The organism is Sphingobium xenophagum (assembly GCF_031457465.1).
Taxonomy (GTDB): Bacteria; Pseudomonadota; Alphaproteobacteria; order Sphingomonadales; family Sphingomonadaceae; genus Sphingobium; species Sphingobium xenophagum_A.
This window is the reverse complement of record NZ_JAVDWV010000001.1, coordinates 1-227,926: the sequence shown is the minus strand read 5'-3', so window position 1 is coordinate 227,926 and position 227,926 is coordinate 1. Positions and strand designations below refer to the sequence as shown.

General features: G+C 62.7%; 213 protein-coding genes, 2 tRNA genes, 1 pseudogene and 1 other annotated feature (1 of these 217 cut by a window edge). Of the genes and pseudogenes, 104 read left to right on the top strand and 112 right to left on the bottom strand.

Annotation, left to right across the window (positions count from 1 at the left end; all coding sequences use genetic code 11):
• Positions 1-850 carry the 5' portion of an aldose epimerase family protein gene (locus J2W40_RS01080; RefSeq protein WP_310221265.1) on the bottom strand. Its footprint begins 296 nt before the window's first position, so the window shows 850 of its 1,146 coding nt (coding positions 1-850); the start codon lies at positions 848-850; its stop codon lies off the left edge, out of view.
• A gap of 123 nt (positions 851-973) precedes the next feature.
• Between J2W40_RS01080 and J2W40_RS01075 the strand changes: the two genes are divergently transcribed.
• Positions 974-2,284, top strand: coding sequence for a sugar MFS transporter (locus J2W40_RS01075; protein ID WP_310221263.1), 1,311 nt, complete (start codon positions 974-976; stop codon positions 2,282-2,284).
• A 201-nt stretch (positions 2,285-2,485) separates the two neighbouring features.
• Here the strand turns inward: J2W40_RS01075 and J2W40_RS01070 are convergent, their stop codons facing one another.
• Complete coding sequence (locus tag J2W40_RS01070; protein ID WP_310221261.1) at positions 2,486-3,250, bottom strand: FadR/GntR family transcriptional regulator; 765 nt, start codon at positions 3,248-3,250, stop codon at positions 2,486-2,488.
• Between the two features lie 192 nt (positions 3,251-3,442).
• Here J2W40_RS01070 and araD1 point away from each other — a divergent pair, with 192 nt between their 5' ends.
• The 9 genes and pseudogenes from araD1 (at position 3,443) to rpoN (ending at position 17,378) form a co-directional block, all read left to right on the top strand.
• Complete coding sequence (araD1, locus tag J2W40_RS01065; protein ID WP_310221259.1) at positions 3,443-4,435, top strand: AraD1 family protein; 993 nt, start codon at positions 3,443-3,445, stop codon at positions 4,433-4,435.
• Between the two features lie 4 nt (positions 4,436-4,439).
• Positions 4,440-5,366 (top strand): Gfo/Idh/MocA family protein, encoded by a 927-nt coding sequence (locus tag J2W40_RS01060; RefSeq protein ID WP_310221257.1) that lies wholly within the window; start codon positions 4,440-4,442, stop codon positions 5,364-5,366.
• A gap of 22 nt (positions 5,367-5,388) precedes the next feature.
• Positions 5,389-6,954 carry an alpha-N-arabinofuranosidase gene (locus J2W40_RS01055; protein WP_310221255.1) on the top strand — a complete coding sequence of 522 codons (1,566 nt, stop codon included), beginning with the start codon at positions 5,389-5,391 and terminating at the stop codon, positions 6,952-6,954.
• Positions 6,955-7,144: 190 nt separating this feature from the next.
• Positions 7,145-8,146: pseudogene (locus J2W40_RS01050) on the top strand (arabinan endo-1,5-alpha-L-arabinosidase).
• A 12-nt stretch (positions 8,147-8,158) separates the two neighbouring features.
• Positions 8,159-9,586: a family 43 glycosylhydrolase gene (locus J2W40_RS01045; protein WP_310221253.1), complete on the top strand. Its 1,428-nt coding sequence runs from the start codon at positions 8,159-8,161 to the stop codon at positions 9,584-9,586.
• A gap of 257 nt (positions 9,587-9,843) precedes the next feature.
• Entirely contained in the window at positions 9,844-12,669 is a 2,826-nt protein-coding gene (locus J2W40_RS01040) for a TonB-dependent receptor (protein ID WP_310221251.1), read from the top strand.
• 113 nt (positions 12,670-12,782) lie between these two features.
• Positions 12,783-14,831 carry an MGH1-like glycoside hydrolase domain-containing protein gene (locus J2W40_RS01035; protein WP_310221249.1) on the top strand — a complete coding sequence of 683 codons (2,049 nt, stop codon included), beginning with the start codon at positions 12,783-12,785 and terminating at the stop codon, positions 14,829-14,831.
• Between the two features lie 106 nt (positions 14,832-14,937).
• Positions 14,938-15,723, top strand: a complete 786-nt coding sequence (lptB, locus tag J2W40_RS01030; protein WP_043154571.1) for an LPS export ABC transporter ATP-binding protein — start codon at positions 14,938-14,940, stop codon at positions 15,721-15,723.
• Positions 15,724-15,857: 134 nt separating this feature from the next.
• Positions 15,858-17,378: an RNA polymerase factor sigma-54 gene (rpoN, locus tag J2W40_RS01025; RefSeq protein WP_310221245.1), complete on the top strand. Its 1,521-nt coding sequence runs from the start codon at positions 15,858-15,860 to the stop codon at positions 17,376-17,378.
• Positions 17,379-17,411: 33 nt separating this feature from the next.
• Here rpoN and J2W40_RS01020 read toward each other — a convergent pair whose 3' ends face one another.
• The 7 genes from J2W40_RS01020 to J2W40_RS00990 all read right to left on the bottom strand — a co-directional run bounded on the left by J2W40_RS01020 (position 17,412) and on the right by J2W40_RS00990 (position 23,097).
• On the bottom strand, positions 17,412-18,263 hold the full coding sequence (locus J2W40_RS01020) for a universal stress protein (RefSeq protein WP_310221243.1): 852 nt from the start codon (positions 18,261-18,263) through the stop codon (positions 17,412-17,414).
• Positions 18,264-18,274: 11 nt separating this feature from the next.
• The gene (locus J2W40_RS01015) at positions 18,275-19,759 is read right to left on the bottom strand and encodes a SulP family inorganic anion transporter (protein ID WP_310221241.1); all 1,485 of its coding nucleotides are present in this window, start codon (positions 19,757-19,759) and stop codon (positions 18,275-18,277) included.
• Positions 19,760-19,848: 89 nt separating this feature from the next.
• Positions 19,849-19,902, bottom strand: a sequence feature (sul1 is cis-regulatory element that is thought to sense ions involved in sulfur or methionine metabolism; They are found in Alphaproteobacteria).
• A gap of 61 nt (positions 19,903-19,963) precedes the next feature.
• Positions 19,964-20,725 carry an arsenical resistance protein ArsH gene (arsH, locus tag J2W40_RS01010; protein WP_409050326.1) on the bottom strand — a complete coding sequence of 254 codons (762 nt, stop codon included), beginning with the start codon at positions 20,723-20,725 and terminating at the stop codon, positions 19,964-19,966.
• Positions 20,722-21,780 carry an ACR3 family arsenite efflux transporter gene (gene arsB, locus J2W40_RS01005; RefSeq protein WP_310221239.1) on the bottom strand — a complete coding sequence of 353 codons (1,059 nt, stop codon included), beginning with the start codon at positions 21,778-21,780 and terminating at the stop codon, positions 20,722-20,724. Before arsB ends, arsH begins: the two co-directional genes overlap by 4 nt.
• Before the next feature lie 2 nt (positions 21,781-21,782).
• Entirely contained in the window at positions 21,783-22,229 is a 447-nt protein-coding gene (gene arsC, locus J2W40_RS01000) for an arsenate reductase (glutaredoxin) (RefSeq protein ID WP_310221237.1), read from the bottom strand.
• Complete coding sequence (locus J2W40_RS00995; protein ID WP_310221235.1) at positions 22,226-22,747, bottom strand: arsenate reductase ArsC; 522 nt, start codon at positions 22,745-22,747, stop codon at positions 22,226-22,228. The genes arsC and J2W40_RS00995 overlap by 4 nt, the downstream gene beginning before the upstream one ends.
• On the bottom strand, positions 22,744-23,097 hold the full coding sequence (locus J2W40_RS00990) for an ArsR/SmtB family transcription factor (protein ID WP_310221233.1): 354 nt from the start codon (positions 23,095-23,097) through the stop codon (positions 22,744-22,746). The genes J2W40_RS00995 and J2W40_RS00990 overlap by 4 nt, the downstream gene beginning before the upstream one ends.
• A 143-nt stretch (positions 23,098-23,240) precedes the next feature.
• Between J2W40_RS00990 and J2W40_RS00985 the strand changes: the two genes are divergently transcribed.
• The gene (locus J2W40_RS00985) at positions 23,241-24,737 is read left to right on the top strand and encodes an alkaline phosphatase (RefSeq protein ID WP_310221231.1); all 1,497 of its coding nucleotides are present in this window, start codon (positions 23,241-23,243) and stop codon (positions 24,735-24,737) included.
• A 62-nt stretch (positions 24,738-24,799) separates the two neighbouring features.
• On the top strand, positions 24,800-25,894 hold the full coding sequence (locus tag J2W40_RS00980) for an AI-2E family transporter (RefSeq protein WP_310221229.1): 1,095 nt from the start codon (positions 24,800-24,802) through the stop codon (positions 25,892-25,894).
• 133 nt (positions 25,895-26,027) lie between these two features.
• Here the strand turns inward: J2W40_RS00980 and rpmB are convergent, their stop codons facing one another.
• A complete protein-coding gene (gene rpmB / locus J2W40_RS00975; RefSeq protein WP_096061165.1) occupies positions 26,028-26,321 on the bottom strand; it encodes a 50S ribosomal protein L28 in 294 nt (97 codons plus the stop codon).
• Positions 26,322-26,463: 142 nt separating this feature from the next.
• Here rpmB and J2W40_RS00970 point away from each other — a divergent pair, with 142 nt between their 5' ends.
• Both J2W40_RS00970 and J2W40_RS00965 read left to right on the top strand, forming a co-directional pair.
• Positions 26,464-26,685: a hypothetical protein gene (locus tag J2W40_RS00970; protein WP_310221226.1), complete on the top strand. Its 222-nt coding sequence runs from the start codon at positions 26,464-26,466 to the stop codon at positions 26,683-26,685.
• 40 nt (positions 26,686-26,725) lie between these two features.
• Positions 26,726-27,184, top strand: coding sequence for a nucleoside deaminase (locus tag J2W40_RS00965; RefSeq protein WP_310221224.1), 459 nt, complete (start codon positions 26,726-26,728; stop codon positions 27,182-27,184).
• Here J2W40_RS00965 and J2W40_RS00960 read toward each other — a convergent pair.
• Entirely contained in the window at positions 27,146-29,044 is a 1,899-nt protein-coding gene (locus J2W40_RS00960) for a hypothetical protein (RefSeq protein WP_310221222.1), read from the bottom strand. The two genes, J2W40_RS00965 and J2W40_RS00960, sit on opposite strands and share 39 nt — an antisense overlap.
• A gap of 46 nt (positions 29,045-29,090) precedes the next feature.
• Here J2W40_RS00960 and J2W40_RS00955 point away from each other — a divergent pair, with 46 nt between their 5' ends.
• Entirely contained in the window at positions 29,091-29,507 is a 417-nt protein-coding gene (locus J2W40_RS00955; RefSeq protein ID WP_310221220.1) for a GtrA family protein, read from the top strand.
• Between the two features lie 110 nt (positions 29,508-29,617).
• Here the strand turns inward: J2W40_RS00955 and fdhD are convergent, their stop codons facing one another.
• From fdhD to J2W40_RS00925, 6 genes are all read right to left on the bottom strand, one after another.
• Positions 29,618-30,421 (bottom strand): formate dehydrogenase accessory sulfurtransferase FdhD, encoded by an 804-nt coding sequence (fdhD, locus tag J2W40_RS00950; protein WP_310221474.1) that lies wholly within the window; start codon positions 30,419-30,421, stop codon positions 29,618-29,620.
• A 19-nt stretch (positions 30,422-30,440) separates the two neighbouring features.
• Complete coding sequence (locus tag J2W40_RS00945) at positions 30,441-30,746, bottom strand: formate dehydrogenase subunit delta (protein WP_310221218.1); 306 nt, start codon at positions 30,744-30,746, stop codon at positions 30,441-30,443.
• A gap of 10 nt (positions 30,747-30,756) precedes the next feature.
• On the bottom strand, positions 30,757-33,603 hold the full coding sequence (gene fdhF, locus J2W40_RS00940; protein ID WP_310221216.1) for a formate dehydrogenase subunit alpha: 2,847 nt from the start codon (positions 33,601-33,603) through the stop codon (positions 30,757-30,759).
• The gene (locus J2W40_RS00935) at positions 33,600-35,234 is read right to left on the bottom strand and encodes a formate dehydrogenase beta subunit (RefSeq protein ID WP_310221214.1); all 1,635 of its coding nucleotides are present in this window, start codon (positions 35,232-35,234) and stop codon (positions 33,600-33,602) included. The genes fdhF and J2W40_RS00935 overlap by 4 nt, the downstream gene beginning before the upstream one ends.
• Positions 35,231-35,683: an NAD(P)H-dependent oxidoreductase subunit E gene (locus tag J2W40_RS00930; RefSeq protein ID WP_310221212.1), complete on the bottom strand. Its 453-nt coding sequence runs from the start codon at positions 35,681-35,683 to the stop codon at positions 35,231-35,233. The genes J2W40_RS00935 and J2W40_RS00930 overlap by 4 nt, the downstream gene beginning before the upstream one ends.
• A gap of 348 nt (positions 35,684-36,031) precedes the next feature.
• A complete protein-coding gene (locus tag J2W40_RS00925; protein ID WP_310221210.1) occupies positions 36,032-36,934 on the bottom strand; it encodes a LysR family transcriptional regulator in 903 nt (300 codons plus the stop codon).
• 45 nt (positions 36,935-36,979) lie between these two features.
• Here J2W40_RS00925 and mobA point away from each other — a divergent pair, with 45 nt between their 5' ends.
• A complete protein-coding gene (gene mobA / locus J2W40_RS00920; protein WP_310221209.1) occupies positions 36,980-37,507 on the top strand; it encodes a molybdenum cofactor guanylyltransferase in 528 nt (175 codons plus the stop codon).
• A 92-nt stretch (positions 37,508-37,599) separates the two neighbouring features.
• Here mobA and cobA read toward each other — a convergent pair whose 3' ends face one another.
• The 9 genes from cobA to J2W40_RS00875 all read right to left on the bottom strand — a co-directional run bounded on the left by cobA (position 37,600) and on the right by J2W40_RS00875 (position 49,956).
• Positions 37,600-38,382: a uroporphyrinogen-III C-methyltransferase gene (gene cobA, locus J2W40_RS00915; protein ID WP_310221207.1), complete on the bottom strand. Its 783-nt coding sequence runs from the start codon at positions 38,380-38,382 to the stop codon at positions 37,600-37,602.
• Positions 38,369-40,978 carry a molybdopterin-dependent oxidoreductase gene (locus J2W40_RS00910; protein WP_310221205.1) on the bottom strand — a complete coding sequence of 870 codons (2,610 nt, stop codon included), beginning with the start codon at positions 40,976-40,978 and terminating at the stop codon, positions 38,369-38,371. Before J2W40_RS00910 ends, cobA begins: the two co-directional genes overlap by 14 nt.
• A gap of 175 nt (positions 40,979-41,153) precedes the next feature.
• On the bottom strand, positions 41,154-41,495 hold the full coding sequence (gene nirD / locus J2W40_RS00905; protein ID WP_310221472.1) for a nitrite reductase small subunit NirD: 342 nt from the start codon (positions 41,493-41,495) through the stop codon (positions 41,154-41,156).
• On the bottom strand, positions 41,495-44,005 hold the full coding sequence (nirB, locus tag J2W40_RS00900; protein WP_310221203.1) for a nitrite reductase large subunit NirB: 2,511 nt from the start codon (positions 44,003-44,005) through the stop codon (positions 41,495-41,497). Before nirB ends, nirD begins: the two co-directional genes overlap by 1 nt.
• Positions 44,006-44,210: 205 nt before the next feature.
• Positions 44,211-45,419, bottom strand: coding sequence for a hypothetical protein (locus J2W40_RS00895; protein ID WP_310221201.1), 1,209 nt, complete (start codon positions 45,417-45,419; stop codon positions 44,211-44,213).
• Positions 45,420-45,520: 101 nt separating this feature from the next.
• Complete coding sequence (locus tag J2W40_RS00890; protein WP_310221199.1) at positions 45,521-46,765, bottom strand: nitrate/nitrite transporter; 1,245 nt, start codon at positions 46,763-46,765, stop codon at positions 45,521-45,523.
• Positions 46,766-46,984: 219 nt separating this feature from the next.
• Positions 46,985-48,199, bottom strand: a complete 1,215-nt coding sequence (locus J2W40_RS00885) for a CmpA/NrtA family ABC transporter substrate-binding protein (protein ID WP_310221197.1) — start codon at positions 48,197-48,199, stop codon at positions 46,985-46,987.
• Positions 48,196-48,777 (bottom strand): ANTAR domain-containing response regulator, encoded by a 582-nt coding sequence (locus J2W40_RS00880; protein WP_310221194.1) that lies wholly within the window; start codon positions 48,775-48,777, stop codon positions 48,196-48,198. The genes J2W40_RS00885 and J2W40_RS00880 overlap by 4 nt, the downstream gene beginning before the upstream one ends.
• Before the next feature lie 132 nt (positions 48,778-48,909).
• Positions 48,910-49,956, bottom strand: coding sequence for a sensor histidine kinase (locus J2W40_RS00875; RefSeq protein WP_310221190.1), 1,047 nt, complete (start codon positions 49,954-49,956; stop codon positions 48,910-48,912).
• A gap of 321 nt (positions 49,957-50,277) precedes the next feature.
• Between J2W40_RS00875 and J2W40_RS00870 the strand changes: the two genes are divergently transcribed.
• From J2W40_RS00870 to nadB, 4 genes are all read left to right on the top strand, one after another.
• Positions 50,278-50,568, top strand: a complete 291-nt coding sequence (locus J2W40_RS00870; RefSeq protein ID WP_310221189.1) for a terminase small subunit — start codon at positions 50,278-50,280, stop codon at positions 50,566-50,568.
• Positions 50,569-50,773: 205 nt separating this feature from the next.
• A complete protein-coding gene (locus tag J2W40_RS00865; protein WP_310221187.1) occupies positions 50,774-51,700 on the top strand; it encodes an ABC transporter ATP-binding protein in 927 nt (308 codons plus the stop codon).
• Positions 51,700-52,146 (top strand): endonuclease domain-containing protein, encoded by a 447-nt coding sequence (locus J2W40_RS00860; RefSeq protein WP_310221470.1) that lies wholly within the window; start codon positions 51,700-51,702, stop codon positions 52,144-52,146. Before J2W40_RS00865 ends, J2W40_RS00860 begins: the two co-directional genes overlap by 1 nt.
• A gap of 2 nt (positions 52,147-52,148) precedes the next feature.
• Positions 52,149-53,753, top strand: coding sequence for an L-aspartate oxidase (gene nadB, locus J2W40_RS00855; protein ID WP_310221185.1), 1,605 nt, complete (start codon positions 52,149-52,151; stop codon positions 53,751-53,753).
• Positions 53,754-53,868: 115 nt separating this feature from the next.
• On the opposite strand, the gene J2W40_RS00850 is transcribed toward nadB, so the two are convergent.
• Positions 53,869-54,717: an alpha/beta fold hydrolase gene (locus J2W40_RS00850; protein ID WP_310221183.1), complete on the bottom strand. Its 849-nt coding sequence runs from the start codon at positions 54,715-54,717 to the stop codon at positions 53,869-53,871.
• Positions 54,718-54,888: 171 nt separating this feature from the next.
• Here J2W40_RS00850 and J2W40_RS00845 point away from each other — a divergent pair, with 171 nt between their 5' ends.
• Both J2W40_RS00845 and polA read left to right on the top strand, forming a co-directional pair.
• The gene (locus tag J2W40_RS00845) at positions 54,889-56,019 is read left to right on the top strand and encodes a serine hydrolase (protein ID WP_310221181.1); all 1,131 of its coding nucleotides are present in this window, start codon (positions 54,889-54,891) and stop codon (positions 56,017-56,019) included.
• A gap of 970 nt (positions 56,020-56,989) precedes the next feature.
• A complete protein-coding gene (gene polA / locus J2W40_RS00840; RefSeq protein WP_310221179.1) occupies positions 56,990-59,770 on the top strand; it encodes a DNA polymerase I in 2,781 nt (926 codons plus the stop codon).
• A gap of 52 nt (positions 59,771-59,822) precedes the next feature.
• Here the strand turns inward: polA and J2W40_RS00835 are convergent, their stop codons facing one another.
• Positions 59,823-60,869: a DUF1176 domain-containing protein gene (locus tag J2W40_RS00835; RefSeq protein ID WP_310221177.1), complete on the bottom strand. Its 1,047-nt coding sequence runs from the start codon at positions 60,867-60,869 to the stop codon at positions 59,823-59,825.
• 68 nt (positions 60,870-60,937) lie between these two features.
• Positions 60,938-62,263, bottom strand: a complete 1,326-nt coding sequence (locus tag J2W40_RS00830) for a NupC/NupG family nucleoside CNT transporter (RefSeq protein ID WP_310221175.1) — start codon at positions 62,261-62,263, stop codon at positions 60,938-60,940.
• A gap of 174 nt (positions 62,264-62,437) precedes the next feature.
• Between J2W40_RS00830 and J2W40_RS00825 the strand changes: the two genes are divergently transcribed.
• A complete protein-coding gene (locus J2W40_RS00825) occupies positions 62,438-63,682 on the top strand; it encodes an MFS transporter (protein ID WP_310221174.1) in 1,245 nt (414 codons plus the stop codon).
• 114 nt (positions 63,683-63,796) lie between these two features.
• Positions 63,797-64,645, top strand: coding sequence for an intradiol ring-cleavage dioxygenase (locus tag J2W40_RS00820; RefSeq protein ID WP_409050328.1), 849 nt, complete (start codon positions 63,797-63,799; stop codon positions 64,643-64,645).
• Between the two features lie 13 nt (positions 64,646-64,658).
• Here J2W40_RS00820 and J2W40_RS00815 read toward each other — a convergent pair whose 3' ends face one another.
• Positions 64,659-64,823 carry a hypothetical protein gene (locus tag J2W40_RS00815; RefSeq protein WP_310221170.1) on the bottom strand — a complete coding sequence of 55 codons (165 nt, stop codon included), beginning with the start codon at positions 64,821-64,823 and terminating at the stop codon, positions 64,659-64,661.
• A gap of 103 nt (positions 64,824-64,926) precedes the next feature.
• Entirely contained in the window at positions 64,927-66,747 is a 1,821-nt protein-coding gene (typA, locus tag J2W40_RS00810; protein WP_310221168.1) for a translational GTPase TypA, read from the bottom strand.
• A 228-nt stretch (positions 66,748-66,975) separates the two neighbouring features.
• Here typA and J2W40_RS00805 point away from each other — a divergent pair, with 228 nt between their 5' ends.
• From J2W40_RS00805 to J2W40_RS00795, 3 genes are all read left to right on the top strand, one after another.
• Positions 66,976-68,199 carry a toxic anion resistance protein gene (locus J2W40_RS00805; protein ID WP_310221165.1) on the top strand — a complete coding sequence of 408 codons (1,224 nt, stop codon included), beginning with the start codon at positions 66,976-66,978 and terminating at the stop codon, positions 68,197-68,199.
• A gap of 103 nt (positions 68,200-68,302) precedes the next feature.
• Positions 68,303-69,013, top strand: coding sequence for a hypothetical protein (locus J2W40_RS00800; RefSeq protein ID WP_310221163.1), 711 nt, complete (start codon positions 68,303-68,305; stop codon positions 69,011-69,013).
• Positions 69,014-69,031: 18 nt separating this feature from the next.
• Positions 69,032-69,187, top strand: coding sequence for a hypothetical protein (locus J2W40_RS00795; RefSeq protein ID WP_193378812.1), 156 nt, complete (start codon positions 69,032-69,034; stop codon positions 69,185-69,187).
• On the opposite strand, the gene J2W40_RS00790 is transcribed toward J2W40_RS00795, so the two are convergent.
• The 11 genes from J2W40_RS00790 to J2W40_RS00740 all read right to left on the bottom strand — a co-directional run bounded on the left by J2W40_RS00790 (position 69,184) and on the right by J2W40_RS00740 (position 80,004).
• The gene (locus J2W40_RS00790) at positions 69,184-69,480 is read right to left on the bottom strand and encodes a PilZ domain-containing protein (RefSeq protein WP_310221161.1); all 297 of its coding nucleotides are present in this window, start codon (positions 69,478-69,480) and stop codon (positions 69,184-69,186) included. The two genes, J2W40_RS00795 and J2W40_RS00790, sit on opposite strands and share 4 nt — an antisense overlap.
• A gap of 83 nt (positions 69,481-69,563) precedes the next feature.
• Positions 69,564-70,286, bottom strand: coding sequence for a class I SAM-dependent methyltransferase (locus J2W40_RS00785; RefSeq protein WP_310221159.1), 723 nt, complete (start codon positions 70,284-70,286; stop codon positions 69,564-69,566).
• Positions 70,286-71,413: a peptide chain release factor 2 gene (gene prfB, locus J2W40_RS00780; RefSeq protein WP_310221157.1), complete on the bottom strand. Its 1,128-nt coding sequence runs from the start codon at positions 71,411-71,413 to the stop codon at positions 70,286-70,288. Before prfB ends, J2W40_RS00785 begins: the two co-directional genes overlap by 1 nt.
• A 113-nt stretch (positions 71,414-71,526) precedes the next feature.
• On the bottom strand, positions 71,527-72,174 hold the full coding sequence (gene yihA / locus J2W40_RS00775; protein ID WP_310221156.1) for a ribosome biogenesis GTP-binding protein YihA/YsxC: 648 nt from the start codon (positions 72,172-72,174) through the stop codon (positions 71,527-71,529).
• 139 nt (positions 72,175-72,313) lie between these two features.
• Positions 72,314-74,017 carry a membrane protein insertase YidC gene (gene yidC, locus J2W40_RS00770; RefSeq protein ID WP_310221154.1) on the bottom strand — a complete coding sequence of 568 codons (1,704 nt, stop codon included), beginning with the start codon at positions 74,015-74,017 and terminating at the stop codon, positions 72,314-72,316.
• 32 nt (positions 74,018-74,049) lie between these two features.
• Positions 74,050-74,262: a membrane protein insertion efficiency factor YidD gene (yidD, locus tag J2W40_RS00765; protein WP_043150905.1), complete on the bottom strand. Its 213-nt coding sequence runs from the start codon at positions 74,260-74,262 to the stop codon at positions 74,050-74,052.
• Positions 74,259-74,663: a ribonuclease P protein component gene (gene rnpA, locus J2W40_RS00760; RefSeq protein ID WP_310221149.1), complete on the bottom strand. Its 405-nt coding sequence runs from the start codon at positions 74,661-74,663 to the stop codon at positions 74,259-74,261. Before rnpA ends, yidD begins: the two co-directional genes overlap by 4 nt.
• A 32-nt stretch (positions 74,664-74,695) precedes the next feature.
• The gene (gene rpmH, locus J2W40_RS00755) at positions 74,696-74,830 is read right to left on the bottom strand and encodes a 50S ribosomal protein L34 (RefSeq protein ID WP_006959075.1); all 135 of its coding nucleotides are present in this window, start codon (positions 74,828-74,830) and stop codon (positions 74,696-74,698) included.
• A 205-nt stretch (positions 74,831-75,035) separates the two neighbouring features.
• Positions 75,036-75,803: a DsbA family protein gene (locus J2W40_RS00750; protein ID WP_310221143.1), complete on the bottom strand. Its 768-nt coding sequence runs from the start codon at positions 75,801-75,803 to the stop codon at positions 75,036-75,038.
• Positions 75,804-75,805: 2 nt separating this feature from the next.
• Entirely contained in the window at positions 75,806-77,155 is a 1,350-nt protein-coding gene (locus J2W40_RS00745; RefSeq protein WP_310221468.1) for a M48 family metalloprotease, read from the bottom strand.
• A gap of 164 nt (positions 77,156-77,319) precedes the next feature.
• Complete coding sequence (locus J2W40_RS00740; RefSeq protein ID WP_310221141.1) at positions 77,320-80,004, bottom strand: Rne/Rng family ribonuclease; 2,685 nt, start codon at positions 80,002-80,004, stop codon at positions 77,320-77,322.
• 525 nt (positions 80,005-80,529) lie between these two features.
• Between J2W40_RS00740 and J2W40_RS00735 the strand changes: the two genes are divergently transcribed.
• Together J2W40_RS00735 and J2W40_RS00730 are read left to right on the top strand one after the other, a co-directional pair.
• Positions 80,530-81,810, top strand: a complete 1,281-nt coding sequence (locus J2W40_RS00735; protein ID WP_310221139.1) for an N-acetylmuramoyl-L-alanine amidase — start codon at positions 80,530-80,532, stop codon at positions 81,808-81,810.
• A gap of 76 nt (positions 81,811-81,886) precedes the next feature.
• A complete protein-coding gene (locus tag J2W40_RS00730; RefSeq protein WP_310221137.1) occupies positions 81,887-84,424 on the top strand; it encodes a penicillin-binding protein 1A in 2,538 nt (845 codons plus the stop codon).
• Positions 84,425-84,454: 30 nt separating this feature from the next.
• Here J2W40_RS00730 and J2W40_RS00725 read toward each other — a convergent pair whose 3' ends face one another.
• Positions 84,455-85,420, bottom strand: a complete 966-nt coding sequence (locus J2W40_RS00725; protein ID WP_310221136.1) for a class I SAM-dependent methyltransferase — start codon at positions 85,418-85,420, stop codon at positions 84,455-84,457.
• A gap of 117 nt (positions 85,421-85,537) precedes the next feature.
• On the opposite strand from J2W40_RS00725, the gene J2W40_RS00720 reads away from it, so the two are divergent.
• From J2W40_RS00720 to J2W40_RS00710, 3 genes are all read left to right on the top strand, one after another.
• Positions 85,538-85,951, top strand: coding sequence for a DoxX family protein (locus J2W40_RS00720; RefSeq protein WP_310221133.1), 414 nt, complete (start codon positions 85,538-85,540; stop codon positions 85,949-85,951).
• 78 nt (positions 85,952-86,029) lie between these two features.
• Positions 86,030-88,078: a carbon starvation CstA family protein gene (locus tag J2W40_RS00715; RefSeq protein ID WP_310221131.1), complete on the top strand. Its 2,049-nt coding sequence runs from the start codon at positions 86,030-86,032 to the stop codon at positions 88,076-88,078.
• Entirely contained in the window at positions 88,075-88,260 is a 186-nt protein-coding gene (locus J2W40_RS00710; protein WP_310221130.1) for a YbdD/YjiX family protein, read from the top strand. Before J2W40_RS00715 ends, J2W40_RS00710 begins: the two co-directional genes overlap by 4 nt.
• Before the next feature lie 248 nt (positions 88,261-88,508).
• Here J2W40_RS00710 and J2W40_RS00705 read toward each other — a convergent pair whose 3' ends face one another.
• The 3 genes from J2W40_RS00705 to J2W40_RS00695 all read right to left on the bottom strand — a co-directional run bounded on the left by J2W40_RS00705 (position 88,509) and on the right by J2W40_RS00695 (position 90,762).
• Positions 88,509-88,700 carry a hypothetical protein gene (locus tag J2W40_RS00705; RefSeq protein ID WP_310221128.1) on the bottom strand — a complete coding sequence of 64 codons (192 nt, stop codon included), beginning with the start codon at positions 88,698-88,700 and terminating at the stop codon, positions 88,509-88,511.
• A gap of 428 nt (positions 88,701-89,128) precedes the next feature.
• Complete coding sequence (locus J2W40_RS00700) at positions 89,129-90,046, bottom strand: XdhC family protein (protein WP_310221127.1); 918 nt, start codon at positions 90,044-90,046, stop codon at positions 89,129-89,131.
• A 41-nt stretch (positions 90,047-90,087) separates the two neighbouring features.
• The gene (locus J2W40_RS00695) at positions 90,088-90,762 is read right to left on the bottom strand and encodes a S24 family peptidase (RefSeq protein WP_310221125.1); all 675 of its coding nucleotides are present in this window, start codon (positions 90,760-90,762) and stop codon (positions 90,088-90,090) included.
• Positions 90,763-90,878: 116 nt separating this feature from the next.
• Here J2W40_RS00695 and J2W40_RS00690 point away from each other — a divergent pair, with 116 nt between their 5' ends.
• Both J2W40_RS00690 and J2W40_RS00685 read left to right on the top strand, forming a co-directional pair.
• The gene (locus J2W40_RS00690; RefSeq protein WP_310221123.1) at positions 90,879-91,064 is read left to right on the top strand and encodes a hypothetical protein; all 186 of its coding nucleotides are present in this window, start codon (positions 90,879-90,881) and stop codon (positions 91,062-91,064) included.
• Positions 91,061-91,432 carry a hypothetical protein gene (locus J2W40_RS00685; RefSeq protein ID WP_310221122.1) on the top strand — a complete coding sequence of 124 codons (372 nt, stop codon included), beginning with the start codon at positions 91,061-91,063 and terminating at the stop codon, positions 91,430-91,432. The genes J2W40_RS00690 and J2W40_RS00685 overlap by 4 nt, the downstream gene beginning before the upstream one ends.
• A gap of 3 nt (positions 91,433-91,435) precedes the next feature.
• On the opposite strand, the gene J2W40_RS00680 is transcribed toward J2W40_RS00685, so the two are convergent.
• Together J2W40_RS00680 and J2W40_RS00675 are read right to left on the bottom strand one after the other, a co-directional pair.
• Entirely contained in the window at positions 91,436-92,338 is a 903-nt protein-coding gene (locus J2W40_RS00680) for a hypothetical protein (protein ID WP_310221120.1), read from the bottom strand.
• Positions 92,339-92,377: 39 nt separating this feature from the next.
• Positions 92,378-93,622 (bottom strand): TIGR04063 family PEP-CTERM/XrtA system glycosyltransferase, encoded by a 1,245-nt coding sequence (locus J2W40_RS00675; RefSeq protein ID WP_310221118.1) that lies wholly within the window; start codon positions 93,620-93,622, stop codon positions 92,378-92,380.
• A gap of 90 nt (positions 93,623-93,712) precedes the next feature.
• Here J2W40_RS00675 and J2W40_RS00670 point away from each other — a divergent pair, with 90 nt between their 5' ends.
• From J2W40_RS00670 to J2W40_RS00660, 3 genes are read left to right on the top strand one after another with little or no spacing between them, the layout of a single operon-like run.
• On the top strand, positions 93,713-93,835 hold the full coding sequence (locus J2W40_RS00670) for a hypothetical protein (RefSeq protein WP_310221116.1): 123 nt from the start codon (positions 93,713-93,715) through the stop codon (positions 93,833-93,835).
• Positions 93,828-95,192 (top strand): putative O-glycosylation ligase, exosortase A system-associated, encoded by a 1,365-nt coding sequence (locus tag J2W40_RS00665; RefSeq protein WP_310221114.1) that lies wholly within the window; start codon positions 93,828-93,830, stop codon positions 95,190-95,192. Before J2W40_RS00670 ends, J2W40_RS00665 begins: the two co-directional genes overlap by 8 nt.
• Positions 95,189-95,896 (top strand): hypothetical protein, encoded by a 708-nt coding sequence (locus J2W40_RS00660; RefSeq protein WP_310221113.1) that lies wholly within the window; start codon positions 95,189-95,191, stop codon positions 95,894-95,896. The genes J2W40_RS00665 and J2W40_RS00660 overlap by 4 nt, the downstream gene beginning before the upstream one ends.
• Here the strand turns inward: J2W40_RS00660 and J2W40_RS00655 are convergent.
• Complete coding sequence (locus tag J2W40_RS00655) at positions 95,856-96,410, bottom strand: type 1 glutamine amidotransferase domain-containing protein (RefSeq protein WP_310221110.1); 555 nt, start codon at positions 96,408-96,410, stop codon at positions 95,856-95,858. The two genes, J2W40_RS00660 and J2W40_RS00655, sit on opposite strands and share 41 nt — an antisense overlap.
• 104 nt (positions 96,411-96,514) lie before the next feature.
• Between J2W40_RS00655 and J2W40_RS00650 the strand changes: the two genes are divergently transcribed.
• The 3 genes from J2W40_RS00650 to J2W40_RS00640 all read left to right on the top strand — a co-directional run bounded on the left by J2W40_RS00650 (position 96,515) and on the right by J2W40_RS00640 (position 99,188).
• Positions 96,515-97,522 (top strand): DNA topoisomerase IB, encoded by a 1,008-nt coding sequence (locus tag J2W40_RS00650; RefSeq protein ID WP_310221108.1) that lies wholly within the window; start codon positions 96,515-96,517, stop codon positions 97,520-97,522.
• Positions 97,523-97,548: 26 nt separating this feature from the next.
• Positions 97,549-98,709 carry a mechanosensitive ion channel family protein gene (locus tag J2W40_RS00645; RefSeq protein ID WP_310221106.1) on the top strand — a complete coding sequence of 387 codons (1,161 nt, stop codon included), beginning with the start codon at positions 97,549-97,551 and terminating at the stop codon, positions 98,707-98,709.
• 86 nt (positions 98,710-98,795) lie between these two features.
• On the top strand, positions 98,796-99,188 hold the full coding sequence (locus J2W40_RS00640; protein ID WP_310221104.1) for a hypothetical protein: 393 nt from the start codon (positions 98,796-98,798) through the stop codon (positions 99,186-99,188).
• Between the two features lie 8 nt (positions 99,189-99,196).
• Here J2W40_RS00640 and dgcA read toward each other — a convergent pair whose 3' ends face one another.
• Complete coding sequence (gene dgcA, locus J2W40_RS00635; protein ID WP_310221102.1) at positions 99,197-100,174, bottom strand: N-acetyl-D-Glu racemase DgcA; 978 nt, start codon at positions 100,172-100,174, stop codon at positions 99,197-99,199.
• A 103-nt stretch (positions 100,175-100,277) separates the two neighbouring features.
• On the opposite strand from dgcA, the gene J2W40_RS00630 reads away from it, so the two are divergent.
• A complete protein-coding gene (locus J2W40_RS00630) occupies positions 100,278-101,594 on the top strand; it encodes a class I SAM-dependent methyltransferase (RefSeq protein WP_310221101.1) in 1,317 nt (438 codons plus the stop codon).
• A gap of 23 nt (positions 101,595-101,617) precedes the next feature.
• Positions 101,618-103,405: an ABC transporter transmembrane domain-containing protein gene (locus tag J2W40_RS00625; RefSeq protein WP_310221098.1), complete on the top strand. Its 1,788-nt coding sequence runs from the start codon at positions 101,618-101,620 to the stop codon at positions 103,403-103,405.
• Positions 103,406-103,427: 22 nt separating this feature from the next.
• Here J2W40_RS00625 and J2W40_RS00620 read toward each other — a convergent pair whose 3' ends face one another.
• The 5 genes from J2W40_RS00620 to J2W40_RS00600 form a co-directional block, all read right to left on the bottom strand.
• Positions 103,428-103,757, bottom strand: coding sequence for a PilZ domain-containing protein (locus J2W40_RS00620; RefSeq protein WP_310221096.1), 330 nt, complete (start codon positions 103,755-103,757; stop codon positions 103,428-103,430).
• Positions 103,758-103,981: 224 nt separating this feature from the next.
• The gene (locus J2W40_RS00615) at positions 103,982-104,404 is read right to left on the bottom strand and encodes an ExbD/TolR family protein (protein WP_310221094.1); all 423 of its coding nucleotides are present in this window, start codon (positions 104,402-104,404) and stop codon (positions 103,982-103,984) included.
• 50 nt (positions 104,405-104,454) lie between these two features.
• Complete coding sequence (locus tag J2W40_RS00610; RefSeq protein ID WP_310221092.1) at positions 104,455-104,940, bottom strand: ExbD/TolR family protein; 486 nt, start codon at positions 104,938-104,940, stop codon at positions 104,455-104,457.
• 103 nt (positions 104,941-105,043) lie between these two features.
• Positions 105,044-105,814 carry a MotA/TolQ/ExbB proton channel family protein gene (locus tag J2W40_RS00605; RefSeq protein ID WP_310221091.1) on the bottom strand — a complete coding sequence of 257 codons (771 nt, stop codon included), beginning with the start codon at positions 105,812-105,814 and terminating at the stop codon, positions 105,044-105,046.
• Positions 105,815-105,886: 72 nt separating this feature from the next.
• A complete protein-coding gene (locus J2W40_RS00600; protein WP_310221089.1) occupies positions 105,887-106,549 on the bottom strand; it encodes an energy transducer TonB in 663 nt (220 codons plus the stop codon).
• Positions 106,550-106,814: 265 nt separating this feature from the next.
• Between J2W40_RS00600 and J2W40_RS00595 the strand changes: the two genes are divergently transcribed.
• Positions 106,815-107,663: a hypothetical protein gene (locus J2W40_RS00595; protein WP_310221466.1), complete on the top strand. Its 849-nt coding sequence runs from the start codon at positions 106,815-106,817 to the stop codon at positions 107,661-107,663.
• 87 nt (positions 107,664-107,750) lie between these two features.
• Positions 107,751-109,055: a homoserine dehydrogenase gene (locus J2W40_RS00590; RefSeq protein ID WP_310221087.1), complete on the top strand. Its 1,305-nt coding sequence runs from the start codon at positions 107,751-107,753 to the stop codon at positions 109,053-109,055.
• Positions 109,056-109,064: 9 nt separating this feature from the next.
• On the opposite strand, the gene J2W40_RS00585 is transcribed toward J2W40_RS00590, so the two are convergent.
• Positions 109,065-109,508, bottom strand: coding sequence for a hypothetical protein (locus J2W40_RS00585; protein WP_310221084.1), 444 nt, complete (start codon positions 109,506-109,508; stop codon positions 109,065-109,067).
• A 107-nt stretch (positions 109,509-109,615) separates the two neighbouring features.
• Here J2W40_RS00585 and glpX point away from each other — a divergent pair, with 107 nt between their 5' ends.
• Complete coding sequence (glpX, locus tag J2W40_RS00580) at positions 109,616-110,599, top strand: class II fructose-bisphosphatase (RefSeq protein WP_310221082.1); 984 nt, start codon at positions 109,616-109,618, stop codon at positions 110,597-110,599.
• Positions 110,600-110,627: 28 nt separating this feature from the next.
• Here the strand turns inward: glpX and J2W40_RS00575 are convergent, their stop codons facing one another.
• The 6 genes from J2W40_RS00575 to J2W40_RS00550 form a co-directional block, all read right to left on the bottom strand.
• Positions 110,628-111,005, bottom strand: coding sequence for a MerC domain-containing protein (locus J2W40_RS00575; RefSeq protein ID WP_310221080.1), 378 nt, complete (start codon positions 111,003-111,005; stop codon positions 110,628-110,630).
• Positions 111,006-111,080: 75 nt separating this feature from the next.
• The gene (locus J2W40_RS00570; RefSeq protein ID WP_310221078.1) at positions 111,081-112,862 is read right to left on the bottom strand and encodes a sensor domain-containing diguanylate cyclase; all 1,782 of its coding nucleotides are present in this window, start codon (positions 112,860-112,862) and stop codon (positions 111,081-111,083) included.
• 129 nt (positions 112,863-112,991) lie between these two features.
• Positions 112,992-114,491 carry a catalase gene (locus tag J2W40_RS00565; RefSeq protein ID WP_310221076.1) on the bottom strand — a complete coding sequence of 500 codons (1,500 nt, stop codon included), beginning with the start codon at positions 114,489-114,491 and terminating at the stop codon, positions 112,992-112,994.
• A gap of 135 nt (positions 114,492-114,626) precedes the next feature.
• Positions 114,627-115,037, bottom strand: coding sequence for an ATP-dependent Clp protease adapter ClpS (clpS, locus tag J2W40_RS00560; RefSeq protein ID WP_310221074.1), 411 nt, complete (start codon positions 115,035-115,037; stop codon positions 114,627-114,629).
• Between the two features lie 118 nt (positions 115,038-115,155).
• Positions 115,156-116,064: a phasin family protein gene (locus tag J2W40_RS00555; protein ID WP_310221073.1), complete on the bottom strand. Its 909-nt coding sequence runs from the start codon at positions 116,062-116,064 to the stop codon at positions 115,156-115,158.
• Positions 116,065-116,202: 138 nt separating this feature from the next.
• Positions 116,203-117,942, bottom strand: coding sequence for a PHA/PHB synthase family protein (locus tag J2W40_RS00550; RefSeq protein ID WP_310221072.1), 1,740 nt, complete (start codon positions 117,940-117,942; stop codon positions 116,203-116,205).
• 143 nt (positions 117,943-118,085) lie between these two features.
• Between J2W40_RS00550 and J2W40_RS00545 the strand changes: the two genes are divergently transcribed.
• From J2W40_RS00545 to J2W40_RS00535, 3 genes are read left to right on the top strand one after another with little or no spacing between them, the layout of a single operon-like run.
• Positions 118,086-119,294: an LL-diaminopimelate aminotransferase gene (locus J2W40_RS00545; protein WP_310221070.1), complete on the top strand. Its 1,209-nt coding sequence runs from the start codon at positions 118,086-118,088 to the stop codon at positions 119,292-119,294.
• 22 nt (positions 119,295-119,316) lie between these two features.
• Entirely contained in the window at positions 119,317-119,802 is a 486-nt protein-coding gene (locus tag J2W40_RS00540) for a DUF2721 domain-containing protein (protein WP_310221068.1), read from the top strand.
• Positions 119,799-120,335, top strand: a complete 537-nt coding sequence (locus J2W40_RS00535; protein ID WP_310221066.1) for a (2Fe-2S)-binding protein — start codon at positions 119,799-119,801, stop codon at positions 120,333-120,335. The genes J2W40_RS00540 and J2W40_RS00535 overlap by 4 nt, the downstream gene beginning before the upstream one ends.
• Positions 120,336-120,362: 27 nt before the next feature.
• On the opposite strand, the gene J2W40_RS00530 is transcribed toward J2W40_RS00535, so the two are convergent.
• Together J2W40_RS00530 and J2W40_RS00525 are read right to left on the bottom strand one after the other, a co-directional pair.
• Entirely contained in the window at positions 120,363-122,924 is a 2,562-nt protein-coding gene (locus J2W40_RS00530; protein ID WP_310221064.1) for an HWE histidine kinase domain-containing protein, read from the bottom strand.
• Positions 122,917-123,456 carry a biliverdin-producing heme oxygenase gene (locus J2W40_RS00525; RefSeq protein WP_310221063.1) on the bottom strand — a complete coding sequence of 180 codons (540 nt, stop codon included), beginning with the start codon at positions 123,454-123,456 and terminating at the stop codon, positions 122,917-122,919. The genes J2W40_RS00530 and J2W40_RS00525 overlap by 8 nt, the downstream gene beginning before the upstream one ends.
• A gap of 246 nt (positions 123,457-123,702) precedes the next feature.
• On the opposite strand from J2W40_RS00525, the gene J2W40_RS00520 reads away from it, so the two are divergent.
• From J2W40_RS00520 to J2W40_RS00510, 3 genes are all read left to right on the top strand, one after another.
• A complete protein-coding gene (locus tag J2W40_RS00520; RefSeq protein WP_310221061.1) occupies positions 123,703-124,590 on the top strand; it encodes an RcnB family protein in 888 nt (295 codons plus the stop codon).
• Between the two features lie 102 nt (positions 124,591-124,692).
• Positions 124,693-125,370, top strand: a complete 678-nt coding sequence (locus J2W40_RS00515; RefSeq protein WP_310221060.1) for a prolyl hydroxylase family protein — start codon at positions 124,693-124,695, stop codon at positions 125,368-125,370.
• 150 nt (positions 125,371-125,520) lie between these two features.
• A complete protein-coding gene (locus J2W40_RS00510) occupies positions 125,521-125,991 on the top strand; it encodes an RcnB family protein (RefSeq protein ID WP_310221058.1) in 471 nt (156 codons plus the stop codon).
• 192 nt (positions 125,992-126,183) lie between these two features.
• Here the strand turns inward: J2W40_RS00510 and J2W40_RS00505 are convergent, their stop codons facing one another.
• On the bottom strand, positions 126,184-127,779 hold the full coding sequence (locus tag J2W40_RS00505) for a lysine--tRNA ligase (protein WP_310221056.1): 1,596 nt from the start codon (positions 127,777-127,779) through the stop codon (positions 126,184-126,186).
• Between the two features lie 128 nt (positions 127,780-127,907).
• Here J2W40_RS00505 and J2W40_RS00500 point away from each other — a divergent pair, with 128 nt between their 5' ends.
• Genes J2W40_RS00500 through J2W40_RS00485 form a run of 4 tightly spaced genes read left to right on the top strand, consistent with a single transcriptional unit; the run spans position 127,908 to position 132,133 of the window.
• Positions 127,908-128,270: a PilZ domain-containing protein gene (locus J2W40_RS00500; RefSeq protein ID WP_310221055.1), complete on the top strand. Its 363-nt coding sequence runs from the start codon at positions 127,908-127,910 to the stop codon at positions 128,268-128,270.
• 52 nt (positions 128,271-128,322) lie between these two features.
• Positions 128,323-131,076, top strand: a complete 2,754-nt coding sequence (locus J2W40_RS00495) for an ATP-dependent DNA helicase (RefSeq protein WP_310221054.1) — start codon at positions 128,323-128,325, stop codon at positions 131,074-131,076.
• Positions 131,073-131,615, top strand: coding sequence for a SixA phosphatase family protein (locus J2W40_RS00490; protein ID WP_310221052.1), 543 nt, complete (start codon positions 131,073-131,075; stop codon positions 131,613-131,615). The genes J2W40_RS00495 and J2W40_RS00490 overlap by 4 nt, the downstream gene beginning before the upstream one ends.
• Positions 131,612-132,133 (top strand): GNAT family N-acetyltransferase, encoded by a 522-nt coding sequence (locus J2W40_RS00485; RefSeq protein WP_310221050.1) that lies wholly within the window; start codon positions 131,612-131,614, stop codon positions 132,131-132,133. The genes J2W40_RS00490 and J2W40_RS00485 overlap by 4 nt, the downstream gene beginning before the upstream one ends.
• On the opposite strand, the gene J2W40_RS00480 is transcribed toward J2W40_RS00485, so the two are convergent.
• From J2W40_RS00480 to rpmF, 5 genes are all read right to left on the bottom strand, one after another.
• Positions 132,128-132,466: a MerR family transcriptional regulator gene (locus J2W40_RS00480; protein WP_310221047.1), complete on the bottom strand. Its 339-nt coding sequence runs from the start codon at positions 132,464-132,466 to the stop codon at positions 132,128-132,130. The genes J2W40_RS00485 and J2W40_RS00480 overlap by 6 nt on opposite strands.
• Positions 132,467-132,554: 88 nt before the next feature.
• The gene (ihfA, locus tag J2W40_RS00475; RefSeq protein ID WP_037472241.1) at positions 132,555-132,845 is read right to left on the bottom strand and encodes an integration host factor subunit alpha; all 291 of its coding nucleotides are present in this window, start codon (positions 132,843-132,845) and stop codon (positions 132,555-132,557) included.
• A gap of 76 nt (positions 132,846-132,921) precedes the next feature.
• Positions 132,922-133,890 (bottom strand): beta-ketoacyl-ACP synthase III, encoded by a 969-nt coding sequence (locus J2W40_RS00470; RefSeq protein WP_310221044.1) that lies wholly within the window; start codon positions 133,888-133,890, stop codon positions 132,922-132,924.
• Positions 133,887-134,912, bottom strand: coding sequence for a phosphate acyltransferase PlsX (gene plsX, locus J2W40_RS00465; protein WP_310221464.1), 1,026 nt, complete (start codon positions 134,910-134,912; stop codon positions 133,887-133,889). The genes J2W40_RS00470 and plsX overlap by 4 nt, the downstream gene beginning before the upstream one ends.
• Before the next feature lie 66 nt (positions 134,913-134,978).
• Positions 134,979-135,158: a 50S ribosomal protein L32 gene (rpmF, locus tag J2W40_RS00460; protein WP_006957677.1), complete on the bottom strand. Its 180-nt coding sequence runs from the start codon at positions 135,156-135,158 to the stop codon at positions 134,979-134,981.
• Between the two features lie 208 nt (positions 135,159-135,366).
• Here rpmF and J2W40_RS00455 point away from each other — a divergent pair, with 208 nt between their 5' ends.
• Positions 135,367-135,798 carry an MAPEG family protein gene (locus J2W40_RS00455; protein WP_310221040.1) on the top strand — a complete coding sequence of 144 codons (432 nt, stop codon included), beginning with the start codon at positions 135,367-135,369 and terminating at the stop codon, positions 135,796-135,798.
• 62 nt (positions 135,799-135,860) lie between these two features.
• Here J2W40_RS00455 and J2W40_RS00450 read toward each other — a convergent pair whose 3' ends face one another.
• The 5 genes from J2W40_RS00450 to J2W40_RS00430 are packed head-to-tail and all read right to left on the bottom strand — an operon-like array spanning position 135,861 to position 138,807.
• The gene (locus tag J2W40_RS00450; RefSeq protein ID WP_310221037.1) at positions 135,861-136,520 is read right to left on the bottom strand and encodes an MBL fold metallo-hydrolase; all 660 of its coding nucleotides are present in this window, start codon (positions 136,518-136,520) and stop codon (positions 135,861-135,863) included.
• 37 nt (positions 136,521-136,557) lie between these two features.
• Positions 136,558-136,986 (bottom strand): RrF2 family transcriptional regulator, encoded by a 429-nt coding sequence (locus J2W40_RS00445; RefSeq protein ID WP_037473224.1) that lies wholly within the window; start codon positions 136,984-136,986, stop codon positions 136,558-136,560.
• Between the two features lie 40 nt (positions 136,987-137,026).
• On the bottom strand, positions 137,027-138,025 hold the full coding sequence (locus J2W40_RS00440) for a glycerophosphodiester phosphodiesterase (RefSeq protein ID WP_409050327.1): 999 nt from the start codon (positions 138,023-138,025) through the stop codon (positions 137,027-137,029).
• 38 nt (positions 138,026-138,063) lie between these two features.
• Positions 138,064-138,420: an ArsC family reductase gene (locus tag J2W40_RS00435; protein ID WP_310221034.1), complete on the bottom strand. Its 357-nt coding sequence runs from the start codon at positions 138,418-138,420 to the stop codon at positions 138,064-138,066.
• 6 nt (positions 138,421-138,426) lie between these two features.
• The gene (locus J2W40_RS00430) at positions 138,427-138,807 is read right to left on the bottom strand and encodes a RidA family protein (protein WP_310221033.1); all 381 of its coding nucleotides are present in this window, start codon (positions 138,805-138,807) and stop codon (positions 138,427-138,429) included.
• A gap of 135 nt (positions 138,808-138,942) precedes the next feature.
• Between J2W40_RS00430 and J2W40_RS00425 the strand changes: the two genes are divergently transcribed.
• Positions 138,943-139,233, top strand: coding sequence for a hypothetical protein (locus J2W40_RS00425; protein WP_310221031.1), 291 nt, complete (start codon positions 138,943-138,945; stop codon positions 139,231-139,233).
• A 4-nt stretch (positions 139,234-139,237) separates the two neighbouring features.
• Here J2W40_RS00425 and J2W40_RS00420 read toward each other — a convergent pair whose 3' ends face one another.
• Positions 139,238-139,648 (bottom strand): group II truncated hemoglobin, encoded by a 411-nt coding sequence (locus J2W40_RS00420; protein ID WP_310221029.1) that lies wholly within the window; start codon positions 139,646-139,648, stop codon positions 139,238-139,240.
• 144 nt (positions 139,649-139,792) lie between these two features.
• Here J2W40_RS00420 and J2W40_RS00415 point away from each other — a divergent pair, with 144 nt between their 5' ends.
• Positions 139,793-140,314, top strand: coding sequence for a thermonuclease family protein (locus J2W40_RS00415; protein ID WP_310221027.1), 522 nt, complete (start codon positions 139,793-139,795; stop codon positions 140,312-140,314).
• Positions 140,315-140,336: 22 nt separating this feature from the next.
• On the opposite strand, the gene J2W40_RS00410 is transcribed toward J2W40_RS00415, so the two are convergent.
• The 6 genes from J2W40_RS00410 to J2W40_RS00385 all read right to left on the bottom strand — a co-directional run bounded on the left by J2W40_RS00410 (position 140,337) and on the right by J2W40_RS00385 (position 147,594).
• A complete protein-coding gene (locus J2W40_RS00410; protein WP_037473215.1) occupies positions 140,337-140,960 on the bottom strand; it encodes a glycine zipper 2TM domain-containing protein in 624 nt (207 codons plus the stop codon).
• Positions 140,961-141,294: 334 nt separating this feature from the next.
• A complete protein-coding gene (locus J2W40_RS00405; protein ID WP_310221024.1) occupies positions 141,295-142,128 on the bottom strand; it encodes a putative phage abortive infection protein in 834 nt (277 codons plus the stop codon).
• 10 nt (positions 142,129-142,138) lie between these two features.
• A complete protein-coding gene (locus tag J2W40_RS00400) occupies positions 142,139-143,185 on the bottom strand; it encodes a ribonucleotide-diphosphate reductase subunit beta (protein ID WP_310221022.1) in 1,047 nt (348 codons plus the stop codon).
• 62 nt (positions 143,186-143,247) lie between these two features.
• The gene (locus J2W40_RS00395; RefSeq protein ID WP_310221021.1) at positions 143,248-145,191 is read right to left on the bottom strand and encodes a ribonucleoside-diphosphate reductase subunit alpha; all 1,944 of its coding nucleotides are present in this window, start codon (positions 145,189-145,191) and stop codon (positions 143,248-143,250) included.
• 460 nt (positions 145,192-145,651) lie between these two features.
• Positions 145,652-146,734, bottom strand: coding sequence for a GSCFA domain-containing protein (locus J2W40_RS00390; protein ID WP_310221020.1), 1,083 nt, complete (start codon positions 146,732-146,734; stop codon positions 145,652-145,654).
• Entirely contained in the window at positions 146,731-147,594 is an 864-nt protein-coding gene (locus tag J2W40_RS00385; RefSeq protein ID WP_310221019.1) for a WcbI family polysaccharide biosynthesis putative acetyltransferase, read from the bottom strand. The genes J2W40_RS00390 and J2W40_RS00385 overlap by 4 nt, the downstream gene beginning before the upstream one ends.
• Before the next feature lie 175 nt (positions 147,595-147,769).
• Between J2W40_RS00385 and J2W40_RS00380 the strand changes: the two genes are divergently transcribed.
• Entirely contained in the window at positions 147,770-149,290 is a 1,521-nt protein-coding gene (locus tag J2W40_RS00380; RefSeq protein ID WP_310221017.1) for a fumarate hydratase, read from the top strand.
• A gap of 88 nt (positions 149,291-149,378) precedes the next feature.
• Positions 149,379-150,740: a methyl-accepting chemotaxis protein gene (locus J2W40_RS00375; protein WP_310221462.1), complete on the top strand. Its 1,362-nt coding sequence runs from the start codon at positions 149,379-149,381 to the stop codon at positions 150,738-150,740.
• Between the two features lie 353 nt (positions 150,741-151,093).
• On the opposite strand, the gene J2W40_RS00370 is transcribed toward J2W40_RS00375, so the two are convergent.
• From J2W40_RS00370 to J2W40_RS00360, 3 genes are read right to left on the bottom strand one after another with little or no spacing between them, the layout of a single operon-like run.
• On the bottom strand, positions 151,094-151,582 hold the full coding sequence (locus J2W40_RS00370) for a hypothetical protein (protein ID WP_310221016.1): 489 nt from the start codon (positions 151,580-151,582) through the stop codon (positions 151,094-151,096).
• A complete protein-coding gene (locus tag J2W40_RS00365) occupies positions 151,551-152,165 on the bottom strand; it encodes a hypothetical protein (RefSeq protein WP_310221014.1) in 615 nt (204 codons plus the stop codon). Before J2W40_RS00365 ends, J2W40_RS00370 begins: the two co-directional genes overlap by 32 nt.
• Positions 152,149-152,910 carry a TIGR04255 family protein gene (locus J2W40_RS00360; RefSeq protein ID WP_310221012.1) on the bottom strand — a complete coding sequence of 254 codons (762 nt, stop codon included), beginning with the start codon at positions 152,908-152,910 and terminating at the stop codon, positions 152,149-152,151. Before J2W40_RS00360 ends, J2W40_RS00365 begins: the two co-directional genes overlap by 17 nt.
• Before the next feature lie 188 nt (positions 152,911-153,098).
• Here J2W40_RS00360 and J2W40_RS00355 point away from each other — a divergent pair, with 188 nt between their 5' ends.
• The 12 genes from J2W40_RS00355 to J2W40_RS00300 all read left to right on the top strand — a co-directional run bounded on the left by J2W40_RS00355 (position 153,099) and on the right by J2W40_RS00300 (position 163,889).
• Positions 153,099-153,416: a UvrB/UvrC motif-containing protein gene (locus J2W40_RS00355; RefSeq protein WP_409050325.1), complete on the top strand. Its 318-nt coding sequence runs from the start codon at positions 153,099-153,101 to the stop codon at positions 153,414-153,416.
• Between the two features lie 422 nt (positions 153,417-153,838).
• A complete protein-coding gene (locus J2W40_RS00350; protein WP_310221010.1) occupies positions 153,839-155,056 on the top strand; it encodes an MBL fold metallo-hydrolase in 1,218 nt (405 codons plus the stop codon).
• A 51-nt stretch (positions 155,057-155,107) separates the two neighbouring features.
• On the top strand, positions 155,108-157,126 hold the full coding sequence (locus tag J2W40_RS00345) for a TonB-dependent receptor (RefSeq protein WP_310221008.1): 2,019 nt from the start codon (positions 155,108-155,110) through the stop codon (positions 157,124-157,126).
• A gap of 28 nt (positions 157,127-157,154) precedes the next feature.
• Entirely contained in the window at positions 157,155-158,006 is an 852-nt protein-coding gene (locus J2W40_RS00340) for a D-amino-acid transaminase (RefSeq protein WP_310221006.1), read from the top strand.
• A gap of 202 nt (positions 158,007-158,208) precedes the next feature.
• A complete protein-coding gene (locus tag J2W40_RS00335) occupies positions 158,209-159,201 on the top strand; it encodes a MarR family transcriptional regulator (RefSeq protein WP_310221005.1) in 993 nt (330 codons plus the stop codon).
• 69 nt (positions 159,202-159,270) lie between these two features.
• Positions 159,271-159,346: transfer RNA gene (locus J2W40_RS00330), tRNA-Val, on the top strand.
• A 118-nt stretch (positions 159,347-159,464) separates the two neighbouring features.
• Complete coding sequence (locus tag J2W40_RS00325) at positions 159,465-159,650, top strand: hypothetical protein (protein WP_310221003.1); 186 nt, start codon at positions 159,465-159,467, stop codon at positions 159,648-159,650.
• 44 nt (positions 159,651-159,694) lie between these two features.
• The gene (locus J2W40_RS00320) at positions 159,695-159,922 is read left to right on the top strand and encodes a zinc-finger domain-containing protein (protein ID WP_310221002.1); all 228 of its coding nucleotides are present in this window, start codon (positions 159,695-159,697) and stop codon (positions 159,920-159,922) included.
• A gap of 44 nt (positions 159,923-159,966) precedes the next feature.
• Complete coding sequence (gene tldD / locus J2W40_RS00315) at positions 159,967-161,409, top strand: metalloprotease TldD (RefSeq protein ID WP_310221000.1); 1,443 nt, start codon at positions 159,967-159,969, stop codon at positions 161,407-161,409.
• A gap of 56 nt (positions 161,410-161,465) precedes the next feature.
• The gene (locus J2W40_RS00310; RefSeq protein WP_310220998.1) at positions 161,466-162,041 is read left to right on the top strand and encodes a DUF924 family protein; all 576 of its coding nucleotides are present in this window, start codon (positions 161,466-161,468) and stop codon (positions 162,039-162,041) included.
• A gap of 158 nt (positions 162,042-162,199) precedes the next feature.
• Positions 162,200-162,538, top strand: a complete 339-nt coding sequence (locus J2W40_RS00305; protein WP_037476545.1) for a P-II family nitrogen regulator — start codon at positions 162,200-162,202, stop codon at positions 162,536-162,538.
• A 13-nt stretch (positions 162,539-162,551) separates the two neighbouring features.
• The gene (locus tag J2W40_RS00300) at positions 162,552-163,889 is read left to right on the top strand and encodes an ammonium transporter (protein WP_310221457.1); all 1,338 of its coding nucleotides are present in this window, start codon (positions 162,552-162,554) and stop codon (positions 163,887-163,889) included.
• 227 nt (positions 163,890-164,116) lie between these two features.
• Here the strand turns inward: J2W40_RS00300 and J2W40_RS00295 are convergent, their stop codons facing one another.
• From J2W40_RS00295 to crtY, 4 genes are all read right to left on the bottom strand, one after another.
• Positions 164,117-165,073, bottom strand: a complete 957-nt coding sequence (locus tag J2W40_RS00295; RefSeq protein ID WP_310220995.1) for a phytoene/squalene synthase family protein — start codon at positions 165,071-165,073, stop codon at positions 164,117-164,119.
• 63 nt (positions 165,074-165,136) lie between these two features.
• On the bottom strand, positions 165,137-165,718 hold the full coding sequence (locus J2W40_RS00290; RefSeq protein WP_310220994.1) for an LOG family protein: 582 nt from the start codon (positions 165,716-165,718) through the stop codon (positions 165,137-165,139).
• A 5-nt stretch (positions 165,719-165,723) separates the two neighbouring features.
• A complete protein-coding gene (locus tag J2W40_RS00285) occupies positions 165,724-167,205 on the bottom strand; it encodes a phytoene desaturase (protein ID WP_310220992.1) in 1,482 nt (493 codons plus the stop codon).
• Positions 167,205-168,353 carry a lycopene beta-cyclase CrtY gene (gene crtY / locus J2W40_RS00280; protein ID WP_310220991.1) on the bottom strand — a complete coding sequence of 383 codons (1,149 nt, stop codon included), beginning with the start codon at positions 168,351-168,353 and terminating at the stop codon, positions 167,205-167,207. The genes J2W40_RS00285 and crtY overlap by 1 nt, the downstream gene beginning before the upstream one ends.
• Before the next feature lie 119 nt (positions 168,354-168,472).
• On the opposite strand from crtY, the gene J2W40_RS00275 reads away from it, so the two are divergent.
• Complete coding sequence (locus J2W40_RS00275) at positions 168,473-168,745, top strand: metal/formaldehyde-sensitive transcriptional repressor (protein WP_310220989.1); 273 nt, start codon at positions 168,473-168,475, stop codon at positions 168,743-168,745.
• Positions 168,742-169,722: a CDF family Co(II)/Ni(II) efflux transporter DmeF gene (gene dmeF / locus J2W40_RS00270; protein ID WP_310220987.1), complete on the top strand. Its 981-nt coding sequence runs from the start codon at positions 168,742-168,744 to the stop codon at positions 169,720-169,722. Before J2W40_RS00275 ends, dmeF begins: the two co-directional genes overlap by 4 nt.
• A 48-nt stretch (positions 169,723-169,770) precedes the next feature.
• Here the strand turns inward: dmeF and J2W40_RS00265 are convergent, their stop codons facing one another.
• From J2W40_RS00265 to J2W40_RS00250, 4 genes are all read right to left on the bottom strand, one after another.
• Positions 169,771-170,841, bottom strand: coding sequence for a hypothetical protein (locus J2W40_RS00265; protein WP_310220985.1), 1,071 nt, complete (start codon positions 170,839-170,841; stop codon positions 169,771-169,773).
• Positions 170,842-170,930: 89 nt separating this feature from the next.
• Positions 170,931-171,362, bottom strand: a complete 432-nt coding sequence (locus J2W40_RS00260) for a protein tyrosine phosphatase family protein (RefSeq protein WP_310220983.1) — start codon at positions 171,360-171,362, stop codon at positions 170,931-170,933.
• A 327-nt stretch (positions 171,363-171,689) separates the two neighbouring features.
• Positions 171,690-173,462 (bottom strand): DNA helicase RecQ, encoded by a 1,773-nt coding sequence (gene recQ / locus J2W40_RS00255; protein WP_310220980.1) that lies wholly within the window; start codon positions 173,460-173,462, stop codon positions 171,690-171,692.
• A gap of 48 nt (positions 173,463-173,510) precedes the next feature.
• Entirely contained in the window at positions 173,511-173,831 is a 321-nt protein-coding gene (locus J2W40_RS00250) for a hypothetical protein (RefSeq protein WP_310220978.1), read from the bottom strand.
• A 38-nt stretch (positions 173,832-173,869) separates the two neighbouring features.
• Between J2W40_RS00250 and J2W40_RS00245 the strand changes: the two genes are divergently transcribed.
• On the top strand, positions 173,870-174,994 hold the full coding sequence (locus tag J2W40_RS00245; protein ID WP_310220976.1) for a serine hydrolase domain-containing protein: 1,125 nt from the start codon (positions 173,870-173,872) through the stop codon (positions 174,992-174,994).
• Here the strand turns inward: J2W40_RS00245 and J2W40_RS00240 are convergent.
• From J2W40_RS00240 to J2W40_RS00215, 6 genes are all read right to left on the bottom strand, one after another.
• Positions 174,991-175,779 (bottom strand): PhzF family phenazine biosynthesis protein, encoded by a 789-nt coding sequence (locus J2W40_RS00240; protein WP_310220974.1) that lies wholly within the window; start codon positions 175,777-175,779, stop codon positions 174,991-174,993. The two genes, J2W40_RS00245 and J2W40_RS00240, sit on opposite strands and share 4 nt — an antisense overlap.
• 78 nt (positions 175,780-175,857) lie before the next feature.
• The gene (locus J2W40_RS00235) at positions 175,858-177,639 is read right to left on the bottom strand and encodes an SLC13 family permease (protein WP_310220973.1); all 1,782 of its coding nucleotides are present in this window, start codon (positions 177,637-177,639) and stop codon (positions 175,858-175,860) included.
• A gap of 249 nt (positions 177,640-177,888) precedes the next feature.
• Positions 177,889-178,959 carry a chorismate synthase gene (gene aroC, locus J2W40_RS00230; RefSeq protein ID WP_310220972.1) on the bottom strand — a complete coding sequence of 357 codons (1,071 nt, stop codon included), beginning with the start codon at positions 178,957-178,959 and terminating at the stop codon, positions 177,889-177,891.
• Positions 178,956-179,762: an enoyl-ACP reductase FabI gene (gene fabI / locus J2W40_RS00225; RefSeq protein WP_310220970.1), complete on the bottom strand. Its 807-nt coding sequence runs from the start codon at positions 179,760-179,762 to the stop codon at positions 178,956-178,958. Before fabI (J2W40_RS00225) ends, aroC begins: the two co-directional genes overlap by 4 nt.
• Positions 179,759-180,724, bottom strand: coding sequence for a YihY/virulence factor BrkB family protein (locus J2W40_RS00220; protein ID WP_310220969.1), 966 nt, complete (start codon positions 180,722-180,724; stop codon positions 179,759-179,761). The genes fabI (J2W40_RS00225) and J2W40_RS00220 overlap by 4 nt, the downstream gene beginning before the upstream one ends.
• A gap of 15 nt (positions 180,725-180,739) precedes the next feature.
• Positions 180,740-181,654: a DnaJ C-terminal domain-containing protein gene (locus J2W40_RS00215; protein ID WP_310220967.1), complete on the bottom strand. Its 915-nt coding sequence runs from the start codon at positions 181,652-181,654 to the stop codon at positions 180,740-180,742.
• A gap of 127 nt (positions 181,655-181,781) precedes the next feature.
• On the opposite strand from J2W40_RS00215, the gene pdxH reads away from it, so the two are divergent.
• A complete protein-coding gene (gene pdxH, locus J2W40_RS00210) occupies positions 181,782-182,357 on the top strand; it encodes a pyridoxamine 5'-phosphate oxidase (protein ID WP_310220966.1) in 576 nt (191 codons plus the stop codon).
• A gap of 174 nt (positions 182,358-182,531) precedes the next feature.
• A complete protein-coding gene (locus J2W40_RS00205; protein ID WP_310220964.1) occupies positions 182,532-183,863 on the top strand; it encodes a dicarboxylate/amino acid:cation symporter in 1,332 nt (443 codons plus the stop codon).
• A gap of 70 nt (positions 183,864-183,933) precedes the next feature.
• Here the strand turns inward: J2W40_RS00205 and J2W40_RS00200 are convergent, their stop codons facing one another.
• Positions 183,934-184,428: a MarR family winged helix-turn-helix transcriptional regulator gene (locus J2W40_RS00200; RefSeq protein ID WP_310220962.1), complete on the bottom strand. Its 495-nt coding sequence runs from the start codon at positions 184,426-184,428 to the stop codon at positions 183,934-183,936.
• Positions 184,429-184,709: 281 nt separating this feature from the next.
• Here J2W40_RS00200 and ectA point away from each other — a divergent pair, with 281 nt between their 5' ends.
• The 8 genes from ectA (at position 184,710) to J2W40_RS00160 (ending at position 194,805) form a co-directional block, all read left to right on the top strand.
• A complete protein-coding gene (ectA, locus tag J2W40_RS00195; RefSeq protein WP_310220960.1) occupies positions 184,710-185,207 on the top strand; it encodes a diaminobutyrate acetyltransferase in 498 nt (165 codons plus the stop codon).
• A 20-nt stretch (positions 185,208-185,227) separates the two neighbouring features.
• Complete coding sequence (gene ectB, locus J2W40_RS00190; RefSeq protein ID WP_310220958.1) at positions 185,228-186,532, top strand: diaminobutyrate--2-oxoglutarate transaminase; 1,305 nt, start codon at positions 185,228-185,230, stop codon at positions 186,530-186,532.
• A gap of 11 nt (positions 186,533-186,543) precedes the next feature.
• On the top strand, positions 186,544-186,957 hold the full coding sequence (locus J2W40_RS00185) for an ectoine synthase (protein ID WP_310220956.1): 414 nt from the start codon (positions 186,544-186,546) through the stop codon (positions 186,955-186,957).
• Positions 186,958-186,981: 24 nt separating this feature from the next.
• The gene (gene thpD / locus J2W40_RS00180) at positions 186,982-187,899 is read left to right on the top strand and encodes an ectoine hydroxylase (protein WP_310220954.1); all 918 of its coding nucleotides are present in this window, start codon (positions 186,982-186,984) and stop codon (positions 187,897-187,899) included.
• Positions 187,896-189,338 carry an aspartate kinase gene (locus J2W40_RS00175; RefSeq protein WP_310220952.1) on the top strand — a complete coding sequence of 481 codons (1,443 nt, stop codon included), beginning with the start codon at positions 187,896-187,898 and terminating at the stop codon, positions 189,336-189,338. Before thpD ends, J2W40_RS00175 begins: the two co-directional genes overlap by 4 nt.
• A gap of 15 nt (positions 189,339-189,353) precedes the next feature.
• Positions 189,354-190,631 carry an MFS transporter gene (locus J2W40_RS00170; protein WP_310220950.1) on the top strand — a complete coding sequence of 426 codons (1,278 nt, stop codon included), beginning with the start codon at positions 189,354-189,356 and terminating at the stop codon, positions 190,629-190,631.
• A gap of 4 nt (positions 190,632-190,635) precedes the next feature.
• Positions 190,636-191,973: an MFS transporter gene (locus J2W40_RS00165; RefSeq protein WP_310220948.1), complete on the top strand. Its 1,338-nt coding sequence runs from the start codon at positions 190,636-190,638 to the stop codon at positions 191,971-191,973.
• A 180-nt stretch (positions 191,974-192,153) separates the two neighbouring features.
• A complete protein-coding gene (locus J2W40_RS00160; protein ID WP_310221454.1) occupies positions 192,154-194,805 on the top strand; it encodes an HAD-IC family P-type ATPase in 2,652 nt (883 codons plus the stop codon).
• A 782-nt stretch (positions 194,806-195,587) separates the two neighbouring features.
• Here J2W40_RS00160 and J2W40_RS00155 read toward each other — a convergent pair.
• The 6 genes from J2W40_RS00155 to J2W40_RS00130 form a co-directional block, all read right to left on the bottom strand.
• The gene (locus tag J2W40_RS00155) at positions 195,588-195,914 is read right to left on the bottom strand and encodes a hypothetical protein (protein ID WP_310220946.1); all 327 of its coding nucleotides are present in this window, start codon (positions 195,912-195,914) and stop codon (positions 195,588-195,590) included.
• Between the two features lie 7 nt (positions 195,915-195,921).
• Entirely contained in the window at positions 195,922-197,877 is a 1,956-nt protein-coding gene (locus J2W40_RS00150; RefSeq protein WP_310220944.1) for a LysM peptidoglycan-binding domain-containing protein, read from the bottom strand.
• Between the two features lie 232 nt (positions 197,878-198,109).
• Entirely contained in the window at positions 198,110-198,883 is a 774-nt protein-coding gene (gene fabI, locus J2W40_RS00145; protein ID WP_310220942.1) for an enoyl-ACP reductase FabI, read from the bottom strand.
• Positions 198,880-200,070: an acetate/propionate family kinase gene (locus J2W40_RS00140; RefSeq protein WP_310220941.1), complete on the bottom strand. Its 1,191-nt coding sequence runs from the start codon at positions 200,068-200,070 to the stop codon at positions 198,880-198,882. Before J2W40_RS00140 ends, fabI (J2W40_RS00145) begins: the two co-directional genes overlap by 4 nt.
• Complete coding sequence (locus J2W40_RS00135) at positions 200,067-201,488, bottom strand: bifunctional enoyl-CoA hydratase/phosphate acetyltransferase (protein ID WP_310220939.1); 1,422 nt, start codon at positions 201,486-201,488, stop codon at positions 200,067-200,069. Before J2W40_RS00135 ends, J2W40_RS00140 begins: the two co-directional genes overlap by 4 nt.
• 3 nt (positions 201,489-201,491) lie before the next feature.
• The gene (locus J2W40_RS00130) at positions 201,492-203,249 is read right to left on the bottom strand and encodes a PHA/PHB synthase family protein (RefSeq protein ID WP_310220938.1); all 1,758 of its coding nucleotides are present in this window, start codon (positions 203,247-203,249) and stop codon (positions 201,492-201,494) included.
• Between the two features lie 412 nt (positions 203,250-203,661).
• Between J2W40_RS00130 and J2W40_RS00125 the strand changes: the two genes are divergently transcribed.
• The 8 genes from J2W40_RS00125 (at position 203,662) to J2W40_RS00090 (ending at position 212,298) form a co-directional block, all read left to right on the top strand.
• Complete coding sequence (locus tag J2W40_RS00125; RefSeq protein ID WP_310220936.1) at positions 203,662-204,882, top strand: glycosyltransferase; 1,221 nt, start codon at positions 203,662-203,664, stop codon at positions 204,880-204,882.
• Entirely contained in the window at positions 204,879-205,838 is a 960-nt protein-coding gene (locus tag J2W40_RS00120; RefSeq protein ID WP_310220934.1) for a hypothetical protein, read from the top strand. Before J2W40_RS00125 ends, J2W40_RS00120 begins: the two co-directional genes overlap by 4 nt.
• Positions 205,835-206,362 (top strand): DUF2141 domain-containing protein, encoded by a 528-nt coding sequence (locus J2W40_RS00115; RefSeq protein ID WP_310220932.1) that lies wholly within the window; start codon positions 205,835-205,837, stop codon positions 206,360-206,362. Before J2W40_RS00120 ends, J2W40_RS00115 begins: the two co-directional genes overlap by 4 nt.
• Positions 206,363-206,365: 3 nt before the next feature.
• Complete coding sequence (locus J2W40_RS00110) at positions 206,366-207,535, top strand: glycosyltransferase (RefSeq protein WP_310220930.1); 1,170 nt, start codon at positions 206,366-206,368, stop codon at positions 207,533-207,535.
• 118 nt (positions 207,536-207,653) lie between these two features.
• Complete coding sequence (locus J2W40_RS00105; protein WP_310220929.1) at positions 207,654-208,745, top strand: endonuclease/exonuclease/phosphatase family protein; 1,092 nt, start codon at positions 207,654-207,656, stop codon at positions 208,743-208,745.
• A complete protein-coding gene (locus J2W40_RS00100; RefSeq protein ID WP_310220928.1) occupies positions 208,742-209,896 on the top strand; it encodes a TonB-dependent receptor domain-containing protein in 1,155 nt (384 codons plus the stop codon). Before J2W40_RS00105 ends, J2W40_RS00100 begins: the two co-directional genes overlap by 4 nt.
• Positions 209,886-211,409, top strand: coding sequence for a glycosyltransferase family 39 protein (locus tag J2W40_RS00095; RefSeq protein WP_310220926.1), 1,524 nt, complete (start codon positions 209,886-209,888; stop codon positions 211,407-211,409). The genes J2W40_RS00100 and J2W40_RS00095 overlap by 11 nt, the downstream gene beginning before the upstream one ends.
• 67 nt (positions 211,410-211,476) lie before the next feature.
• Positions 211,477-212,298, top strand: coding sequence for a YncE family protein (locus J2W40_RS00090; protein WP_409050324.1), 822 nt, complete (start codon positions 211,477-211,479; stop codon positions 212,296-212,298).
• A gap of 26 nt (positions 212,299-212,324) precedes the next feature.
• On the opposite strand, the gene J2W40_RS00085 is transcribed toward J2W40_RS00090, so the two are convergent.
• From J2W40_RS00085 to J2W40_RS00070, 4 genes are all read right to left on the bottom strand, one after another.
• A complete protein-coding gene (locus J2W40_RS00085; RefSeq protein ID WP_310220924.1) occupies positions 212,325-213,935 on the bottom strand; it encodes an FMN-binding glutamate synthase family protein in 1,611 nt (536 codons plus the stop codon).
• Positions 213,936-214,004: 69 nt separating this feature from the next.
• Positions 214,005-216,188, bottom strand: a complete 2,184-nt coding sequence (uvrB, locus tag J2W40_RS00080) for an excinuclease ABC subunit UvrB (RefSeq protein ID WP_310220922.1) — start codon at positions 216,186-216,188, stop codon at positions 214,005-214,007.
• A 41-nt stretch (positions 216,189-216,229) separates the two neighbouring features.
• Positions 216,230-216,658, bottom strand: coding sequence for a hypothetical protein (locus tag J2W40_RS00075; protein ID WP_310220920.1), 429 nt, complete (start codon positions 216,656-216,658; stop codon positions 216,230-216,232).
• Entirely contained in the window at positions 216,645-217,157 is a 513-nt protein-coding gene (locus J2W40_RS00070; protein ID WP_310220918.1) for a DNA/RNA non-specific endonuclease, read from the bottom strand. Before J2W40_RS00070 ends, J2W40_RS00075 begins: the two co-directional genes overlap by 14 nt.
• A gap of 297 nt (positions 217,158-217,454) precedes the next feature.
• Here J2W40_RS00070 and J2W40_RS00065 point away from each other — a divergent pair, with 297 nt between their 5' ends.
• The 4 genes from J2W40_RS00065 to J2W40_RS00050 all read left to right on the top strand — a co-directional run bounded on the left by J2W40_RS00065 (position 217,455) and on the right by J2W40_RS00050 (position 220,143).
• Entirely contained in the window at positions 217,455-218,015 is a 561-nt protein-coding gene (locus tag J2W40_RS00065) for a DUF3617 domain-containing protein (RefSeq protein ID WP_310220917.1), read from the top strand.
• 83 nt (positions 218,016-218,098) lie between these two features.
• A complete protein-coding gene (locus tag J2W40_RS00060; RefSeq protein WP_310220916.1) occupies positions 218,099-218,605 on the top strand; it encodes a DUF3617 domain-containing protein in 507 nt (168 codons plus the stop codon).
• 301 nt (positions 218,606-218,906) lie between these two features.
• The gene (locus J2W40_RS00055) at positions 218,907-219,098 is read left to right on the top strand and encodes a hypothetical protein (protein WP_310220915.1); all 192 of its coding nucleotides are present in this window, start codon (positions 218,907-218,909) and stop codon (positions 219,096-219,098) included.
• 37 nt (positions 219,099-219,135) lie between these two features.
• Positions 219,136-220,143: a zinc-dependent alcohol dehydrogenase family protein gene (locus J2W40_RS00050; RefSeq protein ID WP_310220914.1), complete on the top strand. Its 1,008-nt coding sequence runs from the start codon at positions 219,136-219,138 to the stop codon at positions 220,141-220,143.
• 169 nt (positions 220,144-220,312) lie between these two features.
• Here J2W40_RS00050 and J2W40_RS00045 read toward each other — a convergent pair.
• Positions 220,313-220,402: transfer RNA gene (locus tag J2W40_RS00045), tRNA-Ser, on the bottom strand.
• A gap of 134 nt (positions 220,403-220,536) precedes the next feature.
• Between J2W40_RS00045 and hspQ the strand changes: the two genes are divergently transcribed.
• From hspQ to J2W40_RS00010, 7 genes are all read left to right on the top strand, one after another.
• A complete protein-coding gene (hspQ, locus tag J2W40_RS00040) occupies positions 220,537-220,908 on the top strand; it encodes a heat shock protein HspQ (RefSeq protein ID WP_037475101.1) in 372 nt (123 codons plus the stop codon).
• Positions 220,865-221,644, top strand: coding sequence for a GDSL-type esterase/lipase family protein (locus tag J2W40_RS00035; protein ID WP_310220909.1), 780 nt, complete (start codon positions 220,865-220,867; stop codon positions 221,642-221,644). Before hspQ ends, J2W40_RS00035 begins: the two co-directional genes overlap by 44 nt.
• 119 nt (positions 221,645-221,763) lie before the next feature.
• On the top strand, positions 221,764-223,701 hold the full coding sequence (locus tag J2W40_RS00030) for an OPT family oligopeptide transporter (RefSeq protein WP_310221450.1): 1,938 nt from the start codon (positions 221,764-221,766) through the stop codon (positions 223,699-223,701).
• A gap of 72 nt (positions 223,702-223,773) precedes the next feature.
• The gene (locus J2W40_RS00025) at positions 223,774-224,364 is read left to right on the top strand and encodes a hypothetical protein (protein WP_310221448.1); all 591 of its coding nucleotides are present in this window, start codon (positions 223,774-223,776) and stop codon (positions 224,362-224,364) included.
• Positions 224,365-224,440: 76 nt separating this feature from the next.
• Positions 224,441-225,040: an OB-fold-containig protein gene (locus J2W40_RS00020; protein ID WP_310220907.1), complete on the top strand. Its 600-nt coding sequence runs from the start codon at positions 224,441-224,443 to the stop codon at positions 225,038-225,040.
• Positions 225,041-225,049: 9 nt separating this feature from the next.
• Positions 225,050-226,747, top strand: a complete 1,698-nt coding sequence (locus tag J2W40_RS00015; RefSeq protein ID WP_310220905.1) for a flotillin family protein — start codon at positions 225,050-225,052, stop codon at positions 226,745-226,747.
• Positions 226,748-226,770: 23 nt separating this feature from the next.
• On the top strand, positions 226,771-227,412 hold the full coding sequence (locus J2W40_RS00010; protein WP_310220903.1) for a DUF1275 family protein: 642 nt from the start codon (positions 226,771-226,773) through the stop codon (positions 227,410-227,412).
• A gap of 62 nt (positions 227,413-227,474) precedes the next feature.
• On the opposite strand, the gene rhuM is transcribed toward J2W40_RS00010, so the two are convergent.
• On the bottom strand, positions 227,475-227,852 hold the full coding sequence (gene rhuM, locus J2W40_RS00005; RefSeq protein WP_310220901.1) for a RhuM family protein: 378 nt from the start codon (positions 227,850-227,852) through the stop codon (positions 227,475-227,477).
• Positions 227,853-227,926 lie beyond the last annotated feature (74 nt).

Sequence of the window (227,926 nt, the reverse complement as noted above, 5' to 3'; positions counted from 1 at the left end):
GCGCCCAATTATGGTCATAGCCGCGGCCATAGACGATCTGCTGGTCGCGCCCGTCGCGAATGCCATCGGCGACGCGGCGGGGCGCGCGGAAATCGAACACGCCTCCGTCCACCGGCTTCAATTCGCCGGTCGGAATCAGCTTTTCATCCACCGGCGTATAGGCCTTGGCCGGAATCGTCAGCATGTGACCCAGCGCGCCATCGGGCGATCCTTCACCCGCAAGGTTGAAGATCGCGTGGTTGGTCATATTGACGATGGTCGGCTTGTCGGTCTTGGCGGCGAAGACGATGCCCAGATTACCCGCTTCGTCGAGCGTGTAGGTGACGGTCGTGTCGAGCTTGCCGGGATAGCCCGAATCGCCATCGGCGCTGACGAGCGAGAGAACCACGGTGGCGGTCGGGCCGCTCTTTACCGACACGACCTTCCAGGGCAGCTTGTCGAAGCCCTTGTCGCCGCCATGCAGCGAATTGGTCTTGTCGTTGAGCGGAAGCTGATAGCTGGTGTCGCCCAGCTTGAAGGTGCCGCCCGCGATGCGATTGGCATAGCGGCCCACGGTCACGCCGAAATAATTGGGATGATCGACATAGCCTTTGAGGTCATCATAGCCGAGCAGCACGTCGGCGATCTTGCCATCCTTGTCCGGCCCCGACAGCGACTGAAGCGTCGCGCCATAGGTCAGGATCTTGGCCGATACGCCCGCGCCGTTGGTCAGCGTGATCGTTTCCACCGCCGTACCGTCCGCCAGCGTGCCTGCGGGCGCGCGGCTGGCGTCGGCGGCGAGTGCCGCCGTGCTTGTCAGCGCCATGGCCAATGCGTATGACAGCGTTGTTTTGATGATGACCTTTTGCATGGACTTCCTCCCGATACCGACCGCCCATTGACGCGCGGTTTCGGGGAATATACTCCGACAAAATAAGCGGGCGCAACCCCTATCCGGGTGGCCCGTCCCCGGAAATGCAGTGGAGAAGGATGGATGGCAGGACCCGTAACATCAGGCGCGGGCGTCACCGCGACGCATAATCCCGCAACGCGCTATGGCCCGGCGCTGGGCCTGCTCGCCAGCCTCTTCTTCATGTGGGGCTTTATCACCGTCATCAACAACACGCTGCTGCCGCATCTGCGCAGCGTGTTTGACCTAAGCTACACACAGACGACGCTGATCGAATCGGTGTGGTTCATCGCCTATTTCGTCGCGTCGATCCCGTCGGCCAAGCTGATCGAGCGGGTCGGTTATCAGAAATCGCTGGTGGTGGGGCTGCTCATCATGGCGGCGGGCGCGCTCGGCATGACGCTGGCGGCGTCGATCCCCTCCTATGGCGTCACGTTGCTGATGCTGTTCGTGATCGCGAGCGGCATCACGCTGCTGCAGGTCGCGGCCAACCCCTATGTCGCGGTCGTCGGCAAGCCCGAAACCGCATCCTCGCGCCTCAATCTGGTGCAGGCGATGAACTCGGCGGGCACGATGCTCGCGCCGCTGTTCGGGGCCTATCTGATCCTGGGCCGGTCCAAGGGTGGCACGTCCGAGACGGGCACGGTGCTGACGCAGGCCGAACGGCTGGCCGATGCGCAGTCGGTGATCCTGCCCTATATCATCGTCGCCGTCATATTGGTGGTGCTGGCGGTGATCATCGCCCGCTTCCCCCTGCCCGCCATGGGCAATGCGACGTCGCGTCACAGCAAGGAAGAGCGCAAGAAACATTCGCTCTGGAACCACCGCAATCTGGTGTGGGGCATTCCCGCGATCTTCATCTATCTGATCGCGGAAATCGGCGTCGCCAACCTGTTCATCAATTTCGTCAGCCAGCCCGACATCGCCAACCTGACCCATGAACAGGCCGGGCGCTATCTGACCTTCCTGTGGGCGGGTATGATGGTCGGCCGCTTCGCTGGCGCGGCGATCATGCAGAAGTTCGATGCGGGCCATGTGCTGGCGGCCTTCTCGATCGGCGCGTTCATCGTCATGTTGGTCACCGTGTTCACTACGGGGCCTATCGCAATGTGGGCGCTGATTCTCGTTGGCCTGTTCCACTCGATCATGTTCCCGACCATCTTCACGCTGGGCATCAAGGGCCTGGGGCCGTTGACCGAAGAGGGTTCGGGCCTGCTGATCATGGCGATCGCCGGTGGCGCGCTGGTGGTGGTGCAGGGCTGGCTTGCGGACGAATATGGCCTGCAATGGTCGTTCCTGCTGACCGCCGCATGCGAGCTATATATCCTGTTCTACGCGCTGTGGGGGTCGAAGGTGACGAACGCCCTGCCCGATCAACAGGTCGCGGCGGAATAAAGCCCAAGGGTCGCACATGGGACGGTGAAAAGGCCGGAGCGGTATGTCCGCTCCGGCCTTTTTTATTTGTATGAAATCCTCCCCTGGCAGGGGAGGTGGCAGCACGAAGTGCTGACGGAGGGGTGTTACGCTCTCGATAGGGTGACACCCCTCCACCATTCGCTTCGCGAACGGTCCCCCTCCCCCGCCGGGGGAGGATTTTTAGCGTTCCATCGCGCTGGCTGTGTCTTCTAGTGCCAGGTCGACCAGCGCACCCATTGCTTCCGACGCAGCCGCCGGGTCGCCGGCGGCGATCGCGTCATAGACGCGGACATGGTCGGGGATGGGGTTACGCGGCAGGGCGCGGGCGCGTTGCTTATATTGGGTGGTCCAGTTGACCGCCGCGCCGATGCTGGCGGACAGCACTTGCAGCGCGTCGTTGCGGGTCGCGTTCAGGATGGCATTGTGGAAATCGCGGTCGGCCGCGCGGCCCAGTTCGGTGGCCAGCGTGTGGCGGCGCATCGCGGCGAGCGCTTCCTTCATCAGCCGCAGATCTTCCTTGTCGCGCCGCTGTGCCGCGAGCCGGGCCGCCGCCGGTTCGACGATGGCGCGCAGTTCGAACAGGTCGCGCACGAACTGAATATCCGGTTCCCCGGCAAAGGCCCAGGCGAGGACTTCGGGATCAAGCAGGTTCCAGCGGGTGCGCGGCAAGACCCGCGTGCCGGCCTTGGGGCGGCTTTCCACCAGCCCCTTGGCGGTCAGCACCTGGATCGCTTCGCGATAGGCGCTGCGCGAGACTTCCAGTTCTTCGGCAAAGGCGACTTCGCCGGACAGAACATCGCCGGGGGCATATTGGCCGGACAAGATGGCCGTGCCGAGCTTATGCGCGATCGCGCCGTGCAGCCGCCTGCCGGGGCCACGCGCGATCTTCGCCGATGCGCCCGTCTCCGCCTCATCCCCGCGCAAAGACGGATCTTCCTTCGCCATTCCTGCTCCTCTCGCCCGCCAACTATCAGGCACAACTCCGTCTAGAATACAAGCATTGCCATTACCATCTTCCTGTAATATGTCGGAGTAATTCGGAGATTCACTGCCCCCCCGGCTTTGGTCGAGGTGGGCAATGGCGTGTCTTCGGCAAGCGTTCAGCGCCGTCAGTGGCGCGCGGGAGGAGAGATTTTCATGACATTGCGCCTGTTGCAGCACCGTGCCCAAAGCGGCGAACGGGGCGTTATCGCCGCGCAAGGCGACAGCGCGGCCTTCGTGGTCGGCTTCACCTCGATCCGCGCCCTGGCGCTCCATGCCATCGCGCAGGGCATCAGCCTGACCGCCGCCGTGGCCGCCGCGCCCAAGGGCAACGCGGTGGACATTGCCGCCGAGTTCGAAGCGGGTCGCCTGCTCGCGCCGATCGACCATGACGATGACGCGCATATCCTGCTGACCGGCACCGGCCTGACCCATCTTGGTTCCGCCGAGGGTCGCGACAAGATGCACCGCGAGGCGGCTGCGGTCGAAAAGCAGACCGATTCGATGCGCATGTTCCTGGAAGGCCTGGAAGGCGGCAAGCCTGCCCCCGGCGAGACGGGCCAGCAGCCTGAATGGTTCTACAAGGGCGACGGGTCGCAGTTGGTCGGCCCGACCGATCCGCTGACCATGCCTGCCTTTGCCAAGGATGGCGGCGAGGAGCCGGAACTGGCAGGCATCTACATCATTGGCGAGGATGGCACGCCGTATCGGCTGGGTCTCGCGCTCGCCAACGAGTTTTCCGACCATGTGACCGAGCGACACAATTATCTGTGGCTGGCCCACTCCAAGCTGCGCCAGGCCGCGCTTGGCCCCGAACTGCTGGTCGGCGAGCCGCCGGAACATATCGAGGGTTCGAGCCGTATCCTGCGCGATGGCGCGACAATCTGGGAAAAGCCGTTCCTGTCGGGCGAAGGCAATATGTCGCACAGCTTCGCGAACCTGGAACATCATCATTTCAAATACGACCTGTTCCGTCGCGCGGGCGACGTCCATGTCCATTTCTTTGGCACCGCGACCCTATCGTTCAGCGACGGCATCGCAGCCCAAGAAGGCGATGTGTTCGAAATTCTCGCCGCACCCTTCACCCTGCCGGTGCGCAATGTGCTGACGCGCGCCGCGCCGCAGGAAGTGGCCGTCAAGGCGCTCTGAAGCGATGGACCCGATCCGTATCGCGATCATCGGCATCGGCAAGATCGCGCGCGACCAGCATGTCCCGGCAATCCGCGGCAATAGCGCGTTCAGCCTGGCCGCGACCGTCAGTCCGCATGATGCCGGGCTGACGGGGGTGCCGCATCTGGCCAGCCTCGACGCGCTGCTGGCCGAGGGTCCGGCGGTCGACGCGGTGGCGCTCTGCACGCCGCCGCAGGTCCGTTATGATCTGGCGGCGCAAGCCTTGGCCAAAGGCATCCACGTCTTTCTGGAAAAGCCGCCCGGCGCGACGCTGGCCGAGGTCGAGGCGCTGAAAGCCCAGGCCGACAAGGTCGATGCGACCCTGTTCGCCGCCTGGCACAGCCGCTTTGCCGCCGGGGTCGCCCCTGCCCGCGCCTGGCTGGCCGAACGCCGGATCGAGAAAGTGTCGATCGTCTGGCGCGAGGATGTGCGCGTGTGGCATCCGGGTCAGGCGTGGATCTGGCAGCCGGGCGGGCTTGGCGTGTTCGATCCGGGGATCAATGCGCTTTCGATCGTCACCCATATCCTGCCGCGCCCCTTCTTCCTGAAAGAGGCGACATTGGTGCTGCCGGAAAATCGCGCTGCGCCGATCGCGGCAGACCTGCATTTCCGCGATACCGGTGGGGCGCCGATCCACATGGATCTCGACTGGCGGCAGACCGGGCCGCAAAGCTGGGACATCATCATCGACACCGATGCGGGTACGCTGAAACTGGCGCATGGCGGCGCGGTGCTGACGCTGCCCAGCGGCACCGAACATGGCGAGGATGTCGAATATCCAGGGCTCTACAGCCGGTTCGCCACACTGATCCGGGGTGGGCGCAGCGATGTCGATACCAGCCCGTTGCGCCTGGTCGCCGACGCCTTCCTGCGCGGCCGCCGCGAACCGACCGACGCTTTTCACGACTGATTTCCACATGGGAGAGGACGACATGATAAAAACCCTGCGCCGTACCACCGCCGCACTGCTGCTTTGCGCCAGTGCCCTGACGACCAGTGCGCTGGCCGACATCAACGACAAGCCGACCACCGCGACGATCAATGCGGCGCAGCCCGGCCCGGTCTATGACAAGCGCATCTTCACCCAGTTCGCCGAACATCTGGGCAATGGCATTTATGGCGGGCTGTGGGTCGGCAACGACAAGTCGATCCCCAACACCAACGGCTTCCGCAACGATGTGATCTCGGCGCTCAAGAACCTGTCGGTGCCCGTCGTGCGCTGGCCGGGCGGTTGCTTTGCCGATGAATATCATTGGCGGGAAGGCATTGGCGGGAAGGCCAAGCGCCCGGTCAAGATCAACACCCATTGGGGCGGCGTGACCGAACCCAATACGGTCGGCACCCATGAATTTTTCGAACTGATCCGCCAGATCGGCGCGGAGGCCTATGTCGCGGGCAATGTCGGCAATGGCAGCCCGCAGGAAATGGGCGAATGGGTCGAATATATGACCTCGCCCGCCGGCACCTTGGCCGACGAGCGCGCCAAGAACGGGCATAAGGAACCCTGGGCGGTTCCCTATTTCGGCATCGGCAACGAGCTGTGGGGCTGTGGCGGCAATATGCGCGCCGAATATGCCGCCGACGTGACGCGCCGCTATGCCACCTTCATCAAGGCGCCTGCCGGCACCAAGATCCTCAAGATCGCGGCGGGTGCCAATGTCGATGATTATAACTGGACCGAGGTGATGATGCGGGAGGCGGGCGATCAGCTCGACGCCGTTTCGCTCCATTATTACACCCTGCCCCAGGGTGGCTGGCCGCCCAAGGCGGACCCGGTGAATTTCGACGAGACTTTGTGGGCCGACACGCTGGCCAAGGCCGTCCATATGGACGAGCTGATCACCAAGCACACCGCCATCATGGACAAATATGATCCCAAGAAGCGCGTCTTCCTGGCGGTGGACGAATGGGGCACCTGGTATGCGCAAGATCCGGGCACCCATCCCGGCTTCCTGCGTCAGCAGAATACGCTGCGCGATGCGCTGGTCGCGTCCATCCATCTCGACATCTTCGCCAAACATGCCGACCGGGTGAAGATGAGCGCCATCGCCCAAATGGTGAACGTCCTGCAGGCGATGATCCTGACCGACGGCAAGAAGATGGTGCTGACCCCCACCTATCATGTGTTCGAAATGTACAAGCCATGGCAGGATGCCACGGTCCTGCCGATCAGCATCGACGCGCCCTGGTATAATAAGGACCAGTTCGTGATGCCCGCGGTCAGCGGTTCGGCCGTGCGGGGCAAGGATGGCAAGGTCCATGTCGGCCTGTCCAACCTCGACCCGACCCAGCCCAACACGGTGACCGTCAAGCTCGATGGCCTGACCGCCGGAACGGTATCGGGCCGCGTCCTGACCGCTGGCGCGATGAACGCGCACAACACGTTCGACGCACCCGAAACCGTCAAGCCCGCCGCCTTCACCGGCGCGCAGGTGAATGGCGGCACGCTGACCGTCACCTTGCCGCCGATGTCGGTGGTGGTGCTCGACCTGCAATAAAGCGGAAGCCACACACCTGACTTTCTGAGCCGTTCAGGCTGAGCCTGTCGAAGCCCTGCACTTTCTTCATAGAAGTAAGGCCCTTCGACAGGCTCAGGGCGAACGGACCAAGGGGTTGGGATTTCGCGCCAGACCCTATCTTGGAAAAGGACAGATATTGTTGAAGTTGATCCCGCTGACCTGCCTTGCCCTGCTTGGCGTTTCCACGGTGGCCACCGCGCAGCCCACCGCTACCCAACCAAGCGTGCCGACACTCAACAGCCGCCTGACCGGCGACCTCGCGCCTACCCATGATCCGGTGATCATCCGGCAGGGGGACGTCTATCATGTGTTTGGCACCGGCCATGGTCAGCGGCTGATCGAAACGCGCACCTCGCCCGACCTTGTGCGCTGGACGGCAGGGCCGCCGGTGTTCACCGCGCTGCCCGATTGGGCGAAGCAGGCGATCCCCGGCAGCGATGGCATGTGGGCGCCCGACATCAGTTTCGTGGATGGCCGCTATCGGCTCTATTACTCCGTCTCGACCTTCGGATCGAACCGCTCGGCGATCGGCCTGGCCACCAGTCCGACGCTCGACCCCAAGTCGCCGGACTTCAAATGGCGCGACGAAGGCATGGTCGTGATGTCCACCAAGGACGATGACTATAATGCCATCGACCCCAATTTCATCATCGACCGCGAAGGCCGCCACTGGCTTTCGCTCGGCAGCTTCTGGACCGGCCTCAAATTGTTCGAGCTGGACCCCAAGAGCGGCAAGCCCAAGGATGCGAAGGCCAAGCCCATCTCCATCGCGCGCCGCGCGGCCCCGGCTGGCGGCCCTGCCCCGGTCGAAGCGCCCTTTATCGTCGATCATGGCGGCTATTATTGGCTGATGGCGTCCTATGACTATTGCTGCAAGGGCGTGAACAGCACCTATTATACCGTGATCGGCCGGTCCTAGGACATTACCGGCCCTTATCTCGGCAAGGATGGCAGTGCGATGATGGAGGGTGGCGGCACCATCTTCCTGCGCGCGGATTTGCAGGAGCAGCAGCGTTTCCGTGGCCCCGGCCATGCCGGGTGGCTACATGACAAGGACGGCAAAGATTATATCGTCTACCACGCCTATGACAAGCAAGCCGACGGTGCCCCCACCCTGCGCATCGCGCCGGTGCGCTGGGGCGCGGACGGCTGGCCCGTCGCAGATTATTGAGGAAACGACCCTATGAACGACATCAATCGCCGTCTCTTCCTGGCCGGTGCCGCGATATTGCCGGCTGCCTGCGGCAAGCTGGGCGCGATACCCGTCGCGCCGACCGCGGCCGGCCCCGTGCCGGTCAACCCGCTGATCAAGCAGCGCGCCGACGCGCAGATCTTCCGCCATGATGATGGCTATTATTATATGACCGGGTCGGTCCCCGAATATGACCGGCTGGTGCTGCGCCGGTCGAAGACGATCGCGGGCCTCGCCACCGCGACCGAAGTGGTGCTGTGGCGGCATGAAAAAAGTGGCCCGATGTCGGGGTTCCTGTGGGCACCCGAACTGCATATGGTCGATGGCAAGTGGGTCGTCTATTTCGCCGCTGGTCCGAGCGGCGGCGGCGAGGATGTGTTCCGCATCCGCTCCTATGCGGTGGTGTGCGACGGCCCCGATCCGATGACGGGCAAGTGGAGCGTGCTGGGCGAATTGCAGACGCCCTGGGACAGTTTCAACCTCGATTCGACCATCTTCACGCATAAGGGCACGCGCTATATGGTGTGGGCGCAGCGCGAGCCGGGCATCGAAACGAACAGCAACCTGTACATCGCCAAGCTGGAATCGGCGCTCAAGCTGGGCAAGGCGACGCGGATCGCTGTGCCGACGCTGGATTGGGAAATACGCGGCTACAAGGTCGCCGAAGCGCCCGCTATCCTGCAGCGCAACGGTCGCCTGTTCATGACCTATTCGGCGAGCGCGACCGATGCGCGCTATTGCCTGGGGCTGTTGACGGCGGACGAGAATGCCGACCTGCTGGACGCCAAGAGCTGGGTCAAATCGCCGCAGCCGGTGTTCGTCACCAATACCGCCACCAGCGTCTATGGGACGGGCCATAACAGCTTCACCGTGGACGAGAAGGGCCGGGACATCCTCGTCTATCACGGGCGCGACTATGAGACGATCCAGGGCGACCCGCTGCTGAATCCCGACCGCCATACCCGTGTGCAGCGGCTCTATTATACCGCCGATGGCACGCCCGATTTCGGGGTGCCGGTGGGCAATGGCCCGCTGCCCGAACGGTTCATCGCGGCGGCCGACCCCAAGCGGCTGATGGCGCATGACGGCACCCGCCTGGTCGCGGGCAACCCGGCCCTGCCCCAGACGCAGTTCCGCCAGTCGCCCGGCCGTGCCGGGGCCAAGAGCATCATGCTGTCCCCCATATTGATGCCCGATCATTATCTGGTCGCGGCCAAGGATGGGTCGATCAGCCTGGAAAAGGACAGCAAGAGCGCGGACTTCGCGCTGCGCAGCCAGTTCGTCCGCTTCGAGGAGAAGGGGCGCGACGCGCTACGCTTCGTTGCCATCTCCGCGCCGGGCAAGGCGATCGGCACCGTGGGCGATCAGCTGCGGCTGGTGCCGAGCCGGGACGCTACGGCATACTGGCGTGCCGACTGACATTCCATAATATGTCTGACAAATAGACGGCGACAGGGGCCGGTTTCCAGCAGGAAACTGGCCCCTAGGCTTGTCTGGCCCCCTTCCGATATGCGGCCGTTCCCCTTTCACTGTAGGCCTGTGGCAATAATGTAACTAGCGCCGACCATTCGTGTCGTGACGCCCGCATTTTCCGCTTGCGATTCATTTGTCGGAGCAATAATTAGTCCGAGTAATTCACGCATGGCCAAGGGCCAGCTCCAGGGAGGATATCTGACATGGCCCTCAAGCCGATCGTAATGGGTTCCGCATCGCTCTTCGCGCTGATGCTGGCGGGCGCTGCCCAGGCTCAAACCCCTCCCGCAACGCCGCAGGCAGCGCCCGAAGACGATGTCGCGGACATCGTCGTCACCGGCGTCCGCGCCTCGATCGTCGGCGCGCTCAACGTCCGCCGGGAATCGACTCAGATCGTCGATTCGATCGTGTCGGAAGATGTCGGCAAATTGCCCGACAATAATGTCGTCGAAGCATTGCAGCGCGTCACCGGTATCCAGGTCACCGACCGCGCTGGCGGCGAAGCGGCGACCATCACCATTCGCGGCCTGACCGATCCGCTGACCACGCTCAATGGCCGCAACATCTTCACCGCGGCCGGCACGTCCTTTGCGTTGCAGGATATTTCAGCGAACCTCGTCAAGCAGGTCGATGTCTACAAGACCCGTTCGGCCGACCAGCTGGAAACCGGCCTGGCGGGCCAGATCGACGTGCAGACCCGTCGCCCGCTCGACTTTGACGGCTTTACGATTTCGGGCCTGGCGCGTGGCGTCTATTCGGAACTCGCCGATAAGGTGAACCCCAATGTCGCGCTGCTGGTCAGCGACCGCTGGGAAACCGGCATCGGCGACATCGGCTTCCTGGTGAACGGCAGCTACACCCGCGCCGAATTCCGCAACCAGAATTTGCAGGCCGGTGCCATGGTGCCGTTCGCCACGGAAACGCCGCCCGCGGGTTCAGGCCTGACGCCGCTGCAGCGTATCTTCCCTGGTGCCACCAATGAAAACTGGACGCCTGGTCTCGATGCGGGCCTGCCTACTGCGCCCGGATCGACGCTCAACATCAATGGCGTCGAAACCCCCTATTATCTCGCCCGTGACGCCGTCATCGCATCCGATCTCTACGGCAAGCGCGATCGGACGGCGATCAACGCCGCGCTGCAATGGGCGCCGAACGACAGCTCGGTCTACACCGCCGAAGTGTTCTATACGGGGTTCAAGGGCGAGACGTTCAACAGCCTGAACTTCAGCTTCGTCGATTGGTGGGGCAACCTGCCTACTGACGTGGCCAACAGCTTCGAACTGTTCGAAGGCACCAACATCATCAAGTCGCGTCGGGCCGGCGCGGTCGCGGGCTTCAACAGCGGCGACCGGGCGACCAGCCGCACCGACAGCTATGTCTACGCCTTCAACGCCAAGTGGGATGTGGGTGAGCGCGGCAAGATTTCGGCCGACATCGCCTATCAAGATAGCAAGAACGAGACGAGCTTCTTTGCCATCCGTACCGATCGCGGCCCGCTCGACATCGATGTCGATTTCAACGCCGGGGGCGGCCTGCCCGCCTATAGCTTTGGCAATCAGGACGTCCTGACCGATGCGAGCAAGTGGACCGTCGGCAACCTTTTCGACAGCGGGACCAAGAATACCGGTAGCGCGCTGACGATGATGTTGGACGGCGAATATGGTTGGAACGAAGGCTTCCTGCGCCGCATCAAGGCGGGCTGGCGCTATGACCGCCGCAAGGCCAGCAGCTTTGTCCGCGATCAGGGTGCAGGCGGGCTTGGCGTCACGCTCGATGCTTTTGGCGAAGGCACCCCCTTCACCAACGAAGGCTTCTTCGACGGTCGCGCGAACATTCCGACCAGCTGGGTGCTGGCCGATCCGCGCAGCATGGACAGGGATGCCGTCCGCAACCTGTATCGTGCCGTCGCACCCGGTCTGTTGCTGTCGGACCAGCTGAGCTTTGGCCGCGTGTTCGGCATCGAGGAAAGCAACCTCGCCGCCTATATCGTGGCCGATGCCGAGGTCGAGATTTTCGGGCGTCCGCTGCAATTGCAGGGCGGCGTACGTTATGTCGCGATCGATACCGACTATGAATATTTCGACCGGGGCGCGAATTTCGCCCGGACCGGCGTGTCGACCGGTTCCGACGATTTCCTGCCGTCCTTTACCGCGCGCTATGCCATCACCGACAATCTGCGTATCCGGTTCAACTATGGCCAAACGCTGCGTCGTCCGGCCTTCGGCGACCTGAACCCCAATCTGGCGCTGGGCGGCGATCTGTCGCGCATCGGTTTCGGCACCGGGTCTTCGGGTAACCCCAATTTGCGGGCGACCAAGTCGGAGAATATGGATCTGGCGATCGAATGGTATTTCGACCGCAACAGCGCCATCTATGCGACCGCCTTCCGCCGCAAGATCGAAGGTCTGGTCGTGCCGTTGACCGTGCGGGAGTTCATTCCGAACAACTATCTGCCGCGCAACGAAACCTATACCGAATTTTTCAACATCACCCGTCCGGCGAACGCCTCCAATGGTACGCTCAAGGGTCTGGAATTGGGGCTGACCTACTTCCCCTCCTACCTGCCCTCCGTGCTTGACGGCCTGGGCTTCACCGGCAGCGCGACGATCCTGGATTCCGAACAGACGATCCCGGTCGTCAACAATGAAGGTGAAATCACCGGCACGGCCAAGTCCGCCTTCTTCGGCGTGTCGAAGCTGTCCTACAACGCCACGCTGGCCTATGACAAAGGCCCGATCGGCGCGCGTTTGTCCTACATCTGGCGCAAGGGCTTCCTGAACAACAATGAAGCGCGGGCCTTTGCCAACCCGATCGGCATGTGGCGTGCGCCAGAAAAGAGCCTGGACTTCCAGCTGACGCTGAACCTGAACGAAGATATCGGCATCACCTTCGACGCGGTGAACATCACCAAGGCGAAGCAGCAGAATTATTACAAGTTCGGCGATGTCGGCAATCCGCAGCAGTTTAATTCGAGCACGCTGCTGATCGACCGGACCTTCGCGCTGGGTGTCCGCTTCAAATTTGACTGAGTGCCCGTGGAGCGCAGCATCTCCTCGCTGCGCTCCATGATATGGCGGTCGTTCCGGGTTTCTCTCCACCCCGGAACGGCCGCCATTTTTGTTCCGACTTCAGGGAGGATGCGATGCGTGCGATGAGGATGCTGCTGCTGGCTGGGGCCGCAATGCTGGGCATGGGTGCGGCGTCGCCGTCACCCGTAATGGACAGGGCCGCCATTGCTACCCAGCGCTTTGGCAATGATGCGGCTTGGTATCGCGACCGCATCCCCTATTTCGAATCCGCCGACCCCAGGCTCGACGCCGTCTATTATTATCGCTGGCAAATCTATCGCGGGCATCAGCGCGATCTGGGCAAGGATGGCTATATCACCACCGAATTTTTCGACGATGTTGATTGGCAGCGCCACCCCTATGCCAGCCTGAACGACGCGAGCGGCTTTCACATCGGCGAAGGGCGTTGGCTGAACGACCGGCGCTTTACCGACGATTATATCAATTTCATGTATGAAAGCGGCGGCAATGACCGCCACTTTACCGACCATATGGCGGACTCGGTCTGGGGCCGCTATCTGGTCGATGGCAATCGCGACGGGGCGGTCAGGCATTTGCCCGTCATGAACCATATCTATCGCCTGTGGGACGTACAGTTCGATTTCGACAAGGGGCTTTACTTCGTTGAGCCGCTGTTAGACGCCACTGAATATACCGTGTCGTCGATCGACGCATCGGGTGGCAAAGACGGTTTTCGTGGCGGCGACGCCTTTCGCCCCTCGGTCAACGCCTATATGGTTGCCAACGCCCGCGCGCTGGCCAAGATGGCCACGCTGACCGGCGACAAAGCAATGGCCGCCGATTATAGCGCCCGTGCCGACGCCCTGCAAAAACGCATTCTGGCTGATCTTTGGAGCGACAAGCTCACCCATTTCATCGACCGTCACCAATCGCGCAAAAATGAGCATGTCAGCTATTGGGAGCCGATCCGTAATCGCGAACTGGTCGGCTATTTGCCCTGGATGTTCGATGTCGTCCCCGATGATGCCAAATATGCCGCTGCCTGGGCGCATCTGCTCGACCCTGCGTCGCTCGCGGGCAAGGCAGGCATGCGCACGGTCGAGGCCAGCTACGAATATTATATGCGGCAATATCGCTATCTGGGCACAGACCCCGAATGCCAGTGGAACGGCCCGATCTGGCCCTATCAGACGACTCAGGTGCTGCACGCCATGGCCAACCTCCTCGACCATCGCACCCATAGCGGCCCGATCACCCGCAGCGACTATATGCGCCTGCTGCGCCAATATGCCGCGCTCCATTATCAGGGTAGCGGGAAAGATGAGCGCCTGGATCTGGAGGAGAATTATCATCCCGAAACCGGCAAGCCGATCGTCGGCCTGGACCGCAGTCATCATTATTTCCATTCGGGCTTCAACGACCTGATCCTGACCGGGCTGGTCGGCATCCGCCCTCGCGCTGACGATGTGCTGGAGGTCAATCCGCTGCTGCCCGACGCAGCCGATCCGCAATCGCTCGCCTGGTTCCGCGTGCAGGACGTGCCTTATCATGGTCATAAGATCGCGGTGACATGGGACGCCGACGGCAGCCATTATAAGCGCGGCAAGGGTCTGTCGATCGAAGTGGATGGCCGCGAGGTTGCGCGCCGCGCGACGCTGGGTCGCCTGGAAGTGCCGGTGGCGCGCGTGCCGACCGCACCGATCGCGCGGCCGATCAACCGGGCCGTGCAGCTCGTCCGCAGCCAGTTTCCCAAGGGATCGGCGTCCAGCAACACCGACCCCGAAAATGTGCATGACGCGATCGACGGGCGGACATGGTTCTTCCCCGAACTGCCCAATGGATGGTCGTCGGTGCCATCGCCAGCCTCGGCCGCGACGGAACAATGGTATGCAATCGACTTTGGCCAGCCCACCGACCTGAGCCGTGCCGAGCTGGCCTTCTTCGCTGACGGCGCGCGCTTTGCCGTGCCGCAGAGCTATCGCCTGCAAGCCTGGGTCGCCGAGCGCTGGCAGGATATCGCGACGCCAAAGGACAGCCCCGTCGCCAATGGCGTCACCGATGTCCGATGGCCTGCGCTGCGCACCAGCAGGGTCCGCGTCCTGCTGACGCAGCCGCGCGGCAAGGCGACCCGTCTTGCCGAATTCAAGCTGTTCGAGGACTGACGCCGCACCCCATTGCGCCATTTTCCCCTTGCCCCGGCGGCGATCCCATGCACAAAGGATGCCAACTGGCGCGGGCGGTTCGCCGTCCGGCCGCAAGGATGGACTTATGCACGACGTCACCACCCAGGAACGGCCCGCCGCCCCTCGCCCCCCCGTCCCGCACGAGCTGGGCGATGGGCTGTCGGTCATCTCGATCGCCAAAAGCTACGACAATCGCGTCGTGTTGTCGGACGTGTCGCTGACCGTCGGCAAGGGCGAGGTCGTCGGCCTGCTCGGCCCCAATGGCGCGGGCAAGACGACCTGCTTCTATTCGGTCATGGGCCTTGTCCGCCCCGATCGCGGCCGCGTGCTGCTGGACGGGCAGGATATTACCAGCCTGCCCATGTATCGCCGCGCGATCCTGGGCCTTGGCTATCTGCCGCAGGAAACCTCGATCTTTCGCGGTCTGACCGTGGCTCAGAATATCAGCGCGGTGCTGGAAATGGCGGAGCCGGACAAGGCGTCGCGCGCCGCGCGGCTGGAACAGTTGCTCGACGAGTTCGGACTGACCCGGTTGCGTGATTCGGCCGCGATGGCGCTGTCGGGGGGCGAGCGCCGCCGGTGCGAGATTGCCCGCGCGCTGGCTGCCAATCCCTCGATCGTGCTGCTGGACGAACCCTTTGCGGGCATTGATCCGCTATCGATTGCCGACATTCGCGACCTGGTGAAGCAGTTGAAGACGCGCGGCATCGGCGTGCTGATCACCGACCATAATGTCCGCGAGACGCTGGAAATCGTCGATCGCGCCTGCATCATTTATGACGGGCAAGTGCTGTTTACCGGCAGCCCGACCGAGTTGGTCGCCAATGCCGACGTCCGCCGCCTCTATCTGGGCGAGAATTTCTCGTTGTGATGTAAGATGAAGCGGGGGCGCACTTTCTCTTTACGGCACCGGCCCGCACCCCCACCCGGCCTCCCACAGTCTATGCTGGCTGGGCGTCCGGGTGGGCGCGCGAGCCGGTGCGCCAGCACAAGGCGCGCTGCCTGATGGCGCTGGGTCCACGCCTCGACATTCGGCAGAGCCAGTCGCTCGTCATGACGCCGCAGTTGCAGCAGGCGATCAAGCTGCTGGCGCTGTCCAATCTGGAGATCGAGGCGTTTGTCGCGGGCGAGCTGGAGAAAAATCCGCTGCTCGAATCGGGGGGCGGCGATGACGGTCCGCCGCCCGCTGACGGCATCGACCGCGAGCTTGAGCGGCCGACGCTGGCCGCCGAAACCGGGGCGAGTGACGATCTGATCGCGCAGGGGCTAGGCGGCGCGGACAGCCCGCTCGACGTCGATCATAGCGCGGATACGTTCATCGACGATGGCCCCGGCGACCGGATGGCGAGCGCGCTCGGCGCTGGTGGCGGCGGCATGGACGCGATGACGGGCGGCTATGGCGACGAAGCGCCGGATTTCGACAGTTTCGCCGCGCCGGGCGCCAGCCTGCAGGAACATCTGATGGATCAGGCCCGCGCCGCGCTGTCGGGTGTGGACCTAATCGTCGCCGCACAACTGATCGGCCAGATCAGCGAGGCCGGCTATCTGGAGGCGGACCTGTTGCAGACGGCCCATACGATGGGCCTGCCGCTGGTCGAGGTCGAACGGGTGCTCGGCGTCATCCACACATTCGACCCCACCGGCATCGGCGCGCGGTCGCTGGCCGAATGCCTGGCGCTGCAGGCCAAGGAAGCCGACCGCTACGACCCCTGCATCGCCCGCCTGCTCGCCAATCTCGACCTGCTGGCCAAGGGCGCGCTGCCGCAGTTGCGCCGCATCTGCGGGGTGGATGAGGAGGATATGGCGGACATGATCCGCGAATTGCGCGGCTATGATCCCAAGCCTGGCCTTAAATTTTCCAGCGACCGCGCCGCGCCGGTCACGCCCGACCTGTTCGTGCGCCCGACCGCCGAGGGATGGAGCATCGAGGTCAACAGCGCCACCCTGCCCCGTGTGCTGGTGAACCGCAGCTATTATGTCGAACTGGCGACCGGCAAGCAGGACAAGAATGCCAAGGCCTGGCTCGCCGATTGCCTGGCCAGCGCCAATTGGCTCGTCAAGGCGCTCGACCAGCGGCAGAAGACGATCATCAAGGTCGCGAGCGAGATCGTCCGCTGTCAGGAGGATTTCTTCCGCAAGGGCGTCGCGCATTTGAAGCCGCTGACGCTGCGCACCGTCGCCGACACGATCAAAATGCATGAATCGACGGTCAGCCGGGTAACGTCGAACAAATATCTGTCCTGCCCGCGCGGCCAATATGAACTCAAATATTTCTTCACCAGCGGCGTGTCGAACGCGGAAGGTGATGGCTCCGTCTCGGCCGAAGCGGTCAAGAGCCATATCAAGACGCTGATCATGGCCGAAGAGCCGCAGGCGATCCTGTCCGACGACACGCTGGTCGAGATGCTACGCGCGCGCGGCATGGACATAGCCCGCCGCACCGTCGCCAAATATCGCGAGGCGATGGGGATCGGATCGTCGGTGCAGCGGCGGCGGCAGAAGGCGCTGAAGGGGAAGGCGGCCTGATCCCTTGAGGGTGAGATCAGGCCGAAGGGCAGTTTATCGCACCAGCAGTACTGGTGCGTGGACGGTGCGGATCAGCGTGGTGGTGGTGCTGCCGACGATCAGGGTGCGGAGCGGCGAGTGGCCGTAGGCGCCCATGACCAGCAGTGCTTGCGGCGTTTCATTCATCAACTCGGCGATGGCATCCTCCGGTTTGCCGGGCAGGATCGTCGCGGTGACGGATGGGCTGGCCGATAAAGCGATGCGCGCTTTGTCGAGCATGGCGTGATGCTTGTCGTCATCAGGGCCGACCGTCACGACCTGAACCGGCAGCCCTGCGAACAAAGGCGAGTTGGCGACCCGCTCCAGCGCCCGGTCGGCGGGCTTGCTGCCGTCATAGGCGAGGACGACGGATTGGGGCGCCTCGACCGCGCGCGAGGCGATCAGCACCGGCTTGGCGCTGGCGCGCACGACGCGCTCGATCTTCGAACCGATATGGTCGGTGGCGAATTCATGGCTCGCGCCGCGCTTGCCGATGACGACGACGCGGGCATCCTCTTCCCGCTCGATGATCGTTTCGACAATGCCGCCATGGCGGTGCAACGGGGCGATGGCGGTGACCCCGTTGGCGCGCAGCCGGTCCACCATGGAGGCGAGCAATATCCGGCCGCGTTCGATCTGGAGCCGGGAATCGGCCTCCTCCAGCCGGGTCAATTCCTCCAGCAATTCGCTCTTGGCCCCCAGGCCGATCGTGCCGCTCAGGTCATGGCGCTGGGCCACGGCATCGCGGCGCTGGACGACATGGAGCAGTTCGACCGGCAGGTCGAGGCGTTTGGAGGCCCAGGCGGCGAGGTCGCAGACGCTGGCCGCATAGGCCGAGGCGTCGATACAGGCGAGTATCTTGGTCATGGCGTCTTTCCTCAATGCGCGCCGAGTTGCGCGTCCGCACCCGGCTTGTCGTGTAGGGCATAGCGTTCGACCATCGCGGCGCTGGCGTCATTGAGGCCGATTACCTCGACCACAGTGCCTTCGCGACGGAATTTCAGGATCGCCTTGTCGAGCGTGCCGATCGCGGAGATATCCCAGAAATGCGCGTCGCTGACGTCGATCACGACATGGTCGATCACTTCCTTATAGTCGAAGGCGGCGGTGAAGCTGTCCGACGAGGCGAAGAACACCTGGCCCGCAACGCGATAGGTGCGCGCCTTGCCATCGGCCGACAGCGCCGACGTGACCGTGAAGAGGCGCTTGACCTTGCTGGCGAAGAACAGCCCCGACAGGATGACACCCGCCAGCACGCCCTGCGCCAAGTCATGCGTCCACACGACGATGACGACGGTGGCGACCATCACGACTGAGGATTGCCATGGATTGGTCCGCATATCCTTGATCGAGCGCCAACTGAATGTGCCGATCGACACCATGATCATCACCGCGACCAATGCGGGCATCGGGATCTGGGCCACCAGCGGGCCAAGCACGACGATCAGGAACAGCAGGAAGGTGCCCGCGACCAAGGTGGACAGGCGGGTCGAGCCGCCCGACTTCACGTTGATGACCGATTGGCCGATCATCGCGCAACCGCCCATGCCGCCGAGGAAGCCGGTGGCGAAATTGGCGATGCCCTGCCCCTTCATTTCCCGGCGCTTGTCCGACCCGGTGTCGGTCAGATCATCGACGATCTGCGCCGTCATCATCGATTCCAGCAGGCCGACGGCCGCCATGGTCAGCGAATAGGGCAGGATGATCTGGAGCGTTTCCAGCGTCAGCGGGACGTTGGGGATGAGGAAGGCCGGGAGGGTCGAGGGCAGTTCGCCCATATCGCCCACCGTGTTGACGTTGAGCGCGCCATAGATGGACAGGATCGTCAGGATGACGATCGCGACCAACGGAGAAGGCACGGCCCTGGTGATGCGGGGGAAAAGATAGATGATGGCGAGACCACACGCGACCATCGCATAGGTGACCCAGGTCACGCCCATAAGCTGTGGCAATTGGGCGATAAAGATGAGGATCGCGAGCGCATTGACGAAGCCGGTGATCACCGACCGCGACACATATTGCATCAGCATGTCGAGCCGCAGGAAGCCTGCGACGACCTGAATGATGCCCATCAGGATCGTGGCGGCAAATAGGAAGTCGATGCCATGGTCGCGAACCAACGGCACCACCAGCACCGCGACGGCGGCGGTGGCGGCGGAGATCATGCCGGGGCGGCCGCCGACGAAGGCGATGATGAAGGCGATGGAGAAAGAGGCATAGAGGCCGACGCGCGGATCGACCCCGGCGATGATCGAAAAGCCGATGGCTTCGGGAATCAGCGCCAGGGCGACGACGATCCCGGCCAGGATGTCGGCGCGCGGATTGGCGAGCCATTCGCGTTGCAGCGAGGCGATGGATAGCATTCAAAAAAACCTAGATTGGCTAGCGGGGCATCGCGTGCGTGCGCGGGAAAAGCACGAAACTCGCAAAAGCGAAGCCCAAATTCGCTAATGGTTATCCCAGGGATAGGCGCCGGGCCGAGCCACCCGGCAAGGCCGGGTCCAATGGATGCGGTTCCCTTATCCAAGATGCAGGGCCGGCGCAAGAGTGAGACGCCGGTCCCCATATCAGACCGATGTTGCCAGCCCGGCCTTTTCGACATGGGTGGCGACAGGCTCGTTGCGGTCCTTGCGCTCCGAATAGCGGTCCACCAACTGGTCGGCATGGGGCCGCAGCAGGGCGGTGAAGCGGACCAGTTCCTCCACCACATCGACGATGCGGTCATAATAGGGGGATGGCTTCATCCGCCCGGCCTCGTCAAACTCCTCATAGGCTTTGGCGACCGAGGACTGGTTGGGGATGGTGAACATCCGCATCCATCGGCCAAGGACGCGCAGCGTGTTGATGCTGTTGAAGGATTGCGATCCGGCCGACACCTGCATCACCGCCAGGGTGCGCCCCTGTGTCGGGCGCAGTCCCTTATAGGCCAGCGGCAGATGATCGACCTGCGCCTTCATGATGCCGGTGATCTGGCCATGGCGTTCGGGGCTGCACCAGATCTGCCCTTCCGACCAGAGCGAATGGGCGCGCAGTTCATGGACGGCGGGATGATCGTCGCCCGCGACCTGATCGGGCAGCGGCAGGTCGCGCGGGTCGAAAATGCGCGTTTCGCAGCCGAAAAACTGGAGCAGGCGCGCGGATTCCTCGACCACCAGCCGCGAATAGGAGCGCTCGCGCAGCGATCCGTATAGCAAGAGAATGCGCGGCGGCGGATCGAGATCGCCTAAGCCCTGCGCGGGCCGACGATGGGCATAGTCCGGGTGCAGCGCGGGCAGATGGTCGGGATCGGCCAGCGGGCGGAGATAGGCGAACGGCATAGTGTCGCTCATGCAGCCTCCTCCGCAAAGCGCGACCGGGTGCGGTTGGCAAAGGCGACCAGCGAGAGCATCACCGGCACTTCGACCAGCACGCCGACGACGGTCGCCAGCGCCGCGCCGCTCGACAGGCCGAACAGCCCAATCGCGACCGCGACCGCCAGTTCGAAGAAGTTGGACGTGCCGATCAGCGCGCAGGGGGCCGCGATCCGGTGCGGCACCTTCCAGGCGAAGGCCCAGGCATAGGCGAGCGCGAAAATGCCATAGGATTGGAGGATGATCGGCACCGCGATCAGCGCGATTAGCAGTGGCTGGCCGACGATGGTTTCGGCCTGAAAGGCGAACAGCAGCACCACCGTCGCCAACAGGCCGATGATCGACCAGGGCTTGAGCCGGGCGGTGAAAGCATCGACCGCCGCCACGTTGCCGCCATGCGCGGCGATCACCCGATGCCGGGTGAAGGCCCCCGCCGCGAGCGGGATCACGACATAGAGGCCGACCGAGAGCAGCAGCGTTTCCCACGGCACCACAATGTCGGTGACGCCGAGCAGCAGCGCGACGATCGGCGCGAAGGCGACGATCATCACCAGGTCGTTCACCGACACCTGCACCAGCGTATAGGCCGGGTCACCGCGCGTCATCTGCGACCAGACGAACACCATCGCGGTGCAGGGCGCTGCGCCCAGCAGGATCAGCCCGGCAATATATTGGTCGGCATCCCCCTGCGGGATCAGGCCGCTATAGAGATAGTTGAAGAACAGGACGGCAAGCGCCGCCATGGTGAAGGGTTTGATCAGCCAGTTGACGACGATGGTGATGATCAAGCCGCGCGGCTTGCGGCCGATGTCGCGGATGCTGCCGAAATCGACGCCGACCATCATCGGATAGATCATCGCCCAGATCAGCACCGCGACGATCAGGTTGACCGAGGCGATTTCCAGCCCGGCCAACATCGCAAAGGCACCAGGCGCGACATTGCCCGCTACGATCCCAACCGCGATCGCCAGCGCGACCCAGAGCGAGAGCCAGCGTTCGAACAGGCCGAGCGGCGAGGCGGATGCGGTGGCCATGTTTATTCGCTCCCGACCGGCTTGGGGCTGCGCTGGCCCGTGGCGTCGACCACCTGCTCGCCATCTTCCTTGGCGAAAGCGCCCTGCTGCGCCGCCGGGAGAATATCCAGCACCGCTTCGGACGGGCGGCAGAGTTTGACGCCCAGTGGCGACACCACAAGTGGGCGGTTGATGAGGATAGGATGCGCCATCATCGCGTCGATCAGTGCAGCGTCGGACAGGCTGTCATCGTCCAGCCCCAAGTCGGCAAAGGGCGTGCCCTTTTCGCGCAGCAGGGCGCGCGGCGTCATCCCGGCGCGGGCGATCAGGCTTTCGAGCAGCGCGCGCGACGGCGGCGTCTTCAGATATTCGATCACATGCGGTTCGATGCCCGCATTGCGGATCAGCGCCAGCGTGTTGCGCGACGTCCCGCATTCGGGGTTGTGATAGATGATGATGTCGGGCGTCATGCGTTCGCTCCAGCTTGGGCGCTGGCGCCCTCGCTCTGGCCGATTTCCTTGAGCTTGCGCTGCGTCGCCATGGCATCCAGGGCATAGAGCGGCAGTTCGAGGAACAGCGTGATGCGGTTGCGCAGATAGCGAAGCGCGGTGAGGAAGGCGTCACGTTGCCCCTCCCCTTCGACGGCGGCCGGGTCTTCGATCCCCCAATGGGCGGTCATGGGGTGGCCGATCCACACCGGGCAGGCCTCGCCCGCCGCATTGTCGCAGACGGTGAAAATGAAATCGAACTGCGGCGCACCGGGCGCGGCGAACTCGTCCCAGCTTTTCGAGCGCATGCCTGCCGTCTCGAAGCCCAGCCCCGACAGCACGGACAGCGCCATGGGATGAACGTCGCCCTTGGGCTGGCTACCCGCGCTCCAAGCGCGAAAGCGGCCCGCGCCGAGTTTGTTCATGAGCGCTTCGCCCAGGATCGAGCGGGCCGAATTGCCGGTACACAGGAACAGGACATTATAGACTTTGTCGGTCATGCTGAGGCTCCCTGAGAAACAATGTTGCATTGGATGGAGGAGAGAAGGCCGGCGCACAGCGTCGGGTCGCCCTGGCAGCAATCGGCCATCAGAAAGCCGAGCAAGCCCTGCATTCCGGCATAGTCAGCGGCATAATGGATCAGGCGGCTGGTGCGCCAAGAGGTGGCGAGGCCTGCCTGTTCCAGCTTTGCCAGATGATGCGACATGGTCGAGGGCGGCACGTCCATCGCTTCCGCCAGCGCGCCTGCGATCATGCCGTCGGGTCCGGCCTTCACCAGCAGGCGGAAGACCGAAAGGCGCGTATCCTGTGCCAGCGCGGCCAGCGCCGCGACGGCCTTGTTCTGATCCATGGCGAGTCCTTGCTTCGATAGTTGTCGAAATATGGCGCTGCCAAAGGCTCGTCAACGACATTTCGAGACATATCGAAATATAGGAATAATGTAGCACCTCTGTCATGATTGGATGGAAGGGGGTGCGGCAAAGGAGTCTCTTCATGGTCGCTGCCCGCCGTCTTGCCCGTTCGTCCGTTCTTGCCTTGCTGATCGCGGCCAGCCCGGCGCTGGCGCAACATGCCACCACCACCGACGCCTATCGGGCGCAGGCGATGGCCGAACTGGAACGGATCAAGGCGGACGCGCCGGTCGTCGGCAAGGCGCGCAATATCATCCTGTTCATCGGCGATGGCATGGGCGTCAGTACGCTGACGGCGGCGCGCATCCATCAGGGGCAGCGCCAGGGCGTAGACGGCGAATCCTTCGTGCCGACCATGGATCGGCTGTCCAGCACGGCGCTGGTCAAAACCTATTCGCATGACGGGCAGGTGTCCGATTCCGCGCCGACCGCCACGGCGATCCTGACCGGGGTCAAGACCCGCAACGGCGTGATCGGCGTCGGCCCGGAAGTGCCGGAAAATGATTGCGCGGCCAGCAAGGCGCATCGCCTGCCCTCGCTGTTCGGCTTTGCGCAAGGTCAGGGCATGGCGACCGGGGTGATCTCGACCGCGCGCATCACCCATGCGACGCCCGCCGCCACCTATGCCCACACCGCCCAGCGCGACTGGGAAGCCGATGGCGACCTGACGGCCGACGCCCGCGCGCAGGGTTGCATCGACATCGCGCGCCAGATGGTCGAGGGCGATGTCGGCAGTCGGCTCGACCTGATCCTGGGCGGAGGCCGCGCCAATTTCCTGCCGAACACCGCGCGCGACCCTGAATATGCCACCCTCATGGGCAAGCGCACTGACCGCAAGGATCTGACCAAAGCCTGGCAGCGGCGCAATCCGCGCGGGGCCTATGTGTGGAACAGTGCAGATTTCGCCAAGGTCGACCTGACCCGCACGCCCCGCCTGCTCGGCCTGTTCGAGCCGGACCATATGCAATATGAGGCCGACCGCGCCAAGGATGCGGGCGGCGAACCGTCGCTGGCGGACATGACCCGTTCGGCGATCACCATGCTGGGAAGTCGGGACAAGGGCTATGTGCTGCTGGTGGAAGCGGGCCGGATCGACCATGCCCATCATGCCGGGAACGCCCGCCGCGCGCTGGAAGACACGATCGCACTGGACGAAGCGGTGAAGGTCGCAATGGACATGACCGACCGCACCGATACGCTCGTGCTGGTCACGGCCGACCATAGCCACACCTTCGCGATCAGCGGCTATCCCGGCCGGGGCAACCCGATCCTGGGCGCGGTGACCAATGGCGGCCAGGCGCTCAAGGCCAAGGATGGCAAGGGCTATACGACATTGGGCTATGCTAACGGTCCGGGCGCGACGATCGACACGCCGCGCGCCGACCCGCTCCAGACCGACACCACTGCGCTCGACTATCGCCAGCAGGCGCTGGTGCCGCTGGGGTCGGAAACCCATGGCGGCGACGATGTCCTCGCCCGTGCGTCAGGGCCGATGGCGCATCTGGTCAAGGGCACGATCGAGCAGCATAGCCTCTATTATATCATGCGCGACGCGCTGGCCGGGCCGACCGTCGAATAGCCCGTGGCGCATTCGCGCCAGCAACAGGTTGCACGATGGATCATGCACGATAGAAGGCGTGCATGACCCTTGATCATGACGACGCCGCCACGGCGCAATCACAGCCGATACCGGCTGCCGCTTCATCGTCCTACAGCCCCGGCCGTATCGCCACCGCGACGTTGATCGTGGTGGGAATCGTCGGCCTCGCATGGATCATGGTCGAACTCACCCGCTTCCTGATGCTGGTCTTCGCCGCAATCGTGATCGGCGCGGTGTTCGACACGATTGCCAGTTGGCTGTGCCGGATCACCGGCATGAACCGCTCTTTCGCGCTCACCCTGTCCGTTGTCGGCATCATCGCCCTGTTCATCGGCGCCTTCACGCTGTTCGGATCGCAACTGGCCCGCGAATTCGACACGATCCGCGAAACCGTCCCCCGCGCCTTGCAAGGCGTGGAAAATCTGCTGGACAGCTATGGTCTTGGCGACCGGGCGCGGCAGTTGATCGAGGGCAGCGGCGAGGACATGTCCCAGCTCGTGTCCCAGGCAGGCGGCTATGCCCTTGCGGCGGGCAGCAGCCTGGCGGACTTCGTCCTCGTTCTGGTGGGGGCCATTTTTCTGGCGGGCGATCCCGCCACCTATCGCCGGGGGCTGCTGTTGCTCATCCCCAAGCGGGCGGAAGACATGGTGGCGATGGCGCTGGACGATGCGTCCGGTGGTCTGCGCGGATGGATGCTCGGCCAGGCGGTATCGTCGCTGGTCATTGCCGTACTGACCTGGATGGGGCTTGCCCTGCTTGGTGTGCCCGCGGCCGGTGGCCTTGGCGTCATCGCTGGCCTGCTCGATATCATTCCGATGATCGGGCCGGTCATCGCTGGCGTACCCGCCGTGCTGCTGGCCTTCACCGTATCGCCGATGACGGCGCTATGGACCATCATATTATTCCTGGTGATCCAGCAGTTACAGGGCAATTTCCTGCAACCGATGATCCAGAAACATGCGGTCAATGTGCAGCCCGCCGTGCTGCTGTTCGCGGTCTTTGCCGCCGGATTGCTCTTCGGCTTTCTCGGCGTCCTGCTCGCCGCACCGCTGACGGTCGTCATCTTCGTGTTCGTCCAGCGCCTATATGTCCAGGCCATGCTCGGCAAGCCGATCAAGGTCGCAGGCAAGGACTGAGACGAACGCCCTGTAGCCATGCGACGGATGCCTGCCGAGGCTACACGACAAAGATCGCGCCATCATGCACCGGGCACGCAAAAAAGCGGCCCGTTGCGGGGCCGCTTCTTATGCCGAAACGAATCGCGAGAAATCAGGCGGCGGAGGCGGCCTGCTTCTTGACGATGTCGCGCTTTAGGCGACGGGCCTTGAGCGACAGCTTGTCGTCGCTGGTCTTGACCAGCCAGTTGTCGAGGCCGCCATTATGTTCGACCGAACGCAGACCATGGGTCGACACGCGCAGCTTGAAGCTGGATTCCAGCGTTTCGGAGATCAGCGAAACATTCTGCAGATTGGGCAGGAACACCCGCTTGGTCTTGTTATTGGCGTGGGAAACATTGTGACCCACCTGGCGACCCTTGCCGGTCAGCTCGCAAATGCGCGACATAGTCAATCAACCTTGTAATTCGGGTTCGTTCGGAAAGTCGCGCCGATAATGGGATTCGTGGCTCCCGTCAACCCGCGCGCGTTCAATGCAACCCTTTGGGTGAGGCCTGCGTTGAGCCGTTGTTATCCTAAGGGAGGTCGAAATGCGATTCATTGGTGGTCTACTTGTCATTATCCTGCTGGTCCTGGCTGGCGGTATCGCCACGGGCTTCATCGACCTGCAAAAGACGCGCGACGGGCAATTGCCGCAGATCGCGGTCAAGGAAGGCACGCTGCCCAAATATGAGGCCAATGTCGCCAAGGTGGAAGTCGGCAGCCGCAAGGAAACGGTCGATGTGCCCACGGTGGATGTCAAGAAGCCCTGATTCTTCCCCTCCCCTGCCTGATCCTGTAACGGGCGGAGCCATGGCTCCGCCCTTTCCCTTGCCCGCCCCCATGCGCCGCGCGCTTGATCTTGCCCGCTTGGCCGAGGCGGCGGGCGAAGTGCCGATCGGCGCGGTCGTGACCAGGGATGGGACGATCATCGGCGAGGGCGAGAATCGCAATCGCCGCGATCGCGATCCGACCGCCCATGCCGAAATCGTCGCGATGCGGGCGGCGGCGGCCCATCTGAGCGATTTTCGCCTGACCGGCTGCGACCTGTGGGTCACGCTCGAACCCTGCCCGATGTGCGCGGGGGCAATCTCTCACGCGCGAATCGCCCGGCTCTATTATGCGGTGGGTGATCCCAAGGGCGGCGCGATCGAACAAGGACCGCGGCTGTTTGCCCAGCCGCAATGCCTGCACCGCCCCGATGTCTATGGCGGCTTGGCCGAGGCCGAAGCCTCAGCGCTGTTGCGGGATTTTTTCGCTGCCCGACGCTGAATAGTCGATGCGGTAGAGTTGATAGGGCAAGGTCATGCCGGTGTTAAGCGTGACCGGCACCAGCCAGTCGGGCAGTTTGTCGCGCATCAGGTCGGCATAGAAGCCAGCGGGACTGCGCGACTGATAGATGGTGCCTTCGGGAAACCAGGGGCAAACCAGCAGATAGGTCGCATGATGTTTCGCCGCGATAGCGCGGAAATCGCGCGCCGGGCCGTCGAAGGCATGGTGGATGTCGAGGATCGTCGCGCCATTGCGGTGATAGGGTCCGGCGAGCGCGCTATGATGGGTCGTCGCGATCAGGCGCGGACCGAGATCGACCATGGTGAAGATGGTCGCGGGCGGCAACTGGTCCAGCACCGCGAGCGCGGGCTGAGTCCGGCAGCGGCCATTCGCTTTCTTGATCGCATCCGTGCGCGCGACGGCGGACGGGCGCCAAGGGCGCGGCGTCTTGCCGGTCGCCTGTTGATAGAGTTTCACGGCCTGCGGATAGAGCGGATAGGCGCAGGCGATCGCTACGAGCAGCGCCGCCCCTGCCCCGCCCGCAATCTTCGCCCGGCGCGATCCGGTCAGGATGGCAGCGACCAGACGATGCGCGGCCCAGGCGGCAGGCGGGATCGCCAGCAATTGCGCGGCTGGCCCTGCGCGGAGTTGCCAGAAGAGCAAGGCGATCGCAAAGACCATCATCAGTCCGACGGTCGCCCAGGCCCAGAGCCGCTCAGCGTCGCGCCGCGCATCCCACAAGGCCCAGAGCAGCCCGACCAGCCCGGCGAGCGGGATCGCCAGCAGCGGCACCACCATTGACTGGGCCTGCGCGGTGATTGGCTTGGCCTCGCGGATATTGGCGAGCCACAGCCGCTCCAGTTCGGGCGAAATCTGATAGGGGCTGAGGCATTGCGGCCAGTTGAGCCAGAAGAATAACGCGACCGCGCCGCCCACGATCACGCCTGCGCCCAGCCGCGCCATCCAGCCGCGCAAGGGGGCAAGCGCCAGCAGCACCATGCCCGCCGACGCCACGCCGAACACCGCGACCCAGATCGGCGAGAGCGCATCGCATACCTGCTCCCGATTGGCGGTGCTGGCGAAGATCAGATAGCAGAGCGAGGTCGCGCCGCCGAGGCTGAGCGCATAGGGCAGCATCCGTCGCTCGGCACCTTCGCGAAATACCCAGCGCAGCGCGATCAGCCCGCCGCCTGCCGCCAGATAGACGATCATCTCCATGCCGATCGTGATCGACAGCGCACTGCTGACCCCGGCCATGATGCCGCCGCGCAGCCGGTTGGTGTCGATCACCCCGGCCAGCATCGTCAGCGCCAGCGCCAATTGCCAGCCATGATGGTCGATCCGCATCGGCGCATACATGCCAAAGCCCATCTGCGCCGCCAGGGGCGCCAGCACGGCGAGCAACCAGCCATTCGGCCCCGCCAGCCGCCGACCGATGAAGCCCAGGCTCAGCATCAGCAATAACAGCGGCAGCAAGGGCGCGATCCCGCAGGCCAGCCGGTCCGCCATGCCCTGATCGACGAAGGCGCGGAAGAACAGCATCAGTCCGGCGAGCGGCAAATCCACCAGCCGCGACCAGTGGATATTCGCTCCGCCCGGCGGGTCGAGCCGATATTGGCGCAGGTCGTACCAGCCCTGCCCCGCCAGCCAGTCCTTGACCTGCACATAGCGGATATTGTCGTCGGTATCGCCCAGCACCAGCCAGTGGATGGCGGACCAGCGCGTCGCCACCATCGTCACGGCAATGGCGATCCAGATCAGGAAGGTCAGCCATTTCCAATGGCGTGCGCCATAGGCGGACAGGAAGGCCGCGATGTGGCAGGCGCGGGCGCGCAGGGTTTCGCCGCTATGCAAGGTCATGCCCGTGGATTAGAGGCTGCGCATCAAAGCGCAACGGGGACCAGCCATGAAATTCGCGCAACGCCTGTCGCCGCAGCACCGGGCGCTGTTCTGGCAGGTCGTCCGCTATGGCCTGACCGGCCTGTTCGTCACTGCCTGCCAGGCCGCGATCTACTGGTCGCTTGCCACCTATGCGGACCTGCATGTCCAGATCGCCAATCTGATCGGCTATGGCGCGGCGGTCGTCATCGGCTATGTCGCGCACAGCGCCTTCACCTTTCGCGGCCAGGGGGCGAATGACGGCCATGCGACGCGCGGGGCGAAATTCGTCGCCGTGTCCTTGGTCAGCTATGCGCTTAATGCGCTGTGGGTGTGGCTGTGCGTCACCCATATGGGCTGGCCCGCCTGGTCGCCGATCCCGGCGATGGTGTTCGTGACGCCGGCTTTGGTGTTTGTCCTCAACCGGCAGTGGGTGTTTCGGTAATCGGCAATCCTCCCCTGTAAGGGGAGGGGGACCGCCGAAGGCGGTGGAGGGGTATCGCCCTATCGGTGGGGCGACACCCCTCCGTCTGGCCTACGGCCAGCCACCTCCCCTTACAGGGGAGGATTTTTGGGGTGTCGCGCCAGCACCGCATCACCCCGCGCCAAAACAACCAGTGGCAACCCCGCCTCCGCCGCGCGTTCGGCGGCCAGTTGCGTCGGGGCGGAAATGGTGACGAGCAGGGGGCAGTTGGCCAGCACCGCTTTTTCCACCAGTTCATAGGAACAGCGCGAGGACAGCAGCGCGAAGCCGCCATCCCAGTCCGCCCCCATGCGCGCCATCGCGCCGATCAGCTTGTCGAACGCATTGTGCCGCCCGACATCCTCGCGCACCAGCCGGATCGCGCCATCCGCGCCGACCCAGGCGGCGGCATGGACCGCGCCGGTCACGGCATTTAATGGCTGATGATCGCCCAGCGCCGCCAGCGCGCGGAAGATCGCCGCGCGGTCGGCCCTTCCCTGCGCCGTGACGCGCGGCAGCGGCCGGATCGCCTGTTCCAGATTTTCGATGCCGCACAGGCCGCAGGAGGAATCCGAAGCGCGATGCCGCACCCGGTCCAGCAAGCGCTCGACCCGTTGGGGCGGCAAGGTGGCGCGCGCCACAAGCCCCTGCGCCGTTGCATGAACATCGACAGCGAACGCCCCGTCGCCCGGTTCGATCAACCGTTCGGCCAACGCAAAGCCCAACAGGAGGTCATCAATGTCGGCGGGCGTCGCCATCAGCACCGCATAGCCGATGCCGCTAAACTCAATTGCGACCGGGACTTCCTGTGCCAGCGCGCGGTCGATCGGCTGCGTTGCGCCATCGGGCGTCAGCCGCTCGAACCGCATCGTCGCGCTGTCTGCTGACCTATCCATCATTGCGGGGTAGCGATGGTCAACCCGCGTCGCAATGCCCCGCCTCATCCACCGCGTTGAACGGTGTCGCCTGATCCTGCGGCACTGGCCTGCCGCCTGCGAGCCGCGCAACCGCCGCTGCGACGACGGGCGAGAAGCGGTCGGGCTGCTCGCCTGCCATGGCGATGATCCGTTCCTTCATCCGGGGGTCCCAGAAGCTCGCCAAATGCTCGGCCAGGGTTTCGGTCGCCTTGGCCTCGCCCATCGTCGCCAGATTGCGGGCGATCTGATGCGCCATATAGACCAGCCGATCGGCGGTGGACATGATCTGGGGTTCGTCGCTCATCGGCCCGGTCCTATTCCGCCGCTTCCAGCGGCGCGATGCGACGGCTCCTCTGCGCCTGGCTGGCATAATCCTGCTGCCAGTCGCTGGGTCCGTTGGACGGCATCACCTGCACCGCCGTCACCTTATATTCCGGGCAGTTGGTGGCCCAGTCGCTATAGTCGGTGGTGATGACGTTCGCCTGCGTCTCTGGATGGTGGAAGGTCGTGTAGACCACGCCCGGCGCAACCCGCTCGGTCACTTGCGCGCGCAATGTCGTTTCGCCCGCCCGGCTGCGCAATGTCACCCAATCGCCATCCTTGAGCCCGCGATTGTCCGCGTCGGACGGATGGATTTCCAGCCGGTCCTCCGGGTGCCAGGCGGTATTGGCCGTCCGCCGCGTCTGCGCGCCGACATTATAATGCGACAATATGCGCCCGGTGGTGAGCAGCAGCGGGAAGCGCGGGCCGGTCTTCTCGTCGGTCGGCACATAATCGGTGACGACGAACTTGCCCTTGCCGCGCACGAAGCCGTCGGCATGCATGGTCGGCGTGCCGTCGGGCGCTGCGTCATTGGCGGGCCATTGCAGCGACCCCTCCGCTTCCAGCCGGTCATAATGGACGCCGGCAAAGGTCGGGGTGAGCGCCGCAATCTCGTCCATGATCTGCGAAGGGTGATCATAGGTCCAATTGAGGCCCATGGCGTTGGCGACCAGTTGCACGATCTCCCAATCGGCATGGCCGTTCAAGGGGGCCATCACCTTGCGCACCCGCTGGATGCGCCGTTCGGCGTTGGTGAAGGTGCCATCCTTCTCCAGAAAGGTCGATCCGGGCAGGAAGATATGCGCGTAATTGGCGGTTTCGTTGAGGAACAGATCCTGCACCACCACGCATTCCATCGCCGCGAGGCCCGCCGCGACATGATGGGTGTTGGGGTCGGACTGGAGGATATCCTCGCCCTGCACGAACAGGCCCTTGAATGTCCCATCGGTCGCGGCGTCGAGCATGTTGGGGATGCGCAGGCCGGGTTCGGCGTCGAGCGACACGCCCCATTCGCGCTCGAACAGCGCGCGGGTGGCGTTGTCCGACACATGGCGATAGCCGGAAAATTCATGCGGGAAGCTGCCCATGTCGCATGCACCCTGCACATTATTCTGCCCCCGCAGCGGGTTCACGCCCACGCCTTCGCGCCCGACATTGCCGGTCGCCATGGCGAGGTTGGCGATCGCCATGACGGTCGAGCTGCCCTGGCTATGTTCGGTAACGCCAAGGCCGTAGTAAATGGCACCGTTGCCGCCAGTGGCATAGAGCCGGGCGGCGGCGCGCACTTCATCGGCTTTTACGCCGGTCAGCCGCTCGATGGCTTCGGGGGAGCGGGCGGGTTGCGAGACGAACTCGGCCCAGTCGGCAAATTCGTCCCAATCGCACCGTTCGCGGATGAACGCTTCGTCGTACAGTTTCTCCGTGACGATCACATGCGCCATCGCGGTCAGCATCGCGACATTGGTGCCGGGACGCAGCGGCAGATGATGATCCGCCTCGACATGGGGGGATTTGACCAGATCGGTGCGGCGCGGGTCCATGACGATCAGCTTTGCGCCTTGGCGTAGGCGCCGTTTCATGCGGCTGGCGAATACGGGGTGCCCGTCGGTCGGATTGGCCCCGATCACCAGAATCACATCGGCTTGCATCACGCTGTCGAAATCCTGCGTGCCGGCTGACGTTCCGAAGGTCTTGCTGAGGCCATAGCCGGTCGGCGAGTGGCAGACGCGGGCGCAGGTATCGACATTATTATTGCCGAACCCTTGGCGGATCAGTTTTTGAACCAGAAAGGTTTCTTCATTGGTGCAGCGGCTCGACGTGATGCCGCCGATCGAGCGGGTGCCATATTTCGCCTGGATGCGGCGAAACTCGCTGGCGGTATGAGCGATCGCCTCGTCCCAGGATACTTCGCGCCATGGCTGATCGACGCTGGCGCGGATCATGGGATTGAGGATGCGGTCCTGATGCTGGGCATAGCCCCAGGCGAAACGCCCCTTGACGCAGCTATGGCCGCGATTGGCCTTGCCGTCCTTCCACGGCACCATCCGCACCAGTTCTTCGCCCCGCATTTCCGCGCGGAAGGTACAGCCGACGCCGCAATAGGCGCAGGTAGTGACGATGGCGCGATCGGGCGTGCCGACTTCCACCACCTTCTTCTCGATCAGCGAGGCGGTCGGGCAGGCCTGAACGCAGGCGCCGCAGGAGACGCATTCGGAGCCGAGGAAATCCTCGCCCTGAGACGCGGCGACCTTGGAGTCGAACCCCATCCCCTCGATCGTCAGCGCGAACGTCCCCTGCACTTCGTCGCAGGCACGGACGCACCGGGAGCAGACGATGCATTTGCTGGGATCGAAGTCGAAATAGGGGTTCGACTGGTCCTTCGCCTGCCCCATATTGGTTGCGCCGTCATAGCCGTAGCGCACCTCGCGCAGGCCGACCGCCCCCGCCTGATCCTGCAATTCGCAATCGCCGTTCGCGCCGCAGGTCAGGCAATCAAGCGGATGGTCGGAGATATAGAGTTCCATCACCCCGCGCCGCAGCTTTTTCAGGCGCTCGGTCTGGGTGCGGACCACCATGCCCTCAGCGACCGGCGTCGTGCAGGAGGCGGGATAGCCGTTGCGGCCCTCCACCTCGACCAGGCAGAGGCGGCAGGAGCCGAAACTTTCGACATTGTCAGTCGCGCACAGCTTGGGGATCGACCCGCCCAGCAGCGACGCGGCGCGCATGATGCTGGTACCTTCGGGCAGGGTCACGGCCTGCCCGTCGATGGTCAGCGAGACGCTTTTGCCCGTGGCGACTGCCGCCGGGGTGCCATGGTCAGTTTCGCGGGTGTAGGTCATTCCGCAGCCTCCTGAACGGACTTGGCCAGGCCGAAATCCTCTGGAAAATAATCGAGCGCGCTCAGCACCGGATAGGGGGTGAAGCCCCCCAGCGCGCAGAGCGAGCCATATTTCATCGTGTCGCACAGATCGCGCAACAGGTCGGATTGCGCGTCGACAGACACATCGATCCGGCTGGGCGCGCGCGAGTAAAGGGCTTTATCCAAATACCCCTCCCCCGTTCGGGCTGAGCCTGTCGAAGCCTTCCCCTGATCCTTCAAGAAGGAAAGCCCTTCGACAAGCTCAGGGCGAACGGTGTGAGACGTATCGCGCATCCCGATAATCCGATCGACAAGCTCCACCCCGCGCGTCGATCCGATCCGGCAAGGCGTGCATTTGCCGCAGCTTTCCACCGCGCAAAATTCCATCGCAAAGCGCGCCATATGCGCCATGTCGACGCTATCGTCGAACACCGTGATCCCGGCATGGCCGATGAGGCCACCTGCGGCCGCGAAGGCCTCATAATCGAACGGCAGATGAAACATGCTGGGCGGGAAATAAGCACCCAACGGCCCGCCCACCTGCACCGCGCGGACCGGGCGGCCGCTGGCGGTGCCGCCGCCGATATCGTTCACCAATTCGCCCAGCGTGATGCCGAAACCGATCTCGTAGAGCCCGCCGTGGCGGACGTTGCCCGCCAGTTGCACCGGCATTGTCCCGCGCGACCGCCCGAAGCCGACCGCCGCATAGGCCTCCGCCCCTTCCGCCAAAATGAACGGCACGGCAGCGAGCGACAGCACATTGTTGATGACGGTCGGCTGGCCGAACAGCCCTTTGAGCGCAGGCAAAGGCGGCTTGGCGCGCACCTGTCCGCGCCTGCCCTCGATCGAATCGAGCAAGGCGGTTTCCTCGCCGCAGACATAGGCCCCTGCCCCTTCGCGTACTTCCAGCGTGAAGGGCGCGATCCGCTGCGCCGACCGCTCGATCGCCAGCCGCATCGTGCAGATGGCGAAGGGATATTCGGAGCGGATATAGATATAGCCATGGTGCGCGCCGACGGCATGGGCGGCGATCGCCATGCCTTCGATCAGGCAATAGGGATCGCCCTCCATCAGCATCCGGTCAGCGAAGGTGCCGCTGTCGCCTTCGTCCGCGTTACAGACGATGAACTTGTCGCCAGTAGGCGCATCCAGCACCGTCTGCCACTTGATCCCGGTCGGGAAACCCGCGCCGCCGCGCCCGCGCAGGCCCGACGCCTTGACCGCATCGACCACCGCCTGAGAGGACTGCGCGCGCGCCGCGTCCAGGCCTTTCCATCCACCCTGCGCGGCATAATCGTCCAGGCAGACGGGGTCGATCACGCCGCAGCGGGCGAAGGTGAAGCGCTGCTGCCCGGCAAAGAAAGATAGCTGCTCGATTGGTCCCAACCGATTGGCATGGCTGCCATCCAGCACCGCCGCCACATCGCCCGGTCCGACCGGACCATAGGCGATGCGGCCGTCCGCCGTCTCGACCTCGACCAGCGGCTCGATGCTGAACAGCCCGCGCGATCCAGTGCGGATCACCTCGCAACCGGCCTCCGCAAAGGCGTGGGCGACGTCATCCGCGCCCAGCGCGACCGAGGCCATGTCCCGGCTTACATAGACTTTCATGCCGCCACCTCCGCCGCGATCCGCTCCAGCGCCGCACCGTCGATCCGCGCCACCGGGCGGCCGTCGACCAAAGCATTCGGCCCGATCGCGCACAGGCCCAGGCAATAGACCGGCTCCAGGCTGACCGCGCCATCGCCGCGCGTCTGCCCCATCGCCACGCCCAGCCGCTGCGCCGCCGCCACCTCGATCGCCGCGCCGCCGCGCGCCTGGCAGCTTTCCGCCCGGCACAGTTTCACGACATGGCGACCCTGCGGCGTGCGGCGGAAATCATGATAGAAAGTCACGACGCCATGCACATCGGCGCGCGACAGGTTCAGCGCCTTGGCGATGACCGGCACGATCGCATCAGCAATATGCCCGGCCTCTTCCTGCACGGCATGGAGCAGCGGCAAAAGCTGGTCGCGCGTTGCGCCATGCTGCGCCGTCCAGCCTTCAATAAACTCGTCCATCCCGACACCCTGAATTTTTGGCCGCAATTTTGCATCATAGTGCGGCGGCCCGGCGCGTCGGTCAAATCGAAGCAGGCGATGCTTGATAGAGATCGCCTATCAAGCATCGGACGTGCCCACATCATCTTCCACCGGCAGGCAGGGCTATCGCCTATGAAACGCACCCCATGTTCTTCGTCATGCTGAACTTGTTTCAGCATCCATCGTGCCCCAAAAACGGCGGCTCGTGATGATAGATGGACCCTGAGCCGCAGGCCAGCGCAGCTAAACAAGTTCAGGGTGACGGCTTTGGATAGGTTGGGCACCATATGCGATAGCCCTGCCTTACAGGGGAGGATTATTTCTGCCCTAAATCGTCGTAAAGCCCGGCGGCAATCGCAACTCCCGCGCGACGGCCAGCACCGCCTGCGCCAATGGCCCCATCGGCGCGCTGTCCGACACGATCACGCCGACCCGGCTACCCTCCCCCATATCCGGCAGCGGCGCGGTGCGCGCCCAGCGCAGGCCATCGAGCAGCGCGGCATGGCTGTCGGGAATGATCGAACAGAGCCGCCCCTGCTGCACCAGCCCCAGCAGCGCGACATAGCTGTCCGCCGTCACCAGCGGCCGTAGCGCCAGTCCGCGCTCGGCCAGTCGCGCGTCCAATATCCGCCGGTTCTGCATCCCCTGATGCAGCAGGCAGAGCGGCAGGCTGGCGAGGTCCGCCCAGTCGATAACGGTCGGGATCGGCACGCCATCCACCGCGCTCACCAGCATTGCGCGCTCGGCATAGAGCGGCACCGACAACGCATGGGCGGGTGGCTCGAAATCGAGATAGGTCAGCCCCGCGTCCAGCTCGAACGCCGCCAGTTCGCGCTCGATCTGGCGCGAGGTCAGCGCCCGCACCGAGATATTCAGCCCCGGATAGCGCGCCAGCATCGCTGTCGCGAGGCAACCGATGGCGGGCATGGCGGCGGGTATCGCCCCCAGCCGCAGTTCGCCCTTCAACGGCCCGCGCGCCGTCTCCGCCGCCTGCCCCAGCGCTTCGGCGGCCGCCACCAATTGGCGCGCCCAGGGCAGGATCGCTTCGCCTTCCGGCGTCAATCCGCCATATTTGCGGTCGCGCCGGATCAACCGCTTGCCCAGTTGCGCCTCCAGCGTGGCAATCCCCGCCGACAGCGTGGGTTGCGACACATGGCATAGCGCCGCCGCCCGCGCGAAATGGCCTTCGCGCTCCAGCGCCAGAAAATATTCGACAAGGCGGGTCTGCATCGCTTTGCTATAGGCGTTATAGAGCGAAGCTATCAAGGAAGCGCTATGGCGACGGGACGGATATTGGGCGCGGTGCTGGCCGGGGGGCGTTCCAGCCGCTTCGGCAGCGACAAGGCGCTGGCCCTGATGCCCGATGGCCGCACCCTGATCGACCATGCGATGGCGGGCCTTGCCCCCCATGTCGCACAGGTGGTGATCTGCGGACGCGCGGGCGGCCTGCCCGATCGGCCCGCGCCGGACATGGGGCCGTTGGGCGGGCTTAACGCGGCGCTCCATCATGCGCTTGCCCATGGTTTTGATGGCGTGCTGACAACCGGCTGCGACATGCCGCTTTATCCCGCGGACCTGCCTGTCGCCTTGATCGGCGAGGGTGCGGCGATCCTCAAGGACCAGCAACTGCTCGGCTGGTGGCCCGCCACCCTCGCGCCCGACCTCGACGCGCATCTGGCGGAGGCGAATAACCGCTCCATCCATGGCTGGCTCGACCGCATCGGCGCGCGCGTGGTGGAGATGCCGGGGCTGGTGCTGCCCAACATCAACCGGTCGGCGGATCTGGCCAACCTTTCCTCCTAACACCGTTCGCCCTGAGCTTGTCGAAGGGCTCTACTGTCTTAACAGAGAGAAGGGCTTCGACAGGCTCAGCCCGAACGGTTGAAAAGTAATCGTCAAACCTTCAGCGCCTCACCCACCGCCATATCCACAACCAAAGGCGTCCCCGCTACCACCTCACCAATCAGCAGCAAGGTCGGGTCTTCATCACTAATCGTCGCCACCAGAAAGGCCAGCGCCGACAGCTTCCCCCGGATCAGCCTTTCGCTCGGCAGCGAGACATTCACCGCGACCATCACCGGCGTTTCCGGATCACGCCCCGCCGCGATCAACGACCGCGCAATCTCGCCCGCTGCCGCGCGGCCCATATAGATGCCGATCGTCCCGCCCGGTTGCGCCAGCGCGGCCCAGTCGAGTTTCAACGGCTCGCCAGCCTTCAAATGCGCCGTCACCAGCGTCAGCGCGCGCGCCTTGCCGCGCAGGGTGAGCGAGGCATGGCCGCTCGCCGCCGCCGCGCTGGCCGTCGTGATGCCGGGGCAGATCCGCACCCGCACGCCGCCTTCGCCCAAATGCGCCATCTCCTCCGCCGACCGGCCGAAAATCGACGGATCGCCGCCCTTCAGCCGCACGACACGCTTGCCCGCCCGCGCCGCCGCCAGCAGCAGGTCATTGATGCTCTCTTGTTGCTTGCTATGCCGCCCGGATCGCTTGCCGACGCTCACCCGTTCGACACCAGCGGGGATCAAATCCAGTACCTCCGGCCCCACCAGCGCATCGTAAAAGACGACATCCGCCGCGCCGATCAACTTTTCCGCCTTGCGCGTCAGCAAATCCGGGTCGCCTGGCCCCGCCCCCACCAGCCAGACGTCGCCCGGCGCGATCAGGTCATTCGGCTGCATGCAACGTCTCCTGCGAAGTCTGGACGAGAATATTGGCGAGCGCGGGACGGCACGATCCACAGTTGGTCCCCGCGCCGATCGCCGCGCCGATCGCAGGCACGTCGACCAGCCGCTGGTCGCGAATCGCCGCAACGATCTGGTTAAGGCCAATGTCGAAACAGACGCACACCACCGCGCCCTTGTCGGGCTGGCTGCCAGGCCCGCGCGCGGCCAGCACGGACGCGCCCACGCCCTCGACCGCGAGTTGCCCGATCAGCCAGTCGCGCGTCGGCAACTGGCCGCTGCGTGTCACGATCAGGACGCCCGCGAGTTTACCCTCGCGGATGATCGCGACGCGCCGCGTGCCGCGCGTCGTGTCGATCGCCTCGACCCTTTCACCTTTGGGCAGGCAGGCTTCCAGCCGCGCCGGATCGCCATTGCCCGCCACTTCATAGAGCGCGCCACCCGGCACCGTAACCCGCGTCGCCCACAGGCATGGCACCCGCACCGGCTCGGCCCCGCGCAGAATGAGAAAGCCTTTCCATTCGGTCGCGATCCTCTCGACCCGGACGGGAGTGGACTTGAACCCCGGCTGCCCCGAATGGGGATCGACCAGCGGGCGGGGCAACAAGCCGGTACGCCCGCCGCTCGATTGCTGGTCGGTCCAGTGGATCGGCGTAAACACCTCGCCGGGGCGTTGCCCGTCGCTGATCCGCGCGCGGAACAGGCTCTCCCCCTGCGCCGTCGACACCCGCGCCAGATCGCCATCCGCAATGCCCAGCGCAACGGCGTCTTGCGGGTGGATCTCGACCAAAGGCTCCTCGCGATGACGCGCCAATTTGGGCGACAGGCCGGTGCGCGTCATCGTATGCCACTGGTCGCGATAACGGCCGGTGTTGAGCGTCATCGGCCAGTCGCGCAGCGGTCCTTGCAACGCCATCTGCGTCACCGGCACCAACCGCGCCTTGCCATCATTCGTTGGAAATCGCCCGTAGGCAAAGGGCGCGCCGCCCCAGCGGAACGGTTCCATCGCCGCATAGACCTCATTACCGATCGTCGCCTGCGCGCGCAGGTTGAGCAACCGCACGCCGTCATTCTGATATGCGGTCAGCCGCGCATGTTCGCGCCAGATGTCGGCGGGCCGATCATAGGCAAAAGCATTGCGCCACCCCATCCGCCGCGCGACCTGCGTGACGATCCACCAGTCGGGTTTCGCTTCTCCCGGCAGCGGCAACAGCGCGCGCTGGCGGCTGATCGTACGGTCGGAGTTGGTGACGGTCCCGTCCTTCTCGCCCCAGGCGGCGGCAGGCAGGCGGACATGGGCGTGGACGGCGGTATCGGTGGTCGCCATCACGTCCGACACGACCACGAACGGGCAGGCCTCCAGCGCTTCGCGCACGCGCCCCGCATCGGGCATCGAGACGGCGGGATTGGTGGCCATCACCCACAGCGCCTTGATCCGCCCTTCGTCGATCGCGCGGAACAGGTCGACGGCCTTCAGCCCCGGCTTGGTCGCCACGTTCGGCGCGGCCCAGAAACGCCCGACCCGCGCGACGTTGTCGGGCGCGAAATCCATATGCGCCGCCAGCGTCGTCGCCAGCCCGCCGACCTCACGCCCGCCCATGGCATTGGGCTGTCCGGTGATCGAAAAAGGCGCAGCGCCCGGCTTGCCGATCCGCCCGGTCGCGAGGTGGACGTTGATGATCGCATTGACCTGATCCGTGCCACGGATCGACTGGTTGATCCCCTGGCTGAACAGCGTGACCGTGCGCGGGTTGGCGGCGAACATCTCGTAAAATTGCTGCAATTCGGTGGGCGGCAGGTCGCACGCCTTCGCCGTGGTCCACAAATCATGGCCCGCGCGGATCGCTTCCCAGAAGCCATCGGGGGCAGCAACGCTATCGCGCAGAAAGTCCCCATCCAGCAACCCGGCCTGATCCATCCAGGCCAGCAACCCGTTCATCAGCGCCACGTCGCTGCCGGGCTTCAATGCAAGATGCAGATCCGCCCCTTCGCAGCTTTCGGTCCGACGCGGATCGACCACCACCAGCTTGGTGCCGCGCGCGGCCCGCGCCGCCTGTATCCGCTGATAGACGATCGGATGGCACCAGGCCGTATTGGACCCGACCAGAACGATCAAATCCGCTTCGTCCAGATCGTCATAGCTGGCCGGAACGACATCCTCGCCGAACGCGCGGTTGTGCCCCGCCACCGCGCTCGACATGCACAGGCGGCTGTTGGTGTCGATATTGGCCGACCCGATAAAGCCCTTCATCAGCTTGTTGGCGACATAATAATCTTCGGTCAGCAACTGACCTGAGACGTAGAAGGCGACGCTGTCCGGCCCGTGCTTGGCGATCGTCTCGCGAAAGCGCTTCGCCACAAGGTCCAGCGCCTTGTCCCAGCTTGCCCGCTTGTCGCCGATCATCGGATGGAGCAGCCGCCCTTCCAACCCGACCGTCTCGCCCAGATGCGTGCCCTTGGAGCAAAGCTTTCCGCTATTGGCCGGATGCGCCGCATCCCCCGCGATCGTTACGGCCCGGCCACCCATCGGCGTCGCGGAGATACCGCAACCGACGCCGCAATAGGCGCAGGTCGTGCGGATAGGGATGGTCATAAATCCTCCCCGGTACGGGGAGGGGGACCAGCCGCAGGCTGGTGGAGGGGGCGAGCGTCAGGCGCAGCGGAAGGAGAGGTCGCACCTAGCGGCCGCCCCCCTCCACCACTCGCTTTGCGAGCGTCGAATGGTGGCACGTGTCTCCATTCGACCCTCCCCGTGCCGGGGAGGATACTCACGCCGCGCGCTTCCCAATGACCGCCTCACGCAGCAGGAAGATGCGCCCGGCATCGACCTTGAGCGGGATCACCGGCACGCATCCCTTATCCTCGCCCAGCGCCTCGCCGGTCTTGAGCGAGATGTTCCAATTGTGCAGCGGGCAGGTCACGACCCCGCCATGGACGATCCCTTGGCTCAGCGGCCCCTGCTTGTGCGGGCAGCGATTGACGAGCGCATGGAAATCGCCGCTGGTGGTGCGGAAGATCGCGATCTCCTCGCCACCCAGCACTGGCAGGGTGCGAGCGTTGCCCGGCGTGATCTGATCCACCGAACCGATATCGAGCCAGTCTCCGGTCATCATACGGTCTCCAACGGGCGCACTTGCGCGATATGCTGATGCAGTTCGGCATGCTGGCCCGCGGCGCGCTCCGCCCAGGGGTCGTCCTGCATGAACTGCTGCGAAAACAGGAAGCGCGCGCGCAGCGCTTCGCGGCCTGCATCATCCTCGACGATCCGCGCCTTCACATAATCGACCCCGACCCGCTCGATCCACGGCGCGGTCCGCTCCAGATAGCGGGCCTCTTCGCGGTAAAGCTGGGTAAAGGCGGCGCAATAATCGAGCGCCTCCTGCTCGGTCGATACCTTGCACAGCAGGTCGGTGACGCGAACATGGATACCGCCATTGCCGCCGACATGCAGCTCATAGCCGCTGTCGACGCAGACGATGCCGAAATCCTTGATCGTGGCTTCGGCGCAATTGCGCGGGCACCCCGACACCGCGATCTTGAACTTGTGCGGCATCCACGATCCCCAGGTCATCCGCTCCGTCTTGACGCCAAGGCCGGTCGAATCCTGCGTGCCGAAGCGGCACCATTCGGACCCGACACAGGTCTTCACCGTGCGCAGCGACTTGCCATAGGCATGGCCCGACACCATCCCCGCTGCATTCAGGTCTGCCCAGACCGCGGGCAGATCCTCCTTCTTGATCCCGAAAATATCGAGCCGCTGGCCGCCGGTGACCTTGACCATCGGCGCGTTGAACTTTTCAACCACGTCGGCGATCGCGCGCAATTCGCGTGGGTTGGTCAGGCCGCCCCACATGCGCGGCACCACCGAATAGGTGCCATCCTTCTGGATATTGGCGTGCATCCGTTCATTGACGAAGCGGCTCTGCTGGTCATCGACATAGGCACCGGGCAGCGCGCAGAGCAGATAATAGTTGAGCGCCGGGCGGCAGGAGGAGCAGCCGTCGGGCGTCGACCAATGCAGCTTCTGCATCACTTCGGGGATCGACGTCATGCCCTGCGCCACGATTTCGCGCCGGACATCGTCATGGCCGAAGCTGGTGCATTTGCACATCGTCTTGGGGCCGGACTGGACCTCATCGCCCAGCACCACCGCCAGGATATTTTCGACCAGCCCGGTGCAGGAACCGCAACTGGCCGATGCCTTGCACCCGGCCCGCACCGCGTCCAGGCTGCATGCGCCTGCGTTGATGCAGGCGACGACCTGCCCCTTGCTGACGCCGTTGCAGCCGCAAATCTCGGCATCGTCCGAGAGCGCTGCAACGGCCGCCTTAGGGTCCAGCGCGCCCCCTCCAGAGGCGAAGGCTTGGCCGAAGATCAGCAAGTCGCGAATGTCGGCGACATTTTCGCCGCGCTTGAGCAAATCGAAATACCAGCCGCCATCGGCGGTATCGCCATAAAGCACCGCGCCGATGACGCGATCCTCCTTCACCACGACCCGCTTATACACGCCCCGCGACGCATCGCGCAGGACGATGTCCTCGCATCCCTCGCCGCCCGAAAAGTCCCCGGCGGAGAAGACGTCCAACCCAGCGACCTTCAGCTTGGTCGATGTCACCGAACCCTTATAGCCTGTATGCCGATCCGTCAGGCCATCGGCCAAACTGCGGCACATGTCCCACAGTGGCGCGACCAGGCCATAGACATTGCCGTCATGCTCGACGCATTCGCCAACCGCCAGCACATCGGGATCGCTGGTGACCATATGATCGTCCACCTTGATCCCGCGCCCGATCTCCAGCCCCGCCGCCCGCGCCAGCGCAACGCAGGGGCGGATGCCCACCGCCATCACCACCAGGCTGGCGGGGATCAGCGTGCCGTCCTTCAACCGCACGCCCTCGACCTTGCCGTCGCCGCAGATTTCCGCCGTGTCGGCCCCGGTCAATATCGTCTGGCCGCGCCCTTCAAGCGCGCTCTTGAGCAGCCAGCCCGCCGCTTCATCCAGTTGCCGTTCCATCAGCGTCGGCATGATGTGCAGCACCGTCACCTTCATGCCGCGCAGCGTCAGGCCATGCGCCGCCTCCAGCCCTAGCAGCCCGCCGCCGATCACCACGGCGTCCCCACCCCGATTGGCCGCATCCAGCATCGCATCGACATCCTTCATGTCGCGAAAGCTGATGACGCCCGGCAGATCCTTGCCCGGCACCGGGATGATGAACGGGTCGGAGCCGGTCGCGATCAACAGCTTGTCATAGGCGACGGTGCGGCCCGACTGGCTGGTGACGGTCTTGGCTGTCCGGTCGATCGCCACAACCGGATCGGCGACGATCAGGTCGATGCGGTTATCGTCATACCAGGCGCGGTCATTGATGATGATCTCTTCGAACGTCTTTTCCCCCGCCAGCACCGGCGACAGCATGATGCGGTTATAGTTCACATGCGGTTCCGCGCCAAAGATGGTGACGCGATAGCGCCCCGCATCGCGCGCCAGCAGTTCCTCGACCGCGCGGCACCCGGCCATGCCATTGCCGATCACGACCAGATGCTCGCGCCCCTCGTCGGCAGGGACGAAGATCGCCGCCTCGCTGCCCGCCATCGGCTCCGTTCCGATCTGAAATTCCATATTCGTGACTCCAGAAAACAAAAAAGCCGCCATCCTGACCCCCGGTGAGAACCGGAAGTCAGGATGGCGGCTTTGCCATCATATGCGCCTTGTCGATCCGTCCCTGGATCGCCTTGGCTATGGTTGGAAGGACAGCTTTGTCCTCTTGCACTGCACCATAAACAGAATCGCCCGATGCCTCAAGCGATTCCTGTTCATGACCCTATCAATAGGTCCAATCGGCCTGAACCCATAATTTCTGCGTGTCGGTTGCCATCGTCTTGGCATCGTACCGGGCATAGCGGACCGACAGCGCCGTCTTCCTGACCTTCGCCGATGCGATCAGGTTGATCTCATCGCCATAATGCTGGTTCAGCCGGTCACTGTCGAACCGATGCCACACCGCCTGCACCGACACGCCGGTCAGTGGTCCCAACGGCTTCCAGCCATAGCCGCCGCCGACATAGAGATCGCGAATGCCATTGGCCGGCGTGGTCAGAAATTTGTCGGCCCAGCCCTGAAACTTGAAATTGGTGCCAAGCGGCGTCTGGAAACTCGTAAACGGCGTACCGCTGCTCGCGCCCAGCACCTCATAACCTGCATTGAGCTTCCAGCCCTTCACGTCCAGCGTCAGGTCCGCCAGCCAATAATCCGCGCTATAAGCATTGGGATTACGATGATAATCCGACTGGCGCGCATAGCTGAGCTGGTAACTGAGCTTCGCCGCCTTGGACAAAGGCCGCGCCCCCGCCAGCCGCACGCCATAGGTCTGGCTCGACAGCCGATAGCCCTGCATCGCCGCCTCATCCTGATCGACCAGATAGGCAAAGCCCGTCAGCGCCCCGACCGGCGTGGCATAGGACAGGTTGGCGAGGATCGTGTCGCCGCCCACCGCCTGCTGCCGCGCACCGCGCCCCTGAAAGCCCCAGATCGTCCGCACGCTCCACACATAGGACAGATCGAGCTTCAACCCCTTGGCCGGGGTCAGTTCGGCGCGCACCGCATCGAATGTCTGGCCATTATCGCGAAAGGCGACATTGCCGACGAACCGCTCATCATCCAGCACGATTCTTTGCCGCCCGCCGGTCAGCGTCACCGCCTTGGTCTTATATTGAAGCTGGGCGATATAGAGCGCGATATTTTCGGGATCAGCGATGATCGGCCGGGTCGCGGCCCCGTTCAGCCCGTCATGATAATCGTCGATGGCGGCCAGCGTCCCCTGCCCTACCAGCGTCGCGGAAAAGGCACCGCTGCTAGCCGACAGCCCGGCCCGCGCCCGGATGGTCAGCGCATCGGATGCCTCGGTTGCCAGCCCCGCCTGATCGGCCTGCTCATAGCGCAACCGCGCTTCGGCGATGGGTTTAAGCGTCAATTCCTGGGCACAAGCGGTCCCTGCGACGGCCAGAGAGGCCGCCGTTGCGAATATATATTTCATGGAAATCTGTCCCCCTCGGACTTCGCTAAAATCCTCCCCCTGTAGGGGAGGAATTATTAGGGGCGGCCTTGCTGTGAAGGTCCGCCCCCGCCCCTCCAAAGTCAGATGCGGGCGCCGCTGGTCCAGGTCGCCCGCCACCGCGCCTTGACTAGTGCCACGCCGATGAAGGCGACGATGGCAAGGCCAGCGAAGATCAGGAACCCGGCCGAAAAGCTGCCGGTCAACTGCTTGGCAAAGCCGAGCGAACTGGCGAGGTAGAAGCCGCCAATGCCGCCCGCCATGCCGACAAGGCCGGTCATCACCCCGATTTCCGCCTGGAACCGCTGCGGCACCAGCTGGAACACTGACCCATTGCCCGTGCCCAGCGCCAGCATGGCGAGGACGAAGAGGCCAAGCGCCGTCACCAGCGTCGTGGCAAAGGCGACCCCTGCCAGCGCAATGGCAGCAACGATGTAGACGATCATCAACGCCTTCACGCCGCCGATCTTGTCCGCCAGCGCCCCGCCGATCGGCCGAACCAGCGACCCGGCGAACACGCAGCCTGCGGTGCAATAGCCCGCCATCACCGGCGTCAGGCCGAACTGGTCGGTGAAGTAGATCGGCAGGCTGGCGGCGAGGCCAACGAAACCGCCGAAGGTCACGGCATAGAAGGCCATCAGCAGCCAGGCATCGGCCTGTTTCAGTGGCTGGAAATAGTCGATCATCTTCTTGGGCGGCGGCGCGTTGGGCGCATCCTTGGCCATGACCATATAGACGATGAACACGATGGTCAGCGGGATGCAGGCGAGGCCCAGTACCGCGTTCCAGCCGAATAATTTGGCCAGCCCCGGCGCGAACAACGCCGCCAGCACGGTGCCCGAATTGCCCATGCCAGCCAGGCCCATCGCCTTGCCCTGATGTTCAGGCGGATACCAGCGGCTTGCCAGCGGCAGCGCGATCGCGAAGCTCGCCCCCGCAAAGCCCAGCACGACGCCCAGCGCCAGCGTGCCTTCAAAGCTGCTGATCCCCATCATCCAGGCCACGAACAGCCCGACGATCACGATCACCTGGCTGATCGCGCCCGACATTTTCGGCCCGATCCGGTCGACCAGCAGGCCGTTCACGACGCGCAGCAGCGCGCCCATCAATGTCGGCGTGGCGACCATCAGCCCTTTTTCAGCCGGGGTCAGCGCCAATGTCTGCGCGATCATCGGTGCCAGCGGCCCCAACAACACCCACACCATGAAGGCGAGGTCGAAATAGAGAAAGGCGGCAATGAGCGTCGGCGTGTGGCCGGCCTTCCAGAAGCTGATCGCGGCGGCGGGCTGTTCACCCTCCTTGTCGCGATCCCAATAAGCAGTAGCCATGATACGTCCCCCAATAAACGGAAATGGACACGAAAAAAGCCGCAGGCCGGACGCACGCACGAAGGGCGTAGTCCAGTCAGCGGCTTTGCTGCGATGTGGAAGGGGATGGCGGTCCCGTCCTTGGGAGAGCGCATCCAGATATAGGCGCGCTTCATCGCGCGACGCCTATACTATCTCCCGATTCGCTTCATGTTGCAAGGCACAATTTTGCGCCTGCTTTCAACGTAGCAGCGTAAAGCCCGCCAGAAATTCGTCGATCCGTTCGGGGTCGAACACCCGACCGTCGAAGAATCGATCCGGCCCCAGCGTCAGCTCGCCCCGGCGCGATCCGACCGCCAACGGCATGCCCACCGCGCCTTCCAGCTTCATGCTCGCGCCCGGCATCGGCACGTCGCTGTCGGCCAGCGCGCGGCGGAAGATGTCGGGCCGAAACACCGCCCCCGCCTTCGCCGCCGTCGCGGGATCATGCTCGACCATCCCCCAGCGCACCAGTTGCGAATAGATCCACAACGCCTGGCTGCGCCACGGAAAGGGCGTCGCCTCGCGCGCGAACAGCATGAAATCGGGGCTGGCGATCGGCGCTTCGCCGGCTCGCGCGACCATCTGCCCCGACAGCGCGCGCGCGATCAGATCGGCGGGCTGATCGACATAGGCGGGGGCCGCCAGCAACTCGGCCAGATCGGCATGATTGGCCGGATCATCGCACCACGCCGCCGCCCGCACCAGCGCGCGCAGCAGGCGATCGACCGTGTCGGGATTTTCCTCCGCCCAGGCCTCGCGAAACGCCAGCACCTTCTCGACACCCCGCCGCCATATCCGCTCGCCGATCGCCACGGATTCGGCCAGGCCTGCCTCGACCGCCGCACTGCCCCACGGTTCGCCCGCGATGAAGCCATCAATCTCGCCCGCCCGCATCGCCTCGACCGTCAGCGACGGCGGCAGCACGCGCAGCACCACGTCGCGATCCGGGTCCACCCCCGCGCTCGCCAGCCAGTAACGCAGCATGATCGCATGGCTGGAAAAACGATGCACGACGCCAATCACCGGCTTGCGCCGCCACAGTCCGATCGCGGCGGCAAAATCATGCGCCGTCCCCAGCGGATCGGCCAGCCGCGCCGCCACATCGGGCTCCAGCGCAGCGGCGAAATCGCACGCCATCACCAGCATATTGCCGTTGACGTTGAGCTTATAGGGCGCAGCCAATGCGGCAGGCTGCTGGCTCAGCCCCAGCGTCACCGCAACCGCCAGCGGAGCGAGCATATGCGCCGCCTGCACCTGGCCATAGACCAACCGGTCGCGCAGCGTCGCCCAGCTTGTCGTCCGCACCAGGTCGAGTGCAATGCCCTCGGCCTCTGCAAAGCCCCGCTCGCGCGCCGCGACCAGCACGGCCGCATCGGTCAGCGGCAGGAAGGCGATCCGCAGGCTCGTCGTCATACTCCCCCTCCCAACAATTCGCTGGCGGTGATCAACGCCTGCGCCACCTCCACGATCTTCTTGCCCTGGTTCATCGCCGCCGACCGCAACAGCGCATAGGCATCCTGCTCGCTGAGCGACCGCTGGTTCATCAGGATCGACTTGGCACGGTCGATGATCTTACGATCCGACAGCGCCGTGCGCGCCTCGTCCAATTCGCTCTGCATCTTGGCAAAGGCGTTAAAACGCCGCACCGCCAGTTCCAGCACCGGCTTGACCCGCTCCTTACGCAATCCGTCGACGACATAGGCCGACACGCCGGCATCGATCGCCGCGCCGATCATCGCATCGTCGGACTGGTCCACGAACATCGCGATCGGCTTGGCCAGCGCCCGGCTGACGATGAGCATTTCTTCGAGCGTATCGCGGCTGGGGCTGCCCAGGTCCATCAGCACGACATCAGGCGCCATGCGTTCGAGCCGCGCGACGAAAGCGCCGCGCGGTGGCACGATATGAATATCGTCATAGCCCGCCTCGCGCAGCCCCTCCTCCAGAACCGTCGCGCGCAGGCCACTGTCGTCAATGATGACGATTCGCATCAATCCAAAGCCTCTTCGCCCCCTGAGTGCCGCCGATGCTGCGCCGCGTCAATTGCGCGGGGTGATGTGGGTGGAAAGCGGCTGTCCGGTTGTGGGCGGCGTCAATTATTAAGCTGCCGTTGGAGACAGGCTTCAGGCCGCTTTTACAGGTGGCGATCCTTCAGTGCTTTTCTTATTGTGAATGACGGAAATGATGAGTCCGGGGTCCTTGTCCTGGATGTCGATTTTGGCTCCCAACTGATCGGCGAGAGCTTCGACAATACTTGTTCCAAGTCCCGATTTCGCGTTTTCCATTGTGGCGGTTGTGCCGATGCCGTCATCGCTGACCGACAGATTCCAGTCCGAATCGTCGGAATGATAATCGACTTCGATTTTCCCTTGCCGGTCTCCGGGGAAAGCGTGCTTCAGGGCATTGATGACAAGTTCAGTGACGATCAGGCCAAGACTCACAGAAATATCCGCACCCACCCGGCTTTCATCGACGGTGACATCGAGCGACAGCCTTTTATGATCGTGGATCATCGAGGCACCAAGACTTTGGCAAAGTTGGGTAAAGTAGCTACGCAATTCTACATCCCCGATCCGCGAGGCCGTAAGCTGTTGCTGAACGGTCGCAATCGACATGACACGGTTGTGGGCGTCGGTCAGATGGCCGCGTGTTTCCTCCGATTGCACCTGCCGCGCACTTTGCATCAGGACACTCGCGATGATCTGGAGGCTGTTGGCGACGCGATGCTGAATTTCCTGAAGCAATATGGCTTTTTCGCGCAGCAGGTCGTCTTTGAGCTTCTCACTGATCCGTGCTTCCGTGACATCGGTGATGGTCAGCAGAAGGAGGGGCTGATCGGCATTGCCGTAATCGAGCTTCTGGGCATTCAACACGAGGCGGCGCGGCGTGCCCGGTCCGAAATCCATCTCATAGGCCTCGATCCTTGCGTAACCGCCGAGTGTGGCACTCATAAGCGATCGAAGCTGTGGCACGTCCCATTCGCCGGCCCCCAACTCAAAAAGACAGCGTCCGGCAACATCCTGAGGCTTCAAAGGAAAGGCGAGATAGAATGACTCGCTAGCGCCGATGACGCCCATTTCGCCATCCAGCAAAAGGGCAGGCGCGTGGGAACAGGCAAGAAGTGCGAGGCCCAGATTCTGCGCCACATCGGTATGGTGGTCCGTCGTCATGTCATTCCCATTCAGCCTGACCGGCAAGCTTGCGGGTATGAAAGCTGATCCGGGGAGCGGCGCTCCTTCGGGAAACGCTTGTCGACTTGCGCCACCCCTATCATGAATTAATAATAAGCGGCGGATATTTTTGAAATCGCCTCGCCCCTTAGCCCATTGTGAAAAAGGGCGGATGGTCCGCAGGGAGGGTGTTAAACTTGGCTGCAGGATACCCGAAATCGGGCGCGAGCAAATACGTAGAAGCCCGCCCCGTTGCGACCCAGCACGTCGCGAACCACACCCCCCTTTCAATGTAGGATTTCCTCTGCTTTATCCTGTCCGATGAAGCACCCTATCCCCACCCCCTCGCCCGCGACCGTCCAGCCCGATCGCGCCCATTGGACCCCGACCCGGCAGCGCCTCTTTCTCGCGGCGCTGCTTGAAACCGGCAATGTCTCCCGCGCCGCGCGGGCGGCGGGCATGTCGCGGTCAAGCGCGCATCGGCTCCGCGCACGGTTGGCCGGGACCGTTTTCGATCGCACATGGGACAAGGCCCTGGCCCTGCACGCCGACCGCATGGCCGATCCCTTCGCCGCCTGCGCCGTTCACCACACCCCGCACAAGGCGCGCTGATGCCTGTCGCGTTCCTGTCGCGCCGGTGTCGCGTCGTCAGTACGTCCCTATTACTTTCCTGCCGCTTCCCCGTCCCAATTTCTGCGAATCGACCCGACGACCCTCGACGACGGTGTGAACTTCGCCCTGTCGCGTCCTCCTATGCTTGCGGCAGCATGATCAGCCCTCTTTCCTTCCCCGCCGCCGATCCCCATAGAGATTAGCCATGACCGACAGCCTGCCCCCCGCCATCGCCATACGCAACCTCACCAAAGTCTATAAGGGCGGCAAGCGCGCGCTCGACGGGATCAACCTGTCGATCCCGCGCGGCCAGATTTACGGGCTGCTCGGCCCCAATGGCGCGGGCAAGTCGACCACCATCAATATATTGGCGGGCATGGTGAACAAGACCGAAGGGTCGGTCAGCATCTGGGGCTTCGACATCGACGTCAATCCGCGCAATGCGAAGAACAGCATCGGCATCGTACCGCAGGAAATCGTGTTCGACCCCTTCTTCACCCCGTTCGAGACGCTGGAAAATCAGGCGGGCTTCTATGGCGTGCCCAAGGACAAACGCCGGTCGATGGAATTGCTGCGCGCCGTCCATCTGGAGGACAAGGCCAACGCCTATGCCCGCACCCTGTCGGGCGGCATGAAACGCCGCCTGCTGGTGGCCAAGGCGATGGTGCATAGCCCGCCGATCCTGGTGCTGGACGAGCCGACCGCAGGCGTGGACGTGCAACTGCGCCAGCAGCTTTGGGAATATGTCCGCGAACTGAACGCCCTGGGCGTGACGATCGTGCTGACGACCCATTATCTCGAAGAAGCCGAGCAGCTATGCGACCGCATCGGCATCATCAACCATGGCAAGGTCATCACCGACAAGCCCACCCGCGAGCTGCTGGCGATGGCCCAGGAAAAGGTGGTTCAGGTCACGGTCGACCGCGACGTGACCCTGGTGCCGGATGCCCCCTGCTTCGAAAAGATCGAACTGACAGGCGAGCGCACGCTGACCATCACCTACCTCAAGGACCGCGCCAATGCGGGGCAAGTGCTGAGCGCCGTGCAGGCGAGCGGGCTGGCGATCGTCGATGTGGTGACCCGCGACCCGGACCTGGAAGATGTGTTCCTGAATTTGACGGCGGCGGCGTGATGGATGAGACCCCTCTTGTTCCCCCTCCCGCAAGCGGGAGGGGGCTAGGGGGTGGGCCAGCGCAACCTTTCAAACGACGTGAAACAAACCGCGCAAAAAGCCTCCGCAACGCCGCCCCGACACCCGAACGCTTATTGTGGCAACAGCTACGCAATCGAAAACTTGGCTATAAATTCAGCCGCCAGATGCCGGTCGGCCCTTATTTTGCCGACTTCCTATGCCGTGAAGTCAAGCTCATTATCGAACTCGACGGCGAAAGTCATAATCACACGGTTGAGTATGACACGCGGCGGGACGATTATTGCCATTCCCAAGGCTATCAAATCTTGCGCTTTTCCAATGCCGATGTGATGGGAAATCTCGAAGGCGTCGTAACGCACATCCAAACCACCCTTGCGCAGGCCCACCCCCGGCCCCTCCCGCAAGCGGGAGGGGAGCAGAAGTAAAAATGCCCATCACCAGCTACGACGTCGTCATCATCGGTTCGGGCGCTGCGGGCCTTACGGCCGCCATTAACCTGGCGCAGGACCGCAAGGTGCTGGTGCTGGCCAAGGGCGCGCTGGATGGCGGGTCGACCAACTGGGCCCAGGGCGGTATTGCAGCGGTACTCGATGCGGGTGACAGTTTCGAGGCGCATGTCCATGACACGATGGTTGCGGGCGCGGGCCTCAACGATCGCGCCACGGTCGAGTTCGTGGTGTCCGAAGCGCCCGCCGCCATCGACCGGCTGGCGGCATTGGGCGTGCCGTTCAACGGCGGCGAGGAATTTGGCGAACGCTGGCACTTGACGCGCGAGGGCGGGCATAGCCACCGTCGCATCATCCATGTCGATGACGCGACCGGCCATGCGGTCCAGGTTGCCCTGCTCAAGGCCGCACGGGCCAACCCCAACATCACGTTGATGGAGGATATGGTCGCGATCGACCTCATCACCTCCCGCCATGGCGAACGCTATTCGGGGGCTGGCCATGTCTGGGGCGTCTATGCGTTCAACAGGCGGACGGGGCGGGTCGATGCGCTGCTCGGTCGTGCGACGATCCTATGCACCGGCGGCGCGGGGCGCACTTATCTCTTCTCCACTGCGCCGCGCGGCGCGACCGGAGATGGCATCGCCATGGCCTGGCGCGCGGGATGCCGCGTGTCGAACATGGAGATGAACCAGTTTCACCCCACCTGCCTCTATAATCTGGAGGTCAAGAATTTCCTGATCACCGAAGCGGTGCGCGGCGAAGGCGGGCATTTGAAGCTCCCCCCCGGCGTGCCTGGCGGCGGCGAGCGCTTCATGCCGCGCTTCGACCCGCGCGAGGAACTGGCTCCGCGCGACATCGTGGCCCGCGCCATCGACCATGAGATCAAGCGCCTCGGCCTCGACTATGTCCATCTCGACATCAGCCACAAAGAGCCGGAGTTCGTGAAGCATCACTTCCCGACCATCTATGCGCGGTTGCTGGACCTCGACATCGACATCACCAAGGAGCCGATCCCGGTGGTGCCCGCGCAACATTATACCTGCGGCGGGGTGGTGATCGACCTAGATGGCCGCACCGACCTGCCCGGCCTCTATGCGGCGGGCGAAGTCAGCGAAAGCGGCCTGCACGGGGCCAACCGCCTCGCGTCCAACTCGCTGCTCGAATGTTTCGTGTTCGGCGAAGCGGCGGCCAAGCATATCCGCGCAAACTGGGACGATCTGCCCGCCCCGCCGCCGATCCGCCCATGGGACGAAAGCCGCGTCACCAATGGCGACGAGGAAGTCATCGTCCAGCATAACTGGAAGGAAATCCGCCGCTTCATGTGGGATTATGTCGGCATCGTCCGCACCACCAAACGGCTGGAGCGGGCGCAGCATCGCATCGACCTGCTGGCGCGGGAAGTGGACGATTATTACGGCAATTTCCGTGTCACGCCCGACCTGATCGAATTGCGCAACCTGCTGGAAGTCGCGCGGCTGGTGGTGCGATCGGCCCTCCATCGCAAGGAAAGCCGCGGCCTCCATTATACGCTCGATTATCCCGACATGCTGGAGGCGGCGATCGACACGGTGTTGGCCCCGTAAAAAAATGGCGCGGTCGTCGGGGGACGCCGCGCCTTGAGGGGGAGGGGGAACATGCTGAAAGCCTGTCCGGGATCTTCGCTATACGGCCCGGCCCGATCACCGGCTTTGACGCTCGTCAAATGCGCTTCAAAAAATCGCCCAGAGCAGAGTGGAAGCGCGCGGGTTGATCCGCCATCAGCATATGGCCGCTGGGACCGATGGCGCGAAGCAGCGCATCCTTCTTGGGCGCATAGGCGGCGCGGAAGCGGCTGGCGATGGCGGCGGCCTGTTCGCGATCCGATCCGATTGCATAGACGACCTCCAGCGGAACGGTCAGGCGCGGCAATTGCGGGCCAAGATCGGTGTTGGCCAGATCGCGCAGCGCCTGGGCAATGACATCGGGATCGCTGCCCTTGGCCCCCGACGTCTGCGCCACCATCTGCCCCAGATAGCGCCGCCCCGCCGCCGTGCCGGTCAGATAGCCACCAATCTGGTCGGCCAAATAGCCAAGACCGCTCGCCGTGCCACCGACCATGGCGGCACCAGCGGGCAGCATGTCGACCACCATGACCCGGCTCGCCAGCCCCTTGAGGCCCAGCAGCATGGCCAGCGTGCCGCCCATCGAATGGCCGACGATCGCGGGACGCTTCAATCCCGTGGCGCTGGCATAGCGCGCAATTTCGTCGGCGATCGGCTGGAGGAGAGCATCGCTACCTGCATTGGCCTCCGCTGCCAGCCCGGCAAAGCCGCGCACATGGGCCAGGTGAAAGCGATAGCCGGGAACCGCCGCCAGCACGCCGTTCCAGATGCCGGGGCCGCTGGCGAGGCCGGGGATGAGCAGCACATCGCGCCCCGTGCCACGCACCGTCACGGCGATCCGGCGCGAGGCAAAGGGTGCGGCCGACGCGACGCCCGCCTGGATCAGCCCGCCGGTCGCCATCGCGCCCAGCAGCCAGGCACGCCTGTTCATAAGTCTCTGTGTCATCCGCCCGCTATTGCCCTCCCGTCGCTGAACCACAACTGAGCAATGATACCAATGATCAAAGGGTTGCGCCGTTCAGACTCCTTACATCCCATTTGTGGAATCATTCACCGCATCGCTCTTGCTCGCAATAGCAGCGGCCGCCCCTATGTTGGTTCAGAGTGCGGGGAATATATGACATCGAATGACAACCGGGGCGGGGTCGCGCGTCTGGTCCTTTTGGTTATGGCCCTGTCGGCCTGTGTAAGCGCACCCGATCCGCGTCCGGCGCAAGCGGCGGCGAGCGCGCCTCAGACATCGCGCCCGGCGACCAATAGCTGGCCCATCCGCCAGGCCCCCCAGCAGCCCCTGCCCTATCGCGCCGTCAATCAGAATGACGCCCCGTCACCCGCCTTGGTCAGCGTCATTCGCAATCTGGGACAGAGCTTTAACGGCAAGGTCGGCATTGCCGTCCGCCGGGTCGATGCCGACTGGACCGTCGCCTGGAACGGCAACGCCCTGTTCCCGCAGCAGAGCGTATCAAAACTGTGGGTAGCGCTGACATTCCTCGACGCCGTCGACCGGGGCAAATTGCGTCTGACAGACACGACCACGATCACGAAAAACGACCTGACCCTGTTCCATCAACCATCGGCTGCGATGGTGAAGGCGGGCGGCTGGACCACCAGCTATTCCGACCTGATGCGCCGGGCCATGACGCAGAGCGACAATACCGCCAACGACGCCCTGTTGCGCGCCGTCGGCGGGCCGGAAGCGGTACGCAGCTATCTGGCGCGGCGGATGATCAAGGATGTTCGCTTCGGCCCCGGCGAGCGATTACTGCAATCGGCGACGGCGGGCCTTGACTGGCGGCAGGATTATTCGGTCGGGCGCAATTTCTACACGGCGCGCGCCCAACTGCCGATGGCAGCGCGGGTCAAGGCGCTCGACAATTATCTCGCCAATCCACCAGACGGTGCCGCCCCTACCGCCATCGTCGCGGCACTGGCGAAATTGAAGCAGGGCGATATGCTTTCGGCTGAATCCTCCCGTCTGTTGCTGTCCGTCATGGCGGAAGCAAAAACCGGACCGCAGCGGATCAAGGGCGGCGTGCCGCCGGGCTGGTCCTATCTACACAAGACCGGCACGGGCCAGGATCTCGCCCCGCGCTCGACCGGGTTTAACGACATCGGCATCATGACCGCGCCCGATGGCACCAGCTATGCCGTGGCCGTGCTGATCGGATCGACCACGGTGACCATCCCTGAACGCTGGGCGTTGATGCAGGCGGTGGCCAAGGCGGTCGCGGCGAACCATCAACGCTGATTATGATCGATCGGCAAGGGATGGTCTGTCTGTACTGTCGCGTGACAGGTTGGCTATAGTGCGCTTGCCGGTAGGGCAATGCCGATAGTCAACGCGATCCGCGGTGTCGCTGGGAGTGGACCTTCAGCAAACGACCAGAAGGAGAAACCACGATGGAGCCACAAACCCCCGTATGCAGATATTACTTCGGCGACCTCGTCGCCATGTAGGTGGCTCGGATCAAAATACCTACTCCGTACAATATTGGTAGCCCACCAAGCATTGTTATTAAAAAATAGACAAACCCGTTCTGGACACATGAGCTACCGCAATCACCGAGAAGATACAGCAGAAAGGCGAGGCTCATAACCAATGGGGCCAGCGTCCAAACTGCTCCGACTTTCCAAACACGATCTCTGGCGATGTCGCTCACAAGGCCGAAATAGATCGGTAAAAAGAAGTAAGCACCAGTCAAAAAATATCCTATCGGCATGCGCTAACTCTCGCCCATAAAGTTGCCGGTATTGCTTACCATATCGCGTCAGTATCATACATAGCTGCTGAGCGCTAAGCCGCCTGTCCACGACCCACCCTTGCCGTCATGCCGGGCTTGACCCGGCATCCATTGGCTCAACCGTTTGGCGTTACTGAGAGGGGGAGGCTCATGGACCCCGGATCAAGTCCGGGGTGACGACCTTTGGGAAGCATCCTCTTCCTACCCCTTCTCCCCGCTGGGGAGAAGGATATGCAGCCTTGGTACCGAAGGCGTTTAGGCGCAGGTTGATGAGGGACGTCAACGCTGAGGCAGCGCGACTCTCCGGTGGTTCGACACCCTCACCCAGCTACGACCAGGCAGCACGCTGCCAAGTCTGCGCAGCCCTCTCCCTCAAGGAAGAGGGGTAAGAAAGGCCGCCGGGTAATGGTTCGCTTCCGAATAGAGCGGTCACCGCGCGACTGGAGCGGGGCAGCGTTACCGGCTATCTCCTGCCGCATGACCCAGAATCACCTCTATCTCGTCGATGGCAGCGGCTATATCTTCCGTGCCTATCATCAGTTGCCGCCGCTCACCAACCAGCATGGCCAGCCGGTCGGCGCGGTCTATGGCTATACGACGATGTTGTGGAAACTGGCCGAGGAACTGGGCAAGGCGGAAGGGCCGACCCATATGGCGGTGATCCTGGACAAGGGGTCGCACACCTTCCGCAACGACATGTATGACCAGTATAAGGCGAACCGTCCGCCCGCGCCCGAAGACCTGGTCCCGCAATTCCCCATGATTCGCGACGCGACCCGCGCCTTCTCGCTGCCCTGTATCGAGGAGGCAGGCTATGAGGCGGACGATCTGATCGCGAGCTATACCAAGGCGGCGCTTGCGGCGGGATGGCATGTCACCATCGTCAGTTCCGACAAGGATCTGATGCAGTTGATCCAGCCCGGCGTCGACATGTACGACACGATGAAGAATGAGCGGCGCGGGGCCGACTATGTCGTCGGCAAGTTCGGGGTGCAGCCTGAGCAGTTGGGCGACGTCCTCGCGCTGATGGGCGACAGTGTGGACAATGTGCCAGGCGTGCCGGGCATCGGCCCCAAGACGGCAGCCAAGCTGATCATCGAACATGGCGGGCTGGAGGCGGCACTGAGCGCCGCGCCCACGATGAAGAAATCCAAGATGCAGGAAAATCTGATCGCCCATGCCGACATGGCGCGCCTGTCGCGGCGGTTGGTGGCGCTGCACGACAGCATGGACCTGCCCGAACCGCTCGAAGACCTCGCGCTGAAGGGCATTCCCAAGGAGCCGTTGCAGGATTTCCTGACACATCATGGGTTCAAGACGCTGCTCAATCGTCTGGGTGCGCCTGCGGCCGCTGTTGCAGTGGCGGCGGCTGCATCCGGCGTGCCCGAACCGATCGCGACCCCGGTTGCGCCACAAGCCCCGCCCATCGACCGCAGCCTCTACGAAACCGTGGTGAGCGAGGACGCGCTCGACCGCTGGATCGCGCAGGCGCGGGCCGAGGGGGTCGTCGCGGTGGATACCGAAACCGACATGCTCGATTGCGTGTCGTGCCAGTTGGTCGGCATCAGCTTGGCCACCGGCCCCAACCAGGCCTGCTATATTCCGATCGGCCATGGCGGGCGCGACATGTTCGCGGAAAAGCCGGTGCAGCTCGACAAAGCCCTGGTGCTGGCGAAGCTCAAGCCGCTTCTGGAGGATGATGCGGTCCTGAAAGTCGGCCAGAACCTCAAATATGACATGACCGTACTGCGCCGCCACGACATTGAGATCACGCCCTATGACGACACGATCGTCATGAGCTTCGACCTCGACGCCGGACAAAGCCTGTCGGGCCATGGCATGGATGAAGCCGCGCGGACGCATCTTGGCCATGAGTGCATCAGCTTCAAGGAAGTGGTCGGCACCGGCAAGAACCAGATCACGTTCGGCGAAGTGCCGCTGGACAAGGCGACCGCCTATGCCGCCGAGGATGCGGACGTGACGCTGCGGCTGTGGCGGCTGTTCAAGACGCGCTTAGCGAACGAGGGCGCGAACCGCGTCTATGAATTGGTTGACCGGCCACTGGTATCGGTGATCGCGCGGATGGAGCATCGCGGCATCAAGGTGGATCGCGAGCATCTGGCGCGGCTGTCGGGGGAATTTACCGCGGGCATCGCGGCGCTGGAAACGGAGATTCACGAATTGGCTGGGCAGCCCTTCGCGATCGGATCGACCCAGCAACTGGGCGCGATCCTGTTCGACAAGATGGGCTATAAGGGCGGCAAGAAGGGCAAGTCCGGGGCCTATTCGACCGACGTCACCATATTGGAGCAGTTGCAGGCGCAGGGCGCGCCGATCGCTGCCAAGATATTGGAATGGCGGCAATTGTCGAAGCTCAAATCCACCTATACCGATGCGTTGCAGGCGCAGATCAACCAGGATACCGGCCGCGTTCACACCAGCTATTCGCTGACCGGGGCACAGACCGGGCGACTGTCATCGACCGATCCGAACCTGCAGAATATCCCAATCCGCACCGAAGTCGGGCGGCAGATCCGCCATGCCTTCGTCGCCGAACCCGGCAATGTCATATTGGCGGCGGATTACAGCCAGATCGAATTACGGTTGGCCGCGCATATGGCCGATGTGCCAGCATTGCGCGATGCCTTTGCCGCGGGCGAGGATATTCACGCTGCGACCGCCAAGGAACTGTTTGGCGAGGTCAACCGCGACACGCGCGGGCGAGCCAAGACGATCAACTTCGCGATCCTCTATGGCATTTCGCGCTGGGGGCTGGCCGGGCGGCTGGAGATCAGCGCGGACGAGGCACAGGATATGATCGCCAAATATTATGAACGCTTCCCCGGCATCAGCATCTACATCAACGAAACGATCGAAAGGGCCCGCGCCTGCGGCTATACTGAAACGCTGTTCGGGCGGAAGACATGGTTCCCGCGTATCAAGGCATCGGTCCAGCATGAACGGCAAGGCGCCGAACGCGCCGCGATCAACGCGCCGATCCAGGGCACCAGCGCCGACATTATCAAGCGGGCGATGGCGCGCATGGAACCGGCGCTGGAAGATGCTGGGTTAGCGGGCGTGGAGATGCTGCTGCAGGTCCATGACGAACTGGTGTTCGAGGTGCCGGAGGGGGATGTCGAGGCAGCCAGCGCCGTCATTCGCAGCGTGATGGAGAGCGCCGCTGAACCGATCGTGAAACTGAGCGTGCCGCTGGGCGTAGAGATCGGCACGGGGCCGAGTTGGGGCGCGGCGCATTAACGGCCCGGTGTAACGCAGGAAAGAAGCAGCGATCCCCCGAAGGGTTGCAAAATCAGTCGGTTACTTCGGCATTCCAGGTGGGTATCCAGTGCCAAACGCCGCGACACTCCCCCATGCTGGTCGCTTCGACCAGGCGGAAGCGGGCGCCGTCCCAGACATAGGCCTCGCTGCCGCCGCAGTCGCCAATTCCCCGTCCCTTGGCAAAACTGTCGAGACGGGATTTTTCGGGGGCCCAGCCGACATTGACCAAAGTAGGATGCTTGTCGTCGCTGAGCCAGCCGGGCGCGGCGTCAAAAGGCGCGAAGCGGAATGTGCGGCGACCAGGCACGCCCGTCGCAATCACGGGAACCGAGGTGACATTATAAGCACCCGAACCGCAAGGGACGAGAACCAAGGTTTCCGTCTTGCTCAGCCGATGCAGTTCCGGGGTCTGGTCACTGCGCATCTCACCAGCGCACCCCGTAAAAGCGATGAGCTTGACCAGTTCCTCCCGCCACAAAGGCGCCGGGGCCGGGCCATTTGGTATGATCGCGCGGCGGATGACCGGAGCGGCCGGGGCGGGCTTGACGGCCATAGACCCCATCGGACCAGTTGCGACCAGCGCGGTCATCGTGCCCGCCCTGCCTTGTCGGGCATCCATATAGCGCAAAGCGGCACCGGAGCCTGCGAGCGACGGCCGACCCCATATTTTGTTACCACTACGCACTTCCATCGTGGTGCCGCGCGCCATTGCTATGGCGAGGGCGGAGGCTTGCGGTCCACGAACCTTGGCCTCTCCGTCACGGGCGCGAGCGGTCGCGATCTTGCGGCCTTCCACCAGAAAGCTGACATCGACGGCACCCCTGCCCTCACGACTGATCCAGACTTCAGCGGCAGCATCGGCTCCCGCGTCACGGGCGACGCCGATCATCAACGGTATCTCCGGCCAGTCAGCGCCATCGGGCATCAGCGCGACCGCTTCGCATCGGTTGCGATTGTCGCAGCCGATGGTCCAGTCCTTGTAAGTTTCAAGCGCGCCCGGCTTTGGCGCCTGCGCCAGACTATGCGACGATGCCAGCAGGGCCGCTAGTGCGGCTGCGGAAAGTGTCTTTGCCCCCATCAGTTAACCATAACCGATTTGGCGGTACGATGGTAGCATTTCCGTTACGATAGCAAAAGGACTGCCCCTTAGCGCAGGCTGAGCATCAGTCCGGCGAGCGCGGCGCTCATGAGGTTGGCGAGGCTCCCCGCCACCAGGGCCTTCAGCCCCAGCCGCGCGATCATCGGCCGCTGATTGGGCGCGAGGTTGCCGGTCACCGCCATCTGGATCGCGATCGAGCTGAAATTGGCGAAACCACATAGCGCGAAGGTGACGATGGCGATGGTCGCGGGCGACAGCGCACCCTGCACCTGGCCCAAATTGATATAGGCGACGAATTCGTTGAGCACGACCTTCGTCCCGAACAGGCCACCCGCAACCTGCGCCTCTTCCCAAGGGATGTTGAGCAGATACATGATCGGCGAGAAGACATAGCCAAGCAGCATCTGGAAGCTGAGGTCGGGATAGCCGAACCAGGCACCAATGCCGCCCAATATGCCGTTGGCAAGCGCCACCAGCGCGACGAAGGCCAGCACCATCGCGCCGACCGCAACGGCGAGCTTCACCCCGGTCTGCGCGCCCTGCGCGGCGGCCATGATGAGATTGGCGGGCTTTTCCTCGTCATGGCTGGCGACCGGCATGGGTTCACCCGGCGTGCCTTCAGGGAGCAGCGCGGCCGGGCCGACGCCGCTGATCCGCGTTTCGGGCAGCGGGACATCGGGCGTGTCGCCAAGCGGCAATTCGCCCTGCACGCCCAAGCGCGGGTCAGGCATCATGATCTTTGCCATCAGCAGCCCGCCGGGCGCGGCCATGAAGCTGGCGGCAAGCAGATAGTCGATACGGATGCCCATGGAGGCATAAGCCGCCAGGATCGTGCCGGCGACCCCAGCCATGCCGCTGGTCATGACCGTGAAGAGTTGCGACGGGGTGAGCGTGGCCAGATAGGGGCGGATCACCAGCGGGCTTTCGCTCTGCCCGACGAAGATGTTGGCGGCGGCGCAGAGGCTTTCGACCTTCGACACGCCCGTCACGGCTTCGATCGCGCCGCCGACCCAGCGGACGATGAACTGCATGACGCCCAAATAATAGAGGATCGACACCAGGCTGGCGAAGAAGATGATGACGGGCAGCGCGGCGATGGCGAAGCTAGCGCCGCCAATCTCAGGGCTGGCGAGCGGGCCGAAGATGAAGTCGGTGCCCGCCTGCGCATAGCCCAGCAGGTTCGACACGCCCTTCGACATGCCGCCGATGATGGCGCGACCGGCAGGCACATAGAGGACCAGCAGGGCGATCCCCGCCTGCAACAGAAAGGCCGCGCCGACGACGCGCGGCTTGATGGCGCGACGGTCGGACGAGAGGGCGAGGGCGACGGCAAGAATGAGCAGGATGCCGGCTAGGCCGATAAGAAGATGCATGAAGCGCTTTCGCGGCGGGAGGACAATCAGGCGCGACTATATGAGCGGGGCAGCGGCATGGCCAGCCGCTTTGCCATGCGCGTGGATCATAATAAATGAGATGCTATAGTTTTTTATCCAATTGCTTGGCATCATGCGCCACAAAGATGGATGCGAAGCGGGAGAGGCAGGACTATGGCGGAGACAGGCGCGGCAATGACGGCCGGGGCGGAATGGCGGCGTGCGCCGATCCTGCCCATCGCGGCGGGCCTTGGCTATGCGACAAGCGTCATCCATATCTATGGGCTTGGCCCCTATATCGAGCCGATCAGCCAATCCGTCGGCTGGTCGCGGACGCAGACCACCATCGGCCTGACGCTGGCGACATTGGTGCAGGCGCTGTTTTCGGTGCCGATCGGGCTGATGGTCGACCGGCTGGGACCGCGCCTGTTCGGGCTGGTCGGTGTGGTCCTTACCTGTGGCGCCTTTGCCATGTTGGGGACGGCGACCGGGGACAAGACCCAATGGCTGATGCTGTGGAGCCTGCTGGCCTTGGCGACATTGCCGGTGCAGGCGACGGTGTGGACCAGTGCGGTGGCGACCCGCTTTGCCGCGTCGCGGGGGCTGGCGTTTGCGGTGACGCTGTGTGGCGCATCACTGGCCGCCGCGCTGTTTCCATTGCTGGGCAGTTGGCTCATCGCACGCCATGGCTGGCAGGCAGCCGCGCCGATCCAGGCGGCGATCTGGGTTGCGATCGCCTTTCCGATGATCTTCCTTTTCTTTCGTGGCGCGCACGACCGGCGGGCGAAAGTCGCGTTGGCGGAACGGCCGGCGCTTGAGGGCGCGACGCTGGGCGAAGGGGTGCGCTCTTCCATCTATCATCGGTTGCTGCTGGCAAGCCTGCTCTTCACCTTCACCATCATCGCGCTCGTCGTGCATTTCGTGCCCATCCTGACCGATCGCGGCGCAGAGCGGATGGAGGCTGCGGGGATCGCGGCGCTGGTCGGTATCTTCTCGGTCATCGGACGGCTGGCGACAGGGCTGCTGCTCGATCGGTTTCGCGGGTCGATGGTGGGGGCGGTCGTGTTCCTGCTGCCGGCCATCGGCTGCCTGCTGTTGCTGATGGGCGGGGATAGCTGGGGGGCGCAGGCTGCGGCGGCCGCTATGGTCGGGCTGACATTGGGCGCGGAGGTCGATGTGATCGTGTATCTGACCACCCAGCATTTCGGCCTCAAGACCTTTGGGGGACTATATGGCGGGTTGCTGATGGCCTTGTCAGTCGGTACCGCGACCGGGCCGCTGGGGGCTTCGGCGCTTTATGACGCGACCGGCGGCTATGGCCCGTTCCTGTGGCTGACCATCGCGCTGATGGTGGCGAGCAGCCTGACATTGGCGAGCCTGCCGCGTCCGGCTTATGCGAACGGTAAGCCTCAGTCATGACGGGAATCATCATGACGCGACGTTTGCTTTTCCGACCAAGCTTGCATGAGGAGCAAACGTGTGACGACTATAGCAGATGCCCATGATCATGGCCTGATCCATGACCTGAGCCATATGAGCGTTCTGTCGCGCCAGGCAATCGGTCGGCGGCGCACTTTACGGCTCCTTTTGTCGGCGGGCGGTGCAGCGATGGTCAGTGCCTGCGGGAGCAGCGACGCCAGCGGCTCGGTGGAAACGACCAGTTCGACGACAACCACCACAAACACCACGACGACATCGACAACCGGAACGACCAGCACGTCCAGCGAAAGCTGCGTCACCGATCCGACCGAAACCAATGGACCATATCCGGCTGATGGGTCCAATAGCGTCAATGGCAGCGTGGTCAACGCTCTGGACGACAACGGTATCGTTCGCGCCGACATCCGTTCCAGTTTCGGCACGGCGTCCGGCACGGCTGCCGGGATTTACATGCAATTGACGATCACGGTCGTGAATGTGAACAGCGGCTGTGCGCCGTTGGCTGGTTATGCAGTCTATCTATGGCACTGTACGCGCGATGGCCAATATTCGCTATACGATATCCCTGGCGAGAATTATCTACGCGGTGTCGGCGTGACCGATGCCAACGGACAAGTGACTTTTATCAGCATCTTTCCAGGATGTTATGCTGGACGATACCCGCATATCCATTTCGAGGTCTATCCCAGCCTAGCGCGTGCGACGACCTACGCCAATCGCGTGCTGACGTCCCAGTTGGCGATGCCGACAGCGGCCTGTACCGCCGTCTACGCCACAAGCGGCTACACCAGCAGCAGAAGCAATTTCTCCAGCACGACGACAGCCAATGACAACGTGTTTGGCGACAACACGGCAGCGCAGATCGCAGCGATGACGCCCGCCATGACCGGCGACATCACCAACGGCTTTACCGGGTCAGTGACAGTCGGACTGGCCATCTGATGACCAGGGTGCCTCAGGCGCCCTTGGCGTCCTGATTGGCCTTGTGCGCGGCCAGCAGGGCGTCGATTTCGACGATGCGCAGGCGTTGGGGGGTGTCCTTGGCCAGCCCCTTGAGACGGCATTCGGCCCAGAGCGCACGGCGTTCGGCGGTGAGGGCCTTGAGATAGAGGTCGGCCATTTGGGGCTCCTGTAAAAAGATCGGGGGCGGTGCGTTGCCGCCCGCCCCCTCCACCATCGGCTGTGCCGATGGTCCCCCTCCCCGGCACGGGGAGGAATTATCGTCAGGCTGCCTTCGAGCGGCTCATGCGCTTGCGCTCGTTCGGGTCGAGCCAGCGCTTGCGCAGGCGGATGGTCTTGGGCGTGACTTCGACCAGTTCATCATCGTCGATATAGGCGATCGCCTGTTCCAGCGTCAGCTTCCAGGGCGGGGTCAGGCGGACGGCGTCGTCCTTGCCGCTCGCACGGAAGTTGGTCAGCGCCTTGGACTTCATCGGGTTGACTTCGAGATCGTCGGGCTTGGCGTTCTGGCCGATAATCATGCCTTCATAGAGCGCTTCACCCACGCCCACCATCAGGATGCCGCGTTCTTCGAGCGGACCCAGCGCATAGGCATTGGCTTCGCCCGAACCGTTGGAGATGAGAACGCCATTCTTGCGGCCTTCGATCGTGCCCTTGTGGGGGCCGTACTTCTCGAACAGGCGGTTCATGATGCCGGTGCCGCGCGTGTCGGACAGGAATTCGCCATGATAGCCGATCAGGCCGCGCGAGGGGGCGGAGAAGGTGATGCGGGTCTTGCCCCCGCCCGAGGGACGCATGTCGGTCATCTCGGCCTTGCGCAGGTTCATCTTCTCGACGACCGTGCCGGAAAATTCATCATCGACGTCAATCATGACGGTTTCGTAAGGCTCGGTCTTGTTGCCATTCTCGTCCTCGCCGAACAGCACGCGCGGGCGGCTAATCGAGAGTTCAAAGCCTTCGCGGCGCATCGTTTCGATGAGCACGCCAAGCTGCAATTCGCCGCGGCCGGCGACTTCGAAACTGTCCTTGTCGGCGCTCTCCGTGACCTTCACGGCGACGTTCGATTCGGCTTCGCGGGCGAGGCGATCGCGGATCATGCGGCTGGTGACCTTGGTGCCTTCGCGGCCAGCCATCGGCGAATCGTTCACGGCAAAACGCATCGAGAGCGTTGGCGGATCGATCGGCTGGGCCTGGATCGGTTCGGTGACCGAGATGTCGCAGATGGTGTTGGCGACGGTCGCGACGGAGAGGCCCGCCAGCGAAATGATGTCGCCTGCCTTGGCTTCGTCAACAGGAACGCGATCGAGGCCATGGAACGCCATGATCTTCGACGCACGACCGGTTTCGATGACCGTGCCGTCCATGTCGAGCGCGTGGATCGCCTGGTTCACCTTGACCGAACCGCTGGTCACGCGGCCGGTGAGGATACGGCCAAGGAAATTGTCGCGATCGAGCAGCGTCACCAAGAAGGTGAAGGGCACGCCATCGACTTCCACGGCGGGCGCGGGCACATGATCGACGATCTTCTGGAACAGCGGCTTCAACGTGCCCGCCCGCAGCGTGGGGTCTTCATTGGCATAGCCGTTGCGACCCGACGCATAGAGGACGGGGAAATCGAGCTGCTCATCGGTCGCTTCGAGCGACACGAACAGATCGAACACTTCGTCCAGCACTTCCTGGATACGCTCGTCGGGACGGTCGACCTTGTTGACGACGACGATGGGCTTCAAACCCAGCGCCAGTGCCTTGCCGGTCACGAACTTCGTCTGCGGCATCGCGCCTTCGGACGAATCGACCAGCAGAACGACGCCATCGACCATCGAGAGGATGCGTTCGACTTCGCCGCCGAAATCGGCGTGGCCCGGCGTATCCACGATGTTGATGCGGGTGCCTTCCCACTCGACCGAGGTCGGCTTGGCGAGAATGGTGATGCCGCGCTCTTTTTCGAGATCGTTGCTGTCCATCGCGCGCTCTTCGACGCGCTGATTGTCGCGGAAGGTGCCGGACTGGCGGAAAAGCTGGTCGACGAGGGTTGTTTTGCCGTGATCGACGTGCGCGATGATGGCGATATTACGCAGGGACATGTCTTGCCTTCGGGATATGTGTTGGCCCAAGCCGACACAAGGTCACGCAGAGGCTTCGGCCGCGCCCCTACAGGAAATGACGCGTTGCGGCAAGAGCGGGGCGGCAGCCAAGCCAAAGGCCAAGTGCCTTCGTGCTTCCCATCGCAGGGCGCGGCCCCTATCATCATTGCGACGATTGCGCCTTGAAGCGCAGGTGTTCTATATCAATATGACACCCAAGGAGATAGCATGGCTACGACTGCGCCCACCGCGACCCAGACCGCGACTGCCGATATGTTGAACCTGACCGCGCCTGACCCGGTGCCGGTCGTCGCACCCGACAAAGCCGCCGGGCTGGTGCCGATCGACGAGGCAAAAAAGTCCAAGCTGGACGAGAAGGTCGATGCCTTCATCGACGATCTGGTGGCGCAGGATGCGAACAGCCCGGAATTCGGGGTGCGGGTCGACCAGTTGACCAATATGGGGCGCAAGGAAATTGCCGAGGCCGCAGGCCACTCCAACCGCTTCCTCGATCGCCCGGTGCGGGCGATGGACAGCGATACCAAGGTCGGTGCGGACCTCGCCGAACTGCGCCGCACGGTCGAGGATCTCGACCCCGGCAAGCGCGGCAATCTGCTCGCGCCCAAGAAGCTGTTCGGCATCATTCCGTTCGGCAACAAGATGCGCGACTATTTCGACGGCTATAAAAGCGCGCAGGGGCATATCAATGCGATCCTGGGGTCGCTCGCCAGCGGCAAGGATACGCTGATCAAGGATAATGCCGCGATCGACGTGGAGCGGCAGAATATGTGGCAGACCATGGGTCGGCTGGAACAGATGATTCATATCAGCAAGACGATGGATGCGCGGCTGGAGGCCAAGGCGCTGGAGCTGGATTCGAGCGATCCGGCCAAGGCCAAGGCGATCCGCGAGAGCGCCCTCTTCTACATTCGCCAGCGGACGCAGGATCTGCTGACTCAGATGGCGGTGACGGTGCAGGGCTATCTGGCGCTCGATCTGGTGAAGAAGAATAATATCGAACTGGTCAAGGGCGTGGACCGCGCCAGCACGACCACGGTCGCGGCGCTGCGGACGGCGGTGACAGTAGCGCAGGCGTTGGCCGGGCAGCGGCTGGTGCTGGAACAGATCAGCGCGCTCAACACCACGACCGCGAACATGATCGATCGCACCGGCGAATTGCTGAAAAGCCAGACTGCGCAAATCCACGAACAGGCCGCGTCCAGCACGATCCCGATCGAAACGCTGCAGCGCGCGTTCCAGAATATCTACGACACGATGGACAATATCGACGCTTTCAAGATGAAGGCGCTGGAGAGCATGAAGACGACGGTGGGCACGCTGTCGAACGAGGTGGAAAAGTCCAAGGGCTATATCGCCCGCGCGCAGGGCCAAGCCGAAGCGTCGCGCGATGCGCGCGTGGACAATTCGCTGTTGAGCGCGATCGAGGGGTGAGGATGATCCGCCCCCCTCTCCGTTCGCTTCGAGCGTGTCGAGAAGCGGCTCGTGCAACGCCTGCGTTTCTCGACTTCGCTCGAAACGAACGGAGGTCGCAGCTATGAACCGGTCCGATCGCGTCCTGGCCGATGCTGAGGCCGTACTGCGCCGTCATAGCGAGCGCGGGCAGAGCCTGAGCGCGCGGGCACGGCAGCGGCGCAATGCCGGGCTGATGCGGAAGGTCAAATATGCCTTCTGGGCTGTGCTGGCGGTGGTGCTGGGCAGTGCGGTGGCGGGGTTCGTACTGCCGCTGGGCATAACAGGCGTGATGATTGCGCTGGGCGTGATGATCGCCGCGCTATTGCTGATCGCGCTGTTGCCGACGGAGACGAAGGTTAAGTCCGAGGCGTTGGCGCAGACGCCGCTCACCGCCCTGCCGCTGCAGACTGAAATCTGGCTGGAAAATCAGCGCAAGGCACTGCCCGCGCCCGCGATCACGCTGATCGACAGTATCGGCGTCAAGCTGGAGACGCTGACCCCGCAACTGGAGCGGCTCGACCCGCACGACCCGGCCGCGCAGGATGTGCGCCGCTTGCTGGCCGACCATCTGCCCGAACTGGTGACCGGCTACCAGTCGATCCCCCAGCCGATGCGGCGCGAGGAACGGAACGGCCGGGTGCCCGAACAGCAATTGATCGACGGGCTGGGCGTCATCGACGCGGAAATCGCGCGGATGAGCGAGCAGTTGGCGAGCGGCGACCTGAACAAGCTGGCGACGCAGAACCGGTTTCTGGAACTGAAATATCAGGAGGCGAAGGAATTGGGGGCGTAAGGCCCCTGTCCTTCCCCCATGATCCACCTTACCCTGATCATTGTCGATTTTCTGACCGGACTGCTGGCGGCAGGTGCCTGGGCGCTGGCGTCCGCAGGTGGCGCCATCGCAGCGCTGGTCGGTGGTGGGGTATTGGGGGTATCGCTGTTTCGACGCTGGCGGCGCAAGGGCTAGTCGCCGCGTACTACGCGATCGACGGTCGGTTGGGGAAGCGGCAGGTCGAAATGGACGCCGAAGCGTTTGGCCCGGACCCACATGACGCGGCCCGCCACGCTCAGCGCGCTCGCTTCGATCACGACATGGTCGCCGACCTGTGGTGGACTGTCGCTATGCGCCAGCGCGCCTGTCATCGACAGGTCGAGCAGATGCGCGCGCACCGGCAAACCCTGCACGCGCAACAGGACCGGCTCGAACAATTTGAGCCGCGTCGCGCGACGGGCCGCGCCAAGCGAATGATGTTCCTGCAATCCTGTGCCTCCCGTTGGGAAGCATAACATGGGCGAGGACGATGCGTTCCCAACAAGAAAAGTCAGGACGGCATTAACCCTCTTTACCGGTCATTGAGCGCGCAGGGAATGATGGTGGCAGGGTCGGGGCGCGCAGCGATGCGGCGGAAACGCGCGAAATAGCCGCCGGCGGTCGGCTTGGGGATCAACTCTTCCATGCGGAAGCCCATGGCGGCCAGTTCGCAGGCGAGCAGCCTGGGCGGCGTGCCATGCTGGTCGGTTGGTCGATCAGCATCGACGACGATTAGCTCGCCATCTTTCTTGAGCGCTGGGGAGAGATGCCACAGGAAGGCATAGGGTTCGGCGATCTCATGATACATATGCACCATCATGATCCGGTCGAAGCTGTTTTCCGGCAGGCGGGGATCTTCGGGCGCGCCCAGTTTGACGCTGACATTGTCCCATTTTTCGCGGGTGATGCGGCGCGAGAGCGCTTCGATCACTTCGGGCATGATGTCTTCGGCCAGCACACGGCCCTCCGCCCCCACGCGCGCGGCGAGGCGCACGGTATAATAGCCTTCGCCTGCGCCAATGTCGGCTACGGTCATGCCGGGGCGGATGCCCGCCCGGTCCATGATATCATCGGCCTCATGCACGCGGTCGCGCGCTTCCTCGCTGGACCAGCGGGTCGAGACGATGGGCGCGACCGGGCGATCAGCCTGGGGGAAAGGCTGGGCGGCTGCGGCGCGCCTGGCCCCGTCGCCCGGCGACAACATGTCGCAGGCGGCCAGCAGGACGGAAATGCCCACCAGCGCCAGGCGCATCATTAGTCGACATCCTCCACATCGACCTTTTCGCCCGTCACCTTCTGCGACAGCGCGGCGGCCATGAATGGGTCCAATGCGCCGTCCAGAACATCGTCGGGCGCGGTCGAGGTAACCCCGGTGCGCAAATCCTTCACCAACTGATAGGGTTGCAGCACATAGGAGCGGATCTGATGGCCCCAGCCAATCTCGGTCTTGGCCGCATATTCGCCAGCCGTGACGGCTTCGCGCTTGGCCAGTTCGGCTTCGTACAGGCGCGCTTTGAGCATGTTCATCGCGGTGGCGCGGTTCTTGTGCTGCGAGCGGTCATTTTGCGACGCGACGATGATGCCGGATGGAACGTGGGTGATGCGGACGGCCGAATCGGTCGTGTTGACGTGCTGCCCGCCCGCGCCCGATGCGCGATAGGTGTCGATCTTGAGGTCGCTTTCCTTGACCTCGATATCAATATCATCGTCGATCACCGGATAGACCCAGACCGACGAGAAACTGGTGTGGCGGCGCGCTGCGCTGTCATAGGGGCTGATGCGAACCAGGCGGTGGACGCCGCTTTCGGTCTTGGCATAGCCATAGGCATTTTCGCCCTTGATCAGGAAAGTCGCTGACTTGATGCCCGCCTGATCGCCGGCCTGATAATCGACCAGTTCGACCTTATAGCCGCGCCGTTCGGCCCAGCGGCGATACATGCGCGACAGGATTTCGGCCCAGTCCTGGCTTTCGGTGCCGCCAGCGCCCGCGTGAATTTCGAGATAGGTGTCGCTGGCATCGGCTTCGCCCGCCAGCAGCGCCTTGATCTTGTCCACATCGGCGCGGTCGGCCAGCGCCTTCAAGGAGGCGATGGCTTCGTTGACCATATCCTCATCACCTTCGGCCTCAGCCATTTCGATGAGTTCGGCATTGTCCGCCTTTTCAGAGGCGATCGCGCGGGTCGCGCCGATCGCGCTGTCCAGCCGGGTGCGTTCGCGCATGACTTCCTGCGCCAGCTTCGCATTGTCCCACAGCGTCGGATCTTCGACGCGGGCGTTCAACTCGTCAAGGCGCCGCAGTGCGCGGTCCCAGTCGAGGAAGCGGCGCAACAGGTCCAGCGCGGCGTCGATACGATCTATATATTGCTGCGCTTCGGCGCGCATAGTCTCATCTCCAAGTGACGGCGGCCCGGCCGACGCTGCACGCTCCTTAGCGCGTCGCGGCGGGCTTGTCGAAGCGCGCTTCCTTCCCGATGCCGGGCCGGTTCGTCAAGCGCTTAGCCCTGGGTCACGCTTTCCAGCACGGCGGCGCGCAGTTCGGGGATGCCCATGCCTTTTTCCGCCGACGTCGCGATAATGTCGGGATGGGCGGCGGGGCGCTTGCGGATCGCGGCGGCAGTGGCGACGAACACCTGTTCCAGTTCGCTGGCTTTGATCTTGTCCGCCTTGGTCAGGATGATGCGGTAGCTGACCGCTGCACCATCAAGCATGTCGAGCATGTCGGTATCGACCTCCTTGATGCCATGGCGGCTGTCGATCAGCACCAGGGTACGCTTGAGCGCGGCGCGACCGCGCAGATAGTCGTTCACCAGGAACTTCCATTTGCGCACGACGTCCTTGGGGGCTTTCGCATAGCCATAGCCCGGCATATCGACGAGGCGGAAGCGCAGCGGTTCGCCGACGTCGAAGAAGTTGAGTTCCTGCGTGCGACCGGGCGTGTTCGACGTGCGCGCCAATGTGTTGCGGTTGGTCAGCGCGTTGAGCAGCGAGGATTTGCCGACATTGGAGCGGCCCGCAAAGGCGACTTCGTTCACCGCCATGTCCGGCAGGAATTCCAGGGCGGGCGCGGATTTGAGGAAAGCGATCGGGCCGGAAAAGACCTTTCGCGCTTCCTCGATGATGTCGGTGTTATCTTGTTCGGTCATAATCAAATTCCGTTCGCCCTGAGCCTGTCAAGCCTGCCCTGAGCGCCTGCCGCAGGCGGGCAGTCGAAGGGGGCCGTTCTTCCCTTCAAGAAAGGACAAGGCTTCGACAAGCTCAGCCCGAACGGCGTTTATACCCTACCTACTTCGCAACCGCCACGCTGAGCGCAGGATGGCGTTTGTAGAGCCACCATTGTTGCGCCATCGACAGGCAGTTGTTGGTGATCCAGTAGACCAGCAGGCCTGCCGCGAAGGGGGCCATGATGAACATCATCATCCAGGGCATGATCGCGAAGATCTGCTGCTGCATCGGGTCCATCTGGGCCGGGTTGAGCTTGAACTGCAACCACATCGAAATGCCGAGCAGCACCGCCAGCACACCGATCGCCAGGAAGGACGGCGGCGTGAAGGGCAGCAGGCCGAACAGGTTGAGGATATGCAGCGGATCGGGTGCGGACAGATCCTTGATCCATAGTATGAAGGGCTGGTGGCGCATTTCGATCGTCAGCATCAGCACCTTGTAGAGCGCGAAGAAGATCGGGATCTGGATGAAGATGGGCAGGCAGCCAGCGAGCGGGTTGACCTTCTCCGTCTTGTAGAGCGCCATCATCTCCTGCTGGAGCTTGGGCTTGTCGTCCTTATATTTTTCCTGCAGCAATTTCATCTTGGGCTGCACCGCGCGCATCGCGGCCATGCTGGCGAACTGACGCTGGGCGACGGGGAACATCAGCGCGCGGACCACGAAGGTCAGACAGATGATGGCGACGCCGAAATTGCCGAGCGTTTCGAACAGCCAATGGAGCAGCGCGAAGATCGGCTGTTCGAACCAGTAGAACCAACCCCAGTCGATCGCACGGTCAAACAGCTTTACGCCGTCGCGCTCATAGGCTTGGAGCGTCTTAACTTCCTTGGCACCCACGAACAGGCGCTGGGTCTGGGTGACCGCCTTGCCGGGCGCGAGCATGGTAGAGCCAAGCGCGACGTCGGCCTGATATTGCGTGCCCGCCCCTTTACGGAACTGGCCCGCAAAGTCGGCATCCTTGCCCGGCACGAGCGCAGAGAGCCAATATTTGTCGGTGAAGCCGATCCAACCACCCTTCGACTGGAACTCGCGGGTCGAAGGCCCTTTATCGAGATCGCTATAGTTGACGTCGTAATTGGCCGCATTGTTGAACACGCCCATTGGCCCAATATGGATCGTCCAGGTGTCGGGATCGGCGGGAATGCCGGTGCGGCTGATATAGCCATAGGGCTTCACCCCGACCGTGCCGACGCCGGTATTCGACACTTTCTGCGCGGCGGTGATCATGTAATTTTCATCGACCGACAGGCGGATTTCGAAGATCTGGCCCGCGCCATTATTCCACGTCAGCGTGACGGGACTAGTGGGCGTGAGTTCGCTACCCTGTGCGGCCCAGACCGTATCCCTGTTCGGGGTCTTTAGCCCCTCCCCTTGCCAGCCGAAACCAGCGAAATAGGCGTCCTGCGTCCCGGCAGGGCTGTAGAGGCGGACGTTGGCAGAGTCCTTGGCGATCGTCTCCTTATAGGTCGGCAGCACTATGTCATCAATGCGCGCGCCTTTCAGGTTGATCGAACCGACGAGCTTGGGCGTGCGGATGGGGACGCGCGGGCCTTCCTTCAGCACAACGGCTCGATCGCGAATCGCGGCGGGGCTGTCAGCAGTCGGATCGGCGGCAGGATTGGCGACCGGCGTGGTCTTGCCCCCTTCGATCCGCGTGACGGGCGGATTGGCCGCCGGAAAGAAATAACCCGATACATAGGGCCAGCCGAACAGGATCGCTGCGGTCAGCAAAACCGCGAGAATGATATTCTTCTTGTCGTCCACGCTATTCGGCTCCGCCGTCTCTTGTGTCTTTATCAGGGAACCGGGTCATAGCCCGACCCGCCCCATGGGTGGCATCGCATTAGCCGCTTGCCCGCCAACCAGCTACCCTTGATCGCGCCATATTTGCGGATCGCGAGAATCGCATATTCCGAGCAGGAGGGCGCGAAGCGGCAGGAGGGCGGCAGGATGCGCGAAGGGCCAAGCTGCCAGGCGCGCGCGATCAGGATGAGCAGGCGGCCGATCATGGGACTTTGTCCTTGCCCCCGCCCTTGCCCCGGCCATGCCCCGCCCGCGCGCCATGGCGCGGCGGGCTGTCACCTGCTTGCGGCGCGCGCGCAATCTTGCCCAGCGCCTTTTGCAATTCGGTGCGCAGCAGGGTGAAATCGCGCTCGATCCCGCCATCGCGGCCGATCAGCACATGGTCTGCACCGGCAAAGCCATGGAGCGGCAGCAATTCGCGCGCGAGAACGCGAAAGCGGCGCTTCATCCGGTTACGGATGACGGCGCCGCCCACTTTTTTCGTGACCGTGATGCCAAAGCGCATCGCCGGATCGCCATCGGCACGGTCGCGCACCAGCAGGACGAAGCCCGGCATGGGTGCGCGCTTGCCGCGATTGGCCGCCAGAAAATCGGCCCGCTTGCCCATGATGGCAGGCGCGGCCGAAGGCGGCCCTTCGATCAGGCGCTCAGGCTCTTGCGACCGCGCGCACGACGGGCGCGGATGATGTTGCGGCCGCCAGGGGTCGCCATGCGGGCGCGATAACCGTGACGGCGCTTCCGAACCAGATTGCTCGGCTGAAAAGTGCGCTTCATCGTTCATTCCTCAAAAAACAACTAGAGAATCGGGCGTGACAAAAAAGGGCCGCCAAAGCAGCGGCCGCAAGTCAGGGTGCGTCCGATAGGCAAAGGAGGGGTGGAAGTCAATGGTGGAGCGTGGCGCCGGCTGCCGTTCGGTTCGAGCCTGTCGAGAAGCCTGGCAGCAGAGTTCTCGACAGGCTCGAACCAAACGGAGACATGATTATTTCCCGCGCGCGGCTGCGACCCCGCTCTGGAGCGCATCATAGCCCACCGCGCCGTTCAACACCTGGCCGCCGATCACGAAGGTCGGCGTGCCACTCGCCTGCAATTTCTGGGCGAGCGCGATGTTGGACTGGATTTCGGCGTCATATTTGCTCGATGCGATGGCGGCTTCGGCATCGGCCTTGCTGATCCCCGCCTTGCCCGCCGCAGCGATGATGCTGTCGCGCGTCACCCGGCCCGCGCCATACATGGCTTTGTGATAGGCCATATATTGGCCGCGTTCGGCGGCGAGCAGCGACACCTTCGCCGCGTCGCTGCTTTCTTCCGACAGGATGGGGAGCTCGCGGTAGACGACCTTCACCTTGGCATCGCCAGCGACCAGCTTGGCAAGGTCGGGGAGCGAGGCGCGGCAATAGCCGCAGGCATAGTCGAAAAATTCGACCACAGTGACGTCGGCATTGGCCGCCCCTTCCCAAGCCCCGGCATAGGGCTTTTCAAGCGCGGCGCGGTTGTCGGTGATGGTGGTCGACATCCGGTTGGCCTGCAATTTCTCGATCGCCTGCGGGATGATCTCCGGGTGATCGAGAATATAGTCGTGGACGATTTTCTCGATCGCGGCCTTATCGGTGGCGGCGACGCTGGTGGGTGCCTGCACGGCGAGCGCAGTGCCAGCGGCAGCGGCGATAAAGGCGAAAGCGCCAAGGGTCATCTGAATCGTCCTGTTGGAAAGGGCCGCGCGAACGCCGGGCCGGGGCTGGTCTGTCATCTTTATCTTTTCTTCCGCTGCTGCTCGATCGCCGCGCGCGAGGTCATGGCGATATCCTGCGCCCGCAGATAGTCAACCGTGCCCTGCTGCAACCCCTGCATCGCGGCGTCGGCGCTGCGCAGCGCCATGGGATGCTGCCCCATCATGGCGTAGCGTTCGGCCGTCGCGAGCGCGGCGCGGGGCGTGTCCCCCCGCCGTTCATAGACGACGCCAAGCTGATACCAGGCAAAGGGATTTTCCCGGTCGCGCTGGACAGCGAGGCGCAGCACTTGTTCAGCCTCAGCGAAATTGGCCTCATCCTCGGTCGCAATCAGCGCGTGGGCAAGGAGGACAGAGATGAGCGGCTGATTGGTGATCCGTACCGCTTCGCGCAAGGGCGCGACCGCATCCTTGGGGCGGCCACTTTCGAGCAATATCTGGCCCTTGAGTTCCAGAAAATAGGGGTCATTCGGCGCGGCGGCCAGCAGGGCATCCGCTTCGTACAGGGCGCGCTGCGGATAGGCGCTCTTGTGCCAGGCATAGGCACGCGCATAGTGGGCCGGGATCGACTGGTCACTTTCAGGATATTTCTGCAAGGTCTGGGTGGGCTCGGACACAAAGCCAATCAGCTTGGCCTTGATCCGCTCGAATCGGGCTTCGAGTTGCGGGTCGATCGACTTTTCCCAAGCCGGATCGACGGTATAGACTTCGCGGAGCACACTGATCCGCTCGCCCGACAGCGGATGGGTGCGGCCATAGCTATTGTCCTGCGGGATCGCGAGGCGATATTCCTGATTTTGCAGCTTCTTGAAAAATTCCAGGCTGCCTTTGCCGCTGATACCCGCTGCGCTTAGATAGCGCGCGCCAGCCAGATCGGCTGAGCTTTCCTGGCCGCGCGAGAAAGCCAGAAACCGGCTCATCGCAGCCTGCTGGCCAAGCCCCATGATTCCCAGGCCCGCTTCGGCCCCACCCGCCGCAATGGCAGCCGCGCCCAGCACCAGGCTGAGCAGAGTCACACCTGTTGCCTCTTTTATGCCTTCGCCAAAGCGAACAATATGCCCCCCTTCGATATGCCCCAGTTCGTGCGCCACAACGCCCTGCACCTGGTTCACATTGTCCGCCTGTGCGAGCAGGCCACTATGCACCCAGACATATTGGCCGCCCGCGACGAAAGCGTTTATTTCCGGGTTATTGATGACCATGATCTGGACGTTGCGCGGCTGCATGCCCGCCGCCTTGACCAAGGGGGCGGACATATCCGCCATGAAAGCTTCGGTTTCGGCATCGCGCAATATGCTCTGCGCCAGCGCGGGGCGCGCAACGCTGGCCAGGGCCAGAGCGGCCAGCGCGACGAGTTTCAACCGGCCCCGCATCAGCAGTGTCCGTGGAATGTAGGAGAGCAGACCATCACCGCCGCGCGGTGCCATGATCGCCCTGAACCGCGCGTGAAGCGAGGCGCAACGAAAAGCGCCGCTGCGCTCCGGTCGGGACCGGCAGGGCAGCGGCGCTTGTTCATGGCTGTGGCGTCCAGTCCGGCTTATTGGCCGAAGGTGCGCTGCCACCAGCCGCGACGGGGCGTACCGTCTTCATTCTGCCCGTCTTCCGCTTGAGCGTTGGCCACATCGCCTTCAGCAGCGACAGGTTCAGCCGTCTGCACCGATTCGGCTGGGGTCGGCTCGACCGGGGCGGGTGCCGCGATCGCGGCGTCGGGCGCGGCATCCTGAGCCACGGCGTCCGCCTTCTTGCGGCGGGTACGCTTGGGCTTGGCCGGCGCTTCCTCGGCAGTCGGCGCTTCGGCGGCCGCAGCCGCTTCCGCTTCGATCTGCGCCTTGGTACGACGGGTGCGCTTGGGCTTGACCGGGGCTTCGACGGGCACTTCCTCGGCGACAACCGCTTCGGCCGGGGCTTCGACGGTCTCTACGACCGCTTCGGCTTCAGCCTTGGGCTTGCGAGCACGGGGACGGCGGCGAGTCTTGGGGGCTTCCTCTGCCGGAGCCTCCTCGACGGGCGCTTGCTCGACCGGCGCGTCTTCCACGACCGGCTCGGCGTCGGCCGATTCGGTGGCTTCCGCGTTCACCGCCTCATCACCACCTTCGCGACGGCGACGACCGCCACGGCGACCGCGACGACCGCGACGACGTGCGCCGCCTTCCTCTTCGGTGCCGCCATTGGCTTCGACGGGTTCGGCTTCGGCTTCACCCTCTGCGTCGGCGTCGGCATCGCTATCGCCTTCGACAGCGCCCTCTTCCTCGGTGGCGCCTTCGGCCTGGCCGTCCTCACGCGGTCCGCCACGACGGCGACGGCGGCGACGACGACGGCGACCGCCTTCGCGATCCTCGCCCCGTTCAGCGCGGTCGGCGGCTTCGGCAGGCGTTTCGGGCTCTTCAGCCTCTTCTTCCTCCACTTCGGCTTCTTCCTCTTCCTCGATGACGTCGAAATCTTCGTCGTCTTCAGGAAGCGGCGCGTAGCTTACGACGCGCTCAGGGCGCGGGCCGCTGGCCTCGACCGACATGCGCGCGCCCTCAACTTCGCCATCGGGCAGAATTTCAATCCGCACGCCATAGCGCTGTTCGATCTCGTCCAGTTCGCGACGCTTGTTGTTGAGGACATAGAAGGCCGCTTCCTGGCTGGCGCGCAGGGTGATGCAGTTGCCGCGACCACGGGCCGCTTCTTCTTCCAACATGCGCAGCGCCGACAGGCCCGCCGACGAAGCGGTGCGGACAAGGCCGGTGCCTTCGCAATGTGGGCATTGGCGAGTCGAGGCTTCCAATACGCCGGTGCGCAGACGCTGGCGGCTCATTTCCATGAGGCCGAAGCCCGAAATGCGGCCGACCTGGATGCGGGCGCGATCGTCACGCAGCGCTTCCTTCATCGCCTTCTCGACCTTACGGATGTTGGAGTTATTCTCCATGTCGATAAAGTCGATGACGACGAGGCCCGCCATGTCGCGCAGGCGCAACTGGCGCGCGATCTCGCGCGCGGCTTCCAGGTTGGTGGCAACGGCGGTCTGTTCGATGCCATGTTCGCGGGTCGAACGGCCGGAGTTGATGTCGATCGACACCAAGGCTTCGGTCGGATTGATGACCAGATAGCCACCCGATTTCAGCTGTACGACCGGGTTATACATGGCGGCCAGCTGATCTTCGACGCTCGCGCGCTGGAACAGCGAAACGGGGTCGGCATATTGCTTCACCCGACGCACATGGCTCGGCATCAGCAGGCGCATGAAGTCCTTGGCGGCGCGATAGCCTTCCTCGCCCTCGACGATGACCTCTTCGATATCCTTATTGTAGATATCGCGGATCGCGCGCTTGATGAGGTCGCTGTCATTATGGATCAGTTCGGGCGCGGCGGCCTGCAGCGTCTTTTCGCGAATCTCGTCCCACAGGCGGGCGAGATAATCGAAGTCGCGCTTGATTTCCGGCTTGGTGCGCTGAAGCCCAGCGGTGCGGACGATGCAGCCCATTGAGGAAGGGAGCGCCATTTCGGCGATGATCGTCTTCAACCGCTTGCGGTCAGCCGCGTTGCTGATCTTGCGCGAAATACCGCCGCCATGGCTGGTGTTCGGCATCAGCACGCAATAGCGGCCGGCCAGCGACAAATAGGTGGTCAGCGCCGCGCCCTTATTGCCGCGTTCTTCCTTGACGACCTGGACCAGCAGCACCTGGCGGCGCTTGATGACGTCTTGAATCTTGTAGCGGCGGCGCAGCGCCATGCGCTTGCGGCGCAGTTCCTCGGCAGCGTCATCGCCGGGCTTGCCGCGACGACCCCGGTTCGGGCGACCGCCTTCGGACGCCTCGCCCTCGGCCGCTTCGCCCTCGGGTGCGCTATCTTCATCATCGTCGTGATGATGCGTCGCTTCGACGATCTCGACGCCCTCGCCATCCTCGTCCTCATCGTCGAAGTCGGCGCGCAACGCGGCCTCTTCTTCGGCATGCTCGCGCTCTTCGCGCAGCAGGGCTTCGCGATCTTCGCGCGGGATCTGGTAATAGTCGGGGTGGATTTCGCTGAAAGCGAGGAAGCCGTGGCGGTTGCCGCCATAATCGACAAAGGCCGCCTGGAGCGAGGGTTCGACCCGCGTCACCTTGGCCAGATAGATATTGCCCTTGAGCTGCTTGTGCTCGGAGGATTCGAAGTCGAATTCTTCGATCCGATTACCTTTGACGACCGCGACACGGGTTTCTTCCCGGTGGCGCGCGTCGATCAGCATACGCATTGTCATTTATGATTCTCCGGCGATGGCGGTCGACGGCGCTGGGCCGGGCCACCATGCGATAGTGAAGGGACGGCCGCCTGCGCGCCGGTAAGGGCGCGGATGTCGGCATCGTCCGGGTTAGATGGAAAAACTGCGCGTCTGCTGCGTCGGCAGGGCCGGACATGGCGCCGGGCCGAACCAACCACGCCGCGACGCCCGTTACCGGGGTCAGCGTGGATGGAAATTCATGCCTCATGCAGCGTCAACCTGTTCATAACATCGGCGCGGCGGCGCGGATCGCGCCAACCAGCCGTCTTCTTGGGCCTGCGCCGCGCCGCATAGAAAAGGCGGACATTGCAGGAATGTGAATGGGTAGCAGCCAAAGCGGTAGGGAGCAACGGCTGTAGGAAATATTATGTCGCGAAGGCAATCCGCGACACCCTTCTGCCTCTTCATGCTAAAAATGCCGTTAACTCTCTCATTTTACCGGATGCAAGGCGGCGATGCTTAACCCGGCCTTTAGCGTGGGGACGCTGGACGGATATAAGCAGCATGAAAATTGGCTGGACGGCTCACCGGGCTGCGTTGCACACATCGCGCATGTTTTTGAGCATGGCCCTGGCAAGTACGATCGCCCTGTCCGTCCCTGGCAGCGCCGGAGGGATTTCCGGCGTTTTCGTGCAAGATGATCGGGTCGTCGTCCGCTTCGACGATCGCGTGAATGGCGCGTCAGCCTTCCTGCTCGACACGCCGCGCCGGATCGCCCTGGACATTAATGGCGCGCAGGTGGGTCGTGGCCATTTCGCGCCCGCGAGCGCCACGGTGACCGCTGTACGGCAAGGCCAGCTAAGCAACGACACCGCGCGGGTCGTGCTTGATCTTGCAACGCCTGCGACACTGGGTCAGCCGGCAATCGCCGCTGACGGCAAGTCGCTTAGCTTCGCGCTTCAGGGCGTGACCGACAGCCGCTTTCGTAGCGAGATGGGCAAAGGCCGGATGCGTTTCGATGCGCCAGCCAATATGGCGGCGCGCCCGCAAAAGCGCCTTCACTCCATCACTGTGCCGATCCCGACGGCAGCGCGCGGCGTCGCCCTGCCCCCTGTCGAAGGAGCCCAGGACGGCGCGCGGCCGCTGGTGGTGATTGATGCAGGCCATGGCGGTCATGATCCAGGCGCGGTCAACAGCGAAATGGGCAAGCGCGAGAAGGATGTCACGCTGGCGATCGCGCAAGCGATCCGCGACCAGCTCGTGAAATCAGGCCGGGTGCGCGTGGCGCTGACCCGCGACGATGACAAATATCTGATCTTGCAGGAACGCTATGGCATTGCGCGCAAGCTGGGCGCGGACCTGTTCATTTCCATTCACGCCGACGCGGCCGAGAACACGGAAGCGCAGGGCGCGACGGTGTATACCTTGTCGGAAACAGCGTCCGACCGCGAAGCCGCACGGCTCGCAGCGCGCGAGAACAAGGCCGACATCATCAATGGCGTCAATCTGGGCGGCCAGTCAGGCGACGTCTCCTCGATCCTGATCGACCTGACCCAGCGCGAATCGCTCAATATCTCGGCCAGCTTCGCCCGCCTGCTCCAGCGCGAAGCCGCGCCCTATGTGCCGTTCCGCAGCAGCTATCATCGCTTTGCCTCGCTGATGGTGCTCAAAGCCCCCGACACGCCATCGGTCCTGTTCGAAACGGGCTATATCAGCAATGCGCAGGACGCCGCATTTCTGTCTTCCCGCGAGGGCCAGACCAAGATTGCACGCGGCGTGGCCCGTGCGATCGAAGTGCATTTCGCACGGAAGCTGGCGATGCGCGGCGGACCGTCGGGCGGTTGATCCGACCGCGTCGATCCGTCCAATGACAATCACGGCTCTAGCCTTGCCCGCAATTTGACCCTAGAGCCTCATTCCCATGGAAGAGGCCCGTCCCGATACCGCCCCATCATCCTTTGCCTATCGTCTGCGGCGCGACGCAGGTGGCGCAATGGGGGCGCTGCGCAGCCTGTGGCAGCGCCGCTTCGTTCGTTGGGGCGCGATCCTGCTCGGCGCCTTCCTCACCGCCTGCCTACTATTCTGGCTGATCTTTGCGCGCGGCCTGCCAGACGCCGCGACGCTGCTAGAATATGAGCCGCCGTTGCCGACCATCGTGCGCGACATTAATGGCGAGCCGGTTCACAGCTATGCACGCGAACGCCGCGTGCAATTGCAGTATAGCGATTACCCGCCGCTGTTGATCCGCGCCTATCTGGCGGCCGAGGATAAGACCTTTTTCGAGCATCATGGCGTCGACATTCCAGGCTTTGCGGGCGCGGTGCTGGATTATGCCCGCAAGTTCGGCTCTGGCCAGCGCGCGCGCGGCGGCTCGACCATTACCCAGCAGGTCGCCAAGAATCTGCTGATCGGCGATGAATATTCGCCCACACGCAAGGTGAAGGAGATGATCCTCGCCTACCGCATGGAAAATGTGCTGAGCAAGCAGCAGATACTCGAACTCTACCTCAACCAGATCTTCCTCGGCCGGAACGCCTATGGCGTGCAGGCGGCCTCGCGCGCCTATTTCAACAAGGATGTCGCCGACCTGGCGCTCCATGAAATGGCCTATCTGTCGATCCTGCCCAAAGGCCCCGCCAATTATCGCCCGGAAAGCGAAAGCGGCATGGCGCGCGCGCTCGACCGGCGCAACTGGGCGCTGGGTGAAATGGTCCGAAGTGGCTGGATCACGACAGCGCAGCGCGACGCCGCGGCGGCGCTGCCGCTCGGCACCGTCGCCATGCACAGTTCTAGCTTCGATGCGCGCGCGGGCGGCTATTATATGGAGGAAGTTCGCCGCCGCCTGATCAGCCTGTTCGGCGAAAAAGCGGAGGATGGCCCCAACAGCGTCTATGCGGGGGGCCTGTGGGTCCGCAGCCCCTATGATCCGGTAGCGCAGGAGAGCACCGCCAACGCCCTGCGCAATGGTCTGCTGCGTTTTGACGCCGGGCGCGGCTGGTCCGGCCCGGTCGCCAAGATCAATATCGAACGCGGCTGGGAACGTGAACTGGCAGCGAGCTATATCGACGTCGATTATGCCGAATGGCGCGTCGCCGTCATCATCAGCCGCACATCATCGGAAGCGCAGATCGGCTTTGCCGACGGCAGCACCGGCACCTTGCCCGCCGCCCAAGCGCAAATGGCCTATCGCAAGAGCGGCGGCCCCGCCTTTTCCGCGATGCAGCCGGGCGACATCATCGTGGTCGCGCGTAACGGAGCCAACTGGGCCTTGCGCAACATCCCCGAAGTATCGGGCGGCATGGTCGTGGAAGAGGTGCATTCGGGCCGCATCCGCGCCATGCAGGGCGGCTTCGACGCGCGCCTTTCTTCCTACAACCGGGCGACGCAGGCGATGCGCCAGCCGGGATCGACGATCAAGCCGTTCGTCTATGCCGCCGCGCTCGACAGCGGGATGACGCCCGCCTCGATCATCGTCGATGGCCCTTTATGCGTTTATCAGGGCGCGGGGCTGGGACAGAAATGCTTCCGCAACTTTTCCGGCGGCAGCGCCGGGCCGCAGACGATGCGTTGGGGCGTGGAGCAATCGCGCAACCTGATGACCGTGCGCGCCGCCAGCCAGACCGGCATGGAAAAGGTCGTTCGGACCATCAAGGGCATGGGGATCGGCGATTATCAACCCTATCTCTCCTTCGCGCTGGGCGCCGGTGACACCACGGTAGAGAAGATGGTCAATGCCTATGCCACCCTGGCCAATCATGGGCGGCAATTCCCGTCGAAGGTGATGGATTATGTGCAGGACCGGCGCGGCAAGGTGATCTGGCCCGAACGCTGGCGGCCGTGCGACGGATGCAACATGGCCAATTGGGACGGCAAGCCGATGCCCCGCTTTGGCATGGAGGGCAAACAGGTGATGAACCCGATGACCGCCTATCAGGTCGTCCATATCACCGAAGGCGTGGTCCAGCGCGGCACCGCGACGGTATTGGCGGACTTGAAGCGCCCGCTGTTCGGCAAGACCGGCACCACCAACGGCCCGACCAACGTATGGTTCGTGGGCGGATCGCCCGATCTCGTCGCAGGCGTCTATATCGGTTATGACCAGCCGCGCAGCCTTGGCGGTTGGGCGCAGGGCGGCCGCATCGCCGCACCGATCTGGAAGGCGGCGATGGCCCCGATCCTGGAAACCATGCCCAAGACGCCGTTCGTCGCACCGGCGGGCATCCGCATGGTGCCGATCGACCGGCGGTCGGGCAAGCGCGTCTATGGTGCCTGGCCGACCAGCGAGCCTAAGGCCGCCGTCATCTGGGAAGCGTTCAAGCCCGAATCGGAACCGCGCCGCACCATCCGCAAGGAGGAAGCCGAAGCCCAGGCCAAGGTCGCCGCCGCCAAAGCCGCGTCAGGCCAACGCCGCCACCGTTCCGACGCCGACTTCCTGCAGGATCAGGGCGGGATTTATTAAGGACGCGGCGGAACAGCCGCGTCCTGTGTATTAGCTCTGCGCCATCGCACGTTCGCGAAAAGCCTTAAATACGCCATCCCTCTTCTTCACAGCCAAAAATGATCGGGTCGTATAGGCGCGGTAGTGGGGCGACTCGGCAGCACAACTGCCGACAATCTCGTAGACTTCGGTGAAGCCCGCTGCATGAATCGTGTCGATCATCCCGCGATATGTGGGCGAAAATTCTACCGATGCTTCGCCTTCCAGCGAGGATGACACATCGCGGGATGCGACAATTTCAAAACCCGAAAAAGGATGCCGCTGCGCAACGGTATCGATGATTGCAAATTCCTCCGTCCGATCATAGATGTCGCGCAATATCTCGATTGGAAAAGTGATGTGGTAGATCAATCCACCGCAAAAGATAATGTCCGCTTTTTCCATGGCCTTTAGGTCACGCGCATTATCGACCGAAAAACGCACATTATCGACCCCGAAACGCTGAGCCAGATACTTTGCCTGCGCGATGTTCTCAAGACGAAGGTCTACGCCGCGCACGTCACCAAAGCCGAGCTCGGAAAACTCCAGCGCGAATACGCCACAATGACAGGCCACATCGAGTACGGACATGCTAGACCGCCGGTCTCCGGCAATTTCCGCAGCTAGCCCAACCAACGTGCTAGCGCGATAGCGGTGGTAAATCCATTCGTCATTATCGCGATTACCCCGCGTGGATGCGCTGCCGAATTCAATCTGGTAGGCCCAAGGACGAAGGGCATCCAGTTCTTGCTGAGTGGGGGGCGTTTGGCCGCTATCGGCGAACCGGCGCTCGAAAGTGAAAGGCCGAATTTGCGATTGGACACGGATCTGCGGCAGCAAAAACTCGATCGGTGCGAAATTCCCGTCGGCCCAGACGCAGAAACTGGTCAGGCGACCGCCTTGCCCGGAAATGCCCATATTGTCTGGACTGGGGTAGATGTCAGACGACTGATTAGGACTTGGAACGATGGCTGCCATTTTACTAAATCTCCCCCCGTCAGCTCCACGCAGACGGGCTGTATGGAGCATGATTTTCCGACAATTGGAACATCAGATTGATGACAGATTGTTTTTCGCCGGGGTGATCGGCCCGGCATGACGATAGCTGGAGACAATGACAGGCGCAGGATTGCCAGTGGACTGCTCGCGCTGGCCTATCTGATCACAGGCGTCGCGCATTTGCGGTCGCCGGGCGGGTTCATCGCGATCACGCCCGATTGGGTGCCCTTCCCCGCCAGCGTTGTTTGGCTGACCGGGATTGCGGAGATTGCAGGCGCGGTGGGGTTGATGCTGCCGCCGCTGCGCCGGGCGGCTGGCATCGGTCTGGCGCTTTATGCCTTGTGCGTATGGCCCGCCAACATCCATCATGCGCTGGGCGACATTCCGCTGAACGGCGTGCATTTGAGCTGGTGGTATCATGGGCCGCGACTGGCGCTGCAACCGCTGATCATCTGGTGGGCGCTATGGGCGAGTGGTGTGATCGACTGGCCGTTCGCGCGACGGCGCTGATCGGACCATCGTGTGATTGTCTTTTGACGAGAGCGGCTTACTGTGCCCACCTCTGACCGACGATCACAAGAGAGAGCGATGACCCGGCATCTTCCCTGGATAGCATTGGCGATTGTCGGCGCGGTGGCGCTCAGCGTCGTGGCCATATCGCGGGGCGAGGCGGTCAATGCGCTGTGGATCGTCGTTGCGGCCGTCAGCAGCTTTCTGGTCGCCTATCGCTATTATGCGCTGTTCATCGCGCGCCATGTGATGCGGCTCGACCCGTCGCGGCCGACGCCTGCTGTGCGCCGCGCCGACGGGCTGGACTATGTCGCGACCGACCGGACGGTCTTGTTCGGCCATCATTTCGCGGCGATTGCGGGCGCGGGGCCGCTGGTCGGGCCAGTGCTGGCGGCGCAAATGGGCTATCTGCCCGGCACGCTCTGGATCATCGTGGGCGTCGTGCTGGCGGGCGCGGTGCAGGATTTCATGGTCCTGTTCATCTCCATGCGCCGCGACGGCAAGTCGCTGGGCGAACTCATCCGCATGGAGATGGGCCAATGGGCCGGGACGATCGCGCTGATCGGCGCATTCATGATCATGGTCATCATCCTCGCGGTGCTGGCGCTGATCGTCGTCAAGGCGCTGGCCGAAAGTCCGTGGGGCATGTTCACGGTGGCGGCGACCGTACCGCTGGCGATGTTCATGGGCGTCTATACGCGATGGATCCGGCCGGGTCGGATCGGCGAAGTCTCGCTGCTGGGTTTGGTCGGTCTGCTCGCCGCGATCGTCTATGGCCAGGCGATTGCCGCCTCGCCGGTCTGGGGGCCGATCTTCACCTTTACGCCGGTGCAACTGTGCTGGATATTGATCGGCTATGGCGCGGTGGCGTCGGTGCTGCCGGTGTGGCTGTTGCTCGCGCCGCGCGACTATCTCTCCACCTTCCTGAAGATCGGGGCGATCGCGGCGCTGGCGATCGGCATCGTCATCATGGCCCCGCCGCTCAAAATGCCCGCGCTGACCCAGTTTGTCGATGGCGGCGGGCCAGTGTGGGCGGGCGGCCTCTTCCCCTTCCTGTTCATCACCATCGCCTGTGGCGCAGTGTCGGGCTTTCATGCGCTGATTTCCAGTGGCACCACGCCCAAGCTGATCGCCAGCGAAGCCCATGCCCCGGTGATCGGCTATGGCGCGATGCTGATGGAGGCGTTCGTGGCGATCATGGCGCTGGTCGGCGCGTCGATTTTGGACCCCGGCATCTATTTCACGATGAACAGCCCCGGCGCGATCATCGGCACCGATGCCGCGAGTGCGTCGGCCGCCGTCACCGCCATGGGCTTCCCCATCTCGGCCGACCTCATCACCCAGACGGCGAAGGATGTCGGCGAACATAGCATCATTTCGCGCACCGGCGGCGCGCCGACGCTGGCGGTGGCGATGGCGGAGATTTTCAGCCATGTCGTCGGCGGCCCGGCGATGAAGGCCTTCTGGTATCATTTCGCGATTCTTTTCGAGGCGCTGTTCATCCTGACCGCCGTCGATGCCGGCACGCGCGCCGGGCGCTTCATGCTGCAGGATCTGATCGCGCTGGCGGTGCCGTCCTTCAAGGAGAGCAAGAGCCATGCGCCGGGCATCGTCGCGACTGCGCTGACGGTCGCGGCCTGGGGCTTCTTCCTCTATCAAGGCGTCACCGATCCGCTAGGCGGGGTGAATACGCTGTGGCCGGTCTTTGGCATCTCGAACCAGATGCTCGCCGCAATTGCGCTGATGCTGGCAACGGCGGTGCTGTTCCGCATGAAGCGCGACCGCTTCGCCTGGGTGACGATGATCCCGACCGCTTGGCTGCTGGTCTGCACCCTATCGGCGGGGTGGCTCAAGCTCTTCTCGCCCGATCCCAAACTCGGCTTCCTGGCCCATGCGGCGAAGTTCAGCGCCGCGGCGGACAAGGGCGAGGTGTTGGCCCCGGCCAAGTCGATGGCGGAGATGGAACGCATCATCTTCAACGACCGGATCGACGCGGCGCTGGTCGCGCTGTTCCTGGCGGTTGTGTTATCGCTGCTGGTCTTCACGATCCGCACCTGCCTCGCCGCGCGCCGCAGCACGGAGCCGACCGCGCAGGAAATCCCCGCGCAACTGGTCCCGACGGCATGAGCGGGCTGCTTCACACGCTGCGCCAGACCGCGCGGCTGATGGTGGGGATGCCCGACTATGACGCCTATCTGCGGCATTGCGAGGCGCATCATCCGGGGCAGCCAGTGATGGACCGCACGGCGTTTTTCCGTGACCGGCAGGAAGCGCGCTATGGGGGGAAGAATGGCGGGCGCTGTTGTTAGGGGGGGCCTGGAAGCGCCCATCTGTCGCCAAGCAAAACGCGATGTCGTCAGCCTAATTTAAGACTATGAGTTCGGTTATGGCGGTAGCTGCAAACGACCTGATTGACTGGATCGCGGATCGCGATGGACTACTGATCGCTGCTTGGACGCCGCAAGTTATGGCGGCTTTGAATTGGGAGGCACCCTTCGCAGAAGCTCTCGCTGGAGAATTGTACGCTGCGATGCTTACAACAATGCTTCGAGGAGGCTCAGAGGCTAACTTCTTTGATTTGGTCACTCACATCAATATCGGCTTTGGAGCCGATGTTGAACGCTTGCTGGCCGAGCGCTTCTTCAGGGTCTCGCTTAAGCTCGCGCGGGCGGCAGCGCGCGTTCAGCGGGACCAGCAAGCCCGCGCAGCGTTTCCATTTAAGTACGGCATCGTGGTAGGTGATGCGCATACCGATCCTAGCCATCTCCCTTTAAGCAAAGTCATTCTGCCTTGGGATCATTCCTTTTGGATGCGCTGGCAACCGCCCCTTGGAATGGACTGCCGCTGCCAAACTAACAACATGACGCACAGCCAAATGAAGCGCTCAGGCAGAACTCTCACGACAGACGCGGAACTATCGCTAATCGAATCACAGCTTCGCGATTCGTAGCCAACCGAGTTTTTAATGCTGCTCGATTTTCGACGCCGGGAAGGGCTACCTTAATACAGCAGTTTCCCACCACTTGCCGTCATGCCGGGCTTGACCCGGCATCTATTGGCTCTTGGGTCCGGCGTCATTGAGGGGGTGAGGCTCATGGACCCCGGATCAAGTCCGGGGTGACGGCATTTGAGGGTGGTTTCGTTCTTCAATCTGCCTGCCCTGTCTCCACCACCACCTCACCGCCTCCGGTTGAACCCCGCCACCATGCCCGCCGTGATCGACAGCGCGATTTCCGCGGCGCCGATCGCGCCGATGTCCAACCCCGCCGGACCGTCAATCCGCGCCAGATCGTCCGCGCCAAAGCCCATGGCCGCCAATCGCTCCAGCCTTGCCGCGTGGCTTTTGCGGGAGCCTAGCGCCGCGATGTAGCCGGTCGGTGCGCGCAACGCTGCGGCCAGCGCGGGGTCGTCGATCTTGATGTCGTGGCTGAGCGTGACGACGGCGGTCGATTCGCCGGGGAAGCGCGCGGCGATGGCCTCGTCGGGCCAGCGGTCGTCCAGTTCGACGCCGGGGAAGCGTTCGGCGGTGAGGAAGCGGCCGCGCGGGTCGATCAGGACCGGGGTCACGCCGATCGCCTGCGCCAGCGGCACGAGCGACTGGGCGATCTGCACCGCGCCGACGATCAGCAGGCGGCGGGGCGGGTCGTAGCGGTTGAGGAACAGCCCCTCCCCGCTCCCTTCCTGCGTCGCTCCGGTCGCAAGGTCAGTCGCCAGAGTGACGGCGCGGCCCCGCGCGCTGGCTGCGTCGATCCGATCGAACAGGTCGGAAGGGAAACCGCCCTCCCCCACCGGCTGGACCAGCACCGCGATCTCGCCGCCGCAGGGCAGGCCGACCTCCCATGCATCGCCATCAGCCACGCCATAGGTTTCGACATGGGCCGCGCGTCCGGCGATGACTTCGGCGGCGCGCTGCAAGACATCGGTTTCGACGCAGCCGCCCGAAATACTGCCCTCGAAACGGCCGTCTTCATGGACGATCATATGGCTGCCGCGCGGGCGCGGGGCCGATCCCCAGGTCGATACCACCGTCGCCAGCGCCAGCCGCGCGCCGCGCCACTCCAAGCCCTTGCGGATCACCGCGCCATTGTCGTTCACACCGATACTCCTTTGGCGCACAGATAGGGTGGTCTCACCACCTACACCAGACGCCGCCCAGTCCACACGACGCGGCCGACGATATCGACCAAGGCCGGGTCGATATCGGCCCAGTCAGGATAATGGACATTGTCGCTGACCACGCTGAACCGGCCCCGCAGCGGTCCCATGGCGATCCGCTTGACCATCAGCACGCCATCCAGCCGTAGCACATAGACGCCATCGCGCAGCCGCAGCGCGTCATCGTCATGATCGACCATGATGTCATCGCCATCGCTGAGCGTCGGCGCCATCGATTCGCCATCGACGCGGATGATGGACACGCGCTGCGGCCGAACGCCCAAGTGCCGCAGCCAATGCGCGTCGAACGCCATCACGCCCGCCGCGCGTTCATCCTCGTCCAGCGTACCGCCGCCCGCCGACGCGCCCAGCGCCAGCCGGGGCACGGCGACCACGGCCGGCACGCTGCGCATCCGGCCGGACGTTGCCGGCAGGGGTGCCGCCGCTGTCCCGCCCAGCATCTGTTCGGGCACGCCGAAATAGCGGGCCAGCACGCGGCGGTCATCCTCATCCAATTTGCGCGGCGTTCCGCGCTTGATGAACTGCTGGATATAGGCGGAGTTGCGGCCGATCAGCCGGGACAGATCGGCATAATTCTCCCCCCGGTCGGCGATCAGCCGTTCCAGCGCGGTGCGAGCGTCCTGCGATTCATCCATGATCCGTCCATTACTGATAAGATTTTTCCTAGACAAGTAGGAAATTGGCTTTGAGATAGGAATATACCTAACGGCTCGCGCGGGGTGAGTCGCCATGACAGGGGAGATTGAGGCCAATGCTGTTGCGCATGATCGAGACATTCCTTCGCCGCCACGAGATGCCACCAACCACGTTCGGCCGGGCCAGCGTGCGCGATCCACGGCTGGTCTTCGACCTGCGCGGCGGGCGCGAGCCGGGCGAACGGATAAAGAGACGTGTAGAACATTTCATGAACACATATCGCAGGAGCAGCGGCCAATGACAAGCATCGATCCGCATGTGCGCGCGGCCAACCTGATCCGAAATCAACCAATAGGAAAAGGCACGGCCGACCCCCTGCCCCGCCTGCTGGCGCAGTTGATCGCGCGGGCGGGCGACAATGCCCGCGTCGAACGGGCAGCGAGCCGCCCCTGGGCCAGCGCTTTGTTCGAGGGGCGACGCCATGTCGTGCGGCTGGCAATGAGCGGAGCGGAGGCATTGGCGGCAAAGGCGCGCCTGCTCGATGGCCTCAGCGAAGCGCAATGGGTGCTGCCGCGCCATTTCGTCGCCGACATCTGCGTCGATGCAGAGGGCGACAGCGCCGACGGCCTATGGGTAGAGCTGTCGGCGCTGACGATCGAGGAGTGGTAGGGTTTAGCGCGCGCGGCCGGTCATGCTGCGCAGCGTGCCCAGCGCAGCGCGCAACGCGGCGTCGGTGTCGGTGTCGGGCGTATCGCGCACCGGCACCGGCATGGCGGGTGGCATGTCGGCCAGCACCCGGATGCCATCTTCAGAAGCCGTTCGGCGACGCTGGGACAGGCCACGTTCCAGCCGCTCGGTCAACTGGCCGATCGTGAGTCCCTGGGTCGAGGGGCGCGGCGCTGGGGTTGGCAGGGGAGCAGGGGGTGCCTTGGCTTCGATAAACGGTGCGGACTCTTCTGCGTCCGCTGCCTCCGGCTCGATCAGGGGCGCGGCCGGGCGCAGGAAAGCGGGCTGAGGCAAGTCTGCCTCGGCAACCGGCAGGGGCGCGGCTGGCATAGGGAAATCCGGCGTGGACCGGATGGCGGGCGCGTCTACCAAGGCCTGCGCCACCAGCCCGCGCCGTCCTGATTCGGGGCGCGCGAAAATATCGACGCCGTTCAGGTCGCGGCTGGCAAAGATCGGCGCGCGCGCCGGCGCATCGGGATGGGCGTCGGCCCGGCGCAGCGTCGGCGGCGCGCCTTCGACTGATTCGATGGAACGGCCCCGCGCCAGCGCGGCCCATTTGGAAAATGCGAAACCCATTTTTCGTGCTCCCTTGGCGCGTTCGACGCGCTGCTTCTTTTCAATTGGTTCCGTCGCCACAATTGCGTCGCGCCGCATCGTCAATATGATCCCCATCACCATTATAGCGGCGAAAAGAGCGATCAGTATTCGGGCTTTAAGGCCCAGCGGCGGCGCGGCGGCGGGCAGCGCTTCGCTCAGCCCACTGGACGCCACCAGCATTTCGATCAGCCCCACCGGGGTCAACAACACCGCCAGCGCAGCGACGAGGCCGCCCAGCGATGCCATCACCATGGCCCGGTCCGGTCTTGATCCTCGTGGTGCCATATGCCGTCAGGCCGCCGCCCGCGCGCCGTCGGCTTGGGCCAGCAAGTGCTGGTAGACCGGTTCGTAGCGCAGGATATTGGCCGACCAGTTGCGCTCGCGCTCGACAAAGGCGCGTGCGACGGCGCGGCGTTCGTCCCACGGCGCGCGATCGGCGAACAGCCCGGCAAGCGCGGCAGCGATGCTCGCCGGATCGTCGGGCGCAAAGAGCGTGCCGGTGACGCCATCCTCGATCAGTTCGCGATGGCCGCCGACGCTCGACGCAGCGACGAGCCGCCCCTGCGCCATGGCTTCCAACGGCTTGAGCGGGGTCACCAAATCGGTCAGCCGCATCGCCTTGCGTGGGTAGGCGAGGATATCGACCTGCGCATAATAATGTTCGACCTGGTCGTGCGGCACACGGCCGACGAAGACGATATGATCGGCAAAGGGCGACGCCATCGCCTGTTCGCGCAACGCCTGTTCGCGCGGGCCGCCGCCCACCATCAGCAACTTCGCCTTGGGCCGGGCGCGCACGAGTCGCGGCATGGCGGCGATCAGGTCGTCCAGCCCTTCATAATCATAGAAGCTGCCGATGAAGCCGACGACATCGGCCCCCTCCAGTCCCAGCTTGGCCGTCAGCGCAGGGTCGCGCGGGACGGGATCGCCAAACTGTTCCATGTCGACGCCATTGGGCGACACGATGATCTTGTCCCGATCGATGCCGCGCGCGATCAGGTCGCCACGCAGCCCTTCGCAGATCACCGCGACCGCGTCGGCGGCGCGCACGGCATGGGTTTCAAGCTGGCGGGTGAGCCAATAGCGCGGGCTGCCCTGCGTCCCCGTGCCGTTGCCGACCGCAGCATCCTCCCAGAAAGCACGGATTTCGTAGATCATCGGGATGCCATGCCGCTTGGCGACGCGCTGCGCCGCGATGGCGTTGAGCACCGGCGAATGGGCGTGGATGATGTCGGGCCGCCAATCGCGCACCAGCGATTCGATCGCGTCGGCATGGGCCGATATGTCGCGCCATTCGCGAATCAGCGGATTGCCGGTCGCAGGCTCTCCCGGCGTGCGGTGGAAATGGAGGCCATCGACCTCCTCCTCCAGAGATGCCGTTTCGTCCAGCGGTTTTGGCGCGACATGGCGATGGCCAGTGATGCCACGCACCGCCCAGCCCTTCGCCATCTGCGCGCGCAGGATCGCACGGGTCCGAAAGGTGTAGCCGCTGTGGAGCGGGAGGCTGTGGTCCAGCACATGAAGGATGCGAGTCATAGCCAGCCCTGTCTGCCGAAAAAGGTTTAACGCCCCGTCAACTCTGTCTCGCTAGGAAGATGAGGCGGCTACCGGGAATGACAACGCATAATGATCGACACTTTATCCTTGCTGGTCAGCCATGGCGTGATCCTGCTGACAGCCTGGCGCCTGCTATCGCGCGACGATCTTGATCGCGATCCAGAGCCGGACGGCGAGACGGGCGATGCGTGACCTGTTCTTCCTCGCCTTTCTGGGCCTGTTCTTCCTGATGGGGTTCAGGCGGCCGTTCCTGCTGGTCGCGGTCTATGCCTATATCGACATCGTTTCGCCCCAGCGCCTGTCCTATTTCCTGCTCAATTCCATTCCCATCTCCTTCATCGCCTTCGGCGCGATGGTGGGTGCCTGGCTGGTGCTGGACGACAAGAAGGATTGCCGATTCTCGGTGCGACAGGGGCTGATGCTCGTGCTGCTCGCCTGGTGCGGCTACACCACCATGACCGCCGATTTCCCGGTCGAGGCGCTGACCAAATGGAATTGGGTGTGGAAAGCCATCATCGCCGGCGTGTTCCTGCCGCTGGTGTTGCGCACGCGCTTGCGAATCGAGGCGATGACCGTCTTCATGATCCTGTGCGCGAGTACGATCATCATCAATGGCGGCATGAAAACCGCGCTGTCGGGCGGCGGCTATGGCGTGCTCAACCTGATGGTCGATAATAATAGCGGGCTATATGAAGGCTCCATCATCAGTTGCGTCGCCATCTCGCTGATCCCGCTGATCCTGTGGCTGTCCAAACATGGCACCATCTTTCCGCCCGACTGGAAGGTGAAGGGTTTTTGCTATTGCCTGTGCCTCGCCTGCCTGTTGATGCCGATCGGCACGGAGGCCCGCACTGGACTGATCTGCATCGTCGTTCTGGCCGGGCTGATGCTGGTCCGCTCGCCGCGGCGCTTCGTCTACGGGCCGCTGATGCTGTTCGCAGCCCTGGTGTCCATCCCCTTCCTGCCCGCCAGCTTCACACAGCGGATGCAAACGATCGAAAACCATCAGGGCGACGAAAGCGCCTCCACCCGCGTCGCGGTATGGATGTGGACGCTCGATTATGTGAAGGATCATCCGGGCGGCGGCGGGTTCGACAATTATCTGCAGAACAGTTTTACCTATGTCGCCCGCAGCGTCGTGACCGACAGCGGCGGCAGTCGCCTGGAAACCCGGATCGTCACCGACAAGGGCCGCGCCTATCATAGCGCCTATTTCGAGCTGCTGGGCGAACAGGGCTATTTCGGCTTTGCGGTCTGGGCGCTCATCCACCTCATCTGCTTCATCCGCACCGAATCGATCCGCCGCTTCTACCGCAAGCGCGACGGGCCGCAGGAAGCGTGGATTTCACCCTTCGCGCTCGCGCTGCAACAGGGGCATATCATCTATATGATCGGATCGCTGTTCGTGGGCATCGCCTATCAGCCGTTCATCTTCATGATGCTGGCGCTGCAGATCGGCCTCGACACCTATCTGACCCGCAAACGCAAGGCGGCGGCACGGCAGGATCTCGCCGCCGCGCTCGTCGCGCGGCAGGGTATTCCTGCATGAACGGAGAATTGCGGGCGCTGGGTATGGCGCATGGATTGTTGCTGGGGTTGCTGCTGGCGTCGCCGATGATGGCACTGGCGCTTTTTTCGGCAGGCATTGGCGCGCTGTTCATGATGGACGGCTTTCAGTTGCGGCTCTCCGATCGACGCTGGGAACGGCGCGATGGGTTGGGCCGCTGGATAAGCCATATCCGCATGGCACCAGGCCGTTTGCTTCGATGGGGCGCGACAGCGATCGTAGCTTTGATCGCAGGTCGACCTTTGGAAGCACTGGCGATCGTTATGGCGATGCTGGTGTGTGAACTGTTGCTCTATCCGTTGCTCGCTCCCGCAATGGGGCGGCTGACGCGCGGGGGGATAATGCTGCTGCTCTTGCTGATGCTGCCGCTATGGGCAGCGGATGCGACCATCTTGCGCTATATCAGTGCCTATGTGATCGGCGTGGGTGGGTGCGTATTCTGGTTGCGCGGGCCGGACGGCGATGGCCATGCGTTGGGCTGGGCCATGGCAGGATTGGGCAGCACCGCGCTGATTGCTTTTTATGCACCGGATGTCCGCGCCTTCATGCTGGCCGCAGGGGCATTGTGCGCAACGCTGATACTGGCGCATCTGTCGGTGCTGCGCCGCCGCCCGGTGCCATGGCATCGGGGCGGCGGTGCGCCGATCAGGCCGCTACGCTGGCGCCTTCGGTCACGGCCTTCGTAAAGGCTTCGACAAAGGCAGGGATGTCGTCGGGGTTACGGCTGGTGATGATATTGCCGTCGATCGCGACGGCCCGATCGACAACCGTTCCACCGGCGTTGGTCAGGTCGGTACGCACCGAAGGCCAGGACGTCACGGTGCGGCCGTTCACCACGCCTGCCTCGATCAGCAGCCAGGGACCGTGGCAGATGGCGGCGACGGGCTTGCCCGCGTCAGCAAAAGCCCGGATCAGAGCGATCGCCTTGTCATTCACGCGCAGCGTATCGGGATTGGCGACGCCGCCGGGCAGGATCAGCCCGTTATAATCGTCCATGGAAACGGCATCGAGCGTGATATCCGGCGTGATAGTATCGCCCTTCTCATCATGCTTCATGCCCTGGATCGGGTCGCTGTCGGGCGAGGCCAGCGTCACCTTCGCCCCGGCTTTCATCAGCATGTCGCGCGGATCGAACAGTTCGGATTGTTCGAACCCATCGGTGGCGATGATGAGAATATGGCTGTTTTCGATGGCGGACATCGGTGTCTCCTACATGGGGGGAATGGCCGCTCAACGGACCGGGAGGCCCCATGGTTGCGGAACGAAGCGACGAAAGGCGGGTTTGGGGAGACGAGAAGGACGCTATGCCCCAAACCTCCGTAATCCATGCCAATGACAGCGTGCCCGGCATCACGCGCCGCGCGTTGAAACGGGGTTGGGCCTATCGCGATGCCGATGGCGCGCGGATCACCAACCGGGACGAGATCGACCGGCTGAACGCCATCGCCCTGCCGCCCGCCTATCGTGACTGCTGGTTCTGTCCGTCGCCCTATGGTCACATCCAGGCGACCGGCTATGACGACAAAGGGCGCAAACAATATCGCTATCATGCCGACTTTCGCGCCGCGCGCGAGGCGGAGAAATATGCCGGATGTCCCAATTTCGGGCGCGCCCTGCCCAAATTGCGCGCCAGGCTGGAGGCGGACCTGTCCAAGCGCGGGCTGCGCAAGGATCGCACCATCGCGGCAGTCATCCGCTTGCTCGACCTTGCCAAGTTGCGCGTCGGCAACGAACAGTATGCCACAACCAACAAGAGCTTCGGCGCGACGACGCTGCGTCGCCGTCACCTCGATCTCAACGGCCGGTCTTTGACGCTGCGCTATCGCGCCAAATCGGGCAAGGAACAGCAACTGACGGTCACCGACAGCCGCCTGCTGCGCTTCGTGCGGCAGGTACAGGATCTGCCGGGCCAGCATCTGTTCCAATATCTGGATGAGGATGGCGAAGCCCGGCCGATCACGTCGAGCGACGTCAACACCTATATCGTCGATGCCATGGGAGGGCCGTTCACCGCCAAGCATTTCCGCACCTGGGGGGCGTCTACGATCGCGTTCGAAACCCTTGCTGCCGGGCATGTCTCGCTGAAGGAGATGATAGAGCCGGTGGCCCTGGCCTTGGGCAATACACCCGCGATCAGCCGCAAATCCTATATTCATCCCGCACTTATCGCCCTATGCAAGGACGGACAGGATGAATGGCGCGAGGGGCTTCGCTTGCCGCGCCGAACACGCTATCTGTCCCGTGAAGAGCGCGGACTAATCGCGTTTCTCGACACATTGGCGGATTGCGTCCCGCGGGCAGCGGCAGCCTGACGTCAACCACCAGATTACAGGATAGCATGGCCGATACAAAACCCTCCGCTGACCCCGTCATCACGGTGCGCCCTCCCGATTTGGGTGAAATGTGGCGATCCACCAGCGATTGGCTGGCAATGCATTATGTTCAGATATTGATCGCGATAGGTGCGGGTGTTCTAATCTACCTGACGCTCACCGCGCTGCGAGGCATTGGCAAGCGACACAAGGGAACGCGCGGCGACCCATTAGGCTACACCAATGTCCTGGGGCGCGCCGCCGCCCGCACGACTCATTTTTTCATGATGATGGTGTCTGCGCGGCTGGTGGTTGGCTATGCCGATGCACCTGCGGCGTTATACAGAACCGTCGCCTTTCTCTTCACCATCGCCGCCGTATGGCAGGCGGCCCTGTGGGCGAGGGAGATTATTCTTGGGCTGATCGAACGCAAGACCCTCGCGCAGGATGGGGGTGGTGAAACGCTGGCCAATGCGATGGGGCTTATCCGTATCCTGGTCAGCTTCGTCCTGTTCGCCGTGGCGACGATCGTCGTATTGGACAATCTGGGGGTCAATGTCACCGGTTTGGTCGCAGGCCTTGGTATCGGCGGCATCGCCATCGGCCTGGCGGCACAGGGCATCTTTTCCGATCTGTTCGCCGCGCTGTCGATCATCTTCGACAAGCCGTTCCGCCGGGGCGAGACGATCAACTATGACATGACGACCGCCACGGTCGAAAAAATCGGTCTGAAATCCACCCGCCTGCGCGCCATCACTGGTGAAAAGAAAGTGATCTCCAACGCCAACCTGCTGCAGAAGGAGATCACCAGCTATTTCACGCTCGATCATCGCCGGATCAAATTCGCGATCGGCGTCATCTACCAGACGCCCCCGGACGTGGCGGAGCAGATTCCCGAAATATTGAAGGCGATCGTCACTGATCTGGGCGCGAATTTCGTTCGGTCCGGTTTCATCAGCTTTGGTGCGTCAAGCCTGGATTTCGAGGTCGAGTTCGACGTTTATCTGCCCGACTGGGATTCCATCTACGTGATCCGTCACAAGGTCGGCCTTGCGATCCTGCGCCAGTTCAATGAACGTGGCATCGAGTTCGCTTATCCGACCCAGACTAGCTTTACCGCTGCGCCGGACGGACGGATGGTAATGCCTTATCCCGATGTGCAACCCGTGCGCCAGGTGGATAGCTGAGTCGAACAGCGCGGCTTGTCGCAATCTCGACTCGGCTCATCCCGCACGGCTTGCCCGCTGCGGGCGCGCGCCATAGCGGCGAAGTCATGATCCTTTCTCGCTTTGCCATCCTGCCTGTCCTTGCATTTTTGCTGCCCGGCGTGGCCCATGCCGAAGGCTTGGGGATTGAGGGCAATTACGCGCGCGCGGACAGCCATTGGGGTACGGAACTGGGCGCGGGCTATGCCATGGGCTTTGCGGGCTTCAGCCTGACCCCTGGCGCGGGCGTCTATCTGCGCGATGGCGAAACCAAACTCTACGGGCGGGTGGAAGCGAGCTACAGCATCCCCCTTTCCGCGACAATCGGTGCAGGCGCGCGGTTCAGCGGTGAGAATGTACGCCCCTACGCCACACTGGCGCTGCCGATCCTGCCCAAGGTTCGGGCGAAGGCCAATGCCGGACCGAAATATTATGCGGTCGGGCTGACACTGGGCTATTGAGCCGCGGCCTATTGGCCCGTGCCCCAGAGGGTTGCGGGGTGAAGCAGGCCGTCCTGCATGACCAGTCCATCAGAGCGATCCTTGGCCAGCAACAGCGCACCGTCCAGGTCGATCCAGTCCGCCCCCTCCGCGACCAGCGCAGCCGGTGCAATGCCCAGCGACGTGCCAAGCATACACCCCACCATCAGCCGGAAACCGCGTTCGCGCGCTTCATGGGCCAGCGCCAATGCCTCGGTCAGCCCGCCCGCCTTGTCGAGCTTGATATTGACTGCGTCGAAATCCCCCAATCGTTCGAGGTCAGCACGCGTGTGACAGCTTTCATCGGCGCAGAGCGGCAGCGATGTGCGAACCCCGGCAAGCCGCGCTTCCTGACCATGGATAACGGGCTGCTCGACCATCTCCACCCCCAGCGATGCCAGATCCGCCGTTTCCTGCGCGATATCGCGGTCGTGCCAGCTTTCATTGGCATCAACGATCAACCGCACGGCGGGTGCCCCCCGCCGGACGGCCGCGATCCGATCGCGATCACCCTCCCCCGTCAGCTTGCATTTGAGCAGGACGAAGCCTCGCGCTGCCGCCATTCGCGCATCCGCTTCCATGCGGTCGGGATCCCCCAGGCTGATGGTAAAGGCTGTCGGTAGCGGCATGGGTTGTGCCAGACCGGCCAATTGCCAGACCGGCGCGCCTGCCCGCTTCGCTTCAAGATCCCATAAGGCACAATCAAGTGCATTGCGCGCGGCACCGCGCGGCATGTTGGTCAACAGGGCGGCGCGGTCGAGTGGCCCAGCATGGGCTTGCAGGGCCGCGACGCAGCTTTGCGCGCTCTCACCTTCATAATAAATGGGCGTGCCTTCGCCCCGGCCGACATGGGTGCCATCCTCCACCGTACATACAACCACATCGACATGCGTTTTGGCCCCTCGGCTTATCACAAAGGCTCCCGCCACAGGCCAGCGTTCGACGGTCGCGGACATCATACGGATCATCGTGCTTTCCTGCGTCATGGGGTTTACCGCGCACCAGACCGTCATATGAGCGAAACATAAAGTCCGGCATAGTCCCGCCATCCTGATAGGAGCATATTTTCCCGTGACATCCCGCGACCTGACCGGCTTCCTCTCCCTGAATGAAGCCACCATCGCGACAGCCAGCCGGTCGCGCCGCCTGTCCGACATGGCATGGCGTATCGGCTTCGGCGCGATCGGCTGGCCATGGCTGCTCGCCAGCCTGTCGGGCGGACGGCCGGCGGACAAGCGGGCACTACTGGACGAATTGGGTCTGCCGCATAATGCGTTGCCCCATCTGGGAAGCTGGAAAGCCGACGTCGGTTTCCTGCGCCATATCGTGCGGGAAATTGCGCGGGTGCGTCCGGCCCATGTGGTGGAGTTGGGCGCGGGCGCATCCTCCCTGATCGCGGCGCGCGCTCTGCAATTGCATGGCGGCGGGCGGCTCCATAGTTTCGATCAGCATGGCGGTTTCGTGGATGCGACGCGCCAATGGCTGGCCGATCACACCATTGATGCCGACATCTCTCATGCACCGCTGACGCATGAGAGCGCGGATTGGCCCGGTCGCTGGTATGCGCTGGAGCGCGTGCCGGAGCGGATCGACATGATCATCATCGACGGCCCGCCCTGGAGCGTCCATCCCCTGGTGCGCGGGGCCGCCGACAGTCTGTTCGCGCGCCTTTCGCCCGATGGCGTTGTGTTGCTGGACGATGCCGCCCGCCCCGGTGAGCGGATCGTTGCACAGCGGTGGCGCGCGCGATGGCCGCATATCGACTTTCGTCTGATGCGCGATGGCACCAAGGGTACGCTGGTTGGCCGTCGCCGAGACCCGACCACGCCGGTAGCCAATGACAATGAGGAAGGGCGGACGTGGCGGCATATGCGCCGCGCGGCCGCGATTGTGGCTTTGCTCGCGACCGGCTGGATCACGCGCGGGGAACTGGGCGAATTTCCCCAAAGCGCGCAGGCAAGCAGCTTTCTGGACGAAGCCGCCGCCTCGCGTCGAGCGGGATTGTTGCGGCAGGATATGGCGTCGCAGATCGAGAGTGCAGCCTTCGATCCGCAGGAGATTGAGCGGGTGACCGGCATCGTCTTGCCTGAATTGCCCGACGACTGGCGCGTGACCGACGTGCAAGTCTTCCCTACAAATGATAGTCCCGCGATCGCCATGACCATCGTGACGCCGCGAAAGGAAACGCTGTCCCTGTTCGCCGACCGCGCCGAAACACCTGCCGAGGCAACGCCGCTGGTCGCCCGACGCGCAAGTGAGGTTGTGGCCTATTGGGAAGTAGGCACCATGGCCTATGCGTTGACGGGCCAAGGCGACACGCGCCGCATCCTCCACCTCGCCGGCACCATCGCGCCCGCCTCTGGGCAGGACGCCCCATTGAGGCTTTAGGAGCGGCCTGCTAAGCGCCGCACATGGAGGATGCCCCAAACACCACCGCCCGCGCCGACGCGCGCCCCGCCCTTGGCAGCTTGGCGATGCTGTGGAGCTTTGCGCATCATTATCCGGGGCGGATTACCGGAGCGTTGGCTGCGCTGATCGTCTCGTCCGCGGCGACACTCGGCATCCCAAGCGGCTTCCGGCTGGTGATCGACAAGGGGTTCATGGGCGGGGGCGATATCAGCCGGTGGTTCGAATATCTGCTGCTGATCGTCATCATCCTCGCAATAGCAAGCGCGCTGCGTTTCTATTTCGTCTCCTGGCTGGGCGAGCGGGTCGTCGCGGATATCCGCAGCGCGACCCAGGCCAATCTGCTGCGGCAGGCCCCGCGCTTCTTCGAAGAAAATCGCCCCTCTGAAATTGCGTCACGCATGACTGCCGACACCGCCATCGTCGAACAGGTGGTGGGATCGACCGTATCGGTCGCACTGCGCAACCTCGTGACGGGTACGGGCGGACTGATCTATTTGTTCGCGCTGGCTCCTAAACTAGCCGCGCTACTTCTGCTCGGTATCCCCATCATCCTGCTGGTGCTGATCAGCCTGGGTCGCAAGGTGCGCGGCCTGTCACGTGCCAGCCAGGATCGGCTTGCCGATGTCGGCAGCGTCACCAGTGAGGTGCTGGGCGCGATGAAGATCGTCCAAGCCTTCGGTCAGGAAGCGCGGGAGGCAATGCGGTTCAACGCAACGGTTGAAGCCGGTTTCGCGACCGCCCGCCGCCGGATCGCCCTGCGCGCGATCATGACGGCGGTAGTGATCGCTTTGGTGTTCGGATCAATCACCGCTGTCATGTGGCAGGGTGCGCTCGATGTTGCGGCTGGCCGACTATCGGGCGGCAGCATCGCCGCATTCGTCTTGACCGGCGGATTGGTCGCAGGAGCGTTCGGTTCGCTGTCCGAAAGCTGGGGTGACCTGTTGCGCGGCGCGGGCGCAGCGAGCCGTCTGCATGAATTGATGAGCGCTACGCCCGACATATTGCCCCCTGTGGTCCCAACGCCGATCCCGGTCACAGCTAATGGCGCACGCCTGACATTCGACAATGTCTATTTCCATTATCCCACCCGTCCCGATCAGGCAGCGCTGAATGGGGTGACGCTCGACATCGCACCAGGCGAGACAGTGGCGGTCGTGGGGCCGTCGGGTGCGGGCAAGACGACGTTGATCCAATTGGCGCAGCGCTTCTATGATCCAGACCGGGGTTCAGTGCGGTTAAATGGCGTGGCCTTGCCCGACGCCGATCCAGCCGCAGCGCGCGCCATGATGGCAATGGTGCCGCAGGACAGCATCATCTTCGCCGCCTCAGCGCGCGACAATCTGCGCTATGGCCGCTGGGACGCCAGCGATGACGAGATTTGGGGAGCAGCCCGTGCCGCCAATGCGGAAAGCTTTCTGCGTGCCCTGCCGGAGGGATTGGACACGTTCATGGGCGAGGACGGTGCGCGTCTGTCGGGTGGCCAGCGTCAACGGCTTTCGATTGCGCGGGCCTTGCTGCGCGATGCCCCTATCCTGCTGCTGGATGAAGCGACCTCCGCGCTCGATGCGGAGTCCGAACGACTGGTGCAGGATGCACTGGGACGGTTGATCCTGGGACGGACCACGATCGTCATTGCCCATCGCCTGGCAACCGTGCGCGCCGCCGACCGGATCATCGTCATGGATGAAGGGCGGATCGTCGAACAAGGCGATCATGGGGCGCTGGTGGCGCAGGGTGGCCTTTATGCCCGCCTCGCCAGTCTGCAATTTCAGGATGTCACAATCTCCTGACGGCGCAGATGAGGCTATCGCGTCAGGCGCGAATGCCGACCTCATGCAATTTCACGACATGATCGAGGATCGCCGGGTGCAACGGCTGTTCAAAGGCGCAACCCGCTTCATGGCCTCGCGTCCAGAGAACACGCGCACGACGCCCTTCGAAGCCGGGCAGCATGATCCATAATTCGCCGCCCGGCAAAAGCTTCATGAAGCTTTGCAACCGAAAGCCAGTCACCGACAGATCGGCGATGACACTTTTGACCCAGGTTTCGCCGGGACGCCGGACTTTGACGCTGATGCGCACATGGCGACGTTCAGCGGCACGGGCCTTGTGGCTTGCTTGATTTGGTCGGTCGGCGCCCATGGCTTATATGTCATTCCATCCTAGGCCATTGTCGGGGATCGAGGTGACGAAAAGGTTAAAAGCATCGCCCTTGCCGCAAGGTTAGTGCCGGACGTGATCCCTGAGCAAGAAAAAAGGGGCCGCCAATGGCGACCCCTGGATAGTCCAGCTATTTCTGAACATGGCCCTCATTCCGTTCCGCTCTCCAGGGAAGTCCTGATGCGGTGTGGAATGAGGATCAATTTTTAGAAATTGCCATATTGTTCATTGCCGACAAAGCCCAGCTTGGTCACGCCAGCCCGCTTGATCTCGGCCAACACTTCATCAACGGTCACATAACGGGTCTGCGCGTTGGGCTGGAACTGGAGTTCCGGCTCGACGGGCAGGCGCAGAGACTGCTGCAGATATTGGCGCAGAGTCAGCAGGTCGATCGGCGACCCGTTCCATGTGATGATCCCGGCCGCGTCGATCGCAACCTTGTTCTTCACCGGGTCAACCATGGGGGCATCGTTTGTCGAGGACTGCGGCAGATCGATCTTCACCGCATGGGTTTGGATCGGGATGGTGATGATGAACATGATGAGGAGCACGAGCATGACGTCGATCAACGGCGTCGTGTTCATTTCCATCATCGGCTCGCCATCGTCGTTACCGGCGCTCATTGCCATGGGGCGATACTCCTAGAAATCACTTACTACCGACGGTTGTGGGCGACGGTTTACAGACGAACGGTGCCCTGACCCGGTTCAGGCTCGGAAATGAAGCCCACCTTGGGGAAACCGGCGCGCTGCATCGTGTAGATCGTACCACCGATGCAACGATAAGGGGTATTGATGTCGCCGCGGATATGCACTTCGGGCAGATCCTCCGGTGTCATATTCTCGATCCCACCGACCCGCTTGATGTCCGCTTCAAGCTTTGCGACGGCACGATTGAGCAGATCTGTGGAATTGACCTTCGTCATGTTCCAATAGACTTCACAATTGCCAGCGTCGTCCGCCATGATGGACAGAGAGACGTTCTCAGGCTTGGTCGTGGTCGGTTCGAACGCGACCTTGGGAAGCTCCAGTTCGACCGTCTGCAGAACGACAGGGACGGCGATCAGGAAGATGATGAGAAGCACCAGCATGACGTCGACGAGCGGCGTCGTGTTGATATCTGTGATCGGCTTTTCTTCGCCGGAGCCACCAACGCTCATTGCCATTGATCAGTATCCTAACATGTCTGTCATTTTAGACCGCGAGCGATCAGCGGCGGTCTTGGGAACCGGAGGCGCGCCACATGCGCGCTCCGGCTCCCATCCTTGATCAGGCCTTGGTGGCAGCCGCAGGAACCGGCTTGCCAACCTGGGCGGGAGCAGGCGTACCAACGACCGGCTTAACGGCACCGTTCGAAACCATGTAACCCAGCAGATCGGTCGAGAAGGAAGACAGGTTCTCGGCGATCGCCTTGTTACGGCGCTGCAGGAAGTTGTAGGCAAGCACGGCGGGAACCGCGACGACCAGACCCAGAGCGGTCATGATCAGCGCTTCACCAACGGGACCGGCAACCGCGTCGATCGACGCCTGACCCGATGCACCGATCTTGATGAGCGCGCGATAGATGCCGACAACCGTACCGAACAGACCGACGAACGGCGAGGTCGAACCAACGGTCGCGAGGAAAGCGAGACCGCCGCCCAGCTTCCAGTTGATGGCATTTTCCGAGCGCGCGAGCGAACCGTGCAGCCAGTCATGGGCTTCGACGGGATCGGTCAGCTTGGCATGCTGTTCCTGAGCGGCGATGCCGTCATCGACGATCTGCTTGTAAGCCGAGTTCTTCTCCAGCTTCGCCGAACCTTCCTTGAGGCTGTTCGAACGCCAGAAGGTCGCGCGGACCTTCTTATACTGGTTGATGACCTTCTGCTGCTCGATCAGCTTGGTGAACAGCACATAGAATGTGCCGACCGACATGCTGACGAGAATGATGAAGGTTGCCCAGGCGATGACGCCGCCCTGATCGAGGGCTTCCATAAGGCCATAAGGGTTCGCGGCTTCCGCAGCGGGTGCGGCAGCAGCCGCGATGATGGAGTTCAACATGATCAAGACTTCCCTCTCAATGAGATCAAGCGAGGAGAAAGCGGCGCGGCGCGCCCGCTTTCCCGTTCTGAATTATTCCGGCAAACGCCAAGTGATACGACCGTTATACGTGTCGGGCATATCGTTACCATCGGAACCCTTGGCCGGCTTGAAGCGTGCGCGACGCGGCAGCAGGCGGCAGGTCGCCTCATCGAGATCGGAATGACCGGTCGACGAAGTGATGGTGCAGTTGGTCACGCGACCGTCGGCACCAATGTCCAAGCGAAACCCAGCCGTGCCCGAACGCTCTTCGCGCTGCGCGCGGCTCGGATAGTCGGCATCACCCAACCAGCTGCCAGGATTGCTGCGTGGCGAAGCCCGCGTTGCAGCCTGAGGCGGCGGAGGCGGAGCAGGCGGCGGCGGCGGAGGCGCTGCAACCGGAACGGGATTGAACACCGGCGGGGGCGTCCGAACCGTCTGAATCGGCGGCGCAGGGGTCGGAGTCTGCACGATCGGTGGCGGCGCGACAACCGGCGGCGGCTCGATCGGTCGATCTGGCGGCGGTGGTGGCGGCTCTTCGTCCGGTGGTGGCGGTTCCTCCTTAACGTCGATCACGTTCAGCTGTTCTGCCGCTTGTTTGACATATTTCATGCCAAGACCGGAGACGAGGGCATAGCCAAGAACAGCGTGAATCAGGGCGACGATGATGATCGATATCGTGCGACTCGATCCTTCCGAGTGGTCAGCATAGGCCATTCAGCAACGACACTCCTTAACTCATCTTACCAATGGGTTCTACAAATCAGCCAAAAACGACCCTAACCGTCCGGGTCCTCCCGGTCAGCTTTGGCCCCTGTCCTTCTATTTGCTACCGCGCAAACTCCTATCGCGGTGCATCGCGGCACGCAAACGCTTTATCGTTATGTTCATTTGCGGTTACCACTTCATATAGGAATGACTTGCCTGTGACATCCTTGCCACTGGCCAATAACACAGGACGAAGCTGATTATGAAACCCGCTATGCTGATCCGCCACCTGCTCGCGCCATGCCTCATTTTAGCCGCAAATAGCGCCATTTCTCCGGCTTTGGCGCAGCTGCGACCAATGATAGCGCAACCAGCACAGCTCTCTTATGCTGATCTCATCGACCTTGCTGACCAGGCCCCGATGGTGGCCCATGTGCGAATCCGCAACATCATCACTTTGAAGCCGGATCAGGCGCAAGGCGTCCCACCGGGGCATAAACGGCTCTTTGTCGAGGCGGATGTAACGAGCCTGATTCGCGGCGAGGCGGGAATCAGCCCCCTTGTAACCTATCTCTACGACGCCCCGCTCGACGCGCGCGGCAAGATACCCAAGCTTAAAAAGGCGTCGTTTCTGATCTTCGCTCGCCCTGGCACGCGGCCTGGCGAAATCCAGCTCATAGCGCCTGATGCCCAGGTGCCCGCAACGCCTGTTGAGATCGACAGGGTAAAGTCCGCCCTTTCCGCGTTAGTGGCGCCAGATGCGCCGCCGCGCATATTGGGCCTGGGTGATGCCTTCCATGTCGCAGGAACGATAGCGGGCGAAGGAGAAACGCAGATTTTCCTGCGAACCGAAAATGGCGACCCGGTATCACTGTCGGTGCTGCGGCGCCCCGGCCAGCCGCCGCGCTGGGCCGTGGCATTGGGCGAAATCGTCGACGAAGCCGCGCGGGCGCCTGAGCCCGGTACGCTCTTATGGTATCGACTGGCGTGTAGTCTGCCCCCTGTCCTGCCCGCTCGCGCAGTCCGTACCTTGGCCGTCGCCGACGCCGAGGCCGCGCGCGCGGACTATCGTTTGATCATCAATGCATTGGGGCCATGCGGGCGGACCCGCACGACATCCTGAGCCAGAGGGCAGCTTTTACTTGGACCCGTGGGCGCGGGCGGCTATCAGCCCGGCTTTCATCATCTTCGCCAAGAAAGTGACGCCGCCATGACCAATTTGCACCGCCATGCCCCGTTGCGCGTCGCGCTCGTCGGTCTCGGTACGGTGGGCGGCGGGGTCATTCGGCTGCTCAACACCAATGGCGACCTGATTGCCCGGCGCGCGGGCTGCCCGATTCAGATCGTCGCCATATCCGCACGCGATCGGAACAAGGATCGCGGGGTCGACCTGTCACCTTATGAATGGGTGGACGATATGAACAGCTTTGCTACTCGCGACGATGTCGACGTGGTGGTGGAACTGATCGGCGGATCGGACGGCCCCGCCCTTACCTTGGCGCGCCAGTGCCTGATCGCTGGCAAGCCGTTCGTCACGGCGAATAAGGCGATGCTGGCGCATCATGGACTGGACCTTGCCCGCCTTGCCGAAAAGGGCGGCATTGCGCTGAAATATGAAGCGGCGGTCGCGGGCGGCATACCGGTCATCAAGGGGATGCGCGAAGGGGCCGCTGCCAATGAGATCAGCCGTGTCTACGGCATCCTCAATGGCACCTGCAATTACATCCTAACCACGATGGAGAAGGAGGGCCGGGGCTTCGACGAGGTGCTGAAGGAAGCGCAGGAGCTAGGCTATGCCGAAGCCGATCCGAGCTTCGACATTGATGGCGTGGATGCGGCGCACAAGTTGACCATCCTCGCCAGCCTGGCGTTCGGTACGGAGCTGGATTTCGACGCGGTCGCCACCACCGGCATCCGCGATGTCATCGCCGCCGACATTGCCGAAGCCGCCGCGCTGGGCTTCCGCATCCGCCTAGTCGGCATGGCGCAGAACGGCGCGGACGGGCTGTTCCAGCGGGTGCATCCCATGCTGGTGCCGCTCGATCATCCGCTCGCCCATGTGGACGGCTCGCTGAACGCGGTCGTGGCCGAGGGGAATTTCGTCGGCCGCCTCTTCTTCCAAGGGCGTGGCGCGGGCGATGGTCCGACCGCGTCGGCGGTGGTCGCCGACCTGATCGACGTGGCGCGCGACGAATATGGCGATGCCTTCGCCATGCCCGTCGCTGCGTTGACGCCACAGAATACGGCCGACGCCGGCGCGCGCATCGGCCGCACCTATCTGCGCTTCATGGTACAGGATCGTCCCGGTGTGCTGGCGGAGATCGCCGCCGCGACGCGCGATGCAGGTGTTTCGATCGAAAGCATGATCCAGCGCGGCGCGCATCAGGAAGACGGCGTGCTGGTGGCCATCGTCACCCATGCGGGCGAGGAACGCTGCATCCGCGACACGCTCGAACGGCTCGCCGGGTCGGACAGCCTGCTCGGCACGCCGATGGTGATGCACATTCTCGACTGATCGCCGCGCTCAATGCTGCCCGCTGCCCTTGAAGTGCGCGGGCAGCGGCGGTGGCGGGGCGAGATCCGCATCGGGGTCGACAATGGCGGTGATGCTCTTTGCGATCACGCCAGCGGCCTTAAAGGCCGACAGGCCCCGAACGCAGCCCGAACCCTGGCCGCCCGATATTCCGCAACTGCCCTGCTTCACGGGTGCTGCCGACGCGCGCGGCGTTTCGCCACGGACCTGCGCGCCGATCTCCGCTTCTTCCCGTGGGAGCGGCAGTCGCTCGCGCGCATTGCGTTCAGCCTGGCTCTCGCCGCAGACGACGATTGCGTCGCCGCTTCGATCGCATCGCCGGATCACCTGCGTCTTGGTTCGATATGTCGCCATGAGGGATTCCGCGTCGCGCGCCAGAGCCATTTCTGGATGGCAGGCGACCAGCAATGTCACGGAGAGAGACAAGCGAACCATGATGACAGAAGAGCAGGTAATCATGGCGGCATCATGGCCCATGTTGCTCGACAAATTTGGGGCAAACGCCTATCGCCTGCGCCATAAGAACAGGTAGAGGAATGACGATGGTACAGGCAAATTCGCCCTTAGATCGGGTCTTGGTACTGGAAATGGTCCGGGTCACCGAAGCGGCCGCGATCGCCGCGTCAAAGCTGATCGGCCGCGGGGACGAGAAGGCCGCCGACGCAGCCGCCGTCGAAGCCATGCGCCTGGCTTTCAATGACCTCTATATGGACGGCACCGTCGTCATCGGTGAGGGCGAGCGTGACGAAGCGCCGATGCTCTATATCGGCGAGAAGGTCGGCAATGCGATCGGCACCGGCCCGCGAATCGACATCGCGCTCGAACCGCTGGAAGGGACCACCATCACGGCAAAGGCCGGGCCGAACGCGCTGGCTGTCCTCGCCATTTCCGAAGAAGGCGGACTACTCAATGCGCCCGACGTCTATATGGACAAGCTTGCGGTCGGCCCCGGCTATCCCGACGGCGTGATCGACCTCAACCGGTCGGCCAAGGAGAATGTCGAGGCCGTGGCCGCCGCCAAGGGCGTCGAGCCGAGCGACATCATTGTGTGCGTCCTTGATCGACCGCGCCACGAGCGGCTGATCGCGGAGTTGCGCGCTATCGGGTGCGGCATCATGCTGATCCCCGATGGCGACGTGGCGGGCGTGATCGCCACCACCGACCCGGAAACAACGATCGACCTGTATATGGGGTCAGGCGGGGCCCCCGAAGGTGTCCTGGCCTGCGCGGCGCTGCGCTGTGTCGGTGGTCAGTTCAAAGGACGGCTGTTGTTCCGCAACGAGGATGAGAAGCAGCGCGCGCGTAAATGGGGTATCACCGACCTCGACAAGATTTATGACCTCAAGGAATTGGCGAAGGGTGATTGCATCTTTGCCGCTACGGGCGTCACCGACGGATCACTGCTTGACGGGGTCAAACGCCTGCCCGGCGGCAAGCTGACAACCGAGAGCGTCGTTATGCGCGCCAGCACCGGTACGGTGCGTTGGGTAAAGGGAGAACATCGTCATAGCCAAACGCCGCTTTGAACCGCAGCATGGAGAATATCGCCGGGCCTTAGCGCCCGGCGCGATGATTGAGATCATGACCCAGAGCCAGAATGGCAACGCCAATCAACGTATAAAGGCTTTCCTGCCAACCATGGTCCATCGTCATCGCACCTGCCATAACGCCCAAGCCAAGCGATCCGATCGCAGCAGGCATCATGAAACGGTGAACCATCGCGCCATGGCCGAGCGCGATCGCGCCCAGCAGGATCGCCAGCATCAGGCCGACCTCGTGAAACAGCGGGCTTTCGAAAATGCCCCCCGCGCTGGCCAATAGGCCCAGCACCACGGCAGTCACGAAGCAATGCGCAACGCACAGACCCGATAAGGCCATCGCGATGCGATCGACGCGACCATTGAGTAGGGCTTGGCGCAAGTTGGAGTTCATGGACACCACATAGGCCAAGCCATCATAGGTTACAACATTACATTCGCATTTTTTGTAGCCTGTCGGGTTACTGCGTTAGGCGGCGAGGCGCAGGCAGTTGCGGCCACTATGCTTGGCGCGATATAACGCCTTGTCCGCGGCCTCGAGCATCGCCGACCGGGTCGATGTATTGTCCAGTTCCACAAGCCCGGCGCTGAACGTTATGTTGATGTACTTGCCGCCCGACACGGGAATAGGATCACTTAGGCGCGCACGCAGATTTTCGCATAGCAGGCTTGCACGATCAATGTCGCAGTCGGGCAACAATATGGCAAATTCCTCGCCACCCAGCCTCCCGATGCTTTCCTGAAGAGAAAGCCCTGGCCTCAGCCGTTCTACAAATGCGGTCAGAACTTCATCGCCGACTCCGTGCCCATGATGATCATTGACGGCCTTGAAATGATCAATGTCGATCAGCAATAGGCTGGACCGAACGCCATGCCGCGTGCGCAATATCTCGGCTTCCAGCTTTTCGAGAAACGCACGGCGGCTGTCCGCGCCGGTCAATGAATCGCGTGCCGCGACCTGTTGCAATGCGCGTTGTCGTGCTTTGTGACGGGACATATCCCGAATCGTGCTGATGACACCATTTGCCTGGCCCCGCTCGTCCACCGCGGCGCGCATCACCATTTCACACCATTCCATTGCCGCGATCGATATGATTGGCCGAAATTCGACGGTGTGGATCGATCCCGGCCGCATCAGGGCGCGACGATGCGCGGCTATGACCTGAGGCCGGTCCTGCGGATCGACCAGATTGGCCGCTGCTTGCCCGACCAGCAATTCCGGCGCGCACCCAACCTGTTCGATCGCAGAAGGCGAAGCATATTCGATCACGCCCGTAACGTTGATATTCAGAACCACATCGCCGCTATGTTCCGCAATGGCCCGATAGCGAGCCTCGCTTTCGCGCAACAGTTGAAAGAGCCGCCGCCGTCCGTTCAATTCGGCCGCAACCGGCATCGACAACAGAAAACAATTTGCCAGATAAAATTGGAATGCTTGCACCCGCTCGCCCATGTCGGCGAACACCAGCGAAAGTGGGCCCATGTCTGAAAAAGTCGCGATACCGCCAATAAGCGCGAGAATGATGATCGAGGCCGCAGCCCCCATATGGCCGACGCGAAAAGCAATCAGAACCAGCGGCAAAAGCGGCGCGAACAGCAATGGGTGCTGCGCCCCGTAAAAGATATACCCGATTATCGCCGTGAATAAGGCCAGAAGAATGATCGCCTCGATCTTTTCCGCTCTGGATTTTTCACGTCGCCAGCGGCGGAACTCGCCCTGCATCAGCATCACCAATATCGGGGCACAGATCAGTCCGCCCAGCGCGTGCCCGGTATACCATTGCACCCAGGACGCACCGAACGACACTGGCGTCAGTAAGGAAGCCACCATTGCAGCCGGAACAGCAGTCACCACATCCGCGACAGCGCATATGGCCATGATAAAGACCAGCAGTGACCGGGTAGCGCCGATTACGGGCCGGTTCGTCAGATAATGGCGGCAGATCAGCGCCACGATCAGCGCTTCAGCGATATTGATGACCGCCATTGGGATAGCCGCGACCGGCCCCATGCCGAACAGGCTGGTGGAAAGCGCACTGGCCATGCCACAAGCCAGGAGGATCGTAGGCCACCGTCGCGCACGGGTGGTCAGCAATTTTGCCATCAAAAAGGCGTTGGCACACCAGATGAAGGCAAGACCGCCTTCAAAACGTGACAGCAACAACGCGCAAGTTGCCGCGACAAAATAAATGCCGCCGGTCCAGACCAGAGAATATAAGGCAAAAGAAAGATGAGAGGTGGAACGTTGCATGTTCCAACCTGCGATAGGGCCATAATGTTAAAATTTGCTCACGCTTGTCCTGCTGGAAAAGCATGATGGAGCCTGCTCCCTTCCATCAGGCGGCGGAGAGAGCAGGCTTTTATCAGAACTTTGGCCCTGTCAGGCCGATGCGTCGGCCATTGTCTTATCCGTTGGCGCAGAAATGGAGGGGTTACGGCCCTTAATCGCCATGCGCGCTGCTCGGACTCCTGCCCCATAATCGGGATGAACCTGATCGAACAATTTACATTGGCGCTCCTCGATAAAGTCAGGGATGTCGCCCATGGCTGCAGCGATATTGGCGAACAGCCGTGCCTTCTGCCCTTCATCAAACAGATTGAACAACGCCCTGGGCTGGACGAAATCATCATTACCCTCACGGTGATTCCACCGATCCGCGTCACCTGAAATTTTGAGCGGTGGTTCATCGAAGCGATGGTCCTCTACCGGCCCGCCAAAGCTGTTCGGTTCATAATAAGCAGCCGGATTGGGATTATTGGCGAAGAAACGCATCGCCCCATCCTTGTGATAGTGATTCACAGGGCATTTCGGCGCGTTGATGGGCAACGCTTCATAATGCGTGCCGATGCGGTGGCGATGGGCATCGGCATAGGCAAAGATGCGCGCCTGAAGCATCTTGTCGGGTGAAAAGCCGATACCAGGCACGATATTCGATGGACTGAACGCTGCCTGCTCAATCTCCGCGAAATAATTGTCAGGATTGCGGTTCAACTCCATCACGCCAATGTCGATCGGGGGGTAATCGGCATGCGGCCACACCTTCGTCAGGTCGAAAGGGTTATAGGGCGTCTTATCAGCGTCCGCTTCCGGCATGATCTGGGCCTGCATCTTCCATTTGGGAAAATTACCGGTCTCAATCGCCTCGAACAGATCCTCCTGAGTCGATTCGCGGGTGCGCCCCACGACCTGCGCCGCTTCCTCGTTAGTCCAATGGCGATGGCCCTGCATTGTCTTGAAGTGAAATTTCACCCAGAAGCGCTCGCCCGCATCGTTGATCAACGCAAAGGTGTGGCTGCCATAGCCGTTGATGTGCCGTATGTCGGTCGGCAATCCACGATCGGACATCAGGATCGTGACCTGATGCAGCGATTCGGGTGACAGCGACCAGAAATCCCACATCGCGGTCGGCGAGCGCAGATTGGTGCGGGGATGGCGCTTTTGCGTGTGGATGAAGTCGGGAAATTTCAGCGGGTCCCGCACGAAGAAAACAGGCGTGTTATTCCCCACCAGATCCCAATTGCCTTCGGGCGTGTAGAATTTCAGCGCAAACCCGCGCACATCGCGTTCAGCGTCAGCGGCTCCCGCCTCGCCCGCCACAGTGGAGCAGCGCAGAATCATGGGCGTCTGCGCGCCGGGCTGCAAAACCTGGGCCTTGGTATATTTGGAAATATCCCCGGTAATGGTCAATGTGCCATGCGCACCCCACCCTTTGGCGTGGACAACCCGTTCAGGTACACGCTCCCGATTCTGGTGGGCCAACTTCTCAATAAGTTGATAGTCTTGCAGCAACAAAGGGCCACGTGGCCCAGCGGACTGGCTGTTTTGATTATCTGCGATCGGTGCGCCCGCACTCGTCGTCATGATCGGTTTGTCGGCCATTACGATCCTCCTCTTCTTGGATGAGGAAGAGGGTAACCCCGGAAGTGCGCACGACAAAACAGTATAAACTTTAATGACTAATCGGTTTTATCAATTACTCATTAAAGTTGGTCGTGCGCCATTGGAGCAGGCTGCTCACGCCTTTTCCAGCGTGCATTGCAAAGGATGCTGGTTCTGCCGGGCAAAATCCATCACCTGATTGACCTTCGTTTCGGCGACTTCATAGCTGAAAATACCGCAGACGCCGACCCCCCGCTGGTGAACATGCAGCATGACCCGTGTTGCCTGTTCCATGTCCATGCGAAAAAAATGCTGAAGCACATGCACGACGAATTCCATCGGCGTATAATCGTCGTTCAGCATCAACACCTTGTAAAGCGAGGGCTTTTTAGTGCGCGTACGGGTGCGGGTCGCGATGCCGACGCTAGGACCACCAGGCCCCTCGCCTTGATTATCTTCGTCATGGCCCGCCATCGTCGCAGGTTCCGTATAGGCTGGATTGAAGCTGTTCATGATGGACGAGAATATGGCGATTTGCTCGCCCATGGCAAGGGGCCGAAGGGACAGGAGGCGGGCGCGACGTAAATTGCGCCGAAAATGCGAAAAGGGCACCCGTCCCTGAGGAAGAGCGCCCTTTCAAAGCTGTGTGTAAAAGCGCGGTCGCTTACGCGGCCAGCGACTTCACCTTGTCCGTGACGACCGTTACGCGGGCCGTCAGCGGCTGCGCCACTTCACCGGCCAGCTTCATCATGGCTTCGCTATTCTTCGCGGCTTCCTTGGTGAACTCGTCGAAGCTGCTGGACAGCATCTGGCTCTGGAGCTGGAAGAATTCGGTCGGCGTCTTGACTGTCGCGAAGCTCTTGAGGGCGGCGGTGGCCTTCTCGAAGTTCTTGCGGCTGTAATCGACGGCTTCCTGGCTCATCGTCTCCATCGCCTTGGCGGCGATCTTGCTCGATTCGACCATGGCTTCGACATTGCCCTTGGCGATGTCGCTCATTTCTTCGATCGCCTTGGTCGACTTTTCGACGCTGGCCTTCGCCTTTTCGTTCATGTCAGCATAAGCGGTTTCGAACTTGGCCTTGGTGTCCTCGGCGAACTTCTTTCCGGTTTCCATCACGTCGTTCATGATCTTCGTTCCTTCTGTTGCCGGCAGCGGCAGGGTTGCGGTCGTCTTGGCCTTTTCGTCGAGGCTCTTTGGTGTCTCAGCTTCGGGGGCCACATCAGCGGCCGCTTCCGTATCGGGTTCGGGCATGGCATCGACGGCTGTCGTTGCAGCGACGATCGCTGCGGGACTGGCGTCTGTTGCCTTCACCGACTTCGCGGATGGATTGGCATCCATCGCAGGCACCGACTTCGCGGACGGGTTGGCGTCCATTGCGGGGACCGATTTAGCCGATGGGTTGGCGTCCATCGCCGGAACGCTCGATGCCGTCTTGCGCGGGGCAGGTTTCCGAACGGCCGGTGCTGGCTCGATCGCCGCCTCAGCCGCCTTCAGCGCTTCGCTTGCCGATAATGTTGCCGATTCGCTTTTACCGGGCTGGGCAGCGCGTCCGGTCTTTGGGGTAACAGCCATGACCATCCTCCGTTTGTTGCACTGCACAATAAGCCTACAAAGGGAGGATTGCAAGAATTATTGTGCAGTGCAACAAAATGCCATCAGCGCCCTGTCGCACGTCCCGAACGGCTCACCGCAGCATGGCGGAGAGTGCGCTTATTCGCCCTTCACATAGCGCCCTGGAGCGTCCTCGATCGCCTTGAGGCGCCCCTTGCCGGGCTGGCGCGCGCCCTTGACCGCGACGGTGCGCGAATCGATCGTTTCGAGCCAGCCGCGCCAGTCCGGCCACCAGCTTCCCTTGGTTTCCTTGGCCTGCGCGACGAAGGCGTCAAGCGTCGGCTGGGCCTCGTCGCAGACCCAATATTGATATTTATTGGCAGCGGGCGGATTGATGACGCCCGCGATATGCCCCGATCCCGCCAGCACGAAACGGATTGGGCCGGACAGATTTTCGGTCAGCTTCCAGACGCTTTCCAGCGGCGCGATATGATCCTCCTTGCCTGCCTGAACATAAGCGGGCGTCTGCACCGTCTTGAGATCGATCGGCGTGCCGTCGATACTGATCGTGCCGGGTTTCACCAGCAGATTGTCGCGATAAAGCTGGGTCAGATAGTCGCGATGCCAGCGCGCCGGCAGGTTGGTCGTGTCGCCATTCCAGTAGAGCAGGTCGAACGGCGGATAATCCTGCCCCAACAGATAATTGTTGACGACATAGTTCCAGATCAGGTCGCGCCCGCGCAACAGGTTGAAGGTCAGCGCCATGTAGCGCCCGTCGAGGAAGCCGCCGGTCGACAATTTGTCCACCAGCTTCATCTGTTCATCGTCCACGAACAGGGTGAGATCGCCTGCCTTGCTGAAATCGACCTGGGCAGTGAAGAAGGTCGCGCTCGCCACCTTGTCCGCTTCGCCGCGCGCGGCCAGCAGCGCCAGTGTCGCTGCCAGCGTCGTGCCTGCCACGCAATAGCCGATGGTGTGGACGCTCTTGACCTTGAGCAGGTCGCGCACCGTGTCGATCGCATCGACCTGTCCACGCAGGATATAATCGTCCCAGATGAGGTCCTTCATCGACGCATCGGCGGATTTCCACGACACCAGAAAGACGCTGATCCCTTGATCCACCGCCCATTTGACAAAACTTTTTTGTGGGGACAGGTCGAGAATATAGAAGCGATTGATCCACGGCGGGAAGATGATGAGCGGGGTTTCCAGCACCATGTCCGTGGACGGGGCGTAATGGATCAATTGATAGAGCGGCGTTTCATGAATGATCTTGCCCGGCGTCGCGGCGATATTACGGCCTAGTTCGAACTGCGTGCCGTCAGTGTGCGTCAATTGCCCCTTTTCCAGATCGGCCAGCATATGCTGGAGGCCCTTGACCAGATTCTCGCCGCCGCTCTCGATCGTCTTTTGCACCACGGCCGGGTTGGTCAACGGAAAGTTGGACGGCGACAGCGCATCCAGCATACCGCTTGTCGCGAAGCGCAGCTTGGCCTTCTGCTTGGGGTCCACCCCATCCACCGCATCGGCCAGCCCAGTCATATAGTCGGACACCAGCAGGTAACTTTGGCGGATGATGTCGTAAAAGGGATTTTGCGTCCAGGCTGGATCGGCGAAGCGGCGGTCCTTGCGCGCGGCCGGGCTATCGGCCGGGACAGGCAGGGGTGCATCGCGCAACATCCCCCCCGAATCGAGGAAACGCTGCCACATTGCCAGCCCTTCGTCGGCGAAACTCGACTGTATGCGCGCCACGGCATGCGGATCGAAAGGCAAAGTCAGGCCTGATGCGCCTGCCGCCTGCTCCAACATCAATTGCTGAGCGCGACCGATCGCATGGGTCCATTGCTGCATCTGTTCCAAAGTGGGCAGGTGCGGCTCTGCGACATCACTCTTTTCCATAGCCACTCTCCTGTGCCTGGTATCATATCGTCGCGCCGCTTTCTCTGGCGCGTCGCAGGTTGGCCGGTTATAGCCAGTTTGTGACGCGACAACGGCGTTCACTATACTATTCCCTACCGAGAGCTTTCAGGAAAGCCCCTATAATGTCCGAAGAATTTTACCGCATGAAGCGCCTGCCACCCTATGTCATCGCCGAAGTCAATGCGATGCGGGCGGCGGCGCGCGCGGCGGGCGAGGACATTATCGACCTGGGCATGGGCAATCCCGACCTGCCACCCCCGCCCCATGTCATCGACAAGCTGATCGAAGTAGTACGCAAGCCCGACGCCCATGGCTATTCCCAGTCGAAGGGCATTCCCGGCCTGCGCAAGGCGCAGGCCAATTATTACGGCCGCCGCTTTGGCGTGGATGTCGACCCCGAAACCGAGGTCGTCGTGACCATGGGGTCGAAGGAAGGGCTGGCAAGCCTTGCCACCGCGATCACCGCGCCGGGCGATGTCGTGCTGGCCCCCAACCCAAGTTATCCGATCCATATGTTCGGCTTCATTCTTGCCGGTGCCACGATCCGATCGGTGCCGACGACACCGGACGAAAATTATTTTCGATCGCTTGATCGGGCCATGGCCTTCACCGTGCCGCGTCCCTCGATCCTGGTGGTCAATTATCCGTCGAACCCGACCGCCGAGACGGTGGACCTGGCCTTTTACGAGCGACTCGTTGCCTGGGCGAAGGAAAACAAGGTCTGGGTCTTGTCCGACCTTGCCTATTCCGAACTCTATTATGACGGCAAGCCCACCCCCTCCATCCTGCAGGTGCCGGGCGCGAAAGAGATAGCGATCGAGTTCACCTCGCTCAGCAAAACCTATTCGATGGCCGGTTGGCGGATCGGTTTTGCGGTTGGCAACAAGCAACTTATCGCCGCAATGACCCGTGTAAAAAGCTATCTGGATTATGGCGCCTTCACACCGATCCAGGCAGCAGCATGCGCGGCACTTAACGGTCCGCAGGATATCGTCCAAAAGAACCGCGAACTATATCATAAGCGCCGGGACGTGCTTGTGGAGAGTTTCGGCCGCGCCGGCTGGGACATCCCCGCCCCGCCCGCATCCATGTTCGCCTGGGCGCCATTGCCGCCTGCGCTCAAAGAAATGGGAAGTTTAGAATTTTCCAAGCAATTGCTCACTCATGCCAAGGTCGCGGTCGCGCCGGGCGTGGGTTATGGCGAAGATGGCGAAGGCTATGTCCGCATTGCCATGGTAGAAAATGAACAGCGGTTGCGGCAGGCGGCGCGCAACGTGAAGAAATATCTCCAGTCGATGGGCATCAACACCCCGGCCAAGGGCGCGGCCTGATCAGCGGGCGGATGCGAACGTCATGAGCGACTTTATTTCCCTGCCCCAGGTGTCTCAGGTCGCCCAGACGATCCAATTGGCGGTCGCGCCCGTGTTTTTATTGGCCGGGATCGGCGCATTCCTTAATGTCTGCGCCGCGCGCCTCGCCCGTGTCATCGACAGGGCGCGCGTCGTTGAAAAGTCGGTGATGATATCACGTGGCGAAGAACATGATCGGCTGGTAGGCGAAATACGTGTTCTCGATCGGCGGATGAGTGTCGTGAATGGCGCGATCTTTCTGAGCGTGGCATCGGGTTGCGCCATCTGCTTGGTCGTGATCCTGTTGTTTGCGTCAGAGCTGGTCAATGCACATCTCGGCACCGCGATCGCCATATTGTTCATTTTGGCAATGTTGTTGCAAGCGGCTGCCTTTGGCACGTTCATTCAGGAAATCCGCCTGGCTGCCCGCACCATCCACATCCGCAACGAAGTGCTTTATCATAAGGCGGAGGAGGATAGCGGGACATGACCCGCTTCACCGTCAATGATCGGCCAGTACAATATCGCATGGACCCGGACACGCCGCTGCTATGGGCACTGCGCGATGCGTCGAACCTGACCGGCACAAAATATGGTTGCGGCACGGGCGATTGCGGTGCCTGTACGGTGGATATCGATGGAGAGGCAGTGCGATCCTGCCAGGTAACGATCGGCAAGACCGAGGGGCGGTTCGTTACGACGATCGAGGCCTTGTCGCCCGATCGCGGCCATCCGCTGCAACAGGCTTTTGCCGCCGACAATGTGTCGCAATGCGGCTATTGCATTCCCGGCATCATCATCGCCTCATCGGTTCTGCTCCGCCAAAGCGATGACCCCAGCGACGAAGAGATTGATGCCGCAATCACCAATATCTGCCGCTGTGGCATCTATCCCCGCCTGCGCGGCGCGATCAAAAGGGCGGGACGGATCATGCGCGGGGAAGAACGGGTTGCCGCCGCGCCGCCGCCCGGCATCACCCCTGACAATGCTGCGAAAAGCGTACCGGCCTTGGGCAAGTCCTGAAGCGCTTCGGGGCAGCGATTACACGCTTCAGGCAGACGGGGCGATGATCGGCCCCAACGCTTCCGCGAGCGTGGTACTTGAATAGGGTTTCTTGACCAGCACGATATCCGCGAAGCGTTCGGGCAGTTCCAGCCCATCCCCATAGCCCGTGGCGAAAAGAAAGGGGATGCCTTTCTGCGTCAGCAGGTCGGCTACCGGCAAGCTGGTTTCATGACCCAGATTGAAGTCCAGCACGGCCAGATCAATCGCCTGAACCATGATTGCTTCATGGGCGCGCCCCACACTGGCCACGGTCAGTACCTCTGCTCCTAACTCGCGCAACGCATCCTCGCCATCCATGGCAATGATCATATTGTCCTCGACAAGCAGAACATTGCGATCGCGCAGCAGACTGAGCGTTGCGGGCGTTACAGGCTTTGTCCGATCGCGCGGCGTGGCTTCAGGCAGTACCGAGACGATATGGCGCGATGGAATACAAAAATGCGCTTCGATCCCGGCCAGCCGATAATGAATTTCAGCATCCCCCTCTAGATCATAAGGGATGGACCGTTCGATGACCGTCGAACCAAAACCCCGGCGCGTCGGTGCTGATACCGCCGGTCCGCCGCTCTCCGTCCAGTCGAGCAGCAGGCTACCGTCCGCGTCCACCCGCCAATTTATCTTGACCGTGCCATTGTCCGACAGCGCACCATATTTGGCGGCGTTGGTCAGCATTTCGTGGATCACCAGCGCCATAACTGTGAAGCAGCCAGGGGTGAGCAACACATTGGGACCGGAAGTCTGTACCCGATCGCGTCGTTCGCCGAGATACGCGCCCGCCTCCACCTCTATAAGATCGTAGAGGCGCGCAGGACTCCAGCGATCGGCGGTAATCTGATCATGCGCCCGTGCCAGCGCATGGATGCGGCTTTCGAGTGTGCCGATAAACTCGTCAACAGACCCGGCGCTATCGCGCGTCTGCGACAGCAAGCCGCGGATGAGGGAAAGAATGTTGCGAACGCGATGGTTGAGTTCCGCGATCAGCAATTCCTGTTTCTCGTTCGCGCGCTGCCGTTCCTGATCAGCAAAATCGGAAAGACGCAGCACCACTTCCAGCAAGGCGGTTCGGAGCGCTTCGGCTACACGCAGTTCAGCGGGGGCGAAGGGCAACGCTACACCCTTGACCAGTTGCGACCAGCTTTCAAAGCTCTTGCGCGGGGTCAAACGCGGGCCATTAGGGCCATATTCGATATGCTTGTCCTGCTGCCCGGCCCAGCGCACCGCCCGCAATTGTTCGGCGCGAAACAGTACGACATAATCGCGCGGGCGACGCGAGAGTGGAATGGCAAGCAATCCAGCGGCACGATCGGCATAGGCAGCCGCGTCCGGTAGCAGCGACGACAAATTGTCGGTGGTGTACACCTGACTGGCGGCAACCCGGTTCATCATCGCAATGATGGCCGAAAAATCCGCAGGGTCCGGCGTCAGGCCGGAAAAGGTCATCTGCCCGTCAATGAACACGCCCACGCCATCGGCGGGGATGGTATCAAAGATGATATCGCCCAGCCAACGCGCATTGGACAACAGATCGTGATCCTGTGCGACCGCCGCCATCAATCGATCAGCAACCTGCCGCGCCTTGCCTTCATAAGTGGCTGTCTCGGCACGCTCGCGGCTTTCGAGCATCATCGAAAATATCTGGCCAAATAATTCGGCCGCGCTGCGCTGGGCGAAAGTGGGCAGGCGCGGGGAATAATGGTGACAAGCGAACAGGCCCCATAATTTGCCATCCACGATGATGGAGATGGAGAGTGAGGCTCCCACGCCCATATTGCAGAGATATTCGATATGAATGGGCGAAACCGCGCGTGTCAGGCATAGGGACATGTCTAACGCTGCCCCATTGGGATCCAGCGCAGGCACAACCGGGACGGGTGTCGCCTTTACGTCCGCGATGACCCTGAAAATATTCCGCAAATACAAAGCTCGCGCCTGCACCGGAATGTCCGACGCGGGATAATGGAGGCCATAGAAACTCTCCACGCCCGAACGGAGCGCCTCGGCAACAACCTCGCCATCGCCGCCGGCGGCAAAGCGATAGACCATGACCCGGTCGAATCCGGTCAATGCCCGCACCTGCCGGGCGCCATCGCGCAGGAAGGCAGCCATGCCATCGACCTGCGCCAGCCGCGAAACCATCGAGCGCACGATGCTGCTGGCTTCCATCTCGTCATGCGCGGCAGGCTCGCCTTCGATCACCACCAGTTGGCCGGAAAAATGCACCGCGACATCAAACAACGGGCCGCCGTCGATCAGGGACAGAGAGAAAATACGTTCGACCGAGTCAGGCCCTCGCAACAACGTGATACGATTGCGCAGCGCATGGATCGCGTCGGCTGAAAACACCGCACTGATCGGCTGACCCAATAAAGCGTCGGGTTCGTGGCCGATAAAGGCAGCACTGTTGGCCGAGACACGCGACACCAGCCAATCGGCGGTCAGGGCAATGAGAAAGCCGAACGGCTGGATCGTGCCCAACACATGGATGGGCTCGCGGTCACAATTGGTCAGATCAACGGCAAAGCCAGTAGGATTATCCACATCAGCCATATATCATCGCCGTTTCGGCGGCACCCGCCTGCGCAAAAAGGGCAAAGGCTGCCTTCGCTCCTAGCACGGCATCGTCCAGCCACATCTCATCCCCCTGTGCCGCTGCGCTGTCGAGTCTATGCTGGAAATCAATCCATTCGCCCTTCTCATGCGTGGCGGAAAGATAAGCGGTCGGCAGACCCGACGCGACTTTTCGCGCCAACATAGCGCCGCCTAAACGCGACCCCTCAAGGGCATATAGCAATCCCCAGCGATAGCCTTCGCCAGCATGCGGCTTCAGCGGCAGCGGCGAAGGCATGGCATGTCCCAAAGCGGCAAGGTCATCGGCCAGAAGCGGCAAACGCGGCATGGCGGGCCGCGCAACCGGCTCCAGCGCACCCAGAGCGCGGGCATGCGCCATCAGAAAAACATGGTAACTTTCCGGCGCATCCAGTGCATAACCAGCAAATAGCATATCGACCTGCCGATGGTTTTCCGTCGTTGCGTCACGCAAGGCCAGACGGATTCGGCCGACATGGGAGGGGTTCTTCACGCAGCGGTCCTAGAGGCAGTTGCAATCCCATGCACTGATCTGGATCAGCTTTTGAGGCAATGGTCCGTTTATATGGGTGAGGAACCAAGATGAACAGCGCGACTGCAAGATGAACAATCGTACATGTTCGCGTTGGACCGATCCTTTCAAATGGCTGACGAACAGGTTCAGACTTGTGACACGGCGAAAATCCTAATCAGGGAAGATCAGGGCGCACTCTGCACCCGTAGAACGAAAGTCGGAACGATGTTCAGGAAGATGATGCTGGCGGGGTTGATGAGTGCGACAGTGTTGAGCGGCATCGCGCCCGCCTATGCACAAAGCGAACCGCGCGAGCGCGGCAACCGCAGCGAGCGGATGCAGCGGCCTGATCGCAATGGTGGCGAGATGCGCGGCAACGCGATGCGCCCGGCACGGCCCGACGCCGGACCGCGGGTTCAACAGCCAAGCCGCGACATCATCCGCCCCGATCCGGCGCAGAGGGACCAACAACGGCGCGATCAACCGCGCCCCGATCCCCGGATGCGCGCCGCGCCTGATCGGAATCCCAATGACCGGGTCATATCTACGCCGGATCAGCGTGGTGGCTGGCAGGATAGGCGCTATGCGCCGCGGGATGCGCGGAATGACCGCCGCGACGGACAACAGGACTGGCGGAATGATCGGCGTGACCAGCGTCGCGATGACCGCCAGGACGGGCGGGGCGATCCGCGCAACGATCAGCGTTGGAACAATAATCGCGGCTGGGTCGGCGGCGTTGGCAATAACAACTGGAATAATGGCCGCCGTTACGACGATCGCACACGCTGGAACGACCAGCGGCGCTGGGACAATGGCTGGCGACAGGATAGGCGCTATGACTGGAACAGTTATCGCAGCCGCAACGCCAACCAGTTCCGTATGGGCCGCTACTATGCGCCGCGCGGATGGGATTATGGCTATCGGCGCTTTTCGGTGGGGATCACCTTGTCCAGCCTGCTCTATGCCAATAATTTTTGGCTGAACGATCCCTACGCTTATCGCCTGCCCCCCGCTTATGGCACGTTGCGCTGGATACGCTACTATGATGACGCCTTGCTGGTGGATATTCGCGACGGATATGTCGTGGATGTGATCAACGGTTTTTTCTGGTGACGTAAGCAGACTTCCTGGAGTGGCCTTCAGGAACGACTGACCCCGGTGCGGTGACGCGCCGGGGTCTTTTCATGCGCCTTCAGTCTGTGGCAGGAGGCAGGTATGACGGACATATTGGATGATGGCGGCATTGCTTCCCCTGCGCGCGCGCAAATCGGCGCTGATGTGCGCGCTAGATTGGAGCGCAACCCGATGGTAAGCCGGATCGACAGCGACAAGATCGACATTTTCGGACGACAGGCGTTCTTGAGCCGCGAGGAATGTGCCGCCCTTCGCGCCATGATAGATGCTGGCGCAAAGCCATCGACATTATTTTCAGGCAGCGCAAACGCGGATTATCGCACCAGCCATAGCTGCAACCTTGATCCGTTTGACGATCTGGTGCGCGCAGTGAGCGATCGGATTTGCGCATTGACGGGTCTGCCGGCCCACCATGGCGAAACCCTGCAAGGCCAGCGTTATACGGCCGGACAGGAGTATAAAGTCCATTGTGACTATTTCCCGGTCAACGCCGATTATTGGCAGCGCATGCGCACGTGCGGCGGCCAGCGCAGTTGGACCACGATGATCTATCTGTCGAATGTCGACAGGGGGGGCGAAACGCATTTTCCCCATTGCGAATTCATGGTCCCGCCGGTCGAAGGCATGTTGCTGGCCTGGGATAATATGGACCGATCGGGAGCGCCCAATGTGATGAGCCTCCATGCCGCACGCCCAGTCGAGTTGGGCACCAAATATGTGGTCACGAAATGGTTTCGCGAGCATCGCTGGCAACGGTGATCGGGCATTACAATTTGCGACATAAATGACTGAAAACTGACAGGCCTATTCTCGCATCGTTCAGCCGCGCAGCGGCATATCTCTGTGTGTTGGCAGCGGAACCGGACCTTTTCCTTTCGGTTGAGTCGCCAGACAAATTGGAGACGAGATATGCGTAAACTGATCATTCTTGGCCTATTGGCTGCAACGGTTGCGCCGAGCGTTGCATCGGCGCAGTCCGCCCGCGAAGTCCGCCAAAGCCAGCGCGACTTGCGTCAAGAACAGCGTGACCTGCGCCAGGCGCAACGCTATGGCAGTCCGCGTGATGTACGGGCCGAACGACGCGACGTGCGCGAAGCCCGGCGCGAAGTGCGCGAGGATTGGCGCGACTACCGCCGCAACAACCGCAACGTCTATCGCGCGGGCAATTGGCAAGCACCGTTCCGCTACAATCAATGGAATGTGGGCGCGCAGCTTCGCCCCACTTATTACAGTTCTCGCTATTATATCAGCGATCCCTATCGTTATCGCCTGCCCCGTCCGGGCATGAACCAGCGTTGGGTACGGCACTATAACGATGTGCTGCTCGTGAACGTGCGCACTGGTCGCGTGATCCAGGTGCATCGCGGCTTCTTCTGGTAAGACGCTGACGGAATGAAGAAGACCCTCGACGCCAGCCGTCGGGGGTCTTTCTCGTCAGCATCCCCTTGGCCGCGCCACCCGTTGCCGGGTAGGCGCGGCCGATGGTCCGCAAAGCGTTCCATCAGTCCGAAAGGGGGGTGGACTGACCGGCAAACGACCAATTCAGGCAAATGTTCCCGCCTGCCAGCACTGTCAGGCTGCAAGCGCTTCGGCAATTAACGCTCGGCTATTGGCGATGCCATAGAGTGCGATAAAGCTGCCCATACGCGGCCCCTGATCCGCGCCAAGCAATGTCTGATAGAGCGCCCTGAACCAATCGCGCAGTTCAGCAAAGCCAAAGGTCTCATCCTTCCCAATGGCATAGACGATATTTTGAATATCCTCCGCCGACGCACTTTCGGGCAGGGCGGCAAGTTCGGCATCCAGCCGGCGCAGTGCCGCGGCCTCATTGGCATCAGGTGCCCGGCGATGCAGCGTCGGAGCCACGAAATCGCGATGATAGGCGAGAGCGTGCCCGATCAGCGCATCGAGTTCGGGGTAGGTTTCCGCATTGGCGTCGGCCACGTAATTTTTAAGATAAGCCCAGACCTGATCGCGGCTGGCATCCCCCATCACACCGACCAGATTGAGCAACAGGCCAAAGGTTACCGGCAGCTTGCCGTCCGGCAGCTTGCCATCATGGACATGGTGAACCGGATTGCCCAACCGTTGTTCAATTGGTTGATTCGCATAATTGCTGCGGAACTGCCAATATTCATCAACGGCTCTGGGGATAACGCCCATGTGCAATTGCTTCGCCTTCTTGGGCTCACGATAGGCGTAAAAGGCCAGACTTTCCTGCGGACCATAGGTCAGCCATTGTTCAAGGCTGAGACCATTGCCCTTCGACTTGGAGATTTTCTCGCCCTTTTCATCGAGAAACATCTCATAGTTAAACCCTTCGGGCGGACGGGCACCCAGCGCGCGGCAGATTTTGGAGGATTGCGTGACCGAGTCGATCAGATCCTTGCCCGCCATCTCATAATCGACGCCCAGCGCAACCCAGCGCATGGCCCAATCGACCTTCCATTGCAGCTTGGCCGCGCCCGACAGAATGGACTGTTCGATCATCTCGCCCTCATCCTCGAAACGGATAAGGCCTGCATCGGCGTCAATGACCTCTACCGGCACTTGCAGGACGATACCGCTTTTGGGGCTGATCGGCAAAACAGGCGAATAAGTCGCCTGCCGTTCCTTGCGTAGGGTCGGCAGCATGATGTCCATGATGTCCTGATAATGGTGCAGGACATTTTTGAGCGCGTCGTCAAACGCGCCCGCCTGATAGCGGTCGGTGGCGGACACAAACTCATAATCGAATCCGAAACGGTCCAGAAATTCGCGCAGCATCGCATTATTGTGATGCGCGAAACTTTCGAATTTCTCGAATGGATCAGGCACCTGCGTCAGCGGCTTGCCCAGATGTTCCGTCAGCATCGCCTGGTTGGGGACATTGTCGGGCACCTTGCGCAAGCCGTCCATGTCGTCACTGAACGCAATCAGCCGGGTCGGTACATCCGACAGCGCATGCCAGGCGTTGCGCACCATGGTCGTGCGCAGCACCTCGTTGAACGTGCCGATATGCGGCAGACCCGATGGACCATAGCCGGTTTCGAACAGAATATGCCCCTTGGCCGGAACGCCGCCGTCGGGTCCGTGGGGCGGATAGCGTTTCAGCAGCTTGCGCGCCTCTTCATAGGGCCAGGCCTTGGCCGCCTGCGCGGCGGTACGGAGCGTGTCGGATACGGTCATATCCGAGCCTCTACCGTCCCGCCCCACGAAAGGGAACGGCTTTTGCTGACAAGGACTGTTAGCTTTAGGTCGTCTTTGGCTTTCATTAACCTTGAATAGCGATACTGTTCTGCGTGATTGGAGGCGAAATGCAGATTCAGCGCAGCCGGGAGCGCATCTCTGTCGAGATTCCCATCGTCGTGACGACGGTGCTGGATAGCCTGCAAGGTGTGATTGTCGACCTGAGCGAAGGTGGCGCCCAAGTCACAGGCTGTACGCTGCCGCCCAAGTCGCAATGCCAGATCGACCTGGATGGCTATAGTGTCTTTGGGACCGTGCGCTGGTCTGAAGAGGATCGTATGGGCATTCGCTTTCTCTATGAATTGACCGAAGGGCCGCTGTTCGAGAAACTGGCCATTGCCAAGGCCGCACGCCGCGCGCCCGTCACCTTCCAACCCCGAATGCAACCCATGGCGATGAGCGGTGGCGGATTTGGCCGCCGCACCGGCTGAAAGCCGACCAAAACAGGTTTTCCTTTTGTTCCTGTTCGCCTAAGCCGGGCAGGTGATCGACCCCGCCGACCTTCCCGCCCTTCACGCCAGCCATGGCGGCATCTGGTTGCGCGATGGCGGCCGCACGCAAGGGCTGGCCAAGGGACGGGCGATCGCGCGCGCGGCCGAAACGCCGGTGCTGCTGCTCAACGCGCCCCTGACCGGCCAGCGGCTCGGCTATCCCGAATTGAACGGCCTCGACCTGCTGGAATTATGGGCTTTTCTCCATCCCGCCCGCTTTCTGGTGCCCACGCCCAAGGGGCTGGCGGCGGTGCTCAATTTAGCGGTTCCGGCCAGCGAAGGCAACATTCCCGGCCTGCTGCAACAAGCAGCGCAAGTAATGCTCGACCGGCTGGGATCGACCGACTGGACCGAGCGCGAAGGCGGCTGGACCGCGGCGCAATCGCTGCACCGGTTGCGCTGGACCTGGGCACCACTGGTCGCGCCGCGCATCGCCAAGCCCAAGGAAGCCGAACGCTGGCTCTTTTCCAAATTGCCCGAATGGGAGGAAGCGCAGCCCCGCCCCGCCCCGCGCACGATCGCACTGGATGAAGGACAGGTGCTGGCCCGGCTCGACGCGCTGACCGGCGAAGGAGCCGAGCCGCGTCCTGGCCAGCGCGCCTATGCCGCCGCCGCCAGTGCCGCCTTCCTGCCGCGCCGCCATCGCGACCAGCCCAATATGCTGCTCGCCGAAGCAGGCACCGGCATCGGCAAGACGCTTGGCTATCTCGCCCCCGCCTCACTCTGGGCCGGACAGGCGCAAGGTACGGTGTGGGTGTCGACCTATACCAAGGCGCTGCAGCGCCAGCTCGATCGCGAATCGCTGCGGCTCTTTCCCGACCCCGCCATTGCGGCCAAGCGGGTGGTGGTGCGCAAGGGACGGGAAAATTATCTCTGCCTGCTCAATCTGGAGGATGCGCTACAGGGCGGCTTTACCGGCCGCGCGGCGATATTGGCGCAACTGGTCGCGCGCTGGGCGGCGTTCAGCAAGGATGGCGACATGGTCGGCGGTGACTTGCCTGGCTGGTTGCCCACCCTGTTCCGGCGCAATGGATCGACCGCGCTGACCGACCGGCGGGGCGAGTGCATCTATGCCGGCTGCCCCCATTATCGCAAATGCTTCATCGAGCGGTCGTCGCGGGCGAGCGCGGACGCCGACATCGTCATCGCCAATCATGCGCTGGTCATGATCAACGCCGCGCGCGGGCGGGAAACCGGCCAGCGACCACAGCGCATCATCTTCGACGAAGGCCATCATCTGTTCGATGCCGCCGATTCGACCTTTTCGGTCGCGCTGTCGGGGCAGGAAGCGATCGAGCTGCGCCGCTGGATCATGGGGCCGGAGGGCGGATCACGCGGGCGGCGACGCGGGCTAGCGGCGCGCCTGTCCGATCTTGCCAGCTATGATGAGGAGGGCGGGCAGGCGATCCGCGCGGCGCTCGATGCCGCGCAGGCACTACCCGCCGATGAATGGCTCAAGCGCGTTGTCGCGGGCGAACCGTTCGGAGCGCTGGAAGCCTTGCTGACCGCGGTGCGCGCCACCGTCTACGCCCGCGCCGCCGATACGGGCGAGGCCGATGCGGGCTATGGCATGGAAACCGAACTGGCCGAACCGGACGGCGCATTGGTCGAGGCGGCACAGGAAGCGGCGCTGGCGCTCGACGCGCTCATCAAGCCATTGGTGCGGCTGGGGCGACGGCTGGAAGCGGTGATAGAGGATGCGCCGGACTGGCTGGACAGCGCGGCGCGGGCGCGGATCGAGGGCGCGGTGGCGTCGCTCGGCTGGCGGCGCGACCTGATCGCGGCCTGGCTGGCGCTATTGACGCGCATCGGCGGCCCGGCGGACCCTGACTATGTCGACTGGCTGGCGGTCGACCGGATCGAGGGGCGCGAGTTCGACATCGGCATCCATCGCCACTGGCTCGACCCCAGCCGCCCGCTGGCCGAAGCCGTGCTGAAACCAGCGCAGGGGGTGATCGTCACCAGCGCGACGCTAAAGGGCGGCGGCGAATGGAGCAATGCGGAAGGGCGCAGCGGCGCGGTCCACCTGCCCCATGGTGCCGAGCGGTTCGAGGCGGCCAGCCCCTTCGACTATCCAGGGCGCGCCGAAGTGTTGATCGTCACCGACATCAAACGGGGCGACATCGCCGCCTTGTCCGGTGCCTATGGCCGCTTGATCGAGGCGGCGGGCGGCGGCACGCTGGGGCTGTTCACCGCGATCCGTCGGCTGCGCGGCGTCCATGCGCGCATTGCCGACCGGCTGGCGCGCGCGGGCCTTCCGCTTTACGCCCAGCACGTCGACCCGATCGACACCGGCACCCTGGTCGATATTTTCCGCGACGATCCGCGCGCCTCGCTGTTGGGGACTGACGCATTGCGCGACGGTGTGGACGTGCCGGGCCATTCGCTGCGGCTGGTGGTGATGGAGGGGGTGCCATGGTCCAAGCCCACGGTCCTGCACGCGGCGCGGCGACTGGCGGGTGGCGGCAATGCCTATGACGACCGGCTGATCCGCGCGCGGCTGGCGCAGGCATTCGGGCGGCTCATCCGCCGCGCCGAGGACAGGGGCAGTTTCGTGATCCTGTCGGCCGCCATGCCCAGCCGGCTATTGAGCGCCTTCCCGCCGGGAACGCCGATCCGTCGCCTGACGCTGGACGAAGCGATCCTGGCGGTCAACGCCAGCGCGCGCGCGCAAACGCTTGGCGAAACGGCCGCTTTGGGGCATCAGGGGGCCGAATCCGGCATGCCCCCCCAGGAGACAGAATGAAACGGCTGACCCTGTTGCGCCACGCCAAGTCGGACTGGGACGATCCGGTGGCTCGCGATTTCGACCGGCCACTGAACCGCCGGGGCGAAAAGGCTGCCATATTGATGGGCCAGTTCGCCGCGCGCCGCGCCATGCAGTTCGACATGCTGGTCGCCTCGCCTGCCGTGCGGGTGGTCGAGACGCTGGACGTCTTCTTCACAGGCTATGGCCAGATACTCGACGCGCATTGGGACCGGCGCATCTACCTCGCCTCCTCCCCGATCCTGTTCGACGTCGTGCGCGATTTGCCCGACAAGGCCGAAAGCGTGTTGATGGCTGGGCATAATCCGGGGCTGGAGGAGTTGATCCTCGACCTCGTCCCGGATGATGGCAACAATGACTTGCGCGAGAATGTGGAGGCGAAGTTCCCGACCGCCAGCATCGCTGTGCTTGATCTCGCCATCGACCGCTGGTCGCAAGCAAAAGAAGGTGTCGCGACACTAGCCAGCTTCACCCGACCGCGCGACCTCGACCCCGCATTGGGGCCAAGTTCGCGGTGACGCCGATCACGTGGCGCAGGGCGGCGGTGGACGACGCCCCTGCCCTCTCCATCTTGGGCGGCGCGACTTTCCTTACCAGCTTTGCCCATGATCATCCCGGCAAAGCGCTCACCACCCATATCCGCACCGCGCATGGCGAGGCCTATTATGCAGCGGCGCTCGCCGATCCGGCGCAGACCGTGCTGATCGGTGAAACCCCGCTGGGCGCAGCGGTGGGCTATGCGATGATCACCCCGCCCGACCTGCCGATCGCGACTGACCCGGCGCGTGACGTGGAATTGAAGCGCATCTACCTGCTGCATGGCTGGCAGGGTGGCGGTCATGGCGATGCGATCATGGCGCTGGTGGTCGAAGAAGCGCAGCGGCGCGGGGCGCGCCGGTTGCTGCTCGCCGTCTATCCGCAAAATGACCGCGCGCGACGCTTTTATGCGCGGCATGGCTTTGGCGAGATCGGCGCATTGACCTTCATGGTCGGGGACGTGCCGTTCCGCGACCTCATCTATGCGCGGACGCTATAGAGCGATCGCGCGGGCCAGCGTGGCACGGATGGTTTCGAGGCGCATCAGCAGGTCATCTTCGGCCTGCTGCGGCGAAACCATAGGAGCAGCGCCATTGCCCTCTTCCAGTGCCTTTTGCGCACCCTTGACGGTGAAGCCCTCCACATTCAGCAGATGATGGATGCGGCGGGCCAGATCGACGTCGGCGGGGCGATAATAGCGCCGATTGCCGGAGCGTTGGAGCGGTCGCAACTGCGGAAACCGCGTCTCCCAATAGCGCAAAATATGCTGGGCCAAACCCAGTTCACCGGCCAGTTCGCCGATGGTCAGAAATGCCCCCTCCGTCTTTTTCATGACAGCGATGTTGCACCCACAGCCGGGCGCGCGTCAACCATGGTAAATGTCGGAGAAAGAAGAAAAAGCCAGTGGGCTAAGACGGGGATCAGGCGACCCGGTCGCGCATCGTCTGGCTGGCGCGGAACGTCAGTACCCGGCGCGGCTGGATCGGCACCTCGACCCCGGTCTTGGGGTTGCGGCCCATGCGCTGCGTCTTGTCGCGCAGGACGAAGGTGCCAAAGCTGGAGATTTTCACATTCTCGCCGCGCTCCAGCGCGACCGACATATGGTCGAGGATCGATTCGACCAGCGCAGCGGCTTCCGCCCGCGACAAGCCGACATGGCGGTTGAGGCTTTCCGCCAGATCCGCGCGCGTCAATGTACCCGTGCCGCTCATAACCCGTCGCTCCCCGATGACAGAACGCCAAATTGACCGATTTATGCCAAATGTGCAAGCATTGCCTGCCGTTACGTCACAGGCGAATGACGCAGGCGCCCCAAGTGAAGCCGCCGCCCATCGCTTCCAGCACGATGAGTTCGCCCGGCTTGATCCGCCCGTCGCGCACGGCGAGGTCGAGCGCCAGCGGAACCGACGCAGCGGAGGTATTGGCGTGGCGGTCAACGGTCACCACCACCCGGTCGGGCGACAGCTTCAATTTGCGCGCCGTAGCATCAAGAATGCGGGCATTGGCCTGGTGCGGGACCAGCCAGTCGATGTCGGCATTGGTCAGGCCCGCCATCGCCATGACTTCGTTGAGGACCGAGGCGAGGTTGACGACAGCATGGCGGAACACCTCCTGCCCACGCATCCGCAGCTTGCCCACGGTCTGCGTCGTTGACGGGCCGCCGTCGACATAAAGAAGCTGGTTGTGGCGGCCATCAGCGTGCAGTTTCGACGCCAGGATACCGCGCGCGCCATCCGCGCTTTCCTCCGCGCCCAGCACCACCGCACCCGCGCCATCGCCGAACAGCACGCAGGTAGCGCGATCCTCCCAGTCGAGGATGCGGCTGAAGGTTTCCGCGCCGATCACCAGTGCCCGGTTCGCGGCACCCGATCGGATCATGCTGTCCGCCACGGTCATGGCGTAGAGAAAGCCAGAGCAGACGGCGGCAACGTCGAACGCAACGCAATCGTCGATGCCAAGCGCGGCCTGTACCGTGGTCGCGCTGGCTGGAAAAGTCTGGTCCGGGGTCGCCGTCGCCAAGATGATCAGGTCGATATCCTGCGGCGCGACACCCGCCGCGTCGAGCGCGGCGCGGGCGGCATCGGTCGCCAGCGTAGAGGTCGTCTCGCCGTCACCCGCAATATGGCGGTTACGGATGCCGGTACGCTCGACGATCCATTCGTCGCTGGTATCGACAGTCTGCGCCAGTTCGGCATTGCTGACCGCGCGAACAGGCAGGGCCGAGCCGGTGCCCAGCAATATTGACCGACGGATCACTTGACGGGCAGCTCCAGCTTGGCGGCGGCGGCCGACAGGTCCGCAATGCCCGCCATATCGGCGGCGATGCGACGGGTGATGTCTTCTTCCAGCAGCCGCGCGGCGACATGGACCGCGTTGGCCACGCCCTTGGCATCGGCGCTACCATGGCTTTTCACGACAACGCCGTTGAGGCCCAGAAAGACCGCGCCATTATGGTTATTGGGGTCAAGATGATGTTTGAGCAGATGCATGGCAGGCTTGGAGATCAGGAAGCCGATCTTCGAGCGGATCGAACTGGTGAACGCCTTGCGCAGCACGTCGGTAACGAAGCGGGCAGTGCCCTCCGCGGTCTTGAGCGCGACATTGCCCGAAAAGCCGTCGCACACGATCACATCGGTATCGCCGCGGCTGATCTTGTCGCCCTCGGTAAAGCCGTCGAACTGAAGCGGCAGGGTGTCGGCGGCGCGCAATATGGCGGCGGCGTCGCGAATCTCGTCCGTGCCCTTGAGATCCTCGGTCCCAATATTGAGCAGGCGCACGCGCGGCCGCTCAAGGTCAAAGGCGATGCGCGAATAGGCCGCGCCCATCACCGCGAACTGGACGAGGTTGCGCGCGTCGCATTCGGTATTGGCGCCCAGGTCGAGCATGATGACGTCATTGTCGCCCAGCGTCGGCAACATCGCGGCCAACGCAGGGCGATCGACGCCGGGCATGGTCCGCAGCGCCACTTTCGCCATCGCCATCAACGCGCCGGTATTGCCCGCCGATACCGCCGCCCCGGCCTGACCCGATTTCACGGCCGCAATGGCCATGCTCATCGAGCTGTCCTTCTTGCGGATGGCAACGCCGGGCTTGTCTGCCCCATCGACCACCGAAGGAGCGTGGACGACATCCGACGCAGCCCGCAAATTGGGGTGCTTGTCGAGCGCGGATTTGATCCGCGCTTCGTCACCGAACAGGGTGAAAAGGAGTCCGTCGTGCCGGTGACGGGCAAGCGCAACGCCCGCCATCATCACAGACACGCCCTCATCCCCGCCCATCGCGTCAATTGCGATTCGCGGTTGCCTGGACACGCTGATCACCCCTTTGCGGAGATCGAGACTGGCTTACGCCCCGACGGCGACGATTTCGCGACCGTTATAGTGGCCACAGGCACCGCACAGATTGTGCGGGCGCTTGAGTTCGCCACAGTTGGAGCATTCCTGAAATGCTTCGACCCGCAGCGAATCGTGGCTACGGCGCATACCGCGCTTGGAGGGGGACGTTTTCCTTTTGGGGACAGCCATGTCGGCACCTTGTTCCGTAAATTATCTGGTTGTGCGACTGGCCGGTTTCCGATGGAGACGCGGACGCCACAAGGCGCCGCAGACCCATGCGGCCCGGGTGATCGCGAAGCCCTGCGCCTATAGCGGTTTTTGTTCGGGGTGCAAGTCCTTCCTTGCCGATCGCGCCCCGCGCCTTAGACTGAAGCCCTACCGCAACGGGGGAATTTTCATGGCTTTGCCGATCACGCTGACCTTTGCCGCAGCCTGCGCGCTGCTTAACCTGTGGCTAGCGATTCGCTGCGTCCGGCTGCGCGCCAAGGACAAGGTGCTGCATGGCGATGGCGGCAGCGGGCTGCTGGCGCGGCGGATGCGCGCCCAGGCCAACTTCATCGAATATACGCCGATCGTGCTGACCCTGTTCGCGCTCGTAGAGTTGGCCGTGGGTGGCTCCTTGTGGCTGTCCATCGCGGCGCTGGTCTATGTGCTGGCGCGCGTAGCGCATGGCTTTGGCATGGATGCGGACAAGCCAACCATCTGGCGGGCCGTCGGCGCTCTGATCACTTGGCTGGTGATGGTGAGCCTCGCGATCACGGCGTTGACGATCGCCTACACCGCCACGCGCGAACTGCCTGTGCCGCCCGCACTGGCGGCACAGGTGTAGCGCAAGGACGCCTGCCCCCTCCGTCTGGCCTATGGCCAGCCACCTCCCCGTTCCGGGGAGGATTAGCCCGCCAGTACCGAATCGGCGACAAAGGGGTTGGTGCGGCGCTCATGGGCGAAATTGCTCATCGCGCCGTGGCCGGGGACGAAGGCCGTGTCGCCCCCCAATGGCCAGAGCTTGCCGGTAATCGCATCGATCAGCTCCTGGTGATTGCCACGCGGGAAATCGGTGCGACCGATCGACCCCTGGAACAGCACGTCGCCGACGATCGCGAGTTTGCTCGGCGCATGGTGGAACACGACATGGCCCGGCGTATGGCCGGGGCAATGGATGACGTCGAAGGTCAGGTTGCCGACCGTTACCTGGTCCCCATCCTGCAGCCAGCGATCAGGCTCAAAGCTCTCGCCCGGCATGCCCCAGCGTTTGCCGTCTTCGGCCAAGCGCTCGATCCAAAAGCGGTCCTCCTCATGCGGTCCTTCGATGGGCACGCCAAGGTCGCGGGCCAGAACCCCCGCTTGGCCGCAATGGTCGATATGGCCATGGGTAACGAGCAGTTTTTCGATCGTGACCCCCTGCTCCGCCGCCGCCCGTTTTAACACCGGCAGGTCGCCGCCCGGATCGACGAAGGCACCGCGCATGGTTTGGGTACACCAGAAGAGGGTGCAATTCTGCTGAAGCGGGGTGACCGGGATCAGCATGGCTTTGAGCGGAGGTGTCGTCATGCCCCCGATGTGGCGAAGCGACGCAGCGGGCGCAAGGCTAGACCGCCTCGTCCAGCGCGGCGAATGGCTCGGCCAGGCTGATACTGTCGAGCACCTTAGCGGTTTCATCGCGAACGCGCAGCATTACGCGGTGCAGGCGGCATTCCGATTCGGGCAGGCAGTTGGTGCAGCTTTCATGCGCGAAACGGCTCGCGCAAGGGGTCAACGCCAGCGACCCGCGCGTCATCCGCACAATGTCGCCATAGCTGATGTCGACGGGCGCCAGCGCCAACCAATAGCCCCCATCCCGCCCGCGCTGGGTCGCGACCAGCCCTTCGCGCGACAATTCGGAGAGGATGACGGTCAGGAATTTCGCCGGGATGTTCTGGCGTGTGGAAATCTCGCCAAGCGGCACCGGACCCTGACGGTAGCGATCAGCAAGATGTTGCAGCGCACGGATGGCGTAACGGGTCTTCTGGGACAACATAGCGTCGTTATTCGCCCCCTCGGCCGATTTTACAACCCGCTCAACGCGCGGGCGTCAGCGCCGCCCGCGCCTGACCCGGAAAGTCGCTGAACAGGCCGTCCACCCCGGTGGCGGCAATGGCACGGACATAGCTCGTGAAATCGCCCAGCCCCTGCGGATCGTCGAGCCGCTGATATTGCGGCGGCAGGAAGCTGTTTTCCATCCGCATCGTCCACACATGAACCTGCAAGCCCGCATCATGCGCGCGACCAACCAGCGCCGTCGCCCCTTCGGGCGCGATAACCAGCGCCGCCGATGGCCCGATCCCATCGGCATAGGCCGCGACATCGGTCAGCCCCTGAACGGTGAGCATATCGGTATAGCTGGTGCCGGGCAGGTCGGCAGGGCCGCCCTCGGCATCCACCAACTGAATGAGACGCAGGCGCGAGGTAGCGCGGATCACTTTGAGATTACCGACCTCGAACGACTGGATGAAAACCGGATCAGCTTCGGTCTGATAGCCATAGCGGCTCAGTAGATCGAGCAACGGCGCCTGGTGCGGCAGGCCCAGCCCGGCGAAATAGCTTGGATGCTTGGTTTCGGGATACAGGCCGATGCGGCGGCTGCTCTCGGCCTCCTTCGCGCGCACCAGTTGCACTATCTCTTCGAAGGTCGGGATCGGATAGAGGCCGTCGAACCGCTTGTTGGCCGTGCGCAGGTCCGGCAACCGCTCGCGGGCGCGTAAAGTGCGCAACTCGGCGAGGGTGAAATCCTCGGTGAACCAGCCCGACATTTCGATGCCGTCGATCGTCTTGGTCGTCTTGCGATCGGCAAATTCAGGATGTTCGGCGACATCGGTGGTGCCGCCAATCTCGTTTTCATGCCGGGCGACGAGGACGCCGTCCTTGGTCAGCACCAGATCCGGCTCGATATAGTCCGCACCCTGGTCTATCGCCCGCTCATAGCTGGCGAGCGTATGTTCGGGCCGTTCCCCGCTGGCACCGCGATGGGCGATGATCAGCGGATCGGCCCGCGCGGCGGAAAGGGGGATGAGGCTCATCAGCAGCAACAAGCCGATCCGCACCACATCCCCGCCCCTCAAGCCGAAACGCCTTGCAGCGTGTTTTCGTAGGTCGTGGCCTTGAACCCGATGATCGTGCCCTTGCCGGTGTCGAGGATCGGCCGCTTGATCAGCGAGGGGTTGGTGATCATCAGCAGGATCGCCTTGTCCGCATCGATATGCGCCTTGTCGCCTGCATCGAGCGCGCGGAAGCTGGTGCCGGAACGGTTGAAGATGGTTTCCCAGCCATGTTCCATGACCCACTCCTCCAGCTTGGCCTTATCCACGCCCGAAACCTTATAGTCGTGGAAGCTGTAGGGGACGCGCTCATTGTCCAGCCAGTTACGGGCCTTCTTGATCGTGTCGCAATTTTTGATGCCGTACATGGTGATCATGGCGACTTATCCTTTGAAGGCGGTGACTTCGATTTCGATCTTCATCTCCGGCTTGATAAGGCCGGTGACAACGCAACTGGCGGCGGGACGAATGATGCCGAACACCGGCGCGGTCGCCTGGCCCAGATCGTCCCAATAAGCCGGGTCGGTTATGTAATAAGTGACGCGCACGACGTCGGCGAACGAGAAGCCCGCATCGTCCAGCGCCTTGCCGATGACCTTGAGCGCATTGGCGGCCTGATCGACCACGCTGTCGGGCATCATCTTGGTTTCGGGGTCCGACCCGGTGGTTCCGGCAACGAAGCACCAGTCGCCCTGGACGACGGCGCGCGAATAGCCGACCTGCGCCTCGAAGGGCGAGCCGGACGAAATGAGCTGGCGAGGCATGAGGATTCCTGTTGCAGTGCGAAAAGGATCACTTGGGCCTTTGGCCTTTCGGTCCGGCGCTGTCCAGTGATTTCGGGGGAACGCGCCGCGATGCCGACCGTTGAAGAGCGATCAATCCCTATAAGGAGACCGGCCATGGATCGCCCTACCCCCGACACAGAAGACAATAGCGAACAGGCCGATGCGGGCACGCAGGCGCAGGATGTCGCCGCCGATGCGCAAGCGCGCGCGACCGATCTGTCGGAGGATAGCGAGCGCGGCGGCCACGCCAATCCGGCGCAGATCATCCCCGACGATGTGCCAGACCTTGTCGAGCGGATGAACGAGATGAACCGGTCGGGCCGGATCGACATGGATGCCTTTGCGGGAGAGCCGCAAATGGATGATGAAGATGACGCCTTTGGGACGACCGAAGACGACGAGTAAGTCGTTAGGCGGCGGCGCTGTCGTCCAGCCCGAAATTTATCATACCCCGCGCCATATGGCCAAGGGCCTGCGTCATCGAATCGGCAATGGCGGGATCGATATCCTCCTGCGCTGCAATAGCGCAGGTCATCGCCATCGCCCATTGATCGGCCAGCGCGGGCGTGATCGGAAAGGCGCGATGCAACGACATGATGCACGGCCCGCGCTCGAACCAGTCGCGCGGGCCACCGAGCCAGCCAGTCAGGAAGCGGGTCAGGCCGTGCCGGACCGGGCCAAGGTCCGCCGCGTGAACGGTGCGCAGGTCCGCATAGGCTTTGTCCTCCTCCAGCAAATCGTAAAAGCGGGTGACGATGGCGCGAACGGCGGATTCGCCGCCTATACGGGCATAGGGGCTGGGCGGCGCGGCTGCGTTCATGGGAGATGGCTCCGTTTCGGATAACCCTTCCAGCATGACGTTGGCTTGCGCTCTGTCCTTGATCCCGGTCAAATCGCGCCGGATCGGCGAGAAGATGGTCGCGCTTTAACCTGTCATTTGCTGTTGGCCGCCTACGCTCGCCCGATGGCAAGACAAGCATATGGGCGCGGCAAGCAGCGCGGCGGGGCCATCAGCGGGCCATCTTTCATTTATATCCTATGCTTGGGGCTGCTGCTAGGCTGGTATGGACCGCAGTGGATCGAGCGGGGAACGCTGCCGACGATCCCAGTAACTGGGCAAAGTCAAAGCAGCGATATGCTATCGGCGCAGTTCGGCTTTTGCCACAGCGGCGGCGGGACTGATTGCGTCGTGGATGGCGACACATTCTGGTTCGGCGGCGCGAAATATCGGATCGCCGACATCGACACGCCCGAAACCCATGGGCCGCGCTGCGCCGCCGAGGGCGCATTGGGCGCGCAGGCCACGCAGCGGCTGCAAGTCTTGCTCAATGCCGGTCCCTTCACGCTGGAAAGCGTGGATCGCGATGTGGATCGCTATGGGCGGTCCTTGCGGGTCGTGACGCGCGGCGGCAGCTCGATCGGCGAAATGCTGGTGGCCGAAGGGCTGGCGCGAGAATGGGACGGGGCGCGGCGTCCGTGGTGTTGAACGCAGCGCCCCTATTCTTCTGTTAGCGGCAGTTCACGCCGCCCCGATCGATTTCACGGCCCAGCAGCGCGCCTGCGCCGCCGCCGATCAGGATACCCGCGATGTTCGACTGGCCACGGTCGATCTGGCCGCCGAGCAATCCGCCCAGCGCCGCGCCGACGATCAGGCCAGTGGTGCCGTCCGAGCGGCGGCAATAATAGCGGTCGTCATAGCCGCGATAGATGCGGGTGCGGCGATCGACGCGGATCGGCTGGTAGCCGCCGCGATAATAGCGATCGGGCCGATAGCTGCGACCATAGCGCGGGTCTGGGCGGTTCCAGTCATAACTGTAGACCGGACGGCCAGGGCGGCGATAGGTCACGCGCTGGTCGTTCCGGCGATCCTGACGCCAGTCGCGGCGATCATCCCGACGATCCACTCGCCGGTCCTGGCGATCATCGCGGCGGTCGGCCCGGCGATCCTGACGATTGTCGCGGCGGTCATCCTTGCGATCGGCGCGGCGCTCCTGCCGGTCATCACGGCGATCCTCACGCCGTTCGCGATTATCGCGGCCCGGCTGCGCAAAGGCGGGCGTCGCGGCCAGGCCAGTCAGCGTCATCGCGCCGAGCGACAAGGCGGCAATGGCCTGTTTGAAGGTGAATGTCATGGGCGGGGTCCTTCCCTGGGGTCGTGTCTCTGCTGTCAGAACCCCAGGGCGTACAGGATGTTGCATGAACGGAACAAAACGGAGCGTTCATGCGCCGGACAGACGGAAGTCGACCAAATAGTACAAACGAATAATTAGGCGATATTAAAGATCGCCTCATTAGCTCGTTTATGAATTGGTAGATGGCTATGGCATTTCTACGCTGGGCTTGGTCATCATCGGTTATGCGACAGCGGCGACATTGACAACGATAAATGCGACTATAATTACGTCGACCAGCGATAACCTGCAACTAGAAAAATAATATAAAAATAAATCAGATCGCTACGCTCATTTAATCATCATAGGTTATCGGTATAATTTTATCAAACCTGAACGCAGATTGTTTTATTTTTCGAATGAAGAATGCAATTTCCTCTTTTTCATAGTCATCCAATCCTTCTTGGTGAATATTGTGAAATACTGCATATTCTTCAGCGTAATTTCTGAATTTTAAACGCCCTTCTCCAACGATACAATTATACGCTAACAAGCAAAGTTCGTTGTTACTCAATTGAGCTCTAATTATTCTTGCATAATATTCTTTATTTTCAGGGCATTTTTCATCTATGAGTTTATATATTTGGTACAATGTTCTAAAATAATGCCCTAAATGATGCACATACTTATCAAAGCACTTTGCGTAAGCTTTTGCTACAATTTTAATATCTTTATATCCATCCGGCTGGATTTCATTTCTAATCAAATATAAAATGACGGATAATGCAGAGCGGCCATCAAAATTTTTTACTGTTTTGAATTGGGCAGATCTATTAAGTTTATGATATTTTTGAGAAAATTTTCTTTCTTTGTCTTTCTTCTGAAGAGGGACATTTATTGTTCTAGTTATCGATTCAAAATTACCAACTAAAGTGAAAAAATTCTGCTCAAATTGCTGAATTTTTCTAGCATCTCTATCAGCAACAAACGTCATATAGATGCCGACAGCGCCAACTGTTGTCATCAGTGAAGCTATAACACCAAATGAATCTCCGAATGCACCTAAAGAACTATAATTTTTATCTGACTCATCATGGAATATGCTTATATTTTCTGGCGCAATAACTATTAATAATGCCCAACCCATCCACACGGCTAAGATTAAAACAGCAACAATCCAGCGGTGCATCTGTTAAATCCTACTCCGCCGCGATCCCCGCAGCCTTGAACATGTCCGGGTCGACCTCGTCCGCATTGGCCGGCACCGCGCGGGTTTTGCGGCGGTCGAAGGCGTCCCATACTTCGTTCCACTGGCCGCGCGTCGCGCCCTTTGAATATTCGGTGGCGCGGGTTTCGAAGAAATTGGCATGTTCCACGCCGTTGAGCAGCGGGCTCAGCCAGGGGAGCGGATGCTCCTCGATCATGTAGATGGGCTTGAAGCCAAGCTGGCCGAGCCGCCAGTCGGCGATGTAACGGACATATTTCTTGATGTCCTTCGCCGTCATGCCGGGGACCGGCCCCATTTCGAAGACCAGGTCGATGAATGCATCCTCGATCCGCACCGTCTTCTGGCACATGTCCATAATATCCTCCCGGACCGCGGGGGTCAGGCAGCCGCGCTCGGCGCAGAAGGCGTGGAACAGCTTGATGATGCCCTCGCAATGCAGCGTCTCGTCGCGGATCGACCAGGTGACGATCTGGCCCATGCCCTTCATCTTGTTGAAGCGCGGGAAGTTCATCAGCATCGCGAAGGACGCGAAGAGCTGCAGGCCTTCGGTAAAGCCGCCGAACATCGCCAGGGTACGAGCAATATCCTCGTCGGTATCGACGCCGAACTGCTGCAGATAGTCATGCTTGTCCTTCATCTCCTTATATTGGAGGAAGGCGCTATATTCGCTTTCGGGCATGCCGATCGTGTCGAGCAGATGCGAGTAAGCCGCGATATGCACGGTTTCCATGTTGCTGAACGCGGTCAGCATCATCTTGACTTCCGTGGGCTTGAACACACGGCCATATTTTTCGTGGTAGCAATCCTGCACTTCCACGTCGGCCTGGGTGAAGAAGCGGAAGATCTGCGTCAGCAGGTTGCGCTCATGATCGGACAGCTTCTGCGCCCAGTCGCGGCAATCCTCGCCCAAGGGCACTTCCTCCGGCAGCCAGTGCAATTGTTGCTGGCGCTTCCAGAAGTCGTAGGCCCAGGGATATTCGAACGGCTTATATTGCTTGGAGGCTTGAAGAAGAGACATGGGGTAACTCCGGGAAATCTATATTGGCCTTTCTCTCCTCTTTGGGAGAGAGGCTCACAAAATCACTGACAGGCCAGACACTCGTCATAGTCCGTGCTTTCGATCTCGAACTTGGGCGCGTCGATCGTGTTGTCGGCTTCCACGCCGCCCGCAAAACCGGCGCGCTGCACGCTCTTCGACCGCAGATAATAAAGCGACTTGATGCCCAGTTCCCACGCGCGGAAGTGGAGCATGAGCAGATCCCATTTTTCCACATCGGCCGGGATGAACAGGTTCAGCGATTGTGCTTGGTCGATATAGGGGGTGCGGTCGGCCGCGAGTTCGAGGAGCCAGCGCTGGTCGATTTCGAAGCTGGTCTTGAACGTGTCCTTTTCTTCCTGGCTCAGGAAGTCGAGATGCTGGACGCTGCCGCCATGTTCGAGGATCGAGTTCCAGACATTGTTGCTGTCCTTCGCCTTATCGATCAGCAGCTTTTCGAGATAGGGGTTCTTGATCGAGAAGCTACCCGACAGCGTCTTGTGCGTGTAGATATTGGCCGGGATCGGCTCGATGCACGCGCTGGTGCCGCCGCAAATGATGCTGATCGACGCGGTCGGCGCGATCGCCATCTTGCAGCTGAAACGCTCCATCACGCCCTGGTCGGCGGCGTCCGGGCAAGGGCCACGCTCGATGGCGAGCTGCATCGAGGCTTCGTCGACCTGGCCCTTGATATGCTTGAACATGCGCAGGTTCCACGACTTGGCCATCGCGCCCTCGAACGGGATGCCGCGTGCCTGGAGGAAGCTGTGGAAGCCCATGACGCCAAGACCCACCGAGCGTTCGCGGCTGGCGCTGTACTTGGCCCGCGCCATTTCGGGCGGGGCGCGGTCGATATAATCCTGCAGCACATTGTCGAGGAAACGCATGATATCTTCGGCGAAGAGCTTTTCGTCCTTCCACTCGTCCCAGGTTTCCAGGTTCATGGACGACAGGCAGCAAACCGCCGTGCGGTCATTGCCAAGGTGATCGCGCCCGGTCGGCAGGGTGATTTCCGAACAGAGGTTCGACGTCGAGACTTTCAGGCCCAGGTCACGATGATGTTTGGGCATCATGCGGTTCACCGTGTCGTTGAACACGATATAGGGCTCGCCGGTCGCCAGCCGGGTTTCGACCAGCTTCTGGAACAGCGCGCGCGCGTCGATGGTGGAGCGGATCGACTGGTCCTTGGGGCTGCGCAGATGGAATTCGCGGCCGTCGCGCACGGCTTCCATGAATTCGTCGGTCAAAAGGACGCCGTGATGCAGGTTCAGCGCCTTGCGGTTGAAGTCGCCGCTGGGCTTGCGGATTTCGAGAAACTCCTCGATCTCCGGGTGCGACACGTCGAGATAGCAGGCGGCCGAACCGCGACGCAGGCTGCCCTGGCTGATCGCCAGCGTCAGGCTGTCCATCACGCGGACGAAGGGGATGATGCCGCTGGTCTTGCCATTGAGGCCGACCGGCTCACCGATACCGCGCACGCTACCCCAATAGGTGCCGATGCCGCCGCCGCGCGAGGCAAGCCAGACATTTTCGTTCCAGGTGTTGACGATGCCTTCCAGGCTGTCGTCCACCGAGTTCAGATAGCAGCTGATCGGCAGGCCGCGGCCGGTGCCGCCGTTGGACAGGACCGGGGTCGCAGGCATGAACCAGAGTTTGGAGATATAGTCATAGACACGCTGAGCGTGATCCTGATTGTCCGAATAGGCCGACGCGACGCGGGCGAACAGATCCTGATAGGATTCGCCGGGCAGCAGATAGCGGTCGTTCAGCGTGTCCTTGCCGAATTCGGTCAGCAACGCATCGCGCGACGCATCAGTCACGATGTTGAAGCGACGCTCTACCACGGTCGAGGAGGTCAGGGGAGCCGCCTCTTTGGGCTGCGCCTTGGCCGGAGCCGCTTTGTTCGTTGCCGCCACCGCGTCCAACACTTCATCCATCACAGTCGCCACGTCGCCAGTACCACCTTGTCCGCTATCTCGAAAATCCATCTCAGCCCCCGAATGTTCCTGTTCCGTTCGATTCGGTCAAGCCCCGCGCCATCCAGTCGCGCATCAGCCGCAAACCGTTTCGTGCCGGGACCGGAACGAGGCCCACAAGACCGCGATCGCACGGACAAAATGCCCTTCAAGCGAAACCAGGTTCCGCGACGCAATCACAATCTGTTGGGTGACCCCCGTTAACCCGATACAAGGGATAGTGCCATAGCCCCTTTTTCGCGCAAGAGGGTAAATGACCGTTTAGAGACTCGGTTCGTCGCTCGCCCGATTCATTTCATCGCCGCTTTTGCCTGTCGCAACGCAGCGACGCACGGACTTCCCTGCCCCCCGTAAAAGGCAAGGGGGAGCATGGCTTCAAAAAAATATATTGGGGGTTGCCACGCAAATGCGTGGCCGCCGCGACAGCAACGTCAATCCAACATGAGATAGACGCTGCCGCTTGCCTTGGCGATCAGCTTCTTCCCATCGATGATTCGATGATTTCTTCATCACATATAACAGCCTCCATGCGCCGGAGCATCGCTTCGGCTGCCACCGGATCGCTGTTTACAGGAGGGACTGAAGGCGTCGAACTGGTTCCGTTTTCAACATAGTGATCGAGAAAGCAGCGCATGGCGTGGCTGACACCCGCCGCGTTCACTTCGCGGAGATCGTCTTCAAAATAGCGACCACCATTGAAATTTCCTGTAATTATTTCAAAAGACGGAAAATAATCGACCCAGTCGTAGAGGGCAGAGACTTCTTCGGCTGCGACGCGCAACGCCGACTTACTATATGTATTTGATACCAGAACATGGCGATCATCATAAGTCGCGATCAATGGCACAGGTGAAACGGTCAGAATCACCTTCACATCACAATTCTGCAACTTCAACAGTCCCAAAAATTGGGTGAGGTCTGCCACCACATCCATTGCGCGCATGTTGACGAACGCATAACGCGCCTCGTCAAAAACGCCTCCTGACACGCCTGGAGCCAGAGGAAACACGTCGCCGCTGTCACGCGCGATCCAGCTTTCAGTCAGCCCCAGCGTGAACACAAATACACGTGCTTGATTGAATACACGCCGAACCGAAGCGAGATGAGTCTTGCGTGCTTTGGCTACTTCTTCTGCAGATTCATACCCCGCAGGTGTAATGACGGGACGAAAGGGATCGACGAACCGTCCATCGGACCGCTGCCATGCAGCCTCTGATTTCACACGGTCGCCATAGGCTTCCTGGAACAACTGAAGCAGTTGACGCACCGTGTAGATATTGCCGTAACGCGCCGAGAACATACCATAGCCATCGGCCCGTCGTTCCACCTCGGACAACGAAGCGCCATCTTCCGGTACGAAATAATTAAACCCGATGCCGCTTAAACGACGAGAAATATGCTGTGCAAAACAGCTGCCTGCTGTCGCCACCCGATCGGCTTGACTGATCTGAAACTTAACCCGCGTTACGGGATCAACCGCATGGCTTTCAGTACGAGAAATGGCACGGCGCCAAAATTGATGATCCTGCAGACCATGATAGGGATTCCCGCTCATGCTAGGCTCCTCACAACAGCTTGAATATGGGCAAATTCGGGGTGACCACAATCGACCTGACTCATGTCCACCTGTTGATAACATTCATAGGATTGATGGATAAATTGGTCGAGCGATAGGAGCGTGTTGGACTGGAACGGCTTAAACCAGGTCGTTCCTCCCATATAGCCCAGCCTCTCTGCGATTTCTGGGAAAATGGGATAGATAAGGCTGTCCGCAAGACGATCTATCGGGAAATAGCCTTGCGGGGGAAGTACCGGCGTTTTGCCCAATTTTCGCACAATTTCCCATGCTAGGCAAAAAAGCGGCTCAATCGCAGGATGATTGATCGAATACATGAAGGGCCGTCCTCGCATCCAGCGGAGGAAATGCGTAGACATATCAAAGCCATGATCGGAAAAATTCTCAAGCATACGGCGACGGTCATCAACAAAAATGTCGTAAAAACCGCAGGCCGCGAAAACATCGTCCCGAAAAAGCGCGGCTACGTCAGACGCAGGCAAACCCAGCATATAGGCTGCCACCACGATTGACGAATGATAGTCTTTCATTGGCCCTTGGACCGCGCCGATAGCCCCGTGATGCATATAGCAAAGATCGGGATGAAATGACCGGAACAGGAAGCTAGGCGTCCAGATTAGGCCAAGGCCATCGCGCCCCTCATCAAGGCCCTGCCCGGCCAATTCTGGTAGAACAATCAAATGGTCGAAATCGCGCGCTCGTTCGTTCCACTCCGCGCTGGCCGCGCGATAGCTCCATATATCGCATTGATGCACCTCTGCATCAGGCATCAACATCGAGAGCGAGTTTCCAAGCCCGCCCGTGTTGCAATTGGATACAACCAAGAGCTTTTTAGCCACCTTAAAAATTCTCCGCCATCGACTGGATTTGATTTTGCGAAGCTGATGGCAGGTCCGGTAGCCGCCCACAAGCTTCGTTTAGCTGCTAGACTCGTCGCCTCCACAACGTGTAGCGGCAGCCCAAGCAGGAACCCGCCGTGCAGGGCCGGGCCGCAGATATGGGGACTAGGGTAAGATGACGCTCATCAAAACCGCCGATCTGATCGAGAGCGTGGCCGACGCGCTCCAGTTCATCAGCTATTATCACCCGATGGATTATATCCGCGCGCTCGGCAAAGCCTATGAGGCCGAGCAAAGCCCGGCGGCCAAGGACGCCATCGCCCAGATCCTGACCAACAGCCGCATGTGCGCGGAGGGGCATCGCCCGATCTGCCAGGACACCGGCATCGTCAATGTCTTCGTCAAATGGGGCATGGAATGCCGGCTGGACGATAACAGCCGCTCGATGCAGGATGTGATCGATGAGGGCGTGCGGCGCGCTTATCTGAACCCCGAAAACCGCCTGCGCGCCTCGATCCTGCGCGACCCGGCGTTCAGCCGCCAGAATACCAAGGACAATACGCCCTGCGTCCTGTCGGTCGAGATGGTGCCGGGCAATAAGGTCGTCATCGACGTCGCGGCCAAGGGTGGCGGGTCGGAGAACAAGACCAAGTTCAAGATGATGAACCCCAGCGATTCGATCGTCGATTGGGTGCTGGACATGATCCCGCAAATGGGTGCCGGCTGGTGCCCGCCCGGCATGTTGGGCATCGGCATCGGCGGCACGGCGGAAAAGGCGGTGGCGCTGGCCAAGGAAAGCCTGATGGAGCCCATCGACATGGGCGAACTCAAGGCGCGCGGGCCACAGACCGAGATCGAGAAGATGCGGGTCGAAATTTTCGACAAGGTCAATGCGCTGGGCATCGGCGCGCAGGGGCTGGGTGGCCTCTCCACCATCCTCGACGTCAAGATTTACGACTATCCCTGCCATGCGGCGGGCAAGCCCGTGGCGATGATCCCCAATTGCGCCGCGACGCGCCACGCGCATTTCACGCTCGATGGCTCTGGCCCCGCCTATCTGGAAGCGCCCAAGCTGTCCGAATGGCCCGACGTCAACTGGACGCCCAGCAAGGAGGCTATCCGGGTCGATCTCAACACCTTGACCCCGGAAGTAGTGCAAAGCTGGAAGCATGGCGACCGGCTGCTGCTGAACGGCAAGATGCTGACCGGCCGCGATGCCGCGCACAAGCGGATCAAGGATATGCTGAGCCGGGGTGAACAGTTGCCGGTCGATTTCAAGGGCCGCGTCATCTATTATGTCGGCCCGGTCGATCCGGTCGGCGACGAAGTGGTCGGCCCGGCCGGTCCCACCACCGCCACCCGCATGGACAGCTTCATGGACATGATGCTGGAGCAAGGCCTGCTCGGCTGCGTCGGCAAGGCCGAGCGCGGGGTCGCCGCGACCAAAGCCATCGCCAAGCATAAGAGCGCCTATCTGATGGCGGTCGGCGGCGCGGCCTATCTGGTCGCGCGCGCCATCAAGGGGGCGAAGGTCGTGGGCTTCGAGGATCTCGGCATGGAGGCGATCTACGAATTCGATGTGGCGGACATGCCGGTGACCGTCGCGGTCGACAGCGAAGGGCAGAATGTCCACCACCTCGCCCCGCTGGTCTGGCAAGAAAAGATCAAGCGCGAGAAGTTGCTGGAAGGCGTGTGAGCGCGCGCTAACGCTTCCTTCACCATGCTGCGATACCCCCATGGAAATGGGGAATATCGCAGACATCGGAACCGTCGCCAGAGCGGTCATGAAGGTCGCCAAATTGTCGGGCGACCTGGGCATCCGCACGCTCGATTTGCAGGCCGACATCAGCGAACTGGCCGACCGGGTCACGCAGCAGGCGCAGATGATCGAGGCGATCAGCGGCGCGGCCGGGCAATTGTCGCGGGATGGCGACAGCGTGGCGCTGGCCGGGCAGGATGCGCGGGAACAGGCGATCGCGGCGCGCGCCATCATCGATGATTCGGGCCGCCAGCTCTCCGCCGCCAACAGCAATTTCGTCGACCTGATCGACCAGGTCAGCCATATCCATGCGCGGCTCGACGGCTTTGGTGAGGCGCTGCGCACCGTCGCCCATGTCACCAGCATGATCAGCGGCATTGCCAGCCAGACCAACCTCTTGGCGCTCAACGCCACGATCGAGGCGGCGCGGGCGGGCGATGCGGGGCGCGGCTTTGCCGTGGTCGCGGCCGAGGTCAAGAAACTGGCGCAGGAAACCGCCGCCGCCACCCAGACCATCGAACAGTCGATCGCCGCGCTGACCGGCGAGGCGGGCGGCATGCTCGCCAGCATCACCCAGGGCGCGCAGACAGCGCGTACCGCCCAGTCGGACACGCGCAACATCGAAACGCTGGTCGAACGGCTCGCCGCGCTGATGCTCGACCTGTCGAGCAACAGCGAGACGGTGGCGCGGCGGATCGCGTCGATGGTCGGGTCCGCGGGCGAAATCCGCACCGGCATCGCGACGCTGGCCAGCACGTCGAGCGCCAATGCCGACGGGCTGCAACGGCTGTCGGGCCGCGTGTCGACCGCCAGCAGCGACACCAACATGCTGCTGCAATATCTGGCCGAAAGCGGGGTCGATATTCCAGACTCGCCCTATATCCGCTTCAGCCTGGAGTCGGCGCAAAAGGTCGCGGACGCCATCAAGCGGGCGATCGAGCGCGGTGAGGCAAGCGAAGCAGCGATCTTCAGCGACGATTATGCGCCGATCCCCGGCACCAACCCGCCGCAATATACGCATCCGGTGCAGGCGGTGATCCTGCCCGTCGCCCGCGCGCAGCAGGAACGGGCGCGCGGCTTTACCGGGCTGTTCGGCATGACCTTCACCGACCGCAATGCCTATGGCGCGGTCGCCATGCCCGAACGGGCGCAGCCGCAGCGGCCGGGCGACGACGCCTGGAACGCGGAACATGCGCGGCAGGGGCTGATCTTCGACTTTGCCGACACGCGCGAACAGGCGCGGACCACCCAGCCCTTTTGCATCAAAGCCTATCGCCGCCTGACCGCCAGCGGCGAAGTGCTCCTGCTCAAACAGGTGATCGCGTCGATCCATGTGAAGGGGCGGCACTGGGGCATTTTGCAAATGGCCTATCAGGACCAGGGCTAAGCGCAGCCCGGCAAAGCGGCCCACGCGCCCTTGCCAAATCTGTGAAGTTCACACCATCGCAGGCCACGCAATTGCGGGCGAACGGACGGGTGGCGTCGATTTCGCAATAGGAGAATTTTTGCGAAGTGGGCGTGCGCATGTGGAGGCGTGCGGGGACGAGGGGGAAGGACGGCGAGAAAGAGCGGTGTGAATATGGCATGGATTGGGGGATGTAGGACAGGAGTGCGTGCCCGGATTTGTCAAATGGTCGAGAAAATCCGTGAAAATGGCCCCAGTGCCAATTGCAGCAGACAGCATATAAGCTCTTCCTTGCTGCTGCAGAGTAAATGGGGCTGGAGAACACCTCGCCTTAATCATGGGCGGGGCGGGATATCCATCGCGTTGACTCGATCATAATTTGTGAAAACGTCTGACGCCATATATTCTAAAAGATCGAGATCATCATCTGTAAAGTGCCGAATCTCAGCATGGCCGACATTACCAGGCACCGGATCATGAACGACGCGGATCGCCTTGCGGTAGACCTTACCCGCCGCTTTGATTTCAGCGACCTTAGCCCAGGCGAATATGGCGCTGGCAGGTAACCTCTTCTCCCGGAGAGTTTCACGGTGAGCCGCTGCGGCCGCCGAACGAGATGCCCGGTCGAAGCCTCCGAAATATTCCACCCACGTAACGGAGAGCCCACCCTTATCAGCCTCTCTCAATTCGAAAGCTGCTGGCGACGGACCGCCTCTCTCACCATCGGGACCAATTATCTGCCTTGATTGCGGAGCAAAGCGCATCACATGGTCTTCGTCAGGCAGCGCCTTTCTAGCTGCCATTGAACCACCGATCTGCGCCATAAGGCTGCAGCACTTCGCGCAGTCGCTCCAGCGAACTTAAACCAGCCGCCCGCTCCACATCATCCAGCTTCACTTGGACCATCCACCGGGTCTTGTCGTATGGCATAAACTCGACTGATAGCTTGTCCTGGCCATCCTTCCACATCGCAAGGATGTGGCCCGAGGGCATCAGAGAAAGCGATGGCCGCGTATGAATATGATGATGAACCAACGCTCTAATGAACGTTTTGTATGACTCCAGAAGAACAGGATATCCGTCGTCTATCCATTCGTCTGCATCATGCAAAATGTCGAGCTGGCGGAAGATGCGGTCACGAACAGCACGATCGAGGTGCATTGCAACTTTGGAAGTCCATATTTTAGCCGACGCAGTTGCTGAAAAAAGCTTTGCTGCGACGGGTTCCTTCTCGGCCGTCACGGGGCCTACGCGCATCGCCGGACCGGCAGAACTACCGGAAACCACAGGTTTCCAAGCAGGGTCCATGACCGCAGAACTCGTTTTAAGAAAAGAGGAAAGCCGATTTTCTTTCGAAAAGCGGGAGCTTGGGTCGAACTGGCGAGCAAAATCAATCATCGGCTGCATTGAAGAGCTTCCTCGCCTCATCCGTAATGCCCGTCTCAAAAATCTCGTTTTTGAGACGCCGCATATCCCCCAATTTTTCCAGTATATCGTCAACTTGATTCGGAACGTCAACCAAAGTAAAAACATCGATATCGAATGATACAGCGCTATGACGAGGGAGTTCCGAAACAACGTTTGCTGACTGTACATTCACCGCCAAATCTTGAGCGGGAAATTTTTTTGTCAGCGCCCATTGAAATCCATCCGTTGGATCAAGAATGTCGTCAGCTACAATGCGGAAGGTCAGATAATTTTCATGGTAGCCCACATTATCTGCTCCGAGCGGTACATCGATCCTGTTGATGTAGCGTAAGCCCAATCGAGTTAGCTTAGGCCGACCCAAATTTTTGTAAATTTTGGGCAACTGTTCGGCAATTCGGCCACAAAATTGTGCCCACCCCTCATAGGGTGCTAACCTCGACCAAATCGCTGCTTGGCTTGTTAATATCAGCAGATCAGTTTGATCCCATGATGAAAAGCGGAACCGATCCGAAATTTCCTTGAAAGAAGACGAACGTGCCTCAAAATTTAGATTGCCTTCAAAAAGTTTGTCGGTTTCTCGGTTCTCATATTGTGCCTGGATCGCATCGGCGGCGTTCCGCAGTCTCGAAACTGCAACATCCTCGAACCGCAACTCCATCACTGCCTCAACGATAGGCGCGCGTGGATAGAGAACGTCTTCTTTAGCTTCTGTCATGTAAGCCATGTATGGGACACCCTGTCGCCCTGCAACGTCATATCTGCAATTGATATCGCGTGATCGGTTTCAATCTACATTGCATGCGCCTCAGAAGGCCCGCTTCTCAATCACAGACATCTCGATGTAACTTCCTATAATGGCGAACAACTATAGGGCGTCGTTGACGCCACGCCGACCGGCCGACGCGCGCTCCGATGCAGCCTAACGCCCCGATCGCGCGTTCACCCGCCATGGACGACACGATCGAAACCCTGTCGCGCAAGATGGCGGCGGCTGCCGAGGCGCTCGATTTCGAGGAAGCGAAGCGGTGCCGCGACGCGATCAGCCTGATGCGCGGGGGCGCCAGCGCGGCGGAGGCGAAGGCGGCCGATCTGTCCGGGGTGGAGCGATCCCGCCCCGGCGCGATGGGCCTTGGCACCAGCCAGCAACGCATGACCCCGCCGCCCGGCTGGACCCCGCCGACGAAGCCTGATCCGATGACGGCGGCGCGGGGCAAGAGGGGCAGGTCGTGACGACGTGGGTGCGGCGCTATTTGCGGTGCGCCTCGGTTGCGCTCTTTCGACCCCTCCCCCTTTGAGGGCAGGGCAATTGCATACGGAGCGCACCCCTTTTCTCTTCGTCATGCTGAACTTGTTTAGCTGCGCTGGCCTACGGCTCAGCATCCATCATGCCCCAAAAAGCGGTGGCTCGTGGCGATAGATGGACCCTGAAACAAGTTCAGGGTGACGGCTTGGGATTGGTGAGATGGGGGTGTGTCGCCGCTTGCGCAGACGCTCGGCTTTGCCTCGCTCCCCCTCCCTTGATTGGAGGCACGTGACTCCAATCAACCCTCCCCGCTGGGGAGGGGGGAATTAAGTAAGAAGCGTAAGTCTTACAGAGCGCTCACCCCCACACCCCTCTTGCTCCCCCGCCCCCGTCCGCTATGGCGCTCCGCATGGGTCGGCTTATCCGCATCGTCAGAGGCTTGGGGGTCGCGCTGTTGTTCGCGGTGGTGGCGCTGTGCCTGGCGATCACCATCGTACCGCCTTTCCTCGACCGCATCTATTATGACGGGCCGGTCAGCCGCCATTATGATGGCACGCATTTCTTCAATCCCGATGGCGCGATCGACGTGCCTGCGCCGCCCGGCACCAGTCGGCAGGGGTTCATCCTGCGCTGGCTGCTGGGCGATGACGATCGCCCGCAATGGCCGGTCGGGATCGCGGTCAAGCCCGCCAGACCTGCGCCCTTTGCCGCGCCGCGCGGCATGGTGGCGACCTGGGTCGGGCATGCGAGCGTGCTGGTGCAAGCGGCGGGGCTGAACATATTGACCGATCCGATCTGGTCGGACCATGCCAGCCCCCTGCCCCCCTTTGGCCCCAAGCGGGTGGCGGAACCGGGCATCCGCTTCGATGATCTGCCCAAGATCGACCTGATCGTCATCAGCCATAATCATTACGACCATCTCGACCTGCCGACGCTCAAGCGCCTATGGGAACGGGACAAGCCCAAGATCGTCACCAGCCTGGGCAATGACGCGCTGCTCCGCGCGCATGGCATTCCCGCGACCGCGCTCGATTGGGGCCAGTCGGTCAGCGGCGCGGCGCTCAACGGGCTGGCGCCGGGCGCGGTGATCCAGTGCGGCAATTACGAACATTGTCCCGATTATCGCGTCCATGTGACCCGCAACCATCATTGGAGTAGCCGCTGGGGCAGCGACCGCAACCGCGCGCTGTGGTCGAGCTTCGTCATCGCGACGCGGGCGGGCAATATCTTCTTTGCGGGCGACACCGGCGCGGGCGACATGGGGTGGCCGATCGAGGCGGCGCGGATCGGGCCGATCCGGCTGGCGCTGATCCCCATCGGCGCGTTCCGCTTCTGGAAGGGGCAGATGCAGTCGGACGCGCATGTCGGGCCGATCCAGGCGGTGGAGATGTTCAAGCGGCTGGGCGCATCGACCGCCATTCCCATCCATTGGGGGACGTTCCGCCTGTCCTACGAACAATGGGATACGCCGCCGCGCATGCTGGAACTGGCGCTGCGGTGCCAGGGGATTGCGCGCAAGCGGTTCGCGCCGCTGCGCATCGGGCAATCGCTGCAGGTGCCGGGCGTCAGTCCCGTCGAGCGGGTCACGCCCCATTGCGACGAACGGGCGATCCGCCGACTGGAGTGAGGCGCGGCCTTTCCATTTGCAAAAGGCGCCCGAAATGGGAAGAGCGGGGGCATGAAATCTCTTCCCCTCCCCGCCATCCTGTTCTTCCTGCCGACGATCGCGCTGGCGCAACCGGCGGCGGGTGACCCGGCCACCATCGTCGTGACCGGGGCGGGGCTGGACCTGCCGCCCGGCACGCCCGCTTATGGATCGGTGGTGATCGACCGCCAGCGCCTGCAGGACAGCGCGTCGGGCCGGATCGAAAGCGTGCTGGGCGATGTCGCGGGCTTCCAGCAATTCCGCCGGTCCGACAGCCGATCGGCCAATCCGTCCGCGCAGGGAGCGACGCTGCGCGCGCTGGGCGGCAATGCGTCGAGCCGGACGCTGGTGCTGCTTGACGGGGTGCCGATGGCGGACCCGTTTTTCGGCTATATCCCCTTCAGCGCCTTGGTGCCCGACCGGCTGTCAGTGGTGCGGGTGACGCGCGGCGGCGGGATCGGCGCGTTTGGCGCGGGCGCGGTGGCGGGGACGATCGAACTGGCGAGCGCGACGCGCGACCAGTTGCCGGGCTTTGCCGCCAGCGCCTTCTATGGCAGCCGCGATTCGACCGAAGTGTCGGCCAGTATCACGCCCGACCTTGGCAATGGCTATGTTTCGCTGTCGGGACGGTGGGACCGGGGCGACGGGTTCCAGACCACGCCCAGCGACCAGCGCGTCGCCGCGACCGTGCCCGCTGCCTATGATGGCTGGTCGACCAATTTGCGCGCGGTCGCGCCGATCTCCGCCACGTCGGAGGTGCAATTTCGCGCGACCCTGTTCGAGGATAAGCGCACGCTGCGCTTCGCCGGGGCGGACAATAGCAGTCAGGGGCAGGACGCCAGCATTCGCTATATTGATCGCGGCCGGTGGCAGGTCGATGCGCTCGCCTATGTGCAGGTGCGCAATTTCTCGAACATCGTCATTTCCTCCTCTACCTTCCGCCGGACGCTGGACCAGCGCAACACGCCCTCGACCGGGATCGGCGGCAAGATCGAGCTGCGCCCGCCGGTGGGGGAAGCACATGTGCTGCGCGTGGGCGTGGACAGCCGCTTTGCCAGCGGCGACATGTTCGAGGACGCCTATAATGCGAATAGCGCCAACAATCCCGCGACTTTCCGCCGCCATGCCGGGGGCCAGCAATGGACGCGCGGCGTTTTCGTGGAGGATGACTGGACGCCAGGCGGGCCGGACGGGCGGCTGGTGCTGACCGGCGGGCTCCGCGCCGATCGCTGGTCGATCAGCGACGGTTTCTATCGACAGGTCAGCGCGACCAGCGGCGTCGGCACGTCGAGCGACTATGCCGACCGGTCGGACTGGGAAGTGTCGGGCCGGGCGGGCGCGCTCTACCGGGCGAACGACGCGATCGCGCTGCGCGGCGCGGCCTATAGCGGCTTCCGCCTGCCGACGCTCAACGAACTCTATCGCCCCTTCGTGGTCTTTCCGATCACGACGCAGGCCAATGATGCGCTGACGCCGGAAAAGCTGAAAGGCGCGGAAATCGGCATTGATCTGACCCCGCTGCCGGGCATCAGCCTGTCGGCGACCGGCTTCATCAACCGGCTGGACGATGCGGTCGCCAATGTGACGCTGACCGCCACCACGCGCCAGCGCCGCAATATCGACCGGATCGTCGCCAAGGGCGTGGAACTGACGGCGGACGCGACGCTGGGTGCCCTGCGCCTGTCGGCCTCCTACGCCTATAGCCGCAGCCGCGTGCATGCGCCGGGCGAAGCGTTTGACGGCCTCACCCCAGCGCAAAGCCCGCGCCATGCCGCCAGCGCCACCATCGCCTACAGCCCGTCGCAGGGACCAACGCTGTCGACCACGCTGCGCTATGTCGCGAAACAATATGAGGATGATCTGCAAAGCGACGTCCTGCCGCGTGCGATCACGGTCGATGCCATCGCCCGGCTGCCGCTGGCGGGCGACGTGACGCTGGTGGCGCGGGGCGAAAATCTGCTGGACGAGACGGTCGTGACGCGCAATGCGGGCGGATCAATGGATCTGGGCACGCCGCGCACTTTATGGATCGGCGTCAGCTTCGGCAGCTAGAAACGGATCAGAGCGAAGGACGGGTCTTATGTCGATCGCCTATCTGAACGGCACCTTCCTGCCACTGGACGAAGCGCGCATTTCGCCGCTCGATCGCGGTTTCCTGTTCGCCGATGGCGTCTATGAGGTCGCGGCGGTGATCGACGGGCGGCTGGTCGACAGCGCCAGCCATCTCGCGCGATTGGAACGCTCGGCAAGCGCGCTTGGCATTCGCCTGCCCGTGTCGCTGGCGCAGATTGAGGCGGTGCAGCGGGAACTGGTCGCGCGCAACGGCGTGACCGAGGGGCTGGTCTATCTCCAACTGACGCGCGGGGCGGAGGCAGGTCGCGATTTCCTCGCCGCGCCCGATATCGAACCGACACTCTTCCTGTTCGTCGCGGACAAGCCGGTGCTGGACGTGCCCGCCGCTCGCACCGGCATCAGCGTCGCCACCATGACCGACCTGCGCTGGGCGCGGCGCGACATCAAGAGCGTCGGGCTGCTGGCCCAGGTCATGGCCAAACAGGCCGCGCGCGACGCGGGCGCGCAGGAGGCGTGGATGGTCGAAGACGGCTTCGTGACCGAAGGCGCATCCTCGACTGCCTTCATCGTCACCGAAGAGGGCATCGTCACCCGCCCCTATAGCCAGGCGGTGCTCGCGGGCTGCACCGGCGCGGCGCTGACCGCCTTGGCGGAGGAAAGCGGCATCACGGTGGTGCATCGGGCTTTCACGGTGGCGGAAGCGCTCGCCGCGCGGGAAGCCTTCATCGCCAGCGCCTCGACGCTGTGCCAGTCAGTGGTGCGGATCGACGGACAGACGATTGGCGACGGCACCCCCGGCCCGGTCGCCATGCGGCTGCGGGCGCTCTACATCGCCTTCGCGCGTGCCACCGCCATCTGACAAATGACTCCATAATGGAGGGATCGGGCGACTCCCCCTCTCCTCCCGCCAGATCGGCGCGAAGATGGTGGAAAAACACCCGTACAGAGCCGGCATCCCACCCCATTGCACCAGATTATCGTCACTATGGCGATAGATGCGGCTGCTTTGATCCGTTCTTGCTTTATTCCCAGGAACGAAGCTAGAACGGGGCGGGGCAATAATGGAAGATTTTTCCTACAGCATGGGCAGGGCGGATCATTTGCGGCGCGATCATCGGGCGGGCCTACTCGTCATCGCCGACCGAATCGATACGGCGGACCTGACGCCGGTGGCCGATGCCGCCGGGCTGCGACTGCTGGGCGTCGCGCCGCTCGCCGATGCCTCGGCCCGGCTGGATGGCCAGTTGCAATGCGACGTGCTGCTGCTCTTCTGCCCCGCATCGACCCCCGCGCTGGAATCCCTCTTGGCGCAAGTGGAGGCACAGGCGATCCGGCAGGGCATGGCCGTCATCCTGGTCGCGGGATGGGAGACGATCGACCTCGCCTTTGCGGCCGCCCAAGGATCGCACACCCAATTATTGTGCGACCCCGACCATAGCGACCTGGCTGCGGCCTTGGTGACCGCAGGCGAAGAACGCCCCGCTCCCGGTCAGGTCCATGACCGGGATGGCGACAGCAGTCGGCTCGAACAGTTAAGCGCGGAGGTCAGCCGCCTCGCCCGCACGCTCGATGCGCTGACGCAGCGGTCGCATTTTGCCGCCCCCTCCTTCGACCCCGGCCCGCGCATCGCCGACCAGCCAAGCGACTATATCGGCATGCCCGCGCTCGCGCCGATCGGGGCCGCCGCGCCCCAAGCCTATGCCCAGACGCCGACGCTCAGCGCGACGCAGGTACGCGACCTGCTGCGCGCGCGCCGTATCCGTGCCGACTTCCTGCCCGGCGACCTGTTCGCCGATCCCGCCTGGGACATGCTGCTCGACCTGCTCGCCGCCCGGCTGGAGCAGGAGCGCGTCTCCGTCTCCAGCCTGTGCATCGCCGCCGCCGTGCCGCCGACCACAGCGCTACGCTGGATTCGCACCCTGACCGCCAAAGGCCTGGTGGAGCGACAGGCCGACCCGCAGGATGGCCGCCGCATCTTCATCGCCCTGGCGCAGGATGCCGCCGACGCGATGATCCGCTGGTTCGGGGCCAGCCGCCGCCTGCTGGCGAGTTGACGCGACTGTTGCGACGGCCCGGCTTGACGGCACCGCTTTTTCGCCTAGATAGGCGGTTCTCCGCAAAGGGGGCGATTAGCTCAGTTGGTAGAGCGTCTCGTTTACACCGAGAATGTCGGCGGTTCGAGCCCGTCATCGCCCACCAGTTTTGCCGAACAGAAACCGTCCGGGGGACAGTTTCCGACAAAACTCCCGGGCAGCTATGCTGCGAGGCCACCACCAATCCAACCGCCTGCGTAACGTTCATCGTGCAGCAAGCCTGGATGCAGCATCTTGTCCTCATGCCCAACCCCATCTTCCTCGGCAGCACCCTCGCGCCTGCCCTGCTGATGCTGTCGCCGCTCGCGGTGATCGCGGCCAAGGATTGCACCGACTGGCAACCGGCCGCGAAGGCCCGGAAGGGCGACGCCTCGACCCCATGCAAATCACCACCCCTACCTTTGATGTAGCGGCATATTGCGGCGCAGCGTCGGCGCTGCTAATTCGCGCAGTCATGATCCAGCCGCCAGAAATCCTCCGAGTCTCCAAAACCCGCGTTTCCTGTGACGGGTCGGGCGACATTCCCGCCGCGCTCGGCCATCCGCGCGTCTTTCTGGAGATTGACGAACATGGCTATGTCGATTGCGGCTATTGCGACCGGCGCTTCGTGCTGATCGGCAGCGTGGCCGACACGGCGGACATTGGCGACAAGCCCGACATCGCATCCGGGGCCAGCCTCTAACTTTTCCGTTGGGCTTGGGGGATGCCGTCCCTATATCGGACGGCATGACCGATATTTCCGCGCACTTTACCGACGCCCGTGGCCTCCTCTATCGTCCGGGCCTGCTCGACCCCGACGGCGCTCGCCGCCTGACCGCCGACGCGCTCAAAAGCTGCGACGATGGCGAACTCTATCTGCAATATCGCGCGAGCGAGAGTTTCGGCTTCGATGACGGGCGGCTGAAAACCGCCGATTATTCGACCGATGCGGGTTTCGGCTTGCGCGGCGTGTCGGGGGAAATGACCGGCTTTGCCCATGCCAACGACATCAGCGAAGCGGCAATCCGCAAAGCCGCGCAGACGCTGACCCTGCTCGATCCCGCCGCCACGCCGCCTGCCCCGCCGCCGCAGCGCACCAACCGCCATCTCTATACCGACGCCAATCCGCTGGAGATCGTCCCCTTCGCCGAGAAGGTGACGCTGTGCGCCGCGATCGACGCCGCCGCCCGCGCCCGCGATCCGCGCGTCGCGCAGGTATCGGTCAATCTGGCGGGCAGCTGGTCCGTGGTCGAAATCGTCCGCGCCGACGGCTTTACCGCCACCGACATCCGCCCGCTCGTGCGCCTCAACGTCTCGGTCATCCTGGAAGAAAATGGCCGCCGCGAAACCGGCAGCTTCGGCATTGGCGGACGCTATCTCTACGATCAGGTCATGGACCCGGCCGTGTGGAACCGCGCGATCGACGAGGCGCTGGCGCAGGCGCGCGTCAACATGCGATCGGTCGCCGCGCCAGCGGGCGAGATGACCGTGCTGCTTGGTCCCGGCTGGCCCGGCGTGCTGGTGCATGAAGCCATCGGCCACGGCCTGGAGGGCGATTTCAACCGCAAGGGCACCAGCGCCTTTTCCGGCCGCATCGGCGAGCGCGTCGCTGCGCTCGGCGTCACCGTGGTCGATGATGGCGCGATCGCCGACCGCCGCGGGTCGCTGTCGATCGACGACGAAGGCACCCCGACGCGCGAAAATATCCTGATCGAGGATGGCATCTTGCGCGGCTATATGCAGGACCGGCTCAACGCCCGGCTGATGGGGGTCGAACCCACGGGCAATGGCCGCCGCGAAAGTTACGCTCATGGCCCCATGCCGCGCATGACCAACACCTTCATCAAGGGCGGCAATGACGACCCCGAAGAACTGCTGTCGCGCATGAAGACCGGCATCTTCGCCAAGAGCTTCGGCGGCGGCCAGGTCGATATCGTGTCGGGCAAGTTCGTCTTCTCCTGCACCGAGGCTTATAAGGTCGAGAATGGCAAGCTGGGCGACCCGATCAAGGGCGCGACGTTGATCGGCGATGGCCCGACGGCACTGACCAAGGTGGTCGGCATCGGCAACGACTGGGCGCTGGACGAAGGCATTGGCATGTGTGGCAAGGGCGGGCAGAGCGTGCCCGCAGGCGTCGGCCAGCCGACGCTGCTGATGCAGGGGCTGACGGTGGGCGGCACGGCGACCTGATCGCCAGAAACGGCCTATGGTGGAACCGGATCGGCCGCTCGTCTGTATAGGTCGGTATGAACATGCTCACCGACAGCCATGATGCCGTGACCGCCGACTGGGCCGCAGCCCTGCTCGACTTCTGGTTCAACGAGGTCGGCGAGGCCGGATGGTGGGAGAAAGACCCCGCATTGGACCAGCGCTGCATCGATCGTTTCGGCGATCTGTGGCAGGAAAAACAGGCATTGCCGCCCGAAGCCTTCCTCGACCGCGCCGATGAGGCCTTGGCCGCGATCCTGTTGTTCGATCAACTGCCCCGCAACATGTTCCGCGATACCGCGAAGGCCTTTGCTAGCGATCCGCTGGCCAGCGACGTTGCGCGCGGGGCGATCGCCCATGGCTATGACATTCAGATCGGCGGCACCGGGCGGCTCTTCTTCTACATGCCCTTCATGCATAGCGAGGCGCTGGAGGATCAGGAGATGGCACTGACCCTGTTCGAAGGGGCGGCCAATGATCATTGGCTCGGCTTTGCGCGTGATCACCACGCGATCATCGCCCGTTTCGGCCGTTTCCCGCACCGCAACGCCGCCCTAGGCCGCACGACGCTGCCCGATGAAGAGGCAGCTATCGCGGAAGGCAGCCAATGGTAGGCTGATGCTGCCTTTTTTTTGAGCAGGCGCGCGCCGCTGCTCATTTTTTCGGCGCTGCTTTTCGTCGCGCCGCAGGCTAAGCCCGTATTAACGCACCATTAGCAATTTGGCACGCCTCTTGCTGAGTATGTCCCCGCACACCAGTAACAGGGGGCGACATGAAACTTGTCATGGCTATCATTAAGCCGTTCAAGCTCGACGATGTTCGCGAGGCACTATCCTCGCTCGGCATCGCAGGCATGACGGTCAGCGAAGTGAAGGGCTTTGGTCGCCAAAAGGGGCAGACCGAAATTTATCGCGGCGCGGAATATTCCACCAACATGGTTCCCAAGATCAAGGTCGAGGTCGTTTGCGACGACGACCTGGCACCGCGCGTCGTGGAAGCGACGCAGGCGGCGGCCAATTCGGGTGCCATCGGCGATGGCAAAATTTTCGTCCTCGATGTCGGTCAGGCCGTGCGCATCCGCACCGGCGAGACCGGCGAAACCGCGCTGTAAGAAGGGGGGAATGATGACCTTTTCCAAGAAACTTTGCGGGATGGCGGGGGCAGCGGGGCTGTCGCTCTTCGCCGCCCTGCCCGCCTGGGCGCAGGAAGCCCCCGAAGCGGCACCCGCCGCCGCCGTGCCCAATCCGGGCAATAATGCCTGGATGATGACGTCGACCGTCCTGGTTCTGTTGATGATCCTGCCGGGCCTAGCGCTGTTCTACGGCGGCCTGACCCGGTCGAAAAATATGCTAGCGACGATGACGCAGATCGGCGCGGCCGCCTGCCTCGCCATGCTCATCTGGGTCATGTACGGCTATGGCCTGGCCTTTGGCCCTGAAGGCAATGCCTTCATTTCATGGGGCAAATGGTTCCTGGCTGGGGTCACGACCGACAGCACGGCGGCCACCTTCTCCGACGAGGTGATTTCGGAATATGTGTTCGTCAGCTTCCAGATGACCTTTGCCGCCATCACCGCTGCGCTGGTTCTGGGTTCTGTGGTCGAGCGCATGAAATTTTCGGCAGTGATGCTGTTCACCGCCATCTGGCTGACGATCGTCTACTTCCCAATCGCGCACATGGTTTGGGCGGGCGGCGGTCTGCTGTTCGAAATGGGCGCACTGGACTTTGCCGGCGGTACCGTGGTTCACATCAACGCTGGCGTGTCCGCGCTGGTCGCCTGCCTCATCCTGGGCAAGCGTATCGGATACCCCAAGGAGCCGATGGCACCGCACAGCATGACGATGACCATGATCGGCACCGGCATGCTCTGGGTTGGCTGGTTCGGCTTCAACGCCGGGTCCGAACTGGAAGCTGACGGCACGGCGGCGCTCGCCATGATCAACACCTTCGTCGCGACCGCGTCGGGTGCGCTGTTCTGGATGCTCGCTGAAAAGGCGAATGGCCACAAGGCGTCGGCTCTCGGCTTCTGCTCTGGCGTGATCGCCGGTCTGGTCGCCGTCACCCCGGCTGCGGGCAATTCCGGCCCCTTCGGTGCCATCGTGCTGGGTGCCCTCGCTTCGATCATCTGCTTCTACTTTGTGTCGGTCATCAAGCCGAAGCTCGGCTATGACGACAGCCTGGACGCCTTCGGCATCCACGGCGTAGGCGGCATCGTCGGCGCCATCGGCACCGGCATCGTCTACCAGCCCTTCCTGGGTGGCCCCGGCGACGGTTCGACCGCCATGGGTGCCCAGGTGATGACGCAGATCATCGCTGTGCTGGTCTCCATTGTGTGGGCCACGGTCGGCACTGCCATCGCCATCTTCATTGCCAAGGCCGTCACTGGCCTGCGGGTCAGCGAAGAAGTCGAGCAGCAGGGTCTCGACCTCGGCGAGCACGGCGAGCGCGCCTACAATATGTAAGTTTGGCAGGGCGGGCCGCCCGACCGGGACATGGCCCGCCCGCCCCACCTTGTTCCTCCTGCGAACAGCCCTGGGGCCGGTGCGAAAGCATCGGCCCTTTTTTTGTATTCGCGGTGAAGGGCATGGCTAGCGGCAATAGGAGCCGTTCCCCGGCGAAGGCCGGGGCCCAGTTCAGACCGTGGGACTCGACCCCGACCTCCGCTGGGGAACAGCGATGCGCATGGCGATCAAACGGCCGGGCGCGTCCATAAATGCGCGGGCCGGGGCGTGTCAGCAGGCCAGCGCCTGGCGCGACCGATGACCTGCATCCCCGCCCGCGCGACCCAGCCCAATTTCGCCGCCTTGGTCGTGATCACCCGCGCGTCCCAGGCTTGCTCGCCCCGACGCGCGACTTCGCGGGCGATGTCGCCATAAATGCCCGCCGCCGCCAGCACCGCCCAGGCCGCCCGTGGCGGCAGCGCGCCGGTGCCATGGCGCGCGCTCTCCTCATAGGCCGCCGCCATGTCCGCCATCCGCCGCGCCAATATGGCAAGGCGCGGCCGGACCCAGGGTTTCATATGTTCGCCCGGCGGCATGTCCATTTCGGCCAGCCACTCCTGCGGCAGGTAGCAGCGGTCGGCGGCCTCATCCTCGCTGATGTCGCGGGCGATATTGGCGAGCTGGAACGCTAGCCCCAGGTCGCAGGCCCGGTCGAGCGTCGCCTGGTCATCGGGGTCAACCCCCATCAACACCGCCATCATGCAGCCGACCGCGCCCGCGACATGATAGCAATAGCGCAGCATATCGTCCTGGCTGCGCGGCCGCCATTCGCGCGCGTCGAGCGCAAACCCCTCGATCAGATCATGGGCATAGCGGGCGGGAATGGCGCATTCGCGCATCACCACGCCAAAGCCGTCAAAGGCCGGATCGCCGGTCGGTTCGCCGCGCAGCGCCTGATCGGTCATCACCCTGATGGTCGACAGCCGCGCCTGCCCGTCCACGACGCCCTGCAATGTCCCGCCATGGTCCTGCCCATCGGCGATATCGTCACATTTGCGGCACCAGGCATAGAGCAGCCAAGCGCGCTCGCGGGTCTGCGGATCGAACAGGGTCGATGCCATGGCGAAGGATTTGGAACCGCGCGCAATGCTCTGTCTGGCATGGGCGACGAGCGCGGGGCGGTCGAATATGGGCAGGTCGGTCATGGAATCGCCATGCCCTGCCCGCCTGCCCAAGTCATCCCCTATCCCTATGCCTGCGCTACAGGATCAGAGCCGATCCGCCTTCATCGCGAAAATGGTCTCGTGCCGCTGATAGGCGGCCAACGCATCCAGCAGTTCGTCAATCCCCTCGGCATGGATCAATATCCCGGCATGTTGCGGCCGGATGAAGCCCGCCGCCACCATCTGCCGGTTGAAGCCGATCAACTGGTCATAGAAGCCCGCGACATTCAGCAACCCGACCGGCTTTTGATGATAGCCAAGCTGCGCCCAGCTGATCGCCTCCCACAACTCGTCCATCGTGCCGACACCACCGGGCAGCGTGATGAAGCCGTCCGACAGGTCGGTGAAGAGCTGCTTGCGCTGATGCATCGTCTGGACGACGTGCAATTCCGTACAGCCGCGATGGGCGACTTCCGCGCCGACCAGGGCTTCGGGGATCACGCCGATCACCTCGCCGCCCGCCGCCAGCGCCGCATCGGCGACCGCGCCCATCAGGCCCAGCCGCCCGCCGCCATAGACGACGCCGATGCCCCGCTCCGCTAGCGTGCGGCCCACCATGCGCGCCGCGTCGATATAGGTCAGGTCGGCCGGCGTCGCCGAACCGCAATAGACCGCCAGTTTCTTCATCGTCTCTAACCCAGATCTTCCAGCATAAGCGCGGCGGTTGCCTTGGCGCTGCCCACCACGCCGGGGATGCCCGCGCCGGGATGGGTGCCGGCCCCTACCAGATAGAGATTGGGAATGACATCGTCGCGATTATGCGCGCGGAACCAGGCGCTCTGCGTCAGCAACGGCTCCAGGCTGAAGGCGCTGCCCAGATGCGCGTTGAGGTCGCGGCCGAAATCGGTTGGCGCATAATGGAATTGCGTGACGATGCGCGAGCGGATGTCCGGGATCAACCGATGCTGGATCTCGTCCAAGATGCGCTCGGCATAGGCTGGCGCAAACTGGTCCCAGTCGATCGGCAACTTGCCCATATGCGGCACCGGGGCGAGCGCGTAGAAGGTCGAATGGCCTTCGGGCGCCATCGACGGATCAGTGACGGTCGGGTGGTGCAGATAGAGCGAAAAATCCTCCGGCAACACGCCATGATCGTAAATATCGGTCAGCAGCCCTTCATAGCGCGGCCCGAACAGGATCATATGATGCGGGATGCCGGGCCAACTGCCCTTGATACCGAAATGCAGCACGAACAGGCTGGGCGACCAGCGCTTGTTGGCGAGCTTCCCGCCCTGCTTCTGCCCACGGGGATGATGGCCCAGCAGATCGCGATAGCTGTGCATCAGGTCGGCATTGCTGGCGACCGCATCGGCCTCCCCGCGCCAGCCCGACGCGGTGTGGACCGCCGTGACCTTGTCGCCATAGGTTTCGATGCGCGTGACCTTGTCACCCAGCCGCAACGTGCCGCCCAGCCGCTCGAAATGAGTCGCCATGCCCTCGACCAGCTTGTTGGTGCCGCCCTTGGCGAACCACACGCCGCCATCCTTTTCCAGCTTGTGGATCAGCGCATAGATGGCGCTGGTCTTCATCGGATTGCCGCCGACCAGCAAAGTGTGGAAGGACAGCGCCTCGCGCAGCTTCTCATTCTTCACATAGGAAGACACGACCGAATAGACCGACCGCCACGCCTGATAGCGGGCCAGCGCCGGGGCCGCCTTGATCATCGAGGCGAAGTCGAGGAAGGCGACCGATCCGAGCTTGCGATAGCCCTCTTCGAACACGCCCGCGGCATAATCGAGAAAGCGCTCATAGCCCGCGACATCGCCGGGATCGAGCTTGGCGATCTCGGCACGCAGCGACACTTCGTCATTGCTGTAATCGAAATTGGTGCCGTCGCGCCAGTTGAGCCGATAGAAGGGGCTGACCGGCATCAACGTGACGTCCTGCGCCATGTCATGCCCCGACAGGCGCCACAGCTCGTTCAGGCAATCGGGGTCGGTGATGACCGTCGGCCCGGCGTCGAAGGTGAAGCCGTCCTTCTGCCACATATAGGCCCGGCCGCCGGGGCGATCGCGCGCCTCGACCAGCGTGGTGTCGATACCTGCGGATTGCAGGCGGATGGCCAGCGCCAGGCCGCCAAAGCCCGCGCCGATGATTATCGCTTTCCTGGTCATCAGGCGGGCGGATTCAGCAATGTTCGCATGGCATCCCTTATGGGCACGGGGGGACGTCCGCACAAGATGCGGACGCGATCGGTGATGGTGGAACGTCCGGCGTAGAAACGCTGGATGAGGGGGGCGCGCAGGCCATAGAAGCGCGCGAAGATACGCCAGCGCTGGTCGGGGACTGCCGCACCGAACAGCATCTTGCCGAGCAGCCGGTAATAGCCGCCGCTGCGCCAATGCGCCGCCGCATGGGCGCGCGTGACAGTCGCCAGTTGATCGAGAGGCTGATCGACGAGCCAGGTCGCAAAACGTACCGCGTCGGGCAGCGAATAGCCGGTCATCGGCTGGAACAGCCCAGCCCGCACGCCCGCACGCGCGACGGGATCATCCTTGGGCCAATAAAGATCGAAATCGCCACCATGGACCACGGGCAACACGCCCTGTTCGCGGTGGATCACCCTGCCGGTCCAGCCCTTGTCACTGGCATAGGCAGCAATGCGCGCGTCGATAGCGCGCACGTCCAGGTCGGGCGTGTCGCTATAATAAGTATCCTCGATGAAGACCGTATGATCGTCCCAGGGCAGCAGATAGACGAAGCGATAGCCGTCCATCTGATCGACCGTCGCATCCATGATCACCGGCCGGTCGATGCCGTGCGGCGCATCCAGCAGCAGCGCATGGCCGACGAACTTCTGCCAGCCACAGCGCAGCGGCGACAGGTCCGCCGCCCCGCGCGCATCGATCACCGCACCTGCGTCGATCTCCCGCTCGTCGGTCAGGCGGACGCTGGTCGGCGTGACGGCGGCGACGCTCGTGCCCGTCATCGTCACATCGCCCAGCGTCGCGCGGACGTGGGCGTCGAGCCGGGGCGAGGCGATGCTGTTATAGGGCGTGTCCAGGCGGCGTTGATGCCCTGGAAAGCGGACCTCATGCCCCTGTGCCCAGCGATGGGTGACGAGCGGATCAATGAGCCAGCGATCCTGCGCGGTCACGTCGCCATCGAAAAAGGACCAGATATGGTTGCCGCCGATCGCTTTGCCGCTTTCAATCAAACGGATACGGACATCGGGCCGCTTTGCCGCGAAGGCAAGCGCGATTAGGCTGCCGGACAGGCCGCCGCCAAGGATCGCCAGATCGCAGTCCAACCGGTTCGTCATGTCCCCCTGTTAGGCGAGGGGGCGTGGCAAAGCCATGGCCGAAGTGGGAGCAAGCTATGGTTTTTGGGGCAGGTGATGGGCCTTGTCGCGACCGCGCCTATAGTATAGGGGGCTACCCTATGCATATCGTGGCGGATCGAGACAAATTGCTGGCGCGGGTGCGCCGGATCGCGGGGCAGGTCGCTGCCGTCGAACGGCAATTGACGGGCGACGCAGGCTGTTCGGAAACATTGCAACTGGTCGCCTCGGTGCGCGGCGCGGTCGGCAGCCTGATGGAGGAACTGATCGAGCAGCATATGCGCGAGCATGTCGCCTGCCCCGGCCTGTCCGACGAAGCGCGCGCGGCGGCCGCCGAAGAGATGCTGGCGCTGATCCGCCGATACGGGAAATGACGATGCACAACGATCACTCTCACGGCACCGGGCACGGCCACGCCCATCACGGCCACGCACCATCGCCTGCCAGCATGGGTAGCCAGGAAAGCCATTATTTCGACCATATCTACCTGTCGGACGGGCATGATAAAAATGCCCGGCGGACGCTGTGGGTTGTATGGCTGACCGCCGCGACCATGGTGGTGGAGATCGTCGCGGGCTGGATGACCGGTTCGATGGCGCTGCTCGCCGATGGTTTTCACATGGCGACCCATGCCGGCGCGCTCGCCGTGGCGGCGGCGGCCTATGGCTATGCGCGGCGGCATGCGCGCAATCCGCGCTTTACCTTCGGCACCGGCAAGGTCGGCGACCTGTCGGGCTTCGCGTCGGCGCTGCTGCTGGGCGTCATGGCGCTGTTCATCGCGATCGAATCGGGGATGCGCTTCCTGGAGCCGGTGCAGGGCGCCTTCGGTGAAGCGACGCTGGTGGCGATCGTCGGCCTCATCATCAACATCATCAGCGCGTTTTTGCTGGGGCATGACCATAGCCATGATCATGATCACGGACATGGCGACGACCATCAGCATGGCCACGCCGACAACAACCTGCGCGCCGCCTATGTCCATGTGCTGACCGACGCGCTGACATCGGTGCTGGCGATCGCGGCGCTGCTCGCCGGGCGCTATCTCGGCTGGTGGTGGCTCGACCCGGCGGTCGGCATATTGGGGTCGATCGTCATCGCGCGCTGGGCCTGGGGCCTGATGAAGGACACCGCCGCCATCCTGCTCGACACCGCCGAACCCGCGCTGACGGCCAAGGTCCGCGCACTGGCGGAAGCCGAAGGCGCCACCATCCGCGACCTTCACGTCTGGCGCATCGGCCCCCACGCCCACGCCGTCATCCTCAGCCTCGCCCCCGGCGCGAACGGCGCAGCCGTCCGCGCGCGACTACACGCGCTCCCCCGCATGGCGCATGTAACGGTCGAGTGCGGGTAGGTCTCAGCCATTTAAAATATTTGGAAAAAAATGAGCTGTATTTGAAATCTAAAGCCCACGGTTTTTAATCCATAGCAGTTCCGCATGCCGTCTTGTTGGGCGTTGACCCGAATTAACGACCTGCGTCCGCGGCAATTGTGCGACAAAAGCAACCGGCATCAGCCGAAGCAGCAATCGCCTCCACCGATTCCAAAATACAGAAAATAACAATAGAAAAAAGCCAACTACAAATAAAGCATAGCTTTGATGTCCAATATTGGTCAGGATCTCGAGTGACGGAACGAGCGACCCAAATATCAGTGAACGACGATCCAATGTTAGAGAAATCATCAAGCTGATTGATATTATCATAACAAACGGAATTATATGCTCAACATTTAATCTCGCTGTCGAATCTTCATAGAATATATCACCAGTAATTAATCCGAAAGCTGCCTTGGTTAAGAAGAAACCTGCAACACAATGAAGCCAGAAAGCCGTTTGCGAACGCTCCGTTTCGCGACGAACATCAGTCAAATCAAACCACATCGCCAGAACAAGAACTACTACGGCTGCTATAAGCATAGCGATATTATCGGCAATATAGGTGTCTGAAAAATCCTGAAATAGGCCCATTACACTCATGACGAAAAGTGTAGCTATATAAGCTGGAATAGGTGGAAACCGGCATGATTTCCAAAAAATTAGCGCGCACAATGATGCAGGAATTAAACCCGTCACGATACCAAGGACCGCATTTGGTTCCGTACCATAAAAATCCGTCACTGCTATTGGTACCGTAGCGCAAGTAAATAAAATCGCTGCGCCAGAATAAACGAATGCAAGACAAGGTCGATGCTTCGGGCTTATCCGATTATAAAGCAAGAGCAGTACTGGCGGAAAAATTATAAAAAGGATCGACAGCTTCCTAATGCTAAGAAATTCGCTGCTTGCGAAAAGTATCATGGCAAGACCAGCGGCTGCCATAATGTCGGCGAGTCCACCAAAAATGTGAAATTTCTCAGCCATCGCAAGCGATTGTTGCGCACGCTCCGCTTCAAAATTGCGAAGCCTTATTGCTTGATCCTCGCTTATTATACCTCTTGCCGTTGCCGCATCCAGATCTATTTCCGTCAGCATTTCAGCATCCTCAAAGAAGCGGTATTAAGCTCGGACCTTATACGGTCGGTCGTAATAGCGTTAAGCCAAAATATGTCAGCAACCGATCGTCACTGCCCCTTCACCGCGTCCATGATCTGCCGCACCGGCGCGATGTCATAGCCGGCCGCCGCCGCCTGCGCGGCCAGCACGTCGCCATCGTCACCCGCGCGCGCGCGGGTCAGTGCCCAGAGCAAGGTGCTGCGCGTGCCCGACCGGCAATAAGCGAGCATCTTGCCGCCTGCCTCGGTCTGTTCCAGCGCGCTTGCCATGCCGTCCAACTGCCACGGCGAAAAACCGCCATGCGCCACCGGTACCGCGACATAGGCGATGCCCGCCGCCTTGGCCGCGGCTTCGATCGCCGCGCCGTTGACCTGTCCCGGTTCCTCGTCATCGGGGCGGTTGTTGACGATGATCGTCACGCCCTGCGCCTTGGCGTCGGCCACCTGATCCAGCGTGATCTGCGGCGAAACAAGGATGCGGTCGGTCAATTTGCGGAACATGGGGCTTCTCCTTTGGCACAGGCCATGCGCCGGTCAGGATCAGGATTCAAGAGCGGCCTCTTGCTCCCGTCGTTGCGCAAAGCCCTTCCAATGTAGGATTTCCGATGATCTACACTGTCGGATGGAACGCGCTCACGCCCCGCCCTGCCCTGCATCCCGGATCAACCGTCGCGTGCCTGTCGCGTCACAGGCGCCCCACTGTCGCGCCAGTGTCGCGTCCAAGCTACTTTGGACGCACTTTACCGATACTTTTCCGTCGCAATCGGCCGAAAAATGCGCCCACGACATCATGAACTTGGATGCGACGCGGACCTGTGACCCTTGGCGCTATAGAAACGGCCGAATCGCCGCCAGAAAGGCGTCGCCCCAAGCATCCAGCTTCTTCTGCCCCACGCCGCTGATCGTGCCCAGATCGCGGATCGAGGACGGCCGCTGCTCGGCCATTTCACGCAGCGTCGAATCATGGAAGATGACATAGGGCGGCACGCCCGCCTCCTGCGCCAGTTCGCGGCGGCAGGCGCGCAGCGCGTCGAACAGCGGATCGCCGACCGGGTTCGCATCGGCCCCGTTGCGGGCATTGCGGGACCGTCGCTCGCGCTTGGGGGGCATCAGGATGCGGACTTCTTCCTCCCCGCGCAGGATGGGCCGCGCATTGGGGCCAAGCATCAGCCCGCCATGCTCGGTGGTCTCCAGCGCATCGCGCACCAGCAGCGCGCGCGACACGGGACGCAGCAGCACGATCTCGTCCCCCGACACGATGCCATGCACCGAAATCTTGTCATGGCCGCGCTCGCGCACCTTGTCATTGGGCGCGCCGGTCAGCACCGCCTCGATATGGCCGGACCCGAAACTCTGGCCGGTGCGATAGACGGCGGACAGATATTTGCGCGCCGTCTCGGTCGCGTCGATGCTGGCGGGCGGCGAGAGGCAATTGTCGCAATTGCCGCACATGGCAGGCGGATCTTCGCCGAAATGGCGCAGCAATATGGCGCGGCGGCAGGTCGCGGTTTCGACCAGCGCGCCAAGCGCCGCGATCCGCGTGCGCTCGCCCTGCTGGCGGCTCTGCTCCAATTCCATGATCCGCTGGCGGGCGCGGGCGAAATCCTCCGCCCCCCAGAAAAGATGCGCGACCGCCGGTTCGCCGTCGCGGCCCGCGCGACCCGATTCCTGATAATAGCCCTCGATCGACTTGGGCAGGCCCGCATGCGCAACGAAGCGCACGTCGGGCTTGTCGATCCCCATGCCGAACGCGACGGTGGCGACCATCACCATATCCTCGCTGGCGATGAAGGCGGACTGATTGGCGGCGCGGACCTTGGGGTCGAGCCCGGCATGATAGGCGCGCACGGCGCGGCCACCCCGCCCCAGCGTTTCAGCGAGCTTCTCGGTCGCGGCGCGGGTCTGGGCATAGACGATGCCGGGGCCGGGATTGGCAGCGACCAGATCGGCCAGTTGCCGCGTGAGGCCATCACGCGGATGGACCGCATAGCGGATATTGGGCCGGTCGAAGCCCGATATGATGAGGCCGTCGTCGGGTATGCCGAGCTGGACCAATATGTCCTTGCGCGTATGCGCGTCGGCCGTGGCGGTCAGCGCCAGCCGGGGGACATCGGGAAATTCGTCGAGCAGCGGGCGCAGCAGGCGATAGTCGGGGCGGAAATCATGGCCCCATTCGGACACGCAATGGGCTTCGTCGATCGCGAACAGCGCGACCCTGGCCGATCGCAGCAGATGACGAAACCCCTCTTGGCTGGCGCGTTCAGGCGCCACATAGAGCAGGTCGAGATCGCCATTGCGCAACCGGTCCTGCGTCTCGCGCCAGTCGGCATCGACGCTGGTCAGGCTGGCGGCGCGAATGCCGACGGCGGTGGCGGCGCGCAACTGATCATGCATCAGCGCGATCAGTGGCGAGACGACGACGCAGCAGCCATCGAGCGCGACCGAGGGCAATTGGTAGCAGAGCGACTTACCCGCGCCGGTCGGCATGATGGCCAGGGTCGGCTGACCCGCCATGACGCGTGCGACCACCTGTTCCTGCACGCCGCGAAAGCGGGTGAAGCCAAAAATATCGTGGAGGAGCGTGGGAATGTCGGGCCGCATGACGCGGCCTTAGCGGGGGAAAGCGCGGGGGGCCAGCCTTGCCGCCGCTTAACGGACGGGATCGAGCAGGCAGCCCCAGCCGGGCCGATAACGGGCGGTGCGCGCGGCGATCAAGGGCACGCGGGCTTCCACGGCCTTGTCTTCGGGCCGGTCGGTCAGGGTGACGAGCGCCATGCCCGGTTCCTTATCATCCTCGCAACTGCCCATCGCGCGCCCTTCGACATAGCGGCACGAACAGGCGAGGCGCGCGCCATAAGCGGTGCCCAATTCCGCCTGACCGCGCACACCGCTCCAATGCCAGCCAAGCACGGCCAGCAGCGACAGGATAAGCACAAGGGTAAGATAAATGATCGTCCGGCGGCCCGGCATATTCCCGACTCGGTTGGGGATGGCTAAGGGCGCGGCTTATGAAGATCGAATGGAACAGCGTAAAGCGGCTTGGCCTTGGCGCCGCCCTGGTGGCCCTTGTCGGCGCGGGCGGGCTGTGGAGCGTGCGCGCGGCCGACCCGCAACCGCTCTACCGCGTGGCGAGCGACGCTGCGGTGGGCGAGGCGGCGCTGCGCGCCGCGATCGACCCCTTGTTCGAGGATGCGGCGATGGGCGACACCCGCGCGCTGCTGGTGATGCGCGACGGCGAAATCGTCGCGGAACGCTATGCACCCGGTTTCGGGCCGGACACGAAACTCCTGTCCTGGTCGATCGCCAAGAGCGTGACGGCGGTATTGGTGGGCCTGATGGTGGCGGACGGACGGCTGGCGATCGACGCGCCGGTGCCGGTGGCGGCGTGGAGCCAGCCGGGCGACCCGCGCGGCAAGATCACGCTGCGCCAATTGCTGCAGATGACGAGCGGCCTCGATCATGTCGAGGATGGCGAACCGATCCAGAGCGGCGACACGGTGCGGATGCTGTTCACCGACGGCGCCCAGGACATGCGCGCCTATGCCGAGGCCAAGCCGCTGGGTCAGGCTCCGGGCGCGCATTTCGCTTATTCGACCGGCAGCAGCATCATCCTGTCCGACCTGATGACGCGGATGCTGACCAACAGCAGCGATCCCGACGTGCGGCGGCGGGCGATGGCGATGTTCATCGACGGCCGATTGAAGGCACCGGGCAAGCTGCCCAGCCTGACGCCCGAATATGATGCGGCCGGCACGATGATCGGCGGCAGCATGATGCACATGACCACGCGCGACTATGGCCGCTTTGGCGAATTGCTGCGGCGGCAGGGGCGCGGCCCCAGCGGGCACCAGATACTGCCGGAAAAATGGGTCGATTTCATGCGCACGCCATCGAAACGCAACCCGGCCTATGGCGCGCATCTCTGGCTCAACCGCGAAGGCAGCGAAAGCGCGCTGATGCCGGGCCTCGCCCCCGCCAGCCTGTTCGGCTGTGTGGGGCATAATGGCCAATATATATTGGTGTCACCCAGCCAGCGCCTGACCGTGGTGCGGATCGGCATGTCACCGCAAAAGGAACAACGGGTCGCGGTGAAGGCAGCGCTGGCACGCGTGATCGGGCTGTTTCCGGGCTAGAGGTGGAAGCGGCCCTCGATCACCGTGCGGCACTGGCCGGTCAGGATCACCCGGTCGCCATCCAAGGTACAGCCAAGCCGACCGCCCCGCGCCGATGCCTGAAACGCGCTGAGCGTCGTCTTGCCAAGGCGCTTGGCCCAGAAGGGGGTGAGCAGGCAATGGGCGGACCCCGTGACGGGGTCTTCGTCCACGCCGCCGCCCGGTACGAAGACGCGACTGACGATATCGCTAACCTCACCCGGCGCGGTGGCGATCAGCATGACGTCGCCGTGCGCCTTCAAGGCCGCGAAGTCCGGCGCGAGCGCGCGCACGGCAGCGGCATCGGAGAAGAGGAACAGACTATAGCCCCCGTCCCGCCAATGCGACTCGACCGGCGCCCCCCCCAGCCCCGCCGCCAGTTCCGGCAGCGCACGGGGTGTCATATCCCAAGCCGGAAGCGACAGTGCATAGCCATCGCCCGCGCGCGATACGCTCAATATGCCCGCATGGCGCGTGCGAAAACGCACCACATCCCCCTGCCCCATCAGCACATGGCCGCTAGCGAGCGTGGCATGGCCACACAATTTCACTTCGACGGAGGGCGTGAACCAGCGCAGCGCATGATCCGCCTCCGGGTCGTCCGGTGTCGCCAGCGTGAAGGCCGTCTCCGACAGATTATTCTCTGCCGCAATAGACTGCAGCGTGGCGTCGTCGAGCCAGGCATCGAGCGGCATCACCGCCGCCGGATTGCCGGTGAATGGCGCATCGGCAAAAGCATCGACCTGGGTGAAGGGCAGGCTGGTCATGGTATATTCCTCGTCATTCGCGACCGCTCTGGCGGATTGGCAGGCCCGCGAACAGGGCCAACCGTATGGGATTGGCGCTTAGCCCAACAGTACCAGCGCGCTGCACACGGCGATGCCCACGACGATGTTGATCGGCACGCCGATCCGAACGAAATCGGCAAAGCGATAGTCGCCGGCCGCATAGACCAGCGCATTGGTTTGATAGCCGATGGGTGTCGCGAAACAGGCTGATGCGCCGATCATCAGCGCGATGATGAGGGGGCGGGGATCGACGCCCAACTGCTGCGCGATCGCGATGGTGATGGGCGTCAACAACGCCGCCACCGCATTATTGCTGAGCAGTTCGGACAGGATCAGCGCGAAGAAATAGATGAGGAAAACCAGCGACCAGGCCGGCGCGCTCTGCAGCAGCGGCGTGATCCAGCCGACCATCAGCGCGACGCTGCCCGCCTGTTCGAGCGCCAGCCCGACCGCGAGCATGGCGAAGATGAGCACCAGCACATCGCCATCCACCGCGCCCCAGGCTTCTTCGGGATCAATGCAGCGTGTGATGAGGATGAGGCCAACCGCAATGACTGCGGCAAGGCCAATGCCCACGACATTGAGGGCGGACAGGATGACGACACCCGCCATTGCCACCATGGCGATCCACGCCTTTTTACGCCGGAAAGCGCGGACCCGACTGACATCGACGCCGATCAGGTGGGGATTATCGCGCAGCGATCGCATGGCATCGTCGCTGCCAGCGATCAACAGGCGATCCGCGCCGCGCACGCGCGTTTCGGGCAGGTCTGGTCCAGGCAAGTGCCGAGCGCGGTGAATGCCAATAATCCGTACCCGCAGCGCATGGAGAAAGGGAATATCCATCAGCCGCTCGCCGATGGACGGGTGGCTGGGCGACACCATGGCTTCGACAACGCGGCCTTCCTGGCCAGATGTACGCGAGTCGGCGGCGATGCCGAGTTCAAACTGGTCCGATTCGCGCAGCGTCATGATCGCTGCACCATCGGCCCGGACGATCAGCCGATCGCCAGCATGTAGTTCTTCTTCCACCAGGTCGCGGCGACGGATGTCGCCACCCCGCTTGATGCCCAACAGCTTGACGGTCCGGCCGAACATGCTGAGCGAGCCGACGGCGCGACCGATGAGGTCGCTGTCCTGGGGCACCACCAATTCGGTCAAATAATCCTGCACATTGCCGCCATTTTCTCCAGCGATGCTCGGCGCGTCGCTGGGCAGCAGGAAAGACAGGCAAATCAGGGCGATGACACCAGCAATCGTTCCCGCCAAACCATAGAGGGTGATATCAAAAATGCCAAAGGGGGCCATGCCCTGATCCGCGGCAATGCCCGCCACAATCAGATTGGTCGATGTGCCGACCAAGGTCAGGCAACCGCCCAGCACCGCAACCGTGTTCATCGGGATCAACAATTTCTTGACCGGATAGCCCGTTGCCTGCGCCAGCTTGAACATGATCGGGATCAGCAGCACGACCACCGGCGTATTGTTGAGGAAGGCCGAGAGGATGATCGTGCCGATCGCCACTTCGGCAAGGGCGAGCCGGGGACGCCGTTCGGCCCGCGTCATGATGATATCGGCCACACGACTGATGACACCCGTGCGGATCAGCGCGCCAGAAAGGATGAACATCGCTCCGACGGTCAGGGGCGCACTGTTGGAAAAGACCGAAAAAAGCGCCTTCTCATCCAGCATGCCGAGCAGCGCGAAGGTACAGGCACCGACAACGGCGATGACCGTGGGCGAATAGCGTTCGCGCACGAAGGCGACGAACATGGCGGCCAGAACCACCAGCCCGATTTCGGCCCGATACACGCCCAGCAGCGCGGTGATGAAATGCATAATGCCCCTGTCCCCAACAAGACTAGCGCTGGCCGCTGATCTTGCCGGGCTGAAACGAAATGGGCCAGCCATGGTTGCATGGCTGGCCCGTGTCGCGGCGGTCAGGGGACGTTTTGACCGTCAATCCGCGCAATGCGTGGTGACGCTCCCCAGGCTTACGCTCTGCCGCTTGCCCGTCGAGCGGGCTATGACGTCATCCTATCGTAATAAAAGTGAGTCGTCTCGCTTTTTTACGGTCGGTTCGGCGCGTCACTCCCCGCATTGGGCGCGGTGAAGCAATTTCTGGTCGGCCAGCACCAGCGCCATCATCGCTTCGACCACGGGCACACCGCGGATGCCGACACAGGGGTCATGGCGGCCCTTGGTGATGATGTCGGACGCCGCGCCCTCGCGCGTCACGGTTTCGACCGGGATCAGGATCGAGCTGGTAGGCTTGAAGGCGACGCGCAGCTTGATCGGCTGGCCCGTGGCGATGCCACCCGCAATGCCACCGGCATGATTGGCGAGGAAGGTCGGCCCATCGGGGCCGGGACGCATCGGGTCGGCATTTTGTTCACCGCGCAGGCTGGCAGCCGCGAACCCGTCGCCAATCTCGACGCCCTTGACCGCGTTGATGCTCATCATCGCGGCGGCCAGTTCGCTGTCGAGCTTGGCATAGAGCGGCGCGCCCCAACCGGCCGGAACGCCGCTGGCGACACATTCCACGATCGCGCCGAGCGAGGAGCCTTCGCGTCGAGCATCGTCCACCAGCTTTTCCCAGCGTGTGGCGGCCTCCGCATCAGGGCAGAAGAAAGGATTCTGCCCGATCTGCGCCGCGTCGAAATTAGCATAGTCAATCGCATCGCCGCCGATCGCGCTGACATAGGCGAAGATGTCGACATCAGGGATGACCGCGCGCGCGACCGCGCCTGCCGCCACGCGCGACGCCGTTTCGCGGGCGGAAGAACGCCCACCGCCGCGATAGTCGCGAAAGCCATATTTGGCGTCATAGGCATAGTCGGCATGGCCAGGGCGATAGGCCTTGGCAACGTCCGAATAATCCTTGGAGCGCTGGTCGGTATTCTCGATCATCAGGCTGATCGGCGTACCCGTCGTCCGCCCGTCGAACACGCCCGACAAAATACGCACCTCATCCGCCTCGCGACGCTGGGTGGTGAATTTGGACGTGCCAGGCTTGCGCAGGTCGAGCCAGGGCTGAATGTCCGCTTCGCTGAGCGGCAAGCCCGGCGGGCAGCCGTCCACGACCGCGCCAATCGCCGGACCATGGCTCTCGCCCCAGGTGGTGAAGCGGAACATGCGACCAAAGCTGTTGACGCTCATTTATCGAGCGCGATGTCCGGGGCGTCTTCGGCTTTCATGCCAATGACATTATAGCCCGCATCGACATGGTGGATTTCGCCGGTCACGCCGCTGGCCAGGTCCGACAACAGATACAGGCCCGCGCCGCCCACATCTTCGATGGTCACGTTGCGGCGCAGCGGAGCGTTTAGCTCGTTCCACTTGAGAATATAACGGAAGTCGCCAATGCCGCTCGCCGCCAATGTCTTGATCGGACCGGCCGAGATGGCATTGACGCGAATATTTTCTGGTCCAAGGTCCATCGCCAGATATTTGACGCTGGTTTCCAGCGCCGCCTTCGCCACGCCCATCACATTGTAATGAGGAATGACTTTTTCCGCACCATAATAGCTGAGCGTCAGGATGCTGCCGCCGTTCGGCATGAGCGCGCGGGCACGGCGTGTGACTGCCACGAAACTGTAAGCGGATACGTTCATGGTCATCAGGAAATTGTCGAGGCTGGTATCGACATAGAGGCCGCGCAGTTCATTCTTGTCCGAAAAGCCGATAGCGTGCACGACGAAATCGAGCGTGCCCCAGCGCGCCTCAATCTCCGCAAAGGCGGCGTCGAGCTTGTCCATGTCGGTGACATCGCAATCAATCAGGAAGTCAGAACCAACTTGGCTTGCCAAGGGGCGGACCCGCTTGGCCAGCGCCTCGCCCTGATAGGAGAAAGCCAGTTCAGCGCCCTGTTCATGCAAGGATTTGGCGATACCCCACGCCAACGACTTGTCGTTCGCCAAGCCCATGATGAGGCCGCGTTTACCCGCCATCAAGCCGTTCATATCGTCGTTCCATTCCCTTGGTCTTCAGGCGATCCGGTCAATTCCTCTTCGGGAAACTCCGCCAGCGCCGCGTTCAGTTCCGCGCCAATTACCACGCCAAGCCCGACTAGGAAGAAAAAAATGAGCGTGATCATCACGCCTGCCAAGCTGCCATAGGTCCGGTCATAGCCACCCAGCAGTGACAATGTCGGCGGTAAAAGCAGCGTTGTGCCATACCACCATAGCGATGTTGCGATCGCGCCGGGCCATTTGGGAAATCGACGATCCTTGTACATGGTCGGCGTCAGCGACACGAACAGAGACCAGAGGGCAACACAAACGATGCCCATTGGCACGAGTTTTGCCGACGCGACCAAGGCGATGGCATCATCGGCCCAAGGGAGGAGATGATTGAGAAACTGATCTATGCCGGTAATCACAACCTGCAGCGAGAAGGCGAACATCACCGCCACCACACTGGCCAAGGTGATGCCAACCGCGCTCAGCCGGTAATGCCAGAAGGATCTGGTGCTTTTTGTGCCATAGGCGCGGCGTAATATGTCGCGGATGGTTTCAATGAGACTGCCCACGGTCCACAGGCCGACGAGGCCACCCAGCCACAGCAGCGGCCCGGAACGGGCATTGAGAACATCGCTGATCGGTTGGCGCACAACATCCGCGACGCCGGGCGGAACCGTTGTGAGGAAAGCATTGACCGCAGCCAAGCCATCCTGCGTTCGGCCAAAGATGCTGAACACCGCCGCCGCCACGATGAAGAAGGGGAACAGCGTCATTAACGAGAGATAGGCGAGATTGCCCGCATGGATGAAACCATCGCTGTAGGTGCCAACAGCGACGCGCTTCATCACCTCAAATGGCTGCGATCCTGGCCGCATCCGCTTGAGCTGTCTGTGAAAATGCGCGCGGGTACGAGATGCGGTGTAGCGGCGCGATTCAGGTGTATAAGGCGAATTGGTCGGCATCCGCCCTCCAACGCCTCAGACGCCGAGATGGGCGCGCACGGCCCGATTGTCCCGCCAGCCTTCGACCAAGGCGAGGAGGGCAGGGTCATCGGCAGGCACGTCGATCTGGAGCGTCACAAGCTGATCGCCACGAGTACCGTCCCTGCCCGTAAACCCCTTGCCACGCAGCCGAAGCGTCTTGCCCGACGTAGCACCTGCCGGCACACCCAGCATCACGGCACCATCGACGGTCGGCACCTTAACCTTGCCGCCCTTTACCGCCTCATCGAGCGTGATGGGCAGGTCGAGCAACACATTGTCGCCATCGCGCGTGAAGTAGGCATGGGGCTTCACTTCAATCGTGACGATCGCATCGCCAGCCCCGCCGGGGCCGGGTTGCCCCTTGCCAGACAGACGCATCTGCGTACCCGTTTCAACGCCAGCCGGAAGCTTGAGATCAATCGTCTTACCATCCTGAAGCGTTATCCGCTGGGGGGCGAGGGTGGCGGCATCGGTGAATTGCACCGCCAGCCGATAGGCAACGTTCGCACCCTTGGCAGGAGGGGCCTGACGACCGAAGCCGCCGCCTCCCGCGCGGCGACCGGCACCGCCGAACAGCCCTTCGAAAATATCACTGAAATCCGCACCACCCTGATCAAATCCGCCGCCGGGCTGACCACGGAAGCCACCTCCGCCACCTGCCCCGCCAAAGCCGAACGGCGCGGTCGGATTACCATCACCGTCAATCTCGCCGCGATCAAACCGGGCGCGCTTGTCCTTGTCAGACAACAGATCATAGGCGTTGGTCGCTGCCGAGAATTTCTCCGAAGCCTTGGGATTATCCTTATTCTTGTCGGGATGCAGTTCCTTGGCCAGCTTGCGATAGGCCGACTTGATCTCTGCCTCGGTCGCGCCGCGCGCAACGCCAAGGATGGAATAGGGATCAGCCATCAATGCTCTGGTGCCTCTTGTTCTGGTGAAGGATAGTGCGCCTCTATGTGGCGAAAGGGTGGCGTTCGTTCAAGTTGCGCAATTGCCCGTATCGACACTATCCCCCGGTGCCCCTAGACAAGGCGGCATGATGGAACCCTTTGCCTTGTTCGACGACTGGTATAGTCAGGCGCGCGAAACCGAAATCAACGACAGCAACGCCATGGCCTTGGCAACTGCCGATGCGCGCGGTCATCCGTCCGTCCGCATGGTTTTGCTGAAAGGTCATGGACCGGATGGCTTTATCTTCTACACGAATTTCGAGGGACGCAAAGCGGAAGAGTTGACCGTCAACCCCCATGCAGCCCTGCTTTTCCACTGGAAATCCATGCGGCGACAGATACGGATCGAAGGGGCTGTCGGCCCGGTCAATGATGCCACGGCCGACGCCTATTTCGCCACGCGCAGCCGCGATAGCCAATTGGGTGCCTGGGCATCCGACCAATCCCGCCCCCTGCCCTCGCGCGAAATATTCATGGCTCGTTTCGAAGAAGCCAATGCCCGGTTCGAAGGCCGCCCGGTGCCGCGTCCGCCGCATTGGTCGGGCTTTCGACTAGTGCCCGACCGCATCGAATTCTGGCAGGATCGCGAACATCGCCTGCACGAACGCCGTCTGTTCACACGGGACGATACGGGCTGGAGCGAAGGTTTGCTCTACCCCTGACATCCACCAATTGCACCGTTTGGGACGAAGCAAGGCGCGGAAAGCTGTGCCTGGTTCGTCTATCTCCCATGTGAGGACGCACGCCGATTGCGGGTGGCCGATGTGCCTGTTAGGTGTCGCCTGACAGTTGTAATAATATTGCGAGCTGTGCCCGCGCGGCTCATGAGGGATTAGATGCGCAACAGACTGACGGCCTTCATCCTCACTGGCATGGTCCTGGGGGTGATCGTAGGGTTCGCCGCGAACCTGTGGGTGGGCGGCGACGAAGCGCTCGCCAAACAGGTGGCGGGCTATTTCCATCTGCTTGCCGACATCTTCCTTCACCTCATCAAGATGATCATAGCGCCGCTGGTCTTTTCGACCCTGGTCGCAGGCATTGCCCATATGGGCGACAGTGCGGCCCTGGGACGGATCGGCGGGCGGGCGCTCGCCTGGTTCATCATAGCCAGCCTGATCTCGCTGACCTTGGGCCTGATTTTCGTCAATTTCTTCGCGCCCGGAGAAGGGCTCAATCTGGTCCGCAATGGAGCCGAATCCGGCGTCAATACCGAATCGCTGAACTTCCGTGACTTCATTCTGCATGTTTTCCCGACCTCCATGGTCGGCGCGATGGCGGAAAATTCGATTCTCCAGATCGTTGTCTTTTCCCTGTTCGTGGGCGTTGCCCTGACCGCCATTGGCGAAAGGGGCAAACCCATCGTCACGGTGGTCGAATCCCTGGTCGAACTGATGTTGCAGGTGACCGGCTATGTGATGCGTGTGGCTCCCTTCGCCGTATTCGGCGCGCTGGCTTCGGTGATTACGACCCAAGGTTTGGGCGTATTGATCACATTCGGGGAACTGATCGGCGAATTCTACATCGCCCTGGGTGCCTTGTGGCTGCTGCTGTTCGCGGCGGGTTCGGTGTTCCTGGGCAAGCGGATGTTCACGCTGATCCGCTATGTCCGCGAACCGATCCTGATCGCTTTTTCCACCGCCTCGTCTGAAGCGGCCTATCCCAAGATGCTGGAGCAGCTCGACAGATTTGGCGTCCCGCGCCGTATATACAGCTTCGTCCTGCCGCTGGGCTACAGCTTCAACCTCGACGGGTCGATGATGTATGCGACCTTTGCGACGATCTTCATCGCGCAGGCCTATGGTATCGACCTACCGATCGCGACGCAGATCACCATATTGCTGGTGCTGATGGTGACCAGCAAAGGCATCGCCGCCGTACCGCGGGCGTCGCTGGTGGTGGTCGCCGCGACGCTGGGCCAGTTCGACCTGCCAGTCGAAGGGGTCGCCTTCATCCTGGCTGTCGATCATTTCATGGACATGGGCCGCACTGCGACGAACGTGCTGGGCAATGCCATCGCCACCTCGGTCATCACCAAATGGGAAGGCATGCTGGAGGTCGAGGAACCGATAGATGTGCCTCATCCCAAGGCTCCGGCCCATACCGCCGCGCATGGCCGCGCTGGCCTGGAACTGGCGTCTGACATGGTGGACGATCCTAAGAAGGGCTAGGCCCCCTCGCTTTCCGTCCCGAAGCTCACACCGTCTTAGGCGTTGAATAGCAAGAGGCTGACTTGCCCCGCTAGGTTGCAGCCGGATTTGTGCGGTCAATGGCACCGCTGTCGAGCAACGGCGCGGCATCCATGTCTTGCGCGCCCAGGATCACGCTCAATTTCTCCAGCGAGGCGAGGATCATCGCCTGTTCCCACGCGGGTAGCGAAGAAAACCGCTCCGTAAATTGCGATTGCAAAAGATCGGGCGCGCAGGCCAGAGCTTCCAGCCCGGCCGCCGTGGCATTGAGCATGATCTGCCGCTTGTCGCGTTCGCTGCGTTCGCGCGTGACGAGACCGGAGAGAACCAGCCGATCGACGACGTTGGTGATCGTTGCCTGGCTGAATTTCAACGCCGCCGCGATCATGCTGGGTGTCGCCTGATGCCGGCCCCCAATTTCGCGTAACACCAGCATTTGGGATGGGGTCAATCCCGTTGTCGAGGCCAGCTTGCGGCTGCCGATCTCGGTCGCGCGGAGAATGCGGCGAAGCGCCTGGAGAGTGGGGTTCGAAAGGTCGGATTCCATGGCCGATAGCTATCCGTTTGCGCGGTGCCATGCCAATGTCATTTTCCTTTATATAATGAAGGATAATGCAAGGCTGAAACGGCGGATAGAGAAGGCGTTGCGGCCAAAGGGTTGAAAATTTCGCTTTCATATGTATATATTGCGCCGCAGCAACAGAGGCGAAGGGATTCGCCCAGATAGTTAAATACTTTGGGAGGCTAATAATATTTGATCGTGAAACCGATGCGACATGCTTGTCGCCACGGAATTTTGCGTCCTGTGAGAATGAAATTGGACGAGTTATGAATTTCCGCACGCCGGTAGCGCAGGACGGCCCTGCCATCACCGCGCTGATCGCCGCCTGCCCGCCACTCGATGGCAATTCGGCCTATTGCAACCTGCTGCAATGCACGCATTTCGCCGATAGCTGCATCGTCGCCGAACGCGACGGCCAGATCGTCGGCTGGGTATCGGGCTATCGCCTGCCCGCCGACCCCGGTCGCTTCTTCATATGGCAGGTCGCCGTTGCTGCGGAGGCTCGCGGCGAAAAGCTGGCGCAGCGCATGATCGCCGCCTTGCTGGACCGCCCATCGGCTACCGGCGTCACGTACCTCATCACCACGGTAACCCCCGACAATGCAGCCTCCTGGGCGCTTTTCGAGGGGATCGCCCGGCGTCTGGGCGCTGAGTTGACCAAAGCCCCGCTGTTCGAGCGCGACGCTCATTTCGCCGGCGCGCATGAGACCGAGTGGCAAGCGACGATCGGTCCCTTCGCCCTCCCTTCCAAGACAAGCATCTAAATATTCGGAGACTTTCCCCTATGACGATCACCCCCAAACCGACCCAGACCATTCCCGATACCGGCATTTATGAGCGCCGGGAATCGATCGTGCGCAGCTATGCCCGGTCGATGCCGCGCCAGTTTCATCGCGCCGAAAATGTGTGGATGCATGATAATCAGGGGGGACGTTATCTCGATTTTCTATCGGGCTGCTCGACGCTGAATTACGGGCATAACCATCCGATCCTCAAGCAGGCGTTGCTCGACTATATCATGGCCGACGGCATCACCCATGGCCTGGACCTGCATACCGATGCCAAGGCGGCCTTTCTGGAAAGTTTCGAGGAGGTGATCCTTCAGCCGCGCAAGCTGAATTATCGCGCGATGTTCACTGGCCCGACCGGCACCAATGCGGTGGAAGCGGCGATCAAACTGGCGCGCAAGATTACCGGCCGCGAAATGGTGATCGCCTTCACCAACGGCTTCCACGGCATGACGTTGGGCGCGCTCGCCTGCACCGGCAATGCCGCCAAGCGCGGTGGTGCAGGCGTGCCGCTCAGCCATGTCAGCCACGAACCCTATGACGGCTATCACGGCCCCGACGTCGATACCGCCGACCTTTTGGAACAGCGGCTGTCGGACCCGTCCAGCGGCCTGGATGCGCCCGCCGCCATCCTGGTGGAAACCGTACAGGGCGAAGGCGGCCTCAACGCCGCGTCGCCGGCCTGGCTGCGCAAGATTGCCGCAATCGCCAAGCGGCATGGTGCCCTGTTGATCGTCGATGATATTCAGGCCGGTTGCGGCCGCACCGGTGGCTTTTTCAGCTTCGAGGATATGGGTTTCACGCCCGACATCGTCACGCTGGCCAAGTCACTGTCGGGCATGGGCTTGCCCTTCGCGCTCACGCTGTTCCGCGCTGAACTCGACCAATGGTCGCCGGGCGAACATAATGGCACCTTCCGCGGCAACAATCATGCCTTCGTCACGGCGACGGCCGCCCTGCGCCATTTCTGGAGCAATGACAGCTTCGCCGCCGATGTGCGCCGTCGCGGCGCGCTGCTGGAAAGCCGCCTCGACAAGATGGCCCGCGAACATGGGCTGACGACGCGCGGGCGCGGCATGATGCGCGGCATCGACGTCGGGTCGGGCGAGATTGCGTCCGTCATTACCGCCGCCTGCTTCGCGCGCGGCCTCATCATCGAAACGAGCGGCCCCCGTGACGAAATCGTCAAGGTGCTCGCCCCGCTCATCATCGACGACGCCGTCCTTTCGGCCGGTCTCGACATACTGGAAACCAGCGTGCGCGAGACGCTTGCCGCCTCCTTTGGCGTGGCGGCGGAATAAGGAGATATCGCATGATCGTCCGTAAACTGACCGACATTCGCAAGTCCGACCATAACGTCAAATCCGATGGCTGGGAAAGCGCCCGCCTGCTGCTCAAGGATGATGGCATGGGTTTCTCATACCATGTCACCACCATGTACGCCGGCAAGGAGCTGAAGATGCATTATCAAAATCATCTCGAAGCCGTGTTGGTGCTCAAGGGCAAGGGCACGATCGAGGATCTGGGCACGGGGGAAACCCACCAGTTGGCCGCAGGCACCATGTATGCGCTCAACGATCATGACCGCCATATCGTGCGCCCCGAAACCGATATCCTGACCGTCTGCGTCTTCAACCCGCCGGTCACCGGTCGCGAAGTGCATGACGAAAATGGCGCTTATCCCGCCGAGGCCGACATGGTCCGCACGGCCGAACTGACGTCTTGAAATCATAAAGAAAGGGGGAGTCCCATGACAGACATCTACCCATCCCGCCAAATGGCGGAACCGCAATTCCTGCCCCGTCTCGATCCGGTCGTCCATAGTGACTGGAGCGAGGCGGCACCGCTCTCGAAAGCGCAGGCCGCGCAGTTCGAGCGCGACGGCTATCTGGTGCTGGAGGATATCTTCTCCGCGCAGGAAGTCGCCTTCCTGCAACAGGAGGCTGGTTCCCTGCTGGCCGATCCCGACGCGCTGGATGGCGACACCGTGATCACCGAACCGGGCGGCGGCGAAATCCGGTCGATCTTTGAAATTCACAGCCAGAACCGCGTCATGCAACGGCTGGCGGCCGACGCCCGGCTCGCCGACGTTGCTCGCTTCCTGTTGAATGACGAAGTCTATCTTCACCAGTCCCGCCTCAACTATAAGCCGGGGTTCCAGGGCAAGGAATTCTACTGGCATTCGGATTTCGAGACCTGGCATGTGGAAGACGGGATGCCGCGCATGCGCGCCCTGTCCATGTCGGTCCTGCTGGCGGACAACACGCCCCATAACGGCCCGTTGATGCTGATCCCCGGATCGCACCGCAGCTATCTGACCTGCGTGGGTGAAACGCCCGACGACCATTATAAGATGTCGCTCAAGAAGCAGGAATATGGCGTCCCCGATGAGGACAGCCTGGCCGACCTTGCGCACAAACATGGTATCGTGGCACCGACGGGCAAGCCGGGAACGGTCATCCTGTTCGATTGCAATCTGATGCACGGATCGAACGGCAACATCACGCCCTTTCCCCGCGCCAACGCTTTCATGGTTTATAATGCCATGGCCAATCAGCTGGCCGCGCCCTTTGGCCCCGCGACGCCGCGCCCGTCCTTTATCGCGGCACGCGAGGCGGAAGCGATCAGGGTCTGTCATGGCGATCTGGTTGCGGAGGTGATGGCATGAGTGGCCTGCATAGCGTCGAAAAAATCGGCGGCACGTCGATGGCGGCCACGGCCAGCCTGTTCGACAATGTCCTGATCGCAGGCCGCAGCGGTGACGATCTTTACAACCGCATCTTCGTCGTATCCGCCTATGCGGGCATGACCGATCTGCTGCTGGAGCATAAGAAATCCGGTGTGCCGGGCGTCTATGGCCGCTTCATCGCCGATGATGGGGCGGACGGCTGGCTTGAGGCGATGGCCAAGGTGCGCGGGGCGATGCACGATCGCAATGGCGAAATGTTCGCGCGCACCGCCAGCCTGGATGAGGCGAACGCCTTTGTCGATCTGCGGATCGCGGCGGTGCAGGATTGTCTTGCGGATCTCGGCCGGTTGCGCAGCCATGGCCGCTTCTGCGTCAAGGAACAGTTGTTAACGGTGCGCGAATTGCTGGCGGGCCTTGGCGAAGCGCATAGCGCGCACAGCACTGCGCTGTTGCTGCGCGATCGCGGGATCAATGCGGTGTTCGTCGATCTGACGCTGTGGGACCAGGATGATTTGCGCAGCCTGGACGAGCGGATCGTGGAGGCGCTGGCACCCATCGACCTGCGCCATATGATGCCGATCGTCACGGGCTATGCCGGATGCCGCGAAGGCATGGTGCGGCGCTATGCGCGGGGCTATTCGGAAATGACCTTCTCGCGGATCGCCGTGCTGACCCATGCGCGCGAAGCGATCATCCACAAGGAATTTCACCTGTCGAGCGCCGACCCCCGCCTGGTCGGGGAAGCCGCCGCGCGCAAGATCGGCCGCACCAATTATGACGTGGCCGACCAGCTCGCCAATCTGGGCATGGAAGCGATCCACCCTCGCGCGGGCCGTGGCCTGCGCCAGACGAGCATTCCCTTGCGCGTCCGCAACACATTCGATCGGGAAGATGAGGGAACGCTGATCTGCGGCGATTATGTGTCCGATACGCCGCGCGTCGAGATCATTACCGGTGTCCGGTCGATGCAGGCGCTCCAGTTTTTCGAGCAGGATATGGTCGGTGAAAAGGGCTATGACGCCGCGATACTGGAGGTGCTTACCCGCCATGGCGCGTGGATCGTCAGCAAATCCTCCAACGCCAATACTATCACTCATTATCTGTCGATCGACACGGCGACGGTGAAGCGGATCATGGCCGACCTGCAATCGCTCTATCCCGATGCCGCCATCTCCGCGCAGCCTGTGGCCATGGTGTCGGTGATCGGCAGCGACATATCGCGGCCGGGACTGGTGCCCGATGCGCTGGATGCATTGGCTAAAGCGAATATTGATATGATCGCGATGCAGCATCAGATCCGCAACGTGGACATTCAGTTCATCATTGATTGCGCGAATTTCGATACGGCCGTGCGTGTCCTGCACCAGCGGCTGATCGAGGATGTGGCCGATCGTGGCGAAGGGCGTCGGGCGGCCTGAGCCGCCTTTCTCTCCATGTTGTCATCGATACTTCCGGTTCGCAGCCTGTTGGCCGCCATCTTCATGCTGATGGCGGGCAGCGGCTTCCTGTCCACCCTGATCAGCCTGCGGCTGGAGCGGGGAGGCAGTGGCACGCTGATGATCGGCGCGGTGGCGACCGCCTATTTCGCCGGGCTGACCGTCGGCGCGCTGCGCGCCGCGCCTGTCGTACAGCGAGTGGGACATATACGCGCCTTTGCCGCCTTCGTGTCGCTGCTGTCGGCCAGCACTTTGGCCTATGCGCTGTTCCAGAATGTGCTGTTCTGGGCCTCGCTGCGGTTCATCGACGGGCTGTGCGTCGCGGGTGTGTTCATATGCCTGGAAAGCTGGCTGAACGAGCGGGCGGAACCGGACACGCGGGGCAGCATTTTGGCGGGCTATATGATCGCCCTTTATTCGGGACAGGCGCTGGGGCAATTTCTGCTCAATTTCGGGCGCACCCCGTCCATCCCCTTCCTGATCGCCTCCATCCTCATTTCGCTGGCCGTTATCCCCGTCGTCCTCACCCGCATTGCCGCGCCGCTGCCGGGGCAGAATGCCCCTTGTACGATGCGGCAATTATACGCTTCGTCCCCGCTGGGTTTCATCGGCGCGATGACCACGGGACTGATGCTGGGCGCTTTCTATGGTCTCGCCGCCGTCCATGTCCGTCGGCTGGGACTGGACCTGTCCCAGACCGCCAGTTTCATGAGCATCGTCATTTTGGGCGGGGTTGCGCTGCAATGGCCACTGGGGCGACTGTCGGATCGCTTCGATCGCCGCCGGGTCATCGTCATCAGCTTCGGCGCGACGATGGCCGTCTGCCTTGCGCTGACCATGGTCGACGGCATGGGCCTGCCGTTGCTGACGCTCGGCGGTCTGTTCGGTGGCCTCAGCTTCGCGCTCTATCCGCTTTGCGTCGCCCACACCAATGACCGGCTGGACCCAGCCGCCCGCGTCGCGGCCAGCGGGGCGCTGGTGCTGCTCTATTCGATCGGCGCTGCATTGGGACCGACTGGCGCGGCGACGGCGATGACGCTGTTCGGCGTGAGTGGGCTGTTCCTCTTCATCGCCGCCGTTGCGGGCGGCACATTGGTCTTCGGCCTCTGGCGGCAGGCATCGTCCCTGCCAGTGCCGGGCGACGACCAGCAAAGCTATCAGATCCTGCCCCGCACCACGCCGGTAGCCGCGATGCTCGATCCCCATGCCCCGGAACAGATCGCGCCCAATGAGAGCGAACCAGCCGACCGATCGCTGCTCACCCTTTCAGGATAGATTCATGCCCGCGCCCCATCCTACTGCCCCGCTCCAGCCTGCCGTCGATCGGACCACCTTGCGCCGGGCGATCGGTGCGTCTGCCATGGGCAATGCGACCGAATGGTTCGACTATGGCATCTATGCCTATGGAGTAGGCTATATCTCCGCCGCGCTGTTTCCCGGCAACACGGAGGAGGCGGTGCTGTTCGCGCTGGCGACCTTTGCCATTTCCTTCCTGGTCCGTCCGCTCGGTGGCCTGTTCTGGGGGCCGCTGGGCGACCGGATGGGGCGCAAGTCCGTACTGGCGCTCACCATATTGATGATGTCGGGTGCGACGGTGTGCGTCGGCCTGATCCCCGATTATGCGACCATCGGCTTTTGGGCACCGACGCTGCTGATCCTGTTGCGGATGGTGCAGGGCTTTTCCACCGGCGGCGAATATGGCGGCGCGGCGACCTTCATGGCCGAATATGCGCCCGACGATAAGCGCGGCTTTTGCGGCAGCTTCCTCGAATTCGGGACATTGGCGGGCTTCTCGCTGGGCGCGCTGCTGATGCTTGGCTTCTCGCTGATGCTGGGCGACGCCACCATGTATGACTGGGGTTGGCGCATACCCTTCCTGGTGGCTGGCCCCATGGGTCTGGTCGGCATGTATCTTCGATCGAAGATGGAGGATACGCCGGTCTTTCTCGAAGCCGCACTGGCTGCGCAGGGCGTGAAGACGGTATCGCCGACGCTCGGTTCGCTGGTAACGGGCTATTGGCGCACCCTATTGGTGATGGGCGGGCTAGTCACTGCACTCAACATCGTCAACTATACGCTCTTGAGTTACATGCCGACCTATTTGCAGCGTCGGCTGGGCCTGTCCGCCAATGAAGCGTTGATCGTGCCGATCATCGGCATGATGTTCATGATGGTCCTGCTGCCCTTCGCCGGGGCGCTGTCCGACCGGGTCGGGCGCAAGCCGCTGTGGCGCTTCTCGCTCATCGGCCTGTTCCTGCTGGTGGTGCCGGCCTATCTGCTGATGGCGACGGGTTTTGTCGGGGCCGTGTTCGGTTTTGCCCTGCTGGGCTTGCTCTATGTGCCTCAACTCGCGACGATCTCGGCGACCTTCCCCGCCTTGTTCCCGACGTCCGTCCGTTTTGCGGGCTTTGCCATTGCCTATAATGTAGCAACGTCGATCTTCGGCGGTACGGCTCCTGCCATCGGCAGCGGCCTGATCGGCGTGACGGGCAATGAGTTGATGCCCGCCTATTATATGATGCTGGCCTGCATTGTGGGGCTGATCGCCTTACGCTTCATGCCCGAAACCGCCGGCCTGTCACTGCGCGATGAAAACCATCCTGCAAGGACACAATGATCGCACAGACGCAGCGTCAGGACCAATGGATGCCGGACATCCTCATGCGCCTATGCTAAGGGCTAAGGAAACTGCGGATGTAGGTAAGATTCCGCATGCAGATCCGAAAAGCGATCATTTATTCGGAACCATGCATTGGGAGTAACTGCGCTGACCGATCCACAGCCTGCTTGGCATGCCCTGTCAGAAGATGAGACCCTTTCCCTGTTGCAGGGCCGTCGATCGGGTCTGCAACTGGACGAAGCGCAGCGACGGTTAGCCGAATTCGGCCCCAACAGCCTGCCGCCTCCCGCTACGGTGCATCCTGTTCTGCGGTTTCTGGCGCAGTTCAACAGCGCGCTCATCTATTTCCTGCTCGCGGCGGCGGGTGCGGCGCTTCTACTCGGCCATGTCGTCGATGCGGCGGTCATCGCAGCGGTGGTGATCGCCAATGCGATCGTCGGCTTCGTTCAAGAGGGGAAGGCTGAACGGGCGCTGGGCGCGATCCGCGATCTGATTGCCCCGCACGCCACGGTATTGCGGGATGGCGCGCGCCAGACGATCGATGTCCCGGACCTGGTTCCGGGTGACATCGTCATCCTTGAGGCGGGCGACCGTGTGCCCGCCGATATGCGTATCCTTCGCGCGCGCGGGCTGAAGATCGACGAAGCCCTGTTGACCGGCGAGTCGGTCACGTCCGAAAAGCATGAGCCTCCGGTTGCCGTCGAGGCGGCGCTGGGCGATCGTCACAACATGGCCTTTTCGGGTACGATGGTGACGACGGGCCAGGCGACGGCGGTGGTCGTCGCCACAGGCGCGCAGACCCAGATCGGCCATATCAGTGGATTGCTGGGCGGCGTCGAAACGCTCACGACGCCATTGCTGCGACAGATCAACCACTTCGCAAGCCGCTTTACCTGGGCCATGCTGGGTGCCGCCGTCCTGCTGTTCGTCTTTGCCGTGCTGGTGCGGGGGTTCGCCTGGGACGATGCCCTGATCGCCGTCGTCGCCGTCGCGGTGGGCGTGATACCCGAAGGATTGCCTGCGGTCATCACGATCACGCTGGCGATCGGGGTCCAGCGGATGGCGGGGCGCAAGGCGGTGATCCGCAAGCTGCCGGCCGTCGAAACGCTGGGTGCGACCTCCGTCATCTGCACCGACAAGACCGGCACCTTGACCCGCAACGAGATGACCGTCCGGCATATCTTCATTGAGCGCCACCAACTGTTGGTGGCAGGATCGGGCTATGCCCCCCACGGCGCGCTGACCGCCGAGAATCACGACGATGATGCGGCCGCGATCGCGGCCGCAAGCGCCATCATCCGTTGCGGCCTCCTGTGCAACGATGCGCAATTGCGCGAAGCGACCGGCGACTGGCATGTCGAAGGCGATCCCATGGAGGGCGCGCTGGCTGCGCTGGCGATGAAAGCGGGTTTCAGTCCCGACCATGCCCGTGGCGAATGGGCGCGATTGGATGAAATCCCGTTCGATGCCGCCTATCGCTTCATGGCGACCCTGCATCGCAGCCCAGAAGGCGAAGCCATCGCCTTCATCAAGGGCGCGCCCGAAGCCTTGTTGGCGATGGTGCCGGACATGGCCTCCAGTGCGAACTGGGATGATCAGATCGCCACTGCCGCAGCGGCGGGCGAGCGCGTGCTGGGTTTTGCTACCAAGAAGCTGGCACATGGCAGCGAACGGCTTACCTTCTCCGACCTGAAAACGGGTGTCGAATTTCTCGGCCTGATGGGCTTTATTGATCCGCCGCGCGATGAGGCGGTGCGCGCGATCGCGGAGTGCCGTTCGGCCGGTATCGACGTGAAGATGATCACTGGCGATCATGTGGCGACCGCGCTGGCCATCGCCCGGCAGATCGACCTGGCCGACGATCCCAAAGCCACGACCGGCGCTGATCTCGACCCCCTGACCGACGCCCAGTTGCAGGACATGGTCCCGCATATCGCCGTCTTCGCCCGGACCAGCCCGGAGCATAAGCTGCGCATTGTCCGGGCGCTTCAGGCGAACGGGGCCATCGTCGCAATGACAGGCGATGGGGTGAATGACGCGCCCTCGCTCAAACAGGCCGATGTGGGAACTGCCATGGGCCTCAAGGGCACGGAGGCCGCGCGTGAAGCGTCGGAGATGGTGCTTCTGGACGATAATTTCGCGTCCATCGTAGCGGCCGTCCATGAAGGGCGGACGGTCTATGACAATATCCGCAAAGTCATTTCCTGGACGTTGCCGACCAATGGCGGCGAATCCGTGGCCGTCATTCTTGCGATTCTGGTCGGCTTTGCCCTGCCGATGACAGCGACCCATATCCTGTGGATCAATCTCGTCACCGCTGTCAGCCTGGGCCTCGTCCTGGCTTTCGAGCCGGCCGAACCCGGTGTCATGCAACGGCCACCCCGCGCCGCCGATGCGCCACTTTTGTCGCCTTTTCTGCTGTGGCGGGTGATCGTCGTGTCGATCCTCTTTGCAAGTGCTACGCTCGGCGTCTTCTTCTTTACACTGGGCGAAGGCCGCAGCATCGAGGTTGCCCGCACCATGGCCGTCAACATGCTGGTCGTCGCGGAAATATTCTATCTGTTCAACGTCCGGTTCCTGCACATGGGCTCGCTGACATGGCGGGGCGTTCTGGGAACGCGGTCCGTCCTGATCGCCATTGTCGCGGTCGTGACCGCGCAACTCGCCTTCACCTATCTCCCTGTCCTGAACCGCCTGTTCGACAGTCGGCCGCTCACCCTGCGCGATGGCGGCCTGATCATCCTGATCGGTATCGGCCTGTTTCTGCTGCTCGAAGGCGAAAAGCTGCTGATGCGCCGCCTGGGCTGGTTCAAGGAATTGCGGGCCTGAGAGGCAGCCCCTTCGGTGATCAGCGGATCGGCCAGCTAAAAAGCTGTGGCAGGATATATCCATGGCGAGCGCAAAGCCCTCCGCGCTGCAATCCGTGACCCGTCCCGGCGGCGGCACCCTGCCCGACGCCGGGGCTTTGCCCTCTGCGGAACGCAGGCTGTGAAGTGTGCGAAGTTCACACCGTTGCAGGGCCCGGATTTGCGCGGTTGTGGGATCGTGGCGGCACTTTGCACAAGCGACATGGCTTGTGTGGGTGGTCGTGCGTTCGAGGTCTGTCCACGCAGGCCGCGGAGCGGGCTGCCCTGCAACAGCGTCGGCGCGTCAGCGCCGTCCGCATGACTGGCGCTTAACTTCGCATATTTCCCGCTGATTGCGACATTTTGATGTGGGAACGGGACATTTTGTTTCACGCGGAGGCGCGGGGACGCGGAGGGGGACGGCGCGGGCGCGCTGTTGGGCAAGGGGGCGGACGATGGGAAGGAGCCGAAGGCGAGGATAGCAGGGATGGCCGATGTAGGACAGGGGCGACGATGGCGGTGAGCGAGAAGGTCTACCCCTGCGCCCCGGATGTGATCCGGGGGGCGGCCCTTTTATCTCCCCCTACCGCCCATCCTAGCCTGGAGAGCAAACGGCACCTCATCTACACCCTGCAACTTCAATGGCTTGATACGGCAACGGCACCGCCTGTCTCGCAGGCGGTGCCGGTTGAAGGGCTAAATTCCAATGTGCAGACAACGGCTTACCCCACAGGGGGAGCCAATGCTTTTATCTTGCCTTTGGTATTATCCAGGCGCTGACACGATTCTGACTTCGCCAGAGGTATATTCTTTAGCCTCTTGTGGACCGCCGTCTGGAGCCTGCCATTCAAAGCGCAAGCTATCAAAAGAACGGAATAAAAGTTCTTCAGGACTTGGTGAAACCATTTTCAATTTCTTAAATTGAAGAGTGATGTCACCATCTAAAATCATAGTCAGACTGTCACCATTCTCAGCTAAAGAGGTTAGGCTGTGCTGGCTATCGTGAGGTCTACCAAACCAGCCATCGGGTAAAATTAATCCACCACCCCATTCTTTATCGAACCACGATTCTATCGCGCCTGAAAAGCTCATTGTGCCCTCACTTCGGGATTATCCATTTTGGATTTACCTTGGGTATATAAACTTGGCTTCCTCCACCGAGCAACCCGCCTTGCGCGGCCGCATAACCGTCGTAAATCTTGGTCCCAGCGGGAACTTCGATCGCAACAACATTCTTGGCGGTGTTACCCCAAGCCGCATCAAGGGCAAGGTCCATGCGGGATTGTAGCGCGCCTGCCGGAGGCGTTCGCGTCCAGTAAGAACCTAACTGGCCAGCTTTTCCTCCAAACACTCGGTAGAGAGTAGTGGTTTCTGAGGTAACCGATTGGGTGTAAGCTCCTGCGCGGAAGGTGGCCGCAACTTCGGTTCCTAGCGGTCCAGAACCGGTCAGACCGTTAAACCTAAGGCCTTCGGCTGTTCTGATGCCTCTAGCGGCATAGGCGCTACTTCCCCAAGAATAGCCTTTTGCAACTCCGCCTAAAATTGCATTGCCTAATACTATCTCGCCAGCAATCCGTGGTCCGAGTGTCACACCTTGGATAGCTTGCCGATCGAACTGGGCCAGATCAGTGCCGACGCGTTGCATCACATCGACGTTCGCTCGCCATTCTATACCGCCATTGCTGTTCGCGTAATTATTACCGAAGCTGCTAAAATCCTGATTCCAGTGGTCGGAGATATTGGCAGGATAGCCGGTGTAAGACTGACCTGTGAAATCCGTGCTGCCATCATAGACTGCGCCAACAATCTTCTCAGCCCCCGCAACGGGCTGGGCCTGTGCGATGGCTTCCGCCTCTGATGGTCCGTAGGATTGAAGGAGCATCTGACGGGCAGCCCGCACATCACCTCCTGAGGCCGTAAGAAATACATCCGCTCGCATCCGCGCCATCACATCGGGATTCACGATAATATCGTCCCCGCTCGCGCTACTGCTGGCACCGGCCTTCGATGAGCCAATGCTGGCAATCTTCTCCGCTGCCAAATTCCCAACCGTATTGCCTATAATGCTCGGCAGCGAGCTTATCAAAGTATCGCCGAAGCTGTTGCCGGTGATGAGGGATTCGCCTGCGGCGGCAGCGAGGCCGCCTGCCATGCCGGAGGCGGCGCGGCCCCAGGAGCCGCTCCAGCCCAGTGCGTTGCCCACGCCCGCGCCGATGCCTGCGGTGGCGACGCCTGCCCAGTTGAACCTGCTTTGCAGGCCCGTGGCCATGCCAATGCCTTGACTAAGGACATTTCCCAGCGCGCCGCGCGCTGCGGCACCAATAGGCCCGGTGCCAAATGTGCCACCAAGGCCTCCGCCAACCCCGCCCGCGAGAGCTGAGAGCGCTACGCCCTTCCAACTGAACGTGCGCTGGATCCCGGTCGCCATGCCAAAGCCCTGGCTCACTACGCTGCCTAGCGCGGCTGCTCCGGCACCAATGGCCACGCCACCCAAACCCAGGCTGCCACTAGCCAACGCACTCAATCCCTGCGCGATCGTCGCACCTGCCGCTGCCCCCGCAGTGACCACCGTGACCGCCACCGCAATCGCGACCATCAGCACCTGCCCGAACGTGCCGCACTTAGCCTTCTTGGGCGGTTTGGCGGCGGTTGGCATGGTGTCGCCGATGGCTTCGTTGGGGTCGTAGACCTTGTAGGTATTGGCGTTGTTGTGGCTGTTATGGACCTTGTTGGGGATGACGAGGCTCATGCCCGCGACCAGGGTTTCCGCGCCGATGAGGCCATTGGCATCGGCGATCATGTACCAGAAGCTGGCATCGCCCCAGACGGTCTGGGCGATCGCCTCAAGGGTGTCGCCTGCCTGCACCGTGTAGCGGGTAGAGGTGCTTTGGTAGTTCAGGCCGTTGATCGGATCATAGCTCTGGTCGAAGTCGGCGTGCGCGATGCTGGTGGTTGCGCCATTGCGGAACGGCCCGGTGCCGCCCAGCGAGATGTGCTGATTGATGGAGGCCACATAATCGACATCGCTGGTGCCGTTGTTGGAGAGGTCGCCCACGCGCAGGCCGTTAAAGTAGAAATGCAGTTCGCGCGGATCGCCGGTCGAAAGCCTGTCGACCTCGTCACGCTCGTGATAGATGCCCGCCGCGTCGGTGCGATGGCGGCCTGATCGTCCTGGTCGGTATCGGCCTGTTTCTGCTGCTCGAAGGCGAAAAGCTGCTGATGCGCCGCCTGGGCTGGTTCAAGGAATTGCGGGCCTGACGGGCAGGTCCCCAGGTCAGGCCTATATATCAGGCGTGCAGATGCTGTCCGTTATCGACCGGGATCACCGTTCCGGTAATGCGCTTTGCCGCGTCGCTGACGAGGAAGGCGGCCAGGTTGCCGACATCGCTCACTTCCACAAGTTCGCCCTTCGGCGCCAGTGCTGCGGCCCGTTCGAGCAGGGCATCGAACCGATCAATGCCACTGGCCGCGCGGGTGGCGATCGGTCCGGGCGAGATGGCATGCGCGCGGATGCCGTTGGGGGCCAGTTCGGCCGCAAGATAGCGGGTGGCGCTTTCAAGTGCGGCCTTGACTGGACCCATCAGATTATAATGGTCAACGACTCTTTCGGAGCCATAGAAGGTCACGCAGAGCAGGCAGCCCCCTTCGGTCATCAGCGGTTCGGCCAGCTTCGCCATGCGCAGAAAGCTGTGGCAGGATACGTCCATGGCGAGGGCAAAGCCCTCCGCGCTGCAATCGGTGACCCGTCCGTGCAGGTCGTCCTTTGGCGCGAAGGCGATGGAGTGCAGGAGGAAGTCCAGCCCGCCCCAGCGTTCGCGAACCTGATCGAATAATCGCTCCAGATCGCCCGGCACGCGGACGTCGCACGGCGCGGTCCATTCCATGCCATCACGTTCGGTGACCGGCAGAACCCAGTCCTGCGCCTTTTCATTGAGATAGGTGGCGGCCAGCCGCGCGCCACATTGTGCGAACGCCGCCGCGCAACCCGCCGCGATGCTCTGTTCGTTGGCGATCCCGATGATCAGGCCGCGTTTCCCGCGAAGGTCGACAAGGGGGTTCATGCGGCGTCTCCAAGCAAAAGGTTCATTATGTGCAGGGCGATCATACGCTCTTCGTCGGTGGGGATGACCCGCACCGTTACTTGGCTGCCCGGCGTGCTGATGACGGGCTGATTCGCGCTGTTGGCGCTTTCGTCCAGTTCGATGCCCAGCCATGCAAGCTGTCGGCAAATCCGGCTGCGGATGTCGGCATGATGTTCGCCGATACCGGCGGTGAAGACGATGCCGTCCAGCCCGCCCAGCGATGCGGCCAGCGCCCCGGCTTCCTTGGCGGCGCGCCACGCGAACAGGCTGATCGCCTCTTCGGCGTGCGGGTCGGTGCTGTCCGACAGGGTGCGCATGTCGCTCGACACGCCGGAGACGCCGAGCAGGCCGGACTGGCGGTAGAGCATATCCTCCACCGCCTGCGCGCTCATCCCCATGTGCGTCTGGAGGTGCAGCACGACGCCGGGGTCGATCGCCCCGCAGCGCGTCCCCATCATCAGCCCGTCGAGCGCGGTGAAGCCCATGGTCGTGTCGATACTGCGCCCGTCGCGGATCGCGCAGAGGCTGGCGCCATTGCCGAGATGCGCGGCTATGACCCTGCCCCTGGCCAAGGGCGGATCGATGTGCGTCAGGCGATGGACGATATATTCGTAGGACAGGCCGTGGAAACCATAGCGCCTGATGCCCTGATCATGCAGCGCGCGCGGCAAAGCGAGGCGCGATGCGATCTCCGGCTTGTCATGGTGGAAAGCGGTATCGAAACAGGCGACTTGCGGGATATCGGGCCGGAGGATGGCAATGGCGCGGATCGCCGCCAAATTGTGTGGCTGGTGCAGCGGAGCGAGCGCGCACAGGGCATCAAGCTTGTCGAGCAACGCCCGGTCCACCAGCCGGGGCGCCGCAAACTCCATGCCGCCATGAACGACCCGGTGACCGATGCCGATCACCTCGCGTCCTTCGAGATGCGTGGTCGCCCAGGCGATCAGATAGTCGAGCAGTTCAGCATGGCTGAGCGCCGCGCCGTCCACCCAGTCATGATCGTGGATCACGCCCCCGTCTGCGGTGCGGATGGCGATGCGCGGGGCGATGCCGATCCGCTCGATCTTGCCGCCCGCCGATAGCGTGGGAGAGCGCCCGTCCTCCAGCGTGAACAGCGCGAACTTTATGCTCGACGAGCCGGAATTGATGCTGACGACCGCTTTCATGCAGGCGCGCCCTCCGGTAACCCCGGCGCGGCCTTGGTCGCCGCGACCGCCAGGAGGACCGCCACGGCGCAGGACGCCAGCCGCGTCCGCAGGCTGTCGGCGCGGCTTGTCAGGATGATCGGCACCCGCGCACCCAGCACGACGCCTGCGGCATCCGCACCGCCCAGGAAGGTCAGTTGCTTGGCCAGCATATTACCCGCCTCGATATTGGGCACGACCAATATGTCCGCACGGCCCGCGACGGGCGAGACGATGCCCTTTTCCCGCGCGGCCGCTTCGCTGACGGCATTGTCGAAGGCCAGCGGGCCATCGAGCAGCCCGCCGGTGATCTGGCCCCGGTCGGCCATCTTGCACAGGGCCGCCGCGTCTAGCGTCGATGGCATGGAGGGGGTCACCGTCTCGACCGCCGACAGGATCGCCACCTTGGGTTCGGGCTGGCCCAGCACATGGGCCAAGTCGATCGCGTTGCGGATGATGTCGGCCTTGTCCTCCAGCGTCGGCGCAATGTTGATCGCTGCGTCGGTGATGATCAGGGGATTGGGGTGACCCGGAACATCCATGACATAGGCATGGCTGATCCGCCGTTCGGTGCGCAGCCCGGTCGCGCGGGACACGATCGCGCCTATGAGTTCATCGGTGTGCAGCGATCCCTTCATCAGCAGCCGGGCTTCGCCGGAACGGACCAGTTCGACCGCCTTCGCGGCGGAGTCATGGCTGTGGACGCTCGGCACGATGCGAAGGGCGCTGATGTCCTTCCCCGCCTCCTCGGCGGCCTGACGAATGCGGGCCTCTGGACCGACCAGGATCGGCACGATCAGCCCGGCCTCTGCCGCTTCGACCGCTGCGGCAAGCGCGGCCGCCGAGCAGGGATGCGCCACCGCCGTCGTCACGGGATGGCCCGACGCCGCCTCGATCAGGCGGTTATAGCCATCATGATCGGACAGCCGGATGTCGGGCAGGGCGATGCGCGGACGGCGGATCTTGTCGGTCGGGGCCTTCACCTCCGCCTCGCCGGTGATGACCGTTTCGCCATTCTGGTTCACGCAGCGACAGTCGAGCAGGACGATGCTGCGGTCCGGCTGCGTGGCGGTGACGGTGACGGAGGCAGTGATATGATCGCCGACGCCCACCGGGCGCAGGAACCGCAGCGACTGGCCCAGATAGATGGTGCCTGGCCCCGGCAGCTCGGTGCCCAGCACGGCCGACAACAGGCCCGCCCCCCACATGCCATGGGCGATGATACGGCGGAAAAAGTCCGTCTCGGCAAATTCGCTATCGAGATGGGCCGGGTTCACATCGCCCGACACGAGCGCGAACAACTGAATATCCTTGAGCGACAGCGTGCGGGTGACGCTGGCGGTATCGCCGACCTTGATTTCGGCGAAGGTCCGGTTTTCGATCATCTCGACATCGGTCATGGATTATTTCTCCAGAACATAGAGGCCTGGCGCATCGCCGAGCGTCGGATAGCCCTTGTCAGGCGCGCCCATCGACGGAGGCGGCTGGGGCTCGCCCGAACGCGCGTCCAGCCAGTGCCCCCATTCGGGCCACCATGAGCCTTCCTTGTGGGGCGCGATCGCAAACCATTCATCCGGTGCAAGGGCAGCGCCATCGGCCTCTCGCGTCAGGACATGATAGCGTCGTTTGGCATGGCCCGGTTCGGACACGATACCGGCATTATGCCCGCCGCTGGTCAGGACGAACGTGGTTTCGGCGCCGGTCAGCAAATGGATTTTATGCACCGATCGCCAGGGCGCCACATGATCCCGCTCGGTACCGACCACGAACAAAGGCGCGCGGATCGCGGACAGGGCGATCGTGCGGCCATCGACCGCGAACTTGCCTTCGGCCAGTTCGTCATTGAGGAACAGACGGGTCAGATATTCGCTGTGCATGGCGTGGGGCATGCGCGTGCCATCGGCATTCCAGGCCATGAGGTCGTTCATCCGCGGGCGTTCGCCCATCAGATAGGTCTGGAGTATCTGCGACCAGACGAGATCGTTGGACCGCAATATCTGGAATGCGCCGCCCATTTGCGCGCTGTCGAGATAGCCGCGCGTCGACATCAGATTCTTGAGCATGGCCAGTTGCGATTCGTCGATGAAGAGGCCGAGTTCGCCCGGTTCGCTGAATTCCGTCTGCGCCGCCAGCAGCGTGATGCTGGCCAGCCGCTCATCCCCGTCGCGCGCCATGGCGGCGGCGGCTATGGCGAGCAGCGTGCCGCCCAGACAATAGCCAACGCCATGAATTTTCGCGCTGCCGGTGATGGCACCGACGGCATCCAGCGCGGCCATCGCGCCCAGGCGACGATAGGCGTCGAGGTCGAGATTGCGGTCTTCGCTGTTGGGATTGTGCCAGGAGATCATGAACACGGTATAGCCCTGGCCCGTCAGCCAACGGACCAGCGAATTTTCCGGCGACAGGTCGAGAATATAATATTTCATGATCCAGGCGGGCATGATCAGGATCGGTTCGGGACGGACCTGCTCGGTGGTCGGCGCATATTGGATCAGTTCGATCAAATGGTTGCGCCACACGACCTTGCCTGGGGTCGTGGCCACCGTCTCGCCGACCCGGAACGCCTCGGCACCCACCGGCGGCTCGCCCCGCGCCTGGCGCTGCATGTCCTGCGCCATGTGATTCATGCCATCCATAAGGCATTTGCCGCCCGTTTCCACGATCTTGCGCTGCAGCACCGGATTGGTGGCGAGGAAATTGGTGGGAGCGAACATGTCCAGAATCTGTCGCGCCGCAAAGGCGGTCTGCGCTTCGTGCGCCTTGGAGACGCCTCCAATGCCGGTGGTCGCGGCATGCCACCATTGCTGGTTGAGCAGAAAGGCCTGGGTGAGGAAATTGAAGGGCGGCTTTTGCCAGGCAGGATCGGAAAAGCGCCGGTCCTGAGGCAGCGGCTCAATGGCAGGAGCCGCGTCCGGGTTGCCAGCGCTACGTCCCATATAATCGAACAGGCGGAGATATTTTCGACCCATTTTCGCGGCCAACTGCATCTGCTTGCCAGGCGAGGAGGCAAGGTGCAGCGCCCAGTCGGCGCTCGCCAGGAACATGGTCGCCGGAGAAAGGCCATGCGTCGCCTGCGCGATCATCGCACCGGCCGCCTGGTCGATGGAGTCTGCAATACCATCGAGCGGATCATAGCCTGGCTTACGGCTGTCATATGTCATCAAAATGGTTCCAATTGCGAGCTGTGGCCAAACCCTGTTCAAGCGATATCGCGTTGAACGAAAGCAGTGTTCCGAGTGCAGGATCGACCGATGATCTGCTTGCTTCAAGGAAGCATCGCACCGATCGCGCGTCTGAAGGTCGGGTAGAAGGAAAACATGCGGGAACGCCATCCGTAGATACCGCAGAAATCGGCGAGCATTTGTACGCAACAGGGCCGACGCTGATACCATAACAGGTTGAAGGTCTGCGAACCATGGATATTGGCGAAGGCAGCGTAGTTTGGCGATCTTCACCCGCGCTTCGCGCTTGTCGCCACCTTTCAAAAAAAAGCGCGATTAAAAATCCGGCCGTCACGAACCAGTCATGCGATTGGCATCAACATGTTACATTGGGCGGCCATTGGCAGCGATTATGGCTCGCGCACATGTATCGGTCAGCCCGAAGGCTTCGGACGGTCAGGACATGCGCGTTTTGCTGTTTCTGAAAGGCTTCGGGCCTGGTGGGGTCGAGCGCATAGCGTTGCGGCTGAGCGATGGTTTGTATCGAGCCGGACGCGATCTGACCGTCCTCGTCGCAGAGGCCGCAGGAGCAATAGGCAATCCATCGGCGGTGACATGCCATGTGGCACGGTCCTGGCCTGTCATCGGCAGACGCTGGCCAACCATGCGTCTGGTCTATGCCTTGTGGCGCGAGATAGGTCGTGCGCCACCTGCCATACTTTTTTGTCCAGGAAACGCTTATACGATCGTTGCTGTCATCCTGAAACTTCTGCTGGGCCAGTCCTGTCCGCCGATTGTCGCGAAGGTCAGCAACGACTTGCAGCGCCCCGACCTGCCGCGCGCTCTTCGTCCGCTCTATCGGTTCTGGCTATGGATACAGGGCCGGATGATCGACCATTTCGCCATATTGTCGGTTCCTATGGGAGAGGAAGTCATGGCGCTTATGCGCGTCGGGCCAGACCGCATCCATATCGTACCCAATCCGGTTCTCGACGATGCCGATATCGGGCCGGACCAAGAGCGGCACCGCCCCCGTCGTGCGGGTCGCCACTTCGTTGCGATTGGCCGGCTGGAGCGGCAGAAAAATTATCCGGCGATGCTGCGCGCCTTCGCTATCGGGGCGGGCAAGGATGATCGGTTGACCATTTTCGGCGAGGGTAGCGAACGGGAGGCACTGACCGCACTTGCCGCATCGTTGGATATTGGCGACCGGGTCGATATGCCCGGCCACTGTCCGGAGGTCTGCGCACGTCTGCGCGACCATGATATTCTCCTCCTGTCGTCAGCCTATGAGGGCCTGCCCGGCGCGGTCATCGAAGCGCTGGCGGCTGGATTGTGGGTCATTGCGACCCGTTGCAGCGTCAGCATGCCCGACCTTCTAGAGCATGGCGCATTGGGCCGATTGACGGAATGCGGCGACGAAAGCGGCTTCGCTCTGGCCATCCGGACGGCGGAGCCGGGGCAACAAGATCGCGCGCGCGCGGCGCGCAAGGCGAGCCATTATACGCTGGAAGCTGCGGTCCCCGCCTACACCGCGCTGTTCGATCAGGTCATCGCCCAGCGACAGGCGCGCAGCCAGAGTGCGCGCGCGCCTTCCGCCCTTCGTTCAGCGACAAGTATGAGGCCCGTATGAGCACCGCCGATCTTGCGTCAACGCGCCTGATGGATACATCGTCCCTGATCGACGGTGCGGCCGCACGCGACCTGTATGTTCCAGCGCCGCTGGTCAAATCGGGTCGCAACTGGGTCGCCTGGTTCGGGCCGGTGATTTCGCTGGCGCTGCTGGCCGCCGTGTTCCTGCAACGCGGCAGCGTCGATATTCCTGCGTTACTGGGACTTGTCCCCCGCACCCCGCTATTTTGGGGTCTGTTCCTCCTGACCTATAGTCTGACGCCGCTGTTCGACTGGTTGATATTCCACCGGCTCTGGTCGATCCCGGCGGGAGGGCTGGCTGCGCTGTTCCGCAAGCGGCTCAGCAACGAACTGCTGCTGGGTTATGTCGGAGACGTTTATTTCTACACCTGGGCGCGTCGGCATGTGCGAATGGAAGGCTCCCCTTTCGGCGCGGTGAAGGATTCGGCGATCCTGTCCGGTGTCATGGGCAATGTCGTGACACTCGTGATGCTGGCCCTGACCTTTCCGCTGCTGTCGTCCCTGCCGCTCGCGATCGACGGGCGCACGCTGGGCGTTTCGCTTGGCATATTGGTGCTGACCTCGGTCGTGCCGATGCTGCTGGGTCGCCGCATCTTCGGCCTGCCGCCAGCGGAGCGTCGCATGGTGGCCGGGGTGCATTTCCTGCGGATCGTCGCCAATCTGCTATTCTATGCGCTGCTGTGGCATTTGATGCTCCCAGACGTCGCGATCAGTTGGTGGGTCATGCTCTCGACGGTCCGCCTCGTCCTGTCGCGCCTGCCGCTGGTGCCGAACAAGGATGTGCTGTTTGCCGGGGTGGCCACCTTCCTCGTAGGGCGCGAGGGGGAAATTGCCGAGATTTTGGGACTACTCGCCAGCCTCCTGCTTGCCAACCATTTACTGGTCGGCCTGTTGCTGGGTGCCAGCGGCGTCATCCGGCGGAGGATGGCCCCATGATCGCCTTACCTCTGCTGTCTTCCGCCCTGCTGCTATCGACCGGCTTTATTCCGTCCACCCCTGAGCTGGGCAAGGCGGAAGCGCGGTGCCGTGCCAATGAAAGCGGCCCTGCGCTCCTGATCGACATTGTCGGGCTCAAGGATCGCAAGGGCAATCTGAAGCTTGAAGTCTATCCCGCGAACGATGCCGACTTCCTGCAGGATGACAATATATTGATCGCGCAGGGCAAGGTCTTTCGCCGGGTCGAGGTGCCGGTTCCTGCCAGCGATCCCGCCACGCTGTGCGTCCGGGTGCCCGGCCCCGGCCGCTATGCCGTCAGTGTGCTGCACGACCGGGACGGCAATCGTAAGTTCGGCCTCTCGGTCGATGGCGTCGGTTTTGGCAGCAATCCCAAGCTGGGCCTGGGGAAACCCAAGGCCTTGGCGGCATCTATCGTGGCCGGGTCCGGGCTGACGCGCGAACGCATCATCATGAACTATCGCCGGGGCCTGATGTCCTTTGGCCCTTTGACAGCAAGGCCGTAAACTATGCGCATTGTCGATGTCTGCGCCTTTTATTCCGACCGGGGCGGCGGGGTGAAAACCTATGTCCGGCACAAGATGCTGGCGGGGCCGAAAGAAGGGCATGAGGTCATCATCCTGGCCCCGGCGGCGGAGGCGGGGATCGAGGTCATCAATGACCATGCCCGGATCGAATTTGTCCGCGCGCGCCGCTTTCCGCTCGATGGCCGCTATCATTATTTCCATGACGAGGCGGCCTTGCATGCCCGGCTCGACGCCCTGCGCCCGGATCTGGTCGAGGCATCCACGCCCTGGGCCAGCGCCACGATGGTCGCGAATTGGCGGGGTTCGGCCCCGCGCAGCCTCATCATGCATGCCGACCCGCTGGGCAATTACGCTTATCGCTGGTTTCGCGCGCTGGCCCCGCGTCCGGTGATCGACCGGGGTTTCGACTGGTTCTGGCGGCATTTGCGGCGGATGGATGCCCGGTTCGATCATATCGTCTGTGCGAGCGACGATCTGGCCGCGCGGCTGGTGGCAGGTGGACTGCATCATGTCGTGACCAACCATATGGGGGTGCAGCCGGGCATATTCAGTCCTGCGCTTCGCGATCCCGACCTGCGCCGCCGCATGCTGGCGTCTTGCGGCCTGCCGGAGGACGCGGTGCTGTTGCTCGGCGCGGGCCGTCATGCGCCGGAGAAGCGCTGGCCGATGATCATCGACGCGGCCACCGCGAGCGGCTTTGCCCGCCCCATCGGGCTGGTGATCGCCGGTGACGGACGCGCGCGCGCCAGCGTGCAGCGCGCAGCGGCGGGCAATCCCCATGTCCGCCTGATCGCTCCGATCACGGATCGGGCGACCTTTGCGACGCTGCTCGCCAGCGCGGACGCGCTGGTTCATGGCAGCGAGTCCGAAACATTCTGCATGATCGCCGCTGAGGCGCGCGCCAGCGGCATTCCCATGTTCCTGCCCGACAGCGGTGCTGCGGCAGACCATCTGGTGCCCGGTGCCGGCTATCATTATGCCGCCGCGCAAGGCGCGAGCCTGGTCGAGCAACTCAATCATTTTGTCGCTGATGGGCCAGCCAAGCACCTGTCCGTCGCGCGGGCGGCGGCAGCGGGTACGCGAACGATGGACGCGCATTTTTCAGACTTGTTCGCGCTCTACGCAATACATGGTCGCGCCATGGCAGCGTGACAGTTCGGCGTCATTTGCGTGACGCGCCTGCCGCGAAAGTTTAACCGCACTGCCGCCTGAGCGACATTAGGACGACTCATAGTCCCGCTATCCCCCGACCAAACGGGGGGCCGTCATCATGTACCGACCAATTCGCGCTCTGGTGTTTGCCGGGCTTGTCGCGCTTGCCGCCGCCGGATCGACCCGGAACGGCGATCGCGTCGTCCCGCAATGGGATGGGGCCGAAGCCGTTTCTGCCGACAACCAATTGTCGGTCATGACCTATAATGTCAAAGGTCTGCCCTGGCCGATCGCATCGGATCGCAGCGAAGCGCTAAGCGTGATCGCTGATCGGCTCGCATCCTTGCGTGAGTCGGGCCGACAACCGCATATCATCCTGTTGCAGGAAGCCTTCACGCCCGAAGCCATGCAGATTGCCGCCCGTGCAGGCTATCGCCATGTCGCGAACGGGCCGGACGCAGCGCAGCGTTCCGACGCAGCAGCAGCAGATGGCGCGGACCAGTCGCACATGGCGCAGGCGCGATGGGATCGCGGCGAAGCGGTCGGCAAGCAATTGGGCAGCGGCCTGCAAATCCTGTCCGACTATCCCATAGCGCGGGTCGATCGGCTGGCCTTCCCCGATTTTGCCTGCGCAGGCTTTGATTGTCTGGCCAATAAGGGCGTGCTGATCGCGCATCTGAACGTGCCGGGGTTTGACCGGCCGGTCAGCATCGTCAACACCCATCTCAATGCCCGCAAGGCCGCAGGCGTTTCGGTCGATCGCTCCTATCGCGCCTTTGCGCGGCAGGTCGACCTGATGACTCGGTTCGTCGCCAAAAATGTGTCCGCCGATCAGCCGCTGATCCTGGGCGGTGACATGAACATCGGGCAGGATGCGTATCGGGCCAATGCCTTCTTCACCCGTTTCGCGCGGGCAGGCATGGCTTTCGTCCATCCTGACCGTGATGGCGCGAAACAGGCTCTGACCCATTCCGCCTGGCACGATGAGGCGATGCGACGCGATCTGGCCCTCACCAGAGCGCGGGCAAAGGATTGGCTCTTCGCAAGGGGGAGCGGACAGCGCTCGCTCAAGGTGGTGGCGGGGCAAGTGCCGTTCGGATCCGAACCCGATGGCAAGCCCCTGTCCGATCATTTTGGCTATGTCGTCAATTATAGCCGGAGCCATGAGGTCGACCTGGTGCAAACCGACCGCACGGGCGCTTCGTCATGAAGCGGGCGATGCTGTCGTTCCTGAGCCTGGTCGGCACCTGTCCGGTTGCGCAGGCGCAAGACCTTGCCCTGGAAACAGGCATTCGCTTCTCACTGAAACGGCCGTCCAGCCTGTCCCTGCTTGCCTACGCGCCGCAAGCCTATCGCGTGTCCCCACCACGCATGGAAGCGGCGAACCCGGTCAATGCCGATGATCGCGACCAGGACATCCAGATCCGGTTCCACAAGTCGACACAGCGCTTTCTTCGCACCGGCGCTGCGATGCCGCTCGACCCGCACATGCTGTCTCGTAGCCGGATGACCCGCTATGTGATGGAGGACCGTTGGCTGATCGGCGATCAGGTCACCGCCACCATGGGCTGGCACGGCATCAAGATAAGCAACCGTAACGCCAATGTCACTGTCGGTCCGGGCCGCGATCGTTTGCGCACGCGGGACTGGTTTCTGCCGCACGCAAATCTCGTCCTGCAAACAGGACAGGCGTTGCGCCTGAGCCTCGATTATGCAGAGAAGCTGCGGGCGTACAGCGAAACGGGCATAAGTGGGCCGATGGGACTGGATCATGACACATATCTGCAGTTGCGTCGGACGTTGAAACCGGAAACGCAAAGCCGCGTGCAGATGCAGGCCGACTGGACGCCCGCCCCCGCCCTCAACCTGTCCCTGGCGGTGCACGGCGGCAGGCTTGACGATCAGTTGCGCTTCACCGGGCGCGGCATCTTGCCCGTCAATAGCGGGTCTGCGCGGATCGAAGGCGCGATCCTGGCGGTGCACCATCAGGCAACCCCGCAATGGCAATGGTCGGTGCGCTACAGCGGCGCGCGCGTGCGCGTGTCGGGCGGTGCCATGGCGCACGAACATAGCCTGTCGGTGGGGACGACCTGGCAGAGTGGTCCCTGGCGCGCGGCGCTTGCCCTTGTACGCAACAGCGCGCCAGCATTGCCCGTCCACGACCAGCGGGCCATGCGGATCGAGGCGGGCGTCGATTATGCGCTGGCCGAGATTGGCGGGCGACCGCTGACCATGTCCCTGCATATGAGCGACCCGGATCGCCTGATGAGCGGGGCGTTCGCGCGCGATGATCTGTCCGGTTCCCTGCGCGCCAGCGATCAGGCGCGGGCTGTGATGGCAAGCGCACGACTTGGCTGGTAAGTCCTTTCCTATTCCAGCGCGGATCATCCTCCTTCTGCTGCTATGTGCGGTCATGATGCTGGCCGTGGCGGCGTTCCACCCGATTGATCATGACGAAGGACAATATGTCGGCGCGGTCGCGATGATGCGCATCGGCCTGCCCTATCGCGACTTCGCCTATCTCCAGACGCCGCTGCAACCGCTGCTGCTCGCGCCGCTGGCGTGGATCGTGGAGGGTTGGTTGTTCCCGGCGCTGCGCGCGGTCAATGCGCTGCTTGTTGTCGCGGCGACGGCCTGCATATGGCTGACGGCGCGGCGGGCGGGCGCGTCACCCCGTGCTGCCGCGATCGCGGCTGGCGCCTTATTGTCCAGCCATATGCTGCTGTTTGCCGGCAGCGTGGCCCGCAATGATGCGCTGCCACTGGTGTTGATGACGGCGGGCATGGCCGCAATGATGGCCCTGATCCAGAAAGACCGTACGCGGTGGACGGCGTTGGTGGCAGGCCTGTTGCTGGGGGCGGCCGCTTCGACGAAGATCAGCTATGGCCTGCCTGCCGCTGCGGCCGGTCTGTTCGCGCTGCTGCACTGGCGGATGCTGGGCATGGAGAAGGTGGCCCTGCTGGCGCTGGGCGGCATTTTGGGTGGTTTGCCGACCATAGGTCTGGCGATGCTGGCCCCCGAAGCGGCCTGGTTCGGGATTATAGAATATAGCTTGAAGGCTCCGTTCGAGTGGCGGACGTGGACCGGGCAGACATCCATGCTGGAGGCGCCGCTGAGCCTGGTTCGGCTTGCCCGCTATCTGGCGCAGGGCTGCGGCTTGATCGCGCTGGTTGCCGTTGCTCTGGTCGCGACGCGGCGACGCACCCCGGTCGAACGGCTTTTGGATATGATGATCATGGCCGGCCTGATTGCTGCCTGGCTGCCGCGACCCATTTATGTCCAATATCTGGGGCCTTTGCTCCCCCCGCTCCTGCTGCGCTTCGCACTGTTGACCGACGCGCCCTTCTGGCAGCGGCGTGCAGGTCGTGCCCTGATCGCGGTGGGCCTTGTCGCGGGCATCACCCAAAGCGCGATAGAAGCAGGCCGCAATATGCTGGCGGGCCACAGCCCGGTGCATATGGTCATGCGCGATGCCCACGCGATGGACCGCATTGCGGCGTCGGCCAAGCTGTCAGGGGCCATTGTCACCCTCTCGCCGGAACGGGTCGTCGATGTGCCGCTGCCACTCGATCGCCGTTTCGTTACCGGGCCGTTTCTCATGCGAACACGGCATATTCTATCGCCCGAACAGGCGCGCGCCTTCCATGCGAGCACATCGCAAACCCTGGCAGCCGATCTGGACGAAGCGCCCCCTGCCGCCATACTGACAGGAAGCGAAGGTCGGCCCAAGGCGGCATTTCGCCGCGGGCTGGATGGGTTGCTGATCGCTTGGGCGCGATCGAACGGCTATCGCCCCGTCCCTCTCCCTTCTGGCAGCCACACGCTCTTTCTGGCCCCGCCATCCTCTACCCAAAGAGGTGAAAAGCGATCGTAGATCTTTTTGCCACGCAAGAGTCCTATTGTTGGCCTAGATTTAGCGGTCCTCACTATCGGAAGCCGTCATGCCATTTGTCCTGTTGATCATCGCAAGCCTGTTTTTTGGCCTGGTATCCGCAAGGGCGCAGCCGATGACCGAAAGCCCATCGCCGCCGCCCGCCCCAGTGGTGATGCGCCTCGCGGCCCCGGAAGCGCATCAGGGCGTCGCATCGGACGGCACCTATCTGTACGCGATCGACAATGATCGGATCGGCAAATATCGGATCGCCACCGGCAAACGGGTCGCCCAATGGCAGGGCGACCGACGCCTGTTCCCCCACATGAACAGTTGCACCGTGGCGGGGCATGATCTGGTCTGCGCGGCTTCCAACTATCCGCAGGTGCCCCAGACCAGCGCCGTCGAGATTTTCGACACGCGCACGATGCGTCATATACGCTCGATCAGCCTGGGCTTTGGCCCCGGTTCGCTGACCGCGCTGGACCGGCATGACGGGAAATGGTGGGCCGTCTATGCCAATTATGCGGGCAAAGGGGGCGAACCGAACCGCGACTATCGCTACACGCTGCTGGCCCGGCTGGACGATGCCTTTCGGCAGGAGGCGGCGTGGACTTTTCCTGACGAGGTTCTGGCCCGATTTGCCCCGTTCAGTTGCTCTGGCCTCAGTTGGAGCAATGATGGACGGCTCTATGCGACCGGCCATGATCGGCCGGAAATGTACGAACTGGCACTGCCCCAAGCCGGATCGCGGCTGGAACTGCGCCGCACGATCGGGATCGCGACTCCGGGACAGGCGATCGACTGGGACCCGGTGGAAACGGGTCGTCTCTGGTCAATCGACCGGGCCACGACCGTGATGGTCGCAAGCCTCATATCCGATGGCGAATAGCCTTTATCCGGTCGGAGCCGCGCAGGCTATCGGTCGGGGCTGTTGAGCGAGCCGCGGGCCACGAAACTGTCCGGATCAGCCATGTCCCACCAGCGCGCATAGTCTTCAGGCGCATGACCCGACATCAGCGCACCCGGTTCAATATAGCAGTAGATTTTGTCGGCGCTGCGCACGGAATGCGTTCCCTGGCGAATCCGCAGATGTTCGGGACGGAGTTCGGAGGGGTGGGCCAGACCGGCCGCCGCGACATAGTCAGCCAGGGCGTCGACCGTTTCGCGGTGAAAGGCGGTCACGCGCGGCCCCTTTTGATCGACGACCAACCCCGCCTCGCGCCAGCGATTTTGGGTAGCAACGCCGGTCGGGCAGGCATCGGTATGACATTTGCGCGTTTGCACGCAGCCCAGTGCGAACATGAAGGCCCGCGCGGCATTGCACCAGTCCGCCCCCAGAGCGAGGGTTGCAGCCATGCTGTGGCCGTCGAAGATTTTACCGGCGACACCGATCCGAATATGGTCCCGCAGATTGGCCCCGACGAGCGCGTTCACGACGAATATCAGTGCCTCGCGCAGCGGCGTGCCGACATGATCGGACAATTCGACAGGTGCCGCGCCGGTGCCGCCCTCAGAGCCATCAATGACGATGAAGTCAGGCGCGATCCCCGTATCGAGCATGGCCTTCACGATGGCGAGAAATTCCCAGCGGTGCCCAATACATAGTTTGAACCCTACCGGCTTTCCGCCGGACAGGCGGCGCAGATCGGCGATCCATGTGAGAAGTTCTCGCGGTGTGGAGAAGGCGCTATGGCTTGGCGGGGAATAGACGGACTGCCCCACGGGAACGCCGCGCGCCGCCGCGATCGCCTGATTGACCTTCGAGCCGGGGAGAAGGCCGCCTTGGCCGGGTTTGGCCCCCTGGCTCAATTTGATCTCGATCATCTTGACCTGATCGCGCGCGGCGTGTCGCGCAAAGGCGTCCGCGTCAAAGTCCCCATCCTCTGTGCGACAGCCGAAATAGCCGGTGCCGATTTCCCAGACCAGGTCGCCGCCATGTTTCAGATGATGTGCCGAAATGCCGCCTTCCCCGGTATCATGGAAAAAGCCGCCGGCCTTTGCGCCCAGATTGAGCGCTTCGATGGCACGGCCACTGAGCGATCCGAAGCTGAGCGCGGAGATATTCAGGATCGACGCATCATAGGGTTTGCGACATTCCGGTCCGCCGATCGACACACGAAAACCGCCTTTCACGCATGCGCGCGGGATCACCGAATGGTTGATCCATTCATGCCCCGGCTTTTCCACATCGAGTTGCGTGCCGAAGGCGTTGACGCCCTCCTCACCCTTGGCGCGGCGATAGATCAATGCGCGCTGGCGGTGACTGAACGGGCGACCTTCAATGTCGCTGTCCAAAAGATAGGCCCGCATATAGGGACGCAGCCATTCGAAAAACCACCGGAAATGCGCACTGATCGGATAGGTCCGTCGCAGCGTGTGGCCACGTTGCGCAATGTCCCAGACACCCAGCGCCAGTAGCGCGCCGGACGGACCGAGCAGCCAAAGCGGCACGTCAACGCCTTGAAAATAGAGCCAGGCGAGCACGAGGTTTGTCAGGACGACGACAATCAGGGGAAGAAAGCGCATAAGGCCTGATAGGAACAATGGGGCGGTAGCGACAGCCAATTCCGCCTAGCGGCTGGTTCTCCAGCCAGCCTAGCGGCCGAACTTCCTCTGCGTCTTCCCATAACGTAATTTGCGTGTGCCGGGCTTGCCCTCTGTCGCGCGGCCTCTGGGGGCGGCCACCTGCTGCTCGTGCGGCAGGCCCAGTTCCTCGGCTTCCAGCTTGCGGATTTCGTCGCGGATGCGCCCGGCTTCCTCGAATTCCAGGTCGGCAGCGGCAGCGCGCATCTTCTTTTCCAGATCCTCGATATAGGCGCGCAGATTATGGCCGACGAGGTGGGGACGGTCGTCGAGTCCCGTGTCGATCGTGACCTGATCCTTCGACGCGACATGGGCGATGATGTCGCCGATATTGCGCTTGATCGTCGTCGGCGTGATGCCATGTTCGCGGTTATAGGCCTCCTGCTTTTCGCGCCGCCGCGATGTTTCGCCCAGCGCCCGTTCCATGCTGCCGGTGATGCGATCGGCATAGAGGATCACCCGCCCGTCGACGTTGCGCGCCGCGCGGCCGATCGTCTGGATGAGCGAGGTTTCGGAGCGCAAAAAGCCCTCTTTGTCCGCATCGAGAATAGCGACCAGACCGCATTCGGGGATATCCAGCCCCTCACGCAGCAGGTTGATGCCGATCAGCACGTCATAGACGCCCAGCCGAAGGTCACGGATCAGCTCGATCCGCTCCAGCGTCTCGACATCGCTGTGCATGTAGCGAACCTTGAGGCCCGCCTCGTGCATGAACTCGGTCAGATCCTCGGCCATCCGCTTGGTCAGGGTGGTGACGAGCGTGCGGTATCCCTGCGCCGCGACCTTGCGGCATTCGTTGATGAGGTCGTCGACCTGATCCTCGACCGGCTTGATCTCGACCGGCGGGTCGATGAGGCCGGTGGGCCGGATGACCTGCTCGCTGAACACGCCGCCGGTTTGCTCCATTTCCCAATTGCCGGGCGTGGCGGAAACGCTGACCGTTTGCGGCCGCATCGCGTCCCATTCGTTGAAGCGCAACGGCCGGTTGTCGATGCAACTGGGCAGGCGGAATCCATATTCAGCGAGCGTGATCTTGCGGCGATGATCGCCCCGCGCCATCGCGCCGATCTGCGGCACGGTCTGGTGGCTTTCATCGACGAACAAAAGGGCGTTTTCGGGCAGATATTCGAACAGGGTCGGCGGCGGTTCACCGGGCAGACGGCCGGTCAGGAAGCGCGAATAATTTTCAATGCCCGCGCAGCTTCCGGTCGCCGCGATCATTTCCAGATCGAAATTGGTCCGCTGTTCCAGCCGCTGGGCCTCCAGCAACTTGCCCTCCGCCTCCAATTCCTTGAGCCGCTCTGCCAGTTCGAAGCGGATCGCCTCCATCGCCTGTTTCAGCGTTGGGCCGGGGGTGACATGGTGGCTGTTGGGAAAGACCTTCACATAGTCGAGGCTGGCAACCTTGCGCCCCGACAGCGGATCGAACTCGACAATCTCCTCAATCTCGTCGCCGAAAAAGGATATGCGCCAGGCGGTATCCTCATAATGCGACGGGAAAATCTCCAGATTGTCGCCCTTCACCCGGAAATTGCCGCGCGAAAAACCGGCATCGTTGCGCTTATATTGGAGCGCGACCAGCTTGCGGATGATCTCGCGCTGGTCCTCGATCCCGCCCTTCTTCATCGAGAAGGTCATGGCCGAATAGGTTTCAACCGAGCCGATGCCGTAAATGCAACTGACCGATGCGACGATGATGACATCGTCCCGCTCCAGCAGCGAGCGCGTCGCCGAATGGCGCATCCGGTCGATGCTTTCATTTACCGAGCTTTCCTTCTCGATATAAGTGTCCGATCGCGCGACATAGGCTTCGGGCTGGTAATAATCATAATAGCTGACGAAATATTCGACCGCATTGTCGGGGAAGAAGCTCTTGAACTCGCCATAGAGCTGGGCCGCGAGAATCTTGTTGGGCGCAAGGATCAGGGCCGGGCGCTGCAATGCCTCGATCATCTTGGCCATGGTGAACGTTTTGCCGGACCCCGTAACGCCAAGCAGCACCTGATCCTTCTCGCCCGCCAGCGCGCCCTCTACCAGTTCGGGGATGGCGGTACGCTGATCGCCCGCCGGTTCATAATCGCTAACCAGCGTGAAGCGCCGTCCCCCCTCGCTCTTCTCCGGCCGCGCCGGGCGGTGCGGCACGAAACTGGTGCCGGTATCGGGTTCGTCGAGGGTTGTGCGGATCTGAATGGCCATGGGGGGCAATATGGGGGCTTTGCGGCAGGACGCAATTGACGTCAGGGCTTCAACTCGAATGCGGCGTTGGGCATGGGCGGATAGACCACCGGCTTGTCACCAAAGCGGGCGCGAAGGGCGGTTTGGCGGCGTTCGTCATCGATCACTTCGACATCCACCTCGTCGGGATAACGGTAGTTGATCTCGAACTTTCCATCCTTGATCTCATATTCCAAGATCGACCAGCGCTTGATGCCGCCTTCATCCGATTCGGCATACCAGGCTTTCCAAAGAAGGTCGGAAAGAGCCTCGGTGTCGTCGAGATTTCGAATTTGATGCCCTTCATCCTTGAAGATATTGGGGCTGATCCATCGATCGCCGACTTCAACGTAGAGGAAAATGCCATCGGGATCGCCGCCGACGATATTGACCAACTCCACGCCGATCTCGTTGTAAAGCGGCCCCAGAATGTCGAACTTATCTTTTGCCATTTTCGGCGCCTTTCGCTTCGTTCGGGAACTTCCTTCTGAATTTTTTGCCATTGATCTCCCAGATGACATTGAGCTGGTAGGGCCGTTGCGAAGTTCCTTCATAGAGGGGTTCGATATCCACGAACACCTTATGCCCGGCACGTAATTCCCTGGCCCAGGAATCTTCCATGACGCGATAGCTGCCGCGGTTGAAGTTGGAATTCTGGGCGAAATGGTTGAAGCTGTCGCGGGGGCCGTTGAAACGAGCAGCGATAAAATGGCCGCCATCGTCGTTGGCAAGACGGTCAGGCTTACCCGCCTGTGCCTGACTATGGCGTGATCGCACAGGGGAAGCGGCCAGCGATAGTCCGCCATAGGTCCGGCGATTGCGCGCGATGACATCGATATGGAAATCATAGCCATTCTTCGTCTCCTTGCGCCAGTTGGTATCGAGTATCTGGCTGTCCAGCGAAGGCGGATTGGACGGGTCGGCGGGCAATTTCCCGCCATGCGTGTCCATATAATGGGCCAGCGCCAGAAACTTGGTTCTGGCGACCTGCCCTGCATCCAGATAGGCCTGATGCGGCAGTTTGCTTCGCTACGCACGTATAGGTTGAACGCCGTTAATCCCTGCTGTTGGCTTGTTTGTTTCACCCGCATAGCCCCGATATGCGACCACCGCCGTAGCGAATTATTAGGAACAAATCAAGAACAGTATTATGAGACGTCGATACCGCCTAAGAATTTGAATTGTCGCTTCGGCCTGATATGCTTTCGAAACAACAGGCTGCCACCGCGCGCCAACAGGGGACATGCGATGACGAAGGCTTTTGGGATTGCCGCCACGGCGTTGCTGATGCTCGCTGGCTGCGGGGACAAGCCGGGCGAGACGACCGGCAATATCGCGGCCACCGATGCGATGAGTCGCGAAGAGGTGAAGGCCGCCATTGATCAGGTCCAGTTGAAGCCTGGCCAATGGGAGGGCCGCTTTACCATCCAGGATATCGACCTGTCCAAAATGCCCGGCGCGCCCGCCGGTATGGAAGATCAGATGAAAAGCATGATGAGCCAGACATCGCTCAAATATTGCGTAACCCCCGAAGAAGCGGCCAATCCCAGTGCGGAGATGTTTGCCGGACAGGACAGCAAGGACTGCGCGTTCAAGGATTTCATCGCCAAGGGTGGCACGGTGAAGGGGCAGGTGTCGTGCAAGGCCGATGGCGGCACGATGAATGCAACGATGGCGGGCACCTATGCCGCCAACAGCTATGCGATGGACATGGATATGCAGATGGCGGGTGGTCCCGACGGCACGGCCATGGCCATGAAGGCCCGGTCAGAGGGTAAGTGGATCGGTACGGATTGCGCCGCGGACTGATGAACACGTATTTCCGCTTGCGCTTTGGGCGGGACGGGTAGAGCCTTGCCCCGATTCCGATGCACAGGAACGGGGGAGAGGATATGGACAGGAGCCTTCTGGCGGCGCTGCCGCTTGTGATCATGCTTGGCCTTGGCGGCTGTAGCAGTGAACCGACACCGGCACCGGCGGTTGAAGACGCGCCGATCGTCATGCAGCCGGGAGAATGGATTCTCACCCGCAAAACCACGGGCTATAACACCCCCAGCGTCACCCCGGAGGAATATCAGGAAGCGCTTCGCCAGGTACGCGACGACAAAATCTGTCTTGCCATTGCGCCGGACGGGGTGCCGGACACCGCCGCGCTCGCGGGCGCGGAAGGCACGGACTGCACCTATAAGGACAAGTTGGCACGCAATGGCCGACTGATTGTCACGCTGGCCTGCAAGGCGGGCCGGGGCACGTCGGACATCATGGCGGAGGGTAATTATACCGCCGATACGATGACACTCGGCACCACCATGACCAAGATGCAGGGAGGGCAGCCGGTTTTGCGCACGACCCACGATCTGACCGGCAAGCGCATTGGCGATTGCCCGGCACCGGGATGACCGCCCCGCACATGCTCGTCGAGCGACGTTGCTTGCGCGCTTGGTCGGGAAACCTGTTGGCTCCTGTATGCAGGCACGATCGCTTTGACGAGGGCGCGGGCAGGTTGGCCATCCCAATCGCCTCCTAGTTCAGCAGTCGGTTCTCCCGCAGCCGTGCGACCGCCAGATCGACAAATGCACGCACCTTGGCGGGAGCATGGCGGCCCTCTGGATGCCTGACATGGATCGGGAGCGGCTCTTCCTCATAGTCGGCCAGTATAATCTGTAGATCGCCAGCGATCGGTGCTGGGCCAAGCTGATAATGGAAAACCCTGGTCTATCCCCATCCCGCTTTGGCGGTGGCAATCGCCGCCTGATTGCTGCGGCATTGCAGAGCCGCATCATCGACCGGCTGGTCCAGAATGCGCCAATGAACGACGCGCATACGGAAAGCTATTATGGCGGTGGCGCAGAAGGATATACCGATTATCCTATATTGCCGAAGGCAGGTTGAGTGGCGGTTGTGTGCCGCCGGCCCGAAGGAGCAGCACATGAAAGCGATGACCATTGGTTCCCCCGCAACCCTGGACAGTCTGGCATTCACCGAACGAAGCGATCCAGGGCTGCCAGGACGGGGCGAAATCCGGGTCGCGTTACGTGGCAGTTCGCTCAATTTTCACGATCTCGGCGTGGTGACGGGTCGGCTTCCGTCGGAAGCGGGACGCATCGCACTGGCCGATGCCGGCGGGATCGTGGAGGCGGTAGGCGACAATGTGATCGAATTTTCGGTTGGCGATCAGGTCGTCTCCTGTTTCTTCCCGGACTGGCAGGATGGCGCACCGACGATCGGCACCTTCGCACGTACGCCGGGCGATGGCATGGATGGATATGCCACCGAATTTGCCGTCGCGCCTGCAACGGCCTTTACCCATGCACCACGCGGATATGACGCAGTCGAGGCAGCGACCATCACCACTGCCGGGCTGACCGCTTGGCGGGCGCTGGTCGGCGACGGCGGCCTCAAGGCAGGCGATATCGTGCTGCTGCTCGGAACGGGCGGCGTCTCCATCTGGGGCTTGCAAATCGCCAGGGCGATGGGCGCGACCGCTATTGTCACCTCCTCCTCTGGCGAAAAACTGGAGCGAGCGCGCACACTTGGCGCCGACCATGTGGTCAATTATCGAGAGGTGAAGGATTGGGGCCGCGCCATCGCCAATTGGACCGGCGGTCGCGGCGTCGATCATATACTCGAACTGGGCGGCGCTGGCACGCTCGCCAATTCCATCGCGGCGGTCCGGGTCGGCGGCCATATTGCGCTGATCGGCACCGTGACCGGCGTTGCCGGGGATGTGCCGACGGCGGCCCTGATGGCCAAACAGGCGCGATTGCAAGGCCTGATCGTGGGATCGCGTCGTCAGCAACAGGCATTCATACGCGCCATCGACGCAACCGGCATCCGCCCCGTGATCGACAGACGCTTCCCGCTAGCCGCACTGCCAGAGGCCTTCCGTTTCCAGCAATCATCGGCGCATTTCGGCAAGATCGGCGTCGAGTGGTAAGGTTAGGCCACCACTTTGCCGCGACCCGTCTTACGCGGACCTCGCCCCCGGCTATGCTGGCGCAACTCTGTCATCAATCTCATTCTGTAGCACCGTTGTGTAGCGGTTGAACGCTCGACACCTCAGCATCAGGAAGACAGTGTTTTATCGCATAATCTTAGGGAAAGAATGGCGGAGAGGCAGGGATTCGAACCCTGGGTACCCTCTCGGGCACGCCGCATTTCGAGTGCGGTGCATTCGACCACTCTGCCACCTCTCCGCAGAAGGTCCGCCGGGCCGATGGCCGCTGCGTTCCTGGTCGAGCGGCGGCCATTAGCGAATGAAATCGCGCTTGCCAAGCGGGGTTTCCGGGTTTTTTCTTGTGTCGGCGTTGAACCACCCTAAATTGGGGACATGAGAAACACGATTCAGATTTTCGGCGCTGGCGTTACGGCCCCGCCGATCGTCCATTCCCGCTTCAGCATCGGCGACGTGGTCCGGCACCGCATGTTCGGCTTTCGCGGCGTCGTGTTCGATATCGACCCGGTTTTCGCCAATAGCGAGGAATGGTATGAGGCCATCCCCGAACATGCCCGGCCCGACAAGCAGCAGCCTTTCTATCACCTGCTCGCCGAAAATGGCGAATCCAGCTATGTCGCCTATGTCAGCCAGCAGAATCTGGTCACCGACGACAGCGACGAGCCGGTCGACCACCCCGCCATCACTGGCATGTTCGGTGCCTATGCGGACGGTAAATATCGCCTGCGCCCGCTCCACCGCCATTAAGGGCGTTGCCGCGCTGCTGCTGGCGCTTGCGCTGCCGGGCATCGCGCAGGGACAGGCGGGAGGCGGGCAGACGCAAAGCGCGCAGGCGCAGGATCGGCCGCTCAATGCCGATCCCGCCTTCCCCTTCGCGCGCGAGATCGAGGCGTTCGCCAAAGCCAATGCCGCCAGCCCGCCGGTGGAGGGCGCGACGCTCTTCCTGGGCAGTTCCAGCATCCGCCTGTGGGACATAGCGGGCAGCTTCACCGACATCCCGACCGTCAATCGCGGCTTTGGCGGGGCCAGCACGCCCGACGTGCTGCGCTATTATCGCCGCCTGCTCCCGCCGACCGCACCCCGCACGATCATCGTCTATGTCGGCGAAAATGATCTGGCGGCCGGCGCCAGCCCCGACAAGGTCGCCGCCGACATCCTGACCCTGCTCAAGCGGCTGCGCAGTGACTATCCCCGCGCGCCCATCGCCTTCCTCTCGCTCAAGCCCAGCCCGATCCGCTGGACGATGTGGCCGAAAATGGCGGCGATCAATCAGGCCGTGGCCGCGCGGGCACCGACCGTGCGGTTCACCTATCTCGACGTCGGCAGCCTGCTGCTGGCGCGCGACGGCCTGCCCGACGCCTCGCTCTTTCGCGCCGATGGCTTGCATATGAAGCCCGAAGGCTATCAGCGCTGGACGCGGCTGGTGGACAATTGGCTTGATCGTGTCGCACCCGCCACCGCTGCGGCGGAAAAGGCCTCCTGACGGCCCCAATTGCACTTTCCGATTGATCCACGGTCAAGCAACATTATTACCAAGCCCAAGCAACAAGCACGAAGCCAAGGGGATATAGGGTGACAACGGACAAGCCACAGGCCAGCGGTATGGCCGAACTGACGCTGCGCGGCGTCATTCTGGGCGCGCTCATCACCCTCATATTCACCGCGGCGAACGTCTATCTCGGCCTCAAGATCGGCCTCACCTTCGCGACGTCCATCCCCGCGGCGGTCATCTCGATGGCGATCCTGCGCCTGTTCGCGACCGGCACGATCCTCGAAAACAACATCGTCCAGACCATCGCCTCGGCGGCGGGGACGCTCTCGGCGATCATCTTCGTGCTGCCGGGCCTGGTGATGATCGGCTGGTGGCAGGGTTTCCCCTATTGGCTGTCGGCCTGCACCATCGCCTTGGGCGGCATCTTGGGCGTCATGTATTCCGTGCCGCTGCGCCGTGCGCTCGTGACCGGCTCCGACCTCCCCTATCCCGAAGGCGTCGCCGCCGCTGAAGTGCTGAAAGTCGGTGCCGGATCGCGCGCGGGCGCGGAAGAGAATAAGCGTGGCCTCTCCGCCATTCTGCTGAGCGCCGTCGCGGCCGCATCCTTCACCATCATCGCCAAGACGCGGCTGATCGCCGAGGAAGCCGCGACCTTCTTCCGCTTCGGCACCGGCGCGACGTCGATGTCGACCAGCTTTTCGATGGCGCTGATCGGCGTCGGGCATCTCGTTGGCCTGTCGGTCGGCGTTGCCATGTTCGTGGGGCTGGTGATCAGTTGGTTCGGCATCGTCCCTTTCCTGACCGCGCCCGTGCCTGCTGGCGCTGATCTCGCCACCATCGTAGGCGACACCTTCCGCACCAAGGCGCGCTTCATCGGCGCGGGCACGATCGGCGTCGCGGCGATCTGGACCCTGCTCAAGATTCTCGGCCCCATCATCGGCGGCATCCGCTCCGCGCTGGTCGCCAATGCGACGCGCAAGGCGGGCAATGCCGGCCTGCTGCAACTGACCGAGCGCGACCTGCCCATCAGCATCGTTTTTGGCACCATCATTGCGTCCATGCTGCCCATCGGCGTCCTGCTCTGGATCTTCGCGCAGGGTGGTCCGATCGCCGCCAATCCAGCCCCCGTCATTGCGCTGACCTTGGCTTATGTGCTGGTCGCGGGCATCGTGATCGCGTCGGTTTGCGGCTATATGGCCGGGCTTATCGGCGCGTCGAACAGCCCGATTTCAGGCGTTGGCATCCTCGCCGTGCTGGGTGCATCGCTGATGCTCGCCGCCATCTACGGATCGGGCGGCGACCCGGATCGTGCCCAAGCGCTCGTCGCCTACGCCCTCTTCACCACCGCGATCGTGTTCGGCATCGCCACCATTTCCAACGACAATCTTCAGGATCTCAAGACCGGCCAGTTGGTCGGCGCGACGCCGTGGAAGCAGCAGCTCGCGCTGATCCTGGGCGTCCTCTTCGGCTCACTCGTCATCCCGCCAGTGCTGGACCTGCTCAACAGCGCCTTCGGCTTTGCAGGGGCACCCGGTGCCGGAGCGAACGCCCTGCCCGCCCCCCAGGCAGCGCTCATCTCCGCGCTGGCGAAGGGCGTATTGGGCGGCGATCTCGACTGGGGCCTGATCGGCATCGGCGCTGGCATCGGCGCGGTCGTGGTGTTGGCCGACGAACTGCTGGGCAAGGCGGGCAAGCTGCGCCTGCCCCCGCTGGCAGTCGGCATGGGCATTTATCTGCCGATGGCGCTGACGCTGCTGATCCCGGTCGGCGCGCTGATCGGCCATCTCTACAACCGCTGGGCGCTGCGCCAGTCCAACCCTGAATTTGCCGAGCGCATGGGCGTATTGATGGCCACCGGCTTCATCGTCGGCGAAAGCCTGTTCGGCGTCGCCTTCGCTGGCATCGTCGCCGCGACCGACAGCGACACGCCGCTCGCGCTGGTCGGCGAAAGCCATTGGGCCGTGCCGCTCGCCATCCTGATCTTCGCGGGCGTCATCGCAGGGCTCTATGCCCGGCTGCGCCATTGGGCGAGCGCGCCGCTGACCTGATCCGTTCAGCCGCGCGACAGCCGGGCGCGGATACAAGTCGGTTCATCGCTGGAGGATAAGAGGATCGGGATGATGGGCAAGACGCGCTGGATGACGGGATCGCTGGTGACCCTTGGCCTGATGCTGGGCAGCGTCAGCGCCGCCGAGGCCCGCCCCCGCTACGATCGCGGTTGGGGCCATCACAATCGCGACCGGGGCAATGGCTTCGGCTTTGGCGATGCGGTGGGCGTCGCCGCGCTGATCGGCGCAGTCGCGATCGTCGCCTCGTCCCTGTCCAAGGACAAGCAGGCCGCCCGTGGCAACGCGCCCTATGCCGACGATGATGCCCCGCCCCCGGCCACCGGCACCGACTATGGATTGGACCGCCAAGGCGCAGCACCCGGCGAGGAGGATTTCTCCGACGTCGTCGGCAACCCCGATGCTATGGCAGACGCCTGCGCCCTCGCCGCCCGCGACGAAGCGCAGACCCGCTTGGGCGGCTATGCCGAGATCCGCGCCATGGACGAGCCCCACCCCACCCAGGGCGGCTATAATATCGACGGCGAAATCGAAACCCGCGCCAGCTACAGCGCCACCACCGGCACCACCCGCCGCTTCACCTGCGCCATGCAGAACGGCCGCGTCGCGGAGGTCTATCTCAGCCGCGACGTGGCCGTGCGATAGGGCCACACACCTTCGCTTTATCCTGTCCTCTCACCCATCGCTAGTCTAGCATTCCGCCGAATCAGGGGGTTGGCGGGTGGTGGCCTTTCTTTTAGCGCCGGAAAATATCGTCTTCCTGTCAGCCATCCTGTTGATGCTGCTGATCGGCGGCGTGCAGGCGCTTGGCCTCGCGGGCGATGTCGATCTCGACCTGGACAGCGATGCTGATCTGCTGGGCTGGCTAGGCTTTGGCCGCCTGCCCCTGCTCGCCTTGATCGCGATCTTCCTCGCGATGGTCGGCATGATCGGGCTGACCGGCCAGCGCGTCGCGCTGGACTTTGTCGGCACGCTGCTGACGCCTTGGATCGCGGTGCCCGGTGCCTTGCTCGCCGCCCTGCCCGCCACCGGCCTTGCCGCGCGACTGCTCGCCCCCCTGCTACCGCGCGACCATACGACAGCGGTCTCGCTCGACATGCTGGTGGGCAGCCCCGCAAAGATCGTCACCGGCCGCGCCAGCACCGGATCGCCCGCGCGGGCGCGGGTGGAGGATCATCACGGCCAGGCCCATTATGTCATGGTCGAACCCGACAATGACGGCCAATCGCTGACGGAGGGCGAAACGATCCTGCTCGTCCGCCGCGACGGCCCGCTTTTTCGCGCCATCAGCCATGGCGATCATTACCTGCCCCGCCTTTAGGAGAATGCCATGAATTTGCCCGCCGTGCAGGACGGATTTTCGATCATGCCCTATGTGCTGATCGCAGGCAGCGGCCTGCTGCTGCTGATCATATTGGGCGTCGTGATCGCCCGGCTCTACAAGCGGGCGTCGAAGGAAATCGGCTTCGTGCGCACCGGCTTCGGCGGTGAAAAGGTAGTGATGAACGGCGGCGCGTTGGTGCTGCCGATCTTTCATGAGACCATGCCGGTCAACATGAACACCGTGCGGCTGGCGGTGGAGCGCAAGAATAGCGACGCGCTCATCACGCTTGATCGCCTGCGCATCGACGTGAAGGCGGAATTCTATGTCCGGGTGCGGCCCGACGCCCAGTCGATCGCCATCGCCGCGCAGACGCTGGGCATGCGCACCATGCATCCAGAAGCGCTCAAGGAACTGGTCGAGGGCAAGTTCGTCGATGCGTTGCGCTCCGTCGCGGCGGGCATGACGATGAACCAGTTGCACGAACAGCGCAGCGATTTCGTGCAAAAGGTGCAGCAGGTCTCCTCGGTCGATCTCGCCATGAACGGGCTAGAACTGGAAAGCGTCTCGCTGACCGGCCTCGACCAGACGTCGATCGAACATTTCAACGCCAACAACGCCTTCGATGCCGAAGGCCTGACCAAGCTGACCGAACAGATCGAATTGCGCAAGAAAGCGCGCAACGACATCGAACAGGATACCCGCGTTCAGATCGAGACCAAGAATCTGGAAGCCGAGCGCCAATCGATGCTGATCGCGCGCGACACCGAATTCGCCCGGCTGGAACAGGAGCGCGAGGTCGAGATGCGCCGCGCCGCGCAGGGGGCCGAAATCGCCCGCGAACAATCGCTGCGTCAGCAGGAAGCCGAACAGGCCAAGATCGAAGCCAAGAAGCTGGTCGACAGCCAGCAGATCGAGGCTGACCGCACCGTCAAGGAAGCGCGCATCGCGCAGGAACAGGCGCTCGAACTGGCCCGACAGGAACAGCAGATCGCGGTCCAGAACAAGAGCCGCGAGGAAAGCCAGGCCAAGGCGGAGGCCGACGCTGCCCGCGCCAAGGCGGTCGCAGCCGAGGAGCAGGTGCAGACATCGCGCCAGACCGAGATCGCCGAGCGTACCAAGCGGATCGAACTGATCGACGCCGCCCGCGAAGCCGAGCGCGCCGCCATCCAGGTGAAGGTCGAGGCCGAAGCCGAGAAGCAGGCCGCATCCGACCGCGCCGCCGCCGTGCGCTTCGCAGCACAGGGTGAGGCCGAGGCGGTGAAACTGCGCGCCGAGGCCGACCGCGTGCGCTTCGAGGTCGAAGCGGCGGGGCAGCAGGCTGTCAACGAAGCGGCCAACCTCCTCTCCTCCGGCCAGGTGTCGCTTCAGACCAAGATGGCCCTGCTCAAGATCCTGCCCGAACTGGTCCGTGAGGCCGCCAAGCCGATGGAAGCGATCGATTCCATCAAGATCGTCCAGGTCGACGGGATCACGGGACAGGGCGGCGAAGGCGGCAGCGTGTCCGCAGGTCAGGGGCAGGATGGCAACCTCGCCAACGCCGCCGTGTCCGCCGCGCTGCGCTACCGCGCCCAGGCACCCGTGATTGACGGGTTGATGAAGGAATTGGGTCTGGACGGCTCCAGCCTGGAAGGTCTTGTGCGCGGCGCAACCGATATGGCATCGCCACCCCCGGACGAGCCGACCACCGATCCGACGGCAGCATGACACGGCAGCGGACGGCCTGACGGATGGCTGGTCATACTCTGCCGCGCTATGCGCTGGCCTTTGGACTGGCCGCGCTTGCGGGGATGGTCGATGCGTTGGGTCTGCTCAAGCTGGGCGGTCTGTTCGTCTCCTTCATGAGCGGCAATTCCACCCGCATGGCGGTGGGCATCGCCGGGGGCACTGCGGTCGCCGGCATGGCCATCGGCCTGATCGGTGCCTTTGTCGGCGGCGTGTTTGGCGGGGCGCTGATCGGCAAACTGGCGGGCCGCTGGCGCAAACAGGCGGTGCTGGCCACAGTGCTGGGCATGTTGATCCTCGCCGCCCTGGCCGTCGGCCGCCGGGGCGACGCCATCACTTTCCTGATGGCCGCCGCGATGGGGGCCGTGAACAATGTGTTCCAGCGCGACGGAGAGGTCAGCATCGGCGTCACCTACATGACTGGCGCGCTGGTCAAGCTCGGCCAATCCTTCGCGCTCGCCCTGACCGGCGGCCCACGCTTTGGCTGGCTGCCCCATCTGCTGCTGTGGCTCAGCCTGGTGCTGGGCGCGGTCATCGGCGCGGCCCTGTTCGCGCAGCTCGACCTGTCCGCCCTGTGGGTAGCATGCGGCTGGTGTGCTGCCTTATGGGGCTTCAGCCTGTATCTCGGCCCCATTGGCAAGGCGTAGGCCGCGCAAGAGCTCAATGTCCGATGTCTCCCGACACACCGGTCAACACACCAAAGGCGCAATTAAAGCTGGGTTGTTTCGGCATGTCCGTCGTAGTCCACGCTGGTGCCGTAGATATCCAATATCTTCTGGTAGAACATCCGCTCCGAAGACCGGATGTCGCGAATGCGGGCAAGCAGTTCCTCAAAATAGTCGGTTCCCGGCTCCTTGAGACGGGCATAGTCCATGACGAAACCCTTTACCAGATACTCCGATAGGCTAGTTGCCGCCCAACGCCGGAACTGCAAGCCGCGCGCCGAGCGAACGCGGAAGCCGATCGCGAGGATCATAGACAGGCTGTAATGCAATGTCCGATAGGCCTTGCCGTCGGCGGCAGTTGTCAAGTATTCCTTGACGACTGCCCCTTCCTCTAGGCCATTTTGACAAAGGATTTTAGCCATAGGCGTGCGGCGGCGAGGTTGAGGAAGCTCTCGAACGAGAGGACGGTCTTGTCGTAGCGGGTGGCGATGCGGCG

Excerpts from the sequence above, each read along its gene's own strand:
- J2W40_RS00960 (WP_310221222.1), bottom strand. The coding sequence starts at position 29,044 with ATGACCTTGCATAGCGGCGAAACCCTGCGCGCCCGCGCCTGCCACATC.
- J2W40_RS00545 (WP_310221070.1), top strand. The coding sequence starts at position 118,086 with ATGTCCGAAGAATTTTACCGCATGAAGCGCCTGCCACCCTATGTCATC.
- J2W40_RS00335 (WP_310221005.1), top strand. The coding sequence starts at position 158,209 with ATGGAAGATTTTTCCTACAGCATGGGCAGGGCGGATCATTTGCGGCGC.
- J2W40_RS00185 (WP_310220956.1), top strand. The coding sequence starts at position 186,544 with ATGATCGTCCGTAAACTGACCGACATTCGCAAGTCCGACCATAACGTC.
- J2W40_RS00605 (WP_310221091.1), bottom strand. The coding sequence starts at position 105,814 with ATGTTGAACTCCATCATCGCGGCTGCTGCCGCACCCGCTGCGGAAGCC.
- J2W40_RS00695 (WP_310221125.1), bottom strand. The coding sequence starts at position 90,762 with ATGGATGAATCGCAGGACGCTCGCACCGCGCTGGAACGGCTGATCGCC.
- J2W40_RS00585 (WP_310221084.1), bottom strand. The coding sequence starts at position 109,508 with ATGGTTCGCTTGTCTCTCTCCGTGACATTGCTGGTCGCCTGCCATCCA.
- J2W40_RS00205 (WP_310220964.1), top strand. The coding sequence starts at position 182,532 with ATGCGCAACAGACTGACGGCCTTCATCCTCACTGGCATGGTCCTGGGG.
- fdhF (WP_310221216.1), bottom strand. The coding sequence starts at position 33,603 with ATGACCTACACCCGCGAAACTGACCATGGCACCCCGGCGGCAGTCGCC.
- J2W40_RS00050 (WP_310220914.1), top strand. The coding sequence starts at position 219,136 with ATGAAAGCGATGACCATTGGTTCCCCCGCAACCCTGGACAGTCTGGCA.
- J2W40_RS00100 (WP_310220928.1), top strand. The coding sequence starts at position 208,742 with ATGAAGCGGGCGATGCTGTCGTTCCTGAGCCTGGTCGGCACCTGTCCG.
- J2W40_RS00320 (WP_310221002.1), top strand. The coding sequence starts at position 159,695 with ATGATCCAGCCGCCAGAAATCCTCCGAGTCTCCAAAACCCGCGTTTCC.
- J2W40_RS00625 (WP_310221098.1), top strand. The coding sequence starts at position 101,618 with ATGGAGGATGCCCCAAACACCACCGCCCGCGCCGACGCGCGCCCCGCC.
- J2W40_RS00880 (WP_310221194.1), bottom strand. The coding sequence starts at position 48,777 with ATGCGAATCGTCATCATTGACGACAGTGGCCTGCGCGCGACGGTTCTG.
- J2W40_RS00285 (WP_310220992.1), bottom strand. The coding sequence starts at position 167,205 with ATGACCAGGAAAGCGATAATCATCGGCGCGGGCTTTGGCGGCCTGGCG.
- J2W40_RS00010 (WP_310220903.1), top strand. The coding sequence starts at position 226,771 with ATGGCTGGTCATACTCTGCCGCGCTATGCGCTGGCCTTTGGACTGGCC.
- nirB (WP_310221203.1), bottom strand. The coding sequence starts at position 44,005 with ATGGAATTTCAGATCGGAACGGAGCCGATGGCGGGCAGCGAGGCGGCG.
- J2W40_RS00865 (WP_310221187.1), top strand. The coding sequence starts at position 50,774 with ATGACCGACAGCCTGCCCCCCGCCATCGCCATACGCAACCTCACCAAA.
- J2W40_RS00220 (WP_310220969.1), bottom strand. The coding sequence starts at position 180,724 with ATGCCGACCAATTCGCCTTATACACCTGAATCGCGCCGCTACACCGCA.
- J2W40_RS00295 (WP_310220995.1), bottom strand. The coding sequence starts at position 165,073 with ATGACCGACCTGCCCATATTCGACCGCCCCGCGCTCGTCGCCCATGCC.
- arsH (WP_409050326.1), bottom strand. The coding sequence starts at position 20,725 with ATGAGCGACACTATGCCGTTCGCCTATCTCCGCCCGCTGGCCGATCCC.
- plsX (WP_310221464.1), bottom strand. The coding sequence starts at position 134,912 with ATGGGCGGGGATGAGGGCGTGTCTGTGATGATGGCGGGCGTTGCGCTT.
- J2W40_RS00590 (WP_310221087.1), top strand. The coding sequence starts at position 107,751 with ATGACCAATTTGCACCGCCATGCCCCGTTGCGCGTCGCGCTCGTCGGT.
- arsB (WP_310221239.1), bottom strand. The coding sequence starts at position 21,780 with ATGGCCACCGCATCCGCCTCGCCGCTCGGCCTGTTCGAACGCTGGCTC.
- J2W40_RS00480 (WP_310221047.1), bottom strand. The coding sequence starts at position 132,466 with ATGAAAAAGACGGAGGGGGCATTTCTGACCATCGGCGAACTGGCCGGT.
- uvrB (WP_310220922.1), bottom strand. The coding sequence starts at position 216,188 with ATGGCCATTCAGATCCGCACAACCCTCGACGAACCCGATACCGGCACC.
- J2W40_RS00875 (WP_310221190.1), bottom strand. The coding sequence starts at position 49,956 with ATGACGACGGACCACCATACCGATGTGGCGCAGAATCTGGGCCTCGCA.
- J2W40_RS00200 (WP_310220962.1), bottom strand. The coding sequence starts at position 184,428 with ATGGAATCCGACCTTTCGAACCCCACTCTCCAGGCGCTTCGCCGCATT.
- prfB (WP_310221157.1), bottom strand. The coding sequence starts at position 71,413 with ATGCGCGCCGAAGCGCAGCAATATATAGATCGTATCGACGCCGCGCTG.
- fabI (WP_310220970.1), bottom strand. The coding sequence starts at position 179,762 with ATGAACGGCTTGATGGCGGGTAAACGCGGCCTCATCATGGGCTTGGCG.
- J2W40_RS00520 (WP_310221061.1), top strand. The coding sequence starts at position 123,703 with ATGTTCAGGAAGATGATGCTGGCGGGGTTGATGAGTGCGACAGTGTTG.
- J2W40_RS00655 (WP_310221110.1), bottom strand. The coding sequence starts at position 96,410 with ATGTCCGCCATCGAAAACAGCCATATTCTCATCATCGCCACCGATGGG.
- J2W40_RS00985 (WP_310221231.1), top strand. The coding sequence starts at position 23,241 with ATGGTCGCTGCCCGCCGTCTTGCCCGTTCGTCCGTTCTTGCCTTGCTG.
- recQ (WP_310220980.1), bottom strand. The coding sequence starts at position 173,462 with ATGCGGCCCGACATTCCCACGCTCCTCCACGATATTTTTGGCTTCACC.
- J2W40_RS00745 (WP_310221468.1), bottom strand. The coding sequence starts at position 77,155 with ATGCGGGGCCGGTTGAAACTCGTCGCGCTGGCCGCTCTGGCCCTGGCC.
- J2W40_RS00645 (WP_310221106.1), top strand. The coding sequence starts at position 97,549 with ATGGCCGATACAAAACCCTCCGCTGACCCCGTCATCACGGTGCGCCCT.
- fdhD (WP_310221474.1), bottom strand. The coding sequence starts at position 30,421 with ATGGATAGGTCAGCAGACAGCGCGACGATGCGGTTCGAGCGGCTGACG.
- J2W40_RS00610 (WP_310221092.1), bottom strand. The coding sequence starts at position 104,940 with ATGGCAATGAGCGTTGGTGGCTCCGGCGAAGAAAAGCCGATCACAGAT.
- J2W40_RS00025 (WP_310221448.1), top strand. The coding sequence starts at position 223,774 with ATGGGCAAGACGCGCTGGATGACGGGATCGCTGGTGACCCTTGGCCTG.
- rpmH (WP_006959075.1), bottom strand. The coding sequence starts at position 74,830 with ATGAAGCGCACTTTTCAGCCGAGCAATCTGGTTCGGAAGCGCCGTCAC.
- J2W40_RS00670 (WP_310221116.1), top strand. The coding sequence starts at position 93,713 with ATGATCGACACTTTATCCTTGCTGGTCAGCCATGGCGTGATCCTGCTG.
- J2W40_RS00085 (WP_310220924.1), bottom strand. The coding sequence starts at position 213,935 with ATGCGCTTTCTTCCCCTGATTGTCGTCGTCCTGACAAACCTCGTGCTC.
- rhuM (WP_310220901.1), bottom strand. The coding sequence starts at position 227,852 with ATGGCTAAAATCCTTTGTCAAAATGGCCTAGAGGAAGGGGCAGTCGTC.
- J2W40_RS00235 (WP_310220973.1), bottom strand. The coding sequence starts at position 177,639 with ATGCATTTCATCACCGCGCTGCTGGGCGTGTATCGGGCCGAAATCGGG.
- J2W40_RS00640 (WP_310221104.1), top strand. The coding sequence starts at position 98,796 with ATGATCCTTTCTCGCTTTGCCATCCTGCCTGTCCTTGCATTTTTGCTG.
- J2W40_RS00535 (WP_310221066.1), top strand. The coding sequence starts at position 119,799 with ATGACCCGCTTCACCGTCAATGATCGGCCAGTACAATATCGCATGGAC.
- J2W40_RS00245 (WP_310220976.1), top strand. The coding sequence starts at position 173,870 with ATGAAGATCGAATGGAACAGCGTAAAGCGGCTTGGCCTTGGCGCCGCC.
- rpmF (WP_006957677.1), bottom strand. The coding sequence starts at position 135,158 with ATGGCTGTCCCCAAAAGGAAAACGTCCCCCTCCAAGCGCGGTATGCGC.
- J2W40_RS00125 (WP_310220936.1), top strand. The coding sequence starts at position 203,662 with ATGGCTCGCGCACATGTATCGGTCAGCCCGAAGGCTTCGGACGGTCAG.
- J2W40_RS00260 (WP_310220983.1), bottom strand. The coding sequence starts at position 171,362 with ATGTTCCGCAAATTGACCGACCGCATCCTTGTTTCGCCGCAGATCACG.
- J2W40_RS01075 (WP_310221263.1), top strand. The coding sequence starts at position 974 with ATGGCAGGACCCGTAACATCAGGCGCGGGCGTCACCGCGACGCATAAT.
- J2W40_RS00730 (WP_310221137.1), top strand. The coding sequence starts at position 81,887 with ATGGAAGAGGCCCGTCCCGATACCGCCCCATCATCCTTTGCCTATCGT.
- nirD (WP_310221472.1), bottom strand. The coding sequence starts at position 41,495 with ATGACCGGAGACTGGCTCGATATCGGTTCGGTGGATCAGATCACGCCG.
- J2W40_RS00060 (WP_310220916.1), top strand. The coding sequence starts at position 218,099 with ATGGACAGGAGCCTTCTGGCGGCGCTGCCGCTTGTGATCATGCTTGGC.
- J2W40_RS00550 (WP_310221072.1), bottom strand. The coding sequence starts at position 117,942 with ATGGAAAAGAGTGATGTCGCAGAGCCGCACCTGCCCACTTTGGAACAG.
- J2W40_RS01020 (WP_310221243.1), bottom strand. The coding sequence starts at position 18,263 with ATGACCAAGATACTCGCCTGTATCGACGCCTCGGCCTATGCGGCCAGC.
- rpoN (WP_310221245.1), top strand. The coding sequence starts at position 15,858 with ATGGCGCTGGGTCCACGCCTCGACATTCGGCAGAGCCAGTCGCTCGTC.
- J2W40_RS00375 (WP_310221462.1), top strand. The coding sequence starts at position 149,379 with ATGAAGGTCGCCAAATTGTCGGGCGACCTGGGCATCCGCACGCTCGAT.
- J2W40_RS00310 (WP_310220998.1), top strand. The coding sequence starts at position 161,466 with ATGAACATGCTCACCGACAGCCATGATGCCGTGACCGCCGACTGGGCC.
- J2W40_RS00035 (WP_310220909.1), top strand. The coding sequence starts at position 220,865 with ATGCGGACGGTAAATATCGCCTGCGCCCGCTCCACCGCCATTAAGGGC.
- J2W40_RS00510 (WP_310221058.1), top strand. The coding sequence starts at position 125,521 with ATGCGTAAACTGATCATTCTTGGCCTATTGGCTGCAACGGTTGCGCCG.
- J2W40_RS00250 (WP_310220978.1), bottom strand. The coding sequence starts at position 173,831 with ATGCCGGGCCGCCGGACGATCATTTATCTTACCCTTGTGCTTATCCTG.
- J2W40_RS00500 (WP_310221055.1), top strand. The coding sequence starts at position 127,908 with ATGCAGATTCAGCGCAGCCGGGAGCGCATCTCTGTCGAGATTCCCATC.
- J2W40_RS00415 (WP_310221027.1), top strand. The coding sequence starts at position 139,793 with ATGGCAAGACAAGCATATGGGCGCGGCAAGCAGCGCGGCGGGGCCATC.
- J2W40_RS00615 (WP_310221094.1), bottom strand. The coding sequence starts at position 104,404 with ATGGCAATGAGCGCCGGTAACGACGATGGCGAGCCGATGATGGAAATG.
- J2W40_RS01015 (WP_310221241.1), bottom strand. The coding sequence starts at position 19,759 with ATGCTATCCATCGCCTCGCTGCAACGCGAATGGCTCGCCAATCCGCGC.
- J2W40_RS00390 (WP_310221020.1), bottom strand. The coding sequence starts at position 146,734 with ATGAGCGGGAATCCCTATCATGGTCTGCAGGATCATCAATTTTGGCGC.
- J2W40_RS00690 (WP_310221123.1), top strand. The coding sequence starts at position 90,879 with ATGCTGTTGCGCATGATCGAGACATTCCTTCGCCGCCACGAGATGCCA.
- crtY (WP_310220991.1), bottom strand. The coding sequence starts at position 168,353 with ATGACGAACCGGTTGGACTGCGATCTGGCGATCCTTGGCGGCGGCCTG.
- J2W40_RS00530 (WP_310221064.1), bottom strand. The coding sequence starts at position 122,924 with ATGGCTGATGTGGATAATCCTACTGGCTTTGCCGTTGATCTGACCAAT.
- J2W40_RS01070 (WP_310221261.1), bottom strand. The coding sequence starts at position 3,250 with ATGGCGAAGGAAGATCCGTCTTTGCGCGGGGATGAGGCGGAGACGGGC.
- J2W40_RS00965 (WP_310221224.1), top strand. The coding sequence starts at position 26,726 with ATGGCTCCGCCCTTTCCCTTGCCCGCCCCCATGCGCCGCGCGCTTGAT.
- J2W40_RS00820 (WP_409050328.1), top strand. The coding sequence starts at position 63,797 with ATGAGCGTTCTGTCGCGCCAGGCAATCGGTCGGCGGCGCACTTTACGG.
- J2W40_RS00155 (WP_310220946.1), bottom strand. The coding sequence starts at position 195,914 with ATGAGCTTTTCAGGCGCGATAGAATCGTGGTTCGATAAAGAATGGGGT.
- dmeF (WP_310220987.1), top strand. The coding sequence starts at position 168,742 with ATGACGATGCACAACGATCACTCTCACGGCACCGGGCACGGCCACGCC.
- J2W40_RS00930 (WP_310221212.1), bottom strand. The coding sequence starts at position 35,683 with ATGGACGAGTTTATTGAAGGCTGGACGGCGCAGCATGGCGCAACGCGC.
- J2W40_RS00440 (WP_409050327.1), bottom strand. The coding sequence starts at position 138,025 with ATGAGCCTCATCCCCCTTTCCGCCGCGCGGGCCGATCCGCTGATCATC.
- J2W40_RS00685 (WP_310221122.1), top strand. The coding sequence starts at position 91,061 with ATGACAAGCATCGATCCGCATGTGCGCGCGGCCAACCTGATCCGAAAT.
- J2W40_RS00110 (WP_310220930.1), top strand. The coding sequence starts at position 206,366 with ATGCGCATTGTCGATGTCTGCGCCTTTTATTCCGACCGGGGCGGCGGG.
- J2W40_RS00815 (WP_310221170.1), bottom strand. The coding sequence starts at position 64,823 with ATGGCCGACCTCTATCTCAAGGCCCTCACCGCCGAACGCCGTGCGCTC.
- J2W40_RS00595 (WP_310221466.1), top strand. The coding sequence starts at position 106,815 with ATGCTGATCCGCCACCTGCTCGCGCCATGCCTCATTTTAGCCGCAAAT.
- polA (WP_310221179.1), top strand. The coding sequence starts at position 56,990 with ATGACCCAGAATCACCTCTATCTCGTCGATGGCAGCGGCTATATCTTC.
- J2W40_RS00065 (WP_310220917.1), top strand. The coding sequence starts at position 217,455 with ATGACGAAGGCTTTTGGGATTGCCGCCACGGCGTTGCTGATGCTCGCT.
- J2W40_RS00140 (WP_310220941.1), bottom strand. The coding sequence starts at position 200,070 with ATGAAAGCGGTCGTCAGCATCAATTCCGGCTCGTCGAGCATAAAGTTC.
- J2W40_RS00650 (WP_310221108.1), top strand. The coding sequence starts at position 96,515 with ATGCCCCAAACCTCCGTAATCCATGCCAATGACAGCGTGCCCGGCATC.
- J2W40_RS00090 (WP_409050324.1), top strand. The coding sequence starts at position 211,477 with ATGCCATTTGTCCTGTTGATCATCGCAAGCCTGTTTTTTGGCCTGGTA.
- lptB (WP_043154571.1), top strand. The coding sequence starts at position 14,938 with ATGCACGACGTCACCACCCAGGAACGGCCCGCCGCCCCTCGCCCCCCC.
- J2W40_RS00945 (WP_310221218.1), bottom strand. The coding sequence starts at position 30,746 with ATGAGCGACGAACCCCAGATCATGTCCACCGCCGATCGGCTGGTCTAT.
- ectB (WP_310220958.1), top strand. The coding sequence starts at position 185,228 with ATGACGATCACCCCCAAACCGACCCAGACCATTCCCGATACCGGCATT.
- J2W40_RS01035 (WP_310221249.1), top strand. The coding sequence starts at position 12,783 with ATGCGTGCGATGAGGATGCTGCTGCTGGCTGGGGCCGCAATGCTGGGC.
- typA (WP_310221168.1), bottom strand. The coding sequence starts at position 66,747 with ATGTCCCTGCGTAATATCGCCATCATCGCGCACGTCGATCACGGCAAA.
- J2W40_RS00995 (WP_310221235.1), bottom strand. The coding sequence starts at position 22,747 with ATGACCGACAAAGTCTATAATGTCCTGTTCCTGTGTACCGGCAATTCG.
- J2W40_RS00885 (WP_310221197.1), bottom strand. The coding sequence starts at position 48,199 with ATGACGACGAGCCTGCGGATCGCCTTCCTGCCGCTGACCGATGCGGCC.
- J2W40_RS00860 (WP_310221470.1), top strand. The coding sequence starts at position 51,700 with ATGGATGAGACCCCTCTTGTTCCCCCTCCCGCAAGCGGGAGGGGGCTA.
- J2W40_RS00870 (WP_310221189.1), top strand. The coding sequence starts at position 50,278 with ATGAAGCACCCTATCCCCACCCCCTCGCCCGCGACCGTCCAGCCCGAT.
- J2W40_RS00990 (WP_310221233.1), bottom strand. The coding sequence starts at position 23,097 with ATGGATCAGAACAAGGCCGTCGCGGCGCTGGCCGCGCTGGCACAGGAT.
- J2W40_RS00240 (WP_310220974.1), bottom strand. The coding sequence starts at position 175,779 with ATGACCAGCCTGCCCTTCACCCAGGTCGATGCTTTTGCCGATGCGCCA.
- J2W40_RS00795 (WP_193378812.1), top strand. The coding sequence starts at position 69,032 with ATGATCCACCTTACCCTGATCATTGTCGATTTTCTGACCGGACTGCTG.
- J2W40_RS00970 (WP_310221226.1), top strand. The coding sequence starts at position 26,464 with ATGCGATTCATTGGTGGTCTACTTGTCATTATCCTGCTGGTCCTGGCT.
- J2W40_RS00400 (WP_310221022.1), bottom strand. The coding sequence starts at position 143,185 with ATGTCTCTTCTTCAAGCCTCCAAGCAATATAAGCCGTTCGAATATCCC.
- thpD (WP_310220954.1), top strand. The coding sequence starts at position 186,982 with ATGACAGACATCTACCCATCCCGCCAAATGGCGGAACCGCAATTCCTG.
- J2W40_RS00750 (WP_310221143.1), bottom strand. The coding sequence starts at position 75,803 with ATGACAGACCAGCCCCGGCCCGGCGTTCGCGCGGCCCTTTCCAACAGG.
- J2W40_RS00785 (WP_310221159.1), bottom strand. The coding sequence starts at position 70,286 with ATGATGCGCCTGGCGCTGGTGGGCATTTCCGTCCTGCTGGCCGCCTGC.
- J2W40_RS00055 (WP_310220915.1), top strand. The coding sequence starts at position 218,907 with ATGGAAAACCCTGGTCTATCCCCATCCCGCTTTGGCGGTGGCAATCGC.
- J2W40_RS00825 (WP_310221174.1), top strand. The coding sequence starts at position 62,438 with ATGGCGGAGACAGGCGCGGCAATGACGGCCGGGGCGGAATGGCGGCGT.
- J2W40_RS00660 (WP_310221113.1), top strand. The coding sequence starts at position 95,189 with ATGAACGGAGAATTGCGGGCGCTGGGTATGGCGCATGGATTGTTGCTG.
- J2W40_RS00265 (WP_310220985.1), bottom strand. The coding sequence starts at position 170,841 with ATGCTGACGGAAATAGATCTGGATGCGGCAACGGCAAGAGGTATAATA.
- J2W40_RS00740 (WP_310221141.1), bottom strand. The coding sequence starts at position 80,004 with ATGACAATGCGTATGCTGATCGACGCGCGCCACCGGGAAGAAACCCGT.
- J2W40_RS00070 (WP_310220918.1), bottom strand. The coding sequence starts at position 217,157 with ATGGACACGCATGGCGGGAAATTGCCCGCCGACCCGTCCAATCCGCCT.
- J2W40_RS01040 (WP_310221251.1), top strand. The coding sequence starts at position 9,844 with ATGGCCCTCAAGCCGATCGTAATGGGTTCCGCATCGCTCTTCGCGCTG.
- tldD (WP_310221000.1), top strand. The coding sequence starts at position 159,967 with ATGACCGATATTTCCGCGCACTTTACCGACGCCCGTGGCCTCCTCTAT.
- J2W40_RS00455 (WP_310221040.1), top strand. The coding sequence starts at position 135,367 with ATGGCTTTGCCGATCACGCTGACCTTTGCCGCAGCCTGCGCGCTGCTT.
- J2W40_RS00425 (WP_310221031.1), top strand. The coding sequence starts at position 138,943 with ATGGATCGCCCTACCCCCGACACAGAAGACAATAGCGAACAGGCCGAT.
- rnpA (WP_310221149.1), bottom strand. The coding sequence starts at position 74,663 with ATGGGCAAGCGGGCCGATTTTCTGGCGGCCAATCGCGGCAAGCGCGCA.
- J2W40_RS00925 (WP_310221210.1), bottom strand. The coding sequence starts at position 36,934 with ATGCAGACCCGCCTTGTCGAATATTTTCTGGCGCTGGAGCGCGAAGGC.
- J2W40_RS00555 (WP_310221073.1), bottom strand. The coding sequence starts at position 116,064 with ATGGCTGTTACCCCAAAGACCGGACGCGCTGCCCAGCCCGGTAAAAGC.
- J2W40_RS00030 (WP_310221450.1), top strand. The coding sequence starts at position 221,764 with ATGGCCGAACTGACGCTGCGCGGCGTCATTCTGGGCGCGCTCATCACC.
- J2W40_RS00490 (WP_310221052.1), top strand. The coding sequence starts at position 131,073 with ATGAAACGGCTGACCCTGTTGCGCCACGCCAAGTCGGACTGGGACGAT.
- nadB (WP_310221185.1), top strand. The coding sequence starts at position 52,149 with ATGCCCATCACCAGCTACGACGTCGTCATCATCGGTTCGGGCGCTGCG.
- J2W40_RS00300 (WP_310221457.1), top strand. The coding sequence starts at position 162,552 with ATGACCTTTTCCAAGAAACTTTGCGGGATGGCGGGGGCAGCGGGGCTG.
- J2W40_RS00370 (WP_310221016.1), bottom strand. The coding sequence starts at position 151,582 with ATGGCGCAGATCGGTGGTTCAATGGCAGCTAGAAAGGCGCTGCCTGAC.
- aroC (WP_310220972.1), bottom strand. The coding sequence starts at position 178,959 with ATGAGCGTCAACAGCTTTGGTCGCATGTTCCGCTTCACCACCTGGGGC.
- J2W40_RS00665 (WP_310221114.1), top strand. The coding sequence starts at position 93,828 with ATGCGTGACCTGTTCTTCCTCGCCTTTCTGGGCCTGTTCTTCCTGATG.
- J2W40_RS00435 (WP_310221034.1), bottom strand. The coding sequence starts at position 138,420 with ATGATCACCATGTACGGCATCAAAAATTGCGACACGATCAAGAAGGCC.
- J2W40_RS00850 (WP_310221183.1), bottom strand. The coding sequence starts at position 54,717 with ATGACACAGAGACTTATGAACAGGCGTGCCTGGCTGCTGGGCGCGATG.
- J2W40_RS00540 (WP_310221068.1), top strand. The coding sequence starts at position 119,317 with ATGAGCGACTTTATTTCCCTGCCCCAGGTGTCTCAGGTCGCCCAGACG.
- J2W40_RS00565 (WP_310221076.1), bottom strand. The coding sequence starts at position 114,491 with ATGGCCGACAAACCGATCATGACGACGAGTGCGGGCGCACCGATCGCA.
- J2W40_RS00130 (WP_310220938.1), bottom strand. The coding sequence starts at position 203,249 with ATGACATATGACAGCCGTAAGCCAGGCTATGATCCGCTCGATGGTATT.
- J2W40_RS00715 (WP_310221131.1), top strand. The coding sequence starts at position 86,030 with ATGACCCGGCATCTTCCCTGGATAGCATTGGCGATTGTCGGCGCGGTG.
- J2W40_RS00380 (WP_310221017.1), top strand. The coding sequence starts at position 147,770 with ATGACGCTCATCAAAACCGCCGATCTGATCGAGAGCGTGGCCGACGCG.
- clpS (WP_310221074.1), bottom strand. The coding sequence starts at position 115,037 with ATGGGCGAGCAAATCGCCATATTCTCGTCCATCATGAACAGCTTCAAT.
- J2W40_RS00890 (WP_310221199.1), bottom strand. The coding sequence starts at position 46,765 with ATGGCTACTGCTTATTGGGATCGCGACAAGGAGGGTGAACAGCCCGCC.
- J2W40_RS00710 (WP_310221130.1), top strand. The coding sequence starts at position 88,075 with ATGAGCGGGCTGCTTCACACGCTGCGCCAGACCGCGCGGCTGATGGTG.
- J2W40_RS00895 (WP_310221201.1), bottom strand. The coding sequence starts at position 45,419 with ATGAAATATATATTCGCAACGGCGGCCTCTCTGGCCGTCGCAGGGACC.
- J2W40_RS00135 (WP_310220939.1), bottom strand. The coding sequence starts at position 201,488 with ATGACCGATGTCGAGATGATCGAAAACCGGACCTTCGCCGAAATCAAG.
- J2W40_RS00980 (WP_310221229.1), top strand. The coding sequence starts at position 24,800 with ATGACCCTTGATCATGACGACGCCGCCACGGCGCAATCACAGCCGATA.
- arsC (WP_310221237.1), bottom strand. The coding sequence starts at position 22,229 with ATGACGCCCGACATCATCATCTATCACAACCCCGAATGCGGGACGTCG.
- yihA (WP_310221156.1), bottom strand. The coding sequence starts at position 72,174 with ATGACCGAACAAGATAACACCGACATCATCGAGGAAGCGCGAAAGGTC.
- J2W40_RS00355 (WP_409050325.1), top strand. The coding sequence starts at position 153,099 with ATGCAGCCTAACGCCCCGATCGCGCGTTCACCCGCCATGGACGACACG.
- glpX (WP_310221082.1), top strand. The coding sequence starts at position 109,616 with ATGGTACAGGCAAATTCGCCCTTAGATCGGGTCTTGGTACTGGAAATG.
- J2W40_RS00275 (WP_310220989.1), top strand. The coding sequence starts at position 168,473 with ATGCATATCGTGGCGGATCGAGACAAATTGCTGGCGCGGGTGCGCCGG.
- J2W40_RS00395 (WP_310221021.1), bottom strand. The coding sequence starts at position 145,191 with ATGGATTTTCGAGATAGCGGACAAGGTGGTACTGGCGACGTGGCGACT.
- J2W40_RS00800 (WP_310221163.1), top strand. The coding sequence starts at position 68,303 with ATGAACCGGTCCGATCGCGTCCTGGCCGATGCTGAGGCCGTACTGCGC.
- J2W40_RS00735 (WP_310221139.1), top strand. The coding sequence starts at position 80,530 with ATGAAAATTGGCTGGACGGCTCACCGGGCTGCGTTGCACACATCGCGC.
- J2W40_RS00345 (WP_310221008.1), top strand. The coding sequence starts at position 155,108 with ATGAAATCTCTTCCCCTCCCCGCCATCCTGTTCTTCCTGCCGACGATC.
- J2W40_RS00450 (WP_310221037.1), bottom strand. The coding sequence starts at position 136,520 with ATGACGACACCTCCGCTCAAAGCCATGCTGATCCCGGTCACCCCGCTT.
- J2W40_RS00505 (WP_310221056.1), bottom strand. The coding sequence starts at position 127,779 with ATGACCGTATCCGACACGCTCCGTACCGCCGCGCAGGCGGCCAAGGCC.
- mobA (WP_310221209.1), top strand. The coding sequence starts at position 36,980 with ATGGCGACGGGACGGATATTGGGCGCGGTGCTGGCCGGGGGGCGTTCC.
- J2W40_RS00445 (WP_037473224.1), bottom strand. The coding sequence starts at position 136,986 with ATGTTGTCCCAGAAGACCCGTTACGCCATCCGTGCGCTGCAACATCTT.
- J2W40_RS00120 (WP_310220934.1), top strand. The coding sequence starts at position 204,879 with ATGAGCACCGCCGATCTTGCGTCAACGCGCCTGATGGATACATCGTCC.
- J2W40_RS00305 (WP_037476545.1), top strand. The coding sequence starts at position 162,200 with ATGAAACTTGTCATGGCTATCATTAAGCCGTTCAAGCTCGACGATGTT.
- J2W40_RS00935 (WP_310221214.1), bottom strand. The coding sequence starts at position 35,234 with ATGAAAGTCTATGTAAGCCGGGACATGGCCTCGGTCGCGCTGGGCGCG.
- J2W40_RS00620 (WP_310221096.1), bottom strand. The coding sequence starts at position 103,757 with ATGGGCGCCGACCGACCAAATCAAGCAAGCCACAAGGCCCGTGCCGCT.
- J2W40_RS00515 (WP_310221060.1), top strand. The coding sequence starts at position 124,693 with ATGACGGACATATTGGATGATGGCGGCATTGCTTCCCCTGCGCGCGCG.
- J2W40_RS01045 (WP_310221253.1), top strand. The coding sequence starts at position 8,159 with ATGAACGACATCAATCGCCGTCTCTTCCTGGCCGGTGCCGCGATATTG.
- J2W40_RS00290 (WP_310220994.1), bottom strand. The coding sequence starts at position 165,718 with ATGAAGAAACTGGCGGTCTATTGCGGTTCGGCGACGCCGGCCGACCTG.
- J2W40_RS00350 (WP_310221010.1), top strand. The coding sequence starts at position 153,839 with ATGGGTCGGCTTATCCGCATCGTCAGAGGCTTGGGGGTCGCGCTGTTG.
- J2W40_RS00340 (WP_310221006.1), top strand. The coding sequence starts at position 157,155 with ATGTCGATCGCCTATCTGAACGGCACCTTCCTGCCACTGGACGAAGCG.
- J2W40_RS00405 (WP_310221024.1), bottom strand. The coding sequence starts at position 142,128 with ATGCACCGCTGGATTGTTGCTGTTTTAATCTTAGCCGTGTGGATGGGT.
- J2W40_RS00845 (WP_310221181.1), top strand. The coding sequence starts at position 54,889 with ATGACATCGAATGACAACCGGGGCGGGGTCGCGCGTCTGGTCCTTTTG.
- J2W40_RS00015 (WP_310220905.1), top strand. The coding sequence starts at position 225,050 with ATGAATTTGCCCGCCGTGCAGGACGGATTTTCGATCATGCCCTATGTG.
- J2W40_RS00410 (WP_037473215.1), bottom strand. The coding sequence starts at position 140,960 with ATGACATTCACCTTCAAACAGGCCATTGCCGCCTTGTCGCTCGGCGCG.
- fabI (WP_310220942.1), bottom strand. The coding sequence starts at position 198,883 with ATGAACCCCCTTGTCGACCTTCGCGGGAAACGCGGCCTGATCATCGGG.
- araD1 (WP_310221259.1), top strand. The coding sequence starts at position 3,443 with ATGACATTGCGCCTGTTGCAGCACCGTGCCCAAAGCGGCGAACGGGGC.
- J2W40_RS00680 (WP_310221120.1), bottom strand. The coding sequence starts at position 92,338 with ATGGTGATGGCATCGCTGGGCGGCCTCGTCGCTGCGCTGGCGGTGTTG.
- J2W40_RS00075 (WP_310220920.1), bottom strand. The coding sequence starts at position 216,658 with ATGGCAAAAGATAAGTTCGACATTCTGGGGCCGCTTTACAACGAGATC.
- J2W40_RS00105 (WP_310220929.1), top strand. The coding sequence starts at position 207,654 with ATGTACCGACCAATTCGCGCTCTGGTGTTTGCCGGGCTTGTCGCGCTT.
- J2W40_RS00420 (WP_310221029.1), bottom strand. The coding sequence starts at position 139,648 with ATGAACGCAGCCGCGCCGCCCAGCCCCTATGCCCGTATAGGCGGCGAA.
- J2W40_RS00115 (WP_310220932.1), top strand. The coding sequence starts at position 205,835 with ATGATCGCCTTACCTCTGCTGTCTTCCGCCCTGCTGCTATCGACCGGC.
- ihfA (WP_037472241.1), bottom strand. The coding sequence starts at position 132,845 with ATGAGCGGCACGGGTACATTGACGCGCGCGGATCTGGCGGAAAGCCTC.
- J2W40_RS00430 (WP_310221033.1), bottom strand. The coding sequence starts at position 138,807 with ATGCCTCGCCAGCTCATTTCGTCCGGCTCGCCCTTCGAGGCGCAGGTC.
- J2W40_RS00705 (WP_310221128.1), bottom strand. The coding sequence starts at position 88,700 with ATGCGCATCACCTACCACGATGCCGTACTTAAATGGAAACGCTGCGCG.
- J2W40_RS00910 (WP_310221205.1), bottom strand. The coding sequence starts at position 40,978 with ATGACCATCCCTATCCGCACGACCTGCGCCTATTGCGGCGTCGGTTGC.
- J2W40_RS00835 (WP_310221177.1), bottom strand. The coding sequence starts at position 60,869 with ATGGGGGCAAAGACACTTTCCGCAGCCGCACTAGCGGCCCTGCTGGCA.
- J2W40_RS00165 (WP_310220948.1), top strand. The coding sequence starts at position 190,636 with ATGCCCGCGCCCCATCCTACTGCCCCGCTCCAGCCTGCCGTCGATCGG.
- J2W40_RS00170 (WP_310220950.1), top strand. The coding sequence starts at position 189,354 with ATGTTGTCATCGATACTTCCGGTTCGCAGCCTGTTGGCCGCCATCTTC.
- J2W40_RS00365 (WP_310221014.1), bottom strand. The coding sequence starts at position 152,165 with ATGCAGCCGATGATTGATTTTGCTCGCCAGTTCGACCCAAGCTCCCGC.
- J2W40_RS00325 (WP_310221003.1), top strand. The coding sequence starts at position 159,465 with ATGCAGCATCTTGTCCTCATGCCCAACCCCATCTTCCTCGGCAGCACC.
- ectA (WP_310220960.1), top strand. The coding sequence starts at position 184,710 with ATGAATTTCCGCACGCCGGTAGCGCAGGACGGCCCTGCCATCACCGCG.
- dgcA (WP_310221102.1), bottom strand. The coding sequence starts at position 100,174 with ATGATCCGTATGATGTCCGCGACCGTCGAACGCTGGCCTGTGGCGGGA.
- J2W40_RS01055 (WP_310221255.1), top strand. The coding sequence starts at position 5,389 with ATGATAAAAACCCTGCGCCGTACCACCGCCGCACTGCTGCTTTGCGCC.
- hspQ (WP_037475101.1), top strand. The coding sequence starts at position 220,537 with ATGAGAAACACGATTCAGATTTTCGGCGCTGGCGTTACGGCCCCGCCG.
- cobA (WP_310221207.1), bottom strand. The coding sequence starts at position 38,382 with ATGCAGCCGAATGACCTGATCGCGCCGGGCGACGTCTGGCTGGTGGGG.
- J2W40_RS00830 (WP_310221175.1), bottom strand. The coding sequence starts at position 62,263 with ATGCATCTTCTTATCGGCCTAGCCGGCATCCTGCTCATTCTTGCCGTC.
- rpmB (WP_096061165.1), bottom strand. The coding sequence starts at position 26,321 with ATGTCGCGCATTTGCGAGCTGACCGGCAAGGGTCGCCAGGTGGGTCAC.
- J2W40_RS00720 (WP_310221133.1), top strand. The coding sequence starts at position 85,538 with ATGACGATAGCTGGAGACAATGACAGGCGCAGGATTGCCAGTGGACTG.
- J2W40_RS00175 (WP_310220952.1), top strand. The coding sequence starts at position 187,896 with ATGAGTGGCCTGCATAGCGTCGAAAAAATCGGCGGCACGTCGATGGCG.
- J2W40_RS00575 (WP_310221080.1), bottom strand. The coding sequence starts at position 111,005 with ATGAACTCCAACTTGCGCCAAGCCCTACTCAATGGTCGCGTCGATCGC.
- J2W40_RS00215 (WP_310220967.1), bottom strand. The coding sequence starts at position 181,654 with ATGGCTGATCCCTATTCCATCCTTGGCGTTGCGCGCGGCGCGACCGAG.
- J2W40_RS00805 (WP_310221165.1), top strand. The coding sequence starts at position 66,976 with ATGGCTACGACTGCGCCCACCGCGACCCAGACCGCGACTGCCGATATG.
- pdxH (WP_310220966.1), top strand. The coding sequence starts at position 181,782 with ATGATGGAACCCTTTGCCTTGTTCGACGACTGGTATAGTCAGGCGCGC.
- J2W40_RS01060 (WP_310221257.1), top strand. The coding sequence starts at position 4,440 with ATGGACCCGATCCGTATCGCGATCATCGGCATCGGCAAGATCGCGCGC.
- yidD (WP_043150905.1), bottom strand. The coding sequence starts at position 74,262 with ATGATCGGCCGCCTGCTCATCCTGATCGCGCGCGCCTGGCAGCTTGGC.
- J2W40_RS00570 (WP_310221078.1), bottom strand. The coding sequence starts at position 112,862 with ATGCAACGTTCCACCTCTCATCTTTCTTTTGCCTTATATTCTCTGGTC.
- J2W40_RS00725 (WP_310221136.1), bottom strand. The coding sequence starts at position 85,420 with ATGGCAGCCATCGTTCCAAGTCCTAATCAGTCGTCTGACATCTACCCC.
- J2W40_RS00360 (WP_310221012.1), bottom strand. The coding sequence starts at position 152,910 with ATGGCTTACATGACAGAAGCTAAAGAAGACGTTCTCTATCCACGCGCG.
- J2W40_RS00600 (WP_310221089.1), bottom strand. The coding sequence starts at position 106,549 with ATGGCCTATGCTGACCACTCGGAAGGATCGAGTCGCACGATATCGATC.
- J2W40_RS00955 (WP_310221220.1), top strand. The coding sequence starts at position 29,091 with ATGAAATTCGCGCAACGCCTGTCGCCGCAGCACCGGGCGCTGTTCTGG.
- J2W40_RS00675 (WP_310221118.1), bottom strand. The coding sequence starts at position 93,622 with ATGACTCGCATCCTTCATGTGCTGGACCACAGCCTCCCGCTCCACAGC.